This is a genomic window from Duganella sp. P38 (genome assembly GCF_050859475.1).
GTDB lineage: Bacteria > Pseudomonadota > Gammaproteobacteria > Burkholderiales > Burkholderiaceae_D > Rugamonas.
On sequence record NZ_CP193936.1, the window covers coordinates 510,955 to 741,640 of the forward strand.

Consider the following 230,686-nt stretch of genomic DNA (forward strand, 5'->3'; position numbering starts at 1 on the left):
TGTCGGCCTGGCCGACGCCGTCCTCGTCGAAGCGGTTGAGGAAGCCGAAGTTGTTGCGGATGTTGTTCGAGAAGCTGGTCTTCAGCTTGCTGTCGAGGATTTCCCACTGGTGCGGGCTGGTGGCCGTGTCCTTTGCTTCGATGACGATCGCGGTGCAGGCGTCGCCGAAGATGAAGTGGCTGTCGCGGTCGCGCCAGTTCAGGTGGCCCGAGGTGATTTCCGGATTCAGCACCAGCACCGCGCGCGCCTGGCCGCTTTGCACCGCCGCCACCGCCTGCTGGATGCCGAAGGTGGCCGATGAGCAGGCCACGTTCATGTCGAAGCCGTAGCCGTCGATGCCGAGCGCACCCTGCACCTCGACCGCCATGGCCGGGTAGGCGCGCTGCATGTTGGAGCAGGCCACCAGCACCATGTCGATGTCGGCGGCGGTCTTGCGCGCGCGGTCCAGCGCCTGCCGGGCGGCGGCCACGGCGATTTCCGCCTGCAGCGACAGCTCCTCGTCGGCGCGCTCGGCGATGTGCGACACCATGCGGCGCGGGTCGAGGATGCCTTCCTTCTCCATCACATAGCGCGACTTGATGCCGGACGCTTTTTCAATGAACGCCACGCTGGACGGCTCCAGCGCCGTGACGGCGCCGGCCGCAATGGCGGCGGCGTTGTCGGCGTTGAACTGTTCGACGTAGGTGTTGAAACACTCAACCAGCTCTTCATTGGTGATCGACTGCGCAGGCGTGAAGAGGCCGGTACCGCTGATGACTGCTTGTTTCATGGATAAACTTTCAAATTAAGCAATGGCAGATGCCAATAATGGGGCAAATTCTACACAATGCCTACACGTTACTGGAAAATAAAAGCGGCGCCCTTGAGGCGCCGCCAGGTCTGCCGCAGCTGAACCGCTTATTTTTTCGCCAGATCTTTCTTCAGGCCGGTCTCGGTGGTGACTACCGTGGTGCCCGGTTTGGCCAGCTGCACCGGCAGGCCCTTCAGGTGGTTCAGCGCCTGCTGCAGCTGGAAATCCTCGCCGCTGCCGTATTCCAGCGGCTTGCGGTTTTTCTCCAGCGCCAGGATGCGCAGCTGTTCTTCCAGCTCGTCGCGCTTGCTCTTGTCGCCTTCGGCCTCGCGGTCGTTGGACAGGTGCTTGCTGAGGTCGGCTTCGCGGGTGCGCAGCGCGTTCAGGCCGTCGCCGTCGGCGTTTTCGTCCACCGCCAGGTCGGGCGTGATGCCCTTGGCCTGGATCGAGCGGCCGTTGGGCGTGTAGTAGCGCGCCGTGGTCAGCTTGACGGCGGTGTCGGCCGTCAACTGGCGGATGGTCTGCACCGAGCCCTTGCCGAAGGTCTGGGTGCCGATGATGTCGGCGCGCTTGTAATCCTGCAACGCGCCAGCGACGATTTCGGAGGCCGAAGCCGAACCGGTGTTGACCAGCACCGCCATCGGCACCTTCTTGATGGCGGCCGGCAGCTTGGCCAGCGCGTCGTTCTCGCCGCGCAGCTCATAGTATTCCGGACGGCCGTAGAAGATTTGCTTCTGGTCCGACAGCTGGCCGTTGGTCGAGACGATGGGCGCGTCCTTCGGCAGGAAGGCGGCAGCCACGCCGATGGCGCCTTGCAGCACGCCCCCCGGATCGTTGCGCAGGTCCAGCACCAGGCCCTTGATGTTCGGGTCTTGCTGGTACAGTTCGATAATCTTGGCCGCCATGTCATCCACGGTCGGTTCCTGGAATTGCGAGATGCGCAACCAGGCGTAGCCAGGCTCGACAATCTTGCCCTTCACGCTTTTCTGGTGGATTTCCTCGCGCGTGATGTTGAACACCAGCGGCTCCGGTTCGCCCTTGCGCAAAATGGTCAGGCTGACCTTGCTGTTGGGTTCGCCGCGCATTTTCTTGATCGAGTCGTCCAGCGTCATGCCCTTGACCGGCGTGCTGTCGAGACGGCTGATCAGGTCGCCCGGCTTGATGCCGGCGCGCCAGGCCGGCGAGTCCTCGATCGGCGCGACGATCTTGATATAGCCGTCCTCGCTCTGGCCGATCTCGATGCCGAGGCCGACGAACTTGCCCTGCGAGCCCTCGCGCAGTTCGGCATAGGCTTTCTTGTCCAGGTAGGCGGAATGCGGGTCGAGCGAGGCGACCATGCCGGAGATGGCCTCGGTCAGCAGCTTCTTGTCCTCGACCGGCTCGACGTAGTCGGATTTGATCAGGCCGAACACATCGGCCAGCTGGCGCAGCTCTTCCAGCGGCAACGGCGGGTCGGCCGGCTTTTGCGCCATCGCCGAAAATTGCAGGGAGATGGCGACGCCGGCCACCACGCCCAGTCCAACCAGACCGGAATTCTTTAACTTCTTGCCCATGTTTCACCTGTCAAAGCGGGCCGCGGCGGATATGCAGCGGCGTGAATTCAGTATAAACCTGATTTGCGGCAAACGTAGTAGCCCTCACGAAATGATTTATACCTTTACGTCGATTTACAACGCGATCCGTTGACTATTAAAGCGCACCAATGCCCGCTTGGTGAAAGGTTAATTTTGCTGGTTTGTATTGGGTGTATCCCTTACGTTCACGACAGTAAATAATTGTAAGAAGCCCAGCCGTGCGCCGATTCGCGGCCTACACTGGGCTCGTATTTCTCTCTACCCTGAAGTGGTTTTCGCCAGCGCCCCAAGCGCTGGCTTTTTTATCTACGGAGATTTCATGTGCTTCCTGTCCCGCCCCACCTCGTCCGTTCTGCGTCGTTTCGGCGCTGCGCTGGCGCTTTCGGCCCTGCTGTCGCCGGCGTTCGCGCTGCCGTTGATGGAGATGAAGGCCGACGATTATCTGCCGATGGCCGGCGAGCTGAAGAAATCGCTCAACCTCAACGCCAACCAGCAGACGCTGTGGGCGCAGACCGAGAGCAAGACGCGCAATCTGCTGCGCGCGCGCAAGGAGCGCCGCGAGCGCCTGCAGGCCGCCACCGTGGCTGGTGCGCAGGGTGCGAATGTCGAGCTGCGCGACCTGGCCAGGGCGGTTGATGAGGAAGCTGCAACCAGCGGCGCCGAAGAGAAACTGCTGCGCGAATGGTGGTTGACCGTTAATGATGCCTTATCGGAAAGCCAGCGTGCGACGGTGGCGCAGTTGCTGGTGGAGCAGTTGCAGCGCGCGCAGGAAAGCGGCGGCGGCGCCCGGCCGGAGCGGCGTGAGGAGGGCGGTGAGCATCGCGGCGGCAAGGGTGGACGTGGTGGCATGGGGGTGGGCGTTGGCGCGGGTGGTCTTAACGTGAATCTGCCGGGCGGCTAAACCGCCGTCATTCCCACGCAGGTGGGAATCCATGCTGACTGTGCGCAGCGGTGCCATGGGTTCCCGCCTGCGCGGGAACGACGGGGGCTTGTATCGTAAAGTAACAAGCGGCTGGCGGCTGTCCTTGCGGCCGGTGCGGACGTTAGAATTGAGCAACCCAAGTTCTAACCATAAGGACAAGCTGTGAAAAAATCGCTCGTGCTGACCACTCTGACTCTGAGCCTGCTGACGGCCTTCGCCGCGGCGCAAACCACCCCGATCTCCGGCATCGACCTGCCCAATATGGACACCAGCGTGCGTCCGCAAGATGACTTCTTCACCTACCTGAACGGCAGCTGGCTGAAGACCACCGAGATTCCGTCGGATAAATCCAGCTGGGGCACCTTCGCCAAGCTGCGCGACGACACGCTGCCGCAGCTGCGCGGCCTGATCGAAAAAGCCGAAGCCGACAAGACCCGCAAGCAGGGCAGCGAGGCGCAGAAGATCGCCGACCTGTACGCCAGCTACATGGATGAAGCCAGGCTGAACCAGGTTGGCATCCGCCCGCTGACCGGCGAGCTGAACCGCATCCGCGCGATCAAGGACAAAAACGGCCTGCCGATGATGATGGCGCACCTGGCGCAGATCGGCGTCAACGGTCCCTACGGCCTCAGCGTGCGCCAGGACGCGCGCGAGTCGACCAGGTACGCGGTGTACATCGCGCAAAGCGGCCTGGGCTTGCCGGACCGCGACTACTACCTGAAAAAAGACGACGCCAAGATGGCCAACGCGCTGGCCAAATATGAGCTGCTGGTGGCCAGGATCCTCGGCCTGGCCGGCGACCAGCAGGCCAGCGCCAATGCCAGGAAAATCGTCGCGCTGGAAACCGCGCTGGCCGAGGCGCAATGGACCAAGGTGCAGAACCGCGACCCGGTCAAGCGCTACAACAAGATGCCGATCAAGCAGCTGGCCGAACTGGCGCCGGGCTTCGACTGGGGCCACGCGCTGGCGGCGGCCGGCGTTGCCAACAAGGTGGACTATGTGATCGTCAACCAGCCGAGCTACCTGACCGGCTTTGCCGCGGTGCTGGAAAAGACCGACCTGGCCACCTGGAAGTCCTACCTGGAATGGCAGTTGCTGCGTGAAGCGGCGCCGTTCCTGTCGCAGGATTTCGCCGACGCCCACTTCGATTTCTACAGCACCGTGCTGACCGGCGTGGCCGTCAAGCCGCCGCGCTGGAAGACCGGCGTGGCGCTGGTCGAAGCCAGCCTGGGCGAGGCGCTCGGCAAGCTGTACGTGGCGGAATACTTCCCGCCCGAGCGCAAGCAGCGCATGGACCAGCTGGTAAAGAACCTGCTGGCCGCCTACAAGACCAGCATCGACAATCTCGACTGGATGAGCCCGGCCACCAAGGTCGAGGCGCAAGCCAAGCTGGCCAAATTCACGCCCAAGATCGGCTACCCGAACAAATGGCGCGACTACGCGTCGCTGGCCATCGTCAAGGGCGACCTGATCGGCAACGTGCTGCGCGCCGCCAACTACCGCCATGCGCGCATGATCGCCAAGCTCGGCAAGCCGATCGACCGCGAGGAATGGGGCATGACGCCGCAAACCATCAACGCCTACTACAGCTCGACGATGAACGAGATCGTCTTCCCGGCCGCCATCCTGCAACCGCCGTTCTTTGACGCGCGCGCCGACGACGCGGTCAACTATGGCGCCATCGGCGCCGTCATCGGCCACGAGATCAGCCACGGCTTCGACGACGGCGGCAGCCAGTCCGACGGCGACGGCAACCTGCGCGACTGGTGGAGCAAGCAAGACCGCGCCAACTTCAAGGCCAAGGCCGATGCGCTGGTCAAGCAGTACGACGGCTACAGCCCGCTGCCGGGCTACCACGTCAACGGCGCGCTGACGCTGGGCGAGAACATCGCCGACAACAGCGGCGTGGCGATCGCCTACAAGGCCTACCAGCTGTCGCTGGGCGGCAAGCCGGCGCCGGTGATCGACGGCTTTACCGGCGACCAGCGCTTCTTCATGGGCTTCGGCCAGATCTGGCGCGTGAAGATGCGCGAGGACCAGCAGATCCTGCAAATCAAGACCGACCCGCACTCGCCCGGCCAGTACCGCACCAACGGCCCGGTGGTCAACCAGCCGGGCTTCTACGACGCCTTCGGCGTGAAGCCGGGCGACAAGCTGTATGTTGCGCCGGAACAGCGCATCATCATCTGGTAAGCCGCCGTCATTCCCGCGAAGGCGGGAATCCATAGCGCCTTCGCTCTTGCCGTTGGCGGACGACACATGCGGCGCATGGGTTCCCGCCTTCGCGGGAACGACGTTGCTTAACTAATCGTGGTTTTTTTGCTATTGTTCTTGAATCATGGGAGAAACCACACAATGAAAGCACATCTGCTCAGCGCCCTGATGGCAGCGCTGCTGGCGTCAAGCTGCGTACAGGCACAGCAAAAGACCTCGGGCGTGGACCTCGCCAACATCGATCCTGCGGTGCGGCCGCAGGACGATTTCTTCCTCAACCTGAACGGCAAGTGGCTGGCCAGGACCGAGATCCCGGCCGACAAATCCAGCTGGGGATCGTTCGAGAAGCTCGACGACGACACCAAGCCGCAGCTGCGCGCGCTGATCGAAGGCGCGGCCGCCAACCAGGCCGGCGGCGCCGAGGCGCAGCGCATCGGCGACTTCTACGCCAGCTACATGGACGAGGCGCGGCTGGAGGAGCTGCGCCTGCTGCCGCTGAAACCCGACTTCGACCGCGTGGCCGCGCTCAACGACAAAAAGCTGATCCCCGGCCTGATCGCCCACTTCAACCGCTACGGCTACACCGCGCCGTACGGCTTCGCCATCCACCAGGACAACAAGGACTCGACCAGGTACGTAGCCGACATCTACCAGGACGGCCTGAGCCTGCCGGACCGCGACTACTACCTGAACAAGTCCGATAAAAAGCTGGCCGACACGCTGGCCAAATACGAGCAGCACGTGGCGAAGATGCTGACGCTGGCCGGCAACGCCAATGCGGCAGCCGACGCCAGGGCCATCGTCGCGCTGGAAACGCAGATCGCCAGGCTGCATTGGACCAAGGTGCAGTTGCGCGATCCGGTCAAGGCCTACAACAAGGTGCCGCTGAACAAGCTGTCCAAACTGGCGCCCGGCTATGACTGGAAAACCTGGCTCAACGACACCGGCATCGGCGGCAAGACCGACTACGTCATCGTCAGCCAGCCGAGCTACATCACCGGCTTCAACCAGCTGCTGAACAAGACGCCGCTGGCGACGTGGAAGGCGTACTTCCAGTGGCAGGTGCTGCATGCCAACGCGCCTTACCTGTCCAGGGACTTCGTGCAGGAAAACTTTGCCTTCTACGGCAAGGTGCTGAGCGGCGCCGACGAGCAGCAGCCGCGCTGGAAACGCGGCGTCAACGCCACCGACGGCGCGCTGGGCGAGGCGCTCGGCAAGCTGTACGTCGAGCAGCACTTCCCGGCTGAGCGCAAGGCGCGCATGGAAGCGCTGGTGAAGAATCTGCTGGCAGCGTTCAAGGAAAGCATCGATACGCTGGACTGGATGAGTCCGGCGACCAAGCAGCAGGCGCAAGCCAAGCTGGCCAAGTTCACCACCAAGATCGGCTATCCGAACAAATGGCGCGACTATGCGAAGCTGACGGTAAGCAAGGATGACCTGGTCGGCAACGTGCTGCGCTCGCACGCCTTCGAGTACGAGAAGGAAGTCAACAAGCTTGGCAAGCCGATCGACCGCGACGAGTGGGGCATGACGCCGCAAACCGTCAACGCCTACTACAACCCGGAGCTGAACGAGATCGTGTTCCCGGCGGTGATATTGCAGCCGCCGTTCTTCGACGCCGACGCCGACGACGCCGTCAACTACGGCGCCATCGGCGCGGTGATCGGCCACGAGATCAGCCACGGCTTCGACGACCAGGGCGCGCAGTACGACGGCGACGGCAACCTGCGCGACTGGTGGACCAAGGCCGACCACAAGAACTTCGCCGCCAAGACCCGGCAGCTGGTCAAGCAATACAGCGGCTACAGCCCGGTCAAGGGCTACTTCGTCAACGGCGAGCTGACGCTGGGCGAGAACATCGCCGACAACAGCGGCGCGGCGATCGCCTACAAGGCCTACCTGATTTCGCTGAACGGCAAGCCGGCGCCGGTGATCGACGGCCTGACCGGCCAGCAGCGCTTCTACATGGGCTTTGGCCAGGTGTGGCGCAGCAAGATCCGCGACGCCCAGCAAATCGTCTATCTGAAAACCGATCCGCACTCGCCGGATCAGTTCCGCGCCAATGGCACGGTGCGCAACCAGCCGGGCTTCTATGAAGCTTTCGGCGTCAAGCCGGGCGACAAGATGTATCTGGCGCCCAAGGACCGCGTCATCATGTGGTGATGAGGTATGTTATAAAAGCGGTGCGGCCCATGTGAGCAGTGGGCCTTCTCTTAAACCTAGAAGGAAATCCTCGTGAAACGTCATCTCGTAAGTGCATTGATGCTGAGCCTGATCGCAGGCCTGGCCGGCGCAGCGGACAGCGCCAAAAGCGCCGCACCCGCCAGCGCCAAAGTAGCAAGCAAGCCGACCTCCGGCATCGCCGTCGAATACATCGACCCGGCGGTGCGCGTGCAGGACGACCTGTTCACCCACATGAACGGCAAGTGGCTGGCCACGACCGAGATCCCGGCCGACAAATCGAGCTGGGGCTCGTTCGCCAAGCTGCGCGACGACATCCAGCCGCAACTGCGCGCCATCATCGAGGGCGCCGCCGCCAACAAGGCCGGCGGTGCGGAAGCGCAGCGCATCGGCGACTTCTACGCCAGCTTCATGGATGAAGCCAGGCTGGAGCAACTGGGCATCGCGCCGCTCAAGGCCGAGCTGGACAAGGTTGCCGCGCTGAGCGACAAGAAACAGCTGCCGGCGCTGATTTCGCACTTCAACCAGATCGGCGTGACGGCGCCGTACAACTACGGCGTCCACCAGGACAACAAGGATTCGACCAAATACGTGGCCGACATCTACCAGGACGGCCTGGGCCTGCCGGACCGCGACTACTACCTGAAAGCGGACGACAAGAAGCTGGCCGAAACGCTGGCCAAGTACGAGCAGCACGTCGGCAAAATGCTGACCCTGGCCGGCGACAAGCAGGGCGCCGCCACCGCGCAGACCGTGGTCGCGTTCGAAAAAGAACTGGCCAAGCTGCAATGGACGAAGGTCGAGCTGCGCGACCCGATCAAGGCCTACAACAAGGTCGACATCGCCAAGCTGGGCGAAGTGGCGCCAGGCTACGACTGGAACGCCTACCTGAAAGACGCCGGCGTTGCAGGCAAGGTCAGCTACGTCATCGTCAGCCAGCCGAGCTACCTGAAGGGCATGACCGCGCTGCTCGACAGCACGCCGCTGGCGACGCTCAAGGCCTACTTCCAATGGCAGGTGGTGCGCGCGCACGCACCGTACCTGAGCAAAGCCTTCGTCGACGAAAACTTCGCCTTCTACGGCACCGTGCTGAGTGGCGTGACCGAACAGCGTCCACGCTGGAAGCGCGGCGTCTCGGTGACCGAAGGCGCGCTGGGCGAAGCCGTCGGCAAGCTGTACGTGGCGGAGCACTTCCCGGCCGAGCGCAAGGCGCGCATGGAAGAACTGGTGAAGAACCTGCTGGCCGCGTACAAAACCAGCATCGACAAGCTGGACTGGATGACGCCGGTGACCAAGAAGCAGGCGCAGGCCAAGCTGGCCAAGTTCACCTACAAGATCGGCTACCCGAACAAATGGCGCGACTACAGCGCGCTGCAGATCAGCAAGGAAGACCTGGTTGGCAACGTCATCCGTTCGCGCCAGTTCGACTACAACAAGGAGCTGAACAAGCTGGGCAAACCGATCGACCGCGACGAATGGGGCATGACGCCGCAGACCGTCAACGCCTACTACAACCCGGAGATGAACGAAATCGTCTTCCCGGCAGCGATCCTGCAGGCGCCGTTCTTTGACGCCGACGCCGACGACGCGGTCAACTACGGCGCCATCGGCGGCGTGATCGGCCACGAAATCAGCCACGGCTTCGACGACCAGGGCGCGCAGTACGACGGCGACGGCAACCTGCGTGACTGGTGGACGGCGGCCGACCACAAAGCCTTCTCGGCCAAGACCAAGATGCTGGTCGAGCAGTACAACCAGTTCAGCCCGCTGCCAGGCTACCACGTCAACGGCGAACTGACGCTGGGCGAGAACATCGCCGACAACAGTGGCGTAGCGATCGCCTACAAGGCCTACAAGCTATCGCTCAAAGGCAAGAAAGCACCGGTAATCGACGGCCTGACGGGCGACCAGCGCTTCTACATGGGCTTTGCGCAGGTCTGGCGTATGAAGATGCGGGAAGCGGCGCAGATCCAGCAGATCAAAACCGACCCGCACTCGCCGGGCCAATACCGCGCCAACGGCCCGATGCGCAACCAGCCCGGCTTCTACGACGCCTTCGGTGTCAAGCCAGGCGACAAGATGTACCTGCCGCCCAAGGACCGCGTAATCATGTGGTAACGCGGTAACCTGTAGCCAATTCGGGGTCAGGTCTGACATTCGCACACGAGCTCAACTGCTATGCAGTTGAGCTCGTGTGCGAATGTCAGACCTGACCCCGGTTATACTATGGCTTCCGATTTTTGAAGTTTGCCTGCCATGCGTTTGCGTTACACCATTCCTTTCGCGCTGCTGCTGAGTGCTTGCGGCGATTCTTATACGCCTGTCGATGTGTATATGGCGAAGACGCCGGAGTGCAGGGAGTGGCAGGAGGGCTCGCGCTTCGAGCTGCCGCGCGGGATGAGCATTTCAACCACGCCGCCGGTGACGCTGCCCGATGGCGGCGCCGAGTTTACGTTTGTCTACCTGGTGCCGCGCGGCGAACGGGCCATGTTCCTGACCCGCGATTACAACGTGACCGCGCCGAAAGGCCCGGTCATCGCCAAGGCCGAGCTGGTGACGTTCTATCAGCGCACCACCAATTCGCCCGCCGAAATCGTCGAGGCGATTCCGAAAGTGCCCGATATGCTGATCGCCGGCGCCACCGGCGCCGAAACCATCTGGCGCGTGCGCCTGCGCGTAACGCAGAAACTGCCGGACCGCTTCGATGTGGTGCCGCCGGCCTTCGAGATCGCGCTGAACAAATATCCGGTGCGCACTTTCACCTACCGCTATTTCCCGGACCGCAAAGCCTACGGTCTGTGCAGCTAATAAAAAACCGGCCATGACAGGCCGGTTTTTCATTGCGCGCCGCGCGCTTACTTTTGCGGCTCCGAGGCGGCCGCCGCCGCGGCAGCCGGCGCCGGCACTTCCGGCTCCTTGAACTTGCCGCCCGAGGCGTTGGCCATATAGACCACGGCGCGCGCCACTTCGACATCGTCCAGGTCCGGGTTGCCGCCCTTGGCAGGCATCGCGCGCAGGCCTTCGATGGCGTGCTTGAGCACGGTGTCGTAGCCTTGCGCCAGGCGGCCGCTCCACGAGCCGGCGTCGCCGAACTTCGGTGCGCCCGCCGCGCCGGTGCCATGGCAGGCCGCGCAGGTGACGTTGTAGATGGCTTCGCCGGTTTGCAGCACTTTCGGGCCGCTGGCGTCTTTCAGCGTGTAGCCTTCGTCGGCGACCGGCGCGATGCGGGCGGCGATGGCCTCCGGCTCCTGGCTGCCGGAACCGGCGCCGGTGAGCTTGTCGGTGGTGACAAATTTGACTAGCAGGACGATGCCGAAGATAACCACGACGAAGAAGCCGATGACGGCGACGACGAGTTGTTTGGGCGTGCGGATTGCGGATTCGTGTTCGTTGTGTGCGTCGCTCATGATTTCCTTAAGAGACTGATTTCAAGCCGGGTGGCGCGAAGAGTTGATAGCAGCTGCCTTGTAAAAACCTTCACCAAACGGCTGATTATAGACACAATAAATCCGCGAGGGAAACGCAAACTTGTTGAAAACGACACTCCCCATGGACGGCGCGCGATAAAAACGGTATCCTACGGCACGCCTTCGCGTATCCCCCTGTCGCGGCTGTAGCTCAGTGGATAGAGTATTGGCCTCCGAAGCCAAGGGTCACTGGTTCGATCCCAGTCAGCCGCACCAAGTTTCTTCATCAAATCAATCGCTTAGCTGATTTTGCATGCTGCATTGCAGCGCAATGCGGCTTTTGCCGCGCGTTTTGCGTTGTGCCAAAACTGTGCCGAATTTTTCTACAACATTTTTGACTTGCATCAAAAAAGCCGGAGATACTGCTGTCGGCCTTTGATCAGCATGTTGATTGCTAGCCGATTCGTGGCCGTGGTCTACTAATGCGCATGAATATCTCTGCGAAATGCGCCTGGGCGCTGGTGCTGGCATTGGCAGGCGGCGCGCCGCTGGCGGCGCCGATCGACCGGCAGGCGTTGGTGGTGCGCCATAATCCGCAACTGGCAGCGATCGACCCGTGGGCGCCGTTGAGCGTTGGCAATGGCCAGTTCTGCTTTACGGCCGATGTCACCGGCTTGCAGACCTTCCCCGAGCATTACCGCGCCAGGGGCATTGCGCTGGAGACACAGGCGCGCTGGTCGTGGCACGAAGACCCCAATCCGGATAATTACAAGCTGTCCGACGCCAACCGCGACTATACGGCGCATGGCAGGACGGTCGGCTATCCGACGCAGGCGACCAGTCCTGCCGGCCTGTGGCTGCGTGCGAACCCACATGCGTGGCCGCTGGGGCAGTTGGCCTGCGGCGCGGCGATGGTTCGGCGCTGGCGCTGGCCGATATCCGCAATGTCGATCAGAAGCTCGATATGTGGCGGGGTGTGCTGACCAGCCGCTACACGGTGGACGGTGAGCCGGTCAGCGTGGTCACGGCGGTGAGCCCGGCGCGGGATGCGCTGGCGGTGCGCATCCAGTCGCCGTTGCTGGCTAGCGGCAAGCTGGCGGTGCGGCTGGCGCTGCCACGCGGCTACGATTTGAGCGTGAAGCACAATCCGCCGCTGGACTGGTCGCAGCCGGCGTCGCACCGCACCCGCATCGTCGCGCAGGATCAGCGTGCGCTGGTGCTGGAGCATACGCGCGACAAGGCGCGCTATGCGATGGCTGTGCAGGCCGCCACACCGCTGCGCGTGGCGCACACAGCGCCCCACACTTTCCACCTTGCACCGGCCAGCGGCGAGACGCTCGACTTCACCTTGAGCTATGCGCCTGACGCCGGCGCGTTGCAAGCGGCAAGCGCGGCCGCCCGCGCGGCGAGCGCCGGGGTCATCGCGCAGAGCGAGGCGCACTGGCAAGCGTTCTGGCGCAGCGGCGCGGCGCTGGATTTCACTGGCAGCAGCGATCCGCGCGCAGCCGAGCTGGAACGCCGCGTGGTGCTGTCGCAGTACCTGACCGCGATCCAGTTCGGCGGCGACTTCCCGCCGCAGGAAAGCGGATTGACCACCACCACCTGGTTCGGCAAGCACCACACGGAAATGCTGTGGTGGCACACCGCGCACTTCGCGCTGTGGGGCCGTCCGCGCTATCTGGAAAATGCCTTGCGCTGGTATCAGAAGACGCTGCCTGTGGCGCGCGAGATCGCCGCGTCGCGCGGCCTGCAAGGCGCGCGCTGGCCGAAGATGACCGGGCCTTGGGGCCGCGAAAGCCCCGGCGGCAATCCGCTGATCGTCTGGAACCAGCCGCACATGATCCATCTGGCCGAGCTGCTGTACCGTGGCGCGCCGACCCGCGCCACGCTGGACCGCTACAGCGAACTGGTGTTCGCCACCGCCGACGCCATGTCGTCGATGTTGCACCGGGACGGCCAGCGCTACGTGCTGGGGCCGCCGCTGTGGATTGCGCAGGAAATCTACGATCAGTCCACCAGCATGAATCCCAGCTACGAACTGAGTTATTGGGCCACCGGCCTGACGCTGGCGCAGCAATGGCGCAAGCGGCTCGGCCTGGCGCCGAACGCCGCGTGGGACCAGCAACTGGCCAGGCTGTCCGCGCTGCCGCACAAGGACGGCAAGTATGTCGCCCTCGAATCCACGCCGGACACCTGGGACAACGTCGCCAGCCGCCACGATCATCCCTCGTTCCTGATGGCGCTCGGCCAGCTGCCCGGCGCCGGTGTCGACCGCGTCGTCATGCGCCGCACGCTGGACGCCGTGCTGCGCGACTGGGACTTCCACACCAAAATCTGGGGCTGGGATTATCCGATGATCGCCATGACGGCGGCCCGTCTCGATGCCACGCAACAGGCGGTCGATGTATTGTTGAAGACAGACGGCCCCAACAACAGCTACACTGCCGCAGGACACAACCCGAACACCGGGCTGCCGGTCTACCTGCCCGGCAACGGCGCGCTGCTGGCTGCCGTCGCGCTGATGGCGGGCGGCTGGGATGGCGCGCCGGCGCGGCCCGCGCCGGGCTTTCCGCAGCAGGGCTGGACGGTGCGGGCGGAAGGTTTTCAACCATTGCCATGAGGAGCTATTTTGCGTGAACCAGTTTTCAATCCGCGCCGCCGCCGGCTGGTGCGTAGCGGCGCTGGCGTGATGGCCGGCATGGGCCTGCCGCTGGGCGTGGCGCGCGCCGCCGTCGCCGCCGCGCGCGATCCGTGGGCCGAAGCGGAGGCGATCAGCGCCCGCTGCAAACAGCCGATCGCTTTCCGCCAGCAGGATTTCGTCATCACCGCCTACGGCGCCAGGCCATGCGAGGTCGGCCAGGTCGATGGGCTGGTCGAATACCGCAAGGAAGGCAAGGTCAACGCGCCCAAGGCCGGCGCACCCGACAGCTATGGCGCCATCAGGGCCGCCATCGACGCCTGCCATGCGGCCGGCGGCGGCAGGGTGGTGATCCCGGCCGGGAACTGGCTCAGCTGCGGCCCGCTGGTGCTGCGCTCCAACGTCCACGTGCACCTGGCCGCCGGCGCGCACCTGTACTTCAACAACAACCCGCTCGACTACGCGCGCGACGGCGACATCGATTGCGGCCCGAACGGCAAACTGGTCATCTCGCGCTGGCAGAGCAACGATTGCCTGAACTACTCGCCGCTGGTCTACGCCTACGGCCAGGAGAACATCGCGCTGACCGGCGACGAGGGCAGCGTGATCGATGGCATGGGCGGCGTGCCGTTCAAGGACAGCAAGGATTGCTGGTGGGGCTGGGCCGGCCGCAAGCTGCCCGGCGCCCCGGCCGGTGACGTGCAAAGCGCGATCAATCCGCGCAACCCGGAGACGCTGGACGTGCTGGCGCCATCGCTGGACCCGGCGCTGCGCCGGCAGATCGAGGGCGGCCGCGCGACGTGGCGTTCCGACCATTACTTCCTGCCGGCCTTGTCGGAAGCCGGTGTGCCGGTGGCGCGGCGCGTGTTCGGCATCGGCCACTTCCTGCGGCCGTGCATGGTGCAGTTCATCGGCTGCACCAATGTGCTGTTGCAGGGCTACCGCGTCGAAGGCGCGCCGTTCTGGCTGCATCACCCGGTCAATTGCCGCAACGTCTGGTTCCGCAATGTGCAGATGGACAGCATGGGGCCCAACAGCGATGGCTTCGATCCCGACGGCTGCGACCATGTGCTGGTCGAAGGCTGTACCTTCAACACCGGCGACGACTGCATCGCCATCAAGTCCGGCAAGAACCTCGATACCAGGTTCGGCCCGAGCCGCAACATCGTGATCCAGGATTGCGTGATGAACAGCGGCCACGGCGGCGTGACGCTGGGCAGCGAGATGGCGGCCGGCATCGAGAACGTGTATGTGCAGAACATCGAGTTCCGCAATGTGCACTGGGCCAGCAATCCGCTGTGGTCGGCGATCCGGCTGAAGACCAATATGAACCGCGGCGGCTACCTGCGCCACCTGTACGCGCGCAAGCTGACGCTGCCGAACGGCGTGAAGACGCAGCCGATGTTCAGCAAGCGCCTGCCGGATTCCGAGGTCGGGCCGGACACCGCGTCGGCCGGCGGCGGCGCGGTGATCGTGTTCGATTGCGATTACGCGCCGGCCGATGACGTCATGCGCATCCGTCCGCCGCAGGTGTCGGACGTGCACATCAGCGGCATCCGCGCCGGCAATGTGCAATTCGGCGCCGGGCAACACTCGTGCTACCAGGCGTTCGTGCTGCTGGGGCCGCTGGCGACCAGCTACAACGGCGACGGCGGCAAGGCGATCATGCCGATCACCAATGTCAGCATCAGCGACAGCGATTTCGGCGCGCCGTCCAACACGCGGCAGCCGTGGTTCATCCACAATGTCGCGGGGCTGAAGCTGAGCGACGTGCGCATCGCCGGCAAGACGTACAACACGACGCTGTCACGCTAGCGCGGCCGGGATCAGGCGCTGCGCGATAACGGCTTCGATCGCGGCGGCGGCGCGCAGCAGCGCCGCGTCGCTGCCGGGGGCGGCGTACAGCGTCACGCCGAACGGCTGTCCCTCGGCATCGGCGCCGACAGGCAGCGCCACCACCGGCGCGCCGGCCTTGCCGGTACATTTGGCTGCGGCCGCCATGGGCGACAACAAGATGTCGACATCCCCCGCTTGCAGCGCGCCGATGATGCCGGCGTTGAGGCTCAGTACGATATCGCGCCGGCGGTCGGCCGCGTAGCCGTCCGCCGACATGCCGCCGCTGGCATCGGCCGCTTCCAGCAGCGATTGACCGTAGGGGATTGCTTGCGGATGCGCGCGGTTCCATTCGATGAGATCGGCCATCGAGCCGATGCCGCATGGCTGCAGCGCCGACAGCAGCTGGTTGAGGCTGTCCTTGAATTCGCTGCGGAAAACGCTGGAGCGCACTTCATGCAATTGCTCCGCGCCCGGCAGGTCGCAGGGATCGACTATCGTGGCGCCGGCGCTGGCGAGCGCGGCGAGCGCCTGATCGAATGCGCGCTGGCGCGGCACGGTGAGCACATTATCGGCGATCCATTTGCGCGGAATGCCGATCCGCAGGCGCTGCAGCGATTCGGGGAAGGCCGGGCGTTGCGCGAAAACCGTTAAGGTCGCCGCGTCCTGCGGATCGGGCCCGGCAATGGCGGCGTAGACCAGCGCGGCGTCATCGACCGTGAGCGTGATGGGGCCGGGCGTATCCTGGCTGGGCACCAGCGGAATGATGCCGTGGCGGCTGACGCGCCCCACGCTGGGCTTGAAGCCGACCACCGACGTGTGGAGGGCCGGCGCCTGGATGGAGTTCTGCGTTTCGGTGCCAATGGCGAAGGCGCAGAAGCCGGCGGCGACTGCCGCGGCGGCGCCGACGCTGGAGCCAAGTCCGCGGCCATAGGCGAAACCCAGCGGGCTGCGCACCACGCCGCCGACGCCACTGAATTCGGACGGCATGGTGTCGGCGACGAAATCCGCAAATTCGGTCAGGTTGGTTTTGCCGAGCAGTACCGCGCCGGCTTCGCGCAGCCGCCGTACCACGGTGGCCTCGTAGGGCGCGACGAATTGTTCCAGCGCCTTGCAGCCGGCCGAGGTCGGCATGCCGTCGGCGGTGAAGACATTATCCTTGAGCAGGTAGGGCACGCCGTGCAGCGGTCCGCGTCTGTTGCCGGCGGCCATATCCGCGTCCGCGCGGGCCGCTTGTCCGAGCGCCAACGGCGCGATGCTGCGCACGCAATTGAGGCCGCTGTCGCCGCCGTTGAATTGCGCGATACGGTCCAAATACCACTGTGTAGCTTGCAGCGAGGTGATCTCACCGGCGGCGATGGCTGCGCCCAGGGAGCGCGCGGTGCCGGTTAAAAGCATGGTTGGGATGACGGTCATGATGATGGCTGTTGTCGGAGTGCATCGTTGCAAAAAAAGATGCTAACAGTAAGCCGTGCACGCTTATATCGGTATCCGCGCGTCCACGTCTTCTGCAGATGGCGCGGCCACCGTAACGTGGTAGCCAGCCCCGGCTTTCATAAGTACGCTAACGAACATAGGCTGCGCGTTGTGCTGTTGATGCCGGCTGCGGAGTGATAGAATCGTCGCTCCCCCTCTATAAAGTGAAGCCGCACAATGCAGGAGCCCGTCACGCTGGACAATTGTGCGGATGAACCCATCCACATCCCCGGCAGCATACAGCCGCACGGGGCGCTGCTGGCTTTCGATGCCGAAGGCATTTTGTTGGGCTGGAGCGACAATGCGGCGCGGTTGCTCGATCTGAAACTCGTGCTGAACACACCGCTGGCCGCGCTGCCGCTGCCGGCTGAGGTGCACGCCGCCGCCAGCGAGTGCCTGGACAGCGTGGAAGATGGCGAGGCCCCTGCCACCGCGCTGGAGGTGACCATCGGCGCGGTGCAGTTCGACTGCATCGCGCACGTCTATCACACCCGCCTGCTGATCGAGTTCGAGCGCCGCGACACGCCGAGCGACACCGTGGCCGCCTTCGCGCTGAAGGCGCACGCCGCCATCGACCGCCTGAAGCGGCAGAAGTCCATCGACGCGCTGCTGCAACTGGCCACCGAGCAGGTGCGCGCCATCACCGGCTTCGACCGCGTGATGGCCTACCGCTTCCACCAGGACGACAGCGGCGACGTCACCGCCGAGTCGCGCCGCGCCGACCTGGCGCCGTACCTGGGGCGCCGTTACCCGGCCAGCGATATTCCGGCGCAGGCGCGCCGGCTGTACATCATCAACACGCTGCGGCTGATCGCCGACGTCAACTACACGCCGTCGGCGCTGGTCGGGCGCGGGGGCGATGCGCCGCTGGACCTGAGCCACAGCGTGCTGCGCAGCGTGTCGCCGATCCACATCGAGTATTTGCAGAACATGGGCGTGGGCGCGTCGATGAGCGTGTCGATCGTGGTGGCCGGGCGGCTGTGGGGCTTGCTGGCCTGTCACCACATGGCGCCGTTGCAGGTGCCGTATTCGGTGCGCATGGCAGCCGACGTGATGGCGCAGGTGATCGCCTCGCTGGTGCAGTCGATGGAGGCGCGCGCCAACGCCGCGCTGGTCGAGCAGTCGGCCGAGGTGCGCACGCGCGTGATGGAAACGCTGCTGCACCATGACGAGCCGGCCCGCGCGCTGCTCGAACACGCGCCCGCCCTGTGCCAGTCGCTGCAGGCCGAGGCCCTGATCGTGACCCAGTACGGCAAGGTCATGGTGCACGGCGATATCGACGCCGAGCTGGCCGCGCGGATCGTGGCCTCGCTGCCGGCCGATGGCCACGACCTGGTCGAACGCAGCGCCGTCGCCGGCTGGCCGGCGGCGCTGCGGCCGGCGCTGGCGCCGTGGGCCGGCCTGCTGGCGCTGCGCCGCGAACAGATCCACACCATCCGCTGGGCCGGCCGGCCGGACAAGGTGGTGCGCATCGGTCCGACGGGGCCGCGCCTGACGCCGCGCGGCTCGTTCGACGAGTGGCGCGAGATGGTGCGCGAGCGCGCCGTGCCGTGGCAGGCGGCCGAACGGCTGGCGGCCAGCCAGCTGCTGGGCGAGATGCACCGCGCCAGCGTCGCCAAGCACGTGGAAATCGACCGCGCCCGCGCGCAGCTGCTGGCGATGCTGGGGCACGACCTGCGCGGCCCGCTGCATTCGATCAATATGGCGGCCACCGTGCTGCAACACGGCGGCGCCGCCAGCACCATGAGCACGCGCATCCAGGCCTCGAGCGGGCGCATGGAGCGCCTGATCAGCCAGGTGCTGGACATGAGCCGCATCAACGGCGGCCTCGGGCTGGGCCTGACGCGCAGCGAGGTCGACCTGGTGCCGCTGTTGCAGGATTTGCTGGACGAGGTGCGCACCGCCCACGCCGGGCTGCGCATCGACGCCAGCATGCCGGCCTCGCTGCGGACCGATATCGACGGCGACCGCATGATGCAGGTCGTGAGCAACCTGGTCAGCAACGCCCGCCACCACGGCGATCATGGCGAGCCGATCGAGGTATCGCTGGCCGAACACGACGGCGGCGTCCTGCTGGAGGTGCGCAATGTGGCGCCGGCGATCCCGCCCGAGCTGCTGTCCACGCTGTACAGCCCGCTCAAGCATGCGTCGGTCGGCAATGTGCGCAATCGCGGCGGCCTCGGCCTCGGCTTGCATATTGCGCAAGAGATCGTCCAGCAGCACGGCGGCGAGCTCGTCTACCGCTACCAGGCGCCGCAAGTTGTCTTCGCTGTAACGTTGCCGCGCGCGTGAGGCTGTACACTTCCACAACAATGTGGAGTTTCTGTGAAGAATCACCGCAGTTTGCCGCCGCACGCTTGAAGCCCACCCGGCATCGTGGCTAAATGGCCCGATGGTCAAGATCGGTATTACTGCCCGGCTGTTTCTGTCGCTGCTGATCGTCAGTGTGCTGACGGCGGTGGGCGTCGGCGTCGGCACGCGCTGGAGCTTCAAGCGCGGCTTCCAGGGCTATCTGAACGAGGTCGAGGCGCGCCGCATGGAGGCCATGGCCTACGAGTTCGCCCAGGCCTACCAGCAGCACGGCAACTGGGACTTCATCCGCAACAACCGCGCCGCGTGGGAGCGCTATACCGGCGCCATCGGCCGCGAACGGGCCACCTCGCCGCGCCCCGGCGGCGATTCGATCTACTACGCCGTGCCCGACAAGGCGCCGCGCCGCCTCGGCCTGTACGACAGCGCCGGCAATCACCTGGCCGGCAACCTGCAAACCGGCGACGACCTGCGCTACCAGCCGGTGCTGGTCGGCGGCGTCGCGGTCGGCACGCTGGCCGGCGCGCCGCTGCGCGGCCTGCAGGAGGAGGCCGAGCAAACCTTCCAGGTGCAGCAGCAGCGCGATAGCCTGTTCATTGTGTTGTTCACCTTGGTGCTGGCCGCGCTGGCGGCGATCCTGCTGGCGCGCCACTTCGTCGCGCCGACGCGGCGCCTGATCGCGGCCGCGTCCAAGGTGGCCGAGGGCGATTACGGCGTGCGCGTGCCGCACGCGCAGCGCGACGAGCTGGGCACGCTGGCGCGCAACTTCAACCTGATGGTGGCCACGCTGGAGAGCAACGAGGCGCTGCGCCGCCACTTCATGGCCGATATCTCGCACGAGCTGCGCACGCCGCTGTCGGTGCTGCAGGCGCAGCTGGAGGCGATGGAGGACGGCATCGAGCCGATCGACAACGACAGCCTGAAGGCGTTGATGGACGAGGTGGCCACGCTGAGCCGGCTGGTGGAGGACATGCGCCAGATCACGCTGTCCGAAGTCGGCGCCTTCGACTACCGCCGCGAGCCGCTGGACCTGGCCGCGCTGCTGCGCACGGAAATCCAGCGCTGGGGCGAGCCGCTGGCGCAAGCGGGCATGGAGATCATCGTCGACAGCGCGCCGGTGATGATCGTCGACGGCGACACCATCCGCCTGCGCCAGCTGCTGCGCAACCTGTTCAACAACACGCTGCGCCACGCCGACGGCGCCACGCAGCTGGGCGTCAGCCTGCACACCTTGCGCGGCCAGGCGGTGCTGACCCTGTCCGACAATGGCGTCGGCGTCAGCGACGCCGGCCTGCCGATGCTGTTCGAGCGCTTCTGGCGCGGCGACCGCGCGCGCAGCCGCGCCACCGGCGGCAGCGGCCTCGGCCTGTCGATCTGCCGCAGCATCGTCGAGGCGCACGGCGGCAGCATCGCCGCCTCGCACACCCACACCGCCGTGCCGCGCGGCCTGTCGATCCGCATCACCTTGCCGCTGGCCGGAGAGAGCGCATGAACATGCCGCACGTGCTGGTGGTGGAGGATGAACAGCGGCTGGCGCGCCTGCTGGTCAGCTATTTGCAGGCGGCCGGCTACCGCGCCAGCGCCCAGCACGACGGCCTGTCGGTGCAGGCCACGGTGGCGGCCGGCGATGTCGACCTGATCCTGCTGGACTGGATGCTGCCGGGCATGGACGGCCTGAGCCTGTGCCGCGCGCTGCGCGCCAGCAGCGATATTCCGATCATCATGATGACCGCGCGCGCGCAGGAAGAGGACCGCCTCGACGGCCTCGACAGCGGCGCCGACGATTACGTCTGCAAGCCCTTCAGCCCGCGCGAGGTGGTGGCGCGCGTGCGCGCGGTGCTGCGCCGCCGCCCGGCGGGCACGCCGCAGCCGGGCTTGCAGATCGACGAGCAGGGCATGCGCGCCTTCGTGCACGGCAGGGAGCTGGCGCTGACGCCGGTGGAGTTGCGCCTGCTGAAGCGATTGCGCGAAGCGCCCGGCAAGGCCTTGTCACGCGATGACTTGCGCAGCTGGGTGTATGAGGACCGGCGCATCGTGCACGACCGCACGATCGACACGCATGTGAAAAACCTGCGCCGGAAACTGGAAGAAGCCGGCCTGGCCGAAGCCATTTCGGCCGTCTACGGGGTCGGTTATCGATGGGAAGCGCGCAGCGCGCAGCAACCCTGAAGTCTTACACATCGAGGAGAAAGACATGTCTGACGACACACAGTCGCCGTCGCGGCGGAGCTTGATCAAAACCATGATGTTCGTGCCGATTGGCGCGGCTGCGGCCACCGGTGTGGTGCGTGCATTGCAGCCCGCCAACGCCGCCGACGGCAGCGCGCCCGAAGGCAAGCCGAACGCGTACACGCCCACCTTCTTCAATCAGGCCGAGTGGAAATTCCTGAACGCCGCCGTCGACCGCCTGATCCCGCACGACGAGCACGGCCCCGGCGCCATCGAGCTGGGCGTGCTGGAATTCCTGGACCGCCACATGCAGACGCCATACGCGGCCGGCGATATCTGGTACATGCAGGGGCCGTACCTGAAGGCCGCGCCGGAGTTCGGCTACCAGGGCAAGCTGCCGCTGCGCGACATTCTGCGCGTGGGCATCAAGGCGCTGGACGGCTATGTCGGCAGCCAGAATCCGGGCAAGGTGTTCGCCGACCTGGACAAGAAAAAGCAGGAAGACCTGCTGAAGGCCGCCGAGAAGGGCGAGCTGAAGCTGGAAGACATTTCGGCCAAGCTGTTCTTCAGCAACCTGTTGACCGAGGTGCGCAACGGCTACTTCGCCGATCCCAAGCATGGCGGCAACAAGGACATGGGCGCGTGGAAGATGATCGGTTATCCGGGCATGCGCGCCGATTATCTGGACTGGGTGGAAGTCCGTGACAAACCGTATCCGATCGGCCCGGTCGATCTGGCAGGACGTAGGGGTTAAGCAATGGCTATCGTAAAAAACAAAGTAGACGCTGTCATCGTCGGCGCCGGCTGGACCGGCGCCATCATGGCGAAAGAACTGACCGACGCCGGTCTGAACGTGGTGATCCTCGAACGCGGCCCGGACCGCGACACGCAGCCGGACTTCTCGTACCCGCGCGTGGTCGACGAGCTGGAAGGTTCGGTGCACCGCAAGTATTTGCAATCGCTGTCGAAGGAAACCGTGACCGCGCGCCACAGCGTCAATGACGTGGCCGTGCCGTATCGCCAGATGGGTTCGTTCAAGCCGGGCACCGGCGTCGGCGGCGCCGGCTCGCACTGGTCGGGCGCGCACTTCCGCGCGCTGCCGGAAGACTTCAAGGTGCGTAGCAACCTGGAGCAGCGCTACGGCAAGAAATTCATCCCGGCCAATATGACGGTGCAGGATTTCCCAGTCAGCTACGAGGAACTGGAACCGCACTTCGAGCACTTCGAATACGTGTGCGGCACCTCCGGCAAGGCCGGCGTGCTGAACGGCCAACTGTCGGCCGGCGGCAATCCGTTCGAGGGTTCGCGCAAGAAGGAGTACCCGCTGGGACCGAACCCGAACTACCTCGGCGCGGAATGGTTCTACAAGGCCGCCAAGGAAGTCGGCTACCACCCGTTCCCGATTCCGGCGTCGAACGCGTCGGGCGTGTACACCAACCCGTATGGCTGCCAGATGGGTCCGTGCAATGCCTGCGGCTTCTGTTCGGACTACGGCTGCCTGAACTACTCGAAAGCCAGCCCGAACGCCTGCATCTTCCCGGTGCTGCGCGGCCGCAAGAATTTCGAGATGCGCACGCTGGCGCAGGTGCTGAAGGTCAACCTGACCGCCGACAAGAAGAAGGCCACCGGCGTCACCTACCTCGACGCGCAGGGCCGCGAAACCGAACAGCCGGCCGACCTGGTGCTGCTGTGTGCGTTCTCGCTGTTCAATGTGCACATGATGCTGGTGTCTGGCATCGGCAAGCCATACGATCCGGTCAGCAAGACCGGCACCGTCGGCCGCAACTACTCGTACCAGAACCTGAACCGCGTGGTGATGTTCTTCAACAAGGACGTGCATGCCAACGGCTTCATCGGCATCGGCGGCGGCGGCGCCACCTTCGACGACTTGAACGGCACCCGCAACGACAGCGCCAAGACCGGCTACATCGGCGGCGGCATCATCTGGGCGCGCCAGCCGGGCGCCGGTCCGGTGCGCGGCATCCAGACCGAGCCTGGTGTGCCGAACTGGGGCAGCGCGTGGAAGAAGGGCGTCAAGGACTCGTTCCTGCATTCGTTCTATTACGAGGTGCAGGGCTCGTGCATGTCGTATGACGACGCCTATCTCGATCTCGATCCGACCTACAAGGATGCGTTCGGCCGCCCGCTGCTGCGCATGACCTTCGACTGGCACGACAACGAAATCAAGGCTTCGCAGTACCTGGTCGAGAAAGCCACCGACATGTGCAAGGTGCTCGGTCCGAAGGCGATGAAGGGCGACGCCAAGAAGGACGGTTCGCACTACAACATCACCCAGTACCAGTCGACCCATACCTGCGGCGGCGCCATCATGGGCAACGATCCGAAAACCTCGGCGCTGAACCGCTACCTGCAATCGTGGGATGTGTCGAACGTGTTCGCGCCGGGCGCCAACGCCTTCCCGCAGAACAATGGCTACAACCCGACCGGCATGGTCGGCGCGCTGACCTACTGGTGCGCGACGGCGGTGCGCGAGCTGTATCTGAAGAACCCAGGCCCGCTGGTGCAGGCGTAAGGAGACGACGACATGAACAATGTGAAAAAAGGTTTGCTGGTCGTCGCCGGTGTGGTGGCAGTGGCTGTGGCGGGGGCGTTTGTCTATGGTTCGCAGGCGAGCGCGACCAGGGATATCGGTCCCGGCGCGCTCAACCTGGCGGCGCCGGATGCGCAACTGATCGAGAAGGGCCGCTACCTGGCGGTGGCGGCGGACTGCGTGGCATGCCACACGGCGCCGGGCGGCAAGCAGTTTGCCGGCGGCTTGTCGATGGCCACGCCGATCGGCGCCATCTACAGTTCCAACATCACGCCGGACAAGCAGAGCGGCATCGGCAACTACAGCCTGAACGACTTCGACCGCGCCGTTCGCCACGGCATTGCGCCGTCGGGCAACACGCTGTATCCGGCCATGCCGTATCCGTCCTACGCCAAGGTGACGGACGACGACCTGCGCGCGCTGTACGCCTACTTCATGCACGGCGTGCAGCCGGTGGCGGCGCCGAACAAGGGGCACGAGATCAGCTGGCCGCTGTCGATCAACTGGCCGCTGGCGATCTGGCGCAAGACCTACGCGCCGCCGGTCGAGCCACTGGTGCTCAGCAAGTACCAGGGCGAGGCGCTGGCGCGCGGCGCCTACCTGGTGCAGTCGCTGGGCCACTGCGGCGCCTGCCATACGCCGCGCGCGGCCACCATGCAGGAACTGGCGCAGGACGAGTCCGATCCGCTGTACCTGTCCGGCGGTCCGGTGATCGACGGCTGGCTGGCGGTCAACCTGCGCAGCAATCCGGCCGGTGGCCTGGGCCGCTGGACCGAGCAGGACATCGTCGATACGCTGAGCAAGGCGCGTAACGCCCATTCGGCGGTGGTCGGCTCGCCGATGGCCGACGTGGTGTCCCACAGCACGCAGGAGATGACGCCGGAGGATCTGAAGGCGATGGCGGTCTATCTGAAGTCGCTGACGCCGGGACCGGACGAGAAGGCGCGCTATGCGGCCAGCGATGCGACCGCGCAGGCGCTGCGCGCCGGCCGCGAGGAGAACCGCGGCGCGCAGCTGTATCTCGACAACTGCGCGGCCTGCCACCGCACCGATGCGGTGTCCAACGGCAAGGTGTTCCCGGCGCTGGCGGGCAATCCGTCGGTGCTGTCGGACGACCCGACCTCGCTGATCCGCCTGATTCTGGCGGGCAGCAAGCTGCCGTCGACCAAGGGCGCGCCGTCGGACCTGGGCATGCCGGGCTTCGCATGGCGCTTGTCGGATGAGGAAACCGCGCAGCTGGTGACCTTTGTGCGTCAGAGCTGGGGCAACCAGGCGCCGGCGGCCGATGCCGGCCAGGTGGCGAAGATCCGCAAGCAGATCGATGCTGAAGCCAGGCATGTCGTGAAGCAGTAAGCAGTAGCATCGTGCCCAGCCCCGCCAGCAGCAGCAACGCTGGCGGCGGCTCGGGCACGGCGGTCGCGCTGACGGTGAACACTTCCAGCGCGGCCAGTTCCATATTGGCCGCGTTGAGCGTGCCGTCCACGATGGAACGCTGGCGGTTGCCGATGCCGCCGTACGACCATCCCCCCAATGAAAACACCTGCGACAGGTCGGCATTGACGCCGAGGTCCGGACCCAATGGCGGCGCGCCGAAAGTGGGGCCGTCGAAATAGCGGTTGTAGGTTTGCACCGGACCGCTCTGGCGCCACAGCACGGTGTCGCTGAGGTTGAAGATGAAGGCGGTCCAGTCGCCGGGATCGGCGCTGTAGTGGGCGCTGTTGCTGCTGTCCCAGCTTTGCGGGTTGTAGCCGCCGATGGTTTTCCAGCTGCCGTCGCCGGCGCGCGCGCTCATGATGGCGAAGCTTGCGCCCTGGTGGTCGGCCGCCGCGTGGAAGTCGATGCCGGTGTCGCCGGCAGCGCGGGTGCAGATGTTGGTGAGCGTCAGGCCGCCGTGGCCAAGCCAGCTTTCCAGCTTGCCGAGATGGCCGGCGTCCAGCAACTGCGAGCCGCCGACGATGACGCCAGCGTGCGTCCACGCCGACACGAGGAGCAGGGTGATTGCCAGCAGCTTATTCATGATGCCCCCGATCGTCGCGCCGCCGCCCGCCCTGCGGCGGGCGAGACGTCGAGCGGCATTTTAGGACGCGGCGTGCGGCGCGGGGCGGCGGTGTGCGCGGTGCGTGATGCCGCTCAACGGCGCTGCGGATGGGCGGAACTTATTCGAGCGCCGCTGCCAGCATGTCGGTGAACACGCGAATCTTGGAAGCGCCGCGCCGGCTGGCCGGATAGACGGCGTAGATGCCGACATCCATTTCGCCCGGATTGGCCTGGTATTCGCCCAGCACGGGCAGCAAGCGCCCTGCAGCCAGGTCGTCCTGGATCAGCCATTCCGCCAGCAGCGCGAGGCCGACGCCGCCCAGCGCCGCCTGCCGCAGCATTTCCGAATTGTTGACGTGCAGGCTGCCGCCGATGTCGATCTCGGTGGCGAGGTCCGCCCGGCGCAGCCGCCATGTGGGACGGCCGGCGCCATAGGCGAACGCCAGGCAGTTGTGCCGCCGCAGCTCATCCGGCGTTTGCGGCGTGCCGTGCGCTGCCAGGTACGCCGGGCTGGCGACGATGTGCCGCTTGTGTCCGGCTAGCTTGCGGGCGATCAGGTTGGGCTGCCGCTCCGGCGTGCCGATGCGGATGGCGACATCGATCGCCTCGTCGACCATGTGCGTGATCGCGTCGCTGAGCCGCATATCCAGTTCCAGCCGCGGATGACGCCGCGCCAGCTCGGGCAGCAGCGGCGCGATGTAGCGGATGGCCAGCGTGACCGGCGCGGCGATGCGCAGCACGCCGGCCGGTTCGGCGTCGCGTCCGGCGGCCGCATCATCGGCCTGGTCCAGCGCGGCCAGGATTTGCGTGGCGTGCTCGAAATAGGCGCGGCCGCTGTCGGTCAGCGTGGTGCTGCGGGTCGAGCGGTTCAGCAGCGGCGCGCCGAGGCGCTGCTCCAGCGCGTCCACCAGCCGCGTCACCGACGAGGTGGCCACGCCGAGCTGACGCGCGGCGGCGGAAAAGCCGCCATTGCTGGCCACCAGGCAAAAGGCTTTGAGTTCGGCGAAACGGTCCATGAGTTGCGTCCTGCGTTGCGTCCTGCGCAAAGGTGTATGCAAATTTGCCTATATTATCAGCACATGATGCCGGGATTATAGTGAATTCATACTCAAATGCTTAGGAGCTTAGTATGAACATCACCCCACTTTCACTTGGCTTTGGCGCTGAAGTCACCGGCGCCGACTTGCGCCAGGCAGACGACAGCATGGCAGAACAGCTGCGCGCCGCGCTACTGCAATATGGCATGCTGGTGATCCGCGGCCAGTCGTTTTCGCCGCGCGATCAGGTGAGCGCCAGCCAGCTGTTCGGCAGCCTGGAGACTTTTCCGACCATGCGCGGGCAGCTGGAAGCGTGGCCGGAGATTTTCCGGGTTGCCAGCCGGCCGGAGGATGGCCATGTCGAGGTCGGCCGCTACTGGCACTCGGACGGCTCGTTCCGCGCCGACCCGACGCCGATCAGCATCTGGTATTCCGAAGTGCAGTCGGCGGAGGGCGGCGATACGCTGTTCACCGACCTGCAACAGGCGTATGCGCAGTTGCAGCCGGAGATACAGCGGGAATTTGACGGCCTGAACACGGCGCACCGCAACGGCGTGGTACACCCGCTGGTGCTCAGGCATCCACAGACCGGCGTGCCGGCGCTGTACCTGAACATCGGCCTCACCGCCGGCGTGCTGGGCCACAGCCCCGAGCATTCGCGCGCGCTGATGGATGCGGTCGACCGTCATTACTCGCGTGACGGCGCTACTTATCGCCACCACTGGCTGCCCGGTGACGTGGTGGTGGCCGATAACCTGCGCGTGGGCCATAAGGCGACGCCGATCACGCCGCAGACTCGCCGCGTGCTGAACCGCACCACTGTCCGCGCCGATGGCGTCATCTGGCACGACGCCGGGCTGAAAGCAGCATAGCGACCCACCGCCGTCATTCCCGCGCAGGCGGGAATCCATAGAACGCGTCAAGGCCAACTCAGCATGGATTCCCGCCTGCGCGGGAATGACGGGCAGGTTTGCACCCGGGGATATGTTATTTCTCCCACGCACGATTGAAATGAGGTCTTGTAAAGCTTGTGTTTGAGATAAACTTCTCGCTTCTCAAGTTGATCTGGCCCAGACCATGCCAAATTCCACCATGCTGGACGACCGCGGCTTCCGTCGCATCCTGGTTCGTAACGTCACTTTGCCGTTGGCTGCCGGCGTCGTCAGCGCCGGCGTGTTCGTGATTTTGCTTGCTTATTTGATCACGACGATGAACTGGGTCGAACACAGCGAACGGGTGATCGGCAACGCCAACCAGATCGGCAAGGAAATGGTCGACATGGAAACCGGCATGCGCGGCTACCTGCTGGCCGGCGACGAGTCGTTTTTGCAGCCCTACATCGCCGCCAAGCCGCGCGTGGCCGCCAATATCGACGGCCTGATGCTGCTGGTCAAGGATAACCCGACCCAGGTGGACCGGCTGCGCACCATCAAGTACCAGCAGCAGCAGTGGGACCTGTATGCGCAGGAAATGATACGCCTGCGCACCGCCAACGGCGACGTCACCGGCCCGATCAAGACCGCGCGCGGCAAGGCGCAGTTCGACGAGATCCGGCGCCAGCTGGAACTGTTCGTCAACACCGAAATCCGCATGCGCCAGGAGCGCAACGATGAATCGCGCACCGTCACCACCTGGGTGGCGGTGGTGTACCTGATCCTGACGCTGGGCGTCGGCGGCGTGCTGGCCTGGTTCGGCCGCCGCGAGCTGACCGGCCTGTCGCGCGTGTACACCCGCGCGCTGGACGACCACGCCGAGCACGCCAGGCTGCTGCAGCAGCAGGCCTGGCTGCGCACCGGCCAGAGCGAGCTGGCGCAGCAGGGCATCGGCCAGATGGCGCTGCCGCAGCTGTCGCAGGCGCTGCTGCAATTCCTGGCGCGCTACATGGGCGTGGTGGTCGGCGCGCTGTACCTGCGCGCGCCGGATGGCAGCTTCCGCCGCGTCGCCTCCTACGGCTTCAGCGACGAGTGGGAGCAGCGCGACCAGCAGTTCAAGCCGGCCGAGAGCCTGGTGGCGCAGGCGGCGCTGGAGCGCCGCGTGATCCGCCTGGAGCCGCTGCCGGCCGATTACATCCGCGTCGCCTCCGGCCTCGGCGGTGGCGCGCCGGCCAGCGTGCTGCTGGCGCCGGTCGACAGCGACGGCGACGTCAACGGCGTCATCGAGCTGGGCCTGCTGCGCCCGATCGCCGAGCGCGATATCGATCTGCTGACGCTGGTGAAGAGCAATATCGGCAGCGCCATCGAAGCCAGCAACTCGCGCCAGCGCCTGCAGGAAGTGCTGGCCGAGACCCAGCAGCTGAACGAGGAACTGCAGGTGCAGCAGGAGGAACTGCGCACCGCCAACGAGGAACTGGAAGAACAGTCGCGCGTGCTGGAAGAGTCGCAGGCCAGCCTGGAGAACCAGAAGGCCGAGCTGGAGCAGACCAACGAGCAGCTGGCCGAGCAGGGCCTGGCGCTGGACCAGAAAAACGCCGAGCTGACCAAGGCGCAGCTGGACCTGGAAGAGCGCGCGCGCGACCTGGAGCGCGCCAGCCAGTACAAATCGCAGTTCCTGGCGAATATGTCGCACGAGCTGCGCACGCCGCTGAACAGCTCGCTGATCCTGGCCAAGCTGCTGGCCGAGAACGGCAACGGCAACCTCAACGATGAACAGGTGCGCTTCGCCAACACCATCTACTCGGCCGGCAACGACCTGCTTAACCTGATCAACGACATCCTCGACATTTCCAAGGTCGAGGCAGGCAAGCTGGACCTGGTGCCGGAAAACCTGTCGGTGCGCCACGTGGTCGAAGGCATGGCCATGGTGTTCCAGCCGCTGGCGCAGCAGAAGAAGCTGGCGTTCCAGTTGCAGGTGGCCGACGGCCTGGCCGAGCACATGGTCAGCGACCGCCAGCGCCTGGAGCAGATCCTGAAAAACCTGCTGTCGAACGCGCTCAAGTTCACCAGCGCCGGCCAGATCACGCTGACGGCCCAGCCGGGCGGCCCCGGCCAGGTGGCGTTCGCGGTGCAGGACACCGGCATCGGCATCCGCGCCGAGGACCAGCAGGGCATCTTCAACGCCTTCCAGCAAGCCGACGGCACCACCAGCCGCAAGTACGGCGGCACCGGCCTCGGCTTGTCGATCTCGCGCGACCTGGCGCAGCTGCTGGGCGGCACCATCAGCCTGGTCAGCGAGCCGGGCAAGGGCAGCTGCTTCACGCTGACGCTGCCGCTGGCGTGGACCGCGCCGGAGCCGGGGCCGCGCGCCGGCAGCTCGACCAGCGGCGACACTACCGCCGCCGTGGAAATCCTCAAGGCGCCGCTGCCCGAAGTGGCGGCGCCGGCGCCGGCGCCGACCGTGCCGGCGCCGCGCGCCTTCGACGACGACCGCGCGCAGTTGCAGGACGGTGCGACGCCGCGCGGCCGCCTGGTGCTGGTGGTCGAGGACGACGCGCCGTTCGCCCGCATCCTGTACGACCTGGCGCACGAGAAGCAGTACCAGTGCCTGGTGGCGTTCGACGCCGACGAGGGGTTGGCGCTGGCGCGCGAGTTCAAGCCGGACGCGGTGCTGCTCGACATCCGCCTGCCGGACCGCTCCGGCCTGTCGGTGCTGCAATTGCTGAAGGACGACGCGCAAACCCGCCACATCCCGGTGCACGTGGTGTCCGGCTCGGAAAACGGCGAGGCCGCGCTGCACCTGGGCGCCATCGGCTATGCGCTGAAACCGACCACGCGCGAGCAGCTGATGGACGTGTTCCGCCGCATCGAGGCCAAGCTGACGCAGAAGATCAAGCGCGTGCTGCTGGTCGAGGACGACGACCGCCAGCGCGACAGCGTGGTGCAGCTGATCTCGGACGACGACGTCGAAATCGTCGCGGTCGGCAGCGGCGAGGAAGCGCTGGCGCTGCTGCGCACCACCATCTACGACTGCATGATCATCGACCTCAAGCTGCCTGACATGCAGGGCAACGAGCTGCTGCAACGGATGGCTGGCGAGTCGCTGGCGGCGTTCCCGCCGGTGATCGTCTACACCGGCCGCAACCTGTCGCGCGCCGAGGAGGCCGACCTGCACAAGTACTCGCGCTCGATCATCATCAAGGGCGCGCGCTCGCCGGAGCGCCTGCTGGACGAGGTGACGCTGTTCCTGCACAAGGTCGAGGCCGACCTGTCGAGCGAACGCCAGCGCATGCTGAAGACGGTGCGCTCGCGCGACCGCGTGTTCGAAGGCCGCCGCATCCTGCTGGTCGATGACGACGTGCGCAACATCTTCGCGCTGACCAGCGCGCTGGAGCAGAAGGGCGCGCTGGTGGAAGTGGGCCGCAACGGCTACGAGGCGCTGGAAAAACTCGACACCGTGGCCGACATCGACCTGGTGCTGATGGACGTGATGATGCCGGGCATGGACGGGCTGGAAGCCACGCGCCGCCTGCGTGCAGACCCGCGCTTCGCGCGCCTGCCGGTGATCGCCATCACCGCCAAGGCCATGAAGGACGACCAGGAGCAGTGCCTGGCGGCCGGCGCCAGCGATTACCTGGCCAAGCCGATCGACCTGTCGCGCCTGTACTCGCTGCTGCGCGTGTGGATGCCGAACAGCGAACGGAGCTGACCATGCAGCACAGCGACACCGATATCGAGCTGAGGATGCTGATCGAGGCGATCTACATGAAGTACAGCTACGATTTCCGCGACTACACCGGCGCCTCGCAAAAGCGCCGCGTGCTGCACGCGATGCGCGAGATGGAGTGCGACAGCATTTCGGCGCTGCAGGCCCGCATCATCCACGAGCCCGCCGCCTTCAGCCAGCTGCTGCAATACCTGACGATACCGGTGACCTCGATGTTCCGCGACCCGAGCTACTACGCCGCGCTGCGCGAGCACGTGGTGCCGGTGCTGCGCACCTATCCGTCGCTGAAGATCTGGATCGCCGGCTGCAGCACCGGCGAGGAAGTGTATTCGATGGCCATCCTGCTCAAGGAGGAGGGCTTGCTGGAACGCAGCATGATCTACGCCACCGACATCAACCCGCAGTCGCTGGACAAGGCGCGCCAGGGCCTGTTCCCGCTGGAGGCGATGCGCGAGTACACGCAGAACTACCAGCAGGCCGGCGGCCTGCGCAGCTTCTCCGACTACTACACGGCCGCCTACAACGCCGCGCTGTTCGACAAGTCGCTGTGCGAGAACGTCACCTTCGCCGACCACAGCCTGGCGACCGACGCCGTGTTTGCCGAGACGCACCTGATCAGCTGCCGCAACGTGATGATCTACTTCAAGAAGAAGCTGCAGGAGCGCGCCTTCGGCCTGTTCCACGAGTCGCTGTGCCATCGCGGCTTCCTCGGCCTGGGCAGCAAGGAGAGCATCGACTTTTCCGCCTACGGGCCGCGCTTTGAGCCGGTGCTCAAGCGCGAGCGCCTGTTCCGCAAGCGTTGAGCATGGACAGCTCCCACATCCAGGCGGCGCTGGCTGGCCGCGCGATCGAGGCGGTGGTCATCGGCGCCTCGGCCGGCGGCGTCGGCGCGCTGCTGCGCCTGTTGCCGGGGCTGCCGGCCGGCTACCATTGCGCGATGGTGGCGGTGCTGCACATTCCGGACGGGCGCCAGAGCCATCTGGCCGGGGTGTTCCAGCAGCGCATGAAGCTGCCTGTACGCGAGGCGCGCGACAAGGAAGATGTGGCGTCCGGGACGCTGTATTTTGCCGGTTCGGGCTACCATCTCTCGGTAGAGCGCGATCGCAGCTTCTCGTTGAGCTGCGAGGCGCCGCTGCATTTTGCCCGGCCGGCGATCGATTTTTTGATGGAATCGGCGGCCGACGCCTACGGCCCGGCGCTGGCCGGCATCCTGCTGACCGGCGCCAACCACGACGGCGCGGCCGGCCTGGCGGCCATCGGCGCGGCCGGCGGCCTGACCGTGGTGCAAGACCCGCGCGAGGCCGAGGTGCCGACCATGCCGCAGGAGGCGATCCGCCTGCGGGCGCCGGACCTGGTGCTGCCGCTGGATGAGATACACACTCTGTTGATGATGCTGGAGAATAATTAATGCAAGACGCATCCCCCACCAAGCTGCTGATCGTCGACGATCTGCCGGAGAACCTGCAAGCGCTGAACGCGCTGATTCGCGGCGACGGGCGCGAAGTGTTCCAGGCCGGCTCCGGCGACGAGGCGCTGGCGCTGCTGTTGCAGCACGACTTCGCCATGGCCTTCCTCGATGTGCAGATGCCGGGCATGGACGGCTTTGAACTGGCCGAGCTGATGCGCGGCACCGAGAAGACGCGGCAGATCCCGATCGTCTTCGTCACCGCCGCCGGCAAGGAGCTGAACTACTCGTTCAAGGGCTACGAGGCGGGCGCGGTGGACGTGCTGTACAAGCCGCTCGACCCGCGCGCGGTGAAGGGCAAGGTGCAGGTGTTCGTGGCGCTGTACGAGGCGCGCGAGGCGATGCGGCGCCAGGTCGAGGCGCTGGAGGCGGCGCAGCAAAAGCAGGCCGCCATGCAGGCGCAGCTGGAACGGGCGCTGTCGATGCGCGACGAATTCATGTCGATGGTGTCGCACGAGATGCGCACGCCGCTCAATACCTTGTATCTCGAAACCCAGTTGCGCAAGATGCAGCTCGAACGCGGCAACATGGCCGCCTTCGGCGCCGAGCAGCTGCAGCGCATGGTGGCGCGCGACGACCGCCAGATCCAGAGCATCATCCGCCTGATCGACGACATGCTGGACGTGTCGCGCATCCGCAGCGGCAAGCTGTCGCTGCGGCCGGGCTGGGTCGAGCTGTCGGGCCTGCTGCGGCGCGTGGTGCACGACCTGACGCCGCAGGCCAGCACCGCCGGCACCAGCATCACGCTGGACGCCGGCACGCCGGTCAGCGGCTGGTGGGACGAGTTCCGCATCGAGCAGATCGTGGTCAACCTGCTGACCAACGCCATGCGCTACGGCTGCCAGCAGCCGGTCAGCGTGACCCTGACGGTGGAGCAGGACTGGGCGCGCGTCGATGTGCGCGACTGCGGCCCCGGCATCGCGCCGGAAAACCAGGCCAAGATTTTCGAACCGTATGAACGCGGCGTCGGCAGCGATGCGCCGGCCGGCCTGGGGCTGGGCCTATACATCTCGCGCCAGCTGGCCGAGGTGCACGAGGGCAGCCTGACGCTGCGCAGCCAGCCCGGCGAGGGATCGGTGTTCAGCCTGACCTTGCCGCGCCGCGACGCCCCGCCGCAGACGGCCTCGGCTTGACCGCGCTTAGCGCGAGTGCGCCTCCTCGCGGCGCTGCATCAGGTAGGTTTGCAGGTCGTCGAAGCTGACGTTGCCGCGCTGGCTGGTGTCGATGTGGTCGAAGTTCTTGTCGACCACGGTGAGGCCGGCCTTGCGCGCCTCATCGCGGCTCAGCATGCCATTGCCGTCGAAGTCGGCGGCGTCAAAGCGTTTTCTCAGTTTTTGCATCGGCTGGTAGCGCAGCAGCACCGCGCTCGAACCGGCGTCGCGCAGCGGCTTGCGCAGCGCCGGCGGGATATACGGTTCGTAGACGGGCGCGCCGCGCACGGCGGGCGATACGCCCGGGTCCGGCGCCTGCGCGAGCGCCGGGCCGGCGAGGCTGGCGCAGGCAGCGATGGTCGCTAATTGCAAAAGCTTCATTATTATCTCCCCGCATCACGGGATGCATGGCGTGGACAGATACTTTGATCCTAATGCGCGAATTTGGCAAATGGCTTTGGCCCGGCCTGCGTTCGCTGTCGCACAGAAACGTCAGAAGTGGTATTCGGCGCGCAGCATCGGCGTGCGCGCCGTGGCGCCGGGATGGTGTTTGCCCGGATTGCCAAACTTGTTGCGCCAGTACTGGTAGGCGACGCCGACCTTGAAGGTGTTTTTGCCGGCGCCGGCGGCGGCGCCGAGGTCGTACATGAGCTGCGCGTCGATATTGGTTTCCGGCGCCGTGCCGCCGCCGAACTCGTTGCGGCCCTTGGCGCCGATGAGGTTGGCGTAGCCGCTGAACTCCAGCGGCACGCCGGCGTGGAACGGGATATTCCACGCGGCGTTCAGCATCGGGTGCGTGCGGTAGCGGTAGCGCGGCGTCGCCCGGCCGCTGTAGTCGTTGCTGGGCGCGTTCGATTCCCACATCGCCAGCAGGCTGATGTCCAGAAAGCCGGGCACGTCGAGCATCAGCGTCGGGCCGGCCACCAGCATGCGCTTGCGCGAGTTGTAGCCGGCGTCGTTCTTGCGGTTGAGGTCGAGGCCGGCGCTGGCGCCGACGCCGCGCACCTTGCCGAAGGCCAGTTTCTTGCCGCTCAGTTTGCCCAGGTCCAGCGTGTGGCGGTAGACCAGGTAGACCTCGCGCGCGCGGCCGCCGTCGGCCGAGGCCGGGTCGTCGCGCGACGACAGCAAGCAGTCGACGCTGAGGAAATTCTTGCCGTACTGGTGGCCGGCGACATGGCTGAAGTTGAAGATATGCTTGGTGATGTCGCGCGGGTTGAATGGCTCGGCGTAGCGGGTGCCATAACGGTAGCTAAGGGCGGTGTCGCTCCAGTCCGCGGCTTGTGCGGTGCAAGCAAGGGCGGCGGCGAGGATGGCGCTGCGGCGGATCAGGCGTGGCATGGGCTGTCTCCTTTGTGGCATTTTAAACCTGACTAGACAGCTGTTGTATCCATTCACTAAATTTGCGGCATTGCGACAATTGGAGATTTTCTTCCACGGCAAATGCCTCTATTCTGCGTACACAGGCCATTGCGCGCCTGTGGCGCCCCCAAGCCCCGGTTCGCCTCCTACAAACTACAATAAGCTGGTCAAGGAGCCGTCATGCGAGTAAAACAGCCCGGTCACGCAAAACGAGTACATCATGGAAGATGGCAAGACCATCGTTTCCAGCACCGATCTGCAGGGCAATATCAATTACGCCAACCCGTATTTCATCGAGGTCAGCGGCTTCACCGAGGAAGAGCTGATGGGGGCGCCGCAGAACATCGTGCGCCATCCGGACATGCCGGTGGAAGCCTTCGCCGACCTGTGGCGCACCATCAAGGATGGCATGCCGTGGACCGGCCTGGTGAAGAACCGCTGCAAGAACGGCGACTACTACTGGGTGCTGGCCAACGTCACGCCGGTGATCGAGAACGGCAAGCCGGTCGGCTACCTGTCGGTGCGCACCAAGCCGTCGCGCGAGCAGGTGCGCGAAACCGACGCGCTGTACCGCGAAATCAAGAACGGCAATCCGCGCGGCCTGCGCATCGTCAAGGGCCGGGCCGTGTCGACCGGCCCGCTGGCGCGGCTGAAGGCGCTCACCAGCACCTCGCTGCCGACCCAGATCGCGGCAGCCACCACGCTGCTGACCGTGGTGCTGGCGGCGCTGGCGGTCGCCCTGCTGCTGATGGACGACGCCAGCGCCGCCCGCGCGCACGGCTGGCTGGGCGGCGCCGCCATCGTCGCCATGCTGGGCATGCTGGCCTTCGGCCGCAACCTGTACGTGAACGTGGCGCTGCCGCTGCGGCAGGCCACCAGGGCGGCGCGCATGATGGCCGGCGGCGACCTCACCGCCACCATCGAGATCCAGCGCGACGACGAGGTCGGCCAGCTGCTGGCGGCGCTACGCCAGACCAATATCAACCTGCACAGCATCATCGGCGACGTGCGCGCCAACTTCGACCAGATCTCGGTCGCCACCGATGAAATCGCCGACGGCAATATGGATTTGTCGGGCCGCACCGAGTCGCAGGCGTCCAGCCTGCAACAGACGGCGTCCAGCATGGAGCAGCTGACCGCCACCGTGCAGCAGAGCGCCACCAATGTGGCCAGCGCCAACCAGCTGGCCGAACGGGCGCGCGAAGTGGCGGCGCAGGGCGGCACCATCGTCTCGCAGGTGGTGACGACGATGGGCGACATCAGCGCCTCGTCGGCCAAGATTCTCGACATCATCGGCCTGATCGACGGCATCGCCTTCCAGACCAATATCCTGGCCCTGAACGCGGCGGTGGAAGCGGCGCGCGCCGGCGAGCAGGGGCGCGGCTTCGCGGTGGTGGCATCCGAGGTGCGCGGGCTGGCGCAGCGCTCGGCCACGGCCGCCAAGGAAATCAAGGAGCTGATCGACACCTCGATCCAGAAAGTGCAGGCCGGCACCACGCTGACCAACAGCGCCGGCGTCACCATGAACGAGGTGATCGAATCGGTCTCGCGGGTGTCCAGGGTGATGGGCGAGATTTCCGATTCCACCCGCGAGCAGAGCACCGGCATCGGCCAGGTCAACGAGGCGGTGATCAAGATCGACGACATCACGCAGCAGAACGCCGCGCTGGTCGAGGAGGCGGCTGCGGCGGCCGGCAACCTGGCGCAGCAGGCGCGCTGGGTGTGCCAGGCGATTGCCGTGTTCAAGTTGCAGCAGAGCCACAGCGCCCAGCGCGCGCGGCCGGTCGGCGGCCAGCCGTCGCGGCCGCCCGTGAGCAGCAAGCAGCAGTTGCAGCTGCATTGATAGCATATCGCCTTGGACAGGCGATATGGACGGCAGGCATGAAGGTAACGCTGGCAGGGCAGGGATGGAGTTTCGAGGCCGAGGCGCCGGACACGGTGCTGCGCGCGGCCGACAAGGCCGGCATCCGCCTGCCCAGCTCGTGCCGCAACGGCACCTGCCGCAGCTGCCTTTGCCTGGCCGTGAGCGGCATCGTGCGCCACACGATCGAGTGGCCGGGCCTGAGCCCGGACGAAAAGCGCGACGGCTACATCCTGCCGTGCGTGGCCATCGCCGAGAGCGACCTCATCCTGCAGGCGCCCGCCGCCGGTAAGCGCCCGGACCCACGCCGTACTGACGCTTGAAGGCGCGGTTGAACGCGGCTTCCGACTGATAACCGACCGCTTCGCCGACCTGGCCGGCCGCCTGGCCGGCGTCCAGCAGGCGGGCGGCGCGCGCCATGCGCAGCTGCGTCAGCACTTCGGCCGGCGTGGCGTTGGCAGCCTGCTTGAACAGGCGCGCGAAGGTGGCGCGCGACATGTGGCTGGTGTCGGCCAGCTCTTCCAGCGTCCACGGTTTTTCCGGCGCGGCCAGCATGCCGTGGATGGCCGCTTGCAGGCGCCGCTCGGCCAGCACGCCGAACAGGCCGGGCACCACCAGCGCCTGTTCCAGCCAGGTGCGGATCAGCAGCGCGAACAGCGCCGAGGCCAGCTGGCGGATGATGGCTTCCGAGCCGCCGCGCGGCGCTTCCGCCTCTTCCTGCAACATGCGCAGCAGGTAGCGCAGGCTTTGCGCGTCGGGCCGGCCCGAGGTGCGCACCACCAGCATTTCCGGCAAGGCCGCCAGCAGGCCGGCGCTGCCGTCCGCGTCGAAGCGGAATTCGCCGCACAGGATGTCGGTCTGCGGGCCGTCGCCGTCGTTGCTGGCCAGGCGCAGCAGGCCGGGCGCGCTGCGCGGCGCCGCAGCCAGCGACGGATCGCCGATATGCAAGCGGTGCGCGCCGCCATGCGGGAAGACGATGATGTCGCCGGTTTGCAGCATCTGCGCGCCGGCCTGCGCCTCGCCGCGCACGATCAAATGGTAGGGAGCGACGCCGCGCGGCGTGCCTTGGTGGTCGAGTACCCACGGCGCGGCAAAGCGGCAGCGCACGTCCAGCGCGGTTTGCACCGGGTACAGCGAGAGCAGATGACTGAGCGGGTCCATAACTTGCGGATGAGACGATAGAGCAAATTATAGAGCATCTGGGCTATTCATCATCGCAGCCGGCGCGCCTACACTGTTTCCATACCAACGCACTTGAAAGGAAACACATCATGTCCCGCCTGTTCACCCAACCCGCCTCGGCAGCCAGCGGCCACGCCGCCCAACTGTTCAGCGCCATCCAGGGCGCGCTCGGCAAGGTGCCGAACGCCTATCTCGGCATCGGCAGCAACAGCCCGCTGGCGCTGGAAGCCGCGCTGAATCTTGACGGCGCGCTGCGTAAAAGCAGCCTGGGCGCCAAGGAAATCGAGGTGGTCAAGCTGGCCGTCAGCCAGGACGCCGGCTGTGACTACTGCCTGGCCGCGCACACGCTGCTCGGCGGCAAGGCCGGCCTCAGCGGCGAGGCCATGCTCGGCGTGCGCCACGGCCAGCCGTCCGGCGACGCCCGTCTCGATGCGCTGGCGCGCTTCGTGCATGGCGTGGTGACCACCAGCGGCGACGTGCCGGCCGAGGTGGTGGCGGCGGTCAAGGCGGCCGGCTACAGCGACGCGCAGATTGTCGATACGCTGCTGGCGGTCACCGCCATCACCTTTACCAACCTGTTCAACCGGGTCAACGCGACCGAGATCGACTTCCCGCGCGCCGCTTAGTCCTTCCTGCGGAGGCGCTGCAACAGCGCCTCCGTGCTGTCGCTCAGCGGCACGCCGTGGCGGCGCAGCAGCTGGATGTTGAGCACCATGTTTTCCAGCACCAGCTTGGCGGCCACGGCCAGCAGGGTCAGGTGCTTGTCCTCGTCGCTGAAGTTTTCCATCGCATCGGCCATCTCGCACAGATGGTTGGAGATCAGCCCGCGCAGATCGTGTTCGTCAAACGGCAGGTCGGCGAAGTCGATCGGGTCTTCCTTTTCCACCTCCTGCATCAACAGTTCCAGCTCTTGCGGCGTAATCGACATGCGTTGCTCCATTGGTTGCGGCGATTTCATTTTAGCCGCAATCGGCATAGAATCGGGACGCATGGCGCATCTCAACTTTACACAACAACTAGGGCGCTTCATGACCGTGCCGCGCGTGGAGACCGACGCGACCGATCTGCGCGGCGCCCTGGACGCCTGCTTTGCCGACTATCCCCGGCTGCGCGGCTACGTGCTCGACGAGCAGGGGCAGCTGCGCGAGAACGTGGTCATCTTCATCGACGGCCAGCGCAGCCGCGATCGCCGGCTGCTTGACGATGCGCTCGCTCCAGATTCCCAGGTGTACATACTGCAAGCCCTGTCAGGAGGTTGACCATGTCCGACCGCGCCTATCTCGCCACGCGCAAAGGTTTGTTTGAAATCTACCGCACGCACGAGGCGTGGCTGCTGGACCGGCGGCATTTCCTCGGCGATCCGGTGTCGATGATCTTGCCGGACCGGCGCGACGGCACGCTGTACGCGGCGCTCAATCTCGGCCATTTCGGCGCCAAGCTGCACCGCCGCGACCCGGGCAGCGAGACCTGGACCGAAGTGGCGGCGCCGGCGTTTCCGCTGAAGCCGGCCGGCAGCAGCGATCCGCTCGACTGGACGGTGCGGCAGATCTGGTCGCTGGCGGCCGGCGGGCCGGAGCAGCCGGGCGTGCTGTGGGCCGGCACCTTGCCGGGCGGCCTGTTCCGTTCCAACGACCGCGGCGACAGCTGGCAGCTGGTGGACGCGCTGTGGAATGTGCCCGAGCGCGCGCAGTGGATGGGCGGCGGCTACGATGTGCCGGGCATCCACAGCATCTGTGTCGATCCGCGCGACAGCGATTCCGTGCTGGTCGGCATTTCCTGCGGCGGCGCCTGGCTGACCACCGACGGCGGCGCCAGCTGGTCGCTGCGCGCCAGGAGCATGGTGGCAAGCTATATGCCGCCCGAACTGGCCGGCACGGAAACGGTGCAGGACCCGCACCGCATCGTGCGCTGTCCCGGCGAGCCGGACAAGCTGTGGTGCCAGCATCACAACGGCATCTGGCGCAGCGTCGACAACGGCGCGCTGTGGACCGAGGTGCGGCCGCCGGCGCCGCTGTCCGGTTTCGGCTTCGCCACGGCGGTCCACCCGCGCGATGGCGAGACGGCCTGGTTCGTGCCGGCCGAGGCCGACAGCAAGCGGATTCCGCCGCACGCTTCGCTGGCGGTCACGCGCACCACCGACGGCGGCAAGCATTTTGTCGCCTGGCGCGGCGGCCTGCCGCACGAGCATTGTTACGACCTGGTGTACCGGCACGGGCTGGCGGTCAGCGATGACGGCCAGGTGCTGCTGATGGGATCGACCACCGGCGGCGCCTGGCTGTCCGAGGACGGCGGCGGCCAGTGGCAGACCATCTCCACCACCTTGCCGCCGATTTACGCGGTGGCCTTCGCCTAGCCGGCGTAAGCCAGGAACATATCGATCGCCGTGTCCACCACGGCGCGCTGCATCGCCGTGCTGAGCGGCGGCTGGTTCATCGTCACTTGCGGCCAGAACGCAAAGGTCTTCAGCTGGCCTTGCAGCAGCTGCGAGGCGATCTCGGGATCGCCGGCCTTGAGCAGCTTGCCGTCGGCCTGCGCCGCGCGCAGCCAGGCGGTGACAGCTTCTTCCTTGTCGCTGAGGCGGGCCACCATTTCCTGCGCCCGCTCGGGCGAGTGGATGCCCTCGGCGATGGCGACGCGCGCCAGGTCGAGGAAATACCCGTCCTGCAACATTTCCATCTTCTTGTTCAGCAGGTCCAGCAATTGCTGGCGCAGCGGCCGCGCCGCGTCGTAGGGCGGCGGCTGCATGGCGCCGACGCTGCACCACAGCTCATGCAATATTTGCGCGAACAGTTCGTCTTTACTGGGGAAGTGGTTGTAGACGGTGCGCTTGGAAACGCCGGCCGTGGCAGCGATCTTGTCCATGCTGGTGGTGTCGAAACCGCTGGAGCGGAATTCGGCGATGGCGGCGTCGACAATGGCTTGCCGCTTGCGGTCGGTCAGTTTGAGGGGCGCGTTCATCGCTTTATTTTACACCGCCTGGTTTACTTTTTCAAAAATTAGAACTACACTGTGTAGTGTACATTTTAAATCCGGGAGCCCATCATGCATCCATCCGTTATTGCAGAGTCCGCCATCGACCGACTGGACGAGTTGTCGGTCCCCAGCGCGCCGCGCGCGCGCAATGGCCGTTTCCGCAATCCGGTGCGGATGCAGAAGATGGGCTTGTTCAAGTCGCTGGGCATCATGCTGCGCTTCGCTTTCGACAAGCCGAAGGACACGGTGCCGGCGCTTCCGATTCCCGTTCACGCGATCACGCAGCAGCAGTTACTGGATGCTCCGGATCGCAGCCTGTTTCGCTTGGGACACTCGACGGTGCTGCTCAAGCTCAACGGCCATTTCTGGCTGACCGATCCGGTGTTTTCCGAGCGCGCCTCGCCGGTGCAGTGGGCCGGCCCGCAGCGCTTTCACCAGCCGCCGATCAGTATCGAGGAGCTGCCGCCGATCAAGGGTGTGATCCTGTCGCACGACCATTACGACCATCTCGACCATGCGGCCGTGATGCAGCTGGCCGGCAAGACCGAGCATTTCATCACGCCGCTGGGCGTCGGCGACCGCTTGATTGCCTGGGGTATAGCGGCGCAGAAGGTGCAGCAGCTGAGCTGGTGGCAAGCCACCTATGTGGCCGGCGTGAAGCTGGTGGCGACGCCGGCCCAGCACTTTTCCGGCCGTGGCCTGCATGACCGCAACAAGACGCTGTGGGCTTCGTTTGTGATCGAGGACCGCGATGTTCGGGTGTTTTTCAGTGGCGATAGCGGCTATTTCGATGGCTTTAAGGACATCGGCCGGCGTTATGGGCCGTTCGACCTTACCCTGGTCGAGACTGGCGCCTACGATCCGCAGTGGCCGGACGTGCATATGCAGCCGGAGGAATCCTTGCAGGCGCACATCGACCTGCGCGGCAAGGTGCTGCTGCCGATTCATAACGGGACTTTCGACCTGTCGCTGCACGCCTGGCATGATCCGTTTGACCGGATTACGCAGCTGGCGGCCGAGCGCCGCCTGCCGATTGCCACGCCGGCGATCGGCCAGGCGCTGGATATCCGCCAGCCAAAGGCCGAGGTGCATTGGTGGGAGCCGCTGGTCACCCCCGTCGTTCCCGCGTAGGCGGGAACCCATGCTGAGCTGGTGATCACGCGGTCCATGGATTCCCGCCTGCGCGGGAATGACGGGGAGGCGGCGGGAAGGACGGGGAGGCTAGGCGGTTACGTTGATGAACTTGCCGATGGTCTGTCCCAGGCTGTTGACCTGGGGCTTGGGCGCCGCCAGCTCGGCCGGCAGCACTTGCTGCGCGCGCGGCGGGCTTTCGATAGCGCGCGTGAGGTCGACTGTCTGCGGCGGTTTTTCAGCCGCCTGCGTGGCCTGATCGCTCTCGCGCTGGCTGTCCGCCAGCTTCTGCTTGTCCTGGGCCAGCTGATCGCGGCTGGCGTCCAGCCGGCTCGTATCCTGATTGACGCGCACGCGGTCTTGCTGCACCTGCCGTTCAGCTTGTGCAACCGATGCTTGCAGCGCGTTGACAGACAAAGTCACCATGGCATTCCTTCAGGCAGGATGTGCACACTCATTTATTGTAGAGTAGGCCCGAAAAACGAAAAACGCAAGGTCCGCCGCGCCGGACCGGACAAAGTTAGCTGCAATGCAGCAAATTGCCATCCACCGTGCGCTGGCGAACATTGCAACAAGTGCATGCAATGAAACAATAAAGGCTTCGAGGTTACGGAAGCCCGTCATGCTGTCACGCTCATTCAAATTATCGCTCCGCTTCATCCTGCCGCTGGCCATCCTGCTCAGCCTGTTCGCTTACATCGTCGTCCCGCTGATGGACAACCTGACCCTGCGCTGGTCGGTGCGCGACCTCGACAACCGCTCGCAGCTGCTGGCGTCGACGCTGCAACTGCCGCTGCGCGAATACGTGCAGGCCAACGACCGGGTACGCATCAAGCGCCTGTTCGACAGCGCGGTGCAGGACGAGCGCCTGTTTGCGCTGGGCTACTGCGACAGCAACGGCCAGTTGCGTTACCAGACCGCCAGCTACCCGGCCTCGCTGGGCTGCTGGAACGAACCGGCCGACGGCAGCAAGCGCCGCTCGCTGGTGCGCCTGCCGCGCGGCCCGGTGCATGTGGCTGAAACGCTGATCCAGGACGACGCCAACGTGCTTGGCCGCCTGATCCTGGTGCATGACATGAGCTTCATCGAGCGCCGCAGCGCCGAGACCACCAAGTACGTGCTGGGCTTCTTCGCCCTGCTGGCCGTCGCCATCTCGGCGCTGACGCTGGTGGTGTCGCACCTGAGCTGGCGCGGCTGGCTGGCCGGCGTGAAAGATGTGCTGCGCGGCCAACTGGGCCGCAGCGCCCGTGCGCCGAGCGCCGCCGCGTCGCCCGAAATGGACCCGCTGATCGGCGAACTGCGCGGCCTGCTGGAGGAATACCACGAGGAACGCCAGCGCAGCAGCGGCGAGTCCGGCGCGGCCGACTGGGCGCCGGAAAAACTCAAGTCGCTGCTGCAACAGGACCTGGCCGGCGATGAGGTGCTGGTGGTGTCCAACCGCGAACCGTATATTCACGACGCCGCGGCCGACGGCACCGTCCGCGTGCGCCGGCCGGCCAGCGGCCTGGTGACCGCCGTCGAGGCGGTGATGCGGGCCTGCTCCGGCACCTGGATCGCCCACGGCGCCGGCAGCGCCGACAAGGAAACCGTCGACCGCAACGACCACGTGCCGGTACCGCCGGACAATCCGCGCTACACGCTGCGCCGCGTCTGGCTGACCAAGCAGGAAGAGCAGGGCTACTACTACGGCTTCGCCAACGAAGGCCTGTGGCCGCTGTGCCACATCGCCCACGTGCGGCCGGTGTTCCGCAGCTCCGACTGGGCCGAATACGTCAAGGTCAACCGCCGCTTCGCCGACGCCGTGATCGCCGAGGCGCGCAGCGACAACCCGGTGGTGCTGGTGCAGGACTATCACTTCGCGCTGCTGCCGCGCATGGTGCGCGAGGCGCTGCCGAAGGCCACCATCATCACCTTCTGGCACATTCCGTGGCCGAACTCGGAATCGTTCGGCATTTGCCCATGGCGCGAAGAGATTCTCGACGGCATGCTGGGCAGCACCATCCTCGGCTTCCATACGCCGTTCCACCGCAAGAACTTCCTCGACACCGTGGACCGCTACCTGGAGACGCGCATCGAGCAGGAAGCCTCGACCATTTCCTACGGCGGCGAGCTGACGCAGGTGGAGGACTATCCGATTTCGATCGCCTGGCCGGACTACCCGGACATCGCCCCGGTGGAACAGTGCCACCGCGAGATCCGCGACTACCTCGGCGTGCCGCCGGACCACCTGCTGGCCTTTGGCGTCGACCGCCTCGACTACACCAAGGGCATCCTGGAGCGCTTCCAGGCGGTAGAACGGATGCTGCAACTGCACCCAGGCATGGTCGGCCATTTCAGCCTGGTGCAGATCGCCGCGCCTAGCCGCTCCGACCTGGAGGAGTACATGAGCTTTGAACAGCGCGTGCGCCAGCTGGCGGCCGCCATCAACGAGCGCTACGCCGGCGCCGGCGCGCCGCCGATCATCCTCAAGATCGAGCATCACGAACAGGAAGACCTGCAGCGCTATTTCCGCGCCAGCGAAGTGTGCATGGTGACCAGCCTGCACGACGGCATGAACCTGGTGGCCAAGGAATACCTTGCCGCCCGCGACGACGAGGGCGGCGCGCTGGTGCTGAGCCAGTTCACCGGCGCCGCGCGCGAACTGCACGAGGCGCTGATCATCAATCCTTACCACATCGAACAGGGCGCCGAAGCGCTGTACCGCGGCCTCACCATGCCGGTCAGCGAACAGCGCGAACGCATGCGCGCCATGCGCGACCGCGTGCGCCGCTTCAACGTCTACCGCTGGGCGGGCCACATGCTGCTGGACGCGGCGCGGCTGCGCAAGCGGGAAAAAGTCATGCAGAAGATCCGCGCCCATAGCCGCGGCGGCCTGCGGCGGGTGGGCTGACCATGAGCGCTTTCCCGTCCCGCGCCAGCCAGCCCGACGCCAGCCCTTCCAGCGCGTTCACGCTGCCGGACGACTGGCGCGACTGCGCGCTGTTCCTCGACTTCGACGGCACCCTGGTCGATCTGGCGCCGAGCCCGGAAGCGGTGGTGGTCGCCCTCGGCCTGACGCAGCTGCTGGCGGCGGTGGCCGCGCAGCTGGACGGCCGGCTGGCCATCGTCAGCGGCCGCCCGGTGGCGCAGATCGACGCCATGCTGGCGCCGCTGACGCTGGCGGCGGCCGGCGTCCACGGCGCCGAACGGCGCGACGCCAACGGCGTCTGGCACTACGCCAGCGCGCCGTCGCTGGACCCGGCCCTGCTGCATCTGCGGCCGCTGGTGGCGTCCCACGACGGCTTGCTGCTGGAAGAAAAACGCGGCGCGCTGGCGCTGCACTACCGGCTGGCGCCCGCGCTGGAGGCGGCCTGCATGCAGGCGATGCGCGCGGCGCAGGCGGCCTGTCCCGGCACCGTGCTGCTGCACGGGAAAATGGTGCTGGAGCTGAAGCCGGCCGGCATCGACAAGGGGGCGGTGCTGGCCGCGTTCCTGCAAGAGCCGCCATTCAAGGGCCACCGGCCGCTGTTCTTCGGCGACGACACCACCGATGAAGCGGCCATCATCTACGCCCAGCAAGTCGGCGGCATCGGCGTCAAGGTCGGCGCCGGCGCCAGCGCCGCCCATCACCGCGTGGCCGAGCCGCAGGCGCTGCATGCGCTGCTGGCGCAAGCCGCCATTCTGCAAGGAGATCTTTCATGACCGCCAATTCCGCCACCGCCCTGCCGTCCGAAGCCTCGCTCAACTGTGGCGTCATCGGCAACTGCTCGTACAACGCGCTGGTCGACCAGAGCGGCAGCATCGTCTGGTGCTGCCTGCCGCGCTTCGACGGCGACCCGGTGTTCAACGCGCTGCTCGACGATACGGAAAAAGGCGGTGTCTGGAGCATCGAGCTGGAAGACTGCGTCAAGACCGAGCAGTTCTACGATCCCAACACCGCCGTGCTGCGCACCCGCCTGACCGACGCGCGCGGCGCCGGCATCGAGATCAGCGACTTCGCGCCGCGCTTCACCAGCCGCGACCGCATGTTCCGGCCGCTGATGCTGATCCGCCGCATCCGCCTGCTCAACAGCGCGGTGCGCATCCGCGTCAAGCTGCGCCCGCGCTTCAACTGGGGCAGCGAGGCGCCGGTGGTCACGCGCGGCAGCCATCACATCCGCTACGTCGGCCAGGAACAGACGCTGCGCCTGAACACCGACGCCTCGCTCAGCCACCTGCTGTCCGAATCGTGGTTCCTGGTCAACGGCGGCCTGAACTTCACCCTCGGCCCCGATGAAACGCTGAACGACGGCATCGAGGATGTCTGCCGCCGCTTCGAGAAGGAAACCATCAACTACTGGCGCAACTGGAGCCGCCGCCTGGCGCTGCCGTATGAATGGCAGGACGTGGTGATACGCGCCGCCATCACCCTCAAGATGTCGCTGTACGAGGACACCGGCGCCATCATCGCCGCCATGACCACCAGCGTGCCGGAGGCGCCCGGCAGCGCGCGCAACTGGGACTACCGCTACTGCTGGCTGCGCGACGCCTTCTTCGTGGTGCGTGCGCTCAACAGCCTGTCCGAGGTCGGCACCATGGAGGAATACCTGCGCTGGCTGAGCAACATCGTGGCGCGTTCCAAGGGCGGCCATATCCAGCCGCTGTACGGCATCGGCCTGGAGGAACTGCTGCCGGAATCGACGGTCGACAACCTGCCCGGCTATCGCGGCCACCGCCCGGTGCGGGTCGGCAACCAGGCGCAGGAACACTTCCAGCACGATGTGTACGGCAATGTGGTGCTGGGCGCGGCGCAGGCCTTCCTCGACCACCGCCTGCTGAACCGCGCCGGCATCGCCGAATTCCGCCATCTGGAAGCGGTGGGCGAACAGGCGTTCCGCGTGCACGACCAGCCGGACGCCGGCATGTGGGAACTGCGCACGCGCGCGCGCGTCCATACCTCGTCGATGCTGATGAGCTGGGCCGCATGCGACCGCCTCGCCAAGATCGCGCTGACGCTGGGCCTGCCCGACCGCCACGATTACTGGCAGCAGCGCGCGGAACAGATCCGCGAGCCGCTGCTGCGCGACGCGTGGAGCGAGGAACGGCAGGCGTTTGCCGAAAGCTTGGGCGGACGCGACCTCGACGCCAGCGTGTTGCTGATGGCCGAGGTCAACATCATCGACCCGAAAGACCCGCGCTTTATCTCCACCGTCAAGGCGCTGGAGGAAACCCTGTGCGACGGCCCCTATATGCGCCGCTACGAGGCGCCGGACGACTTCGGCAAGCCGGAGACTGCCTTCAATATCTGCACCTTCTGGCGCATCGACGCGCTGGCGCGCATCGGCCGCAAGGATGAGGCGCGCGCCATCTTCGAAACCATGCTGAAAGCCCGCAACCATCTGGGCCTGCTGTCTGAAGACACCCATCCGGTGACCGGGGAAATGTGGGGCAACTTCCCGCAGACCTATTCGATGGTGGGGCTGATTAACTGCGCCATGCGGCTGTCGGTGCCGTGGGACAGCGTGGTATAGTCGGTCGCATGAAACCTTACCTGGCCTGTGGATTGATATTGGTGTTGCTGGGCGGCTGTGCCACGCAGCCGCCGGTGCGCACGGTGCAGGTGCTGGAGAATTCCGGCACCGAGTTCCCGGCCATGTGCATGCTGCTGCAGTCGGATGGCTCGCTGCTGTTCAAGGGCGGCTTTTTGTTCTACAACCCGAGCGCGTGGCGCCGCGACGCCGGCGACGGCGAGCTGCTGACCATCACGGTCGGCGGCAGCAAGCCGTTCCCGGAAGGGCCGGTTGCGGCCGGCCTGGTGCGTTCGGACGCCAGCCGGCGCGAGCTCACCTACCGCTTCGGGCCGTCGGCGCAGGCCATCGATTTCGCCGGCTTCTACTTCTATCGCGTGAACGCCTGCCAGGCTCAATAAATCTCGTCCGCGGCCTGGCGCACGGCCGTGGCTTCGATTTCAAACAGCATGCCGTCCAGCGCCAGTCGCGGCACGGGAATCAGCGTGCAGGCCGGCGCCGGGTGATCTCCCCACATGGCGCGCAGGGCCTTGCTGAACGTGGCCAGACGCTGCTCGCTGTGATCGACGATCAGCGCGGTTATCCTGGCGATGTCGGTATGCCGCACAGCGGCGGCATCGAGCGCGGTTTGCAGATTGCGCAGCGCCTGTGCCACTTGCTCCTCAAAATTGTCGGATAACTCGCCGGCCGCGTTCTCGCCGCCTTGCCCGGCGATGTAGATGATGCGCGCCGGCGTCTGCGCCACCACCACGTGGGTGTAGCCGTTGGGACGCGGGTCGTACAGACCAGTAGGGTTGATGAATTTCATGGTGTCCTTTGTGCAGTAAGTGTGCGGACACTATAAAATTTCAACTTAACTTGAGGTCAAGGATTTATGATTGCCAAAGAACTCGGCGTCGGCGAGCTGGCGGAGCGCTCCGGCGTTGCCGTCTCCGCGCTGCATTTTTACGAGGCCAAGGGCCTGATTCATTCAGTGCGCACTGGAGGCAACCAGCGCCGCTATGCACGCTCGGTGCTGCGGCGCCTGGCCGTGATCAAGGTCGCGCAACGCGTCGGACTGCCGCTGGCGGAAATCGCCAAGGCGCTGGATGCGCTGCCGTCCGGGCGCACGCCCACGGTCGCCGACTGGCGCCGCCTGTCGGCAGCGTGGAAGCGGGAACTGGAAGAACGGATCAAGACGCTGATCCAGTTGCGCGATCAACTCGACGGTTGCATCGGTTGTGGATGCCTGTCTTTGAAAGCCTGCCCGCTGCGTAATTCCGGCGACGAAATGGCGCAGCAAGGCGCAGGGCCGCATTTCAAGTCCTTGGGCCAGGATTCTTGAGCGATCTGATAAAGTCCGTCGTTCCCGCGCAGGCGGGAACCCATGCCGAGCGTGCTGCGTGCCGTCCATGGATTCCCGCCTGCGCGGGAATGACGGTGGCTGGCGGCTGCTACATATTGCGCCGGTACTGTCCGCCGACCTCGAACAGCGCGGTGGTGATCTGGCCGAGGGAGCAGACGCGGACGGCGTCCATCAGCTTTTCAAATACGTTGGCGTTGTCGATGGCGGCCTGCTGCAAGGCCGCCAGCGCCTGCGGCGCCTCGGCGGCGTGGCGCTGGTGGAAGTCCTCCAGCCGCGTGAGCTGCGATTGCTTCTCGTCGTCGGTGGAGCGAGCCAGTTCGATTTGCGCCGGCGCCGCCACGCCCTTCGGATTGCGGAAGGTGTTGACGCCGATGATGGGCAAGGTGCCGTCGTGCTTCTGGTGCTCGTACAGCATCGACTCTTCCTGGATCTTGCCGCGCTGGTAGCCGGTTTCCATCGCGCCCAGCACGCCGCCACGCTCGGCGATGCGCTCGAATTCCTGCAGTACCGCCTCTTCCACCAGGTCCGTCAGCTCGTCCATGATGAACGAGCCCTGGTTCGGATTCTCGTTCTTGGCCAGGCCCCATTCGCGGTTGATGATCAGCTGGATCGCCAGCGCGCGCCGCACCGATTCGTCGGTCGGCGTGGTGATGGCTTCATCGTAGGCGTTGGTGTGCAGCGAGTTGCAGTTGTCGTAGATGGCGATCAAGGCCTGCAAGGTGGTGCGGATGTCGTTGAAGTCGATTTCCTGCGCATGCAGCGAGCGGCCCGATGTCTGCACGTGGTACTTCAACTTTTGCGAACGGTCGTTGGCGCCGTATTTGTCGCGCATCGCCACGGCCCAGATGCGGCGGGCCACGCGGCCCAGCACCGTGTATTCCGGGTCCATGCCGTTGGAGAAGAAGAACGACAGGTTGGGCGCGAAGTCGTCGATGTGCATGCCGCGCGCCAGGTAGGCTTCCACGAACGTGAAGCCGTTCGACAGCGTGAAGGCCAGCTGCGAGATCGGGTTCGCGCCCGCTTCGGCGATGTGGTAGCCGGAGATCGATACCGAGTAGAAGTTGCGCACCTGATGGCGCACGAAGTATTCCTGGATGTCGCCCATCACCTTCAGCGAGAACTCGGTCGAGAAGATGCAGGTGTTCTGGCCCTGGTCTTCCTTCAGAATGTCCGCCTGCACGGTGCCGCGCACGTTTTGCAGCACCCAGGCCTTGATCTGGGCCGCTTCCGCGGCATTGGGCTGGCGCTGGTTCTCTTCGGCGAATTTGTCGACCTGCTGGTCGATGGCGGTGTTCATGAACATTGCCAGAATCGTCGGCGCCGGGCCGTTGATGGTCATCGACACCGAGGTGCTTGGGCTGCACAGGTTGAAACCGTCGTACAGCACCTTCATGTCGTCCAGCGTGGCGATGGAGACGCCCGAGTTGCCAACCTTGCCGTAGATGTCCGGGCGCAGCGCCGGATCGGCGCCGTACAGCGTGACCGAGTCGAACGCGGTGGACAGGCGCTTGGCGTCCATGCCGGTGGAGACGAGCTTGAAGCGGCGGTTGGTGCGGAAGGCGTCGCCTTCGCCGGCGAACATGCGGGTCGGGTCTTCGCCCTCGCGCTTGAACGGGAACACGCCGGCGGTGAAGGGGAAGGCGCCGGGCACGTTTTCCAGCATCAGGAAGCGCAGGATTTCGCCGTGGTCTTCGTAGCGGGGCAGCGCCACATTGCGGATGCGCGTGCCGGACAGCGTGTGCTGCACCAGGCGCGTGCGGATTTCCTTGTCGCGGATTTTAACCACGTAGTCGTCGCCCGAATAGGCGGCTTGCATCTCGGGCCATTGCGCCAGCAGTTTTTTGCGTCCGCGTCCATCCCGGCGTCGCGCTCGGCGATCAGGTCGTCGAAGTCGGCGGCTTTGTTGGCGACGGCCAGCATGCGTTTGGCCTCACTCAATTGCTGGCGTTCGCGCGCCAGCGTGACCTGCTTGCGCGTGTGGCGGTGGTAGCCGCGCACGGTGTCGGCGATCTCCGCGAGATAGCGCGCGCGGGCCGGCGGCACAATGACGTGCTTGCCGCTGGAGTGGCGGATATCGGTCGCCGCCAGCCTGGATGGCTGCGCGCGCAGGCCGAATTCGGCCAGCTTGGGCAGCAGCCCCTGATACAGCGCGGTCACGCCGTCGTCGTTGAAGCGCGAGGCCTGGGTGCCGTAGACCGGCATTTCTTCCGGACGTTTGCTCCACAGTTCGCGGTTGCGCTGGTACTGCTTGGCGACGTCGCGCAGCGCGTCCAGCGCGCCCTTGCGGTCAAACTTGTTGATGGCGATGAAGTCGGCGAAATCGAGCATGTCGATTTTTTCCAGCTGCGAGGCGGCGCCGAATTCCGGCGTCATCACGTACATCGATACGTCGACATGCGGCACGATGGCGGCGTCGCCCTGGCCGATGCCCGAGGTTTCGACAATCACCAGGTCGAAGCCGGCCACCTTGCAGGCGGCGATAACGTCGGGCAGCGCCTGCGAAATCTCTGAGCCGGCTTCGCGGGTGGCCAGTGAGCGCATGAACACGCGCGACTGCCCGGCCCACGGGTTGATGGCATTCATGCGGATACGGTCGCCCAGCAGGGCGCCGCCGGATTTGCGGCGCGATGGGTCGATCGAGATGACCGCGATGTTCAATGCGTCGGCCTGGTCGAGGCGGATGCGGCGTATCAGCTCATCGGTCAGCGAGGATTTGCCTGCGCCGCCGGTGCCGGTGATGCCGAGCGTCGGCGCCGGCAGGTCTGCGGCGGCGGCCAGCAGTTCGGCGCGCAGCGCTGGTGCGGCCTTTTCGTTTTCCAGTGCGGTGATCAGTTGCGCCAGCGGCCGGTGGCGCGCGGCGACGTCCGCGCCTTCGCGCAGCGGCGCCAGCGAAGCAGGCGAGTATTGCGACAGGTCGATGTCGCATTGCTGCACCATCCACTGGATCATGCCGACCAGGCCCATGCGCTGGCCGTCCTCGGGGCTGAAGATTTTGGTGACGCCGTAAGCGTGCAGCTCGTCGATTTCGTGCGGGACGATGACGCCGCCGCCGCCGCCAAACACCTTGATGTGGGCGCCGCCGCGCTGGCGCAGCAGGTCGATCATGTATTTGAAGTATTCAACGTGGCCGCCCTGGTAGCTGGAGATGGCGATGCCTTGCACGTCTTCCGCCAGCGCGGCGGTGACCACTTCGTCCACCGAGCGGTTGTGGCCGAGGTGGATGACTTCCACGCCGTTCGATTGGAGGATGCGGCGCATGATGTTGATCGAGGCGTCGTGGCCGTCGAACAAAGAGGCGGCGGTGACGAAGCGGATTTTGTTCGCCATGCGCGGCGGCTGGTCAGCGATGGCCGCGACTTTCGGCGTCGAGAGATCGTTCATTGGTGTCCCTAATATTTTTTGATTAATTTTAACGCTAATTCATTCGTCGTCCCCGCGCAGGCGGGGACCCATGGAGCACATGCTCAGCATCGGCCCCCGCCTGCGCGACGGGTCAGGCCGCGCGTTTCTGTTCGAATTGCGCCAGAAGTCGCGCTTTATTGGTGCGGAAGGCGGCAACGGCAGCTTCCTTGACGTGGCCGAAGCCACGCACCTGCTCCGGCAACGAAGCCAGTTCCACCGCAACCGCGTGGTTATCCGCGTTCAGCTTGTCGACCAGCGCCGTCACCAGCTCGCGGTATTCGGCAATCAGCGCGCGCTCCATCTTGCGCTCCGCGGTGTGGCCGAAAACGTCGAACATGCCGCCGCGCAGCCCCTTGAATTTCGCCAGCAGCTTGAAAGCGCCCCACATCCACGAACCGAATTCCGCTTTCACCAGGTGGCCGCTGGCGTCCTTCCTGGCAAACAGCGGCGGCGCCAGATTGAACTTCACGCTGAAGTCACCCTCGAACTGCTGCTTGAGCTGTTCGACGAAGCGGCCGTCGGTGTACAGGCGCGCCACTTCGTATTCATCCTTGTAGGCCATTAGCTTGAAGTAGTACCTGGCGACTGCGGTGGAGAGCTTGTTGTTCAGGCCCAGTGCCGTCTCGCGTGCGCGCACCTGGGCCACCAGTTCCGAATAGGTGCTGGCGTAGGCGGCGTTCTGGTAGGCGGTGAGGAACTCCATGCGCCGGGCGACGATGCTGTCCAGGCTTTGCGGCATTTGCAGCACTATCGGCTGCGCCGGCGTGGCGGTGCGCTCCACGCGTTTCAGGTCGACGGCCGCGCGGCGGCCCCACAGGAAGCTCTTCTTGTTGGCGCCCACGGCCACCCCATTCAGTTCGATGGCGCGCAGCAGCGATTCCTCTGCCAGCGGAATGCGGCCGCGCTGCCAGGCGTAGCCCAGCATGAACAGGTTGGCGGCGATCGAGTCGCCCATCAGTGCGGTGGCCAGCCTGGTGGCGTCGATGAAGTCGGCCGCGCCGGCGCCGACCGATTCTTCGATCAGCGCGCGCACGTCGGCGGCCGGGTACTGCCAGTCGGCGTTTTGCGCAAAAGTGCCGGGCGGCTGCTCGTGCAGGTTGACGATGGCCAGCGTGCGGCCGGGACGCATCTTCGACACCGCATCGGCGGCGCCGGCGGTCAGCATGTCGCAGCCGAGGATGACGTCCGCCTCGCCGGTGGCGATGCGCTGCGCGCGCAGGTGCGACGGCGAGCGCGCGATTTTCACGTGCGAAGTGACCGAACCGTTCTTCTGCGACATGCCGGTCATGTCCAGCACCGATGCGCCTTTGCCTTCGATGTGCGCGGCCATGCCCATCAGCGCGCCGACGGTGATGACGCCGGTGCCGCCAATGCCGTTGATCAGGATGTTGTAAGGCTGATCGCACGCCGGCAGCACCGGCGACGGCAGCGCGTCCCATCCGTCATCGCTCTGCGTGGCGCCTGCCTTGGATTTTTTCAGCGCGCCGCCTTCCACCGTGACGAAGCTTGGGCAGAAGCCTTTCACGCACGAGTAGTCCTTGTTGCAGGACGATTGATCGATGGTGCGCTTGCGGCCGAACTCCGTTTCCTTGGGCAGGATCGAGACGCAGTTCGACTGGATGCCGCAGTCGCCGCAGCCTTCGCATACGGCTTCGTTGATGACCATGCGCCTGGCGATGTCCGGATAGGCGCCGGTCTTGCGGCGGCGTCGTTTTTCGGCGGCGCAGGTCTGGTCGTAGATCAGCACCGATACGCCGGCGATGTCGCGCAGCTCGCGCTGCACCGCGTCCATGTCCTTGCGGTCGTGCAGCGTGACGCTGGCGGGCAGCGCGCTGCGGTCGCTGTAGCGCGACAGGTCCTCTGTCACCAGCGCGATGCGCCCGACGCCTTCCGCCGCCATCTGCTGCGCAATCATCGGCACCGAGGTCTGGCCGTCCACCGGCTGGCCGCCGGTCATGGCCACCGCGTCGTTGTAGAGAATCTTGTAGGTGATGTTGACGCGCGCCGCCACCGCCGCGCGTATCGCCAGGTAGCCGGAGTGGAAGTAGGTGCCGTCGCCCAGATTCTGGAACACGTGCGGCACTTTCGAGAATGCGGCCTGGCCGATCCACGGCGCGCCTTCGCCGCCCATGTGCGTAGTCAGCTTGTTGTACTCCGGGTAGATCGAGGTGGCCATGACGTGGCAGCCGATGCCGGCCAGCGCGAACGAGCCGTCCGGCACCTTGGTCGAGGTGTTGTGCGGGCATCCGGAGCAGTAGAAGGCCGGGCGGAAGGGCGTGTTGATGGCCTTCTTCAGCACCGCGTCCTTGGCGTCGAGGAAGGTCAGGCGCGCCTTGATCTCGTCCTGGATACGGGCGTCGCTGATGTAGCGCGCCACGCGGCTGGCGATCACGCGCGCCACTTGCGACACCGAGAAGTCGGCCTTCGGCGGCAGCAGCCATTCGCCGCGCGGGGCCACCCATTCACCCTTGTCGTCGAATTTGCCGATCACGCGCGGGCGCACGTCGTCGCGCCAGTTGTACAGCTGCTCCTTCAACTGATATTCGACGAACTGGCGCTTCTCTTCCACCACCAGGATTTCGTCGAGGCCTTGCGCGAACTCGCGCACGCTGTCCGGTTCCAGCGGCCATGGCATCGCCACCTTGAACAGGCGCAGGCCGACCTTGGCTGCCATCGCCTCATCGATGCCCAGTTCTTCCAGCGCTTCCAGCACGTCCAGGTAGGATTTGCCGGAGGCGATGATGCCCAGCCTGGCGTCGGGCGCATCGATGGTGGTGTGATTGAGCTTGTTTTCGCGCGCGTAGGCCAGCGCCGCGTAGATTTTATAGTCCTGCATCAGCGCTTCCTGATTGCGCGCCTGCTGGCCCAGCGGCACCGACGACAGGCGGGCATTCAGGCCGCCGGGCGGCATGACGAAGTCCTTCGGTATCCTGGTCTCGACGCGGAACGGATCGGCGTCGATGGAGGCCGACGATTCCACCGTGTCGGCCAGCGCCTTGAAGGCCACCGCGCAGCCGGAGAAGCGCGACATGGCCCAGCCATGGATGCCGAGGTCCAGGTATTCCTGCACATTGCATGGGTAGAGCACCGGCACCATGCAGGCCGAGAAGATGTGGTCCGACTGGTGCGGCAGCGTGGAAGAATAGGCGCCGTGGTCGTCGCCGGCCACCAGCAACACGCCGCCGTGCTGCGACGTGCCGGCGTGGTTCATGTGTTTGAAGACGTCGCCGCAGCGGTCGACGCCGGGGCCTTTGCCGTACCACATGGCGAACACGCCGTCGTACTTCGATTCGCCGATCAGGTCTACCTGCTGCGATCCCCACACCGCCGTCGCCGCCAGGTCCTCGTTCACGCCCGGCACGAACTGCACATTGTGCGCTTCCAGGTGCGGCTTGGCCTTCCACAGGTTTTCATCGAGGCCGCCGAGCGGCGAACCGCGATAGCCGGAGATGAAGCCGGCGGTGTTCAGACCGGCGGTCTTGTCGCGCACGTGCTGCATCATCGGCAGGCGCACCAGCGCCTGTATGCCGGACAGGAAAATTTTGCCGTTGGTGCAAGTGTACTTATCGTCAAGGCTCACGGACGTGAGCGCGCTGGTGCCGTCTGGCATGGTGGTGTCTCCGTTTTTGTCATTGGATCGCGCTCGAACTGGAGGATGCCGGGTGGGCGGACCAGGCTCAAGCCGTCATGCCGCGTGGTGCGCGGCTTGCTCTCAGTATGGGCGCGAGTTGACGTAGTACGGAAATACCGATTCCCGATGGGGGTATAAGAGAAACTTATAGCGTGGTGGCGCCCGGCCACGCGCCGTCGGCGCACAGGCGGTGACTTACCTGCCGCACCAGCTTGCTGATGGCGGCGGCGGCATTGGTGGGCGGAATGTTGCGGGACGAGCACAGCACCACCGTGCGCGTGATCGACGGGCTGTGGATGGGCTGGGCGCGCAGGCTACCCCGATGCAATTCGTCCAGGACAGGCGCAGTTGGCAGGATGGTGGCGCCCATGTCCGCCAGCAAGGCGGACTTAAGGATGGCGATGGAGTTGATTTCGATCACATTGCTGACGCCCAGACCGGCCGCGCGCGCCACGCTTTCGATGCGCGGGCGCACGCCGTGTTGCAGCCCTGGCAGAATCAGTGTGGCCCGTAGAGCATCCTGTAGCGTGAGTGAATGCTCACCTTTTGCGTAATCGGCGTCCGCGTGCGAGATGAAATGCAGCTCTTCCTCGGCCAGTGGCACCGTGTCGAACTGGCTCAACTGGCCGTCGTCGAACAGCACGGCAAGGTTGACCCGCCCGGACTTGAGCTGGTCTGCCAGATTGCCGGTGAGTTCCTCGGTCAGCTGCAAAATGATCTCCGGATACTGTGCGCGGCTGGCCTTCAGCAACGGCAGCGCCAGCGCGCCGGAGATGCTGTGAGGCAATCCCAGCGTCACGCTGCCGCTGGGCCGTTCGGCCGATTGCGCCACCGCCGAGCGCGCGTCCGCCACCTGCTTGAGGATGGCTTGCGCGTGCTCGTAGAAGACCTTGCCGGCGTCCGTGCTGAGCACGCCCTGCGCCGTCCGGTGCAATAGCTGGACGCCCAGATCGTCCTCCAGCTGGCGTAATTGCTGGGTTAGCGCCGGTTGGGCGACATGCAGGATCAAGGCTGCGCGCGACAGCGAGCCGTGGTCGACGATAGCAACAAAATAACGTAACTGGCGTAGTTCCATGTAAATTTAAATCCCGGTGGGAAACGTTTTGTTATACTGGATGCACGACGGAATAGCGTCCCGCTTCTATTTTGATGGGTATTCGTATGTTAAAGAAAGTCGATTCTTCCCAGCTTAAAGTAGGCATGTACATCCATGACCTCAGCTGCGACTGGATGACGCACCCGTTTATCCGCAATCGTTTCCTGCTGTCCAGCCAGGACGAGATCCGCAAGATCATCAACGCCGGCATTCACGACGTTGTCATAGACAGCGCGCGCGGACTCGATATCGAGGATGCGCCGACGCTGGCCGAGGCGCAAGAGGCCACCGAGCGCGAAATCGTCGAAATCGCCGCCAAGGCGCCGGTGCAGACCCGTGTTTCGCTGGGCGAGGAAATGCAGCGCGCGGTGCAGATCCGCCACCAGGCGTCGACGCTGGTGCGCAGTGTGATGCAGGACGCGCGCCTCGGCAAGGCGATCGAACTCGATCAGGTGCAGCCGGTGGTGCAGAACATTACCGAGTCGATCCTGCGCAATCCGGGCGCGCTGGTCGGCCTGCTGCGCATCAAGAACAAGGATGATTACACCTTTTTGCACTCGGTGAGCGTCTGCACGCTGCTGGTGGCGTTCTGCCGCTCGCGCGGCATGGCCGCCGACATCACCCATCAAGCCGGCCTGGGCGGTTTGCTGCACGATACCGGCAAGGCGCTGGTGCCCGATCACATCCTCAACAAACCCGGTCCGCTGACCGACGAGGAATTCGCCATTGTGCGCAAGCACCCGGAAGATGGCTACAAGATCCTGAAGCAATCCCCGGAGATCGGCGCTATTCCGCTGGACATCACGCTGCACCACCACGAACGCCGCGACGGTAGCGGTTATCCCGGCAAGCTGGCCAATGAAGATATCAGCGAAATGGCGCAGATGGCGGCCATTGTGGACGTCTACGACGCGATTACGGCCGATCGCTGCTACCACAAGGGGATGTCGGCGGCGGCCGCACTGCGCAAGATCTATGAGTGGAGCAAATTCCACTTCAATCCCCAGTACGCGCAGGAATTCATGCGCTGCGTAGGCATTTATCCGGTAGGCACCATGGTGTTGCTGGAGTCCGGCCGGCTGGGCGTGGTGGTGGAGCCGCACGAAACCAATTTGCTGGCGCCCAAGGTCAACGTGTTCTTCCATACCAAGAACAACGTCTACATCAAGCCGGAAACGGTGGATTTGTCGCGCGGGCTGGGGTTTGGCGGCGGCGACAAGATCGTCGGCCATGAATCGCCGGCCAAGTGGAACGTCGACCCGATGCGCTTCCTCAGCCTAGCCTAGAAGAATTCGGCGGTATCGTTGGATTCGATGGTTTGCAGCAGGCCGCCGCTGACCAGCTCGTCGTAGTGGCAGACCAGGTTGCGGCCATGGCTCTTGGCGTAATACAGCGCCTGGTCGGCGTGGCCGAGGATGATCACCGGCGCTTCGAGCGCGCTGATGCTGACAAAACCCACGCTCACCGTCACCTTGCCCACTTGCGGGAAATCATGCGCGGCCACGTTCATGCGGAAGCGTTCGATGATTTTCTTGGCGTTGTCCAGCGTTGCCGAGCGCAGCAGGACGACGAATTCCTCGCCGCCGAAACGGAACACGCGGTCCTGCGCGCGGAACGACGAGGTGAGCAGGTTGGCGATCAGGATCAGCACCTCATCGCCGTATAAATGGCCGAACCTGTCGTTAACATGCTTGAAATGGTCGACATCTACCACGGCCAGCCATTGCTTTTCCTCGTCGCCGTGGGCCCGGCGCTCAGACTCGCCCGGCAGCGTGATGGCGTCCTGCTCGGTGCTGGCGGCCAGCATCTTGGACAGCTGGTCGTCGAAAGTCTTGCGGTTGAGCAAGCCGGTCAGCGAATCGCGCTCGCTGTAGTCCAGCAGATTCTGGAAATTGCGGTAGACGCTGACGATGCCGCCGATGACGTGGATGGTTTCCTTGGTGTACGGCGTCGGATGGACGATTTCCAGGCAGGTGTCGGCCTTGTCGCCCAGCCAGATGGGCAGCCAGAGCGTGTGCTCGTCGGCTTCGTTGGCGATATCGGCGCTTGACTCGTGGCGGGCGATGCACTGCGCCAGCGCCGGGAAACGCTCGATCGGATCGCCCGGATGCTGCTGGTCGGACGTGTCGACCATTTGCGCGGGCTCGCCGGCGCGGATGATGGCGCGCGGACGCACAAAGACCTTCCCCCTGACGGTGGCCAGCGTCAACACACGGACCTGGCTGGCGCGGGCAAGCTCCTGCACCGCAGAAATCACCGAGATGTCGAGCATCGTGTGATCGCGGTGACCGGTCATGTCCACCATGTGTTTCAGTAGGGAATCCATTTGCCTTTCCAAAAAACAGCTGGTCAGCATAATAGCTTTTTGCAATTGAGGCAATTCATGTGGATTAAAAAAACTTACATTGCCTGAGAATGCGACCTTTTTCCGACATTCGTCTTCATCATAGACTAAAAAAGATTCCGCAAGGAAAACTTGCGTATCGTCAACTCCGGTTTATTTGCAGTCCGTATAGTGGAACGCAATGGCGCGGCGCTGTGCGCCAGAGGCTTTTTATGGACTAACCCAAGGAGTACGACATGAACTCGCTGATTGCACTTGCCAAGGAGTTTGCGCGTGACGAAGACGGTATCACGGCCATCGAGTACGGCCTGATCGCCGCCACCATGGTAACCGCCGTGGTGGCCGCCTTCGGCCTGCTGACGCCGGCGCTGCGTGATGCCTTCCAGGAAATCGTTGCCCGCATGGCCAATCCGTAAGCACCCAGGGCTTTCCGGTCGCAGCCAGGCTGGAAAGCCTTTTCGCGGAGCGTGCTGATGCTGAACGCCATCGAGGTGATCCTGATTTGCCTGGTTGCACAGGCGGCGCTGACCGACCTGGCCATGCGCAAGATTCCCAATGTCCTGATACTGAGCGGCCTGTTGCTGGCGCTGCTGCTGCATCTGCTGGCCGGACCGGCGTGGGCGCCGCTGACGCAGTGGCTGGCCGGCGCCGTGGCCGGTTTTTTGTTGTTCCTGCCGCTGTATCTCGCTGCGCGGCATGGCTGCCGGCGACGTCAAATTGATGGCGATGGTCGGCGGTTTTACCGGCGCCGGCGCGGCGCTGAAGATCGCCGTGCTGTCCTACCTGATCGGCGGCCTCATGGGGCTGGCGATGTTGCTGCTCAGCGGCCGCTGGCGGCAGGGCGCGCGCAACCTGGCGCTGCTGTGCAAGCCTTTGCTGCTGCGCCTGCTTGGCGTGCCGCTGCTGCCGGTGCCGTTGCCGCCCTCGGCCAGTGCCGGCGGCATGCCTTATGGCGTGGCGGTGGCGCTCGGCACCATCGCTTATGTCGCCTGGATGCATCACTGAACGGAGCTTGCTGCACGTCAAGGTCAGCAGCGCGGGGCTGGCTAGACTTGATTCCACGCCGAAATTAATTGCCTAGCGGAGATTACGATGCTTGCCCTGGAACCGCCATCCCCCTACACCCAGCTGCTGGACGCCGAGCCGGAGTCGCTATTGCCGCCGCAGCCGAAATCGGTGCGCGACACCGGCCTGGCGCAGCAGTTGATCGTCGAGCTGATCGCCAAGGCGCTGTACCTGGGCGGCAAGAGCCACCTGCCGGTGCTGACCAGCAAGCTGCATCTGTCGATCAACGTGCTGCGCGAGGTGCTCGACTTCATGGTGGCGGAACAGGTGGCGGAGGTGGCGTGGCGCGGCGATTCCGACATCGACGTCCAGTATCAGCTGACCGGCGCAGGCAAGCAGCGCGCCAGCGCCTGGCTGGAACGCTGCCCTTATGCCGGGCCGGCGCCGGTGACGCTGGAAGCCTGGCGCGCGATGGTCGAGCGCCAGGCCGCGCAGGCGCCGCAGCCGGGCGCCGATGAACTGGCGGCCGAGTTTTGCGACGACTTTCTGGCGCCGCAGGTGCAGCGCCTGCTGGGCGCGGCCATGCACGCGGGCCGCAGCATGCTGCTGTACGGGCCATCCGGCAGCGGCAAGTCGCAGCTGGCGCGGCGCCTGGGCGCGCTGCTGCCAGGGCTGGTGGCGGTGCCGCATGCGCTGGTGGTGGGGCAGGACATTGTGCAGGTATACGACGCGGCGCTGCATCGCGCGCCGTCGCCGCGCCAGGCGCGCCTGGTGCAGCCGTCACCGGAACGGCGCAGCGGCGATCCGCGCTGGGTGCTGTGCCAGCGTCCCGTGGTGGCGCTGGATGGCGCGCTGGATGCGGCAATGCTGGACTTGCAGCACGACGCGGCCAGCGGCTGTTACCGCGCGCCGCCGCAGCTGAAGGCCAACAATGGCCTGCTAATCATCGATGACCTGGGCCGCCAGCGGATGCCGGCCACCGAGCTGCTGAACCGTTTCGCGCAGTCGCAGGAGGCCGGGCGCAGCGTGCTGTCGCTGGGCGGCAGCTATCACTTCCACGTGCCATGCCGTCTGCGGCTGGTGTTCGTTACCAGCCTGGCGCCGGCGGCGCTGCTGGACGAGGCGGCGTTGCGCCGCGTCGGCTACAAGATTCCAGTCGGCGCCTTGAGCGCGGCCAGCTACCGCACGCTGTTCCGCCAGCAGTGCCTGAGCATGGGCGTGGCGTTCGACGACGCGGCGCTGCGCTATTTGCTGGATGAGCTGCACGCCGGCAGCGGATTGCCGCTGCTGGCCTGCTATCCGCGCGAAATTCTTGGCCGGGTGGCCGATTTTGCCGGCTACATGGGCGAGCCGGCGCGCCTGTCGGCGGCGACGCTGGATCAGGCCTGGATCAGCATGTTCGCCGGTGCCGGCGGGGCCACGCCCGGCGATTGCGTGGAGCCGCGGCTAGCATGAAGAACCGGCGCGCACTGCTGATGATGGCGCTGGCCATCGTATTCGGGCTGACGGCGGTGGCGCTGGCCTCGCGCTGGCTGCTGCGGCAGACGCCGGGCGCGTCGAACAAGATCGTGGTGGCGGCGACTGACGTGAGCCTGGGCCAGCGCCTGACGCCGGAGATGCTCAAGCAGCTCGACTGGCCGGCAGACAGCCTGCCGCGCGGGGCGCTGAAAGACAGCGGCAAGCTGGTTGGACGCGTGCTGAAAAACAGCGTGTTGCGCGACGAGCCGCTGAGCGAGGCAAAGCTGGCGCCGGCCGGCACGCTGGGCGGATTGTCGGCGCTGATCGCCGAGGGCAAGCGCGCCATCACCGTGCGCGTCAACGATGTGGTGGGCGTGGCGGGGTTCGCGCTGCCGGGTAATTTCGTCGACATCATCGTCAATACGCAGGCCAATGATCGCGCGATTTCCAAGATTGTGCTGGAACGGATACTGGTGCTGGCGGTGGCGCAGGAAGTCGGGCGCGATGAAACCAAGCCACGCGTGGTCAATGCGGTGACGCTGGAGGTGACGCCGGGGCAGGCCGAGAATCTGGACCTGGCGCGCAGCGTCGGCACGCTGTCGCTGGTGTTGCGCAACCAGGTCGATCCGCGTCCCGGCACCACCGACGGCGCCACCAAGGGAACGCTGCTAGGCGCGCATGAGGCGCCCGTCGCGCCGCCGCCGGCCATGCCGCCCGCGGCCAGTGCCGCGCCGGTCGCCGCGCGCCATCGGGTGCAGGTGGCTACCTCCGCGCCGCGCGCCCGTTCCTGTATCGGCGTTATCGCGGGCGTGCAGCGCTCGCAGGAATGCCTGTGAGCGCGCCATGGCCACCCGCCTCCACGCATGGGCGCTCTGCGCCGCGCTGACGCTGGCCGCACCGCTGCACGCTGGCGCACCGGCCGCAGGGGAAGCGGGCGGCGGCATGTTGCGATGCACCGGCCAGGCGGCGCAGCCGGGCAGCTTGCAGCTGCAACTCGGTAAATCGACGCTGATGCGCATGCCGGAAGCGGTGCAGGCGCGCAGCGTCGGCAATCCCGCCGTGCTGCAAGCCATGCTGGTGGCGCCAGACACGCTGTATCTGGTGGGCGCCGACATCGGCACCAGCAACATGATCGTGCAAGGCCGCAGCGGCTTGTGCAACGTGGTGGAGGTGGTGGTGGGCATCGACCCCGGCGCGCTGCAGCAAGCGCTGGCCAAACTGATGCCGGAGCAGAAAAACATCCACGTCAGCGCCGCCGCCGACACGCTGGTCATCAGCGGAGTCGTTGACGACGTGCCCACCGCCGCGCGCGTGCTGGAACTGGCCACCGCCTTCGTGCGGCGTCCGGCCAAGGCGCTGGCCACGGACGACGACAAGCGCGAAAACACCGCGAGTTCATCGGCGGCGCAAGCCGGTCCCCGCATCGTCAACTTCCTCAATATCGGCGCGCCGCAGCAGGTCATGCTGGAAGTGAAAATCGCCGAGGTGTCGAAGTCGCTGCTGGACAAGCTGGAAGCCAATGTCTCGCTCAACTTCGGCGGCGGCAGCTGGGCCACGGCATTGAACACCAGCTTTGTCAGCGAAACGCTGAAAGGCCTGTTGAAAATCGGCACGCGCGGCGCTATCTCCGCCGACAAGAAGGATGCACTGGTGCGCATGCTGGCCGAACCCACGGTCATGGCGATCAGCGGCCAGGAAGGCAGCTTCCTCGCCGGCGGCCGCATCCTGGTGCCGGTCGCGCAGGACAACAACAAGATCACGCTGGACGAAAAGGAGTTTGGCGTCGGCCTGCGCTTCACGCCGACCGTGCTGGCCGGCGGCCGCATCAACCTGCGCGTGGCGCCGGAAGTCTCGGAGATATCGCGCGAAGGCATCGGCATCTCTGCCGCCGGCGTGTCCGGCGCCTCGGTGCTGCCGCTGTTCACCACGCGCCGCGCCAGCACCACGGTAGAACTATATGACGGCCAAAGCTTCGCCATCGGAGGCCTGATCAAGAACAGCCAGACCACCAACATCCACGGCCTGCCCATTCTCGGCGAGGTGCCGGTGCTGGGTGCACTGTTCCGCAGCACGGACTTCCAGCAGGACCGCACCGAACTGCTGTTTGTCGTCACGCCGCATCTGGTGCAGCCGCTACCGGCCAACTACAAGCTGCCCACCGACAGCGTCACCACGCCAGGCCGCGCCAGGCTATTCCTCGGCGGCCGCATGGAAGGTGCGCCGGAACCGCCTATCAAGGAGTGATGATGCGTTACCTATTGATTCCGCTGGCCGCCATCGTATCCGCCTGCGCCGCCACCACGCCGATGCTCGACAGCCGCTTTGGCCTCGATACGCGCATGGCGCTGGCGCAGCAGATCGCCAATCCCGGCGCGCGCCGCAACCCTGACCCGGTGGCCGGCATGGATGGCCGCAGCGCGCACGCGGCCTACCAACGCTATCAGAAAGCGGCCGGCGAAACGCAGCAAGCGCCGTCCCTGATGAAAGGCGATGCCAAATGAGGTCGCTCATGATCAGCAAGGACAGCCTGCTGCACGCGGAGATCGCCGCGCAGGGATCGGCGCGCATGCCGGCGGTGCAGCTGGTGGCCTCGCGCGACGGCCTGCGCGACGCGGTCGAACGCCCATTGCCGGAAATGCCGGAACTGGTGGTGCTGGACGCCAGCGGCGTCGCCGCTGAAGAGGGCGAGCTGCTTGAGCGCCTGAGCAAGCAATATCCATCCGCGACCTTCATGCTGCTGACGCGTGATCCCCAGCAGGACTTGCTGATCCGCGCCATGCGCGCCGGCATGCGTGAAGTGCTGCCGCTGCCACTGGTGCACCGCGCCTTCCACGAGGCGATGGACCGGATCGAGGTGGCGGCCGGATTGAGTCCGGTCCGCGAAGGCAAGGTGTTGGCCTTCATCTCCTGCAAGGGCGGCAGCGGCGCCACCTTCCTGTCGACCAACTTCGGCTACGCGCTGGCCGCGCTGGCGGACAAGAAGGTGCTGCTGATCGACCTGCATGGCCAGTTCGGCGACGCCACGCTGTACGTGTCCGACCAGAAGCCGGCGATGACGCTGTCCGACATCTGCGCGCAGATCAGCCGCATGGATGGCGCCTTCCTCGCTTCCTGCCTGGTGCACGTGGCCTCCAACTTCGGCGTGCTGGCGGCGGCGGACGATCCCAATCGCACGGTCGACATGAAGCCGGAGCATATGGACGCCATCCTGCGCGTCGCCCGCCAGCACTACGACTTTGTGGTGCTCGACGTCGGCCGCCAGATTGACGCCATTTCGCTGCGCGCGCTGGACCAGGCGGACACCATCTACCCGGTGCTGCAACTGGCGCTGCCCGATATCCGCGACGGCCGCCGCCTGCTGGACATCTTCCGTTCGCTCGGCTATCCGAACGAGCGCACGTGTCTGATCGTCAACCGTTACGAAAAGGGCGGCAAGCTGCGGCTGACGGACCTGGAGCAGGCGCTGGGGGCGGATGTGTTGCACACGGTGCCCAACGATTATCTGTCGGCCACCGATTCGGTCAACCAGGGCATACCGGTGTTGCAGCTGTCGCGCAGCAGTGCGGTCGCGCGCAGCCTGGCGGAGCTGGTGGAACTGGTGGCGGCGCGCCGCGTCGCCGAGAGCAAGGGACTGTTCGACCGTATCTTTGGCCGCAATGAGGGAGGATGATGATGAGCTTACGCGAACGCCTGTCGCATGCCGGGGATGGACGTGGCGCCAGCGGTCCGCCGGGACTGGCGGCGGCGGCCTATCTGGAACTGAAAAAGAGCATGCACCAGACCATCCTCGACCGCATCGACCTTGAGCGCCTCAAGCGCCTGACGCCGGAGCAGTTCAAGCACGAGCTGGCGCTGCTGGTCCAGCGCATCATCGAGGACGAACGCATCGTGCTCAATCAGCATGAGCGGCACAATCTGGTGCTGGACATCCAGCACGAAATGCTGGGCTTCGGTCCGCTGGAGCCGCTGCTGGCCGATCCCGGCGTCTCGGACATACTGGTCAACACCGCCTCCATGGTCTACGTCGAGCGCGCGGGCAGGCTGGAACTGACCGACACCACGTTCAACGACAACGCGCACCTGATGAAGATCATCGAGAAGATCGTGTCGCGCGTTGGCCGGCGCGTGGACGAGTCCAGCCCGATGGTCGATGCGCGCCTGCCGGACGGCTCGCGCGTCAACGCCATCATCCCGCCGCTGGCGATCGATGGGCCGATCCTGTCGATCCGCCGCTTCGCGGTCAACCCGCTCAGTATCGACAACCTGCTGTCCTACCGCAGCCTGACGCCGCCGATGGTGGAGGTGCTGAAGGCGCTGGGCCAGGCCAAGGTCAATATCCTGATCTCCGGCGGCACCGGTTCCGGCAAGACCACCATGCTGAACGTGCTGTCCGGCTTTATCCCTTCGCATGAACGCATCGTCACCATCGAGGATGCGGCCGAGCTGGCGCTGCGCCAGCCGCATGTGGTGCGGCTGGAGACGCGGCCGCCGAATATCGAAGGCAAGGGCGAGGTCAATCAGCGCTCGCTGGTGCGCAATGCGCTGCGCATGCGGCCGGACCGCATTATCCTTGGCGAGGTGCGCGGGCCGGAGGCGCTGGACATGCTGCAAGCGATGAACACCGGCCACGAAGGCTCGCTGGCCACCATCCATTCCAACACGCCGCGCGATGCCTTGTCGCGGCTGGAGAACATGGTCGGCATGGCGGGCGTGAACCTGACGCCGCGCGCCACGCGGCAGCAGATCTGTTCTGCCGTCACGGTGGTGATGCAGGTGTCGCGGCTGACCGATGGCACGCGCAAGCTGGTCAGCCTGCAGGAAGTCACCGGCATGGAAGGCGACGTCATTGCCATGCACGAGATTTTCCGCTTCGAGCAGAAAGGCGTCGATCCGCAGGGCAAGGTGCAGGGACAGTTCTACGCCACCGGCGTGCGCCCGCGCTTTGCCGATCGCTTGCGCATGTTCGGCGTGGCGGTGCCGGACTCAGTGTTCGACCCGGACAAGATCTACGAGTAAGCAGCATGGACGGCATCTTTACCGCCTTTGCCGTGTTTCTGTTCGCGGCCGTGATCCTGATGATAGAAGGCGCCTGGCTGTGGTGGTCCGGCGCGCACGGCGGCGCGGCGCGGCGCATCTCGCGACGCCTGCGCATGATGGCCGCCAGCGGCGCGGATGGCGCGGAACGGGTGGACATTCTGAAGCGCCGCAGCTACAGCAGCCATCCGGCGCTCGACAGGCTCTTGCGCCGCTTCGCCCAGTTGGCGGCGCTGGACGGCCTGTTGCTGCAGGCCGGCGTGCGCTGGTCGGTGGCGCGCTTCCTCGGCGCCTCGCTGGCGGCGCTGGGCGCCGGGCTGGCATTGCCGCAAATGGCGAATATGCCTGCGCTGCCGGCCTTGGGCCTGCTGGCGCTGGCGGCGGCCTCGCCATGGCTGCTGTTGATGCGGATACGCGGCGCACGCCTGCGCAAGCTGGAAGAACAGCTGCCGGAAGCTGCCGATTTTCTCGGCCGCGCGCTGCGTGCCGGCCACTCCTTCGCCAACGTCATGCAGATGGTGGGCGAGGAAATGCCCGAACCCATCGCCGGCGAATTCAAGTTCGCCTACGAAGAGATCAACTACGGCGTGCCGATGAACGAAGCCTTGCACAACCTTGCGCTGCGTGTGCCGTTGACGGACTTGCGCTACCTGGTTATCGCAGTACTGATACAGCGCGAATCCGGCGGAAACCTGGCCGAGGTGTTCGGCAATATCAGCCGCCTGATACGCGCGCGTTTGAAGTTGCTGTCGCAGGTGCGGGTGATGTCGGCCGAAGGGCGCATGTCCGCCTGGGTGCTTTGTCTGCTGCCGCTCGGCGTGCTGGCGCTGATTTCGCTGGCCAATCCGGATTACGTGCGCGTGCTGTGGACGGACCCCATCGGCATCCGGCTGATGTGGTATGCGCTGGCCGTGGCGCTGGGAGGCGTGCTGTGGATGCGCAGGCTGATACGGATTCGCGTCTGAACGGGGGACGATATGGGCACATCGCAGATCATCTTCCTGGCCATCGTGTTTCTGGTGGCGGCGGGCGTCGCCGTGGCGGCATTGCTGGTGTTCTCGCCGGTGGCGCTGCGCGAGCGCCTGAACGAGGTGGTGGAGCCAAGCGAAGCGGAGCCCGATCCCGTCAGCAGCGGATGGGTGGAAAAAGTGGCGCATGCGGCGCAGCCGTTTTCACGCCTTTCGCTGCCGGAAGAGGGCTGGGAAAGGTCGCCGCTGCGCACGCGCTTCATGAACGCCGGCTGGCGCAGCGCTTCGGCGCCGTCGCTGTACTTCGCCGCCAAGACGCTGCTGGCGCTTGGCCTGCCCGCCATCGTCGCGCTATTCGGCGCCTTCGCGCTGAACGCGCCGCAGAAAGGCTTTATGTACCTGTTGCTGATGATGGCCGGCATCGGCTACTACATCCCCAACGCGGTGCTGGCGCGCAGGGCGAACGGCCGTTGCCGCGAGATCTTCGAGAATTTTCCGGACGCGCTGGATTTGCTGACCGTCTGCGTCGAGGCGGGCCTGAGCCTGGAACGCGCGCTGGCCAAGGTGGCTGGCGAAATCCACATCAAGAGCATGGCGCTGGCGCAGGAGCTGCAACTGGCGCTGATGGAAATGCGCGCTGGCTTCAGCAAGGAGCGCGCGCTGCGCAACCTTGCCTTGCGCAGCGGCGTGGAAGACGTGGACACCCTGGTGGCGATGCTGATCCAGTCGGAACGCTTCGGCACCAGCATGGGCGATTCGCTGCGCATCCATTCCGACAACTTGCGCAGCAAGCGCAGCGTACTGGCGGAGGAGGCGGCCGCAAAGATCGCGCTCAAGCTGCTGTTCCCGCTGATTTTCTGTATTTTCCCGACGCTGATGCTGGTGCTGATTGGCCCCGCCGGCATACAGATCTACCGCATGATGCACGCTCACTAGGAGACCATGATGAAGAAATCGCTGATCACAAGCTGCGTGCTGCTGGCGGCATGCAGCGGCGTACAAATGGAAGCGCCGTTGGAGGACAACATCACGCCACTGGAACAGGCCTGCATGCGCGAGCCGCTCGATCCGGAACACTGGGAGCGCCTTGCGGCGGCGCTGGCGATCGCCGGCCAGCGCGAGCGCGCGGCCAGCATGTATATGCAGGCGGCATCGCTGCGCAAGCACGATGTACAGCAGGATTACGCAACGCTGGTACAGGCGCGCGACGAAGCCGTCGCCGATATGCCGCGCACCCAGGTGCGCCGTCTCGGGCCGGCGCTGGTTGAGGTGCTGCGCATCGGCGCCGATCAAGCGTCAGCGCTGCCAGCCACGGTGCGGCTGGAGATCAGCAACGGCAACGGCGTCACCGGCGCCGCCGCGCGGCTGGCGCGTTCGCTGGATGTGGAGGGGCTTCAAACCGTGCGGCTGTCAAATGTGCGGCCCTTCGTGGTGCCGCAAAGCCGGATTGAATATGCGCTCGGGCAGCGGCAGATGGCGCGCGCCTTGGCGCAGCGCCTGCGCATCCCGCTACAGCAGCGCAGCGGCGGCACGGCGTATGCCGACATGCGCATCGTGCTCGGTCACGACACCCGCTCACTCAAATAAAAAAACCGTCCGAAGGAGTTGCCTCCTCGGGACGGTAAAAACACACCCATGTGTTTCCGATAGCCCGGCCACTCAGGCCGGAGCGTTCCTTACTGCCAGCTCACGCTACCCATGCCGCGCGCGCTGGCGTTACGATTGGTCGGGTTGCCATACACCTTGGCCGAACCCAGGCCCGTTAATTTCAGGCTGGCGCTGGTCTTGGCGTACAGCGCCGCGCTACCCAGGCCGCTCATGCGGACGTCGATCGCGTCGGCATGCAGTTGTTCCGCATCCAGGCTGCCGACGCCGCCAAGGCTGGCGTTCAGTTGCCTGGTCTGGCCGATCATCTCGATGCGGCCGGCGCCATTCAGTTGCAGCTCGACGTTGTCGCTCTTGCCGCCGTTGATGGTCATGCCGCCGACGCCGCCGAGGCGCGCATCGATGTTGCGGTATTGCGAATCCACTTTCACCGAGCCGGCACCGTCCAGCGCCAGGCGCAGGTTGTCGCCATTGAAGCCGCTGATTTCTGTCGCGCCCACTCCGCCGGAGGTCAGCGTGCGCAGGTTTGGCAGCGTCAACTCGGCGCGCAGTTCGCGCTTGTTACCGAAGTGGATGTTGTTCATCTTGGCGGTGCCGATGTGCAGCGTGTCGCCGCTCTGCTCGACCACCACTTTTCGGATCGCCTCCGGCTCGCCGTAGATGGTCAGCGAGGCAGTCGCGCCTTGCTTTACCTTGAGGCTGATGACGCCATCGAGTTCGATCTTCACGGCGCGCGCATCGACGCTGCGGCTTTCGCTGATTACCTCGGCGGCCAGTGCGGCATGTGCGCCGCTGCCCAGTGCCGCCGCCAGCATCGCGGCCTTCAGATATTTTTTCATCATGCGCTCCGTCGTCGTCGTGTGAATTACAGGGCAGCTTTTTCAGCGGCGGTCAGGCGCTTGGCGGTCACGGTGACGGTCGGGATGCTGACCGAATCGGCCTTGACCGAGATGACCGGCGGGTTGACGGCGGCGGTAGCGAACGAGGTGGCGCTGACGACAACAACAGCAGCGGCGAAGATGACTTCCATGTTTTTTGCGATGTTCATTTTGAGCTCCTTGTGGGTGGTTAGTTCGTTGCGTTGAGTGAACTATAGACAAGGGCTATCCGTCCATCCACCGGGATGTGACGAACTGCAAAAAACGGGGGGCAGAATGCGTTTTACGGGTGTAAAGCAGCGCCGCACAGCAGGTGTTCGTTGGCGGCGTACACCTGCGACAGCCAGGCGGAGACGGTTTTAAAGCGCGCGATGCCGCCGGCGTCGCGGTGACTGAGCAGCCAGATATCGCGCTGCACCTCGACATTGGCGCCGATGCGATGCAAGCCCTCCTGCTGGCCCATGATGCACGGCAGCAGCGCCATGCCGACGCCGGCGCGGGCCGCGCGCACCATCGTGCTCAGGCTGTTCACCTTGAGTACGCGGCGCGGCGCCGGCTCCATCGCCGCCAGCCATTGCATTTCGCCGGTGCCGGACAGTGCGTCGTCGTAGGCGATCCACGGCTGCGTGCCCCAGCAGGCGCGCGGCGTATCGGCGAACTTCTCGTGGCCGTAGACGGCGAAGCCCATGTCGCCGAGCTTGCGCATGACCAGCGCCGCGTCCTCGCTCGGCTTGCCCAGGCGCAGGGCGAAGTCGGCCTCGCGGCGGGTAAAGGACAGGTTCTGGTTTTCCGCCTGCAAGGTCAGTTGCAGGTGGGGATGCTGGGCGTGCAGCGCCGGCACGTGCTCCAGCAGCCAATAATCGAACAGGAAGTCGATGGAAGTGATGTTGACCGGCCCGGCGGTAGCATCGGCCTCCTGGGACGACGCTTGCAGCATGCTTTGCACATTGCCGAACACCGCCTCGCCATGCTGGACGAACACCTGGCCGGCGTCGGTCAGCTGGTAGCCGGTGTTATCGCGGATAAACAGGCGCAGCTTCAGTGCCTTCTCGGCGGCGGCGATGCGGCGGCTGATGGTCGACGCGTCCACGCCCAACTGGCGGCCAGCGGCGCTCATGCTGCCGCTACGGGCAAGCGCAAGAATCAGCGGGATGTCGTTCCAGTCGAAGTCAGTGCTAGTTGGCATGGGGGTCTGCATTTTTGCAAAGTGGGCTTGCAGCGTTGTCTGTTCCGCAAACGTTGGGCGACGTCTAAGATTCACTCCATCGCAGCTGCAGAACGAAATGACTGTAGCACAACTACTGCATATCCATACATAGACTAAAAGGAAGAAGATCATGAACGCAACCGTCAACCTGTCCCGTCGCAACGCATTCTTCAGCTCTGTGGGCGCTGCAGCCGCCGCTGTGGCCCTGCCGCTGGCCGCGCTGGGCACCGCGTCCGAAGCGCAGGCCGCTACCGCCGCCACCGGCCCGGTCACCAAAACCGCCAGCACCATCACCACCCGCGACGGCGTTGAGATCTACTACAAGGACTGGGGCCCGCGCAACGGCCAACCGGTGATCCTGAGCCACGGCTGGCCGCTGAGCTCGGACAGCTGGGAATCGGCGGCGTTCTTCCTGGCCAATAACGGCTTCCGCGTGATTACCCATGACCGACGCGGCCACGGCCGTTCGAGCCAGCCTTGGGACGGCAACGACATGGACCACTACGCCGACGACCTGGCGCAACTGATCGAAGCACTGGACCTGAAAAACATCATCCTGGCCGGTTTCTCGACCGGCGGCGGCGAAGTGGCGCGCTACGTCGGCCGCTACGGCACCAAGCGCATCGCCAAGCTGGGCCTGATCTCGGCGGTGCCGCCGCTGATGCTGAAAACGGCTGAGAATCCGGACGGCCTGCCGCTGGAAGTGTTCGACGGCATCCGCGCCGCCTCGGTTAAAGACCGTGCGCAGCTCTATCTGGACATCGCCTCGGGTCCGTTTTACAACTACAACCGTCCGGGCGCCAAACCATCGCAAGGCATTATCCAGGCGTGGTACTCGCAAGGCATGCAAGGTGGCTTCAAAAACACCTACGATTCGATCAAGGCCTTCTCGGAAACCGACTTCCGTGAAGACCTGAAAAAGTTCGACAAGCCAACGCTGATCATCCACGGCGATGACGACCAGATCGTGCCGATCAAAGCCGCCGGCATCGCTTCGGCCAAGATCGTCAAAGGTTCGAAACTGATCGTGTATCCAGGCGCGCCGCACGGCCTGACCGATACGCACAAAGACAAGTTCAACAACGACTTCCTGGCCTTCGCCAAATCGTAACTGGATGGGCCGCCTTCGGGTGGCCCAAAAAAATCTTTTAAAAATAGCTTGCTATTGAATTGCGTGCGATATATATTGTGCACATGTCGTTCGCAACTAAATCGTTAACTAACTAATTCGGAGCCCATCATGAGCAAAAATACCCAAGAACAAGTCAGCCTGTCCCGTCGTTCCGCCATGTTTAGTGGCGCTGGCGCCGCAGCGGCGGCCGTCGCCGTGCCTCTGGCCGCGCTGGCAAGCGGCAGCGCTGAAGCAGCACCAGTTGCAGCAGGCAAAGGTCCTGTGAGCAAAACCGCCAGCACCATTACTACCCGCGATGGCGTTGAGATCTACTACAAGGACTGGGGCCCGCGCAACGGCCAACCGGTGATCCTGAGCCACGGCTGGCCGCTGAGCTCGGACAGCTGGGAATCGGCGGCGTTCTTCCTGGCCAATAACGGCTTCCGCGTGATCACCCATGACCGTCGCGGCCACGGCCGTTCGAGCCAGCCTTGGGACGGCAACGACATGGACCACTACGCCGACGACCTGGCGCAACTGATCGAAGCACTGGACCTGAAAAACATCATCCTGGCCGGTTTCTCGACCGGCGGCGGCGAAGTGGCGCGCTACGTCGGCCGCTACGGCACCAAGCGCATCGCCAAGCTGGGCCTGATCTCGGCCGTGCCACCGCTGATGCTGAAAACGGCTGACAATCCGGACGGCCTGCCGCTGGAAGTGTTCGACGGCATCCGCGCCGGCCAGGTCAAGGATCGCGGCCAGCTGTATCTGGACATCGCCTCGGGCCCGTTCTACAACTACAACCGTCCGGGCGCCAAACCATCGCAAGGTATTATCCAGGCGTGGTATTCGCAAGGCATGCAGGGTGGCTTCAAAAACACCTACGACTCGATCAAAGCCTTCTCGGAAACCGACTTCCGCGACGACCTGAAAAAGTTCGACAAGCCAACGCTGATCATCCACGGTGACGACGACCAGATCGTGCCGATCAAGGCCGCCGGCATCGCTTCGGCCAAGATCGTCAAAGGTTCGAAACTGATCGTGTACCCAGGCGCGCCGCACGGCCTGACCGATACGCACAAAGACAAGTTCAACAACGACTTCCTGGCCTTCGCCAAATCGTAAAGAACAAAGCCCCGCTCGCAAGCGGGGCTTTTCTATGCCAGACGGGCGCGGAAGAAGTCGATGGTCCGCTGCCAGGCTAGGTTGGCGGCAGCCTCGTCGTAACGTGGCGTGGTGTCGTTGTTGAAACCGTGCTCGCCCTGGTAGACGTAATGCTCGTACTTCACACCGGCGGCCTTCAACGCCGTCTCATAAGCTGGCCAGCCAGCGAGAATACGCTCATCCTTGCTGGCATCATGAATCAGCAACTGTGCCTTGATGCGTGGCACATCTTCCGCTTTCGGTTGCGAGCCGTAGAACGGTACGGCCGCCAGCAGATCCGGCATCTGCGTCGCAAGATAATTGGCGATCGCGCCGCCATAGCAAAAGCCCACCACGCCCAGCTTGCCGTTGCCCTCCGGCTGCTGCTTCAGCCACTGAGCGGCGGCGACGAAATCGGCGCGCGTCCTGGTCTGGTCCAGTTTGCCGAACAGTGCGCGTGCCTTGTCTTCATCGCCCGGATAGCCGCCCAGCGTATGCAGCGCATCCGGCGCAAAGGCGACAAAGCCATCCAGCGCAACACGACGCGCGATATCCTCGATATGCGGATTCAGGCCGCGGTTTTCGTGCACGACCAGCACCACTGGCAGCTTGCCCTTGGCGCTCGCCGGCGAGACAAGATACCCGCGCACTGTGCCATTGCCTTGCGGCGACGGCAGCTCGACATAGCGGGCGTTGAGCCGTTTATCATCCGGTGTCACCAGCGGCGCGGCAAAGCTCGGGCTCAGCGCAGTCAGCAGACCGGCGGCCGTCACGCCGCCCACCGCGTAACGCGTGGCCGACGCCAGGAAATCGCGCCGGCTGATGCCGCCGTGGACATACTGGTCGAACAGTTTCAGAACTTCCGGATCGAAATCGGCGGCGCTCTTGCGGGTCATCTTGCCTCTCCTTTAAAAGTAAAGATCAGGCAAGTGTAGCCCATCATCCGCGATATTCGCGGGATCATGTGGCGCATATGCGCCGGGAGCAGGTTCTGTCGACGTCCAGGTCAGCGGCAGTTCTCGATGGCGTTGGAGGACGGGTTATCCGTCTTGCGGCGGACGGATGCGGTGGACAATACACGCAGGATCGTGTCGCGCGGCACACCGTAAGCGGCCAGGTAGGCCCAGGCGGTCGCGGCGCCGCTGAGTGCCTCGATAACGATGGCTTGCTCTACCACTTGGGCAAATTGATGGTTAAGTCTTGGTTGCATGATTCTCACCTCGGGATCGAAAAACGCTCACGGGACTGGGTGAGAATCAGAAGTCACAGCAGGGCGCGATGGCTAGGCGCCAGTGACTACGTCAGGAGAAGTGACTATAGCAAGTTTTGGGAGCTGCACAATTTATCATTTCAATCATAAGAATGATCTGGATAGCAAAAGCAGCTGCTATACACCGCACCTTGCTTACTTGCGCCAATGGCGTGGAGCGTTTGAGCATCCGGCATCCAGAGCACCTATCAAGCGCGACTCATCGGTTCAGATAACAAAAAGCCCAGCCGGTGAGGGCTGGGCTAAATGCTGGTATTACTGGTGCCGGCTGCCGGTTTCGAACTGGCCACCTGATGATTACAAATCAACTGCTCTACCAAATGAGCTAAGCCGGCGTGACTTTTACGGGGCGAATTATACGCTATTTGATACGCGTAAGGGTGGGGCGGCCGCCCTTTTTGGGTGGGTCGGTATCGTCGCCCGGCATCTCCGGCGCGGCCGGTTTGGCCTCCGAGGACGATGGCGGCACGGCTGCCAGGACCGGTGCGGCCGGGGCGTCGTCGACGGCAGGGGCCGCCGCCGGGGACTGGCCCAGCTCCGGCTCGAACGCCATGCCCTGGCCGTTTTCGTTGGCGTAGATGGCCATCACGTTGCCGACCGGGATGTAGATTTCGCGCGAGACGCCGCCGAAGCGCGCGTGGAAGCGGATGCTGTCGTTGTCCATCTTCAGGCCCGAGGTGGCGCCGAAGCTGATGTTGAGCACGATTTCGCCGTTCTTGACGTATTCCATCGGCACCGTGGTGCCGGCGTCGACCTTGACGGCCAGGTAAGGCGTGTAGCCGCTGTCGGTGCACCATTCGTAGATGGCGCGCAGCAGGTAGGGCTTGGTTGAGATTTCAGGCATGGGATTCCAGACTGCGGTGAAACACGGCGCGCCGCCGGCCGGGGCCGGCCAACGCGCCGCAGTACTTCGACTAAACAGCCAGCGTCCGATTAACGGCGCATGACCTTTTCCGACGGCGTCAGCGCTTCGATGTAGGCCGGACGCGAGAAGATGCGCTCGGCGTACTTCATCAGCGGCGCGGCGGTCTTCGACAGTTCGATGCCGTAGTGGTCCAGACGCCACAGCAGCGGCGCCACCGCCACGTCCAGCATCGAGAACTCGTCACCGAGCATGTATTTGTTTTTCAGGAACAGCGGCGCCAGCGTGGTCAGGCGGTCGCGGATTTCCGCGCGCGCCTTGTCGTGGCTCTTGTCGTTGCCCTTGGCGCGCTCGCTTTCCAGCGTGTGCACGTGGACGAACAGTTCTTTTTCGAAGTTGAACAGCATCAGGCGGGCCCGCGCGCGCATCAGCGGGTCGGCCGGCATCAGTTGCGGGTGCGGGAAGCGCTCGTCGATGTACTCGTTGATGATGTTCGATTCGTACAGGATCAATTCGCGCTCGACCAGAATCGGCACCTGACCATAGGGATTCATGGTCGAGATATCTTCTGGCTTGTTGAACAGGTCGACATCGCGCACTTCGAAGTCCATGCCTTTTTCAAACAGGACCAGGCGGCAGCGTTGCGAGAATGGGCAGGTCGTGCCCGAGTAGAGAACCATCATGTTTATCGTTCCTTAGAAGAACAAAAGGGGGTGGGCCGCGAACGGATCACCCCATATCGGCCCGTCAATGCGGGCTTCGCAAAACAAGCGCCGTACTAGCCGGCGCTCTCGTCTATTTCACATCTTTCCAGAACGACGCGTTCAAGCGCCATGCCAGGAAGGCGAACACAGCCATGAACAACACGACTATGGCGCCCAGTTTTTTGCGGGTCTGCGCAGCAGGTTCCGCCATCCACTCCATGTAGCCGACCAGGTCGGCCACGGCAGTATCAAACTCCAATTTATCGAGTTTTACCCTTAGTGACCTGTTCAAATCCAGTGAACTGGTGAATCATTTTGCCATGTTCATGCGGATCGGGTACTTCTTTCATGACAGCTTTCTGTACGCCCTGCAACTCCCACAGCACATGCGGCATTGCCACATTGTTAACGACCATATTGTTCCAGCCGGTCGGGCGGGTGTCGTCCTTGTAGAAGGTGCGCAGATAGGTGTACAGGTAGTCGCTGCCGGTGCCGGCGCCAGACGCTTTCGCGCGCTGGATCACCGACAGGTCGGGCGGCACCACGCCAAACCATGCTTTCGCATCGCTCGGCTTCATGGTGGTGGTCATCATTTCGCCGACCTTTTCCCCGGTAAACAACAGATTGGCCTTGATCTGCTCCTCGCTCAAGCCCAGGTCTTTCAGGCGGTTGTAGCGCATGGAAGACGCATTATGACAGTTTAAACAGTAATTTACGAACAGTTTGGCGCCGTGCTGCAGCGCCGCCATGTTGTTGGAGCGGTCCGGCGCCTTGTCGAGGGCGATGCCGCCCTCGCTTGCGAAGGCCAGACCGGGCAAGAGTGCCAAAATGGCAAGCACGTGTTTCGGGAATTTCATGTGTTGTCCTTTATGTACTTTAGCGATCAGTGGCCTTTGTAGACCACGCGGTCCGGAACCTTCTTGAACGTGCCGGCGGCGCTCCACCACGGCATGAACAGGAAGAAACTAAAGTACAGCAGGGTGCACACTTGCGAGACGATGGTGCGGCCGTCGGTCGGCGCCAGCGTGCCGAGGTAGCCCAGCGTCAGGAACGACAGGAAGAACACGGCGTACACGTATTTGTGCCAGGTCGGCCGGTAGCGGATCGACTTGACCGGCGATTTGTCCAGCCACGGCAGGAAGGCCAGGATCACCACCGAGCCGCCGAAGAACACCACGCCCCAGAACTTGGCGTCGAGGATCTGCGGCAGCATGCCGATGATGGCCACCAGCGCGATCGCCGCGATGGCGATCTTGACCGGGCGCGCCAGGCGCGACTTGAGCCAGACGAACACCACGTAGGCGGCAACGAAGAACATCAGCACCCACATGAAGTCGGCGGTGGTGGCGCGCAGCACCGAGTAGAACGCGGTGAAGTACCAGGTGGGCGCGATGTGCAGCGGGGTCTTCAGCGAGTCGCCCGGCAGGAAGTTGTTGTACTCCAGGAAGTAGCCGCCCATTTCCGGCGCGAAGAACACCACCGTGCTGAAGATCAGCAGGAAGATCGAGACGCCGAACAGGTCGTGCACCGTGTAGTACGGGTGCGACGGGATCGAGTCGAGCGGGTGGCCGTCCGGGCCGAGGTTTTCCTTGACCTCGATGCCGTCCGGATTGCTCGAACCGACTTCGTGCAGCGCGATCAGGTGCGCCGCCACCAGACCCAGCAGCACCAGCGGGATGGCGATCACGTGGAACGCGAAGAAGCGGTTCAGCGTGGCGTCCGACACCACGTAGTCGCCGCGTATCCACAACGACAGGTCGGGGCCGATCAGCGGAATCGCGCCAAACAGGTTGACGATGACCTGCGCGCCCCAGTACGACATCTGGCCCCATGGCAGCAGGTAGCCGAAGAAGGCCTCGGCCATCAGGCACAGGAAGATGGCGAAGCCGAACAGCCAGATCAGCTCGCGCGGCTTGCGGTAGGAGCCGTACAGCAGGCCGCGGGTCATGTGCAGGTAGACGATGATGAAGAAGGCCGAGGCGCCGGTCGAGTGCATATAGCGCACCAGCCAGCCCCACGGCACTTCGCGCATGATGTATTCGACCGAGGCGAACGCCAGGTTGGCGTCCGGCTTGTAGTGCATGGTCAGGAAGATGCCGGTGACGATCTGCAGCACCAGCACCAGCATCGCCAGCGAGCCGAAGATGTACCAGAAGTTGAAGTTTTTCGGCGCGTAGTACTTGCCCCACTGGTCGTTCCACAGCTTGCTCAGGGGAAGCGGTCGTCGACCCAGCCCAGGGCTTTTTGTGCGGCCGGCGCGTCGGCCGGGAATTTGGTCTCCTTGAATGCCGCCATGTTATGCCTCGCCTTTCTCGTCTTTACCGATGACCAGCTTGGTGTCGCTCAAAAACATATAGCGCGGCACCTGCAGGTTGTCCGGCGCCGGCTTGTTCTTAAATACACGGCCAGCCATGTCGAAAGTCGAGCCATGGCAAGGGCAGAGGAAGCCGCCTTCCCAGTCGTCCGGCAGCGACGGCTGCGGACCGGGGGCGAACTTCGACGAGGGCGAACAGCCGAGGTGCGTACAGATGCCGACCGCGACCAGGATTTCCGGCTTGCGCGAGCGCCATTCGTTGCGGGCGTATTCGGGGGTGAATTCTTCGGGGTTGCGTTTCGATTCGGCGTCGGCCACCTTGCCGTCGGTCTTTTTCAGCGACGCGATCATTTCCGGCGTGCGCTTGATGATCCAGACCGGCTTGCCGCGCCACTCGACGGTGGTCATTTCGCCGGCGTTGAGCGTGGAGATGTCCACTTCGACCGGTGCGCCGGCCGCCTTGGCGCGCTCCGACGGCTGGAAGGTACTTACCAATGCGCCGGCGGTGGCCAAGCCTACCACGCCGCCTGCCGCGCCGGTCGCGACCAATATGCCGCGACGGCCCGAATCGACCTGCTTTTCGTTACTCATACAAACCCCAATCAGTCAAAGTGCGAACAAAATCTTGCGAACTGTGTACCAACCTGAATGCTGAAAACTTGATAAAGCACGAAATCGAGCAACCTTACCTTAGAAGGTATGCGCGATGCAACTCTTTACACCAACGTTGCCCGATTCCCAAGTTTGTCCAGGTTCTACACCGTTCCCGCTGCGATGATAGGGGCTAGGGTAGTGAGCCGAAATTGATGTAGGTCAATTTATAGCGTAATTCGGCTTGTAAATGCGTAAAACAGCAAGGGTGTTTGGATTCCAATTGAAAAAATAGTATGATCCAAGCGCAGTTTTGTTCACAATTGACCACACCGGCGAGGATAAGAATATGGCAATGATGAAGGAATTTAAAGAATTCGCGATGAAGGGCAATGTGGTCGACCTGGCGGTCGGCGTGATCATCGGCGGCGCCTTCGGCAAGATCGTCGACTCGCTGGTGGCCGACATCATCATGCCGCCGATCGGCAAGCTGTTCGGCGGGCTGGACTTCGCCAACTACTACCTGCCGCTCAACGGCCAGGCGGCCAACCTGAGCCTGGCGGAGGCGAAAAAGCTCGGCGCCGTGTTCGCCTACGGGAATTTTGCTACTATCCTGCTGAACTTTATCATCCTGGCGTTTGTGATCTTCCAGATGGTGCGGCTGATGAACAAGGCGCGCACCTTGGGCCACAAGCAGGACGAGGCGGCCGCCGCGGCCGCGCCGCCGCCGCCGCCGCCGGAAGATATCGTGCTGCTGCGGGAAATCCGCGATTCCCTGAAAAAATAACTGATAGAGCCGCCCTCCGAGGCGGCAGGCTGGACTGCGATGCGACGACTCTGGTTATTGTTTGCGCAAACGGTGACTGTCGTATTGGCACTGTATTTCGTCTACAAGGCAACGGGCATGGAGCGCCCGGCGCCGGTGCGCGTGCAGCAAATGGGCAGTACCGACCATCCGGCGGCGATGCTGGAGGCCGGGCCGTCCAAGCCACCGCTGACGGCCGGCGGCTCCTACCGCGCGGCGGCCGCGCGCGCCATGCCGGCGGTGGTCAACATCATCACCAGCAAAAAGCCCAAGCGCGGCAAGCATCCGCTGCTGCGCGATCCCTTCTTTAAAAAATTCTTCGGCGAGCGCGAGGACAGCGACGACGAGGATTCCAGCCTCGGCTCGGGTGTCATCGTGTCCGGCCAGGGCTATATCCTGACCAATAACCACGTGGTCGAGGCGGCCGACGAAATCGAGGTGGTGCTGGCCGACGGCCGCAAGGCCGCCGCCAGGCTGGTCGGCACCGATCCGGAAACCGACCTGGCGGTGATCAAGATCACGCTCGACAAGCTGCCGGTGATCGTGCTCGGCCAGGCCGAGCAAGCCCAGGTCGGCGACGTGGTGCTGGCCATCGGCAACCCGTTCGGCGTCGGCCAGACGGTCACCATGGGCATCATCTCTGCGCTGGGGCGCAACAACCTGCACATCAACCATTTCGAGAACTTCATCCAGACCGACGCCGCCATCAACTTCGGCAACTCGGGCGGGGCGCTGGTCGACACCAGCGGCAACCTGCTGGGCATCAACTCGGCGATTTACTCGCAGAGCGGCGGTTCGGTCGGCATCGGCTTCGCGATTCCGGTGTCGACCGCCAAGAACGTGATGGAAGCCATCATCAAGACCGGCCACGTGGTGCGCGGCTGGATCGGCGTGGAAAGCCAGGAGATCACGCCCGAGCTGGCGGACAGCTTCGGCCTGCAGCGCCAGAGTGGCGCCATCATCGCCGGCGTGGTGCGCCATGGCCCGGCCGACAAGGGCGGCATCAAGCCCGGCGACATCCTGCTGACGGTGGACGGCAAGCCGGTGACCGACACCAACAATATGCTGAACCTGATCGCCCAGCTGACGCCGGGTGAAAAAGCTAAAATGACGGTCCTGCGTAAAAACAAGGAAACCACGCTGGACGTCACGGTCGGCAAGCGGCCGGCCAACCCGAAATAAGGAACACAATGCATCTGCGCGACCTGACCCAATACCTGCGTGAGCTGGAAGACAACAACAACCGTCCGTGGTTCATCATGAACAAGCCGCGCTACGATATCTTGCGCGAGGAATTCCTGCAGGTGGTGACGCAGATGATTGCCGAACTCGGCAAGTTCGACGCGCAGGTCAAGTTCAGCAATCCGAAGAAGGCGATGTTCCGCATCAACCGCGACGTCCGCTTCGCGCACGACAAGCGGCCGTACAAGACGCGCTTCTCGGCCGCCGTGGCGCCGAACGATATGCGGCGCCCGAGCAAGGCCGGCGGCCCGACCTATTACATGCAGATCGACGGCAGCGGCCGCATGCTGTTCGGCGCCGGCGAGTACATGCCGCCGCCGCACCGGCTGAAGGCGCTGCGCCAGCACATGGTCGACGACGCGGCCGGCTTCCGCAAGGTGCTCAAGAACAAGAAGCTGGTGGCCACGTATGGCGACATCCAGAACGAGGGCAAGCTGATGCGTCCGCCGAAGGGATTCGACCCGGAGCATGAGCACATCGAGTACATCAAGCTCAAAAGTTTCTTCATCTGGACCGAGATCGCGCTGCCGCTGAACCAGCCGGACAAGCTGGTGCCGATGCTGGCCGCCGGCCTCAAGGACGCCTATCCGCTGGTGCAGTGGATGCGCGAGGCCAAGTCGGAAGAGCCGGCCGAGGCGTAGCCGCGCCGCCGCCGTCATTCCCGCCTGCGCGGGAATGACGGGGTTATTCGCCGCGCGGGTCGCGCGACAGCAGGCGCGCGACCATCGCTTGCGGCTGGTCGCCGTCGAACAGCACGCCGGCCACGGCGTTGGTGATCGGCATCTCGACGCCCAGCCTGGCCGCCAGCTCGCGCACGGCCTTGGCGCACGGCACGCCTTCCGCCACATGGCCCAGCTCCTGCACGATGACGTCCAGCGGCTTGCCTTGCGCCAGCCCGAGGCCGACGCGGCGGTTGCGCGACAGGTCGCCGGTGCAGGTCAGGATCAGGTCGCCCATGCCGGTCAGGCCCATGAAGGTGTCGTTCTTGCCGCCCAGCGCCACGCCGAGGCGGGTGATTTCCGCCAGTCCGCGCGTGATCAGCGCGGCGCGCGCGTTGAGGCCGAGGCCGAGGCCGTCGGCGGCGCCGGTGGCGATGGCCAGCACGTTTTTCACCGCGCCGCCGACTTCGACGCCAACCAGGTCTTCGCTCGAATAGACGCGCATATTGCCGCCGTGCGCGGTTTCCACCACGCAGGCGCGCAGCGCGGCCGAGTCGGAGGCGATGGTCAGCGCGCACGGCAGGCCCTTGGCCACCTCCTGCGCGAACGACGGCCCGGACAGCGCGCCGCCGGCCACCGCCTCGCCCAGCACTGCGCGCACGATCTGGTGCGGCAGCAGGCCGGTGTCGTATTCAAAGCCCTTGCACAGCCAGACCACGTTCGGGATCGGCCGTCCTTTGAGCTGGCCCAGCAGCGGGCGCAGGCCGGCCACCGGGCAGGCGGCGATCAGCAGGCTGCCGGGCGCGGCCACGTGGGCCAGGGCGGCGTCGAAGTCGGTCGCCACCTGCAGCCGTTCCGGGAAGGCATAGCCGGGCAGGTAGCCGGCGTTGACGCGGGCGCGGCCCATTTCGCGCAGCGCGGCGGCGTCGCGGCCCCACAGCAGCACGTCGTGGCGCTGGGCCAGCGCCATGGCCACGGCCGTGCCCCAGGCGCCTGCGCCGAGCACGCTCACCTGGCGGACCGCGCCCGCCTGTTTGCTAGTGTTTTCTTGCATGGGATCTCATCCGGCGCGCGGGAGTGCGCCGCTACGGCAATTATATGCCCCAGACCTCGGTTTGTTTGACGAAACCGACCAGGCCGTCGCGGTGACGGACCTTGACCCAGCCGCCGGCCACCGATTCGCTCAGTTCCAGCAGCACGCCCTTGTCGGCGGTAAACACCGCTGCGGCGGCGTCGTCCGGCGTGGCGCGGATTTTCAGATTGGCGGTCTTGACGATGACGGTGCGCTTGGCGCTCAGGCCCTTGGCCTCGGTCCACGCCAGCTCGCCGTTGACGTCGCGTACTTTCAGCCATTCGCCATAGGCCAGCACCACTTCCAGCGGGGCGCCGCGCGGCACAACGAACAGCTTGCCCCCTTGGTCGATGGCGCGTCGTACAGGATGACCGGTGCGGCGCCGACCGATTTGAAATCGTATGCCTGGCTGCCGGCAGCGGCCAGCGTCATGGTCAGAGCAGCGATCAAACGGGGAAATGTCATGGCTTACCTTGAAAATGAAACTGCCGCCGGACTGCTTGCCCGGCGGCACGATATTGCTTTACAGCTTAGTGGGTCGCGTCAGCGGCTGGCGCCTGGGCGGCAGCTTCGGCGATCGCCTGTTGACGCTGCTGGTAGAACACTTCGAAGTTGATTTCCGCCAGGTGCACCGGCGGGAAGCCGGCGCGGGTGATGACGTCGGCGATGTTCGAGCGCAGGTACGGGTAGACGATGTTCGGGCAGCCGATGCCCAGCAGCGGGTCCAGCTGGTCGGCTGGAATGTTGCGGGCTTCGAAGATGCCGGCTTGCTTGCCTTCTACCAGGAAAGCCACCTTGTCTTTGACTTTGGCGGTCACGGTGATGGTGACGGTCGATTCGAAGATACCGTCAGCCAGTGGCTCGGCGCCAACGTCCAGCGCGACTTCGATGGTCGGGGCTTCCTGTTCCAGGAAGATCGCCGGCGAGTTTGGTTGCTCCAGCGACAGATCTTTCAGGTAGACGCGTTGGATTTGGAATACTGGTTGCAGATTTTCTTCAGACATGGAACGCTTTCGTTGTAGTTTCGATGATGTTTGCTTGGTATGGCTAGAAGACAGCGCAAATCAAACGCGAAGGCAATTGTATCAAAACCATTATGGATTTAAAGGTTTTACCGCCCCGCGTTGTATTATGAGGTGCGTTAGCCATTTAACAAGGGGCCAGCCCCCGGCTTGATCCAGCGCATACAAGTCGTCGAAACCGCCGACATGGGTGTCGCCGATGTAGATTTGCGGCACGGTGCGGCGGCCGGTCTTCTGCATCATGGTCACGCGTTGCTCCGGGTCGAGGTCGACGCGGATCTTCTTCAGGCCGGTCACACCCTTGGACTCCAGCAGGCGCTCGGCGCGGATGCAGTACGGGCAGACGGCGGTGGTGTACATAATTACTTCGGCAGTCATGGCGACCTCCTGTGTTATTTGGCCAGCGGCAGGCCGGCTTTTGCCACGCGGCAACGCCACCTTCCAGGTTGACCACATCGGCGAAGCCCGCCTTGCCCAGTTTGGCGGCGGCGGACGAGGCGCGCGCGTCGGTCTTGCCGACCACGATCAGGCTGCGGCTTTTGAACTTGGCCAGTTCGCCGATGCGCGTGTCGAGTTCGGCCAGCGGGATGTTCTTGGCGTCAGGCAAGTGGCCCTCGGCATAGTCCTTGGCGTCGCGTACATCCACTATGGTGGCTTTGCCGCGATTTATCAACATGGTGATGTCTTGCGGGCTGCCGCGCTTGCCGCGCACCGTCAGCGAGGGCCACAGCAGGGCGCCAGCCGAAACCAGCACGATGGCGATCAGAAAAATGTTATCAATGAAGAATTTCACAGGAATCCAATGGTTGAACTGAATGCGCGCATTATAAAATAGAAGCTGTAAGTATTCTCAATGCACCGGTTTTCCAACTTTTCTGAAAAGATAGATATGTACAAAATCGTTTTCATGCGCCACGGCGAATCCACCTGGAACCTGTCGAACCGCTTCACCGGCTGGACCGATGTCGACCTGACCGAGAAAGGCATCAACGAGGCCAGGCAGGCCGGCAAGCTGCTCAAGGACGGCGGCTACACCTTCGACCTGGCCTACACCTCGGTGCTGAAGCGCGCGGTGCGCACGCTGTGGCTGGCGCTGGACGAGATGGACATGATGTATCTGCCGATCAAGAACGACTGGCGCCTGAACGAACGCCACTACGGCGCGCTGCAGGGCCTGGACAAGGGCGAGACCGCCGCCAAGTACGGCGACGAGCAGGTGCTGGTCTGGCGCCGCAGCTACGACACGCCGCCGCCGGCGCTGGAAGCCAGCGACGAGCGCGCCTCGTTCAACGACCCGCGCTACGCCGGCCTGAGCAAAGAGCAGATCCCGCTGACCGAATGCCTGAAGGACACCGTGGCGCGCGTGGTGCCGGTGTGGGACGAGGAAATCGCCCCGGCCATCAAGGCTGGCAAGAAGATCATCATCTCGGCCCACGGCAACAGCCTGCGCGCGCTGATCAAGATGCTGGACGGCATCAGCGACAGCGATATCGTCGGCCTGAACATTCCTAACGGCACGCCGCTGGTCTACGAGCTCGACGAGAACCTGAAGCCGATCCGTCACTACTACCTCGGTGACGCCGACGCCATCGCCGCCGCCCAGGCGGCTGTCGCCAACCAGGGCAAGGCCAAGTAATTTGTCATCCAAGTTCCGCCACGTAGCAGCGTTGCTGCTGATGCTGTCGCTCGGCGCCGCGGGGCTCGCCTCCGCCGCGCCGTTCGGCAAGACCACCAACCGCAGCAAGCAGAAAGCGGCGGCCGAGGCCGAGCGCGCCGGCTTGCAGCAGAAGTTGTCCGCGCTGAAGAAGGACATCAGCAAGACCGAGAGCGCCAAGGACGACGCCGCCGACACGCTGGCCGAGTCGGAACAGGCGATCTCGGACGCCAACCGCGCGCTGCGCGACCTGCAGCAGGAGCAGGGCGAGACCAACGTCAGGCTGAAGGAGCTGTCGGCCGAGCACGACCGGCTGGCGGCCACGGTCGACCAGCAGAAGCATCAGCTGTCCACGCTGCTGCGCGAGCAATACGTGGCCGGCAACGAGGACCGCATCAAGCTGCTGCTGTCCGGCGACAATCCCAACCGCATCAACCGCGAGCTGCAAATGCTGGCCTACGTCTCGCAGGCACAGGCGCGGCTGCTGGAGTCGCTGCGCAGCAACCTCAAGGCCGTCGAGGTCAACCAGGAGGAGGCGCAGAACGCCAAGGATGAACTGGAAGAAATTGCCCAGGAGCAGTTGCAACAAAAAGCCCGGCTGGAACAGGAAAAAGGCCGGCGCGCCGCCTTGCTGGCCACCTTGTCGAAAAAGCTGGTGTCGCAGCGCAAGGAAGCCGGCAGCCTGGAGAAGGACGAGCAGCGCATGGCCGGCCTGGTCGACAAGCTCAACAAGCTGATCGCCGAGCAGGCCGCCGCCGCGGCGGCCGAGAAGAAGCGCCAAGAACAGATCGCCGCCGCCAAGGCCGCCAAGGCCAAGGCCGACGCCGAAGCGCGCGCGCTGGCCAGGGCCAGGGCCGAGGCCGAGCGCAGGCGCCTGGCGGCAAACCAGAACAAGTCGGGTGCCATCAAGCCGGCCCAGCCGCCGGCGCCGAACCCGGCCGACGCCATCGACAACGACGAGCCGCCTGCCAAGGTCGCGGCCGTCAAGCCGGCGCCGGTGGAGGACACGCCGCCGCCGGCCAGGGCGGCCGACATCGCGCTGGCCCCGGCCGCGCCGGCCGGCGCCTTCGCCGCGCTCAAGGGCCAGCTGCGCGCGCCGGTCAGCGGCAAGATCGCCGCCCGCTTCGGCGCCAAGCGCGGCGACGGCCCCAGCTGGAAGGGCGTGTTCATCCGCACCAGCGAGGGCGCCGACGTGCACGCCGTGGCCGGCGGCCGGGTGGTGTTTGCCGACCGGCTGCGCGGCTTCGGCAACCTGATCATTGTGGACCACGGCGGCCAATACATGAGTATCTACGGCAATAACCAGTCGCTGCTGAAACGCGCCGGCGACATCGTCAAGGCCGGCGACGCCATCGCCAGCGCAGGTAACAGCGGCGGCAACGAGGAATCGGGGCTATACTTTGAACTTCGCCATCAGGGCGCAGCATTCGATCCGGCTGGCTGGGTCAAGTTTTAAGGTTCGCGGAAAAACATGGGCAACAAAGTCAAGAGCATCGGCCTGATCGGCCTCGGTATGGTGGCTGGTGTTGCCGCCTCGTTCCAGTTTTCCGCCATCGCGCAAAAGATCACGGCCGCGCCGCTGCCGCTGGAGGAATTGCGCCAGCTGTCCGACGTGTTCGGCCTGATCAAGACCGACTACGTTGAAACCGTCGACGACAAGAAGCTGCTGACGGAAGCCATTTCCGGCATGGTGTCCTCGCTCGACCCGCACTCGGTCTACCTCGACAAGAAAGCCTTCCGCGAAATGCGCGAGACGGTGGCCGGCAAATTCGTCGGCATCGGCGTCGAGGTCGGGCTGGAGGACGGCTATATCAAGGTGGTGTCGCCGATCGAGGACACGCCGGCGTTCAAGGCCGGCATCAAGGCCGGCGACCTGATTACCCGCATCGACGGCACGCTGATCAAAGGCTCGTCGCTGGACGAATCGGTGAAGAAGATGCGCGGCGAGCCGCACTCGAAGGTCAGCGTCACCATCAGCCGCAAGGACGAGGACAAGCCGCTGGTGTTCAACATCACGCGCGAGGAAATCCGCGTGCAGAGCGTCAAGGCCAAGATCGTCGAGCCGGGCTATGCGTGGGTGCGCATCTCGCAGTTCCAGGAACCGACCCTCGACGACATGGCCAGGAAGGTCGCCGCGCTGTACCAGCAGAACCCGCACATCAAGGGCCTGGTGCTGGACCTGCGCAACGATCCGGGCGGCGTGGTGCCGGGCGCGATCGGCGTCTCGGCCGCCTTCCTGCCGAAGGACTCGGTGATCGTCTCCACCAACGGCCAGCTGCCGACGTCCAAGGAAACCTTCTACGGCCGCCAGGAATTCTACGCGCCGCGCGCCAAGAGCGATCCATTGGCCAGGCTGCCGGCCGCGTTGAAGGACGTGCCGATGGTGGTGCTGGTCAACGCCGGTTCCGCCTCGGCCTCGGAAATCGTCGCCGGCGCGCTGCAGGACTACAAGCGCGCCACCATCATGGGCCAGCAGACCTTCGGCAAGGGCTCGGTGCAGACGCTGCGCCAGCTCACCGCCGATACCGCCGTCAAGCTGACCACCGCCCGCTACTACACGCCGAAGAACCGCGCCATCCAGGCGCGCGGCATCACGCCCGACCTGCTGGTCGACGAAACCGCCGAAGGCGATGGCCTGAACCGCCTGCGCGTGCGCGAGGCGGACCTGCAAAAACACCTTGGCAACGACAAGGAGCCGGAAGGCGAGGCCAAACGCGATGTGCTGGAAGATGAGCAGCGCATCGCCGCGCTGGCGAAGAAGTACAAGCCGGTGGAATTCGGCTCCAAGGATGACTTCCAGCTGAAACAGGCGCTGAACCACTTCAAGGGCTTGCCGGTCCAACTGTCGAAAGCCGAGGCCAGGCCGGCCAGCGACGTCGGCGAAACCAAGCCCGATACCACGCCGAAGCCCGATACCAAAGCCAAATAACCCGGTGCGCGACGCCGCGTAGAGAAGATGGACGACTCACAACTGCTGCGCTATTCGCGCCACATCCTGCTGGACCAAATCGGCATCGAGGGCCAGCAAAAGCTGCTCGACGCGCACGCGCTGGTGATCGGCGCCGGCGGCCTCGGTTCGCCGGCCGCCATGTACCTGGCCTCGGCCGGCGTCGGCCACATCACGCTGGTCGACGACGACACGGTCGACCTGACCAACCTGCAACGCCAGATCGCCCACACCACGCAGCGGGTCGGCCAGCCCAAGGCGGCGTCGGCGCGCGTCACGCTGGCGCAGATCAATCCCGACATCACCGTCACCGCCTTGCAGGAGCGCGTCGACGACGCCCGCCTGGCCGAACTGGTGGCGCGGGCCGACGTGGTGCTCGACTGCACCGACAACTTCGCCACGCGCCACGCCGTCAACCGCGCCTGCGTGGCGGCCGGCAAGCCGCTGGTGTCCGGCGCGGTGATCCGCTTCGACGGCCAGGTCAGCGTGTTCGATCCGCGCGGCGGCGGGCAGCCCTGCTATTCCTGCCTGTTCCCGCAGGATCAGAAGTTTGAAGATGTGGCCTGTTCCACCATGGGCGTGTTCGCGCCGCTGGTGGGCGTGGTCGGCGCCATGCAGGCGGCCGAAGCGCTCAAGCTGTTGATGGGCATCGGCCAGTCGCTGGCCGGGCGCCTGCTGATGTTGGACGGTTTATACATGGAATGGACCAGCATAGGCGTCGGCCGCAATGGCGCCTGCCCGGTCTGCGCGGATAAAAAATAAAGGGGAACGATCTTGCTGATGAAACGACTCGCCGTAATTCCACTGGCGCTGGCCGCCGCCTTTGGCGCCCAGGCCGCCACCACCACCAGGTACCTGATCATTTCGGAAAACCAGAAGCAGATCGGCGAGCAGGTCGTCGAACACCAGGACGATGGCCTGACCAAGGTGCGCTTCATTTACAAGGACAATGGCCGCGGCCCGGAACTGAGCGAGCAATTCCGCCTCGGCGCGGACGGCACCATGACCGAATACGCGGTCCAGGGCAACTCCACCTTCGGCGCCGTGGTCGATGAGCGGTTCAGCCGCAAGGGCGACCGCGCCGAGTGGAAGTCCACCAGCGAACAAGGGCAGAAGACCGTCAGCGGCGCCGCCGCCTACCTGCCGCTGAACAGTTCTTTCGAAGTGGCCTCGGTGGCGATCGCCGCGCTGGCCAAGGCGCCGGATGGCAAGCTGCCGCTGCTGCCATCGGGCACGCTGTCGCAGCGCGAGCTGGAACAGGTGGAAGTGAGCAGCGCCACCGGCCAGAAACAGACGGTGCGCCTGCTGGCGCAAACCGGCGTCGGCCTGTCGCCGTCGTTCTACTGGGCCACCAGCGGCGCGCAACCGCGCCTGTTCGGCGTCATCATCCCCGGCTTCGCCAGCATGCTGGAAGAGGGTTGGCAGGGCGCCGCGCCGGCGCTGGCCGCGCGCCAGAAGGCCGCCGAGCAGCAGATGCTGACCGACGCCGCCGCCAAATTGCAGCATCCGCTCACCGGCCTGACCGTGGTGCGCAACGCCCGCATCTTCGACAGCGACAAGGCCAGCGTCGGCCAGCCGTCCGATATCTATGTGCTGCGCGGCCGCATCACCGCCGTGCAGCCGGCCGGCTCGCCGGTGCGCGAGGCCGATAACGTGATCGACGCCGCCGGCCGTATCGTGCTGCCAGGCCTGTTCGACCTGCACGGCCACGTCGACCGCTGGTCCGGCGCGCTGAATATGTCGACCGGCGTCACCAGCGTGCGCGACATGGGCAACGACAACAAGCAGCTGCAGGCGATGCTGGACGAAACCGCCGCCGGCAAGCTGCTGGCGCCGCAGGTGGTCCCGGCCGGCTTCCTCGAAGGTGAAAGCCCGTTCAGCGCCAATAACGGTTTCGTCATCAAGGATTTGAAGGAAGCCCGGGACGCCATCGACTGGTACGCGGAACGCGGCTACCCGCAGCTGAAGATTTATAACTCCTTCCCGAAAGCCATCCTGAAGGACACGGTGGCGTATGCGCACAGCTGCGGCATGCGCGTGTCCGGCCACATTCCGGCCGGGCTGCGCGCACAGGAGGCGCTGGACGCCGGCTACGACGAGATCCAGCACATCAACCAGGTGCTGCTGAATTTCCTGGTCAAACCGGACACCGAAACCCGCAACCTGAACCGCTTCGTGCTGCCGGCCGAGAAGGTGGCGGATCTCGACTTCAACGCCAAGCCGGTGAAGGACTTCGTCGCCTACCTGGCGAAGAAGCAGATTTCGATCGACCCGACGCTGGCCACCTTCGCCTTCCTCAAGCAGCGCGACGGCGACATGAACGAGCCGTATGCGGCGGTGGCGGCGCACATGCCGCCCGACGTGGCGCGCGGCTTCAAGGTCGGCACCATGAAGATCGACGGCGACGCGCAGCTGAAGCGCTACGAGAAGTCCTACGCCAAGATGGTGCAGTTCGTCGGCATCATGTACAAGGCCGGCGTGCCGATCGTGGCCGGCACCGACGATATTCCCGGTTTTACGCTGCATTCGGAGCTGGCGCTGCTGGTCAAGGCCGGCCTGACGCCGGCGCAGGCCTTGCAGGTGGCCACGCGCAACGGCGCGCGCTACACCCGCACCAGCAATGACCGCGGCAGCATTACGCCCGGCAAGCTGGCGGACATCGTGCTGGTGGACGGCGATCCGACCAAAAACATCGAGGACGTGCGCAAGGTGTCGGCGGTGATCACGCGCGGTTTCGTCATCTACCCGAGCGAGATCGACGCGGCACTGGGCATCGCGCCGTTTGTCGCCGAGGCGCCGAAAGTGATCAAGGCCGCAATGCCGGTCGCCGCTTACGGCGGCAGCAACGATGGCGCGCGCGCCCGCATCGAGGCGAGCGCTCGTAAACTACGACTGAAGCGTAAGGTCTTGTAAAGAAACTGTCATATTAAGCGCTCATTAAGCGCCAAAGAGGATAAATCACGGCGAAATGTCGCCATCGCCGTGATTCCGCCTTATACTCTGCACTCTTTAAATTTGTTATCAGATTATGAAAAAGCTTTCCCTTCGCAGCCGCGCCGCGCAACGTGTTCAACGCGGCTTTACGCTGATTGAAATCATGGTGGTCGTGGTCATCATGGGCGTGCTGGCCGCGCTGGTGGTGCCCAAGCTGCTGAACCGCGCCGGCGAATCGAAGATCGCCGCCGCCAAGGTCGATATCGCCACCATCATGCAGGCGCTGAAGCTGTACAAGCTGGATAACCAGCGCTACCCGACCACCGAGCAGGGCTTGCAGGCGCTGATCGAGAAGCCGACCGGTGGCCCGGCCGCCAACGGCTGGAAGGCCGGCGGCTATGTCGAGAAAATGCCGAAAGACCCGTGGGGCAATCCGTACCAGTACCTGTCGCCAGGCGTAAAGGGCGAGGTCGACGTGTTCTCCTACGGCGCCGACGGCCAGCCGGGCGGCAGCGGCGACGACGCCGACATCGGTTCCTGGGACAACTGATCACTGACGGGACGAGGCATCATGGGCGCGGGCCAGCGTGGCTTCACGCTGATTGAACTGCTGGTGGTGATGGTCATCCTGGGCGTCACGCTGGGGGTGGTCACGCTCAGCGCCTCGCCCAGCCAGAAGCAGTCCTTGCAGCAGGACGCCAAGCGCATCGCCCTGCTGCTGCAACTGGCGCGCGACGAGGCGATCGTGCGCAACCGCCAGATCGCCTTTGAGGCCAGCAGCGACAATTACCGCTTCATGATCCGCAACGATAACAAGCAGTGGGAACAGGTGACGCAGGACGACCTGCTGCGCGAGCGCGAATTCAAGCGCGCGCCGGTGACGCTGCTGCTCGATCCGGCGCCGGCGCTGCCGGAGCCCACGCTGCGCATCATCTTCGGCCGCGAACCGGTCGACAAACCCTTTGTGCTGACCATGGCCGCCGACGACGGCAACAGCGTCGCCATCCGCGCCGACGGCATCGGCCATTTCACGGTGGACTGATATGCGGCGCCGCTCCTCCCGAGGATTCACCATGCTGGAAGTGCTGGTCGCGCTGATGATCGTGGCCACCGCGCTGATCGCGTCGCTGCGTGCGGTCGGCAGCCTGACCGCCAACAGCGACGGCCTGCGCGCCAATATGATGGCCACCTGGTCGGCCGAGAACCGGCTGGTGCAAATGCGCCTGTCGCGCGTGTTCCCGCCGATCGGCAAGACCACCTCCGAATGCCCGCAGGGCGATCTGCAACTGATGTGCGAGGAAGAAGTCATCGCCAGCCCGAATCCGCGCTTCCGCCGCGTCGAGGTCAGCGTGTATGAGGCCAGCAATCCGGAGCGCCGCATCATCAAGCTGGTCCAACTGGTATTGAATTCGCCATGACCTCACGCGCGCGCGGCTTTACGCTGATCGAACTGCTGCTGGCCATCTTCATCCTGGCGATGATGGCGGTGCTGGGCTGGCGCGGACTGGATAGCATCGTCCGTTCGCGCAGCACGCTGACCTCGGACATGGACCAGACGCGCGGCCTGCAACTGGCTTTCGCGCAGATGCAGAGCGACTGCGCCAACCTGGCCGGCAGCGACCTGCTGCACGGCCGCGCCTTCGTGCAGGCGGAAGACAATCGCATCACGCTGGTGCGCATGGTACTGGCCGAGAACCAGCCGACGCGCTTGCAGGTGGTGTCCTACCGCGTCAACGCCGATGGCGTGCTGACGCGGCGCGAATCGAACGCCACGCGCGAGCTGGCGCAGCTGGACAACCTGTGGCAGGCGGCGCTCAGCGACGCCGATACCGCCGGCTCGGTGGCCTTGCAGCACAATGTGCACGGCATGGCGATGCGGCTGTGGGTGCCGGACGCCAGCGCCGGCCAGATTCAGAGCGCCGCCAATGCCGGCAACTGGCGCCAGGCGGCTGGCGTCAGCACCGCCCGCAGCACGGCGACGGTCGCCGCGGGGGCCGCCGCCGTGCCGACCGGCCTGGAAGTGTCGCTGTCGCTGCAAGCGCCAGGCGGTGCCGATGGTGAAGGCTTTCCTGCTGGGGGCACTGTGAAGCTGAAACGGCAAAAAGGCGTTGCCATCATCACGGCGCTGCTACTCAGCACGCTGGCCGTCACCATCGTCACCAGCCTGTTCTGGCTACAGCAGGTGCAGGTGCGCTCGATGGAGAACCAGCGCCTGCAATTGCAGACGCGCTGGATACTGCGCGGGGCGCTGGACCTGAGCCGCCTGATCCTCAACCAGGACTTCATCGATTCGCAAACCATCACCCGGCTCGATGGCGTGTGGGCCACGCCGCTGGAAGAAACCCGGCTGGACGATTACGTCGAGCGCGAGCGCCTGCAGGGCGAGAATTTCAACGCCACGCTGTCCGGCCGCATGACGGATGCGCAGGCGCGCTACAATCTAGGCAATCTGGCGCAGGGCAAGCAAATCCAGACGGCCGAGGTGGAAGTGTTTGCGCGGCTGCTGAGCAACCTGCGGCTCGACAGCGGCCTGGCGCAGAATGTGGCCAGCATGGTGGCGCAATCGAATACCGTGGCGGTGCCGCAGCAAGAGCAGGCCGGCAGCAATGAGCCGATGGGCATGGTGCGGGTGGAAGACCTGCTGGCGGTCAGCGGCTTCACGCCGCAGGCCATCGAGCAGCTGCGCGATTATGTGATCGTGCTGCCGGCCAGCCCGGTGTCGGTGAATGTGAACACGGCGCCGGCCGAGGTGTTGTCGGCGCTGGTGCCGGGACTGTCGCTGTCGGATGCGGCAGCGATGGTCAGCGCGCGCAAGACGGTGTACTACCGCAGCAAGGCCGAGTTCCAGGCGCTGTACCAGGTGGCCGGCAAGACGATTACGGCGGCGTGGGATGTGCGCAGCGACTACTTCCTGGCCTACAGCCGGGTAAAGCTGGACCGCGCCTCGCTGGAGACGCAGTCCTTGCTGGCGCGCCGCGCCAGGCAACCCATCACGTCGGTGGCATGGATACGGGAATACTAGAACAGCGATGAACGAAAGCGAGATCCTTTGACTACACTATTTATCCGCTATCCGGCCAGGGCCAGCGTCGACAGCGGCGCGGCGCAGAGCTGTCCGTTCGCGCTGGTGGGTGACGGGGGCAACCTGCTGCAGCAGGGCGTTGCACCGCTGGGCAACCTGACCGACATGGTGGCCTCGGCGCGCCGCGTCACGCTGCTGCTGGCGGCGTCGGACGTCACGCTGCTGCGGGTGAAAACGCCGCCGCTGTCGTCCGCCAAGCTGAAGGCCGCGCTGCCGGCGCTGGTGGAGGAGCATGTGCTGGGCGATCCGGCCGATTGCGTGCTGGCCGCCGGCGCCGCCGACGCGCAAGGCATGCGCACCGTCGCCGTGGTGCAGCGCGCGTGGCTGGAAGTGCTGGTCAAGGCGCTGGTGGCGCAGGGCGCGCAGTCGGTAGCGGCGGTGCCGTCGCAACTGAGCCTGCCGTTCCAGCCGGGCGCCGTGTCGGCCGCACTGGTGCCGGGCGACGCCGGCTACGACCTGGTGATGCGCCAGTCGCAGTTCGAAGGCCTGGGCATGACGCTGCCGGCGCAGCCGCAGGCCGCGTTGCAGACGCTGCGCGTGCTGGCCGGCGAACAGCCGGTCACCTTGTATGTATCGGCCGCGCAGAAGGCGCAGCTGGCGCCGGCGGCGGCCGGCATCGCCCACCTGACGCTGGAAGACGACCACTGGGCGCACTGGATCGCCGCCGCGCGCGGCGCCGGCGTCGACCTGGCGCCGGGGCTGGGCGCCAGCGGCGCCTCGGCGCAGCTGTGGCAGCGCTGGCGCTGGCCGCTGCGCATCGGCGCGCTGGCGCTGCTGGTCAACGTGGTCGGCATGAATGTCGAATGGTTCCGCCTCAAGGGCGAGGCCAGGGCGGTCAGCCAGTCGATGGTGCAGACGTTCAAGTCGGTTTATCCGAACGAGCCGCTGGTGGCGTCGCCGCAGGACCAGATGCGGCGCAATATCCGCCTGGCGAAGTCGAATAGCGGCGAGGCGGGCGGCGACGAATTCGTCACGCTGAGCGCCGCCTTCGGCGAAGCGCTGAATGCGCTGCCGCGCCGCGACGTCATCGCCGCGCTGGAATACAAGGACCACGCGCTGCTGGTCAAGGTCAAGCCGAACACGGTGGACGCGGCGGCGATGCAGCAGCTGCGCGGCGCGCTGGCCGGCCGCAAGCTGGAAATGCAGGAACCGACGGCGGGCACGTGGAAAATCCAGCCTGCCGCGCCGGGAGGAAAATCATGAGCAAGCCGAATCCGATTCAAACGCTGCGCGCGCGCGCCGACGCCTTCTGGCAGGTGCGCACCGCGCAGGAACGCAAGCTGCTGGGCATCGGCGGCATGGTCGTCGGCGCGGCGCTGTTTTACAGCCTGCTGGTCGATCCGGCGCTGAGCGGCCGCGAACAGCTGCACCAGCAACTGCCGCAGCTGCACCAGCAGGCGGCCGAGATGCAGCTGATGGCGCGCGAGGCGCAGGCGCTGAAGGGCCAGAACAACATCGCGCCGACGCCGATGACGCGCGAGAACCTGAACGCCGGCCTGGCCGCGCGCGGCCTCGCGCCGCAGTCGGTCAATGTCACCGGCGAATACGCCAAGCTGGCCTTCAGCGGCGCGCAATACGCCGGCGTGGTGGCGTGGTTGGACGCGATCCGCACCGAAAGCCGCATCAACGTGGTGGACGCCAGCTTTACCGCGCAGAGTGAGGCGGGCGTGGTCAATGGCACGCTGACGCTGCGCCAGGGCGCGCGATGAAACGCGCCTTGCTATGGCTGCTGACGATCGCGCTGACGGTGCTCGTCACGCTGCTGGTATGCTTTCCGGCGGCGTGGCTCGGTTCCATCGTCGAGCAGCGCAGCGGCGGCCGTTTGACGCTGGGAGACGCGCAAGGTACGCTGTGGCGGGGCTCCGCGTTCATTGGCGGCGCGGCCGGCAACAACAGCCCGGTCACGCCGCTGCTGCCGGGCCGCTTCAGCTGGAAGATCTCGCCGCTGGCGCTGGTCGGCATGGTCGAACTGCAGCTGGAGAACCCGGAGGCGCTGGCGCAGCCGGTGACTTTCCGCGGCGGCTGGTCGCAGTGGCAGCTCAGCCCATCGGCGCTGCTGCTGCCGGCCGAAGGCCTGTCCGGCCTGGGCGCGCCGCTCAACACGCTGGCGCCAAGCGGCAGCATGCGCCTGGCGTGGACCAACCTGGAGCTGGCGCTGGCGAACCGCCAGGTCAGCGTCAACGGCCGCACCACGCTGGAGATGAGCGACATGGCCTCGCGCCTGTCGTCGATCCGGCCGCTGGGCAGTTATGCGCTGGCGCTGGACTGGCATGGACAGCAGGCGCAGTTGACGCTCAGCTCCGTCAAGGGGCCGCTGCTGCTGAGCGGGAAGGGCGGCTTGCATAACGGCCGCCTGCAGTTCTCCGGCCAGGCCGAGGCAGCAAAAGGATACGAAGAGACGCTGGCCAATCTGTTGAATTTGCTGGGCCAGCGCAAACCGGGTAGTGACCGCAACGTCATCGCACTAGAGTTCCATTAAGATAAAGTTCAGACTATGAAAAACCAGTCCGTAAGCAAATCCACTCTTCCCGCGCTGCGCCGCCTGAGCGCGGGTGCGATGCTGTGCTGCGCGATCAGCGCCGCGCCCACCGCCGCGCTGCTGCTGCCAGCGCTGGCGCATGCCGCCGCCGACGACGCTGCGCTGAACTTTGTCGGCGCCGATATCGAATCGGTCATCAAGGCCGTCGGCCACTACACCAACATCACCTTCGTCATCGATCCGCGCGTCAAGGGCACGCTGACCGTGGTGTCGGAAAAACCGGTCACCAAGTCGCAGGCTTTCAGCCTGTTGACTTCCGCGCTGCGCCTGCAAGGCTACGCGGTGGTCAGCGGCGACGGCTTCGCCAAGGTGGTGCCGGAAGCGGACGCCAAGCTGCAGGCCAGCCCGACGCAGGTGGGCGCGTCGCAGGCGGCGGCCAAGGGCGACCAGATCGTCAGCCAGATCTTCCACCTCAACTACGAGTCGGCCAACAACGTGGTGACGGTGCTGCGCCCGCTGATCTCGCCGAACAACACCATCAACGCCAACCCCGGCAACAACAGCGTGGTGGTGACCGACTACGCCGACAACGTCAAGCGCCTGGCCAAGATCGTCGCCGCGCTGGACGCGCCGGCCGTCACCGACCTGGATGTGATCCCGGTGCGCTACGCCATCGCCAGCGACCTGGCGACCATGATCAATAAGCTGATGGACTCCGGCGGCGGCGCCGCCGCCGGCGGCGATGCGGGCAAGGTCAATGTGCTGGCCGATCCGCGCACCAATTCGCTGGTGCTGCGCGCGCCATCGGCGGCGCGCGCCAACCTGGCCAAGTCGCTGATCGCCAAGCTCGATCAGCCGACCCAGGAACTGGGCAATGTGCACGTGGTCTACCTGAAGAACGCCGAGGCGACCAAGCTGGCGCAAACGCTGCGCTCCGTGGTCTCGGGCGAAACGTCGCAGCAGAACACCGGCAACAGCACCGGCACCAACACGCAGAACAGCAGCGGCTCGAACAGCTTCAATAACAGCAGCAGCTCCAGCTCCGGCAGCAGCGGCACCGGCAGCAGCACGGGACCGAGCAATCCGCTGCTGAGTGGTTCCAGCAATTCGCAGCAGCAGGGCGGCAACAGCAGCCAGGCCGGCTTTATCCAGGCCGACGCCACCACCAACACGCTGATCATCACCGCGCCGGAATCGGTATACCGCAACCTGCGCGCCGTGATCGACCAGCTGGACGTGCGCCGCGCGCAGGTCTACATCGAATCGCTGATCGTCGAAGTCACCTCCGACAAGGCGTCCGAATTCGGCGTGCAATGGGTTGGCGCGACCGGCAGCGACAGCAGCAAGTACCGCCTGGGCGGCCTGCAATCGTTCACCACCAGCGGCACCGATGGCGCGCTGACCTCGATCTACGCCAACAAGACCCTGCCGAGCAACGGCCTGACGGTCGGCCTGTTCAAGCAGGTCGGCGGCGCGCTGGGCCTGGGCGCGGTGGCGCACGCGCTGGAATCGGACGGCAACGCCAACATCCTGTCGACGCCGAACATGGTCACGCTGGACAACGAGCTGGCCACCATCCGCGTCGGCCAGAACGTGCCGATCCTGACCGGCCAGTTCACCACCACCTCGGGCACCAACAGCAACCCGTTCCAGACCATCGACCGCAAGGACGTCGGCCTGACGCTGAAAGTGCGTCCGCAGATTTCCGAGGGCGGCACCATCAAGCTGGCGATCTATCACGAGACTTCCAGCGTGGACAAGTCGACGCTGACCGCCGCTTCGGGCATCACGCTGAACAACCGGGTGATCGAGAATAACGTGATCGCCGACGACGGCCAGATCGTCGTGCTGGGCGGCCTGATCGAAGACACCGAGGGCGATGGTGTCGACCGCGTGCCGGGCCTGGGCAGCATTCCGGTGCTGGGCAATCTGTTCAAGTCGCAGTCGCGCACCCGCAAGAAGACCAACCTGATGGTGTTCCTGCGCCCGGTCGTCATCCGCAACAAGGAGCAGAGCACCAGCCTGGCAACCGACCGTTACGATTACATGCGCAGCCAGCAGCAGGCGATCCTGCCGCCGGACAGCGCGCTGGTGAAGGACCTGGGGCAGCCGGTTCTGCCGCAGCTGCAGAACGGCGCGCCGATCAGCGGCGGCCCTGTGGCCGCGCCGGTGCCGCCGGCGCCGCTGCCGGCACGCCTGCCGGGCGGCGCCTCGAACATCCAGCCGGCCGCGCCTCAGCCAGTGCAGCAGTGATATGAGTAACCTGCTCCCCTACGCCTTCGCCCGCGATTTCGTGGTGCTGGCCCAGTACAGCGACGATGCGGAAAACACCGTCGATGTGCTGGTGTGCGGCGCCACCGCGCCGGCCGCCATCGCCGAGGTGTCGCGCCGCTTCGGCCGCATCCAGCTGAAGAACATGACGCGCGCCGACCTTGAAACCGCGATCGCCTCGGCCTACGCCAGCTCCGGCGGCAACGCCTCGATGGTGGCGGAGGAATTCGACGCCGACCTCGATCTGACCAAGCTGCTGCAGGACGTGCCGGCCATCGAGGACCTGCTGGAATCGTCCGACGACGCGCCGGTGATCCGCATGATCAATGCGCTGCTGACGCAGGCGCTGCGCGACGGCGCCTCCGATATCCACATCGAGCCGTTCGAGCAAACCTCGGTGGTGCGCTTCCGTGTCGACGGCACGCTGCGCGACATCGTCCGTCCGCGCAAGGCGATCCACGGTTCGCTGATTTCGCGTATCAAGATCATGGCGCAGCTGGACATCGCCGAGAAGCGTTTGCCGCAGGACGGTCGCATCACGCTGCGCATCGGCGGCAAGCCGGTGGATGTGCGGGTATCGACGCTGCCGACCGGCCACGGCGAGCGCGCGGTGCTGCGCCTGCTGGATAAGGAAGCCAACCGCCTCGACCTGAACCACCTCGGCATGAGCGAAAGCATGATGCCGAAGTTCGACGCCATGATCAACCAGCCGCACGGCATCGTGCTGGTGACCGGACCTACCGGCTCCGGTAAAACCACCACGCTATATGCCGCGCTGTCGCTGCTGAACGCCTCCACCACCAACATCATGACGGTGGAAGACCCGATCGAGTACGATCTGGCCGGCGTCGGCCAGACGCAGGTCAATCCGCGCATCGACATGACCTTCGCCAAGGCCTTGCGCGCCATCCTGCGGCAGGACCCGGACGTCATCATGATCGGCGAGATCCGCGACCTGGAAACCGCGCAGATCGCGGTGCAGGCATCGCTGACCGGCCACCTGGTGCTGGCCACGCTGCACACCAACGACGCCGCCGCCGCCGTCACCCGCCTGCTGGACATGGGCATCGAGCCGTTCCTGCTGTCGTCCACGCTGCTAGGCGTGCTGGCGCAGCGCCTGGTGCGCAAGCTGTGCCCGAGCTGCAAGACCTTCGATGGCACCTTGTGGCACGCGGTCGGCTGCGAGCATTGCGGCCATACCGGCTACCAGGGCCGCGTCGGCGTCTACGAATTTTTGGAGACCACGGAACAGATCCGCGCGCAGATCCACAACCGCGCGTCCGAAGCCGAGATCAAGGCCGCCGCCATCAAGGACGGCATGCAGACCATGCGCGACGACGGCGAGCGTTGGCTGGCGCAAGGCATCACCACGCAGGCCGAGTTGATGCGCGTGACCAAGGACTAGGCGAACAACCATGCCCGCATTTCGTTATGAAGCCGTCGATGCCGGCGGCGCCACCAAAAAGGCGTGCTCAATTCGGACAGCGCGCGTTCGGCGCGCGCCGAGCTGCGCGCGCAAGGACTGGTGCCGCTCAAGGTCGACACCATCGCCGCGCAGGTCGATGCCGCCGGCGTCGCCAGGAGCCGCGGCTTCGGCGAGCGCCTGACCTCGACCGAGCTGGCGCTGTTCACGCGCCAGCTGGCCAGCCTGCTGGAAGCGGGGCTGCCGCTGGAGCAGGCCTTCACCGCCTTGCTGGAACAGGCCGAGCGCCCGTATCTGCGCGACCTGATCGCGTCGGTGCGCTCGGAGGTGATCGGCGGCGATTCGCTGTCCGCCGTGCTGGGGCGCCATCCGCGCGACTTCGCTGAAATCTATCGCGCGCTGGTGGCCTCCGGTGAGCAGATCGGCCAGTTGTCGCGCGTGCTGTCGCGCCTTGCCGACTACATCGAGCGCCGCAATGCGCTGATGCAGAAGGTGAAGCTGGCGTTCACCTACCCGGCGATCGTCACGGTGGTGGCGTTCGCGATCGTGATTTTCCTGCTCACGTATGTGGTGCCGCAGATCGTCTCGGTGTTCGCCAACACCAAGCAGAAGCTGCCGTTCCTCACCATCGTCATGCTGGCGGTGTCGGACTTCGTGCGGCACTATGGCATCGTGGTGGCGATCGCGCTGGCCGGCGCCTGGGTCGCCTGGCGGCGCGCCCTACAGAATCCGGCGCTGAAGCGGCGCTGGCACACGTGGCTGCTGACCGCTCCGCTGTACGGCAAATTCGAGCGCAGCCTGAATACCGCGCGTTTCGCCAGCACGCTGGCGATTACCACCGGCTCCGGCGTGCCGATACTGCGCGCGCTGGAAACCAGCCGCGATACGCTCAACAACGTCGCCATGCAGGAACTGGTGGAAGAGGCCAGCGACGGCGTGCGCGAAGGCGTCAGCCTGGCGCGCGCCTTGTCGGCGCAGAAGCACTTCCCGCCGATGCTGATCCACATGATCCGCGCCGGCGAAATCACCGGCGAGCTGCCGGCCATGCTGGACCGCGCCGCCGCCGCGCAGGAGGCCGACCTGGAACGCCGCACGCTGACCATCGCCGGCCTGCTGGAGCCGGCGCTGATCCTGGCCATGGGCGTGGTGGTGCTGCTGATCGTGCTGGCGGTGCTGATGCCTATTATCGAAATCAATCAGCTGGTACGCTGACCGTCAGGAATACAACAAGGACACCATGAAGCGCTTGCCCTTAATCGTTACCGTTCTCGCCGTGGTGCTGCTGTCGGCATCGCTGGCCTACTGGGGACTACAGCTGTTCAAGCCGCAGCAGCGCGCGATCGCCGCGCCGCCGCCACCGCCGCCGATGGGCGTCAACCTCGACGCGGCCAAGGGCCTGTTCGGCGGCCAGGTGGCGGTGGCGACGGTCAGCAACTACCAGCTGAAAGGCGTGGTGGCCGCGCGCGGCAACGACAGCGCCGCCATCATCTCGGTCGACGGCAAGCCGGCCGACGCCTACGCCGTCGGCAAGGAAGTGGCGCCCGGCGTGACGGTGAAGGAAGTGCACGCGCGCCACGTGCTGCTGTCCGAGGGCGGCGTGATCAAGCGCCTCGACCTGCCGAGCGACGCCGGCGTGTCCAGCAGCCTGCCTGCCGTCTCGCCGGCGGCGCCGGCAACGCAGCCGCAGCCGCCGGCCGTGATGCCGGCGCCGGTGGCGCCGCAGCCGGTGCCAGCGCAGCCCGCGCAGCAGCAGCCGGGCCAGCAGCCGATCGCGCCCATGGGCGTCGCGCCGATTCCCGCCAACACCCAGCAAAACAAACAGTAGGCTACTCCATGGCTTCTCTCCGTGCCCTGGCCGCAGCTTTATGCTGCGGCTTTTTCTTATCCATCGCGCAGGCTGCGCCGGCCCGGCCGGACGCCACCCCGGTGGCGCCGGATACGACGCTCAAGCCGCGCCCCAAGGTGGCGCTGGTGCTGTCCGGCGGTGGCGCGCGCGGCTTCGCCCACATCGGCGTGCTGCGCGCCTTGCAGGAACTGCGCATTCCGGTCGATTTCGTGGTCGGCACCAGCATGGGCAGCGTGGTGGGCGGCGCCTATGCCGCCGGCAGCTCGGTCGACCAGCTGGAGCAGCTGGTGCGCCGCACCGACTGGAACGCGGTGGTGGCCGACCGGCCGCCGCGCGATGAACTGTTCTACCGCCGCCGCGAGGAAGACCTGCTGCTGCCGTCGCGGATCGAGTTTGGCGCGCACACCGACGGCGTCTCGCTGCCGCCGGCCGCCGCCGGCAACGAGGCGCTGGAGCTGGCGCTGACGCGCGTGCTGCCGCCCGGCGCGCGCGACAAGCCGGCCAATCTGCTGCAACTGCCGTTCCGCTCGATCGCCTCCGACCTGGTGACGGGCGAGCTGGTGGAACTGAACGACACGCCGCTGTTCCTCGCCATGCGCGCGTCGCTGGCGGTGCCGGGGGTGTTCGCGCCGGTGCGCGTCAATCAGCGGCTGCTGGTGGACGGTGGCCTGGTGCGCAACCTGCCGGTGGATGTGGCGCGCGAGATGGGCGCCGACATCATCATCGCCGTCAACGTCGGCACGCCGCTGGCGCAGGAGAAGGAACTGGTCAGCGCGGTCAGCGTGGCGCAGCAGATGCTGCAAATCCTCACCGAGCAGAATGTGCAGCGCTCATTGAAGGAGCTGCGCGCGGACGACGTGTTGTTGCAGCCGAACCTGGGCGGCATCGGCTTCCTCGATTTCGCGCGGCACGACCGCGCCATGAAGGAAGGCGAGGCGGCGGTGCGGGCGATGAGCGAGAAGCTGGTCAAGCTGGCGCTGCCGGAAGCGCAGTACGCGGCGTATGAAGTCAAGCGGCTGGCGGCGCCGGTGGCGATCGACCAGCCGGTGCGGCTGGCCAAGCTGGAGGTGGCGCCGAGCGGTCGCATCAACCCGAAGGAACTCGAAGTGCAAACCGGCCTGCAGGTCGGCCAGGCGGTCACCAGCGAGCAGGCGGCCAGCGCCGGCAACCGGCTGTTCGGCCGCGGCGACCTGGCGCGCGTGGAAACCGAGGTGCGCGACGACGAGAACGGCCGCAGCGTGCTGATCAAGCCGACCGAGGCCGACTGGGCGCACAGCCGGCTGCGCGTCGGCATCGAGCTCAATAGCGACTTCAGCGACAACAGCGCCTTCCAGCTGAAGGCGATGCACGTGCTGTCGTCGCTCAACGACTGGGGCGCGGAGTTGCGCACCATCGCCAGCATCGGCACCGACCGCGTGGTCGGCACGCAGTTCTGGCAACCGCTGGGCGTCGGCTCGCCGTGGTACGTGGCGCCGGCGCTGGAATACGGCGCCGGCGCCAGCGACATCTTCAACGCCACCGGCTTCCGCCAGGCGCGCTACGCCTACGACTACAGCGCTGCCACGATGTCGCTCGGGCGCCAGCTCGGGCGCTGGGGCGACCTGCGCTACATGGTCGGGCGGCAGATCAGCAACCGCCACCAGTCGATCCCCGAGGACCCGGCCAACTACCGCACTTACCAGACGGTGCAGCAGCTCAGCTTCAATGTCGACACGCTGGACAGCATCGCCTTCCCGACGCGCGGCACGCTGTTCAGCCTGAACTGGCAGCGCGCGCTCAAGCGCAGCCGCACCGACAACAGCGAGCCGGTGCCGGCGCGGCAGGAAGTCAAGGGCATGGAAGCGTTCCGCGTCGGCCGCTGGGCCGGCCACGTGTATGGCGAATGGGCGCGCAGCCTGGGCGGCGCCAACGACAACAACCTGGGCGGCTTCCTGCGGCTGTCGGGCACCGAGCCGAACTCGGTGGTGGGCAGCCGCACGGTGCTGGGGCGGGTGGTGGTGGCGCGCAGCATCGGCGCCATGCCGGCCGCGCTGGGCGGCGACGTGCGGCTCGGCTTCTCGCTGGAGGCGGGCGGCGCCTACAGCCCGAGCGACCCGCTGCGCTGGGGCAAGCTCAAGCAAGCCGGCAGCGCCTTCATCGCGGTCGACACGCGTTTCGGCCCGTTGTACTTCGGCGCCGGCGCCACCAAGGAAGGCAAGGGCAGCGGCTACCTATTCCTCGGCCCGATCTGGTAAATCCGGGGTCAGGTCTGACATTCGCACACGGGCTCAACTGCGCAGCAGTTGAGCCCGTGTGCGAATGTCAGACCTGACCCCGATTATTTGCGGCGCAGGGCGGTGAAGGCGGCGAATTCCCACGAGCGGAAGCCGACCAGCAGCGTGAAGCCGTCGCGCTCGTGCGGCGCCAGCCGGCGGTCGCTTTGGTGCAGCCGCGCCAGCTCGCCGGCCAGCTGCTGGATGCGGCCGGCCAGTTCCTGCGCGCTCGGCTGCGATAGCCGCGCCGGCAGACAGAGCAGCGTTTCGCCGGCGCCGTTGAAACTGCCGCTGAAGTAGTCGTCCACCGCGTGCTCGCGGAAAAATTGCTGCACTGGGCCGTCCGGCAGCCAGCGGAAGGCGTTCGAGACGCGCAGCCGGTAGCGGTTCAGCGGCTTGAGCTCGATCAGCCCCAGCCGGTCCAGCTCGGCCAGCAGGACGATGCATTCCGGCTCGGTGAGGTCGTAGGTTTCCAGCACCTGTTCCAGCGTCCAGTGGCCCAGGCAGCAGATCGCCATCAGCAGCAGGTGCGGGTTGGCCAGCAGCGATTTTTCCTGGGTTAGCGTGAGACAGTCGGCCTGCGGCGTGGCGTCGGCGGCGCCGCGCAACACGTCTTCCATCGGCACGCCGGCCGCCTTGCAGATCTGCGCCAGCCGCGTCAGCGACATGTCTTGCTGCCCGAACATGCGCTTGACGCTCGATTCGCTCATCGCGATGCGCTCGGCCAGCATTTTGTAGGTGACGCCGGCGGCCCGCATCTGGGTCCGCAGCACTTGCAGCAGCAATTCCGGTGAGCTCATTTTTTCGCCTTGCTTAAAGAACAAGGTATCGTATCACGATACCCGGCGGCGTGAAAAGCTGGTCCTGGAATATTCAGTTAGTACATCGGGGCTGAAGTGACGCACACTTGAGATGGATCACTTGCGTGGAGCGAAATATGACAGCAGTACGTGCAGCCCTGTTCAGCCTGATCGCCGTTGCCGGCGCCGCCAGTGCCGCCGGCCAGTCGCCCTGGTACGTCGGGGCCGACGTCGGCGCCCAGACCGGCAGGAGCGACGGCGTCAGCGGCCGCGCCTACGCCGGCTATGAGCTGGGCAGCGGCCTGGCGCTGCGCCCGGCACAGACCCACGCGGTGGAACTGGCGGTGTTTTCGCTCGGGCTGGACAACCACGGCACCGAGGCGCGCGCCGAGGGCGTGGCCATCAACTGGGCCACGCTGCTGAAGGTGAGCGACAAGGTGTCGCTCAGCGGCCGCCTCGGCGCCCACTATGCGTGGACCACCAGCCGCGATGGCGACGGCTGGCGCCAGACCGTCGACCGGCCGGGCGTGCTGGCCGGCGTCGGCCTGGCGTACACGCTGACCCCGAAGCTCGTGCTGCGCACCGACCTGACTTATATGCCGCTGCAGCTCAATCCGAACGAACGCGCCAAGGCGCCGACCCTGACGATCGGCCTGCGCTACGGTTTCTGAGAATAACCCGAGAGCGGGCGCCATGACCGGCGCCCGCTGACGGTTACCGCCTTACTTTACAGCACGTAGCGCGACAGGTCTTCGTTGACCGCCAGCGCATCGAGCCGTTGGTTCACATACGCCGCATCGACCACGATGGTCTTGCCGCTATCCTCGCTGGCCGTGAACGACAGCTCTTCCAGAAGCTTTTCCATGACCGTGTACAGCCGGCGCGCGCCGATGTTTTCGGTGCGCTCGTTCACCGAGTAGGCGATTTCCGCCAGGCGGTTGATGCCGTCCGGCGCGAAGGCCAGCTTGACGTCCTCGGTGGCCAGCAGCGCTTCGTACTGCTTGGTCAGGCAGGCGTCGGTGCTGGTCAGGATGCGCTCGAAGTCGGCGATCGACAGCGATTCCAGCTCGACCCGGATCGGGAAGCGCCCCTGCAGCTCGGGTATCAGGTCCGACGGCTTGGCCAGGTGGAAGGCGCCCGAGGCGATGAACAGGATGTGGTCGGTCTTGATCATGCCGTACTTGGTGTTGACGGTCGTGCCCTCCACCAGCGGCAGCAGGTCGCGCTGCACGCCGGCGCGCGAGACGTCGGCGCCGCCCACTTCCGAACGCGAGGCGATCTTGTCGATCTCGTCCAGGAACACGATGCCGTTCTGCTCGACGTTCTGGATGGCCTTCTGCTTCATCTCGTCTTCGTTGACCAGCTTGGCGGCTTCCTCGTCGATCAGGAACTTCATCGCTTCCTTGATCTTGACCTTGCGCGCCTTCTTGCGCTGCGCGCCGATGCCGGAGAACATCGACTTGATCTGCTCGGTCATCTCTTCCATGCCGGGCGGCGCCATGATTTCCATCTGCGGCCCGGCCTCGGCCAGCTCGATCTCGATTTCCTTATCGTCCAGCTCGCCCTGGCGCAGGCGCTTGCGGAAGGTCTGGCGGGTGGCGTCGTCCTTGGCCGGCTCGGCCGAGCCGGACGGCGTGAAGCCGAAGTCGCGCGCCGGCGGCAGCAGGATGTCGAGCACGCGGTCCTCGGCGGCGTCCTCGGCGCGGGTGCGCACCTTGGCCATTTCGGCCAGGCGGGTCTGTTTGACGCCGATGTCGACCAGATCGCGGATGATGGTGTCGACGTCGCGGCCGACATAGCCGACCTCGGTGAACTTGGTGGCTTCGATCTTGATGAACGGCGCGTCGGCCAGCTTGGCCAGGCGGCGCGCGATCTCGGTCTTGCCGACGCCGGTCGGACCGATCATCAGGATGTTTTTCGGCGTGATTTCATGGCGCAGCGGCTCTTCCACCTGCTGCCGGCGCCAGCGGTTGCGCAGCGCGATCGCCACCGCTTTCTTGGCCTTGGCCTGGCCCACCACGTGTTTGTCGAGTTCGCCGACGATTTCCTGCGGAGTCATGTTCATGCTGGGTCCAGTGTTTCAATGATGTGGTTCAGATTGGTGTAGATGCACAGCTCACCGGCGATCGTCAGCGACTTTTTGACCACGTCCGCCGGCGACAGTTCCGTGTTCTCGACCAGCGCCTTGGCGGCCGACTGCGCATAAGTGCCGCCCGAGCCGATGGCGCCGACGCCGTCCTCGGGTTCCAGCACGTCGCCATTGCCGGTGATCACCAGCGTCGATTCGCTGTCGGCCACCAGCAACATCGCCTCCAGCCGGCGCAGCACGCGGTCGGTGCGCCAGTCCTTGGCCAGCTCGACCGAGGCGCGCAGCAGGTTGCCCTGGTGTTTTTCCAGCTTGCCTTCGAAGCGGTCGAGCAGCGTGAAGGCGTCGGCGGTGCCGCCGGCGAAACCGACCAGCACCTTGCCCTGGTAGACCTTGCGCACCTTGCGGGCCGTGCCCTTCATGACGATATTGCCCAGCGTAACCTGGCCGTCGCCGCCCAGCGCGACCTGCTTGCCGCGGCGCACGCACAGGATGGTGGTGCCGTGAAATTGTTCCATAGTGACCTCAAAGTAATGATGCGAACTGCCTCAAGACCGAAAAGTGGGGCTGGAAACGGGAATTGCAAGTTAATACTTGAGCGTATGGAGGCGCGCCACGCTGGCGTAGCCGAGCAATTGCAACAAGCCGGCCACCAGGTGGTTGACGTCGCGCAAGGCGATTTTCCGCGCCGGCCCGAACCCCGCCAGCGCGCCGCGCAGCGCCATGGCGCTGGCGTAATCGATGCGCGCCAGGCGCGAACAGTCGAACACCAGCGCCGGATACTGTTCAGCATACTGCTGTATCGCCGGCAGTAAAGGACCAAGTTGCCGTTCTATGATGGACGGCAACATAAAACGGTCGGGCGAGGCCGTCAGCTGTTGCGCCGGCGCCAACGCCACCCGGTGCGGCGGCGTGAACGGCGGCGGCGACACCTCGAATGTCACGCAATAGTCCATGGCGGTCTGGTCGAAGTCCTTGTCGAGGTTTTGCAGCCGCAGCAGTTCGAGCAACAGCAGCCACGGCGCCTCGCCGCCGGCGCGGCGGCCGACCGCCAGCCCGGCGCGCAGCCGCGCCGCCAGCGCCGGCGCGCCCACCACGATCAGCTCGCAATGGCGCGCTTGCAGCTGGCGCAGGGCGTCGAGCAGCAGCGCGCAGCCGTCGGCAGCCACCGCCGCGACGCGGCTGAATTCCAGCCGCAGCACCGGATGGTCGCCGGCCTGGCGCAGCCGCTCCAGCTGCGGCGCGCTCTGCCGGTCCAGCACGCCGGACAGGGCGACGGTCGGCGCTAGGCCGGCCCAGTCCGGGGCGGCGGCGGCCACCGCCCGCCACTGCGGCGGCGAGGTCTCGAAGGTGCTGGCGTAGTCGATCGACAGGCTGTCGAAGGCGTCCTGCTGGCCGCTGGCCTGGTACAGGTCGAACAACATCCACCAGGCGCCGCGCTCGCTGCCGAGCGTGTTGGCCTCGGCCACGGCCGCCTCCAGCAATTGCTGCGCGGCGGCGATGTCGCCGTTGGCGTACAAGATGACGATTTCCTCGGTGAGCGCCGGGCCGGCGCCGGCGGCGGGCAGCGGCGCCGGCGCGCCGGACGGAAGCGCCCCGAGCTGGCTGTCGAACGGGGCGCTGTCCGCAGCCGGCGCGGACGGGCCCGGCGGCCGCTGGCTGCCCCAGGCCGGCTCCGTGTCGCCGAACATGTCGGCCGTCATGGCCGATTCGATGGCGTCGATCTTCAGCGCCGTGGCGCGGGCGAGTTCGCGCAGGCGCGCGGCCTGCTGCTGGCGCACCAGTTCGCTGTCGGCGGCCAGCCGCGCCTGCCCGTCGTCGGTCGGCGGCGGCAGCGCTCCGGCCTTGCTGAAAAGTGAGAACCATCCCATCCGCATAGTGTAGCGCCAAGCGCCGGGCTTGCCGCGCGGCCTGTCGGACGGGAAACGCAAATTTACGTAAAAAAGCACGCGGTGTCAGGCGTGCTTTTTCAGTGGGGTGCCGGCGGCTTAGTCGCCGTACAGTTTTTGCTTCAGCTCGCGGCGTTGCTGGGCTTCCAGCGACAGCGTGGCGGTCGGGCGGGCGATCAGGCGCGGAATGCCGATCGGCTCGCCGGTTTCCTCGCACCAGCCATAGTCGTTGTTGTCGATCGCAACGATCGATTGCTGCACTTTTTTCAGCAGCTTGCGCTCGCGGTCGCGGGTACGCAGCTCCAGCGCGTGCTCTTCTTCGATGGTGGCGCGGTCGGCCGGGTCCGGTACCAGCACGGTTTCGCGCAGGTGTTCGGTGGTTTCGCCGGCGTTTTTCAGCAGCTCTTTTTCCAGGGCTTGCAGCTTGGCCTTGAAGAAAGCCATTTGCGCTGGATTCATGTAGTCCTTGTCATCCATCTTCAGAATTTCTTCTTCGGTCAGGATGCGCTCGGCGGCTGCGGGGGTCGATTTATTAGTTTTGGTCATAACTTCGCTTACCTTCGATACGACAGAGTTTTCAAATTAATCAGCCCGGATTTTGTGGCTTTTAAGCCATCCCCACAAAACCGGGATAGTTTATACCAGACATTGTTCCAAACCGCTAATAAAGATGTCTTTGGGCAGATTTTTACCAATAAACACCATTTTGCTGCCACGAACGTCGTTTTCTCCCCATTTCGCGCCCAGATCGCTGCCCATGATCTGGTGCACGCCCTGGAACACCACCTTGCGGTCGGCGTCCTGCATGAACAATACGCCTTTGTAGCGCAGCATGCGAGGGCCGTACACATTGATCAGGCCGCCGAGGAACTCGTCCAGCTTCGCGGTATCGAATGGACGGTTGCTCTTGAACACGAAGGCGGCGATATCGTCCGTGTGGTGGCTGTGGTGGTGGTCGTGGTCACAGTGTTCGCCATGCGCGTGGTCATGGCCGTGATGGTGATGGTGGCCGCAGTGCTCGTCGTGCACATGGCCTTCTTCGTGGGTCTGTTCGGTCAGCAGGAAGTCGGGGTCGAGTTCCAGCTTGTCGTTCAGGTTGAAGCCTTTCAGGTCCAGCACCTCGGCGATCGGCGCGCGGCCGAAGTCGGACTTGCTGACCGCCGCGCGCGGGTTGATGCGGTGCAGCCGCGCGGTCAGCGCCGCCACCTGTTCCTCGCTGACCAGGTCGGTCTTGGACAGCAGGATCTTGTCGGCGAAACCGACCTGGCGCTGCGCTTCCTCGTGCTGGTCGAGCTGGTCCATGGCGTGGCGGGCGTCCACCACGGTGACCACCGCGTCGAGCATGTAGTTGGCGCCCACTTCGTCGTCGACGAAGAAGGTCTGCGCCACCGGGCCGGGATTGGCCAGGCCGGTGGTTTCGATGACCACGCGGTCGAACTGGATTTCGCCGGCCTCGCGCTTCTGCGCCAGATTGCCGAGCGCGATGATCAGGTCGCCGCGCACGGTGCAGCAGATACAGCCGTTATTCATTTCCACAATCTGTTCGCCGCTGTCCTGCACCAGGATTTCATTGTCGATGTTTTCCTGGCCGAACTCGTTTTCGATGACGGCGATCTTCATCCCATGCTGTTCCTGCAGGATCCGGTTGAGCAGGGTGGTCTTGCCGGCGCCAAGAAAGCCGGTGAGGATGGTGGTGGGAATCATAGCCATGTTGCGTCTGCCGTTCAGTTGTGGGGGATCACCATATGGGGATCAAATGCGTGAATGCAATCGGCTGATTATGCCGGAATTTTTGAAACGCTAGCAATTCGTCCAATTGAGCAATATCAGCACGCGTGCGTTACTTCACTTTAGCCCGTGGGTGGGCCTTGTCATAGACTTCGGCCAGGTGCTGGAAATCGAGCGCGGTGTACACCTGGGTCGAGCTGATGCTGGCGTGGCCCAGCATTTCCTGCACCGCCCGCAAATCGCCCGACGATTGCAGTACATGCGAGGCGAACGAATGGCGCAGCATGTGCGGGTGCACGTGCACCGGCGCGCCGTGGGCGAGGCCATGCTGCTGCAGCCGCTGCTGGATCACGCGCGGCGAGACGCGGCTGCCGCGCGTGCTGACGAACAGCGCGTCGCTGCCGTCGCTGGGCGCCGGGCGCACCGTCAGCCAGGCCTGCAGCGCGTCCATCGCGGCCGTGCCGACCGGCACCACGCGCCGCTTGTTGCCCTTGCCGGTGACGATGACTTCGCGGTTGCCGAGCTCGATCCAGCCCAGGCTGCTCTTGCCGGGTGTCAGGTCCAGCCCGGCCAGCTCGGAGACGCGCAGGCCGCTCGAATACAGCAGCTCGAACATGGCGCGGTTGCACAAGTCGGCCGGCTCGCCGCCGTTGCCGGCGGCCGGCCGCGTCGGCGCGACCAGTTGCACGGCGTCATCAACCGACAGCGCCTTCGGCAGCGTCCTGGCCTGCTTGGGCGCACGCACGCCCTGCACCGGATTGGCGGCCAGCGGGATCTGGTCGCCCAGCCAGTTGAAAAAGCCGCGCCAGCTCGACAGCTTGCGGGCGATGGAACGGGGATCGAGTTGCTGCGCGTGCAGCCTGGCGGTCAGGCGGCGCACGGCGTGGTGGTCGAGCGCGGTCCATGGCTGGCCGGCCGACAGCGCCGCCAGCTCGTGCAGATCGCGCGCGTAGGCGGCCGTGGTGTGCGGCGACAGCTGGCGCACGCCCGCCACGTGGGCGAGGTAGGCGTCGATCCAGGCCAGCTTGCTGTCTGGAGCGTCGCTCATGTCACACGCTCAGGCCAGCAGCCAGGACAGCGCGGTGCTGGCGGTTTCGCCGATGTGGACCAGGAAGTCGGTGGCCATCAGCGACGTGAAGCGGTTGGCGTCCTGCGAGCCCATGATCAGCAGGCCGAAGGCTTGCTTGTCGCCCGGATTGCGCAGCGGAATGATGACGGTCGATACCACCTGCGACGGATCGTCCAGCCAGCGCACCGCCTCGAAGTCCTTGTTGGCGCCGCAGTACGGGGCCAGCAGGCTGTTGGCGAAGATGCGCGCGTCTTCCGACACGCCCTTGACGAACCATTCGTCGGCGTAGTCCGGCGCGGCGCCCCAGATGCGCACCGTCACCTGCGGTACCGCGAAGGCGGTTTTCAGGCCGCTGGTGACGGCGTGCGGCATCGAGCCGACGTCTTCCGATTGCAGCAGGATCTGGGTCCAGCGGTGGAACTTGTTGGCGATGGCTTCGTTTTCCGACGCCAGGCGCATCAAGTTGCTCATGCGCAGTTCCAGCGCCTTGTATTTGTCGCGCAACACTTCCATCTGGCGTTCCTGCAGCGAGACAGCGCGGCCTGTCAGCGGGCTGGCCAGTTTGATTTCACCCAGCAAGTCGGCATGTTCTTCGAAGAACTGCGGGTGCTCGGTCAGGTATTGGGCGACGAGTGTGGAATCCAGAGGGGCGGTCATGAGGTACTTTGTTGGCAAGGTTGGTGTGCAATTTTAAACGAAAAAAAACGGACATGGGGGTTGCCCATGTCCGTGATTCCCCAACTCACGCGGCAGTTCTGTCGACTGCTCGCTTAAAAGTTGTGATGCACGCCGATGCTGTAGAAATTGAAGGTGGTGGCGGCGGTCGCCTTGCGCCGCGTGCCGTCCACGTACAGGTAGGTGCGCGGCGACAGGTTGTAGTCGTAGCCGAGCGAGAATTGCTTGGTGGTAGCGATGGTCGGCACGTTGAACGCGTTGTCCGGCGTTTTGCGGCCGATGCCGGCGCGCACCAGGCCGGGGCCGATGGTGTAGTTGGCGCCGACCATCCAGGCCTTGGTGATCGGGTTGACCGGCACGCTGAAGTCCTGGTCCTGGCGCTGGTAGGTGGCCATCAGCTTCAGGTCGTTGACCGGCTTGAACGAGGCGCCGACCGACCACAGCTTGGTGTCGACCGCGTTGCGCTCGACCGCCGCGTAGGCCGAGAACGGCCCCTTGGTGGCGGTGGCGCTGACCGAGTACGGGTACACCGCCGCCCGCGTATTGGCCGGGAACTGCGGCGCGGCCGCCGTGCCGCGGCCGATGATGACCGGGTTGTTGTTGGCCTCGCGCGTGGCCACCGTGACGTTGAGCTGGAAGATGCCGCCGATCACCGGCGTGTTGTAGAACACCGCGTTGGAGAAGCGGTTCAGCGAGTTGCCTGCCACGCTCATCGGGTCGCTGGTGTAGCCGGCCACTTGCAAATCGGTCTGGTAGCCGGCCACGGCCGGCATGCCGGACCATGGCTCGTAGGCGGTGCTGGTTTCCTGGAAGGCGGTCAGGCCGCGGCCGATGCGCAGCGTGCCGAAGTCGCCCTGCAGGCCGACCCGGCTCTGGCCCTGGAATAGCGGACGCACGGTGCTTTCGATGACGCCGGTGTCCGGCTCGTAGCGGATCTCCAGCTGGAACAGCGCTTTCAGGCCGCTGCCCAGGTCCTCGACGCCGCGAAAGCCCAGCTTGTTGTTATCGCGCTTGCCGACGGCGGTGAGGTCGGTGTCGGTGCGCCGCGACATGCCGGCGTCCAGCGTGCCGTAGATGGTGACGGACGATTGCGCATACGCGCCGGAAAAAACACCCGTGAGGGCCAGAGCCACCAAAGTTTTTTTCATTTGTTTTTCCTTTATCAGTGTAATTCGCATCCCCGCCGCCATTACCTTACTGGGTGCTTGCGGCCATGGCGCTGGAATGGTCGTGTATGACGGCTTGTTTTGGTCGAAAGCCGCAGAACCCCGGCATCTTGTTGTATTTTTGAAACGCTTGTCAGCCGCGCTATTGAGGCCTTTTTGCTTTCATTCGGGCATCAAAACAGCTCTAGCGTACAAGCAGGGCAGGGGGCGCCGCTTGTGACAGATCAAGCCCGCGCGCATATATGGTTGGTGTGTGGTGCCGATCGCACGTTACACTAGGATACAAATGGCGCCGCAGACCGCACAGTGGCCCACCCCGCTTCGATGACATGCACACAGAGACAATGGCCAATCGAGAAGAGTTAGGGATCATCAGGGGCGCCCGCGCCGGAGACGCGGACTGCCAACTGGCGCTGGGCAAGTTGTATTTGTTCGGCGGCGCCAGCCTGCCGCTGAACGTGCCGACCGCGCTGCACTGGCTGGACCGCGCCGCGCGCCAGCAGTGCGCCGAGGCGTGGCAACTGATCGGCAGCCATATTCCGTTTGACGTCGCGCGCCATGCCATGCCCGATGCGCTGTGCTGGTATCAGCTTGCCAGCGCCGCCGGCATCGCCGCCGCCGCGCAGGTGCTGGCGCAGCTCACGCAACAGCAAGCCGCATCACCGCCGCCGGCCAGCCAGCACGCCACCCGCGCCGCGCCCGGCACGATCACCGCACCCGGCAAGATCACCGCGCCTGGCACGGCCACCACGCCCGGTCCGGGCGGCGCTGCCGCCGCTGTCGCGGCCCGCGCTGGCCGGACCGCAGCGGCGCCGCGTGCGCCATCGTCCGCCGCCGTGCGGGCGCCCTGCGATCCCGGCCTGATCGCTGGCCGCTATGCGGAATTGGCTCAACTCTGGCAGCACGACCACGCGGCCTTCGCGCGGCAAGCGCGCGCGCTGCTGCGCCTGGCGCCGGATGCGCCCGATCCCGATCTTGCACAATGCCGCGAGCTGGCCGCGCAAGGCGGCGACCGCCAGGCGCAGCTGGCGCTAGGCCTGTGGTTCGCGCGCATGGACGGCGCCGGCAAGCGTCAGCGGCATGGCATCGCCGCCGTCAATTTCAAGAAAGCGATCCGCTGGCTGACGCAGGCCGGCGAGCAGGGCCTGGCCGAAGCCTGGTATGCGCTGTCGCGCATCTATCTGAAACCGGAATTTTCGCAACGCTGCGTGGCCGAAGCGCAAAGCTATCTGGAACGCGCGGCAGAGATGGGCCACGTCGCCGCGCAGCTGGAGTGCGGCATGTACGCGTGGCGCAACCGCCGCACCGACGAGGACAGCGATGTGCGCGCCGCCTACTGGCTGCAAAAGCCGCCGCGCAAGGCTGCGCCGAGGCCGAGGCGGCGTTGGCGCGGGTGGCGGCGGAACCCGCCGAGGCGGGCTGGCTGAGCGACCTGGTCACCTGTCTGACGCGGGAATTGTTGGAAAGCCAGCCGCTGCTGGCGGCACGGCTGGAACTGGCCGCGCTGTTCGGCCTGAGCCGGGCGGAAGCGTTGCTGCTGGACGTCAAGCGGGCCGATCACGGGCACTGCCTGGTGATCGACATCCGCGCCAGCTACGGCCGCAGCAAGCGCCGCCTGGTGCTGCTGCGCACCGGTCGCGAACGGCAGGCGCTGGACCGCATCGTGCGGCTGTTCGAGGCGATCGACAGCGGGCCGGACGGGTGGGAGGGGAACTATCGCCAGCGCTTGTACCGGCTGAAGACCTGGTTGCCGTCGGATTTGTTGGTTGCCTAGCCTCCGTCATTCCGGCGCAGGCCGGAATCCATGGGCCGCTGGCTGGGACGTGCCGCATGGGTTCCCGCCTGCGCGGGAACGACGTTCAGATGTCGATTTCGCCTTCAAACACGGTCACGGCCGGACCGGTCAGGAATACCGGCTGGCCTTCGCCAGCCCAGGCGATCGACAGCTGGCCGCCGCGCGCGTCCACCCGCACCGGGCTGTCCAGCAGGCCGCGACGAATGCCGGCCACGGCCGCAGCGCAGGCGCCAGTGCCGCACGCCAGCGTCTCGCCGACGCCGCGCTCGAACACGCGCAGCTTGACGTGCTGGCGATCAATCACTTGCATGAAGCCGGCGTTGACGCGGTTCGGGAAGCGCACATGGTGCTCGATCAGCGGCCCGGTCAGCTCCACCGGCGCCGTCTCCACGTCCTCGACCACCTGCACCGCGTGCGGGTTGCCCATCGATACCGCCGAAATCAGCACGCTCTCGCGCGCGCCGCCCAGTTCCAGCAGCAGCGGCCACAGCGTATCGCGGCCCTGCGGTTCGCCGTCCAGGCCTTCCGCATCGAACGGCACGCGGCCCGGTTCCAGGATCGGCGCGCCCATGTCGACCGTGATGCTGCCGTTGGCTTCCAGCCGCGGCACGATGACGCCGGCCTTGGTCTGCACGGTGATCGATTGCTTGTCGGTCAGGCCTTTTTCCGAAACGAATTTAACGAAGGCGCGCGAGCCGTTGCCGCACTGTTCTACCTCGCCACCGTCGGCGTTGAAGATGCGATAGCGGAAATCGCAGCCGGCCGCGGTCGGCTTTTCCACCAGCAGGATCTGGTCGGCGCCGACGCCGAAGCGGCGGTCGCCCAGCCGCTGCCATTGCGCGGGCGTGAAATCGATGTGCTGGTTGACGCCATCGATGACGACGAAGTCGTTGCCAGCGCCGTGCATTTTGGTGAATTTCAGTTTCATGGGCAGTTTAGTGTTTGCTGTACAGCGAAGGCTCGCCATCCGGGCGCGTCTTGAAGCGTTTATGGGTCCAGAAATATTCGGCCGGCGCCTCGCGCACGCGTTCCTCGATGAACTCGTTCATGCGGCGGGTGGCGGCCACCATATCGTCGCCCGGATAATTGTCCCACACCGGATAGAATTTCACACGGTATCCCTGGTAATTCGGCAGGAAGGTGGCGATCACCGGCATCACCTGCGCGCCGGTGGTGGCGGCGATGCGCGCGGTGGCGGTCAGCGTGGCGGCCTGTATGCCGAAGAAGGGCACGAACTCGGCGTCCTTCTCGCCGAAATCCATGTCCGGCAGCATGAAATACGGCAACTTGTCGCGCAGCGCGCGCAGGATGGGCTTGATGCCGTCCTGGCGCGTGAACAGCTTGACCGGGCGGAAGCGGGCGCGGCCGGCGCGCAGCACCTTGTCGAAGGCGGCGTTCTTTTGCGTCACATACATCGACGAGGCGGACGCCTCCATGGCGATGGCGGCGCCGGCCACGTCGAGGCAGACGAAGTGCGGGCACAGCAGGATGGTCGGCCTGGCGGTCATCTCGGCCACCGGGATTTCGCCGCCCGGCTCGATCTGGATCAGGCGTTTCAAGCGCGCCTCCGGCGCCCACCACAGGATGGAGCGTTCCCACACGCTGCGCGAGTAGGCCTGGAAGTGGCGGCGCGCGATGGCCACGCGCTCGGCTTCGGTCAGTTCCGGCATGGTCAGGCGCAGGTTGGTCAGCGCGATATGGCGGCGCGAGCGCAGCGTGGCGAACAGCAGGCTGCCGACGGCGTCGCCAAAGCGGCCCAGCAGCGGCAAGGGCAGCCAGTGCAGCAGCCACATCAGTCCTAATAACAATTTCATGCGTTTTCTCCCGCCTTGGCAGCTGGCGCCTCGATACCGTTCGGCACCTTGTAGCGGTTGTAGCTCCAGTAATATTGCGACGGGTTGCGGGCGATCAGGCGCTCCATGGCGTCGTTGATGGCCTGCGCCTGGGCGGCGCTGTCGCCGTCCAGCGACCCGTCAAAGGGCACGAAGCGTACCACATAGCCCTTGCCGCCGGGCAGGCGCTCGGCGTAGGTGATGATGACGGTGGCGTCGCCCAGCAGGGCCAGCTTGGCTGGCAGCGTCATGGTGTAGGCGTCGCGGCCGAAGAACCTGGCCCACACGCCTTCGCCCTCCTGTGGCACCTGGTCGGGCAGCACGCCGACCGGCTGGCCCTTCTTGAGGAACTTGGCCAGCATGCGCACGCCCGACATATTGGCCGGGGCCAGCAGCAGGTTGTGGCGCGCGCGGGCGCCCTCGATCAGCGGCTTGAGCGCCTCTTTTAGGCGGCCGGTACATCACCATCAGCTCGTTGCGCAGCGCGATTTCCTGGGCGACGATCTCGAAACAGCCCAGGTGTGGCGTCATGAACACAATGCCGCGACCGGCGTCGAGTTCGGTCTGCACCAGTTCCCAGTTCTCCAGCGTGGCGTGGCGCGACACGCGGGCCGGGTCGGCGCACCAGATGAAGGGCAGCTCGAACATGCTCTTGCCGGCCTCGCCGATGGCGGCGTTCAGGTACTGGCTATAGCCGGCCTGGCGCATATTGTCGCGCATGCGGCGGCGGTAGGAGGGCGAGGCGGCATACACCAGCCAGCCCAGCGCGGCGCCGGCCGCGTGCAGCACGGACAAGGGAAGAATCGATAAAAAACGAAAAAGTGGAACCAGCATGAAAGATTTTGGCCTGTGTTGAGAGCAAGCTTTTTTAAAAAAGCGTAAAATACCACGTTAAGTAGTAACCGCTGAGTTAATGACAACTTGCGATGCGGTATATAAATCTCGCTAAAGCGTCGCAAGCCGGGTTGGTATGCGACAGTATTATATTCACACCATCTCAGGAGCTTGCGATGTCTAATGATTATCTTTTCACCTCGGAATCCGTTTCGGAAGGTCACCCAGACAAGGTTGCTGACCAGATTTCCGACGCCATCCTCGACGCGATTCTGACCCAGGACCCGAAAGCCCGTGTTGCCGCCGAAACGCTGTGCAATACCGGCCTGGTGGTGCTGGCAGGTGAAATCACCACCCACGCCAACGTTGATTATATTCAAGTGGCGCGGGAAACCATCAAGCGCATCGGCTACGACAACACCGACTACGGCATCGACTACAAGGGTTGCGCCGTGCTGGTGGCTTACGACAAGCAATCGCCGGACATCGCCCAGGGCGTGGACGAGGGCGCCGGCCTGGACCTGGACCAGGGCGCCGGCGACCAGGGCCTGATGTTCGGCTACGCCTGTGACGAGACCGCCGAGCTGATGCCGGCCGCGATTCACTACGCGCACCGCCTGGTCGAGCGCCAGTCGCAGCTGCGCAAGGATGGCCGCCTGCCGTGGCTGCGTCCGGACGCCAAATCGCAAGTCACGCTGCGTTATGTGAACGGCCGCCCGGTTGCGGTGGACACCGTGGTGCTGTCGACCCAGCACGCGCCGGAAATGCTGCACAAGCAGATCGAAGAGGCGGTTATCGAGGAGATCATCAAGCCGGTGCTGCCGAAGGAATGGCTGCAGGACACCAAATACCTGGTCAACCCGACCGGCCGTTTCGTCATCGGCGGCCCGCAGGGCGACTGCGGCCTGACCGGCCGCAAGATCATCGTCGACACCTACGGCGGCGCTTCGCCGCACGGCGGCGGCGCGTTCTCCGGCAAGGACCCGTCCAAGGTCGACCGTTCGGCCGCTTACGCCGCCCGTTACGTGGCCAAGAACGTGGTGGCCGCCGGCCTGGCGCGCCAGTGCCAGGTACAGGTGTCGTACGCGATCGGCGTGGCGCGTCCGATCAATATCACCGTCTACACCGAAGGCACCGGCGTCATTCCTGACGAGAAAATCGCCCAGCTGGTGCAGGAGCACTTCGACCTGCGTCCGAAAGGCATCGTGCAGATGCTGGACCTGCTGCGCCCGATCTACACCAAGTCGGCGGCGTATGGCCACTTCGGCCGCGAAGAGCCGGAATTCTCGTGGGAGCGCACCGACAAGGCCGCCATCCTGCGCGAAGCCGCCGGCCTGAAATAATCAGCGTCTGTCGTACCTAAAAACACCAACGCCCCGTTTCCGGGGCGTTGTCATTTGGGGCGCTTGGGTAGCGGCGGTATGGGATTGGGTGGAAGATACTTACGGAGGGTCCTCTGTCGGGATCATGATATATCCAGAGTCTGGTTGGTAATTACTTGCGCATCGTTACGCAAACGTCGGGTTAATAGCAGGTCGTGCGAAAATTTGCTGGTTCCCACGGCGTATTTTCTTCGCAGTTCCAGTAAGCTATCCTCAACACTGTTCACTGGAAAATTGTCGTTGATCTTCATGCGAACGATCAAAGAACCTAGTGTCAAGCCAAACCCAGCGTGCCAATAACGCGGTTACCAGCACTTCAGCGTAGCTAACGTGGTACTGCAGTTCCTGAGATTCATCCCAGATGACGTCGCGCGGGCCGATAGCCATGGTCAGCTCCGCATAAAGGAGCTACACGTACATCGTGTTTGCACGGAGGATGTTGAGCCAGCGCAAACGGGCGGATTGTTGTCGCCATCGCCGGTTAACGATGCTAGAATGCACGTTCCGAGGAGCGCTGCGACGGACTTGATTCGCCAGGCTCGGAGATCCCCAACCGCGCTCACGTTACTTTTTTCAACACATGAAAGGAGGGCGTGATGAACGCCGTACTCAAATCCGCTCAAGACTACCTGGTTGCCGATATCTCGCTGGCGCCATGGGGCAACAAAGAAATCAAGATCGCTGAAACCGAAATGCCTGGCCTGATGGCGATCCGCGAAGAATTCGCCGCCGCCCAGCCGCTGAAGGGCGCCCGCATCACCGGTTCGCTGCACATGACCATCCAGACCGCCGTGCTGATCCAGACGCTGGAAGCGCTGGGCGCGCAAGTACGCTGGGCCTCGTGCAATATCTACTCGACCCAGGACCACGCCGCCGCCGCCATCGCCGCCAACGGCACGCCGGTGTTCGCCATCAAGGGCGAAACCCTGGACGAATACTGGGACTACACCCACCGCATCTTCGAGTGGCCAGCCGACGCCTCGGGCGCGCCGGTCTACTCCAACATGATCCTGGACGACGGCGGCGACGCCACGCTGCTGCTGCACCTGGGCGCGCGCGCTGAAAAAGATATCTCGGTACTGGCCGCGCCTGGCTCGGAAGAGGAAATCTGCCTGTTCAACGCCATCAAGAACCACCTGGCCAAGGACCCGGCCTGGTATTCGAAGCGCCTGCCGCACATCCTGGGCGTGACCGAAGAGACCACCACCGGCGTGCACCGCCTGTACCAGATGCACAAGGAGGGCAAGCTGGCCTTCCCGGCCATCAACGTCAACGACTCGGTCACCAAGTCCAAGTTCGACAACCTGTACGGCTGCCGCGAATCGCTGGTGGACGGCATCAAGCGCGCCACCGACGTGATGGTCGCCGGCAAGATCGCCGTCATCGCCGGTTATGGTGACGTCGGCAAGGGCTCGGCCCAGGCGATGCGCGCGCTGTCGGCGCAAGTGTGGGTCACCGAGATCGATCCGATCTGCGCGCTGCAGGCGGCGATGGAAGGCTACCGCGTGGTGACCATGGACTACGCCGCCGAACACGGCGACATCTTCGTCACCTGCACCGGCAACTACCACATCCTGACCGAAGAGCACATGCTCAAGATGAAGGACCAGGCCATCGTCTGCAACATCGGCCACTTCGACAACGAGATCGACGTCGCGTCGCTGAAGAAGTACACCTGGGAAAACATCAAGCCGCAGGTCGATCACGTGATCTTCCCGTCGGGCAAGCGCATCATCCTGCTGGCCGAAGGCCGCCTGGTCAACCTCGGTTGCGGCACCGGCCACCCGTCGTACGTGATGTCGTCGTCGTTCGCCAACCAGACCATCGCCCAGATCGAGCTGTTCGCCAACACCGACAAGTACCCGGTCGGCGTGTACGTGCTGCCGAAGCACCTGGACGAGAAGGTCGCGCGCCTGCAACTGAAGAAGCTGAACGCGCAACTGACCGTGCTGACTCCTGAGCAAGCCGCTTACATCGGCGTGACGCAGGAAGGTCCGTACAAGCCGGATCACTACCGTTACTAATCCCCCGCACGTCATTCCCGCGCAGGCGGGAATCCATGCTGGGCGCCCATACCCGGCGCTCGATGGGCTCCCGCCTGCGCGGGAGCGACGTCTCTTGCAGCGAGAACTTTCACTATGCGTTTGGTCCTTACCTGGTTAATCAATGCAGTTGCCCTGCTGGCAGTGCCTTACCTCATGCATTCCGTCGATGTCACAAGCATAGGCGCAGCCCTCGTCGCCGCTCTTGTACTGGGCCTGGTAAATACGCTGATACGCCCCGTGCTGTTGTTGCTGACCCTGCCCGTGACCCTGCTGTCGCTGGGCCTGTTCATCTTCCTGGTCAACGGCTTCATGTTCTGGCTGGTGGCGCAATGGGTCGATGGTTTCCGTGTCGACAGTTATCTTGCGGCGGTCGGTGGCGCTGTGTTGTACAGCATTATTTCCTGGGCTCTGTCTACCTTACTTTTGAAGAACTCAGATGGCTAACCCAAACTTCAGTATCGAATTCTTTCCGCCGAAAACGGCGGAAGGCGCGGACAAGCTGCGCGCCACGCGCGCCAAGCTGTCCGAGCTGAAACCCAAATATTTCTCGGTGACCTTCGGCGCCGGCGGCACCACGCAGCAGGGCACGCTGGACACGGTGGTCGAGATCATGGCGGCCGGCGAAGACGCCGCGCCGCACCTGTCCTGCGTCGGCGGCACGCGCGAGTCGATCCGCGCCATCCTGGCCGAATACAAGTCGCACAATATCCAGCGCGTGGTCGCACTGCGCGGCGACCTGCCGAGCGGCTACGGCGCCGGCGGCGAATTCCGTTACGCCAATGAGCTGGTGGAGTTCATCCGCCAGGAGACGGGCGACCACTTCCACATCGAAGTGGCGGCCTACCCGGAAGTGCACCCGCAGGCCCGTTCGCCGCAGGACGACCTGCTGGCCTTCGAGCGCAAGATCAAGGCCGGCGCCAATTCGGCCATCACCCAGTATTTCTACAATGCCGACGCTTACTTCCAGTTCGTCGAGCAGGCGCAGAAGCTGGGCATCGACGCGCCCATTGTGCCGGGCATCATGCCGATCCTGAACTACACGCAGCTGATGCGCTTCTCGGACATGTGCGGCGCCGAGATTCCGCGCTGGGTGCGACTGAAGCTGGCCAGCTTCGGCGACGATACCGCGTCGATCAAGGCCTTCGGCCTGGATGTGGTGTCGGCGCTGGGCGAGCGCCTGCTCAAGGGCGGCGCGCCCGGCCTGCACTTCTACAGCATGAACCAGGCCGCGGCGACTACTGCGCTGTGGCAGCGCCTGGCCCCCGCCGCCGCCGTCATTCCCGCGTAGGCGGGAATCCATAGGCGGCATGGGACGCGGCGGCGTACCGTCCCGCCTACGCGGGAGCGACGGGGAGGGCTTCGGTGATGATGCGGTCCAGCGCCACATCATGGGCATCGCCGGCAAACTGCACTTGCAGGCACTGGTAGGCAATGCCCAATGCCTGCGGGCGCGGCGCGTGGCGCGCCAGCGTGCGGTCGTAAAAACCGCCGCCGTAGCCCAATCGATAACCTTGCGGATTGAATCCCAGACAGGGCACCAGCAACGCCGGCGGATAGCCGGCCTGCAAGCGCAGGTCGGCCGGCACCGCCACTCCCATCTTGTCCTTCACCATCTCCTCGCCGATGCGCCATTCGGCAAACTCCAGCGCCGCATCCTTTTGCACCACCACCGGCAGCAGCAGCCGCGCGCCCAGGCGCGCCAGCTCGACGTAGGCGGGATGCAGATCCGGCTCGTCGCGCAGCGGCCAATACACGCCCAACGCCGCCGGCCGCGCCGCCTTCCACCATGCGATAACGTGGTCGCCGATGGCGCAGTCCCAGGTCGCGCGCGTGGCCGGATCGAGCGCGCGCCGCGCGGTGAGCAGCTGCTTGCGCAATTCGGTCTTCGCTACTGGTGATACGGACGCGCTGCGTGGTATTCTAGGGTCGCTGGTCATATTTGGTTCAAGACTTTAGAGAGTTGCACAGTGATTTCTGCTTCGAAATGGATTGCCGGCGCCTTCGTCGTTGCCTTTGCCTCGCTTGCCCACGCCGACGACATCAGCGCGGATAGCCGCAGGGACGACGATGCCTTCCTGCTGTTGCGCGACGCCGTGCGCCAGGACGACGCCACCAAGGTGGATTTCTACGCGGCGCGCCTGAGCAGCTACTCCATTCCGTCCTACGTCGATTATTATCGGCTGAAATCGCGCCTGAAGGACGCCACGCAGGCCGACATTCGCGATTTCTTCAAGCGCTATCAGGGCCAGGCCATCGTCGACCGGCTGCGCAACGACTGGCTGCTGGAACTGGGCCGCAAGCGCGACTGGGCCACCTTCGACGAACAGTATCCGCTGTTTGTGCTCAACGACGACACCCAGGTCAAATGCTACGCGCTGATTTCGCGCGCGCTCAAAGGCCAGAAAGTGGCCGACGAGGCGCGCGCTCTGTTGACCTCACCGTCGGTCTACGGCCAGCCGTGCGCGGACCTGATCGCCACGCTGTACCAGGCCGGCCAGTTCAGCACCGAAGACCTGTACGCGCAATTGCGCTTGGCCGGTGAGTTCAACGCCACCGGCCAGGCGCGCCGCATCGTCGCGCTGCTCGACGGCCCGGAAAGAAAGCCGTGCAGGCGGTCGACCTGCCGACGGTGGCGGTGGCCAAGGGCATGGGGCCAAGCAAGGTGGAGCACCAGATCTTCATCGTCGCCCTCGGCCGCCTGGCCAAGACCAGCAGCAAGCTGGCGGTGCTGGGACTGAACAAGGCGATGCCGAAGATGTCGGCGCAGGAGCAGCAGCAGGCGTGGGCGGCGATCGCGCTGCAAACCTCGTACTCGCTGTCGCCGGAAACTACCGACTACTGGCGCCGCGCCAACGGCGCGCAGCTGTCGAACGACCAGCTCCAGTGGAAGACCCGCATCGCGCTGCGCAATGGCGACTGGCGCCAGATCGAGAACAATATCCGCGCCATGCCGCCGGCGCTGCGCAGCGATCCGGCCTGGGTGTACTGGCTGGGCCGCGCGCTGATGGCGCGCGACGGCGTCACCAGCCAGCCGACCGGCGAGGCCTTGCAGCTGTTCCGCAGCATCTCCGACCAGTCCAACTACTACGGCCAGCTGGCGCTGGAGGAAACCGGCAAGCTGATTACCATTCCCACGCCGGGCGCGCCGATCTCGCAGGCCGAGATCGCGCCGATCGCCGCCAACCCGAACATCCAGCGCGCGCTGAAGTTCTTCGGCATGCGTCTGCGCTTCGAGGGCACACGCGAATGGAACTGGGCGCTGCGCAGCATGAACGAGCGCGAACACCTGGCCGCCGCTGAATACGCGCGCCAGAACAATATCCTTGACCGCATGGTCAATACCTCGGAGCGCACCCGCATCCAGGTCGACTATTCGCAGCGCTTCCCGTCGCCGCACAACGATGTGATGCATCCGGCCACGCAGACGCTGGGCCTGGACAAGGCCTGGGTGTATGGCCTGATCCGGCAAGAGTCGCGCTTCATCATGGACGCGCAATCGCACGTCGGCGCCTCGGGCCTGATGCAGGTGATGCCGTCCACCGGCCGCTGGGTCGCCAAGAAGCTGGGCCTGACCGACTTCGCGCAGGAGATGCTGAGCGATGTGCGCTACAACATCATGCTGGGCACGAACTACCTGAACATGGTGCTGGGGAATATGGATGGCAACGAGGTGCTGGCCACCGCCGCCTACAACGCCGGGCCGGGGCGCCTGCGCTCGTGGCGCGCCACGCTGACCAAGCCGATGGACGCCACGGTGTTCATCGAATCGATTCCGTTTTACGAGACGCGCACCTACGTCAAGAACGTGATGTCGAACGCCACCTACTACGCGGCGCTGTTTGAAGGACGGCCGCAATCGCTGAAGGCGCGCCTGGTCACGGTCGGCCCGAAAGGCTATACCCAGGCCGAGGAACAGGAAACCAGTTTCGGGCCGCGCTGATTTACTTCATACAGGAACACCATGCAGACTACCCAACTCGACCCAGGCCTGTCGCAAACCCTGGCCGCCGCGCGCGAGCCTGGCCTCACGCTGGTCATCGGCAATAAGAATTACTCGTCCTGGTCCATGCGGCCATGGGTGGTGATGACCGCCTTCGGCATTCCGTTCCAGGAAGTGCGCGTGCTGCTGGACCAGGAGGATACCGCCACGCGCCTGTGCAGCTATTCGGCCTCCGGCCGGGTGCCGGTGCTGCTGGCCGGCGAAGAGATGACCATCTGGGACAGCATGGCCATCTGCGAATATCTGGCCGAGCAGTTCCCCGAACTGCATTTGTGGCCGCGGGACGTGGCGGCGCGCGCCATGGCGCGCTCGGTCTGCGCCGAAATGCACGCCGGCTTCAGCGACCTGCGCAACGCGATGTCGATGAACATCCGCGCCAGCTATCCGGGCAAGGGCCGCACGCCGGGCACGCAGGCCGACATCGGCCGCATCGGCGAAATCTGGGAAGAGTGCCTGGCGCGCTTCGGCCATCACCAGTTCCTGTTCGGCGACTTCTCGATTGCCGACGCCTACTACGCGCCGGTGGTGCTGCGCTTCCGCACCTATGGCGTGTCGCTGGCGCCGGCGCTGGACGCCTACTGCCAGCGCGTGCTGGCCCATCCGGCCGTGGCGCGCTGGGTCAGCGAAGCGCTGGCCGAAACCGAAACGGCGCCCAGGCACGACGCCGAGATGCCGGACTAAGAATATGCAAACCTATGTAGTAGGCGGCGCGGTACGGGATGCGCTGCTAGGCCTGCCGGTCAAGGACCATGACCATGTGGTGGTGGGCGCCACGCCGGACCAGATGATCGCCTTGGGCTACCGCCCGGTCGGCAAGGACTTCCCGGTGTTCCTGCATCCGCAAACGCAGGAGGAATACGCGCTGGCGCGCACCGAGCGCAAGACCGCCCCCGGTTACAAGGGCTTCGTGTTCCACACCTCGGCCGATGTCACGCTGGAAGAGGACCTGGTGCGGCGCGACCTGACCATCAACGCCATGGCGCGCGCCGACGACGGCAGCATCACCGATCCATACGGCGGCCAGCGCGATATCGAACAGCGCATCTTCCGCCACGTGTCCGGCGCGTTTGCCGAAGACCCGGTGCGCATCCTGCGGCTGGCGCGCTTCGCCGCGCGCTTCAGCGAATTCACCGTGGCGCCGGAAACCAACGCGCTGATGAAGCAGATGGTGGCCGACGGCGAAGTCGATGCGCTGGTGGCCGAACGCGTGTGGCAGGAACTGGCGCGCGGCGTGATGGAAGAGAAACCCTCGCGCATGTTCGAGGTGCTGCGCGACTGCGGCGCGCTGGCGCGCATCCTGCCTGAACTCGACGCGCTGTGGGGCGTGCCGCAACCGGAGAAGTGGCATCCGGAGATCGACACCGGCGTCCACGTGATGCAGGTGATCGACTGCGCCGCCAGGCTGGGACGCGAACTGCCGGTGCGCTTCGCCTGCCTGATGCACGATCTGGGCAAGGGCGTGACGCCAGCCGACAACTGGCCGGCGCACCACGGCCACGAAGGCCTGGGCGTGAAACTGGTGGAGCAGGTGTGCAAGCGCCTGCGCGTGCCTAGCGAAAGCCGCGACCTGGCGGTGATGACCGCGCGCGAGCATGGCAACGTCGGCCGCGCGCTGCAACTGCGCGCCAACACCATCGTCACGCTGTTCGAGCGCTGCGACGCCTTCCGCAAGCCGGCGCGCTTCTCGCAGATGCTGCTGGCGACCGAATGCGATGCGCGCGGCCGCATCGGGCCGGACGCCAGCTATGCCGAGGCGCCGTTCCCGCAACTGGCGCATCTGGAAACCGCGCTGGCGGCCGCGCGCGCCGTCAATGCCGGCGAAATCGCGCAAGGCAGCGCCGACAATCCGCAACGCATCCCTGAGCGGGTGCACGCGGCGCGGGTGCGCGCCGTCAAGGACGCGCTGAAGGAAGAAGACGCGGAATGAGCGCGGACCTGTTCCAGAATCCGCTGCGCCGCTTGCGGAACCGGGACGGCAAGCGTCCCACGGTGCTGGTGAAGGAACTGCGCGAGCGCGACCGCCGCCGCATGCTGCGGCATTTTCTGGAACTGGAGGACAGCGACCGCCTGCTGCGCTTCGGCTCCGTGCTGCCGGACGAGCAGGTAAGCAGCTACGTCAACGGCATCGACTTCGCGCGCGACATGGTCTTTGGCGTCTACAACCGCGTGTTCCGGCTGGTGGCCGTGGGCCACCTGGCGTTCGCGCCGCGCGAGCTGTCGAGCACGGTCACGGACAAGGAACGGGTGGCGGAATTCGGCCTCTCGGTCAGCCGCACGGCGCGCGGCATGGGCGTCGGCGCAAGGCTGTTCGAGCGCGCCGCCATCCATTGCCGCAACAACGACGTCGACACGCTCTACATGCACTGCCTGTCGTCCAACAAGACGATGATGCACATCGCCAAAAAGGCCGGCATGGAAATCCACCGCGACTACGGCGAGGCCGACGCCTACCTCAAGCTGCTGCCGGCCGATCCGTCGAGCGTGCTGCAGGAAGCGCTGCATGAACAGTTCGCGGTGCTCGACTACACCTACAAGGCCAACAAGCGCATCGCCGCCAAGTGGCTGGGGCGCCTGATCGGCCGCAAATAACTCAATCCGCCAGCGGCAGGGCGGTGGTGTCCTTGATGCGTTGCAGGGCGAACGAGGACTTCACGTCCAGCACCGCCGGGTGGCGCAGCAGCGTCGCCATCATGAAGCGCGAGAAGTGGTCCATGTCTTCCACGTGCACGCGCAGCAGGTAGTCCATTTCACCGGTCATGGCGTAGCAGGCCACCACTTCCGGCCATTGCGCCACCGATTCGGCGAAGTCGGCGCGCGGCGACGGCGGCGCGTTGGCCGCGCCCAGCGCGCGCGCGTTGCTGTGCGCGGCCGCGTCGCTGTGCTTCTCCAGCCGCACGTTGACATAGGCCAGCAGACCGAGGCCGATCTTGTCCGGGTCCAGCAGCGCCACGTATTGACGGATCACGCCCGCTTCTTCCAGGCGCTTGATGCGGCGCAGGCACGGCGACGGCGACAAGGCCACCAGCTCCGCCACATCCTGGTTCGACAGCCGGCCATCGGATTGCAATATGGAAAGAATCTTACGGTCGGTTTTGTCCAGCGCGATCTTAGTCATAAATACCTCGGAAATTCGGAATTGAGGCAATATTATTGCTCAAAATCGGCAGTCGTGGGAATTGTTTGCAATTTACTGCCGCTAAACCGGATCTATACTGTGCGCTAATATAACCAGGAGACACGCATGCAATTCCAGCCATGGGACAACCCGATGGGCACCGACGGGTTCGAATTTGTCGAGTACGCGGCGCCCGATCCCAAAGCCCTCGGCGCGCTGTTCGAGAGCATGGGCTTTACCGCCATCGCCCGCCACCGCCACAAGGATGTGACCCTGTACCGACAGGGCGACATCAACTTCATCATCAACGCCGAGCAGGACTCCTTCGCGCAGCGCTTCGCGCGCCAGCACGGCCCGTCCGTGTGCGCGATCGGCATCCGCGTGCAGGACGCGGCGTTGGCCTACCGCTCAATGCTGGAAAAGGGCGCCTGGGGCTTTGACAACAAGACCGGCCCGATGGAGCTGAACATCCCTGCCATCAAGGGCGTCGGCGATTCGTTGATCTATCTGGTGGACCGCTGGCGCGGCAAGAACGGCAACCAGCCGGGCGGCATCGGCGACATCAGCATCTATGACGTCGACTTCGTGGCGATTCCGGGCGCGGACCCGCACCCGGTCGGCCATGGCCTGACTTATATCGACCACCTGACCAACAACGTCCATCGCGGCCGCATGAAGGAGTGGGCGGACTTCTACGAGAAGATGTTCAACTTCCGCGAGGTGCGCTACTTCGACATCGAGGGCAAGCTGACCGGCCTGAAGTCGAAGGCCATGACTTCGCCGTGCGGCAAGGTGCGCATTCCGATCAACGAATCGTCCGACGACAAGTCGCAGATCGCCGAGTACCTGGACGAGTACCACGGCGAAGGCATCCAGCACATCGCGCTCGGCACCGACGATATCTACTCGTCGATCGAGGGCATGAAGCAAGAGGGCATCGCCTTCCAGGACACCATCGAAACCTACTACGAACTGGTGAACCGCCGCCTGCCGAACCACGGCGAGCGCCTGGACGACCTGCGCCGCCTGCGCATCCTGATCGATGGCCAGAGCAACGAGCACGAACGCGAGCTGCTGCTGCAAATCTTCACGCAGAACGTGATCGGCCCGATTTTCTTCGAGATCATCCAGCGCAAGGGCGACCAGGGCTTCGGCGAAGGCAACTTCCGTGCGCTGTTCGAGTCGATCGAGCTGGATCAGATCAAGCGCGGCGTGTTGCAGGACACCTGCAAGGCTCCCGCATAAGGAGTAGAGTAGTGCCAGGCCGGTAGCGAAGCACATAGACGGAGCACCGGCGCCACGCGGCAGAGCCTACCCGGCACTCGCCGCGCTGCGTATCTGAAAATTTGGAGACAAAACAATGAATGCACCTCAAAAGGGTTTGCTGTTGAATCCGTCCGTCGATACGTCCGACATCACGCTGGACGATAAATGGACGCTGGAGCGCGGCCGCGCTTTCATGACCGGCACGCAAGCGCTGATCCGCCTGCCGATGATGCAGCGCGAGCGCGATCTCAAGGCGGGCCTGAACACCGCAGGCTATATCACCGGCTACCGCGGCTCCCCGGTCACCAGCGTCGACATGACGGCGATGAAGGCCAGGAAGTACCTCGACGAGCACCACGTCAAATTCCATCCCGGTATGAACGAAGACCTCGCGGCCACCGCCGTCTGGGGCACCCAGCAAACCAATTTGTTTAAAGACGCCAAGTACGACGGCGTGTTCGCCATGTGGTACGGCAAAGGCCCCGGCGTGGACCGCTGCGGCGACGTCTTCAAGCACGCCAACAATGCCGGCTCGGCGCGGCATGGCGGCGTGCTGGTGCTGGCCGGCGACGACCACGCGGCCAAGTCGTCCTCCACCGCGCACCAGTCGGACCATATTCTGAACGCCTGCGGCATTCCGGTGCTGTATCCGTCGTCGGTGCAGGAGTACATCGACTACGGCCTGCACGCATGGGCGATGAGCCGCTACACCGGCCTGTGGGTGTCGATGAAGTGCGTCACCGACATCATCGAATCCGGCGCCGTGGTGGACTTCGACCCGGACCGCGTGCAGATCGCGCTGCCGACCGACTTCGACCTGCCGGAAGGCGGCCTGAATATCCGCTGGCCCGACACCGTGCTGGACATGGAAGTGCGCATGAACAGCTACAAGTGGTACGCCGCGCTGGCCTACTGCCGCGCGAACAAACTGAATAAAATCATCTGGGATTCGCCGACGCCGAAGATCGGCATCATTACCGCCGGCAAATCGTATCTCGACACGCGCCAGGCGCTGGCCGACCTGGGCATCGACGAGCAGGCCGCCGCCGATATCGGCATCCGCCTGTACAAGATCGGCATGACCTGGCCGCTGGAAGCGGAAGGCGTGCAGGAATTTGCCAAGGGCCTCGATGAAATCCTGGTGGTGGAAGAGAAGCGCCAGATCCTCGAATACGCGCTGAAGGAGGAGCTGTACAACCTGCCGGACGGCCAGCGCCCGCGCGTGGTCGGCAAGTTCGACGACACCGGCGAGTGGAGCAACCACGGCAAGACCGGCCACGGCGACTGGCTGCTGCCGGCGACCTATGAACTGAACCCGGCGCAGATCGCGCGCGCCATCGCCTCGCGCATCGCCCACTATTGCAAGGACCATCCGGTGGCCAGGCGCGTGCAGGAACGCGTGGCCTACCTGGAGGCGAAAGAGCTGGCGCTGAAATCGCTGCCGACCAAGGCCAATCCGCAAACCGACCGCACGCCGTTCTTCTGCTCCGGCTGCCCGCACAATTCGTCGACCAAGGTGCCGGAGGGCTCGCGCGCGCTGGCCGGCATCGGCTGCCATTACATGGTGCTGTGGATGGACCGCGAAACCTCGACCTTCACCCACATGGGCGCGGAGGGCGTAACGTGGGTCGGGCAGGCGCCGTTCACCAACGAAAAGCACGTGTTCACCAATCTCGGTGACGGCACCTACTTCCACTCCGGCATATTGGCGATCCGCGCGGCCGTCGCGGCCAAGGTGAATATCACCTACAAGATCCTGTTCAACGACGCGGTGGCGATGACCGGCGGCCAGCAGTTCGACGGCCCGCTCGATCCCGGCATGATCTCGCGCCAGATTGCGGCGGAAGGCGTGACGCCGATTATCGTCGTCACCGACGAGCCGGAAAAATACCCGTCCGATTACAACTGGGCGCCCGGCGTCACCGTGCGCCACCGCAGCGAATTGATGGACGTGCAGCGCGAACTGCGCGACAAGCCCGGCGTGTCGGCCATGATCTACGACCAGACCTGCGCGTCCGAAAAACGCCGCCGCCGCAAACGCAATGAATATCCCGATCCGGCCAAGCGCGCGGTGATCAACGAAGCGGTGTGCGAAGGCTGCGGCGACTGTTCGGTGCAGTCCAACTGCCTGTCGGTGGAGCCGCTGGAGACGGAGTTGGGCCGCAAGCGCCAGATCAACCAGTCTTCATGCAACAAGGACTTCTCCTGCACCACCGGCTTCTGCCCGAGCTTTGTCACGGTGGAAGGCGGCGCGCTGAAGAAACCGAAGAAGGCCGCCACCGGCGAAGCGCCGCAAGCCGTGCTGCCGACGCCTGTGCTGCCGTCGACCGCGACGCCGTTCGGCATCCTGATCACCGGCATCGGCGGCACCGGCGTGGTAACGGTCGGGCAGATCCTCGCCATGGCGGCCCACGTGGAGAACAAGGGCGCGATCGTGCTGGACATGAGCGGCCTGGCGCAGAAGGGCGGCCCGGTGATGTCGCACGTGCGGCTGGCGGATCACCAGAGCGATCTGCACTCGACGCGCGTCGGCACCGGCAGCGCCGATCTGGTGATCGGCTGCGACCTGATCGTCACCGCTTCGCGCGACGCCTTGTCGCGCATGGGCGAAGGGCGCACGCATGCGATGATCAACTCCACCGGCTCCTCGACCGCCGCGTTTGTGAAGAACCCGGACTGGCAATTCCCGGACGCCGGCTCGCGCGGCGAGATCATTCGCGCCTGCGGCAACGACAACGTCGATTTCGTCGACGCCGGCCAGATCGCCACCGCGCTGATGGGCGACTCCATCGCCACCAATATGTTCATGCTGGGCTACGCCTTCCAGAAGGGCCATGTGCCGCTGAGCGAGGCGGCGCTGATCAAGGCGATTGAGCTGAACGGCGTGTCGGTGGCCTTCAACAAGGCCGCCTTCCACTGGGGCCGCACCGCCGCCCACGATCTGGCGTCGGTGACCCGACTGACCACGCCGGCCAAGGTGATCGAGTTCAAACGCATCCAGACGCTCGACGACATCATCGCCCGGCGCGTCGAGCTGCTGACGGCCTACCAGGACGCCAGCTACGCCCGCCGCTACCAGGCCTTCGTCGAGCAGGTGCGCGCCGAGGAAGCGAAGCTGGGCAAGTCCACGCGCCTGACCGAGGCGGTGGCGCGCTACTACTACAAGTTGATGGCCTACAAGGACGAATACGAAGTCGCCCGCCTGTACACCGACGGCGCCTTCCAGCAGAAAGTGGCCGGCATGTTCGACGGCGACATCAAGCTGAAATTCCACCTGGCGCCGCCGATTTTCGCCAGGACCGACGCCAATGGCCATCTGGTCAAGAAGGAATTTGGTCCTTGGATGATGAAGGCTTTCGGCGTGCTGGCCCGGTTCAAGGGCTTGCGCGGCACCGCGCTGGACCCGTTCGGCCGCACGGCGGAACGCAAGATGGAACGCGCGCTGATCGCCGAGTACCGCGATACCGTCGCTGCCCTGCTGCCGAAGCTGACGGCTGAGAACCTGGCGCAGGCGGTGGCCATCGCCAGCATTCCGGAGGATATCCGCGGCTATGGCCACGTCAAGGAGCGGCATCTGCTGGCGGCCAAGCAGAAAGAGGCCAAGCTACTGGCCGACTTTGGCAAACCCGCATCTGGTGTGGAGGTCAGCGCAGCCTCGCACGCAGCCTGATTCATTTCCATGGTAGTACCTTGGCGGCCCTTCGGGGCCGTTTTTTTGTTCAGAGGGTATCGGGTCGTGGACGACGGCTGGTCACCAAAGCTGTAAAACACCCCCCATTTGTGGCTAGGCAGATGGCGTAGCTTTTGCTGAAATATTGAATCCGGATTGTCCCGCAATCTTCGGCGTCGGCACGCTGCGGGAGATTTGCAAGCGGCCTTGACCCCGCCGGACGGCCCGGTATTGACTATGACGGCGGCGCGCATGCTGCGCGATTCGTTTGTTTTACTGGAGAAGAAGGCATGAACGTGTATCAGAAAATCGCCGCGCTGGCGCTGCTGTTGCTTGCGCTGACAGGCCTCGCGCGAGGGCAGGACAGCGACCCGTATCAATGGCTGGAGGATGTGCGCGGCGAGCAGCCGATGCGGTGGGTGGCGCAACAGAACGATGCGACCTTGCGCGCATTGCAGTCAGCCCCGGAATACCGGCAGATTCAGGACAGCGTGCGCGCCACGTTAAACACCGGCGCGCGGCTGCCCGAAGTGACGCTGCACGGCGGTTACCTGTATAACTTCTGGGTCGATGCCGGTCATCAGCGCGGTGTGTGGCGGCGTACCACGATGGCGCAATATCGGCTGCCGGAGCCGGCATGGGAAACCGTGCTCGATGTCGATCAACTGGCGGCGCAGGAAAACGAAAAATGGGTGTGGCACGACGCCCAGTGCTGGTATCCGGCAGCGGATCGCTGTCTGATCCTGCTGTCGCGCGGCGGCGGCGACGCGCACGTGGTGCGTGAATTCGATACGGTCACGCGCAGCTTCGTGCAGGATGGCTTTACGCTGGCCGAAGCGAAGAGCGAGGTGGCCTGGATAGACCGCGACACGCTGTTGGTCGCCAGCGATTTTGGCGAGGACACGCTGACGGCATCGGGTTATGCGCGCATTGTCAAGGAGTGGCGGCGCGGCACGCCGCTATCCGCCGCGCGTACGCTGTACGAGGGACAGGCCACCGATATGCGCGTCACACCGCAACAGCACCTCTCCGCGCAAGGCGCTTACCACTTCATTACGCGCACCATCGATTTTTACCGCAGCGAGTTGTTCTGGCGCGATCAGGACCGGCTGCGCAAGGTGCCGGTGCCGGACGATGCGCAAACCTTCATCCTCGGCGGCCAGCTCGCCATTCAGCTCAACTCGGACTGGCGCGTCAACGGCAAGCGCTATCCGCAGGGAGCGCTGCTGGCGACCAATCTGCGCCGCTTCGTGCGCGGCGAGCGCCAACTGGCGGTGCTGTTCTCGCCGACGCCGACCAGTTCGCTCGACGGCATCACCGTCACGCGCAATGCGCTGCTGCTGAACATACTCGATAACGTGCGCAACCGGCTGGTCGAGGTCAGACGCGTGCGGCAGCAATGGCGGCAGCGCCGCGTCGACGCGCCGGCGTTCGGCCAGTTGGCCGTGACCGCGCTCGACCCGGTGGCGTCGGACGATTACATGCTGAAGGCGACTGATTTTATCCACCCGTCCACCATCTATCTTGCGCGCGTCGGCAGCGACACGCGCACGCCGCTGAAGGCCATGCCGGCTTATTTCGACGCGGCAGCCTACGAAGTGCGGCAGCATCACGCAGTGTCGAAGGATGGCACGCGCGTGCCGTATTTCGTCGTCATGAGCAAGCAGGCGCGGCTGGACGGCAGCAATCCGACCGTGCTGAACGCCTACGGCGGTTTCCAGTTTCCGATGAAGCCGTATTACCTCGGCCCGATGGGCGATGCCTGGCTCAAGCATGGCGGCGTCTACGTGCTGGCGAATATCCGCGGCGGCGGCGAGTTCGGCCCGGCGTGGCATCAGGCGGCCGTCAAGCAGAACCGCCAGCGCGCCTTCGACGACTTCCTCGCGGTGGCCGAAGATCTGGTCCGGCGTAAGATCACCAGTCCGCGCCACCTCGGGATTTCCGGCCGCAGCAATGGCGGCTTGCTGGTCGGCGTCGCCTTCACCCAGCGTCCGGAGCTGTTCAACGCGGTGGTGTGCGGCGCGCCGCTGCTGGATATGCGGCGCTACAACAAGCTGCTGGCCGGCGCCTCGTGGGTGGCGGAATACGGCGACCCGGACGATCCGGCGCAATGGGCTTACATTGGTAAGTATTCTCCCTACCACCATGTGTTAAAAGAAAAACATTATCCGCGCGTGCTGTTCACTACGTCCACCAGCGACGACAGGGTACACCCCGGCCATGCGCGCAAAATGGCCGCACAGATGCAGCAGCAAGGCCATGACGCGCTCTACTGGGAAAACACCGAGGGTGGCCACTCGGCCGCAGCGTCCATCGAGCAGGAAGTGCAGTGGTGGGCCGCCACCCACAGCTTCCTGCTGCACCAGTTGAAATAACTTTATTCATATTTCGCATAAGCATGTGACGAAACAGTCGTTCAGTAATTGCCTGACAATTGATAAGGTGTCGCCTTTTCATTTGTGAAGTATTTACAATGCAAACAAAGTGTAACTTGACCCCGCTGGCGGCTGGCGTTATCGCGCTGCTGGCTGGCGTTGCCGCCCCTACCGTGGCGCTGGCGCAGGACAGCGCAGCGGCGAGCGCGCCGCAAGCCGTTGTCATCACCGGTTCGCGCATCGCCCGCGCCGGCACCGAAGGCCCGTCGGCCGTGACGGTGCTGACCGCCGCCGATATCGAAAAGCAGGGCTACCGCAACGTCTTCGACGCGCTGAGCAACCAGACGCAGAACAGCGGCTTCACGCAGGGCGCCGACTACGGCAACACCTTCACGCCGTCGGCCAACGCCATCAGCCTGCGCGGCCTCGGCCCGAACCACACGCTGGTGCTGCTGAACGGCCGCCGCATGGCCGACTTCCCGACCGCCTATGACGGCACGGTCAACTTCACCAACCTGGCGAATATCCCGTCGAGCGTGGTGGAGCGCATCGAGATCCTGAGCGGCGGCGCGTCGGCCATTTACGGCTCGGACGCGGTGGCCGGCGTGGTCAACATCATCCTGAAAAAACAGTACGAAGGCTTCGACCTCAACGTCAAGGCCGGCGGCACCTCGCGCGGCGGCGCCGCCGACAAGCGCCTGCAACTGACCGGCGGCAAGAGCTGGGACAAGCTGAACGCGCTGTTCAGCCTGGAACTGTCCGAGCGCAATCCGCTGTGGAGCGCGGACCGCGACTTCATGGCGTCGAAAACCGACGTCGCGCCGACCTCGATCATGGGCCGCAAGAATGTCACCGCCGGCAAGTATGTCGACCTGGGTTCGGCCTGCGCCAGCAACAGCGATCTGTTCGGCGGCAGCACGGTCAATTACACGTCGAAAACCGGCCCTTACTGCGCCAGCCCGAAAGTCGGTCCGACCTATTGGACCACGATGACCAAGAACAGCAGCCAGAACGCCTTCGGCAGCCTGAACTACGAGCTGTCGCCGAGCACCACGCTGTACGCGGAAGCGCTGTTCGGCCAGAACCGCAGCACCAACAATACGCGCGGCCCGTCGTGGACGTCGCGCCAGTTGAGCGACAGCTATTTCCTGAACCAGAACACCGGCGCCTACGAAACCTGGAACCGCTACATCTCGCCGGAAGAGATGGGCGGCGTCGGCCAGTACAACCGCTACTGGGATGACCAGGCCAGCTCGCTGTCGTTCGGCGCCAGGGGCCTGATTCCGGGCACCACCTGGAGCTATGAAGCCGGCTACACCGCCTCGCTGTACAAGAGCCAGGACCACCGCCCGCGCATTCTGGCCAACGCCGACAGCTTCTTCCTCGGCCAGCAACTGGGCGTGGACGCGAAAGGCGTGGCGATCTACGCGCCCGATCCGGCGCGCCTGAGCACCCGGTTGACGCCGGACGAGTTCGCCAGCATCAGCGGCGCCTCGGTCAGCGACGACAAGTCGTGGACCAACACCGTCAGCCTGAGCGCCAGCGGCGAAGCCTTCGATCTGCCGGCCGGCCCGGTCAAGATGGCGACCGTGGTCGAATACGGCAAGCAGGGCTTCTCCAACCGTCCGGACAGCCGCATCAACGAGGGCTACTTCAACATCGCCACCGGCGCCGATGTGACCGCCGGCACCCGCAAGCGCTACGCGGTGGGCGCCGAGTTCAACATCCCGGTGGTCAAGACCGTGGATGCGACGCTGGCCGGCCGTTATGACCGCTACAGCTTTGCCGGCCGCGAGGACGGCAAGTTCACCTACAACGGCGGCATCGAGTGGCGTCCGGCCAAGCAACTGCTGGTGCGCGGCACCTACGGCACCAGCTTCCGCGCGCCGGACATGAACTACATCTACAAGGCGCGCGGCACCGGTTACTATGCCTCGACCACCGACTACTACCGCTGCGCCAAGTCCGGCCAGCCGATCGCCGGCTGCGAGTTCGCCAACTACTCGCCGGGCGCCGACTACGTGCAGACCGGCAGCAAGGATCTGCGGTCGGAGCAGGGCCGCTCGACCGGCCTGGGCATCGTCTGGTCGCCGAGCGCGGACTTCGATGTGTCGCTCGACTACTGGAACATCAAGATCAGCGACCTGGTCACCAACCTGAACGAGAACAAGCTGCTGCGCGACGAAGCCACCTGCCGCATGGCCGGCGACCTGACCTCGCCGACCTGCGCCGACGCCATCTCGCGCATCGTGCGCTATGCCGACGATGCGCTGTTCCGTCCGGGCGAGATCAAGCAGATCCTGGTCAACCCGATCAACGCCGCCTCGACCAGCGTGGACGGCATCGACCTCGCCACCAAGTACGTGTTCCGTACCAGGGACTTCGGCAGCTTCATCGCCAAGGGCAACTATTCCAAGACCTTGAACAAGCATTCGCGCCAGTTCGACGGCGACGAGCTGATCGACGAACTGAAAGACCTGAACGTCTACGACTGGCGCGACAAGCTCAACGCCAGCCTGACGTGGAACTACGGCAAATGGTCGAACACGCTGTTCCTGCAGCGCTACGGCAAAGCGCCTAACGCGGCCGGCACCGCCTTCCTGACGCCGACCACGCTGGTCAACGGCAGCGTGGTGTACCGCCTGAACGAACGCGCCACCTTGTCGGTGGCGGTGAACAACCTGTTCAACAAGGTCAAGGTCGATACCAGCGGCGGCTGGCCTTACTACCCGGTCGGTAATTACAGCCCGGTAGGCCGCCAGGCCTGGGTCGAGCTGAATTACCACTTCGGCGGTTAAGCGGCCTTGCGCTGGCTGGCGTGGCCGAGATATTCGGTCACCCAGTACAGCAGCGCGGCGGCGTTGAAGGCCATGCCGGCCAGCAGCGCGCCGCGCCAGCCGTGGGTGGCGAACACCCAGCCACCCAGGGCTGAACCGGCGGCGCCGCCGGCGAAGAACAGCGCGAAGTAGACGCCGTTCAGGCGGCTGCGCACTTCCGCGCCAAGCGAGAAGATGGCGCGCTGGCCCAGCACCAGATTGGCCGCCACGCCCATGTCCAGCACGATCGACGCGATCACCAGCACCGCCAGCGCGATGTCACGCGAACCCGGCGCCACCAGCGGCAACGCAAATCCCAACACACCCAGCACCAGCGCGGCGGCCGTAGCCATCAGCGTGTGGCCCTTGTCGGCCAGCTTGCCGGCGATCGGCGAGGCGATGGCGCCGGCCATGCCGACCAGCGCGAAGATGGCGATGCCGGTCTGCGACAGGTGGAACTGCGGACCGGCCAGCATCAGCGGCGTGACGGTCCAGAACAGGCTGAACGAACCGAACAGGCCGGCATGGTAGGCGGCGCGGCGGCGCAGCACCGGCGTTTGCAGGAACAGATGCCACAGCGAAGCCATCAGTTTTGGATAGCCGATGTGATGGTTGGGCACGCGCTGCGGCAGCCCGGCGCGCAGCACGAAGGCGACGATCAGCACCAGCACGGCGGCGCCGGCGAATACCACGTGCCAGCTGGTGGCGTCGGCCACCAGGCTGGCGGCCGGGCGCGACAGCATGATGCCCAGCAGCAGGCCGCTGACCACCTTGCCGACGGTGGCGCCGCGCGTGGCTTCCTGCGACAGGTGGGCGGCGAACGGCACGATGATCTGCGCGGCCACCGAGCCGAGGCCAATGCCGAGCGCAGCGGTCAGGAACATCCAGGCGCTGCTGCTGATGGCGGCCAGCACCAGCATGGCCGAGGTGAACAGCAGGCCGGTGAAGATCAGGCGGCGGTTTTCCAGCAGGTCGCCCAGCGGCACGATGAACAGCAGGCCGAGGGTGTAGCCGATCTGCGTCAGCGTGACGATGAGGCCGGCCGCTTCGGGCGAGAGGCCGGTGGCGGCGCTGATCGGGCCGACCAGGGTTTGCGCGTAATACAGGCTGGCGACGATGAGGCCGCTGGCGGTGGCCAACAGCGTGACCATGCCGGGGCTGATGTCTTTGTTGCTCATGATAGTGCTCCAGTGAGAGGGTGATGAGCAGATTCTAGGCAAAAGCCGGCCAAAGATAATTAGGGCATAATGCGGCTATACTTTTCACATAATGTGAACAATGGACAGACTGAAAGCCATGCAGGCCTTCGTCCGCATCGTCGAGGCCAATAGCTTCACCAAGGCCGCCGAGACGCTGGACCTGCCGCGCGCCGCGCTGACGGCCACCATCAAGAAACTGGAAGCCTTCCTCGGCACGCAGCTGCTGCAACGGACCACGCGCCGGCTGTCGCTGACGCCGGACGGCGCCGACTACTACCGCAAGTGCCAGCAGATCCTGCAGGCGGTCGAGGATGCGGAAAGCACCTATCGCGATCAGGGCGGCGGCCAGGGCGCGGTCCAGCCGCGCGGCAAGCTGCGGGTGGAGCTGCCCGGCACCTTCGGCCGCAATGTGGTGATGCCGCACATCGGCGCCTTTTGCGCGCGCTATCCGGAGCTGGACCTGGTGATCAGCCTGAGCGACCGGGTGCGCGACCTGATCGAGGAGGGCGCCGATTGCGCGCTGCGCGTCGGCGCCCTGCAGGATTCGGCGATGATCGGCCGGCCGCTGGGCAGCATGCGCTTCGTCACCTGCGCCGCGCCGGCGTATTTGCAGCGGCATGGCGTGCCGCAGGCGTGGACCGAGCTGGCCGCGCACCGCTGCGTGTCGCACTTTTCCGGCCGCACCGGCCGCCCGTTCGACTGGGACTTCATGGTCGACGGCAGCGTGGTGTCCACCGAGGTGCGCAGCGCCATCACCGTCAACGACGCCGAGGCCAGCGTCAGCTGTGCCTTGCAGGGCTTGGGACTGGCGCAGCTGGCGCGCTACCGGTGCGGCCGCACCGGCCAGCGGCGCCCTGATCGAGGTGCTGGCGGCCACGCCGCCGACACCGATGCCGGTATCGCTGCTGTACCCGCAGGGCCGGATGTCGTCGCCACGGCTGCGCGTGTTCGCCGAGTGGGTGGGCGGGTTGCTGCGGCACGATCCGGACCTGCAAGCCTGAGTTGCAAAAATAATAGCCAGCCTGGCATCTTGCAGGCCCGCGCGGCGCTATAATTCTTGAATGAAACATATCTCCTCGACCATCACGACCGCCGTGCTGGCGCTGCTGGCCGCCTGCGGCGGCGGCGGTGGCGGCGCCCCGGCCACACCCACGCCCACCACCTCCACGCCGCCGGCCACGTCCACGGCGGCGCCGGAATACCTGGCGCTGGCCAACCGCTGTGTCGCACCGCGCCGCGGCGCCGACTGGAACGGCAAGGCCTACACCGACAAGCAGGGCAGCCTCAACGAAGAATTGCGCTGGGTGCGCTCGTTCATCGACGAAACCTACCTGTGGTACAAGGAGGTGCCGGCAGGGATCGCCATGACCGGCTACAGCAATCCGCTGGATTACTTCGCCGCGCTGAAAACGCCGGCCGTCACCGCGTCCGGCCGCCCGAAGGACGCTTACCACTTCACGTATCCGACCACGGAATGGCAGATGAACCAGGCCGGCGTGCGGCTGGGCTATGGCATCAGCTGGTATAACCGCGACACCGCCAATTCGCGCCTGTGGGGCGTGGCGCTGGTGGAGCCGGGTTCGCCGGCGGAGGCGGCCGGCGTGCGGCGCGGCGACCTGCTCGACAGCGTGGACGGCGTCAGCATCAACGACATGAGCGCCGCCGGCACCGACCGGCTGAACGCCGGGCTGTTCCCGGACACCGCCGGCGAGCGCCACCAGTTTGTCCTGCGGCGCGCCGGTGCGCTGCAGACGGTCCTGCTCGGCGCCGGCAACGTCGTCGAGGCGCCGGTGCGCAACACCAAGGTATTCGAGACGCCGACCGGCGCCGTCGGCTACCTGCAGTTCAATGACCATAACGACGTCGCCGAAAGCGCGCTGCTGCGGTCGTTCACGGCGCTGAAGGAAGCCAATGTCGGCGACCTGGTGCTGGACATGCGCTACAACGGCGGCGGCTATCTGGCCGTCGCCAGCCAGCTGGCCTACATGATCGCCGGTCCCGCCGCCACCAGCGGCAAGGCGTTCGACCGCGTGATGGTCAACGACAAGCGGCCGGCGCAGGCGCCGGACCTGTTCCAGTCCAGCTCGATCGGCCTGTCGCCGTCGCTGCTGGGCGCGGGCTGGCGCTGCCGGCCCTGAACCTGAAACGGGTGACGATACTGACCAGCGCCGCCACCTGCTCCGCCAGCGAGGCGCTGATCAACGGCTTGCTCGGCATCGACGTCGAGGTCAACCTGATCGGCGGCGCCACCTGCGGCAAGCCCTATGGTTTCTACCCGGAGGATAACTGCGGCAACACGTATTTTGCGATCCAGCTGCAACTGGTCAATCACAAGGGCCAGGGCGACTACGCCGACGGTTTCGGCGCCACCTGCGCGCTCGAGGATGACTTCGAGCACGCGCTTGGCGACGCCGATGAGCGGCTGCTGTCGGCTGCGCTCAACTACCGCGCCAACGGCACGTGCCCGGCGCCGCGCAGCGCGCGCAGCATGGCGGCCCGCACTGCGGACAGCGCGGCGCCGGTCCGGCTGGTGCGGCCGGCCGCGAGGGAGGTCGGCATTCTCCACCGTTGAGCGGCAAACGCGTCTATACTGGTTTTCCTCTTTTTGCTGGAAGCCCGCTACATGATCCGTTCCGCCATCCTGCTTGCCCTTGCCGCCGCCGCGCCGCTGGCTGCCGCCGCCCCGGCCGCCGCGCCGCTGACCACCATTTCCGAGCGTTCCGGTTTTCAGTCCACCGGCCGCTATGACGAAGTGGTGGCGCTGTGCGCCCAGTTCCAGAAAGCCTATCCGAAGCAGGTGCGCTGCTTTGAATTCGGCCGCACGCCCGAGGGCCGGCCGATGCTGGCGCTGGCCGTCTCGCGCACTGGCGCGCTGAGCGCCGAGCAGGCGAAAAAGAAGGGCGTGCCGGTGCTGCTGATCCAGGGCGGCATCCACGCCGGCGAGATCGACGGCAAGGACGCCGGCTTCCTGGCGCTGCGCGACGCGCTCGAAGGCAAGGCGGCGCAAGGCGCGTTGGACAAGCAGGTGCTGCTGTTCGTGCCGGTGTTTAACGTTGACGGCCACGAGCGCTTCGGCAAGAACAACCGCCCGAACCAGCGCGGCCCGGTGGAGATGGGCTGGCGCACCACGGCGCAGAACTACAACCTGAACCGCGATTACGTCAAGGCCGACGCGCCGGAGATGCAGGCCATGCTGGCGCTGGTCAACGCCTGGGACCCGCTGGCCTATGTCGACCTGCACGTGACCGACGGCGCCAAATTCCAGCCCGATATCTCGATCCAGGTCGAGCCGGTGCACGCCGGCGACGAGGCGCTGAAGGTGGCCGGCGCCGCGCTGCAAACCAATGTGATGGCCGACCTCAAGGCCAAGGGTTCGGACCCGAAGCCGTTCTACATCTCGTTCGCCAAGGAGGACGATCCGATGTCCGGCTTTGTCGACAGCCTGTCGACGCCGCGCTTCTCGACCGGCTACTTCCTGCTGCGTAACCGCTTCGCCATGCTGGTGGAAACCCACTCGTGGAAGGATTATCCGACCCGCGTGCGCATTACCTACAACACCATCGTGTCGCTGCTGTCGCAGGTGGCGCGGCACGGCAAGGACTGGCAGAAGCTGGCGAAGGAGGCCGATGCGCGCGCGCTGGCGCTGGCCGGCAGCGAGGTGCCGCTCAGCTATCGCACCACGTTCAACAGCAAGACCATCGAGTTCCCCGGCTACGCCTACACGCGCGAGCATTCGGAAATTTCCGGCGCGCTGTGGACGCGCTATGACGAGAGCAAGCCGCAGATCTGGAGCGTGCCGCTGCGCGACGAGATCGTGCCGGACCTGAAGGTGGCGGCGCCGCTGGGCGGTTACATCGTGCCGGCGGCGCAGGCGGCGTGGGTGGGCGCCAAGCTGAAACAGCATGGCGTGGAATTCAAGGTGATCGGCGCCGACCAGATGTCGGCCGAGGTGGAGACCTTCCGCGCCACCCGCACCAGGTTCGGCGCGCAGTCGGTCGAGAGCCATCAGATGCTGTCGGTGGACGGCGACTGGGGCCGCGAGCGTCGCGCCGTCGGCAAGGGCGCGCTGTTCGTGCCGATCGCGCAGCCGAAGGCGCGGCTGGTGATGACGATGCTGGAGCCGCGCGGCGCCGACAGCCTGCTGGCCTGGGGCGAATTCAACGCCGCCTTCGAGCGCAAGGAGTATATGGAGGATTATGTGGCGGAGGAGGTGGCGCGCGAACAGCTGGAGGCCGATCCGGCGCTGCGCGCCGAGTTCCAGAAAAACTCGATAGCGACGCGGAGTTCAACAAGAGCCCGGCCAAGCGGCTGGAGTTCTTCGCCAGGCGGCACGCTTCGTGGGATGAGCGCTTTAACCTGTATCCGGTGATGCGCACCGCGCAGAGGTACTAAACCAGCCGTCATTCCCGCGCAGGCGGGAATCCATAGGGCGCTTGCGCGATGCTCAGCATGGGTTCCCGCCTGCGCGGGAACGACGGGGGCAACTATATGGCGGAACTGGCGTGGTTCTTCTGCGCCATTTGCTGATCCATCTCCTGCCGGATCATCTCGGTGATCCTGGCGGTGACGGCGGCCTGCTCGGTGGGCGACATGGCGTTGAACTCGTCCTGGGTAATGCCCAGCTTCTTCATCATCGCCGCCGTCATGCGTTCGGCGGGCGTCATCTTCAGGTATTTTTCCAGTTCCGCCGCGGCGTCGGACTGCCTGGTTTCAGCATGCTTGAGCAGCGCGCCGAAATCGGCGCCGCCGTCGCCGTTCTTGTTCGGCGAAAAATTCGCCAGCGTGGCATCGCCCAGCGCCTTCGTTTCGATCTTCAGGCTCATGGTAGTCTCCTTATCGAGAGTTGATCATATCTCAACCTAGCGGAGGGCAGGGCGAAGCGCGCTCAGTCCTGGCGCTGGAGCGAGATGATGCCCGGCGCCGGCGCCGGCGTCGCGCACGGTTCCTCGTCGAACGCGATGTCGCCGAGCGGGTTGGCCACGCCGTCGGCCTTGATGTCCTTGAAGCCGAACAGGTCGCGGTCCATCAGGTGCGACGGCACCACCGTCGACAGCGACGAGAAAATGTTCTCGACCCGGCCCGGATGCTTTTTCTCCCATTCGCGCAGCATGTTCTTGATCTGCTTGCGCTGCAGGTTTTCCTGCGAGCCGCACAGGTCGCACGGGATGATCGGGAAGTGCTTCACTTCGGCGTAGCGCTCGGTGTCCTCTTCCTTCACATAGGCCAGCGGGCGTATCACCATGTGCTTGCCGTCGTCCGACACCAGCTTGGCCGGCATGCCCTTGATTTTGCCGCCGAAGAACATATTCAGGAAGAAGGTTTCCAGGATGTCGTCGCGGTGGTGGCCCAGCGCGATCTTGTTGCAGCCCAGCTCGTCGGCGACGCGGTACAGGATGCCGCGGCGCAGGCGCGAGCACAGCGAGCAGGTGGTCTTGCCTTCCGGGATCAGGCGCTTGACGATGCTGTAGGTGTCCTGGTTTTCAATGTGGTAGGGGATGGCCAGCTTGTCCAGGTAGGCCGGCAGGATGTCGGCCGGGAAGTTCGGCTGCTTCTGGTCGAGGTTGACGGCGACCAGCTCGAAGTTGATCGGCGCGCGCTCGCGCAGCGTCATCAGGATGTCGAGCAGCGCGTACGAGTCCTTGCCGCCGGACAGGCAGACCATGACCTTGTCGCCGTCCTCGATCATGTTGAAGTCGCCGATGGCCTGGCCGACCAGGCGGCACAGGCGCTTGTGCAGCTTGTTGTTCTCGTGGGCGGTTTTTTCAGCGGCCTTGGCGCTGATGCTGGCGTCGATGACGGCGTTCATGCTTGTTCCTTGATTTTGAATACTTCAACGCCGACGCCCTCGCAATCGGGATACACGTCAGGCTTCATGGTGGAGACGCGCGCCGCGCGCACGCTCGGGTGGGCCAGCATTTCGCGCACGATGTCGTCGCACAGGGTTTCCTGCAACTGCACGTGGCCGCGCGCCATGCGCTGGGCGATGGTGTTGCGCATGAAGTCGTAGTCGACCACTTCTTCCAGCTGGTCGTGCTGCGGCGACGAGGCCGACAGCGGAATGTACAGGTCCACGTTGATCAGCAAACGCTGCTCGCCCTTTTCTCGAACTCATAGACGCCGATGTTGATCATGACTTCATAGTTGCGCAGGAACAGGCGGCGGCAGTCGTTCAGTTGCGGGTGTATCAGGGCGGACAGCATGGAATACCTTCTAGTGAATAAATTATTTGGCCAAAAACATCACGTCGCGCGGCAGCGGCAGCAGGTGCTGGCCGCCATCGACCAGCAGCGTGGCGCCGGTCAGCGCGCGCGCCGTGGCGGCGTACACCACGGCGTCGGCGATATCGTCGGGGGTGCTGGAACGGCCCAGCGGCGTTTGCTGGTGCGCGTTGGCGAAACCGGCCTCGGTCTGGTCGCCCGACACCATGGTGATGCCCGGCGCCACGCCGACCACGCGCAGCTTCGGCGCCAGCTGCTGCGCCAGCATGGTGGTGGCGGTGTGCAGCGCGGCCTTGGACAGGGTGTACGACAAAAAATCCGGATTCAGATTGTACAGCTTCTGGTCCAGCAGATTGATGACGGCGGCCTGGGCGCCGTCCGGCGTGGCCGCGTGCAGCGCCTGCGCCAGCAGCAGCGGGGCGGCGACGTTGGCGCGCATGTGGGCGTCCAGCAGCGCCGGGCTGAATTCGCTGGCGCTGTCGTAGTCGAACAGCGAGGCGTTGTTGACCACGCAATGGACGGCGCCCAGCGCCGCCGCCGCGCGCGGCAGCAGCGCGCGCACCGCCGCCTCGTCGGCCAGGTCGCATTGCAGCGCGACGGCGCGCCGGCCCAGCGCGATGATGGCGCTGGCCACTTCGCCCGCTTCGGTGGCCGAGTTGCGGTAGTGCACCGCCACGTCCCAGCCGGCGCGCGCCAGGCCGAGCGCGATGGCGCGGCCGATGCGGCGCCCGGCGCCGGTGACCAGCGCGACCTGCGATGTGTTGTGAGATGCTGTCATACTTGGTTTAAAGTCAACCGTCGTTGCCGCGCAGGCGGGAACCCATACTCAGCATGGATTCCCGCCTGCGCGGCAACGACGCGGGTTATTTGTCGGCGCCGGCGCGGATTCGCTACAATGCCGGGATGTCCCTACCCGCACCTTCTAGCGACGCGCTGGCCGCGTCCCACGCCCTGCAGCATCTGATTGCCGCCGAGATCGAACGCAACGCAGGCGCCATTCCCTTCGCCCGCTACATGGAGCTGGCGCTGTACGCGCCCGGACTGGGCTACTACAGCGGCGGCTCCGCCAAGCTGGGCAAAGATGGCGATTTTACAACCGCGCCCGAGCTGTCGCCCTTGTTCGGCGCGGCGCTGGCCCGGGTTGCAGCCGCTATTATCGCCCAAAGCGCGCCGAACATCCTCGAATTCGGCGCCGGCACCGGCAAGCTGGCGTTCGACATCCTGAGCGAACTGCGCGCCGCCGGCGTTGCAGTGGACAAGTATTACATCGTCGAGCTGTCCGGCGAACTGCGCGGCCGCCAGCAGGAAAAGCTGCGCGCGTTCCCGCAGGTCGAGTGGCTGGACACGCTGCCGGCGTCGTTTGACGGCGTGGTGTTCGGCAACGAGGTGCTCGATGCGATGCCGGTGCAGCTGGTCATCAAGCATCCCGACGGCTGGCAGGAATTGCAGGTGACGGTCCGTGACGGCGGCTTCCAGTATCTGGAAACGCCGGCCAGCGCCGGGTTGCAGGCGCAGATCGCCCGCCAGATTCCCGCGCACGAACTGCTGCCGGACGGCTATGTGACCGAGCTGCACGGCGTCGCCTGCGGCTTCATGGCGACGCTGGCGCGCATGCTGGGCCAGGGGCGGGCCAACGCCGCCTTCCTGTTCGACTACGGCTTCCCGGCGCACGAGTTTTATTTCGACCAGCGCGTCACCGGCACGCTGATGTGCCACTACCGCCACCATGCGCACCCGGACCCGTTCTATTACCCGGGCTTGCAGGACATCACCGCCCACGTCGATTTCACGGCGATGGCGCTGGCGGCGCAGGACGCCGGCATCGAGGTGCTGGGTTATCTGAACCAGTCCGGCTTCCTGCTCGGCGCCGGCATTGGCGAGCTGCTGCTGCGCACCGATCCCGCGGACGCGGCGGCCTATCTGCCGCAGGCGCGCGCGCTGCAAAAGCTGGTGTCGCCGGCCGAAATGGGCGAGTTGTTCAAGGTGCTGGCGGTGGGCAAGGGCGTCGAGCTGCCGCCGGCCATCGTCCTGCAGGACCGCACGCACAGATTGTAGACAGAAAAGCACGTTGGGCCGAAAAGCGGCCGAAATCGTTGTCTGATCTCTGAGTTGCATGCGTTAAGATGGGCTATGATGACTGATTCTGCGTCGATTTCCGTTTATGGCCAAGATCCACACCCACTATGACAACCTGAAGGTGTCGCGTATGGCGCCACAGGAGGTCATACGTGCCGCCTACAAGGCGCTCAGCCAAAAATATCACCCGGACAAGAATCCGGGCGACGAGAAAGCTGCGCGCATCATGGCCATCCTCAACGGCGCCTACGAGACGCTGTCCGACCCGCAGCGCCGCAAGGAGCATGACGAGTGGATCGCCTCCGAGGAGTGGGAAATCGAGTGGCTGGAAAGCACCCGCCACGAGGAAGCGCATCGCGGCGAACGGGCGCGCGGCGACAGCGCCCGGCAGGCCGAGCACGGCGCGCAGGACGCCGCGCGGCGCCGCCGCCGCGGCCGCCGCGACTGGCGCCTGTGGGCCGGCCTGGCCGCGTGCCTGACGCTGGGCTGGGTGGGCGGCGCCACCATGGTGGCCGAGCCGCAGGCGGTCAGCAATATGCTGAGCGGCGCCTGGAACGGCAAGAGTGGCATCAACGCCAACGCCGCCACCACCGACAGCGTGGGCGCCGCGCCGCATGCCTTGTCCGACGCCGCCGGCAGCCACGCCGAAGCGCGCGACAGCTGGGCCACGGTGCGGCTGTCCGAATCGCACCAGGCGCGGCCGGCGCCGATCAAGGTGGCGGCGATGGCGCAGGTGGTGCTGCCCGGCGCCGGCGCCGAGTGCGACAGCGAAACCCAGACGCAGACGCTGGTGGCGCCCAACGGCGAGCCGTGGCCGAGCCGGTCCGGCTATATGGAAGGTTTCCCGATCGGCAACCGCGGCGACGAGATGCAGCTGACGCTCGACAACAGCGGCAACGATTCGGCCGTGTTCATCAAGGTCTATGACATGGACCGCCGCTCGAATGTGCGCTATGCCTACGTGCTGCCGCACGACAAGCTGCTGGTGGATAAGCTGACCAACGGCAAGTACGAAATCCGCTACCAGAATCTCGACGTTGCCGCCAATCCGGGCGCCTGCGCCGGGGCCAACCGCACCACCACCGCCAGCATGCAAAGCGGGCCGTCACCCATCAACAACTAGTGCCTGCGGGCATCGCTGATAAGAGTTGTCACAGGGGGAATCTGATTATCCTGAAGGTCATGACAGGAGATGTGTATGACCGATTCCACCGCCGGTGACGACGACTGGCTGCTTGACGAAGACGAAGAGGAAGTCCCCGCCGGCGGTCAGGGCGCACCGGACCAGCGTTTGTGGCGGGTGCTGATCGTCGACGACGATGTCGATGTGCATGCGGTAACCCGGCTGGCGCTGCGCAATGTCAGCTTCAAGGGCCGCGAGCTGGAACTGTTTTCCGCCTACAGCGGCCGCGAGGCGTTCGAGATCCTGCGCGACACGCCCGACATCGCGCTGGTGCTGCTGGACGTGGTGATGGAAACCGACGACGCCGGCCTGATCCTGGCGCGCCGCATCCGCGAAGAACTCCACAATGCGATCGTGCGGGTGGTGCTGCGCACCGGCCAGCCCGGCCAGGCGCCCGAGCAGCGCGTCATCATCGAATACGATATCAACGACTACAAGGCCAAGACCGAGCTGACCACGCAGAAGCTGTTCACCACGGTGATCTCGGCGCTGCGCGCGTACGAGAGCCTGAACATGCTTGAGCGCAGCCGCGTCGGCCTCGGCAAGATCCTGGCCGGCGCCACCAATCTGTACCAGATCCATTCGCTGCGCGAGTTCGCCTCGGGCGTGCTGAACCAGGTAAGCGCGATCCTCGACGTCGGCTCCGACGGCGTGCTGTGCCTGATGCAGGGCGACACCGGCGTCACCACCGTGGTGGCGGCGACGGGCGGCTACGCGACGCTCAACGACGCCGAGCTGATGCCGGCCACGCACCCGCTGTGGCCGACCATCGCCAAGGCCTTTGCCGAGAAAAAATCGCAGTTCGAGCATCCGGCCAATGTGCTGTTCATCCACACGCAGGAAAACCGCGAGGTGGCGATTTCGGTCACGCCGCCGTGGCCGCTGGCGCAGATCCAGCGCGACCTGCTGGAGGTGTTCTGCCAGCGCATCGCGGCGGCGTTCGACAATCTGTATATGTTCGGCCAGCTGCGCAAGGCGCAGGAGGCCACCGTGGTGGCGCTGGCCGACCTGGCCGAGTTCCGCGACAGCGGCACCGGCGGCCATGTGCGGCGGGTGCAGCAGCTGTCGTCGACGCTGGCGCAGCGGCTGCACGCGCGCGGCGCCTATCCGGACGAGGTGACGCCGCAGTTGCTGGAGATGATCGGCCTGGCGTCGATTCTGCATGATGTCGGCAAGGTGGCGACGCCCGACCATATCCTGCTCAAGCCGGGCCTGCACACGCCCGAGGAGCGCGGCGAGATGCAGCGGCACGCGGCGGTCGGCAAGACCATACTGGAGCGGGCCGCGAATATGGTCGACGGCGTCAGCTATCTGACCTATGGCGCGCAGATCGCCGGCGGCCATCACGAGCACTGGGATGGCAACGGCTATCCGAACCAGCTGGCGGGGAAGGCGATTCCGCTGGCGGCGCGCATCGTGGCGGTGGTCGATGTGTTCGACTCGCTGCTGCACGAACGGCCGTACAAGGAGCCGTGGCCGCATGCGCAGGCGGTGGCGTATATCAAGGACCGCGCCGGCAAGCAGTTCGATCCGGAGGTGGTGGCGGCCCTGCTGGAGATGATCGAGCGCGATCCGGCCATCGGCCACACCCCGGCCTGACGTCATTCCCGCGCAGGCGGGAATCCATGGAGCGCTGGCGTAGTATGGATTCCCGCCTGCGCGGGAATGACGGACCGGGCGGCGTGACGGATCAGGCGGCGGCCGGCGTGGCGCTGGCCCGCACCATCGCCTCGAACTGCGCCACCGGCAGCGGCCGCGCGAACAGATAGCCTTGCGCCTCGTCGCAGTGCTTGGCGCGCAGGAAGTCGCGCTGCGCCTGCGTCTCCACGCCCTCGGCGATCACCTCCAGCCCCAGCGAATGCGCCAGCGCGATGGTGGCGGCAACGATTACCGCATCGTTCGGATCGCTCTCGATATCCTTGACGAAGCCGCGGTCGATCTTGATCCGGTCCAGCTCGAACAGCTTGAGATAGCTGAGCGACGAGTAGCCGGTGCCGAAGTCGTCGATCGCCACCTTGATGCCGCGCGAGCGCAGCTCCACCATCAGCGCGCGGCTGCGTTCCGGGTCCTGCATCGCGGCCGACTCGGTGATTTCCAGTTCCAGCAGCGCCGGGTCGATGCCATGGCTGTGCAGCATGCGGTCCAGGTGCGGCAGCAGGCCGGCGCCGTGGCACTGGCGCGCCGACAGGTTGACCGCCAGCCGCAGGTGCGCCAGTCCCGGCGCGCGCCACGCGTGCAGCAGCGCGCAGGCGCGTTGCAGCACCCAGTCGCCGAGCGGCAGGATCAGGCCCGATTCCTCGGCGATCGGGATGAAGCGGTCCGGCCCCACCATGCCCAGTTCCGGATGGTGCCAGCGCAGCAGCGCCTCGGCGCCGATGATGCGCTGCGTCGCCAGCTCCACCTGCGGTTGCAGGTACAGCTCGAATTCGTTCTGCTCCAGCGCCTGCCACAGGCGGCTCTCCAGCAGCAGCCGTTCGTGGGTGGCGCTGTTCATTTCCTCCGAGAAGAACTGGAAGTTGCCGCGGCCCTGGCTCTTGGCCGCATACATGGCGGTGTCGGCGTGGCGCATCAGCGTGCCGGCGTCCTCGCCGTCGCCGGGGAACATGGCGACGCCGACGCTGGCGCCGCTGTGCACGGTCTTGCCGTTCAGGTGGTACGGCGCGCTCAGTGCATCGACGATGCGCACGGCGATGTTGGAGGCGTCGTCCGGCGTGATGGCGCCGTCGGTGACGACGATGAACTCGTCGCCGCCGAGGCGGGCGATGGTGTCGACCTCGCGCAGCAGTTCCTGCAGGCGCTGCGACACCGCCACCAGCAGCTGGTCGCCGGTTTCGTGGCCGTGGGTGTCGTTGATTTTCTTGAAGTGGTCGAGGTCGATGAACAGCACCGCCGCCATGCCGCCGTTGCGGCGCGTCTGCGCCAGCAGCTGCTCCAGCCGCAGGTTCAGCGACAGGCGGTTGGCCAGCCCGGTCAGCGTGTCGTGGTGGGCCAGGCGGTGGATGCGCTGCTGCGCCACGTGCTGCTCGGTCAGGTCGTGCAGGATGGCGACGAACAGGTGCTCGTCGGGCAGCTCCACTTCCGACACCGACATCGCCAGCGGGAATTCGCTGCCGTCGCTGCGCCAGCCGGGCAGCTCGTACTCGTGGGTGACGCCGCAGGCGATCATGCGCAGCAGGCCGGCCGCGTCCAGCCCGGCCGCTTCGCCGACGCCGACCGGAATCAGGCGCTCCAGCGGCAGCGTCACCATCTTTTCCGGCGCGTAGCCGAACAGGCGGCCGGCGGCGGCGTTGGCCGACATCAGCACGCCGTTGCTATCGATGGTGAGGATGGCGTCGGCCGCCTTGTTGAGGATGGCTTGCAGGCGCGCCTCGCGCTGGCGCAGGCGCGAGGTGGAATCCTTGACCTCGGCCTGGATGCGGGCGCGCTCGCCGCTGATCAGCATCATCAGCGTGCCCAGCAGGCCGGTCAGCAGCAGGCCGCAGGTCAGCACGGTCCAGCTCTGCCAGCCGCGCTGCTGTTGCAGGTAGGCCGGCGTCGGCGCCAGCGTCAGCTCGTAGATGCGGCCGCCGAAGTGCAGCTGGCGCTGGAAGTCGCCGTCGGCCGGCGCCCGCCCCAGCGTGTCCTGCACCACGCGGCGCGGGCCGTCGGCGTCGGTGTCCTCGAAGCGCAGCAGGAAGTGCGGGAACTCGGAGCGCTTCAGCGCCTGGCTGAGGTAGGCGTCGAACTGCATCGAGATCATCAGCGAGCCGACCGCCTGGCGGTGGCTGCTCTGCGGGTAGACCGTTTGCAGCAGCACCAGGCCGGGGCTGGCCGCGCCCGGCAGCAGTTGCAGCGGCGGCGTGGCGGTCGGCTGGCCGGACTGGATGGCGCGCTCCAGCGCGGCGCGGCGTTGCGGGTCGTGCAGGTAGTCGAGGCCGAGATAGTCGCGGTTGCGCGCCGGTTCGGCGAAGGTGACGGCGAAGTAGCGCTCGCGCGCGGCGCTGACGACGAAGCGGCCGTCGGCGGTGCGCTCGCGGATGGCGAAACCGGGCGCGCTGTGCTGGCCGGCCCAGGCCTCGAAGCCGGCGCGCTGGCCGTGGGCCACGGGCGTCAGCCAGGCCATCGACATCAGTTCCGGGCGCTGGTCGAGGTAGCCGTGCGCCAGCGTGCCGAAGTCGTCGGCGGTGATCGCGCGGCGCGGCGCGTTGAGCGCCTTGGCCATGGCGTAGATGAAGCGCTCGTGCTCGCTGAACTGCGCCTGCAGCAGGTCGCCGGTCTGCTGCGCCTTGAGGCGGAAGGTTTGCAGCTGCTGGCTGCTCTCCCAGCGGTCGGCCTGCAGGTAGATGGCGATGAAGGCGCCGGCCGACAGCAGCAGCGGCAGGCCGACCAGCGTGCGGCGGCGCGCCCACAGCGCGCGCGGGCGGCCGATGACGATCCAGGTCAGCGGCGCCGCCAGCAGGATGCCGATGGTGTCGCCCATCCACCAGGTCAGCCAGTCGCTGGCCACGCTGGCTTGCTGCAGCACGCCCAGCGCCATCATGCCCGACAGCGAGACGGTGCTCGACACCACGGTCACGCACACGGCCAGCAGCACGAAGCGCACCACGTCGCGGCCCGAGCCGATGGCCTGGTCGACATAGCGGCGGAACAGCGTGGCGCCGACCCAGGCCTGCAGCGCGGCGCCGACGGCCGGCGCGCTGGCGCCCAGCAGCGCGTGCGTGGTGATGCCTGCCGGGCTGTGCCATGGGTAGACGAGGTTGACCGCCAGCGAACCGAGCGCCACGGCCGGCAGCAGGCGCGCGCCGCCGACCACGCAGGCGGCCAGCGCCAGGCCGGCGGGCAGGAAGATGGGGGCGGCATAGCTTGGTGGCAGGGCCAGCAGCAGACCGAGGCGGCCGATGGCGAAATACACAGCCCACAGGGCCAGATTGGCGAGCAGCAGGGTGTGCCAGCGACCGCTTCGATTCTTCAAACGCAGGGCTCCAGGATTCTCGTTGAGTGCGGCCGATTGTATAGGAAAACATGCAACGTAAAAACAACACTTGCACTTTCGCAGTTGGTGCGTATAAAATCTCGCCCCGAAGCAGACGAACTGTCAACGCGACATCGACAAGATGGAATAAAGAGTTGACGGGTCAGAAAAATTGCTTCATACTCTGCGGTTCCTCGCGGAGGGGTGGCCGAGTGGTTAAAGGCGACGGACTGTAAATCCGTTCTCTCAGAGTACACTGGTTCGAATCCAGTCCCCTCCACCAAGTTTTTGCAAGAAGACTGAGTGGCGCAGTAAATGAATTGAATTGAACCAATACCTCGCGGGTGTAGCTCAATGGTAGAGCTGAAGCCTTCCAAGCTTATGACGAGGGTTCGATTCCCTTCACCCGCTCCAGTGTTGTTGCAATGCAGATGTGCAAGCATCGACCGGTTGTAAAGCGCAGTACCCAAAAGCCCTTGTAGCTCAGTGGTAGAGCACTCCCTTGGTAAGGGAGAGGCCACGTGTTCAATCCACGTCAAGGGCACCAGAATACGCAATACGGCAGTACGGTAGCACTATCAAGACAGTTGGGCAGGGTTCCCTGCCAATCACACCAAATCGTTAGGAGTCTAAAATGGCAAAAGAGAAATTCGAGCGGACCAAGCCGCACGTTAACGTCGGCACCATCGGCCACGTCGACCACGGCAAGACCACCCTGACCGCTGCGATCGCAACCGTTCTGTCGAAAAAATTCGGCGGCGAAGCTAAAGCTTACGACCAGATCGACGCTGCTCCAGAAGAAAAAGCACGCGGCATCACCATCAACACCGCCCACGTCGAGTACGAAACCGCCGGCCGTCACTACGCTCACGTTGACTGCCCAGGCCACGCCGACTACATCAAAAACATGATCACCGGCGCAGCGCAGATGGACGGCGCGATCCTGGTGTGCTCCGCAGCTGACGGCCCAATGCCACAGACCCGCGAACACATCCTGCTGGCCCGCCAGGTTGGCGTTCCATACATCATCGTGTTCCTGAACAAGTGCGACCTGGTCGACGACGCAGAACTGCTGGAACTGGTCGAAATGGAAGTGCGCGAGCTGCTGTCGAAATACGAATTCCCAGGCGACGACTTGCCTATCGTAAAAGGTTCGGCACGTCTGGCACTGGACGGCGACACCGGCCCACTGGGCGAACAGGCGATCATGCAACTGGCCGAAGCGCTGGATAGCTACATCCCAACCCCAGAGCGCGCGGTTGACGGCGCCTTCCTGATGCCAGTGGAAGACGTGTTCTCGATCTCGGGCCGCGGCACCGTGGTGACCGGTCGTGTTGAGCGCGGCATCATCAAAGTCGGCGAAGAGATCGAAATCGTTGGTATCACCGACACCGTGAAAACCACCTGCACCGGCGTGGAAATGTTCCGCAAGCTGCTGGACCAAGGTCAGGCGGGCGACAACGTTGGTCTGCTGCTGCGCGGCACCAAGCGTGAAGACGTGCAACGTGGTCAAGTTCTGGCAAAACCAGGCTCGATCAAGCCGCACAACCACTTCACCGGCGAGATCTATGTTCTGTCGAAAGACGAAGGCGGCCGTCACACCCCGTTCTTCAACAACTATCGTCCACAGTTCTACTTCCGTACGACTGACGTGACCGGTTCGATCGAACTGCCAGCGGACAAAGAAATGGTTATGCCAGGCGACAACGTGTCGATCACCGTCAAGCTGATCAACCCGATCGCGATGGAAGAAGGTCTGCGTTTCGCTATCCGTGAAGGTGGCCGTACCGTGGGCGCCGGCGTGGTCGCTAAGATCATCGCCTAATAGGAAGTAAGATTGCCACCCGGGTGTCCGGGTGGTATAATCCGACTCCTTTGTAGTTTTGTGGTTTATGTAGGGGCGTAGCTCAATTGGCAGAGCGTCGGTCTCCAAAACCGAAGGTTGGGGGTTCGAGGCCCTCCGCCCCTGCCACCGAATCTGGTGCAGGGCACCGAAAGTAAATATAAATGTCTAATCAATCCGTGCAGACCGTCAGCACGTCGAATGACAAGATTAAGGTTGTGGTGGCGATCGCCATCGCGATCGCAGGCGTGATAGGGTTTTACTACCTGTCGGACAAACCAGCTCTGGTACGCGCAGGCGCACTTGTGGCTGGTTTGGCTTTTGCCGTTTTGATCTTGTGGACTTCGTCGACTGGCCGTGATTTCCTGAATTTCGCCAAAGAATCCGTTCGCGAGACGAAAAAGGTCGTGTGGCCGACCCGCCGCGAGGCAACCCAGATCACCGGCATCGTGTTTGCCTTCGTGCTGGTGATGGCGATCTTCCTGTGGGGCACGGATAAGACCTTGGAATTCCTGTTGTACGACATCATTCTGGGCATACGAAAATAATGAGCGAAAATGTGCAAGACGACGCCCAGGACCAGGCTCCTGAGCAAGATGCTGGCGCAGCGCCAATCAGCGTACCGGTGAGCAACAAGCGCTGGTACGTTGTACATGCGTATTCCGGCATGGAAAAAGCGTGCAGCGCGCGCTGACCGAGCGTGTCGAGCGCGCCGGCATGCAAGAGCAGTTTGGCCAGATCCTGGTGCCGACCGAAGAAGTAGTGGAAGTGCGCAACGGCCAGAAATCGGTCACCGAGCGCCGTTTCTTCCCCGGCTACGTGCTGGTCGAGATGGAAATGACCGACGAAACCTGGCACCTGGTGAAGAACACCGCCAAGGTCACCGGCTTCATCGGCGGCAAATCGAACAAGCCGACGCCGATCCCGGCGCGCGAGATCGACAAGATCATGCAGCAGATGCAGGAAGGCGTCGAGAAGCCACGGCCGAAAGTGCTGTACGAGGTGGGCGAGCAAGTGCGCATCAAGGACGGCCCGTTCACCGACTTCAACGGCAATGTCGAGGAAGTCAACTACGAGAAATCGAAGGTGCGCGTCTCGGTCACGATCTTCGGCCGCGCCACGCCGGTCGAACTCGAATTCGGCCAGGTCGAAAAAGTTTAACGCCTGTCGTTCCCGCCGGCGCGGGAATGATGGCAAAGGCCTGCCGGCGCCTGCAGTTCTGCAAATCCGGCAAAAGAGGAGCCCCGTCGTGCAACTGATCGCATCACGGGGCGCTACTACTCATATCCAAGATAGGAGCCATCATGGCAAAGAAAATCATTGGTTTTATCAAGCTGCAAGTGCCAGCTGGTAAGGCAAACCCATCCCCACCGATCGGCCCGGCGCTGGGTCAGCGCGGTCTGAACATCATGGAATTCTGCAAAGCGTTCAACGCGCAGACCCAAGGTATGGAACCAGGCATGCCGATCCCGGTCGTGATCACCGCGTTCGCCGACAAGTCGTTCACCTTCGTGATGAAGACCCCGCCAGCGACCTTCCTGATCAAGAAGCACTCGGGCGTGCAAAAAGGTTCGGCCAAGCCGCATACCGACAAGGTTGGCAAGCTGACCCGCGCGCAAGCTGAAGAAATCGCTAAACTGAAGACCCCTGACCTGACCGCCGCCGATCTGGAAGCCGCTGTGCGCACCATCGCTGGTTCGGCTCGTTCGATGGGCATCACCGTGGAAGGTCTGTAATCATGGCAAAACTGTCCAAACGCGCACAAGCGATCAAAGCTAAAGTAGATCGCACCAAAGCTTACCCGTTCGACAACGCTGTTGCTCTGATCAAAGAACTGGCCACCGCCAAGTTCAATGAATCGATCGACGTGTCGGTACAACTGGGCGTGGACCCGAAGAAGTCGGACCAGGTTGTTCGTGGTTCGGTGGTTCTGCCAGCCGGCACCGGCAAGACCGTTCGCGTCGCCGTGTTCGCCTCGGGCGACAAGGCTGAAGCCGCTAAAGCAGCTGGCGCCGACGTGGTTGGTATGGAAGACCTGGCCGAGCGCGTCAAAGCCGGCGACATGCCTTTCGATATCGTCATCGCTTCGCCAGACACCATGCGTATCGTTGGTACCCTGGGTCAGATCCTGGGCCCACGCGGCCTGATGCCTAACCCGAAAGTCGGCACCGTTACCCCTGACGTCGCTACCGCCGTGAAAAACGCGAAAGCCGGCCAGGTGCAGTACCGTACCGACAAGGCAGGTATCATCCACGCCACCATCGGCCGCAAGTCGTTCGCCGACGCCGACCTGAAGTCGAACCTGAACGCGCTGATCGACGCCCTGAACAAAGCTAAACCAGCTTCGTCGAAAGGTGTTCTACCTGCGCAAAGTGTCGATCTCGTCGACCATGGGCGCTGGCGTCCGTGTTGACCAGGCTTCGCTGGTTGCCTAATACCGGTGTTCCAGGCGCCGCTGCGCATAGCGTGCCGGCCCCTGGCATCGTTGATTAAAGTATTAAGTCCCGGTGTGCAAACGCCGGGCAGTTCTTTGGGATGGTTGCCGCGCAAGCGGCAGCCGCAATCAAAGACCGTTGGGCTGGATGCATCAGGCAGGCATCCGGTTAATTGAATGTCTCACCCAACGCAGATGGTGTTCCCGATCAAGTTTTGCAGTCCATTGGACTCCTAACCTCGGACGCCGTGGTTCGAACCGATTGCCGGCAATTCAGCTGGCGATCATTTAAGGAGATTGACCGTGGGTCTCAATCTGAATGACAAAAAGGCCGTTGTCGCCGAAGTTTCCGCAAAAGTAGCAACTGCGCAAACTATCGTCGTGGCCGAGTATCGTGGCATCCAGGTTGCTCACTTGACGCAACTCCGTGCCAAAGCGCGCGCTCAAGGCGTGTACCTGCGTGTGTTGAAAAACACCCTCGCTCGTCGCTCCGTTGAAGGCACGCAATTTGCCGCCCTGGCAGACAGCATGACCGGTCCGCTGATCTACTCGATCTCGGACGATGCCGTTGCAGCAGCTAAAGTCATCGCTGACTTCGCTAAAACCAACGACAAACTGGTTATCACTGCCGGTAACTACGCAGGCAAGCAGCTGGATAAAGCAGCTGTTGCAGCGTTGGCGAGCATTCCTAGCCGTGAAGTCCTCATCTCGCAGCTGTTGGGCGTTATGCTGGCTCCGGTATCGGGCTTTGCACGTGGTCTGGCTGCTCTGGCAGCGAAAAAATCCGAAGGCGCGCCTGCTGCTGAAGTTGCAGCAGAAGAAGCTCCAGCCGCTTAACTGGCGCGGGTTTTTCCCTCAAGTAGCATTCTGAATTAACGAATCAAAAAATTATTGGAGTTTCAAATGGCAATTAGCAAAGACGACATCCTGAACGCAGTTAGCGAAATGTCCGTAATGGACCTGAACGAACTGGTCAAAGCCTTCGAAGAAAAATTCGGCGTATCGGCTGCAGCAATGGCTGCTCCTGCTGCTGCTGGTGGCGGCGCCGCTGCTGCTGCTGAAGAGCAAACCGAGTTCAACCTGGTTCTGTCGGAAGTTGGCGCGAACAAAGTTGGCGTGATTAAAGCAGTTCGCGAAATCACCGGTCTGGGCCTGAAAGAAGCCAAAGATCTGGTTGACGGCGCACCGAAGACTGTAAAAGAAGCCCTGTCGAAAGCTGACGCTGAAGCCGCTAAGAAAAAGCTGGAAGAAGCTGGCGCCAAGGCCGACCTGAAGTAATCAGTTGTACCGGCAGCTAACAGCTTACAGTTAGCGCCATGAGCCAAAGCAGCGGATGGTTCCCCTTGAAAAAGGGGAAATATCCGGCTTTGGCTCCTTTGTCGTCTGTGTCGTATTTGTAGCGTTTTCCCCGCTACAGTTCCAATTGAATCAGCTGGAAATGGTAGAAGTTTCAGGTTTCGTCTGTGTGACAGACTGCCCGTAGCCATACAGGCTAAACCTGAAATTTTTCCCTTTCTGTCACTCACGGAGTGTCCATGCACTACTCATTTACTGAGAAGAAACGCATTCGCAAATCATTCGCGAAGCGCGCCAACGTTCACAACGTTCCGTTCCTGCTGGCTACCCAGCTCGAGTCCTATCATAGCTTCCTGCAAGAAGACATCGCACCGTCGACGCGCAAGAACGATGGCCTGCAGTCGGCCTTTACCTCGATTTTCCCTATCGTTTCGCACAATGGCTTTGCGCGTCTCGAATTCCTGTCGTACGTGCTGGGCGATCCTGCCTTTGACGTCAAGGAATGCCAACTGCGTGGCCTGACGTTCGCGTCGCCGCTGCGCGCCAAGGTGCGTCTGGTGATCCTGGACAAGGAATCGCCGACCAAGCCGGTCGTCAAAGAGATGAAGGAACAGGAAGTCTACATGGGCGAACTGCCCCTGATGACCTCGACCGGTTCGTTCGTGATCAATGGTACTGAGCGCGTTATCGTTTCGCAGCTGCACCGCTCCCCGGGCGTGTTCTTCGAGCACGACCGTGGCAAGACCCACTCGTCCGGCAAACTGCTGTTCTCGGCCCGCATCATTCCTTACCGCGGCTCGTGGCTGGACTTCGAGTTCGACCCGAAAGACATCCTGTACTTCCGCGTCGACCGCCGCCGCAAGATGCCGGTATCGATCCTGCTGAAGGCGATCGGCATGACGCCGGAGCAGATCCTGGCCAACTTCTTCGTATTCGACAACTTCCACCTGCGCTCGGAAGGCGCGGAGATGGAATTCGTCGCCGAACGCCTGCGCGGCGAAGTCGCGCGCTTCGACATCGTCGATCCGAAGAGCGGCAAGACCATCGTCATGAAAGACAAGCGTATCAATGCCAAGCATGTACGCGACATCGACGCCGCCGGCCTGAAGCATATCTCGGTACCGGAAGACTACCTGGTCGGCCGCGTGCTGGCCAAGAACATCGTGGACGCCGACACCGGCGAAGTGATCGCCAACGCCAACGACGAGCTGACCGAAGAAGTGCTGGCCCGCCTGCGCGACGCCAGCGTGACCGACATCCAGACCCTGTACACCAACGACCTGGACCAGGGTGGCTACATCTCGCAGACGCTGCGCATCGACGACACCGCCGACCAGACCGCTGCCCGTATCGCCATCTACCGCATGATGCGTCCTGGCGAACCGCCAACCGAAGATTCGGTCGAAGCGCTGTTCAACGGCCTGTTCTACAGCGCCGACCGTTACGACCTGTCCGCCGTGGGCCGCATGAAGTTCAACCGCCGCATCGGCCGCGATGAACTGACCGGCGCCATGACGCTGTCGAACGAAGACGTGCTGGCCGTGATCAAGATCCTGGTCGAGCTGCGCAATGGCCGCGGCGAAGTCGACGATATCGATCACCTGGGCAACCGCCGCGTGCGTTGCGTCGGCGAACTGGCCGAGAACCAGTTCCGCGCCGGCCTGGTGCGCGTTGAGCGCGCCGTCAAGGAACGCCTGGGCCAGGCCGAAGCCGACAACCTGATGCCGCACGACCTGATCAACAGCAAGCCGATCTCGGCCGCGATCCGCGAATTCTTCGGTTCGTCGCAGCTGTCGCAGTTCATGGACCAGACCAACCCGCTGTCGGAAATCACGCACAAACGCCGCGTTTCCGCCCTGGGCCCTGGCGGTCTGACCCGCGAGCGCGCCGGCTTCGAGGTGCGCGACGTGCACCCGACCCACTACGGCCGCGTGTGCCCGATCGAAACGCCTGAAGGCCCGAACATCGGTCTGATCAACTCGCTGGCACTGTATGCCCGCCTGAACGAATACGGCTTCCTGGAAACCCCGTACCGCAAGGTGGTGGACTCCAAGATCACCGACCAGATCGACTACCTGTCGGCGATCGAAGAAGGCCGCTACATCATCGCCCAGGCGAATGCCAAGGTGAATGAAGAAGGCAAGCTGGTCGACGAGCTGGTGTCGTCGCGCGAAGCCGGTGAAACCATCCTGGTGTCGCCAGAGCGCGTGCAGTACATGGACGTGGCCCCAGGCCAGATCGTTTCGGTCGCCGCCTCGCTGATTCCATTCCTGGAACACGATGACGCGAACCGTGCACTGATGGGCGCCAACATGCAGCGTCAGGCTGTGCCTTGCCTGCGTCCTGAAAAGGCGCTGGTCGGCACCGGCATCGAACGTACCGTGGCAGTCGACTCCGGCACCACCGTGCAGGCGGTGCGCGGCGGTATCGTCGATTACATCGATGCAGGCCGCGTGGTGATCCGGGTTAACGACGACGAAGCGCAAGCTGGCGAAGTCGGCGTGGACATCTACAACCTGATCAAGTACACCCGTTCCAACCAGAACACCAACATCAACCAGCGTCCGATCGTGCAGCGCGGCGACCGCGTGGCCAAGGGCGACGTCATCGCCGACGGCGCCTCGACCGACCTGGGCGAGCTGGCGCTGGGCCAGAACATGACCGTGGCCTTCATGCCATGGAATGGTCTGAACTTCGAAGACTCGATCCTGATCTCGGAAAACGTGGTCAAGGACGACCGCTACACTTCGATCCACATCGAAGAACTGTCGGTGGTTGCCCGTGACACCAAGCTGGGCGCGGAAGAAATCACCCGCGACATCTCGAACCTGGCTGAGAACCAGCTGGCGCGTCTGGATGAATCGGGCATCGTCTACATCGGCGCCGAAGTGCAAGCCGGCGACACGCTGGTCGGTAAGGTAACGCCGAAGGGCGAAACCCAGCTGACCCCGGAAGAGAAGCTGCTGCGCGCGATCTTCGGCGAAAAAGCGTCCGACGTCAAAGACACCTCGCTGCGCGTGCCGTCGGGCATGGTCGGCACCGTCATCGACGTGCAGGTGTTCACCCGCGAAGGCATCGTCCGCGACAAGCGCGCGCAACAGATCATCGACGATGAACTGAAGCGTTTCCGCCTGGACCTGAACGACCAGATGCGTATCGTCGAGGGCGACGCCTTCCAGCGTCTGGAAAAAATGCTGATCGGCCAAGTGGTCAACGGCGGTCCGAAGAAGCTGGCCAAGGGCGCCAAGATCACCAAGGAATACCTGGACGATCTGGACAAGTACCACTGGTTCGACATCCGCCCGGCGGAAGACGCCTCGGCCACCGCGCTGGAAGCGATCAAGGAATCGATCAACGAGAAGCGCCACCAGTTCGACCTGGCCTTCGAAGAGAAGCGCAAGAAGCTGACCCAGGGCGACGAGCTGCAACCTGGCGTGCAGAAGATGGTCAAGGTCTACCTGGCCGTCAAGCGCCGCCTGCAGTCGGGCGACAAGATGGCGGGCCGCCACGGTAACAAGGGTGTGGTCTCGCGTATCGTGCCGGTGGAAGACATGCCATACATGGCCGACGGTACGCCGGCCGACGTGGTGCTGAACCCGCTGGGCGTGCCATCGCGTATGAACGTCGGTCAGATCCTCGAAACCCACCTGGGCTGGGCAGCAAAAGGCCTGGGCATCCGTATCGGCGAAATGCTGGCGCAGCAGATCAAAGTGGAAGAGATGCGCAAGTATCTGACCACGGTCTACAACGAAACCGGCCGTCCGGAAGATCTGGACAACTTCGACGACGAAGAGATCATGAAGCTGGCGCACAACCTGAAACGCGGTGTGCCGTTCGCAACGCCGGTGTTTGACGGCGCGCACGAGTCGGAAATCCGCCGCATGCTGGACCTGGCCTACCCTGACGACATCGCCACCCACCTGGGCATGACGCCGTCGAAGAATCAGGTCACGATGTACGACGGCCGCACCGGCGAAGCGTTCGAGCGCAAGGTCACCGTCGGCGTGATGCACATGCTGAAGCTGCACCACTTGGTCGACGACAAGATGCACGCGCGTTCGACCGGTCCGTACTCGCTGGTGACGCAGCAGCCGCTGGGCGGTAAAGCCCAGTTCGGTGGCCAGCGCTTCGGTGAGATGGAGGTGTGGGCACTGGAAGCATACGGCGCATCGTATGTGCTGCAAGAAATGCTGACCGTGAAGTCCGACGACGTGAACGGCCGTACCAAAGTGTACGAAAACCTCGTCAAGGGCGATCACGTGATCGACGCCGGCATGCCGGAATCGTTCAACGTGCTGGTGAAAGAGATCCGTTCCCTGGGTATCGATATCGACCTGGAACGCAACTAAGACATCGGCAGCCGTCATTCCCGCGTAGGCGGGAATCCATGCTGAGTATGGGTTCCCGCCTGCGCGGGAACGACATAGAAAAGAATTTAATCACTACCTGGAGTGATACATGAAAGCACTGCTCGATCTATTCAAGCAAGTACAGACGAACGAGACCTTTGACGCGATCAAGATCGGTCTCGCCTCGCCTGAAAAAATCCGTTCGTGGTCCTACGGCGAAGTCAAAAAGCCGGAAACCATCAACTACCGTACCTTCAAGCCAGAGCGCGACGGCCTGTTCTGCGCCAAGATCTTTGGCCCGATCAAGGACTACGAGTGCCTGTGCGGCAAGTACAAGCGCCTGAAACACCGCGGCGTGATCTGCGAGAAATGCGGCGTCGAAGTCACGCTGGCCAAGGTGCGCCGCGAGCGCATGGGCCACATCGAACTGGCTTCGCCGACCGCCCACATCTGGTTCCTGAAATCGCTGCCGTCGCGTCTGGGCATGGTGCTCGACATGACGCTGCGCGATATCGAACGCGTGCTGTACTTCGAAGCATACGTCGTGACCGACCCTGGCATGACCCCGCTGAAGAAGTGCCAGATCATGTCGGAAGACGATTACGCCGCCAAGTACGAAGAGTACGGCGACGACTTCACCGCCTTCATGGGCGCCGAAGGTATCCGCGAACTGCTGCGCTCGATCGACATCCACCGCGATGCCGAAACGCTGCGCGTGGAACTGAAGGAATCGAAGTCCGAAGCCAAGATCAAGAAATACGCCAAGCGTCTGAAAGTGCTGGAAGCGTTCCAGCGTTCGGGCATCAAGCCTGAGTGGATGATCATGGAAGTGCTGCCGGTGCTGCCGCCGGAACTGCGCCCACTGGTGCCACTGGATGGCGGCCGTTTCGCGACCTCGGACCTGAATGACCTGTATCGCCGCGTCATCAACCGTAACAACCGTCTGAAACGCCTGATGGAGCTGCGCGCTCCAGAGATCATCACGCGCAACGAAAAGCGCATGCTGCAAGAAGCGGTCGACTCGCTGCTGGACAACGGCCGTCGCGGCAAAGCGATGACCGGCGCCAACAAGCGTCCGCTGAAATCGCTGGCTGAGATGATCAAGGGTAAGGGCGGCCGCTTCCGTCAGAACTTGCTGGGTAAGCGCGTCGACTACTCGGGCCGTTCGGTCATCGTGGTGGGTCCACAGCTGAAACTGCACCAGTGCGGTCTGCCGAAGCTGATGGCGCTGGAACTGTTCAAGCCATTCATCTTCAACAAGCTGGAACTGATGGGTCTGGCTACGACCATCAAGGCAGCGAAGAAACTGGTCGAAATCCAAGAGCCTGTGGTCTGGGACATCCTGGAAGACGTGATCCGCGAACACCCGATCATGCTGAACCGTGCGCCTACGCTGCACCGTCTGGGCATCCAGGCTTTCGAGCCGGTGCTGATCGAAGGCAAGGCGATCCAGCTGCACCCGCTGGTTTGCGCGGCATTCAATGCTGACTTCGACGGTGACCAGATGGCAGTCCACGTGCCGCTGTCGATCGAAGCACAGATGGAAGCGCGCACGCTGATGCTGGCGTCGAACAACATCCTGTTCCCGTCGAACGGCGAACCATCGATCGTTCCTTCGCAGGATATCGTGCTGGGTCTGTACTACGCGACCCGCGAGGCGATCAACGCGAAAAACGAGGGCATGCTGTTCCCTGACGTGTCGGAAGTCATCCGTGCCTACGACAACAAGCAGGTTGAGCTGACCACCCGTATCACCGTGCGTATCGTTGAGCATCCAAAAGATCCAGCGACGGGCGAATTCGTGCGCACCGTGACCCGTTACGAAACCACGGTTGGCCGCGCCATCCTGTCGGAAATCCTGCCGAAAGGCCTGCCTTTCTCGGTGCTGAACCGCGCGCTGAAGAAGAAAGAGATTTCCAAGCTGATCAACACCTCGTTCCGTAAGTGCGGCCTGCGCGCTACCGTGGTGTTTGCCGACCAGCTGATGCAGTCGGGCTTCCGCCTGGCGACCCGCGCCGGTATTTCGATCTGCGTGGACGACATGCTGGTACCGCCACAAAAAGTCACGCTGATTTCGACCGCCGAGTCGGAAGTCAAACAGATCGAGCAGCAGTACGCTTCGGGTCTGGTGACCGCTGGCGAGCGCTACAACAAAGTGGTCGACATCTGGGGCAAGACTTCCGACGAAGTCGGCAAGGCCATGATGGACCAGCTGAAAGTGGAAGACGTCATCAAGCGTGACGGCACCAAGTCGACCCAGGAATCGTTCAACGCGATTTACATGATGGCCGACTCGGGCGCACGTGGTTCGGCCGCACAGATCCGCCAGCTGGCCGGTATGCGTGGTCTGATGGCGAAACCGGACGGTTCGATTATCGAAACGCCGATTACCGCGAACTTCCGCGAAGGCCTGAACGTTCTGCAGTACTTCATCTCGACCCACGGCGCTCGTAAAGGTCTGGCGGATACGGCACTGAAGACCGCGAACTCGGGTTACCTGACCCGTCGTCTGGTCGACGTGACCCAGGATCTGGTTGTGATCGAAGACGATTGCGGCACCTCGAACGGCACCGTCATGAAGGCGATGGTCGAAGGCGGTGAAGTGATCGAAGCGCTGCGCGACCGTATTCTGGGCCGCGTGGCGGGCACCGACGTGGTCAATCCTGAAACCCAGGAAACCCTGTACGAAGCCGGCACGCTGCTGGACGAAGACATGGTCGAAGAGATCGAACGCGTGGGCATCGACGAAGTCAAAGTCCGCACCCCGCTGACCTGCGACACCCGCTACGGCCTGTGCGCCAAGTGCTACGGCCGCGACCTGGGCCGCGGCCTGCTGGTCAACGCCGGCGAAGCGGTGGGTGTGGTGGCGGCGCAGTCGATCGGTGAGCCGGGTACCCAGCTGACCATGCGTACCTTCCACATCGGTGGTGCGGCATCGCGTGCGGCAGTGGCGTCGTCGGTGGAAGCCAAGTCGAACGGCACCATCCGCTTCACCTCGACCATGCGTTATGTGACCAACGGCAAGGGCGCGCAAATCGTCATTTCCCGTTCGGGCGAAGTGCTGATCACCGACGACCACGGCCGTGAGCGCGAGCGCCACAAAGTGCCGTACGGCGCGACCCTGATCGTCAAGGATGGCCTGGCTGTCAAAGCCGGCACCGCGCTGGCGACCTGGGACCCGCTGACCCGTCCGATCATCACCGAGTACGCCGGTACGGTGCGTTTCGAGAACGTCGAAGAAGGCGTGACCGTGGCCCGTCAGGTGGACGAAGTGACCGGCCTAGCCACACTGGTGGTGATCGATGCGAAGCGTCGTGGTTCGCTGACCAAGACCATGCGTCCGCAGGTCAAGCTGCTGAACGAAGACGGCAACGAAGTGAAGATCGCCGGCACCGAACACGCAGTGGCGATCGGCTTCCAGGTTGGCGCGCTGATCATGGTGAAAGACGGCCAGCAAGTGTCCGTGGGTGAGGTTCTGGCGCGTATCCCGACCGAATCGCAGAAAACCCGTGACATTACCGGTGGTCTGCCACGCGTTGCCGAGCTGTTCGAAGCACGTTCGCCGAAAGACGCGGGCATGCTGGCGGAAGTCACCGGTACCGTGGCCTTCGGTAAAGAAACCAAGGGCAAGCAGCGTCTGGAAATCACCGACATGGACGGCAACAAGCACGAGTTCCTGATTACCAAGGACAAGCAAGTGCTGGTGCACGACGGCCAAGTGGTGAACAAGGGCGAGATGATCGTGGACGGCCCGGCCGATCCGCAAGACATCCTGCGCCTGCTGGGTATCGAAGCGCTGGCGCGTTACATCGTTGACGAAGTGCAGGACGTGTACCGTCTGCAGGGCGTGAAGATTAACGACAAGCACATCGAAGTGATCGTGCGTCAGATGCTGCGTCGTGTTCAGATCGTCAATGCCGGCGACACCAACTACATCGTTGGCGAGCAGGTTGAGCGTTCGGAACTGCTGGAAGAGAACGATCGCGTCACCGCAGAGAACAAGATTCCTGCGACGTACGAGAACGTGCTGCTGGGTATTACCAAAGCGTCGCTGTCGACTGACTCGTTCATCTCGGCCGCATCGTTCCAGGAAACCACCCGCGTGCTGACCGAAGCGGCGATCATGGGCAAACGCGATGGTCTGCGTGGCCTGAAAGAAAACGTCATCGTTGGCCGCCTGATCCCAGGCGGTACCGGTCTGGCCTTCCACCGCGCTCGCAAAGAGAAAGAGCAGTGGGAAGTCGAAGAGCGTCAAGCGCTGCTGGCAGCTGAAAAAGCCGCCATGTCCGGCGCCGATGTGGAAGTGACCGAAACGGTTGCCCCGCACGACGGCGAAGCGTAATCTGCTGAGCACCACCAAAACGGCACCTTCGGGTGCCGTTTTTTTCGTGGACAGATCGCTGAACTGCAGGCCAGCAAATAGTTCGTTCATGCTAAGATTTAGCTATGATCGCTCAAGCCCTCTTCACTCCCGCCCAGCAGAAGTTGCTGGGCTTGCTGTTTGTACGTGTCAACCAAGGATTTCACCTGAATGAGATCATGCGGCTGACCGGGTTGGGCAGCGCCTCGGCGCAGCGCGAGCTGAAGCGCCTGCACGAGTCCGGGGTGATCGTCTCCGAGCGGATCGGCAATGTGCGCCGGTTCAAGCCGAACAAGGATTGCATCGTCTTCGGCGAACTCAGCGGCCTGGTGAAGAAAACCTTCGGCCTGGTCAGCGTGCTGAACTCGGCGCTGGCGCCGCTGCAACACGTGCTGAACGTGGCGTTTGTGTACGGCGCCACCGCCAAGGAACAGGAGAATATGGACACGCCGGTGGAGCTGCTGCTGATCGGCGACAACACCAGCTACGGCGAATTATTATCGCGCCTGCCTGTGGCCGAGCGCTTGCTGCGCCGTAAGATCAACCCCAACCTGTATTCCATCCCCGACTTTAAACGCCGCCTGCGGGAACAGCAGCCGTTTATCCTCGATGTGTTACGCGGCCAAAAGATTTATGTACTGGGTGATGAAAGCGATCTGGAAAAGGTCAGCAGCGACGAGTTCAATCAGATGGCAAGCTGATTAAAAAACAGGTGTATCTTCCCGCCTGCGATTCGCAGCGGATATTGCCGCCGAAGGCCGTAATCACCTTGTGGCAAAACGCCAGTCCCATGCCGGTGCCGCCGGTGCTGTAGAACGGTTCGAACACGTGCGGCAGGACGTCGTCCGGAATGCCCGCGCCGGTGTCGGTCACCATCAACTTCCGGTCCGCCAGCAGAATCTCCACCTCGCCACGCCCGGCCGCCTTGATCGCGTGCAGCGCGTTCTTGAACAGGTTGTATAGCACATAGACCAGCAGCACGTCGGAGCCGAAAAAGGTGAAGTCGTTATCGCCGCGCACCCGCACCTTGTCGCGCATCGCGCGCTCGAACGGATAGCTGGCCAGCGCCTCGTCGACGCACTTCTTCGCCGAATGATTCGCAAAATCGCCGCGGTTGAGCGAGCCGGCGCGCGCCGAGGCCAGCATCATGTCGACGATGAAATTCGACCGGCTGATCTCCTTTTCGATGTGCTGGCCCAGCCCCGCGAGATATTCAAGCTGCGGCGCCGACAGGCGGGCCGGTATCAAACCATGGGCCAGCGCGCGCTGATAGCCGGCCAGCAGCTCGGGAAGCGAACGCGACAGCATGCGCGACTGGTTGCGGATCGTCGCCAGCGGCGTGCGCATCTCGTGGGCGATGGTGGCGGCCACCTCCAGTGGATCAGCAAGCAGGTTGTGCCGCACCATCGCCTGCGCGATCAGTCCCAGGCTGGCGGCGACGAACAGCACGCCCGGCGGGTAAAACTGCACGCCGTAATTGCACAGATAATCGACCGAGGCAAAGAAGTAGATCAGCAAGCTGACCAGGCAATAACGCAGCCGGGTCTTTTCGGTCGACATGGCCTGCCGCTGGCGCCGGTACAGCAGCCAAAGCCCGCGCCCGACCACCAGCGCGGTTTGCAGCAGGTGCAACGGATGCAGCGGCCCGGCCTTGGGATAGAAGCCGAAAAAATAGGGATGGAGGCCGTCAACCAGCCAGTTGGTGGTCAGCAGCAGCACGCCCAGCAGGCCGGCGGCGGTATACGACAGCGCCACCCAGCGCCGCTCGCCATGCTGTGCAGTCAGCTCGGCGATGAAGTGGTAGAGCGTGGTCGGCAGGAACAGGATCAGCAGATAGCCGAGCTTGGCCAGCGAATGGGCCGCGCGCGCGTCGTCCATCTGAAACAGGATGGCCCAGGTGAATTGCCAGCAAAACGTGGTCACGCACAGCAGGAAGAAGGTCAGGCTAATGCGGCTCACGCCGCGCGAGTGCAGCACATAGCCGCCATAGCAGAGGAAGAGCATGGAAACCACGGCGGGCAGAAGAGAATGCATGGCGCTGATCCGAAAGAATGAACGGAGCGCCAAGTATTGCGCGGGACGTAGCGGCCCGCTTGATTATCGCAACAGCGTTTGCGACAGATCAAACTTCCTCCATGCCAACTCCTTCCTAGTGATGTTGCCCGGCTGCCGGGTAACCATACCTAAGGAGTTTTATCATGTTGATGCACGTTACCGCCCCAACTTTCACCCATTCGCTGACGGTGTACCTGAAGGACTCTAACGCCTACGGCAACACCTATTTCGCGCGCTACTTCGAATGGCAGGGTATCTGCCGTGAAAAGTGGTTCTTTGAGTGCATATCGCGCGATATGCTGCAGAAGGAGGGCGTGTTTATCACCAAGCACGCGGAGCAGGATTATTTGCAGGAGACTTTCCCGTTTCAAGACATTTTTTGCGAATTGAATGCTTATGACGTGAAGAAGTGTTCGTTTTGGCTGGAGTTCCGGTTTTATGCCGATGGCAGGCCGGTTTCGGTGGGACGGCAGCAGATCGTGTTTGCCGGCCATGACCGCAAGATCAAGGCGCTGCCTGCGGCCGTGATCGAACTGGTCCGGCGCTATGTGAAGTAAAGCGCCGTCGTTCCCGCGCAGGCGGGAACCCATGCTGCGCCTGTTTCTGACGCGTCCCATGGACCGCAGCGGCGGACCGTCCCCCTACGCGGGAATGACGGGTCACTGCTGCGAGGCGATCCAGTGATCGACCTTCTCCTCCAGCAGCGCCAACGGCACCGTACCGTCGCCCAGCACCACCGCATGGAACGCCGGCAAGCTGAACTTGTCGCCCAGCGCCTTCTCGGCACGGGCACGCAGCTCTTGAATCTTCAGCGAACCCACCTTGTAGCCCAGCGCCTGGCCCGGCCAGGCCATGTAGCGCTCGGTTTCGCTCTTGGCATAGTCGGTATAGCCCAGCGTGTCCTGCATATACTTGATGCTCTGCTCGCGGGTCCAGCCCTTGGCATGCATGCCCGTATCGACCACCAGGCGCGTGGCGCGCAGCAGCTCGTCGTTCAGGTGGCCGAAGTATTGCGCCGGATCTTCAAACAGCCCCATTTCCTTGCCTAGCGTTTCCGAATACAGCGCCCAGCCCTCGGTGAACGCATTGTTGCCGCCGAATTTGCGGAAGTTCGGCAGGTTCAGTTCCTGCATCAGCGCGATGTGGAAGTGATGGCCCGGCTTGCCTTCATGCAGGAACAGCGTGGTCATGCCGGTGCTGCCGTACTTGGCCGGATCGTTGACCACAGACCAGAATACGCCTGGACGCGAACCGTCGGCGGCCGGCGCGGTGTAATGGTCGGAGGCGGTGGCGCGGCTCAGTTCTGGTTCCAGGCGCAGATCCAACTTGGCTTTCGGCAGCAGCGTGAACATGGCCGGCAGCTTGGTGTCGAGCACGTCGTTCAGCTTGTGGAACACGGCTTGCACCTCGTCTTCGGTCTTGAACGGGAAGAACTTCGGCTGCGCCGCCACCCACACCGGCAGGCCGGCGGCCGGGCCGGTGTAGCCCAGCTTCGGCCCCAGGACTGCAAACTGCGACTGGATGCGCGCGACTTCCTTGAGGCCGATGGCATGAATTTCGTCCGGTTTAAGCGTAGTAGTGGTGGCGTTGGCGACACGCGCCTGATACCAGGCAGCGCCGTCCGGCACCGCGCTGAGGCCGGTGGTGGTACGGCAGGCCGGCACGTATTCCTTTTCCAGGAAGGTGGCCAGGCGGGCGATGGCCGGCATCACCTTGTCGTTGATGGTGCTGCGGTAGGCGGCTGTCAGGCGCTGCTTGTCGGCGTCGGGGAACGTCGCCGGCAGCCTGGTGATCGGCGTGTAGTAGATGCTGGCTTCCGGCGTCGCGCTCACCAGCTTCTGGAACTGCGGCAGGGCGGAAATCATGATGGCCTTCGGCTGCGTCACGCCTTTCTTGATACCGAGACGCATATTGGCGATGGCCTGGTCGATCCACGCCGGCATTTGCGACAGGCGGCTCAGGTAGGCATCGTATTCCTTGACCGTGCCGATCGGCTGCGACGCCTCGCCGCCGGCATAATTGGCCAGCGTGACCGGCACGCTATCCATCTGGCTGAGTGGCAACAGGTGCTCGGGGAAGCGCTCCATCACAATCAGGCCCTTCAGCTCGTATTGCAGGATGTCGTAGTTGATGCGGCCTTTCTGGTCCAGCTGATGCGGGCTGATCGCTTGCAGGCGCTTGGCAAACTGGCGGTAGAGCTTGAACTGCGCGGCGCGTTTGGCCGGCGAAATGCTCAGGCCCAGTTGATCGTCGAAGCGGTTGTCGCCGTTTTCGGTCGCGCCGATCGGCTCGAAGCGGGCCACGGCGTCGTAGTAGTCATCGGCGATGGCCAGCAAGGCCTGGTTAGCCGAGGCGGCCACCTCGGCGCTGACCTTGCCGGCCGGTGCTGCGGCGTGGCTGATGGGAGAGAAAGCCAGCGCGATGGCGGCGGCGAGCGGAGCGATGAGATTGCGGCGTGCGGTCATGTTTGTCCCTGACGTAACTAAGTTGGCCGCTAGCATAAGCCATCGCGCAGCCGGCGCGGGACAAATTTTGTATCAGGCCGCCGCTTCCGCGAAACGGCTTTCATACAGTGCCGCCACCAGGTCCGATTGCGTGACTAAGCCGACGAAGCGCTCTTCTTCGTCGACGATAGGGATGTGATGGAAGCCCGAGTCCGCCATCAACGGCACCAGGTCGACGATCGGCGTGTCGACCCGCGCGGTGGTGGGATGGTGGGTCATGATCTGGCCGACTACTTCGGCCTTTTCCGTGTGGGTTACGCCGGTTTTGCGCAGGAATCGTTGCAGTTGCTGGCGAATGCTGCCATAGCTGTCGAGTCCGCCGTGATTCAGGAAGTCGGTTTGCGTCACGATGCCGATGATGCGCCGCGCACGGTTCAGCACCGGCAGGCATACCACACGATGCTTGCGCATCTCCTGCCAAGCTTCTTCCAGGCCAGTGCCGAACTCGGCGCTGACGATGTCGCGCGACATGATGTCGGCGCAATTGATGATGCCGAAGCGGCGCTGGTAGGCGCGCTGCTCGGTTTGCATGAACAGCGACTCCAGATCGTCGCGGCTGATGTCCAGCACCTGGTTATGCTGTTGCAGCACAGCGTCCAAATCTTCCGGCTTGAAGCCGAGGCGCACGGTCGGCACCGCGTCCTTGGTGGCGTGCGGATTGAGGTGCGCGTTCTGCTGCACGTGCGGATAGCTGCGGCCGGTCAGATTGTTATACGTGATGGCCATTAACACCAGCAGGATGGAATCGGCCATGACAGTCATCAGCACGAACTCGAAACCGGCCGCGTGCACGGCCGGGCCGCCGATCACCGTGGTCAGCGCCACCGCGCCGCCGGGCGGGTGCAGGCAGCGCATGACAAACATGGCGGCGATGGCGCCGCCGCACGCCATGCCGGCCAACACCGGCAGCGGCAGGCTGTCGCCGAACCAGCGGACACAGGCCGCGCCCACCAGAGCCGCTGATGACGTTACCACCGATCACCGACCACGGCTGCGCCAGCGGACTGGCCGGCAGCGCGAACAGCAGCACCGACGACGCGCCGATTGGCGCTACCAGGAAAATTGACGCATGGGTGTTTTGCAGCAGAACGTGGCTGAGCAGGGCGGTCAGCAGAATGCCAAGCAGGGCGCCGGCGGAGGCGCGCAATTGTTCGCGGGAATTGGCGGTGGGGGCGCTGGGCAGCCAGCTTTCAAGGAAGGCGCGCATTGATCCAAATCAAGTATTTGAAATGGAGCATTATCTCACGATTGCACTCTATTGGTGCGAGACCAACCCCAGCGGCAAGGACGTTGTAATTTTGATCTGTTCCATCGAAAAGGCGGACGACACCCCGGTGAGCTGGACGGACTTGGTCAGCTTCTTGTAAAAGCGGTCATATCCTTCGATATCGCTCGTAACCACCTTCAACAGGTAGTCGACGTCGCCACTCATGCGGTGAAATTCCTGCACTTCCGGCAATGCCGCCACGGCTGCTGCAAAGCGGGAGTACCACTTCTCGTCATGCTGGGTAGTGCGGATGCTGACGAACACTGTGACCGGCAAGCCGACCTTGCGACGGTTGACGATGGCTACGCGGTTCTCGATAAAGCCATCCTCTTCCAGCCGGCGCAGGCGTTTCCAGCACGGCGTCGAGGACAGTCCAACCTGCTCGCTCAACTGGGCGACAGACAGCGTGCCGTCGCGTTGCAGGGCGTCGAGGATGGCATAGTCGTAGCGGTCAAGTGAGTTCATTCCAATATTCTTCCAAAGATAGGATAAATTCTCTACATCTTACCGAGAGAGGCAGGATTTTGGTACGACTATTTCCGCATAACTCAGTAAGCTATATGCATGACTACAGAAATTTATCTCGACAGCAACGCCACCAGCGTTGTCCTGCCAGCCGCCATCGCCGCCGCCACCGACGCCATGGGCCAGCGCTATGGCAATCCCAGCAGCACCCACGGCACCGGCCTGAAGGCCAAAGCGATACTCGACCAGGCGCGCGCCTCTGCCGCACGTCTGCTCGGCGTCGGACCAGGCCGCCTGATCTTCAACAGCGGCGCCACCGAAGGCATCCAGACCGCCGTGCTGTCGGCGCTGGTCGCGCTGCGCGAGCGCCGCGACGCCGGCCGGGCCATCGGCGCGCTGCTGGTCTACGGCGCCACCGAACACAAGGCGGTGCCGGAAAGCCTGGCGCACTGGAACCGCCTGCTGGGCCTGAATCTGACGCTGCACAAGTTGCCGGTCGACGGCAACGGCGCCCACGACCTGGCCGCGCTGCGCGCCGTCGCCGATCAAGCCGCCATGATCTGCACCATGGCCGCCAACAACGAAACCGGCGTCATCAGCGACCTGACCGCCATCGAAGCCGTGCTGAACGAGACAAACTGCAACGCCTGCTGGATGGTCGACTGCGTCCAGGCACTGGGCAAGCTCAAGCTCGATCTGTCGTCAACCCGCATCGATTACGCCCCGTTCTCCGGGCATAAACTCCATGCGCCAAAAGGCATCGGCATGCTGTACGTGCGCGCCGGTACGCCCTTCACGCCGCTGATCATGGGCGGCGGCCAGGAAAGCGGCCAACGTTCCGGCACCGAAAACATGGCTGGCATCGCCGCGCTGGGCGCGGTGCTGGCGGCGCTGGAGCGTGGCGACACCTTCCGCACCCATGCCGAGCTGTGCAGCTTCCGCGCGCGCATCGCCGACAGCCTGCGCGCCGCGCTGCCGGGCGTGGTATTCAACAATCCGTTCGACAAGGCATTGCCAACCACCATCAACTTCGCCGTGCCGGGCCTGTCGAGCCGCGAACTGATGGACGTCTTTGACGCGGCCGAAGTGCGCGTCAGCGCCGGCAGCGCCTGTTCCTCATCCAAGGCCGCGCCGAGCTACGTGCTGGACGCGATGGGCCTGCCGCTATGGCGCAGCGCCGGCGCCATCCGGCTAACGTTCGGCCCGCTGGCCGATGAGGCCACCATCGCCGCCGCCTGTGCCCGTATCGAGCGCTGCGGCGCCGCGCTGCGCGCCAGCTGCCTGATCCCGTCGGAGCGCACGGCGGTGCCGCACGACGGACTGCTGCAACTGGGCGTGGAGGGCGCGTGCAGCTGGATGGTGCTGGACGCCGCCAGCCGCAGCTGCATCGTCATCGACCCGTTGCCGGAACACACGACGCGCATCGAAGCCTACGTGCGCTGCCAAAACTATCAAGTGCAGGCGGTGGTCTGCACGCAGCCGAACGCCGGCCGCGCGCAACTGATCGCAGCGCTGGGCCGCCACTACAACCGCGCCGCGGATGCCGACGAGTACGGCTGGCCGGCGAATGCCGCCGTCATCGCAGTGGCCAGCGGCGCGGCCGCCAGCGCCATCACAGTGGGCACGCAAGTGCTGGCCTGCGTGCCGGGCCAGGCGCAGCGCGCCTATCTGCTGGGTGTGGCGGACGGTGCGCGCTTGCCGGCCGCCGCGGTACGCTTCGCCTTCAGCGCGCAGATCACGCAAGCGCTGCGCGACGTCAGCACCGAGCGCACCGTGTTATGCCCGACGCGCGATGACGGCAACCAGCTGTGTAGCGGCACAACTTCTGCCACCCAGGCAATCACTACTGCCGACGCGCAACTCGACAGCGCCGCGCTGGCCAGCTTCCTGCAAGCCCATCCGGACGCGCGCCTGATCGACGTGCGCGAGCCATATGAATTTGCCGCCGCCGTGGCGCCGGCTCCTGCCGGCCGTCCAGCGCTAAGCGTGCCGTTGAGCCGGTTGGCCGAATACGCCAGCACCTGGCTGCACGAGGAACCTGCGCCGCTGGTGTTCTACTGCCGCAGCGGCAACCGCAGCATGAAGGCCGCGCAATGCCTGCGCCGCCTCGGCCACCCGCAAGCCTACAGCCTCCACGGCGGCCTCGCCCTCGCCTAAATCCAGGGTCAGGTCTGACATTAGCACACGAGCTCAGCTGCGCAGCAGCTGAGCTCGTGTGCTAATGTCAGACCTCGTATATTGAGCATACCGCCCCATCATCGGATAAAGTGACGGAGGTGGTCAGGCAGGGTGATGCCGATCAGAATTTGGGCCATTGAGCCCGTGGGTCAGATTGGTGCCCCTGCCTGTTTCATTTTAAAAGTCCGAACGGTATCTTGGGTCATCGCCTCGCGCGTAAGCCCGCATACGAGAGAGGTCAAAAATGGATAGCTCAACAGCAATCGTGGGGATTGATGTCGGCAAGAAAAAGCTCGACGTGGCCCTGCTAGTGAACGGCAAGATCAAGAGCAAGGTCATAGATAACTCTGCCGCAGGCCATCAGGTGCTCTTGGAATGGCTGGACAAGACCAAGTTACCCAAGGCGGCATTACGGGTCTGCATGGAAGCGACCGGCGTGTATTTCGAGGAGGTGGCGACCACACTTTATGATGCCGGGCTCGCCGTGAGCGTAGTCAATCCGGGCTGCATCAAGGGCTTTGGCCAGAGCGAGAACCTGCGCAATAAAACCGACAAGGCGGACGCAGCATTGATCGCACGTTACTGCGCGGCGATGGCGCCGGCAACGTGGGCGCCCGCTCCGCTGGAGCAACGTCAGTTGCGTGCGTGGTCGCAGCGGATACTGGCTCTGAAGGATATGCGCCAGCAGGAACGCAACCGGCTGGAAAGCTATGAGGCCAGCGGCATGGGCGAGGTGGCTGAGCACGCGCGCTTGCTCATTGCCTGGTTTGACACCGAGATCAAGCAACTGGAAGACGACGTGGATGACCACATCGACCGCCATCCCGGCCTCAAGCACGACGCGCAGCTCATCACCAGTATTCCAGGCATTGGTAACACCACCGCAGCTCGCATCTTGGGCCAGTTGGGCGACATTCGGCGCTTCGGCAACGCGAAGGCCTTGGCGGCATTTCTCGGCGTGACGCCACGCCAGCGCAGCTCAGGAACCTCGCTTCGGGGGCGCACCACCATCAGCCGCAAGGGCAACACCTCAATGCGCGCCGCGCTTTATATGCCCGGCATGGTGGCAAGCCGCCACAACCCGCTACTACACCAGTTTGCCCAGCGCCTGGCGAATAATGGCATGGCGAAAAAAGCCGTGATCGGCGCCGTGATGCATAAGCTCGTGCATCTCATCTACGGTGTCATTCGTACCGGCAAGCCCTTTGACGCCAATTACCTTTCAAAAGGGCTTGCCATTCAAGACGGTATCTGACCCCGAATGCTGACCTCGTTATGTTCGTGACCGTACAGTCGCCTTCCGTGCGCTCTCGTACGATGCTCTGGCACATAATTTCTCATTCGCAGAATTCCAAGCGAGGTCCAAGTTGAATAAGTCCAATCCCCTGCTGCCCGAGATGACCATGGGCTTCCGCGAATCCCAAACCGGCGCTCTGGTATCCGATGAGGACGACGAAGATTTACCGCTACGCGCGGAACTGTTTAGCGCCGCGCAAATGGCCGCACATGGCAAGACCCTGGCGCAACATCATGAACTGAGCAAACGAGGCGGCCGCGACCGCCTCTTGTCACGTCTGGCCGAGAACGCCGCCGTCATCGATTCCACCTGCGACGAGCTGACCGCCGCCGTCAAGGCCGGGCGCCAGATCACGCCGGCCTCGGAGTGGCTGCTGGACAATTTCTATTTAATCGAAGAACAGATTCGCATTGCCCGGCGTCACCTGCCGAAGGACTACAGCAAGGAATTGCCGCGCCTGGGCAAGGGCGCGCCCGATGGCTGCCCGCGCGTCTACAAGATCGCGCTGGAAATTATTTCGCACGGCGACGGCCGCGTCGATCCGGAATCGCTGTGCCGCTTCGTCGACGCCTATCAGGAAGTCGCCACCCTCAAGCTCGGCGAGCTGTGGGCGATTCCGATCATGCTGCGCCTGGCGCTGATCGAGAACCTGCGCCGCGTCGCCGCCCGCGTGGCCGAGAACCGCATCCAGCGCGACCTGGCCAATGCCTGGGCCGACCAGATGACCGAGATCGCCGAGAGGAATCCGAGCGGCCTGATTCTGATGGTGGCCGACATGGCCCGCTCCAATCCGCCGATCACCAGCGCCTTTGTGGCCGAACTGGCGCGCCGCCTGCAAGGCCAAAGCCCGGCCCTGACGCTGGCGCTGACGTGGATCACGCACCGCCTGGCCGAATCCGGCCAGACCATCGAGCAGCAGATCCAGGCCGAGATCCAGCAGCAGGCGGCGGAGCAGGTGTCCATCGCCAACAGCATCGGCAGCCTGCGCTTCCTCGGCACGATGGACTGGCAGGAGTTCGTCGAGACCATGAGCGTGGTTGAACAAACGCTGCGCCAGGACCCGGCCGATATCTACGGCAAAATGGAGTTCGCCACGCGCGACCAGTATCGCCACATCATCGAGAAAATCGCCAAGCGCTCGCGCTTCTCCGAAGCGGAGGTGGCGCAGCAGGCGCTGGCGCTGGCGCAGGCGCACCACGGCAGCGGCGATCCGCGCCATGGCCACGTGGGCTTTTACCTGATCGGCGGCGGCCTGGCCGCGCTGGAAAAGCAGGCCCGGATGCGCCGCCCGTGGATCGAGGCGTTCCAGCAAACCTCGCGCGCTTCGCCGCTGACGTCCTACCTTGGCGCCATCGCCGCCATCGCCTTTGTCGCCACCGCGCTGCTGATGGAGCGCGCCGCCTTCCACGGCGTGCGTGGCGGCGTGCTGCTGGCGCTGGGCGTGCTGGCGCTGCTGGGCAGCAGCCAGCTGGCGCTGAGCCTTGTCAATTGGGTCGCGACCCTGGTCACCCGGCCGAATCCGCTGCCGCGCATGGATTTCAAGGAGGGCATACCGGCCGACGCGCGCGCCATCGTGGTGGTGCCGACGCTGGTCTACAGCAAGGAGAATATCGACGATTTGTTCGAGCAGATGGAAGTGCGCTTTCTGGCCAACCGCGATCCGAACCTGAAATTCTGCCTGCTGACCGATTTCGCCGACGCGCGCGCGGAACACCTGCCCAACGACGACGCGCTGGTCGAGCATATGAAGCACAACATCGCGCACCTGAATCACAAGTACGATGACGGCACGCCGCACACGCCGTTCCTGCTGCTGCACCGCCCGCGCCTGTGGAATCCGCGCGAAGGCGTGTGGATGGGCTATGAACGCAAGCGCGGCAAGCTGGAAGACCTGAACCGCTTCCTGCGCGGCGGCGCGCGCGACAAGTTCTCGGTGGTGGTGGGCGACACCTCGGAGCTGGAAAGCATCCGCTACGTCATCACGCTCGATACCGATACCCAGCTGCCGCGCGAGCGCCGCCAGGCAGTTCATCGCCACCATGCAGCACCCGCTGAACCGGCCGGTGGTCGATAGCCAGCGCCGCCTGGTGGTGGAGGGCTACGGCATTCTGCAACCGCGCGTGGCGGTGGCGCTGCCGAGCGAGAACGCCTCGCGCTACGAGAAGCTGTGCGGCGGCGAGCCGGGCATCGATCCCTACACCCGCACCGTCTCCGACGTCTATCAGGACGTGTTCTTCGAAGGCTCCTTTATCGGCAAGGGCATCTACGATGTCGACGTCTTCGAGCAAGTGCTGGGCGGCCGCCTGCCGGAAAACAAAATCCTCAGCCACGACCTGCTGGAGGGCTGCTACCTGCGCGCCGGCCTGCTGAGCGACGCGCAACTCTACGAAGCCTATCCAACCCGCTACAGCGACGACGTGACGCGCCGCCAGCGCTGGATACGCGGCGACTGGCAGCTGATTTCCTGGCTGGCCGGCCGCGTGCCGGGGCGCGGCCGGCGCGAACGCAATCCGCTGTCGCTGCTGTCGCGCTGGAAGCTGTTCGACAACCTGCGCCGCAGCCTGACCGCGCCGGCGCTGGTGCTGTCGCTGATTACCGCGTGGCGCTGGCTGCCCGACCCATGGCTGTGGACCGGCGCCGTGCTGACGGTGATCTTCCTGCCGCCGCTGGTCAGCATGCTGTACGACTTGTGCCGCCGCCCGCAGGACACCTTGTGGAGCCAGCATATCCGCGCCTCGCTGCGGCGCGCCGGCATGCAGTTCTCGCACGCGGTCCTGATGCTGGCCTTCCTGCCGTATGAGGCTTACTTCAGCATGGACGCCATCCTGCGCAGCCTGTGGCGCTCCTTCGTGTCGCACCGCCGCCAGCTCGAGTGGCGCGCGTCGGCATTGGCGCGCCAGGCCGACGGCACCTTCAGCACCTGGCGCACGATGTGGATCGCGCCGGTGCTGGCGCTGTTCATCGGCGGCTGGCTGCTCGGCTGGAAGCCGGCCAGCTTGCCGGCCGCCGCGCTGTTCCTGCTGGCGTGGCTGGTGGCGCCGGCCATCGCCGACTGGATCAGCCGCCCGATCGAACGCAAGAGCGCGCAGCTGTCGCCCGAGCAGCACCAGTTCCTCAACAGGCTGGCGCGCCGCACCTGGGCCTATTTCGACCGCTTCGTCGGCCCCGAGGACAACTGGCTTCCGCCCGATAACATGCAGGAGCATCCGGTGCAGGTGGTGGCCCATCGCACGTCGCCGACCAATATCGGCATGGCCTTGCTGGCCAACCTGAGCGCCGTCGATTTCGGCTACGTCACCGTCGGCCAGATGATGGCGCGCACCAATCACACGCTCGACAGCATGGACCAGCTGGAGCGCTACCACGGCCACTTCTACAACTGGTACGACACCCAGACCCTCAAGCCGCTGCACCCGGTTTATATCTCGTCGGTGGATAGCGGCAATCTCGGTGGCCACCTGCTGACATTGCAGTCCGGCCTCACCGGCCTGTTCGACGAGCCGGTACTCGGTCCGCAGATCATCGAGGGCATCGTCACCACCGCCGGCGTGCTGCAGGAGACGCTGGCCGCGGCCGCGCAGGCGGGCGATCCGGCCACGCCGCTGATCGATGGCGCCGCCGTGCTGGCGGCGCTGTCGCCGGCGCCGGATGCGTCCGACCTGCAGCAGCTGCACGCCTGGCTGACGCGCGTGACGGCGGCGGTGGACGAGTTCCAGCCGCACGCCGCCGCCCACAGCGAGGACGCCGCCATGTGGGCAGCCTCGCTGGCGCAGCAATGCCACGCGGCGCTGGACGAGCTGGCGGCGCTGACGCCATGGTCGGCGCTGCCGGCCGACGCCATCTTCGACACCAGCATCACGCGCATGCCGACGCTGCGCGAACTGGCGGCGCTGGCGCGCGCTTCCTCGTCCATCGCCATCAACGACCTGGCGCCGGACGAACGCGATCGCCAGCAGCGCCTGGCCGCGCTGTTCGAGCAGGGCAGCGGCAACGCGCATGAGCGCATGCGCGCGCTGGCCGAGATGGCGCAGCGCTGCGGCGCCTTCGCGCAGATGGAGTATGGCTTCCTGTTCAATCCGACCACCAATCTGCTGGCCATCGGCTACAACGTCACCGACCGCCGCCTGGACGCCAGCTATTATGACCTGCTGGCGTCGGAATCGCGCCTGGCCAGCTTTGTCGCCATCGCCCAGGGCCAGCTGCCGCAGGACCACTGGTTCGCGCTGGGGCGCCAGCTGTGCATCGTTTCGGGCAAGCCGGTGCTGCTGTCCTGGAGCGGCTCGATGTTCGAGTACCTGATGCCGCTGCTGGTGATGCCGAACTATCCGAGCACGCTGCTGGATCAGACCTACAACTCGGTGATCGACGCGCAGATCGATTACGGCAAGCGCCGCAACGTGCCGTGGGGGATTTCCGAATCCGGCTACAACACGGTCGACGCCAGCCTGAATTACCAGTACCGCGCCTTCGGCGTGCCAGGCCTGGGCCTGAAGCGCGGCCTGGCCGACGATCTGGTGATCGCCCCTTACGCCACCATGATGAGCCTCATGGTGCAGCCGGAAGCCTCGTGCGCCAATCTGCAGAAGATGGCGGACCTGGGCTTCATGGGCCGCTACGGTTTCTTCGAGGCGGTCGACTACACCCCTTCGCGCCTGCCGCGCGGCCAGAGCTTCGCGGTGATCCGCTCCTTCATGGTCCACCACCAGGGCATGGGATTGCTGGCGCTGAGCTATCTGCTGCATGACCGGCCGATGCAGCGCCGCTTCGAGGCCGATCCGCTGCTGCAATCGACGTTGCTGGTGCTGCAGGAGCGCAGCCCGCAGGCCGGCGCCTTCTATTCCAACACCACCGAGATGGCGGCCATCCGCGCCGCCGCGCCGGAGCAGGCCAACCCGCTGCGCGTGCTGACGCAGCATTCGACGCCGGTGCCGGAAACGCAGCTGCTGTCGAACGGCCGCTATCACGTCATGGTCACCAACTCCGGCGGCAGCTACAGCCGCTGGAAGGACCTGGCGGTGACGCGCTGGCGCGAGGACAGCACGCGCGACAACTGGGGCAACTTCTGCTACGTGCGCGATGTGGAGGACGGCGAGTTCTGGTCCACCACCTACCAGCCGTCGCTGGTCGAGCCGAAAAAATATGAGGTGATCTTCTCCGAGGGCCGCGCCGAGTTCCGCCGCTCCGACCACAATATCGACCTGTACACCGAAATCGTGGTGTCGCCGGAGGACGATATCGAACTGCGCCGCACGCGCATCACCAACAAGTCCGACCGCGTGCGCACCATCGAGGTGACCAGCTACGCCGAGGTGGTGATGGCGCCGGCCGCCGCCGACAACGCCCATCCGGCCTTCAGCAAGCTGTTTGTGCAGACCGAAATCCTCAAGTCCGAGAACGCCATCCTGTGCACGCGCCGCCCGCGCGGCGCGCACGAGTCGCCGCCGTGGATGATGCATTCGATGATGGTGCACGACGTGCCGGTCGGCGGCGTGTCGTTCGAAACCGACCGTTCGCGCTTCATCGGCCGCGGCAACACGGCCGCCGCGCCAAGCGCGATGCTGGACCAGGGCGCCCTGAGCGGCGCCGAAGGCTCGGTGCTCGATCCGGTGGTGGCGATCCGCTATACCATCACGCTCAAGCCCGACCAGTATGCGACGGTCGATATCGTCACCGGCATGGCCGAGCAGCGCGACACCGCGCTGCACCTGATCGACAAGTACCACGACCGCCACCTGGCCGACCGCGTGTTCGAGCTGGCGTGGACCCACAGCCAGGTGGTGCTGCGCCAGCTGAACGCCAGCGAGGCGGACGGCCAGTTGTACGGCCGCCTGGCCAACTCGGTGATTTACCCGAACGCCGGCCTGCGCGCCGAGGCGGCAACGCTGATCAAGAACCAGCGCGGCCAGTCCGGCCTGTGGGCATACGCGATTTCCGGCGACCTGCCGATCGTGCTGCTGCAAATCAAAGACCCGGCCAACATCGAGCTGGCGCGCCAGATGGTGCAGGCGCACGCCTACTGGCGCCTGAAAGGGCTGGTGGTGGACCTGGTGATCTGGTACGAGGACAATTCCGGCTACCGCCAGGCGCTGCACGACCAGATCATCGGCCTGATCGCCTCCGGCATCGATGCCCAGGCGATCGACCGCCCGGGCGGCATCTTCGTGCGCCTGATGGACCAGATCCCGAACGAGGACCGGGTGCTGATGCAGTCGGTGGCGCGCGTCATCATCAGCGATGCGCGCGGCACGCTGGCCGAGCAGATCAAGCGCCCGGCGCCGCCGACGCTGCGCATGCCGCCGTTGCTGGCGGACGGCCGCGGCGAGTATGCGGACGCCGGCCCGGTCACGCATCCGGCGCGCGGCCTGGTGCTGGAAAACGGCATCGGCGGCTTTAGCGCGGATGGCCGCGAATACGTGATCACCACCAGCGACAAGCAACGCACGCCGGCGCCGTGGTCCAACGTGCTGGCCAATCCGCAGTTCGGCACCGTGATCTCGGAAAGCGGCCAGGCCTACACCTGGCACGAGAACGCGCACGAATACCGCATCACGCCATGGCACAACGATCCGGTCAGCGACGCCAGCGGCGAAGCCTTCTATCTGCGCGATGAGCAGAGCGGCCAGTTCTGGTCGCCGACGGCCCTGCCGGCGCGCGGCAACGGCAACTACATCACGCGCCACGGCTTCGGCTACAGTGTGTTCGAGCATATCGAGGCCGGCATCCACAGCGAGATGACCACCTTCGTCGCGGTCGACGCGCCGATCAAGTACACGGTGCTGAAAGTGCGCAACGATTCGCTGGTGCAGCGCCGCCTGTCGGCCTTCGGCTATGTCGAGTGGGTGCTGGGCGACATGCGCTCCAAGTCCGGCATGCACATCGTCACCGAGGCCGACCCGGTCAGCGGCGCGCTGTTCGCCAGGAACCCGTACAACACGGAGTTCAGCGGCCGCGTGGCCTTCTTCAACTGCGACGCCACGCTGCGCACCATCAGCGCCGACCGCACCGAGTTCATGGGCCGCAACGGCACGCTGGCGGCGCCGGCGGCGCTGCGCCGTTCGCGCCTGTCCGGCAAGATCGGCGCCGGCCTGGATGCCTGCGCGGCGATCCAGGCGCCGTTCGAACTGCTGCCGGGCCAGGAGCGCGAGATCGTCTTCGTGCTGGGCGTGGCCGGCCGCCGCAACGCCGACGCCAGCAGCCTGGTACAGAAGCACCGCAGCGCCGACGCCGCGCGCGAGGCGCTGGCCGCCGTGCACGCGCACTGGGAGAAAACCCTGGGCGCGGTGCGCATCGAAACGCCGGAGCCGGAGCTGGACGTCATCGCCAACGGCTGGCTGATGTACCAGACCATCGCCTGCCGCATCTGGGCGCGCAGCGGCTATTACCAGTCCGGCGGCGCCTTCGGCTTCCGCGACCAGTTGCAGGACGCGATGGCCACCATCCACGCGCAACCGCAGCTGCTGCGCGACCAGCTGCTGCTGTGCGCCGCCCACCAGTTCCTGGAGGGCGATGTGCAGCACTGGTGGCATCCGCCGTCGGACCGCGGCGTGCGCACCCACTGCTCGGACGATTATCTGTGGCTGCCGCTGGGCGCCTGGCGCTACGTTTCGGCCACCGGCGACCTGGCCATCCTCGACGAAACCGCGCCATATCTGGAGGGCCGCCCGGTCAAGCCGGAGGAGGATTCGTATTACGACATGCCGGCCCGCTCCGTCGAGCGCGGCACCCTGTACGACCACTGCCAGCGCGCCATCCGCAACGGCCTGCGCTTCGGCGCGCACGGCCTGCCGCTGATCGGCTCCTGCGACTGGAACGACGGCATGGACAAGGTGGGCGAGCATGGCAAGGGCGAGAGCGTGTGGCTGGCCTTCTTCCTGTGCGAGGTGCTGAAGCGCTTCGCCGAAGTGGCCGACATGCGCAGCGACGCCGAATTCGCCGCCGAGTGCCGCGAGCAGGCGCGCCGCATCGCCGCCAACGTCGAGCAGAACGCGTGGGACGGCGAGTGGTATCGCCGCGCCTATTTCGACGACGGCACGCCGCTCGGCTCCCACACCAACGAGGAATGCCAGATCGATTCGATCTCGCAAAGCTGGGGCGTGCTGTCCGGCGCCGCCGATCCGGTGCGCGTGCGCGGCGCGATGGAGCAGGTCAACCAGCGCCTGGTGCGGCGCGACTCGGGCATCATCCAGCTGCTCGATCCGCCGTTCGACAAGGCCGGGCCGAATCCGGGCTACATCCGCGGCTATGTGCCGGGCGTGCGCGAGAACGGCGGCCAGTACACCCATGCCGCCATCTGGACCGCGATGGCCTTCGCCCGCCTGGGCGAGAACCAGCGCGCCTGGGAGCTGACGCGCATGATCAATCCGGTCATGCACGGGCGCAGCGCCGAGGGCGCGGCGGTGTACAAGGTGGAGCCATATGTGGTGACGGCAGACGTCTACGCGGTGGCGCCGCACGTGGGGCGCGGCGGCTGGAGCTGGTACACCGGCTCGTCGGGCTGGATGTACCGGCTGATTCTGGAGTCGCTGCTGGGCCTGACGCGCGCGGCCGATCACCTCAGGATCGAGCCGCGCATGCCGCCCGAGTGGAACACCTTCGCGCTGAGCTACCGCCACGGCGGCGCCACCTACGAGATCCGCGTCAGCAAGGGCGATACGCCGGCGCCGGTGATGACGGTGGACGGCGTGCCGCAGGCCGACGGCAAGATCGCGCTGCGCGACAGCGGCCGCACGCACCGCGTGGAGCTGCTGCTGCCTGCGGCGCCGGCGGCGCTACACCCCCAGGCTGGCGCCGGCGCCTAGCAGCGTGGCCGCACCCAGCGCCGCGAAGATCAGCGCGGCGACGCCGTGCACCAGCTTGAGCGAGATGCGGTTGGCGATCTTGTCGCCGAAGTACACGGCCGGCACGTTCGCCAGCATCATGCCCAGCGTGGTGCCGCACACCACGGCCAGCATGCTGTGGTAGCGCGCCGCCAGCGCGACGGTGACCACCTGCGTCTTGTCGCCCATCTCGGCCAGGAAGAAGGCGATCAGCGTGGTGAGGAACACGCCGTAGCCGGCCACCGGCGTGTCTTCGTCATCGAGCTTGTCCGGCACCAGCGTCCACGCGGCCATCGCCAGGAACGACGCCCCCAGCACCCAGCGCAGCAGCTCCGGTCCCATCAGGCTGGTGATCCAGGTGCCGATGGCGGCGGCGAATGCGTGGTTGGCGACGGTGGCGACGAGAATGGCGGCGACGATCGGTAATGGACGGCGGAACCTGGCAGCGAGGACGAACGCGAGGAGCTGGGTTTTGTCGCCGATTTCCGCGAGGGCGACAATGCCGGTAGAGACGAAGAATGCTTCCATGATCAGAGAGTACGCGGGCCGGAACGATTAACCAATGACGCAGGCGCGACTCCGGCCCATCATGGCCGCACCCCCGTCATGGTCTCGTCAAGCCTGTGCTGCCTGGCCACCTGCGCCACGGTCTGCGGACCGATTATGTTGACACAGGTTCTTGCGCCGGGGCGGCGCAAGCCGACTACTCCCCACTAAAGACCGCTAGTTTAACACATGCCAGAAACATCCCTATGGTATTCTGCTTCGCGCTGAAGCCAACATTGAAAGTATCACCATATGATCAAGAAGACCATCTCCGCACTCGTGCTATCCGCATGCATGTCGCTGGCCGCCCACGCCGATCCGCTGAGCTACGCCCGCTACGACCAGGTGCGCACGACCGATTTGTATCTCGACCTGAAGGCTGACTTCAGCCACAAGATCCTGGCCGGCTACGCCGAGCTGACGCTGAACTGGATCGACAAGAACGCCCGCACGCTGGTGCTCGACACCAGTGAGCTGAACATCGCCAAGGTGCAGGTGCAAAACGCCGCCGGCCGCTGGAGCGCCGTCTCCTTCATGCTCGACAAGCTGGACGCGGACAAGGGCCGCGCGCTGCGCATCGCCCTGCCGTTCCAGCCGCAGAAAGTGCGTGTCTACTACCGCACCGCGCCGTCGGCCAGCGCGCTGCAATGGATGAATCCCGAGCAGACCCTGTCCGGCAAGCGGCCGTTCATGTTCAGCCAGTCGCAGGAAATCAACGCCCGCTCGTGGGCGCCAGTGCAGGACACGCCGGCGGTGCGCTTCACCTACAGCGCCCGCATCGAGGCGCCGGCCGGCATGCGCGTGGTGATGAGCGCCGAGAACGACCAGAAGGCCACCGGCCAGGGCGGCTGGAAGTTCAGGATGACGCAGCCGATTCCGTCCTACCTGCTGGCCATCGCCATCGGCGAGATCGACGTGCGCAACGTCGGCCCGCGCTCGGCGGTGTACGCCGAGCCGCAGCGCATCGAGGCCGCCGCCAACGAGCTGGTGGACACCGAGAAAATGATCGCCGCCGCCGAAGGCCTGTACGGCCCGTATCGCTGGGAGCGTTACGACATGATCGTGCTGCCGCCATCGTTCCCGATCGGCGGCATGGAAAACCCGCGCATGACCTTCCTGACGCCGACCATGATCGCCGGCGACAAGAGCCTGGTCGACCTGATCGCGCACGAACTGGCGCACTCGTGGTCCGGCAACCTGGTGACCAACGCCTCGTGGAAGCACTTCTGGCTCAACGAGGGCTTCACCACCTACGTCACCACCCGCATCGTCGAAAAGCTTTACGGCGACGAAGTGGCGGAGATGAACCTGCAGGTGGAACAGGAAGAAGCCATGGCCTCGCTGGCGAAAATCCCGGCCGCCAAACAGGCGTTGCTCACGCGCGACCCGGACACCAGCGCCGCCAGCTACACCGACAGCAATCTGGTGTACCCGAAAGGGGCGTGGCTGCTGCGCACGCTGGAGCAGCGCGCCGGCCGCGACGTGTTCGACCTGTTCCTGCGCGGCTGGTTCGACCAGCACGCGTTCAAGTCGGCCACCACCGACGAATTTGTCGACTACCTGAAAAAGAACCTGCTGGACGCGCACCCGGAAATCATGTCGCAGTCCGAGCTCGATGAGTGGCTGTACGGCCCTGGCATTCCGGCCACCGCCAAGCACGCGGGCTCGCCGCGCCTGGCCGCGCTGGACGCGCAGCGCGACGCCTGGCTGAAGGGCGAGCTGCCGACCGCCGAGCTGCCGGCCAAGAACTGGATCGCGCTGGAGTGGATGCACTTCCTGAACGACATCGACGGCAAGGCCAGTGCGCTGCAGATGCAGCAGCTGGACCAGGCCTTCGGCCTCGGTAAGACCGGCAACAACGAAATCGCCTACCGCTTCCTGCTGTCGTCGGTGAAGGCCGGCTACAACGTGCGCGAGCCGCTCAACAAATTCCTGATGAGCGTGGGCCGCCAGAAGTTCGTGGTGCCGCTGTACGCCGCGCTGCTGAAGAACCCGAACGAGAAGGAGTGGGCGCGCACGGTGTACGCCAGGGCGCGCACGCATTACCACCCAATGACCCAGGCTTCGGTCGATAAGGCATTCAAACAAAAATGATGATGCAACGTACCTTCGCAGCAGCCGCCCTGACGCTGGCGGTCTGGGGCGCGGCCGGCGGCGCGCCAGCGGTGGCGGCGCCGGCGGCGGCGTCCGTCCCCGCCTTCAATCTCGACGCGGACGTCAACCGCGCGCTGACAACCTTCGACGTGCCGGGCATGGCGATCGCCATCGTCAAGGACGGCAAGGTGGTCGCGGCCAAGGGCTACGGCGTGCGCAAGCTCGGCGAGCCGGCGCCGGTGGACGGCAAGACGCTGTTCGAAATCGCCTCCAACTCCAAGGCATTCACCGCCGCCGGGCTGGCGATGCTGGTCGACGAGGGCAAGATCGCCTGGGACGATCCCGTCACCAAGCACCTGCCGGGCTTCCAGATGTACGACTCGTATGTCACCGGCGAGATGACCATCCGCGACCTGCTGGTGCACCGCAGTGGCCTGGGCCTGGGCGCCGGCGATTTGCTGTGGTGGCCGAGCACCGGGTTCAGCACCGACGAAATCATCGCCAGGCTGCGCTACATCAAGCCGGCCACCAGCTTCCGCTCCAGCTACGCCTACGACAACCTGCTGTACATCGTGGCCGGCAAGATCATCGCCGACAAAGCCGGCAAGCCGTGGGGCGAGGCGATCCGGGAGCGCATCCTGGCGCCGCTGGGCATGAGCGGCACCAAGACCAGCGTGGCCGAGATGCTGGCCACCAGTAACCACTCGGCGCCGCACAGCAGGATCAATGACAGGATCGCCGTGGTCAAGCCGATGCCGGTGCCCAACGCGGTGGGCGCGGTCGGCATCAACACCAACGCCGAGGACATCGCGCGCTGGATGACGGTGCTGCTTAACAGCGGCAAGATGGAGAACGGCCAGCAGCTGTTCAGCGCCCGGCAGGCCGCCGAGATGTGGAGCGAGCAGACGCCGATGCGCATCCGCGAGCCCAAGCCGGCGCTGGCTGCCACCAAGCCCAACTTCTACGCCTACGGCCTCGGTTTCCAGCTGCGCGACTACAAGGGCCGCAAGATCGCCATGCACGGCGGCGCGTTGCAGGGCTTTTATTCGACGGTGCTGATGGTGCCGGAAGAGAAGCTGGGCATCGCCATCCTGACCAATGCCGAGAACAGCCCGGCCATGGCCTCGCTGTACTACCGCATCCTGGACCGGTACCTGAAGGTGCCGCCGAGCGACTGGATCAAGCTGTATGCCGACCAGCAGGCGGCGTCGCAGCGGGAGGAGCAGGAACGCCTGGGCAAGGAGCACACGGCGCGCGCGGCGGAGTCGAAACCGTCGCTGCCGCTGGCGTCCTATGATGGCGAATATGAGGATGCGTGGTACGGCAAGGCCAGCATCCGCGAGGAGGGCGGCAAGCGCATCATGCGCTTCGAGCGCACGCCGGATCTGACCGGGGAGCTGGAGCACTTTCAGCACGATACTTTTATCGTGCGCTGGAAGGAGCGCAACTTCAACGCCGACGCCTATGTGACGTTTGCGCTGAATCCGGACGGCAGCATCGAGCGCATGAAGATGGCGCCGATTTCCACCGAGACGGACTTCAGCTATGACTTCCGCGACCTGCTGTTTACGCCACTACGTCCGGCCGGCGCAGGCGCTAATCGTTAGACCGCTGGCCCGCAGGCGCGGCCGTCGGCCGGCGTCGGCGGCCGGTCGGGGGATGCGGCGTTGCAGCGCAGCAGATGGTACAATGCCGCCCTCGCGTCGCTGCCGCTGCCTGGACAGGATGCCAAGTTTGAACGATTACTATCGAAGGAAAGATTCTATGCAACGTATTATGCTGCGCTCCAAGCTGCACCGCGTAACGGTGACCCAGGCCGACCTGAACTACGAAGGTTCCTGCGGTATCGACGTCGACCTGCTGGAAGCCGCCGATATCAAAGTCAACGAGCAGATCGAACTGTATAACGTCAACAACGGCGAGCGTTTCGCCACCTACGCCATCCCAGGCAAGCGCGGCAGCGGCGAGATTTCGCTGAACGGCGCCGCCGCCCGCAAGGCGCAGCTGGGCGACCTGCTGATCATCTGCACCTACGGCCCGATGACCGACGCGGAAATCGAGACCCACGTGCCGAAGCTGGTCTTCGTCGACGAAAACAACAAAATCAAAAGCATCAAGAAATAACCAAACCCCGTCGTTCCCGCGCAGGCGGGAACCCATGCGCTGCATGCCCCCCGGGCGATCCATGGATTCCCCCTGCGCGGGCATGACGGGCTGAATAAAAAAGGCACTCCGCGGAGTGCCTTTTTTCATGCCTTGCTGCCATCCTGCCGCAGCAGCTGCGACATATACTGCGGCGTAATGCCGAGGAAGGACGCCACCACCTTCTGCGAGATGCGCTGCTCCAGGCCAGGATATTCGCGTCGGAAGGCGTTCAGCCGGCCCTGCGCCGGCGAGGCGTTCAGGTACAGCCGGCGGCTCTGCTCGATAATGCTGCGCTGCGCCGCGCCCAGATAGTAGTCGCGCAGCCGACTGTTGCTTTCATACAGCGCACTGACTTCCTGCCAGTCCAGGCGATAGCCCTGGACCGCCGTTTCCGCCACCACGAAATTCAACGCCGGCTCGCCGTCGCGCAGGCGCAGCAGGTCGTCGTGCGCGCCGACCGCCTCGCCGTCGCTCTGGAAGTGCAGCGTGACCTCGTTGCCGGCCTCGGTGATGAAGCCGGTGCGCGCCACGCCGGCGTGCAGCCAGTGGATGTACTGCGCCGGCGTGCCGATGCGCTGCAGATACTCTCCCTTGCGCATGGCGAAAGGCACGGCCAGCGGCGCCAGCAGGCGCGAGGCCTCGTCGTAGAGTTCGGGGGTGACGCCGTAACGGCGTGAAACGACTTCGCGGTATTTCGCGCGGTGTTCTAGGAATGCGTTGCTCATCTCAGTTTTTTAGGAGTGGCGTGGGGGAGGAACAGCCGTGCTGAAGGGACGGCGGTTCAAGACTAACTGCAAAGTGTAAACGCTTTCCAAGTCTCTGACACAATATTTGTTGCAAAAAAGAACGAAATTTCTAAAAATATTTCAAACTTCAATAAGTTGAAGAAGTTGCCGTCAGGACTTTATTATGAGTTACTATTATGCAACTACTCGTAATCACAGGAGACAGCATGAAAATTACCGATCTCAGCATCGGCCGCCGCATGGCGTTGGGCTTCACCATCATCCTTGCCATCCTGGTGCTGAACACGGCGCTCGGCATCCACCGCCTGCACGGCGTGGCCGAGGCGACGCGTGAAATGATGGCGCAGCCGCTGGCCAAGGAGCGCATGGCCTCCGACTGGGCGCGCAATGTGTCCACCGGCATCCGCCGCGCCACCGCCATCGCCAAGAGTTCGGACCCGTCGCTGGCCGCCTTCTTTGCCGCCGAGACCAAGAGCGCCACCGACCATTCGCAGAAGCTGATCAAGCAGATCGAGGCATTGGTCAACGACGACGACAAGCCGTTGATGGTGGAGCTGAACGCCGCCCGGCAGGCCTACCTGTCGTCGCGCGACGCGCTGACCAAGGCCAAGACGGCCGGCGACGCGGACGAGGCGGCGCGCCTGCTGGAGCAGGTGTTCATTCCCGCCACCAAGGTGTATGAAGCCAATCTGCAACGCATTCTCGACCACCAGCGCAAGCAGATCGACCTGGCCGCCGAGCGCATCGACCAGGTGGCCGAGCAGAGCCGCAACCAGCTGATCCTGCTGGCGGTGCTGGTGGTGGGCTTCAGCGTGGCGTTCGCCTGGTGGCTGACCAAGGGCATTACCGGCCCGATCAATGAAGCGGTGGTGCTGGCCGAGCGCGTGGCCGAGGGCGACCTGGCCGGCAACGGCAGCCGCGGCGCGGGCGACTTCAGCAAGGACGAGCCGGGCCAGTTGCTGTTCGCGCTGAACCGCATGTCGGGCAACCTGGTGCGTATCGTCGGCGAGGTGCGCAACGGTACGGACACGATCTCCACCGCTTCGACCGAAATCGCCGCCGGCAACCTGGACCTGTCGTCGCGCACCGAGGAGCAGGCCAGCTCGCTGGAGGAAACCGCTTCGTCGATGGAGGAGCTGACCAGCACCGTCAAGCAGAACGCCGACAACGCGCGCCAGGCCAACCAGCTGGCCGCCAGCGCCGCCGAGGTCGCGCAGCGCGGCGGCGCGGTGGTGTCGGACGTGGTGCAGACCATGGCCTCGATCGATGCTTCGTCGAAGAAGATCGTCGACATCATCGGCGTGATCGATGGCATCGCCTTTCAGACCAATATCCTGGCGCTGAACGCGGCGGTGGAGGCGGCCCGCGCCGGCGAGCAGGGCGCGGCTTCGCCGTCGTGGCGTCCGAGGTGCGCAACCTGGCGCAGCGCTCGGCCGGCGCGGCCAAGGAGATCAAGTCGCTGATCGACGATTCGGTCGACAAGGTGGAGGCCGGCACGCGGCTGGTGGGCGAGGCCGGCAGCACCATGAACGAAGTGGTCACTAGCATCCAGCGCGTGACCGATATCGTCGGCGAGATCAGCAACGCCAGCGTCGAGCAGACGGTTGGCATCGAGCAGATCAATGAAGCGATTGCGCAGATGGACCACGTGACGCAGCAGAACGCGGCGCTGGTGGAGCAGGCCGCCGCTGCGGCCGGCGCCATGCAGGAACAGGCGGCGCAGCTGGCCGAGGCGGTCAGCATCTTCAAGCTGGAACACGGCGCCGGCGCGCGGACGGTGTTGCGCGGCGCGGCACGGCAGCTGCTGGTCTGACGGCGCGCACGGCCGCGCGCGCACCCTGGCGCCGCGCGGCCGGCGCTACGGTTGTATCGCTGCAACAGCGCCGGCATTCACGCGTGCGTGGTGGCGCGCGTGTGTATTTCTGCGCTACAGTGGACCTCCCGACGGCGCCGGCTTTCGCGGCGCCCGGCTACGATAGTGAGGTGGCGTCCAGTGATCCATCAAAGCGGCTTGAGTAGCAAAGCACTAGTCCCGTTCGGCCTGGCCGCGGCGGGCGCAGTTGGCACCATCGTTGCGGGCTGGAGCGCCTGGGGATGGTATACGCTGATCTGGGCGGCGCTGTTGCTGGCCGCCGCCGCGTGGCTGACGCGCGATGCCAGCTTCAGCCCGGCCTCCGCCGGCGGCGACAATGCCATGATCGACCACTACCTCGCGGGCCGCGAACGTTTCGCCGACGCCGTGCTGCCGGTGTGGTGCCGCCATATCGAAAACTCGCGCGCGCAGATGGAGGAGGCCGTTTCCGACCTGGCCGCGCGCTTCTCCAACATCGTCGACAAGCTCGATAGCGCCTTGCATGTCTCCAGCGGCAGCGAGCAGGGCGACCACGCCATGACCGAGGTGTTCGCGCACAGCGAGCAGCGGCTTGGCTCGGTGGTGGCGTCGATGAAATCGGCGATGGCCTCGAAGCACGCCATGCTGACGCAGATCAGGGACCTGGAGCGCTTCACGCGCGAACTGCGCGGCATGGCCGAAGGCGTGGCCAGCATCGCCGCGCAAACCAATCTGCTGGCGCTGAACGCCGCCATCGAGGCCGCGCGCGCCGGCCCCGCGGGCGCCGGCTTCGCGGTGGTGGCGACCGAAGTGCGCATGCTGTCGATGCGCTCCGCCGAAACCGGCAAGGAAATCACCAACCGCGTGGGCCTGATCAGCAGCGCCATTCTCGCCGCCAGCCAGGCCGCCGAGCAGTCCAGCGAGGCGGAAGATAAATCGATGCAGTCGGCCCAGGGCCTGATCGAAGCGGTGCTGAGCGAGTTCCGCCAGATGATGGATGAACTGGTGCAGTCGTCGGCGCTGCTCAAGCAGCAGAGCATAGGCATTCAGGGCGAGGTGGGCGAGGCGCTGGTGCAGCTGCAGTTCCAGGATCGCGTCAGCCAGGTGATGTCGCACGTGCGCGCCAACATGGAGCAGCTGCTGCCGCTGCTGCGCGAGAACCGCCAGCGCTACATCGATACCGGCGTGCTGGAACCGCTGGAAGCGGAGCGGCTGATGAACGATCTGCAAAAGACCTATGCGATGGCGGAAGAGCACGCGGTCCATAGCGGCGCCAGGATCGCGGCGCCGGCGGCCTCCGAGGCCGACGAAATCACTTTTTCTGAAGGTGGATGAGACATGGGAAAAACCATCATGGTGGTCGACGATTCGGCCTCGCTGCGCCAGGTTGTCGGCATTGCGCTCAAGGGCGCCGGTTACGATGTGATCGAAGGCCGCGACGGCGCCGATGCGCTGTCCAAGTGCACCGGCCAGAAAATCCATCTGGTGGTGTGCGACGTGAACATGCCGAACATGGACGGCATCACTTTCGTCAAGCAGTTCAAGCAGCTGCCCAGCTATAAATTCACGCCGGTGATCATGCTCACCACCGAATCGCAGGAGAGCAAGAAGGAGGAGGGCAAGGCAGCCGGCGCCAAGGCGTGGGTGGTCAAGCCCTTCAAGCCGGAGGTGCTGCTGGGCGCCGTGGCCAAGCTGGTGCTGCCATAATCCGGGGACGCTGCCATGGCCGACGATGTCACGCGGATTGCCCTCGACGGTGAACTGACGATTTACCGCGCCGCCGAATTGAAAGTCACCGTGCTGGAAGCGCTGCGCGCTGCGCGCGCGCTGGAAATCGATTTGTCCGGCGTGACCGAACTGGATACGGCCGGCCTGCAGGTGCTGATACTGGCCCGGCAGAGCGCCGCCGCCGACCAGCGCGCGCTGCGCCTGGTGCGGCATAGCCCGGCCGTGGCGGAGATCTTCGAGATGCTGGACCTCGCCGCCTTCTTCGGTGACGCCGTGCCGATACACGCCTGGGGGAAGAGCCATGAATCTGGATGACGCGCTGCAGACCTTTATCGCCGAAAGCCGCGAGCTGCTGGAGGACATGGAGAGCGCGCTGCTCAACATCGATCTGGCGGGCGACCAGGGCGAGGCGATCAACGCCATCTTCCGCGCGGCGCACACCATCAAGGGCTCGGCAGGGCTGTTCGGCCTTGACCACATCGTCGCTTTCACCCATGTGGTGGAAAGCCTGCTGGACAAGGTGCGCGACGGCAGCGTGACGCTGAATGATGAAATGGTGGTGCTGCTGCTGTCGTGCTGCGATTACCTCGGCGGCATGATGGACGCGCTGGCCGCCGGCCGCCACGAGCAGGATGCCGATACCGCGCCGGAAGGCGTGATGCTGCAGGAGCAGCTGCGCCGCCACATGGGCGGCGGGGCGCCGCCGGCGGTGGCGCCCTCGGCGCCCGCCGGAGCGGCCGGCCAGCCGCGCGGCGACAGCGACTACTGGCACATCTCGCTGCGCTTCGGCCGCGAGGTGCTGCAGAACGGCATGGACCCTATCGCCTTTCTGCGCTACCTCGGCAAGCTGGGACGCATCGCCGCCATCGTCACGCTGCCGGACGCGCTGCCGCCAGCCGACGAGATGGACGCGGAGCTGTGCTACCTCGGCTTCGAAATCTCCTTCGACAGCACGGCCGACCGCGAGGCCATCGCCGGCGTGTTCGAGTTTGTGCAGGACGACTGCGACATCCGCATCATTCCGCCGGCCGGCAAGGTGTCGGAATACGTCGACCTGATACGCGCCTTGCCGGAGCGCGCGGCGCGGCTGGGCGAGATCCTGGTCCACTGCGGCAGCGTCACCGCGTATGAGCTGGAGCAGGCGCTGCGCCAGCAGGCCGGCAAGCAGGAAGACGCGCCGCAGCAGCCGCTGGGCAGCATCCTGGTCGGCGCCGGCAATGTGCCGCCGGTGGTGGTGGAGGCGGCGCTGGCCAAGCAGAAACAGGTGAGCGAACAAAAGGCGCAGGAAGGACGTTCGATCCGCGTCGACTCCGACAAGCTGGATCGGCTGATCGATCTGGTGGGCGAGCTGATTATCGCCGGCGCGCGCGCCAATATGATCGGCCAGCGCACGCAGAACGCCGAGCTGCTGGAATGCACCTCGACGCTGACCGGGCTGGTGGAGGGCGTGCGCGATGCAGCGCTAGATCTGCGCATGGTGAAGATCGGCGCCACCTTCAGCCGCTTCCAGCGCGTGGTGCACGATGTGGCGCGCGAGCTGGGCAAGGACATCGGCCTGGCCGTCGATGGCGAGGACGCCGAGCTGGATAAAACCGTGGTGGAGAAGATCGGCGACCCGCTGATGCACCTGGTGCGCAACGCCATGGACCACGGCATCGAGCCGGCCGAGGTGCGCGTGGCCGCCGGCAAGCCGGCCAGGGGCATGATCAGGCTGAACGCCTTCCATGAATCGGGCAGCATCGTCATCGAGGTAAGCGACGATGGCGGCGGCCTGCGCAAGGAGAAAATCTTGGCCAAGGCCATCGAGCGCGGGCTGGTGGACCCGGAGCGCAAGCTGGCCGACAGCGAAATCTACCAGCTGATTTTCGAGGCCGGCTTTTCGACGGCGGAGAAGATCACCAACCTGTCGGGGCGCGGTGTCGGCATGGACGTGGTGAAGCGCAATATCCAGGCGCTGCGCGGCAGCGTGGATATCGGCAGCCGGGAGGGGCAGGGCACCACCGTCACCGTGCGCCTGCCGCTGACGCTGGCCATCATCGACGGCTTCCTGGTGCAGGTGGCGGCGTCGATGTTCGTCATCCCGCTGGACATGATCGAGGAATGCATCGAGTACGCCACCGAACCGGGACAGGACTACACCAACCTGCGCGGCCAGGTGCTGCCGCTGGTGCGGCTGCGGGCGCAGTTCCGCATCGGCGGCGCGGCCGCGCGGCGCGAGAGCATCGTGGTGATCCGCTTCGGCAACCAGCGCGCCGGCCTGGTGGTCGATACGCTGCTGGGCGAGTTCCAGACCGTGATCAAGCCTTTGAGCCCGATGTTCAGCGAAGTCAAATGCATCAGCGGCTCGACCATCCTGGGCAGCGGCGAGGTGGCGCTGATACTGGACGTGGCGGCGCTGATGCAGGGCGTGGGCGGCACGCGCGCCGCGCCGGTGCTGGCGGCATAGGAGTGCAGCGTATGAACGTGATCGAATCTTCCAGCGCGCTCACCGATGGCGTCGCGCTGCCCAGCCAGTACCTGACCTTCATGCTGGGCGGCGAGCAGTACGCGGTGGGCATTCTGCACATCAAGGAAATCATCGAATACGGCGCCATCGCCACCGTGCCCATGATGCCGGACTGCGTACGCGGCGTGATCAACCTGCGCGGCGCGGTGGTGCCGGTGATGGACCTGTCGGCGCGCTTCGGGCATGGACCGGGCGCCGTCGGCCGGCGCAGCTGTATCGTCATCGTCGAAGCGGGCGACGCCGGCGGCGAGGGCAAGCAGGTGCTGGGCATGCTGGTGGACGCGGTCAACGCGGCGGTGGAAATCGATGCCGGTGAAATCGAGCCGGCGCCGTCGTTTGGCACCCGCATCCGCCCCGACTTCATCGCCGGCATGGGCAAGCACAACGGCCGCTTTGTCACGCTGCTGGACATCGAGCGCGTGCTGTCGAGCGAGGAGATCGTCGAGATGGCGCGTGCATCATGAGCGCCGCCACCATCACCGACCGTGAATTCATGCAGTTCCAGCGTCTCATCTACGATGCGGCCGGCATCACCATGGCGGACGGCAAGCAGGCGCTGGTCAGCGGACGGCTGGCGCGGCGGCTGGACCACTACCAGCTGGATAGCTATGGCGCTTATCTGCGGCTGCTGGAAAGCCGCGCGCAGCCGGCCGAGCTGCAGGTGGCGGTGGACCTGCTGACCACCAACGAGACCTACTTCTTCCGCGAGCCGAAGCACTTTGCGCTGCTGCGCGAGCTGGCGCTGGAGGCGGCCCGCAGGCACCGCGCCTTGCGCGCCTGGAGCGCCGCCAGCTCCAGCGGCGAGGAGGCGTACAGCATCGCCATGGTGCTGGCCGACGTGCTGGGCGACGCGCCGTGGGACGTGCTGGGCACCGACATCAGCACCCGCGTGCTGCAACGCGCGCGCAGCGGCCATTACCCGCTGGAGCGCGCCACGCGGATGCCGCCGCACTACCTGAAGCGCTTTTGCCTCAAGGGCCAGGGGTCCGAGGAAGGCACGATGCTGATCGATCGCGCGCTGCGCCAGCGGGTGCAGTTCCAGCATCTGAACCTGAACGCGCCGCTGCCTGGCCTGGGCAGCTTCGACGTGATCTTCCTGCGCAATGTGATGATTTATTTCAGCCTGGAGACGCGGCGCCAGGTGGTGGCGCGGCTGCTGGCGCAATTGCGGCCGGGCGGGCATTTCCTGGTCGGCCATTCGGAAACCCTGAACGACATTAACGACACGCTGGCGCTGGTGGCGCCATCGATCTACCGCAAGCCATAACGGCGGAACAGGAGCAGGACTGGGAATGAGCGATATCAAGGTCATGATCGTGGACGATTCCGCCGTGGTACGGCAGGTGATCAGCGGGCTGCTGAACGCGGCGCCGGGCATCACCGTTACCCACGCGGTGGCCAATCCGCTGCTGGCGATGGAACGCATGAAGGTGCAGTGGCCCGACGTGATCGTGCTTGACGTGGAAATGCCGAAAATGGATGGCATCACCTTCCTGCGCAAGCTGATGGTCGAGCATCCGACGCCGGTGGTGATTTGTTCCTCGCTGACCGACAGGGGCGCGCAAACCTCGGTCGAGGCGCTGACCGCCGGCGCCGTCGCCATCATCACCAAGCCGCGCCTGGACCTCAAGCAGTTCCTGCATGACAGCGCCGATGAGCTGGTGGGCGCGGTGCGCGCGGCGGCCGGCGCGCGCGTGGGGCGCCTGGCCGGCCGTCCATCGCCGTCACCGTCACCGCCCCCGTCACCGGCGCCGTTGCCGCCGGTGACGGTGAAGCTGAACGCCGACGCCATCCTGCCGCCGATGGATGCGCGGCCGATGACCGCCGCCACCGAGCGCGTGGTGGCCATCGGCACCTCGACCGGCGGCACCCAGGCGCTGGAAGAGGTATTGACGTCGCTGCCGCGCGGCGCGCCGGGCATCGTTGTGGTGCAGCATATGCCGGAGAAGTTCACCGCCGCCTTCGCGGCGCGGCTCGACAGCGTGTGCGCGGTGCGCGTCAAGGAGGCCGAAAACAACGACCGGGTGCAGCAGGGCCAGGTGCTGATCGCGCCCGGCGGGAAACACATGCTGTTACGGCGCAGCGGCACGCAGTATTTTGTCGAGGTGGTCGATGGGCCGCTGGTCAACCGCCACCGGCCGTCGGTGGATGTGCTGTTTCGCTCGGCCGCGCGGGCGGCCGGCGTCAACGCGCTGGGCGTCATCATGACCGGCATGGGCGACGACGGCGCCGCCGGCATGCTGGAGATGCACAAGGCCGGGGCGCGCACCGTGGCGCAGGACGAAGCCAGCTGCGTGGTGTACGGCATGCCGAAGGAGGCGGTGAAACGCGGCGGCGTCGAGAAGTCGGTGCCGCTGAACGCGATCTACCGGGAGATCCTGCAACAGCTTTAGCGCACAGTTATTTTTGGAGAGATTTTCGCTGGAATATTGGTTCACAATGCATCGACATTCCGCGTCACGAGGAGTAATCGCCCATGTTCAAGCAAATGAAAATGGAGACCCGGCTGCATGCCGGTTTTGGCCTGATTGTGCTGCTGGTGATCATCATGGGGCTGGTCGCCTTCACCAAGCTGAGCGCCCTGCACGATCAGTGGACCGACTTCGAGAACATCACGCTGGCGCGCAAGAACGCCGTGCTGGAAGGCGTGACGGCGCATGGCCGCGCGGTGCGCCACTTCAAGAATTATATTCTCCGTGGACCGGACAGCAATGCGCAGTTCCGCTCCGAGCTGGCCAACGTGGAAAAACAGATCGACGTGTACCGCACGCTCGGCCCCCTGACGGCGGAGGAACAGGCGCTGCTGGCCGAGGTGCTGTCCAGCGTCAAAGCTTATGACCACAGCATGGCGCAGCTGGAGGCGATGCGCGAGAAGGGCATGACGGCGCTGGAGATGGACAAGAACATCAAGGGCGCGGACGAGGCGATCGCCAACGCCTTCCGCAAGCTGCTGAAGGTGAACGATGTCGAGACGCGCAAGGAGTCGGAGTCGATGACGCGGGTGGCCGATTCGGCCAAGCAGATCATCCTGGCGGTGGACGTGGTGATCGCGGTGCTGGGATGCGTGCTGGCGGTGTGGCTGGGACGTAGCCTGTCGTCGATTGTGCGCGAAGTGCAGACGGTGGTGGGCAGCCTGTCCGGCGCCGCGCAGGAGGTCAGCGCCACGGCGCAGTCTCTGTCGCAGGCGTCGAGCGAACAGGCGGCCGGCGTGGAGCAGACCAGCGCCTCGATCGAGCAGATGACGGCGTCCATCGCGCAGAATACCGAGAACGCCAAGATCACCGACGGCATCGCCACGCAGGCGGCGGTGGAAGCGGCGCGCGGCGGCGAGGTGGTGAAGGCCACGGCGTCGGCAATGAAGCAGATCGCCGGCAAGATCGGCATCATCGACGATATCGCCTACCAGACCAATCTGCTGGCGCTGAACGCGGCCATCGAGGCGGCGCGCGCCGGCGAGCATGGCAAGGGCTTCGCCGTGGTGGCGGCCGAGGTGCGCAAGCTGGCCGAACGCAGCCAGGTGGCGGCGCAGGAAATCGGCGAGGTGGCGGCGGACAGCGTGAAGCTGGCGGAGCAGGCCGGCGCCATGTTCGACGAGCTGGCGCCGAATATCCGCAAGACCTCGGAACTGGTGCAGGAGATTTCCGCCGCCTCCGAGGAGCAGAGCTCCGGCGTGAGGCAGATTAACAGCGCGGTGATCCAGCTGAGCGAGACCACGCAGCTGAACGCGGCCAGCTCGGAAGAACTGGCGGCGACCTCGGAGGAGATGAGCGCGCAGGCCGATCAGCTGCGGCGCCTGATGGCGGTGTTCAAGCAGTACGCCGTGGATGACGCGCCGTATGTGCCGGCGCGCGCCGGGCGCGCGGCGCCGTTGAAGCCCGCCGGCGCCCGCCCGGTGCGCGCGGTCAGCCTGACGTCCGACGTTGCGCCGGACGAAACCAAGTTCACGCGCTTCTGATTACTTGGCCGGCTTCACGAACTTGAGCGTCATGCGGTCGCTCTCGCCGATGGCCTGATACCGGGCGCGGTCCTCGTCCTTGTTGGTGAGGGTCGGCGGCAGCGCCCACACGCCGTTCTTGTGGTCGGCCGTGTCCTTCGGATTGGCGTTCACCTCCGATTTGCCGGCCAGCTTGAAGCCCGCATCCTCCGCCAGCTTGATCACATAGGCCTCGTGCATATAGCCGCTGCTGGCCTTCTCGTCCTGCGTCTTCGACGCCGGCAGGCGGTGTTCCTCGATACCCAGCACGCCGCCCGGTTTCAGCACGGTGTACAGGTTGCCGAACAAGTCCTTCATCTTCTCCGGGCCCAGTGGAATCCAGTTGTGGATGTTGCGGAAGGTGAGCACCATGTCGACGCTGTTCGGCGGCGCCAGTTCGTACTTGCGGCCCGGCGAGAACACGCCCACTGCCACCTTGTTGTAGACATCCGGCTTGGCGTTCAGGCGCGCCATGAAGCGCTCCGCGCCCTTGCGCTCATTCTCGTTGGGCGAGGCCAGGTCGTTACCGCCGGTGATCAGCTTGCCCTTGTCGCGCAGGTAGGGCGCCAGGATCTCGGTGTACCAGCCGGCGCCTGGCGCCAGCTCCACCACCGTCATGTTCGGCTTGATGCCGAAGAAGGTCAGCGTCTCGTATGGATGGCGATAGACGTCGCGCTTAACGTTGTCCGGCGTGCGGCTTGGGGCGGCGATGGCCGCTTTCAGCGCATCGTCCGCCAATGCGGCATGGTTCGCGCCCATCAGCATGGTGGTGGCCATGGCCGCCAATACAAATCGTTTCATGCACAATCTCCTGAAGTGTGGTGGTGTGCGCGATGATCGGCCAAGGGCGCGCGCAGGTCAAGCGAAACCACGGCGGCACACTATGCGCACCGCCGCGGTGCGCGGACACCCGGCGGACACTCCGCGGACACCCGCCCGGACACTTCGGACACCGCAAATTGCCGCTTGCAGAACCTTAGCTGATGGCATACATTTTGCAATTGCTGTTCTTAACCCGGCGCTAATATTGTAAAAACCTTAGAACAGGCGACGGATGTTCTGCCATATGGGCGGCTGGCCCACAACAATGTTGGAGATAATATGGAACGACGTGCATTCCTCAATATCAGTAGTCTGGCTTTGGGCACCATGTTGCTGCCCGCCTTTGGCCGCGCCATCGCCGCCGAAGAGTTACTCAAGCCGGTGGATGTGAAGGTAAAAAAGCCCTCGCCGACACTGCGATGACGGCCGCCACCCAGGCCGGCGCCTCGTATTGCGACGTGCGCGTGGGCCGCTACCTGAATCAGTTCATCACCACCCGTGACCTGAACGTGGAAAACGTCACCAACACCGAATCTGCCGGCGTCGGCGTGCGCGTGATCGCCGGCGGCGCTTACGGCTTCGCCGCCACCAACGACATGACGCCCGATGGCGTGGCTGCCGCCGCGCGCCAGGCGGTGGCCATCGCCAAGGCCAACGCCAGGCTGCAAACCGAGCCGCTGATCCTGGCGCCGGTAAAAGGCGTGGGCGAAGTGGCGTGGGCCACGCCCATCGTCAAGGACTGGCGCACCGTCGCCATCAAGGACAAGGCCGACCTGCTGATCGCCGCCAACAAGGCCGGCATGGACAGCGGCGCAAGCTTCATGCAGTCCTTGCTGTTCCAGGTGAACCAGCAGAAGTACTTTGCCTCCACCGATGGTTCCTACATCGACCAGGACGTGCATCGCCTTTGGATGCCGTTCTTCGCCACCGCAGTGGACCAGAAAGAGAACAAGTTCCGCACCCGCCAGGGCCTGTCGGCTCCAGTGGGCATGGGCTACGAGTACCTGGACGCGCGCCCTGAGCACAAGCTGCAGGCGGCCGGCGGCGTGACCACGCTGTACACCAAATCGTATGACCTGATCGAGGACGCGCGCCTGGCCGGCAAGCAGGCCAAGGCCAAGCTGAAAGCCAAGTCGGTGGAGCCGGGTAAGTACGACCTGGTGCTGACGCCGGAGCACCTGTGGCTGACCATCCACGAATCCGTCGGCCACCCGACCGAGCTCGATCGCGTACTGGGCTACGAGGCCAATTACGCCGGCACCAGTTTCGCTACGCTGGATAAATGGCAGACCAGGAAGTTCAAGTACGGTTCGGACATCGTCAACATCGAAGCCGACAAGACCACTCCCGGCTCGCTGGGCGCGGTGGCCTACGACGACGAGGGCGTCAAGTGCAAGAACTGGGACATCATCAAGGACGGCATCCTGGTCAACTACCAGGCCACGCGCGACCAGGCGCACATCATCGGCGAGAAGGAATCGCACGGCTGCTCTTACGCGGACAACTGGGCCAATGTGCAGTTCCAGCGCATGCCCAACGTCTCGCTCAAGGCCGGCAAGAAGCGCCTGACGCCGGACGAGATGATCAAGGATGTCAAGAAGGGCATCTACATCGTCGGCGACGGTTCGTTCTCGATCGACCAGCAGCGCTACAACTTCCAGTTCGGCGGCCAGCTGTTCTACGAAATCAAGAACGGCAAGATCGGCCAGCAGCTGGAGGACGTGGCCTACCAGTCCAATACCCAGGAATTCTGGAACGCCTGCGTGGCCATCTGCGATGAGCGCGACTGGCGCATGGGCGGCTCCTTCTTCGACGGCAAGGGCCAGCCATCGCAAGTGTCGATCGTGTCGCATGGCGCGTCGACCACGCGCTTCAACGGCATCAACGTTATCAATACCGCCCGCAAAATCGGCTAAGTCCTGGAGAGAGACAGATGAAATTTTTGAACCAAGAAGAGACCAAGCGTATCAGCGATAAACTGCTGTCGTTGACCAAGGCCGATCAGTGCGAGGTGACCATCACCGGCAGCCGCCGGGGCAATATCCGCTACGCGCGCAACGCCGTTTCCACGGCTGGCCTGATCGAGGACACGCAGCTGGTGGTGTCGGTCGCCTTTGGCAAGAAGCAGGGCACGGCAACCATCAATGAATTCGATGACAAATCGCTGGAGAAAGCCGTGCGCCGCGCGGAAGACCTGGCGCGGCTGGCGCCGGAAAATCCGGAATTCATGCCGGCGCCGGGCAAGCAGGAATACAAGCCGACTGAGACCTTCTTCAAGAAGACCGCCGACATCGACCCCGAGTTCCGCGCGCAGGTTGCCGCTTACAGCATCGAGAATTCGCGCAAGAACAAGCTGGTGGCGGCGGGATTTTTCAGCGACAGCACGCGTTTTGTATCGATTGCCAATTCCAACGGCGTGTCCGGCTACCAGCAGGATACGGGCCTCGACTTCACGCTGACCGTGCGTACCGAGGATGGCCGCGGCTCCGGCTGGGTCAAGCGCAGCGTCGGCGATGTGAACAAATTCGATGCGCGTGCCGCGTCCGACATCGCTATCGAGAAGGCCTTGCGCTCGGTCGATGCCAAGGCGCTGGAGCCGGGCCGCTATACGGTGATTCTGGAGCCTGCTGCAACCTCTGACGTGCTGGCGTATATGTTCAATGCCTTCGACGCGCGTTCGGCCGACGAGGGGCGCAGCTTCCTGTCGAAGAAGGGTGGCGGCAACCGTCTGGGTGAGAAGCTGTTCGATGAGCAGGTCAATGTGTGGGCTGACCCGTGGGACAAGGATGTCGCCGTGCTGCCGTGGGACAGCGACAGCATGCTGGCGCGTGAGCGCCAGGACATCATCAAGAACGGCCGCATCGCCAACCTGGATTACTCGCAGTATTGGGCCAAGAAGCAGGGCAAGCGCGCTATTGGCACACCGGGCAATATCATCATGGCCGGCACCAACAAGTCGACCGAGGAGCTGATTGCCAATACCAAGAAGGGCATTCTGGTCACGCGCACCTGGTATATCCGCATGGTGGACCCGCAGTCAGTGCTGTTGACCGGCCTGACGCGCGACGGTACGTTCTACGTCGAGAACGGCAAGATCAAGCATCCGATCAAGAACTTCCGCTTTAACGAAAGCCCGGTGGCGATGTTGAACAATATCGACGAAATCGGCAAGCCGGAAATCCTGTCGGGCGACGAGTCGCAATTCCAGCTGCTGATCCCGGCCATGAAGGTACGTGATTTCAACTTCACGTCGCTGTCGGACGCGGTTTAAGCACTCACCCCTCGTCATTCCCGCGCAGGCGGGAATCCATGCCGCGCTTCCTGGCCGGCGGCGCATGGGTCCCCGCCTTCGCGGGGACGACGTAGCAGGTCGTTGGAGAATTTTGTGGAACGTCGTACATTCTTAAAAGTGGGCGCCGCCGCTGGCGGCAGCCTGCTGGTGCCGGTTTTCGGCAACGCCATCGCCGCCGAAGAGCTGCTCAACCCGATGGCGGTGCAGTTCAAAAAGTCGCTGGCCGACGCCGCAATGAACGCGGCCACCAAGGCTGGCGCCTCGTACTGCGACGTGCGCATCGGCCGCTACCTCAACCAGTTCATCACCACGCGTGACCTGAACGTGGAAAACATCGTCAACACCGAATCTTCCGGCGTCGGCGTGCGTGTGATCGCCAACGGCGCATACGGCTTCTGCTCCACCAATGTCATGACGCTGGACTCGGTGGCGGAGGCGGCGCGGCAGGCGGTGGCCATCGCACGGGCCAACGCCAGGCTGCAAACCGAGCCGGTAGTGCTGGCGCCGGTGAAGGGCGTAGGCGAAGTGTCCTGGGCCACGCCGTTCAAGAAGGACTGGCGTGCGGTGCCGATCAAGGAGAAAGCGGAGCTGCTACTGGCGGCCAACAAGGCTGGCCTGGATGCGGGCGCCAACTTCATGGCGGCCAACCTGTTCCAGGTGAACCAGCAGAAGTATTTCGCCTCGACCGACGGCTCGTATATCGACCAGGACGTGCACCGTCTCTGGTCGCCGTTCACCGCTACCGCCGTCGATAAGGCCAGCGGCAAGTTCCGCACCCGCGACGGCCTGTCGTCGCCGGCCAGCATGGGCTACGAATTCTTCGACTGCCAGCCGGAGAACCGCATCAAGGCAGCAGGCAATGTGACCACGCTGTACAAGGGCGCGTATGACCTGATCGAGGACGCGCGCGCGGCAGGCCGCCAGGCACGCGAGAAGCTGACCGCGAAAACGGTCGAACCGGGCAAGTACGATCTGGTGCTGTCGCCGGAACACCTGTTCCTGACCATCCACGAATCGGTGGGTCACGCCACCGAGCTGGATCGCGTGCTGGGCTACGAGGCCAATTACGCCGGCACCAGTTTCGCCACGCTGGACAAGTGGAAGTCGAAGAACTTCAAGTACGGTTCGGACATGGTCAACTTCGTAGCCGACAAGACCACGCCGGGATCGCTGGGCCTCGTCGGCTACGACGACGAGGGCGTGCCGTCCAAGCGCTGGGACCTGATCCGCAACGGCATCCTGGTGAATTACCAGGCCACGCGCGACCAGGCGGCCGTGATCGGCGAAAAGGAATCTCACGGCTGCTCGTATGCGGACAGCTGGAGCAGCGTGCAGTTCCAGCGCATGCCTAACGTGTCGCTGGAGGCGGGCAAGAAAAAGCTGACGCCGGACGAGATGATCAAGGACGTCAAGAAGGGCATCTACATCCTTGGTCGTGGTTCGTTCTCGATCGACCAGCAGCGCTACAACTTCCAGTTTGGCGGCCAGCTGTATTTCGAAATCAGGAACGGCAAGATCGTCAACCAGCTCGAAGATGTGGCCTACCAGTCGAACACGCAGGAGTTCTGGAACGCCTGTTCGGCGCTGTGCGACGACCGCGACTGGCGCATGGGCGGCTCCTTCTTCGACGGCAAGGGCCAGCCTAGCCAGGTGAGCGCCGTGTCGCATGGTTCGCCGACCACGCGCTTCAATGGCGTCAACGTGATCAACACCGCACGCAAGATAGGATAAGCAAACGATGAAGATGCTGAACCAGGAAGAAGCGAAGCGTATCTGCGACAAGGTGATGTCGCTGTCCAAAGCCGACGAGTGCCGCGTGCAGATCAATGGCACCCGCAACGGCAATATCCGCTATGCGCGCAATGCAGTATCGACGGCGGGCCTGAATTCGAACACGCAGATGACCGTGAGTGTCGCCTTCGGCAAGAAGCAGGGCACGGCGTCGATCAATGAGTTCGACGATAAGTCGCTGGAAAAAGTGGTGCGCCGCGCGGAAGACGTGGCGCGCCTGGCGCCGGAGAATCCGGAGTTCCTGCCAGCGATTGAAAAGCAGGAGTACAAGCCATCGGTCACCTTCAACGAGGCGACGGCCGCCATCGATCCGGAGTATCGCGCGGAAGTGGCTGCGGCCAGCATCAACGCGGCGCGCAAGCAGGGCTTGATCGCGGCGGGATTTTTCAGCGACACCACCGGCTTTGAAACGGTGGCCAACTCGAACGGTGTGTTCGGTTACCAGACCTTGAGCAATCTCGGTTTTACCGTAACCGCGCGCACCGAGGATGGCCGTGGCTCCGGCTGGGTGACGCGGTCCGCCACTGATGCGCGCAACTTTGACGCGCGCGAGGCCTCCGCCATCGCCATCGAGAAGGCGCTGAAATCGGTGGAGGCCAAGGCATTGGAGCCTGGCCGCTATACGGTGATCCTGGAGCCGGCGGCGACGTCGGAAATCATCGGCCGCATGTTCGGCGCTTTCGATGCGCGCCAGGCCGATGAGGGCCGCAGCTTCCTGTCGAAGAAGGGCGGCGGCAATCGGCTCGGCGAGAAGCTGTTCGATGAGCAGGTCAACATTTATGCCGACCCGTGGAATCCAGAGGTGCCGGTGCTGCCTTGGGACAGCCAGGCGATGCTGGCGCGCGAGCGGGCGGATGTCATCAAGAACGGCAAGGTGGCTTCGCTGGACTATACGCGTTTCTGGGCCGGAAAGCAGGGGCAGCGCGCGGTTGGCCGTCACGGCAACATGATCATGGCCGGCGGCGGCAAGTCGACCGAGGAGCTGATCGCCAATACGAAGAAGGGCATACTGGTCACGCGTACCTGGTATATCCGCATGGTCGATCCGCAGTCGCTGCTGCTCACCGGCTTGACGCGCGATGGTACGTTCTACATCGAGAATGGCAAGATCAAGCATCCGGTCAAGAACTTCCGCTTCAATGAGAGCCCGGTGACGATGTTGAACAATATCGATGAGTTGGGCAAGCCGGTGGTGATCGGCGGCGACGAGGTGCGTTACCAGATGCTGATTCCGGCGATGAAGGTGCGCGACTTTAATTTCACGTCCCTGTCGGACGCTGTATAAACATACGTCATTCCCGCGTAGGCGGGAATCCATGGAATGTGTGCCGCCAAGCACCGCATGGATTCCCGCCTGCGCGGGAATGACGGAAAGAAGGAACAACGGGTGGCAGCCTACGATTTCTATTTCACGCGCCTGACTTACGAATCGGGCGACTGGGACGTGGATGTCCGCATGCCCAGCAACGTGCTCAATTCGCTGGTGGAATACACCACCTTGCGCGTCGATCCCGTTGAACGCATCGTCGCGCTCTCAGATCCGAAGATGCTGGAGGCGCCATTCTGCTATTTCGCTGGCCATAAGCTGGTGCAGTTCACGGCCGCCGAACGCAAGAACCTGGAGCGCTACATCAAGGGCGGCGGTTTCTTGTTCGTGGATGACTGCAACCACGATATCGACGGATTGTTCGCGAAATCGTTCGAGGCCGAAATCGCCCGTATCTTCGGACCGAAGGCGCTGCACAAAATCCCCAATCAGCATCCGATCTACTCGTGCTTCTTCGAGTTCGAGGACGGTCCGCCGAATACCGGCGTGGAGCTGAACGGCTGGGGGGACGACTTGGTGCACGACTACCTGAAGGCGATCGAGGTGGGCGGGCGCGTGCGGCTTTTGTACAGCAACAAGGACTATGGCTGCGAGTGGGATTACGACTTCCGCAACAAGCGTTTCCTCGCGGTCGACAATACCCGCTTTGCGGTCAATATCATTCAATATGCGTTGGGAGCTTAGTAATGGCTGATGGTGCTATCGCCTGGAGCGAAAATGAAATCGGCGAACTGACCGCCAAGGTGAAGGCGCTGAAAGCGAGCATGTCGCGCGTGATCATCGGCCAGGAGAATGTGATCGATTCGCTGATCATCTGCCTGCTGGCGGGCGGCCATGCATTGGTGGAAGGCGTGCCGGGACTGGGCAAGACGCTGCTGGTGAAATCGCTGTCGCAGGCGACGGAGCTGGACTTCCACCGCGTGCAGTTCACGCCGGACCTGATGCCGTCGGATATCGTCGGCACCGAGATTCTGGAAGAGGACCATGCGACCCGCAAGCGCGAGTTCCGCTTCCAGCAAGGGCCGGTATTCACGCAGGTGCTGCTGGCGGACGAAATCAACCGCGCACCGCCGAAGACGCAATCGGCGCTGCTGGAAGCGATGCAGGAACGCTCGGTGACTTTCGCCGGCCAGACGCACAAGCTGCCCAGGCCTTTCTTCGTGCTGGCGACGCAGAACCCGATCGAGCAGGCGGGCACCTATCCGCTGCCGGAGGCGCAACTGGACCGCTTCCTGTTGCGCATTGATGTGGTGTACCCGACCGAGGCCGAGGAAATCGCCATGGTGGCAGCCACTACGCACGCCGGCCTGAAAGACGCCGAGCCGGTGATGGATGTCGCCACGCTGCTGCGCCTTCAGCAACTGGTGCGCGATATCGAGATTGGCGATCATCTGGTGGCCTACGCTACGCGGCTGGTGCGGGCAACGCGTCCTTCCTTGACGACCGTGCCGGCGGTGCAGAAGCATATCGGGTGGGGGCAGGGCCGCGCGCCGGCCAGGCGCTGGTGCTGGCGTCCAAGGCGCGCGCCCTGATGCAGGGCCGCCTGGCGGTCACGCGCGACGATATCGCCGCGATGCTGCTGCCGGTTCTGGCGCACCGTGTGCTGCGCAACTTCGAGGCGGAAGCGGATGGCGTGGCCATCGCCGACATCCTGCATGCGCTGCGCGAACATATCCGTCCGGACTAGATTGCCGATGTTCCCGTTTTCCAAACCCGCCACCGATGCTATCTCGCCGCCCGATGCGGGACGCGCGCCGTCGAGGCGGCGCTGCCGCCGGGACGATGACTGCCGTGATGGCCCGGACCAGGGATCTGGACCTTGTGATCCGCCACGTGCTGGCTGGCCTGGGTCACGGCATCCACGCGGGCCGCGAGCGTGGCGCGGGTGTCGAGTTTTCCGAGTACCGCGCCTATGCGCCGGGTGACGAGTGGCGCCGCGTGGACTGGAAGCTGCTGGCGCGCGCCGATCGCTACTTCGTGCGCGAGGCGGAGCGCGACAGCCATGTCGCCGTCTGGCTCTGGCTGGACGCCACCGCGTCCATGGCGGAGCCTAGCCGCGAAATCAATGGCGTCGACAAACTGTGGTTCGCACGTACCGTGCTGGCCTGCGTTGCCGCTATCGCGCAGCGGCAGGGCGACGCCTTTGGCCTGATCGTCTGCACCGGCGGCAAAGTCGCATTTACTCCCGCCGCGCGCGGGCCCCGGCAGCTCCAGCGCGTGCTGGCTGTTCTGGACAAGGCGACAGCGCAAGGTGAGCTGCCCTCCGCAGAAACGCTGCGCGCCAGCCTGCACTTTGCCCGCGCTCCAAGTGCGATCTTTGCCGCCAGCGATTTTCTCGATTGGCCATCACCGTTGAGCGAGGCTTTACTCCGCCTGCGCAACATGCGTCACGATGTGCGGCTGCTAACCTTGCGCACGCAAGCGGAGGTGGACGCCAGCTTCCGTGCTGGCGCCAGCTACCGCGACCCGGAGCGCGACGATGGCTTGCATCGCATGAGCAAGGCCGACCGCGATCGCTACAGGCTGCAAAGCCGCGCGCACTTCGACAGCGTGGCGGCCAGCTGCCGGCAGCGTAACATCGTCCATTACGAAGCGTGCATCGAGCAGCCGCTGAACAGCGTGTTGCGCGGCTGGCTCCAGTTGGCGGGGGCGCGGGCGAAATGATGGTGAGCTCTTATCCTTGGTGGTGGCTGGCGTTGCCGGTGCTGTTGCTGCCCGTCTGGTGGCACCGCCAGAAGCGTCAGCGCCTGAAGGCCGAGCCGCTGGCTACGGCGCGTTTCCTGCCATCGGCGCCGCCGGAGCAGCTGCGCGTCTGGCAGTGGCGCGACAAGATCCTGCTGCTGTTGCGCTGCCTGATGCTGATCGCCTTGATGGCCTGGCTGGCCGCCGCTATTTTCCCATGGCGCGGCGACACCGTTCTGGTCGACGCCGGCGCGGAGCGCGCCTGGACCGAACAGCAGATTGCCGCCGCCGGCTTCAGCACCGCCACGCGCATGCCGCTGCCGCCAGACGTGCTGACATGGCTGCGCCAGCATGAACGAGACTGGCGTGCCGACGCCAGGCTACTGGTCGTCTCCCGCGCCAGCCAGATCGCCATGCCCGCGCGTCCGCCGCAATTCAGCCACCAAGTAGAACTGCGCACCAACGCATCGCCTTCCGCTGCGCCTGAACCGCCGCATGCCGCCGTGTCGACTGAGCCGGCGACCCGCGGCATTGCGTTGGCTGCGCAGGCGGCACGCGAACCCGCATGGCGCTCGCTCTTCGCCGCATTCGACAGCGTCGGCAGCCATGCCAATCGCTACGTGCTCGCTGCCGAGCCAAGCGCCGGCACAACGCTGATCGTATGGGACATGCCGGATGCCGCACCACCCGAAGGCTGGCGCGCACCGCACTGGTGGATCGCCACGCCAGATGCCTCAAAGCACACCACGGGCAGCGGCCGCGCACCGTCCAGGCACGAAGCCGCATCGCCGTCCGCCGCGTTCCCCGAACTGGCCAGCGCTTCCACCCTAACGATCAACGGCATCACGCTCAGATACGCCGACTCGCCGCGCGGTCGCCTGTGGACCTCTGAAGTCTTCCCGCCGCGCGACGCGGACACTGCTCACGCGCTATACGAAGCCTGGCAAATGCTGGCAGCCGCGCCGGCGCCAGCCTACGCCACGCCATCACACACCTTCGCTGCGGCCCGCAGTCCACTTCCCGCCATCGCCAACGCACGCGCGGAAACCTGGCTGGGCATCGCCCTGCTGGCCCTCTTCACGCTAGAACGGATACTGACCCATGCCCGGCGCAACTGACCAACTGCGCAAGCGCCTTTGGACTGCCATCCTGCTCCGTCGAGGACCGCAATGGCTGCTGACGCTCACGCCATTGCTACTTGCAGCTATTGCCCTGCCGGCGATCCGCCTGTACGTATTGGCCGTTGTCGCCATCTGGGCCATCTGGCTAGCCGCAGACATCATGCTCTGGCGCCGGCGGGTCGCCCTCCAATGGACCTCCTGGCTAAACGCCGCAATCCCGCAATTGGAAGACAGCAGCGCCTTGCTGACCGCGGAGGCGCAGACACCCATTGCCAGACTCCAGCAACAGCGCCTGCAAGCCCGCCTGGACGACGTGCTCACAGCGGAAGAATGCAAAGCTATCGCCCGCATGCGCGCAAAATTCTCCATCCTGCCGCTGATCCTTAGCCTGTTGGCTGCCGGCGCCGCATGGACGTATCACGGCCATGCGCCGGAAGCGGATACGTCTCCGGCGGCCGCTCAAACCAACAAGCCTATCGTCGATGGCGAAATCTATCTGAACGTCACTCCGCCCAAATATACCGGCGTGGCGGCGTTCGAGACAGCCGCGCGCGATATTCAGATACCCCAATATTCGGAAGTACGCTGGTGCGTACGCAACGCCACCGGCGCCGCGCCGGTGGTAGAGCTGGCGGACGGCCAGACGCTGCCAGTCACCAAAGACTGCGCAAAGCTCCGCGTTGAAGACTCGCTGTTCTGGCGCGCGCGCGGCAAAAGCACCACCCGCTACAACATCCGCGTAACACTGGACCAGGCGCCGCAGGTGGTTGTCGCCGAGCCGACAGAGCTGATCCACCTGCTGGCGAAAGATGCAAAGGCAGTCACTATCGCCATCAGCGCCAAGGATGATTACGCCATCGTCCGCGCCAGCCTGCACATGACGCTCGCGCGCGGCAGCGGCGAAAACATCCGTTTCAGCGACAGGGAAGTGCCGCTGCCACAATCAAGCGATCCGAAATCGCGCCTATGGAAAAAGCAATGGACGCTGGCGGAGCTGGGCATGGAGCCGGGCGATGAACTCTACTTCTTCGTGCGGGCCACCGACAATGCGCCAGACAATCCACACACCGCACAATCCGCGACTTACACGCTGCGCCTGCCGGGGCCCGACGCGGAAAGCATCGATGCCACCGCATTGCCATCGATGACCAAACCGGAGAACCTGCGCAGTCAGCGCCAGATCATCATCGACACCGAACAGCTGGTGGCCGACCTGAAGGCCAATCCTGGCATGCCCGCCGCAACGCTGCGCAGCCGCAGCGAAGGCATCGCTGCGGACCAGGCCACGCTACGCCTGCGTTACGGCCAGTTCCTTGGCGAGGAGTCCACACTGTTCGGCAACGAAGAGCATGATCACCACGAACACCACGATCACGGCGGCGAGCAAGAGAAGGCCGGCGGCGAGATCGGCGTGATGAAGGAATTCGGCCACGCCCACGACCAGGAAGACAACGCCACTATCTTCGATCCGCAAACCAAGGCCGTCCTCAAACGCGCCCTGGCTGCCATGTGGGATGCGGAAAAATCGCTGCGCGCCATCGCGCCCCCGAACGCGCTGCCGCCCGAATACAAGGCCTTGGCAGCGATCAAGGAACTGCAAGCCGCGGAACGCGTTTATCTGCACCGTACGGCTTTTGTTCCGCCTGCGCTGAAAGAGGAAAAACGCATGACCGGTGACATGGTCGGCGCCATGAGCTACAAGCGCGCGCAAGGCGCACCGAACGACACGGTGCCAGCGGAGGTGCGCGAACTGGTACAGGCTTTCTCGCAGGATGGCGCGCTGCCCGCGCTGTGGAGCAAGGCGGCGCTCGACACCATCGCCGCACGCATCACCGATCAGGAACAGAAACTCAACGCGCAGCGCGCGGTGCAGGACGTGCAGGACGGCTGCGTGCCATGCCGCGCGGAGCTGCGCGCCTGGCTGCGCGGCACGCTGACGGAGGCGCCGGTGCTGTTGCAGGCGCGGCCCGTGGCGCAAACGCCGTTCCGCCAGACATGGCAGGGCAAGGAGCAGGCGAAATGATGATAAATGCCGATCTGGCCTCTTTGGCGCCGCCTCTGGCCGCCGTTGCCGCTGGCGCGGTGAGCGCCGCATTCTACGCACGCAAGCGCCGCTGGGCGGATGCACTGCTGGCCGGCTTCGCCGGCGCCGCACTGGCGGTCACGCTGATGGACGTGCGTGCGCCCGCAGCCACCGCACAGCCGTTGCAGGTTGCCACCGCGAGTGGCCGCATCAGTGATGCGGACCGCATGGTGATGCCCGCCGCCTCAAGCATCATGCTAAGTGGCGACGGTGTCCGCGAAGCGGAATGGCGCGATCTGCCCGCCCGCCCGCTGGAATGGAAGCCAGCGGCGGCGGATCTGTTGTGGCTTGATTTCCCGCGCTCGATGTCGCTGGGGCGTATCTTTACACTATCCGTCCGGCGGCCGGACGCGGATACTGTCTGGCGCTTGCAACTGCTGGCCGAGAACAAGCAGGTGCTGGCGGATTCGGGACCATCATCGTCGGCGCAGTTATCGGTACAGTGGCTGCCGCCAGTGGCGGAAACGATGGTGCTGCAAGCGCGCCTGCTGGATGCGAATGGCCGGACGATCTCCCAAGGCCCGATACCTTTACGGGTAAACGACCCGGTTCCCCTGCAGGTTCAAGGGCGGTTTGACGCGCCGTCGTTTGACGCGCGGGTACTGAATCAACTGCTGTCCGACGGCGGCGCGATCCTGGACTGGAATGTCACACTGGGCAAGGCGATGACGCGGACGGAGACGCCGCGCGCCGAGCTGGCCGCACCGAACGCGCTGTTCGTGGATGCGGCGTATGTTGAACATCTGAGCCCTGCCGCACGTGCGGCCTTGCTGGCGCAGACGGCGAAGGGCGTTCCGCTGGTGGTGTTGGGCGGGAGTGCTTCGGATGCCGGCGTATGGCAGCGCGACTTTGGCCTGCGGTTGCAGCGGCAGTCGCCGGCGACCGAGAAGGAGGACATGCGCCAGTTCAGTCCATCGCTGTCCATGCCGCCCGCCACGCTGAATCCTGCGGATAGCGATGCGGCGCCGTGGTCTGTGCTTGCGCGCGATAGCAGGCAGCTGCCGTGGCTCTGGCAGCGCGCGGTGGGGCAGGGGCGCGTGGTGTGGCTTGGTGTGGCGGACTGGCATAAGTATGCGATCAGCGCGCCGCAGGCGCTGGCTTTGTGGTGGCAGTCGGCCATGGACCGGATTGCTCTGCCCAGTGTGCAAAAGACAGGCTGGCGGTTGACTGATCCCATGCCTTTGGCGGGATTGCGCAGCGAAGTGTGCGCGCAAGGGATCAAGCCAGGGACGTCACTGATGGCGGAGGGTTACGCCGCGATGACGTTGCAGCAGCGCGCGGACAAGGCGGACGGCGCTTGCGCGGCGTTCTGGCCGCAGAAGGCGGGCTGGGTGAAATTTGATGCAGGAGGCATGGCGGAACCCGTATCGACGTATGTGTACGCGCAAGGCGACTGGCCCCAGTGGCAGCGCGCGCTACGACGGGAAGCCACCGCGCAATATGCGGCGCGTGCTGCCGCCGATGCCGCTCAGGACTCAGCCGCCGGCAATGGCATGCGCGACGCCAGCCACTGGCGCGGCGCCCGCATCACCGCGGTGCTGTTCGCGCTGGCCATGCTGCTGTTGTGGTGGCGCGAGCAGAGATTTGAGCGCGCCACGCCGGATTGACTAGCGCGGCGATAATGTCTGGTTGATATCAGCCTTGTGGCCAGCGCAGCACGTAGCCCGGCGCCGCGAGTCCGCATGCGGGATCGACGACCGGCGCGGCTCTTGCGCGCTCGAACGGCAGCACGCCAGCCCAGGCAGGCCAGTCCCGGTCTTCCTCGTCGTCGTTTGGGCCGCCGCTGCGTACCTTGCAGGCCGCTTCCTCCAATGTGATGCGAAGCACGGTGGTGGCCGCGTATTCCTTGTCCGAGCCGGGACGTACATCGGCCTGGCGGCCGGGCACGATTTTTTCCATGAATGCTTCCATCGCATGCCGCGCGTCGGCGCCTGCCACCTTTTCGAATCGGCCATAGATCATGGCGGAGCGATAGTTCATCGAGTGGCTGAATGCCGACCGCGCCAGTACCAGGCCATCCAGATGCGTGATGGTCACGCAGCACGCGCTTTCCAACAGGCGCTTCACCATGCGGCTGCCATTCGAGCCGTGGATGTACAGATGGGCTTTCTCACGCCAGCAGGCCGTCGGGATGCAATGCGTACCCTTGTCGTCGCTGAAGGCGACGTGGCAAAGATAGGCGTCATCGATGATGGCGTGCAGCGTGGCACTGTCGTAATGCGCGTTGGTGGCGACGCGGCGAATGCGCGTGCGGTCGGTTGGTGCCTGGTTCATGGCTCTCCTCGTAAAAATCCCAATATAATGAAATGCTGGCTCTAAAAGTAGAGCCATGGTCGATGATTTTTATGGAGCCACGAATGGACCTGTCACTCCTGATCAATGCTTATGCGGAGCGGCATCGCCACCATGGCTGGCCGCGCCAGCGGCTGCTGCACGAGTGCCTGCGCGCGGCCATCCGCGACGGCACGCTGGCCGCCGGCAGCAGGCTCTCCGCCTCGCGCGCATTGGCGGAGGAACTGGGCGTGGCGCGGAATACGGTGCTGTATGCGTATGAACAACTGGCCAGCGAGGGATTCGTCACCACCGATCGGCGCGGCACGGTGGTCGCGGCGGTGACGGCAGATGCGAAAGCTGCGCCGAAGCCCGGCAGGCACGGACATGAGGACGCGGCGCCGCAGGCCGGCTTGTCGCAGCGCGCGCGCAATTTGCGCTCGGTGCCGGGCGATGCATCGCGCATGGGCGCCTTTGTGCCGGGCGTGCCTGCGCTGGACCAGTTTCCGCTGGCACTGTGGCGGCGCTTGCTGGAGCGCGCGTTGCGTGGCTTGACACCGGCGCAGCTGAATTACGGCGACCCGGCTGGCGAGCCGCTGCTGCGCGAGGCGATTGCCGACCATATGCGCGCCGCGCGCGGCGTGGTGTGCGGTGCGCACCAGGTATTCATCACGGACGGCACGCAGAGTGGCCTTGACCTGTGCATGCGCGCGCTGGCGGACCAGGGCGACATGGTATGGATCGAGAATCCCGGTTACGGCGGGGCACTGGCGGCGGCCCGTGGCGCCGGGCTGTCGGTGGCCGGGATTGATGTCGACGACGAGGGCATCGCGCCAGCGGCGGACGACTGGCTGCTGCGGCCTCCGCGGCTGATCTACACCACGCCGTCGCACCAGTATCCCGTTGGCAGTGTCCTCAGCCTGCGCCGTCGTCACGCGCTGATTGATGCGGCGCGCTGCGCCGGTGCGCTCATCATCGAAGACGATTACGACAGCGAGTTCCGGCACGACGGCGCGCCGCTGCACGCCATGCAGGGCCTGGCGCCGGACGCGCCGGTGGTCTATCTGGGCACCTTCAGCAAGACCATGTTCCCGGCGCTGCGCATCGGCTTCATCGTGGTGCCGGCGGCGCTGGCCGAAGACTTTGCGCAGATGCGCGCACAGTCGTCGGCGCGCGGCCGGCCGGCAGAGCAGCTGGCGTTGGCCGAGTTCCTGCGCAGCGGCCAGTTCGCGCTGCATCTGCGCCGCATGCGGCGCCTGTATCGTCAGCGCCGCGACGCGCTGGTGGCGGCGTTGGCGCGGCATCTTGGCTCGGTGGCGACGGTGCACGGAGGTTCGGCCGGCATGCACCTGTCGCTGCGCTTCAACGATGAGCGCATCGACGATGTGAAGGTGGCGGCGCAGGCGGCGCGGCAGGGCATCGCCGTCAATGCCCTAAGCGCGCATGACACGCAGGCCAGCTCGGATTGGAAGGGACTGATGCTCGGCTACGCGCAAGTGCCGTCCGAGCAGATGGACGATCTGGTGAAGCGATTGGCGGCAGTGGTGCACCTTGCGGCATATGCCGCCAATCGCGCGGCTGCGCTGGCGGTGGCGACGCAGCTTAGAACGCCGTGTCAGCCCGCACGTAGAACGAACGGCCGTTCACGCCGATAGGACAGGTTTCCCAGCAGCGGGTGAAGCCAAGTTTCGGGAAGTCGCCGCCGTTGGTCCACTCGTTCGGTAGCTGGTTGAACGCGTTGTTCACGCCCAGGCTGAGGAAGGTGCGCTTGCTGAAGGCGTAACGCACCGTTGCATCGACCAGCCAGCGAGCGTCCCACTTTTGCAGGGGGCTGAAGTTTTCCGCATACACCTCGCCGTAGTAGTTGGCGCGCGTGGTCACGTTCCATGCGCCGGCAGTATAGTCGGCCGCCACCACATGGTGCTTGCGCGGCTGGCCGTGTTCGATCAGCGTCACCTGCGATTTGTCGAACAGCTTTTCGCCGCTCAGCACACTGGAGGTCGAGTGGCGCTTGGTGACTTCCGTTTTGTTGAACCCAAGTTGGCCCGACAGCACCAGCGTCGAGGCGTCGAACTTCGTCGTGTGCACGCCGACGATGTCCAGGCCGCGCGTGCGGGTGTCCACCGCATTGGTGAAGAACTGCGCCTGGCCCACGCCCAGCGGACGCAGGATGTTGGCGATCGGCCCGCCGCCGGCTTCCGGTGCGATCTCGCTGGAGAACACGATGCGGTCCTTGATCTTGATCTGGTAGGCGTCCGCCGTCAGCGAGAAGTTCTGCGATGGACGGAACACCACGCCGACGCTGCCGCTGGTCGAGGTTTCCTCCTTCAGCGGCTTGATGCCGAAGGCCTGGGTTACGGCGCTGCCCTGGCGCGCGGTCAGCGTCTCGGTCAGCACGCCGTTATTCAGGTTGGTGGACACGGAGCTGTAGAACTCCTGCTGCACGCTCGGCGCGCGGAAGCCGGTGGAGGCGCTGGCGCGGAAGCCCAGCTCCCTGGTCGGGTCGAAGCGTGCGCTCAATTTGCCGGTGACGGTGTTGCCGAAGTCCGAGTAGTCCTCGTAACGCACGGCGCCGCCCAGCGTCAGCGTGTCGACCGGCTTGGTCTCGGCGTCGAGGAACAGGGCGATGTTGTGGCGTCCCGAATCGACCGCCGTGCCGGGCGTGTAGCCGGGGAAGCCCTGGATGCCGGCGGCCGCCGTGGCGCCGCTTGGCGTGACGATGTTGATGGCCGGGTTGTTGCTGCGGCCATACTGGTAGGACACCGGATCGCCGGCGACGATTTCGTAGTTGTCCTTGCGGTACTCGAAGCCGGTGGCCAGCGACACGGTGGTGTCGCCGAACTTGACCGGGCCCTTGACGTCCGCATTGAAGGTCAGCTGCGAGAAGCGCAGCGTGCCGGTATCGGCCTCGCGCGGCGATTCGGCGTAGATGCCGCCGCCCGGTTTCGGTTCGTACCAGTAGCTGACGTTCAAGCTGTTCGACTCGTGGAACGCCAGTTCGCTCTGGCCGTAGTTGATGCTGACATCGGCCTTCCAGTCGTTCGGCAGGTCGCGGCGGTAGCCGAAGGCCCACGAGGCATCCTTGATGTCGGTGCTGATCGCCGGCAGGAAGCCGTTCGGGTATACCGACGCCACGGTGCGGTCGTCGCCGGCGGAGCGGAAGAAGCCATACGAGTCGCTCTTGCGCTTGGAGACGCCGCCGAAGGCGTAGAACTCGCTGTGCTTGTCGATCGGCAGCGCGCCGTTCCACCACAGGTAATAGTCCTTGGTGTTGCTGTCGCCGATGTGCTGCGTCACGCGCGGCGGGTTGACGCGCAGCGAGTCGGGGCCGGCGCGGTTGGTTTCGCCGCGCTTGCGCGCTTCCAGCGTCAGGTTGAGGAAGCCGCCGTTCTCGCCCAGCGCGAAGCCGCGATTGGCGCTGGCGGAGTACAGGTCGCCGTCGCCTTCGGAGGTGGTGCCCAGCTGGCCGCTGACGGCGGTTTCGCCGACGTTCGACTTCAGCACGATGTTGATCACGCCGGCAATCGCGTCCGAGCCGTATTGGGCGGCGGCGCCGTCGCGCAGCACTTCGATGTGGTGGATAGCCGCCAGCGGAATGGCGTTGATGTCGGTGCCGGCCGAGCCGCGGCCGATGGTCTGCTGCACGTTGACCAGCGCCTGCTGGTGGCGGCGCTTACCGTTGATCAGCACCAGCACCTGGTCCGGACCCAGCGAGCGCAGCGTGGCCGGGCGGATCGAGTCGGTGCCGTCGCTGATGAAGGTGGTGGAGAAGTTGAACGACGGGTCCAGCGTTTGCAGCAGCTTGCCCAGTTCCAGCGGGCCGGCCGTTTGCAGGTCTTTCTGGCTGATGAGGCCTACCGGCGAGGATGTGTCCAGCGCGGTCTTGGCGACTGAGCGCGAGCCCAGCACCACCACGGTTTGCTCATCTGCTCTGGCGCTGCTGTCGGTAGACGTTTGCGCGGCGGCGGCTTGCGCGGCAAGCAGCAGGATAGCGCTGGCCAGCATGGTGCGTTTGAATTGCGGTGCTCTGGTCATTGTTCTCTCTCTTGTATTTGGAAGCCGGCCAGGCGGGGTAGGGCCGGTGGAAAAATACTAAGGGAGCGATTCCAGTCGATACAACGCGACTTGCATGGCAACGTTGTGAATTATGCACATCTGCCGATAGTACGTGCTTTGTAACGCAATGTATCGTAAGCTGGCCGGCGACCCCGGCACGCGCTATTCAACCGTCGGCGCAAAAGTGTGGCGCGCGCGCATCGGTATGCGGCGCTAGCATATCGATAGACGGTTTATTGCTGGTCCAGCATCCAGCCTTTCAAGCCGTTGACCCAGGTTTTCGCCGGCAGGTTAAGGGTCTTCCTGATTTCGGCCGCGCGCTCATACAGCACGCTGAAGTCCAGCGACGGCGACTGCTTGAAGGCGATGACGACGATGTTCGCGTCGTGCACTTCCGGCAGCCACACCACGGCGTCGAACACCAGTTCCATGGTCTGCAAATTCTTGTCGTAGTTGGTGAAGTCGTCGCCGAAGACGTTGGTGGTCATGACGCCGCCGTCGCGCAGCACGTCGGCGCAGCCCTGGTAGAACTCCTGCGAGTCCAGCACCGGGCCGCGCGCCTCCTCGTCGTACAGGTCCACCTGCAGCACGTCGACCGTGTTGCGGTTGGCCGGGTCAAGCACGAAATCCATGGCGTTCATTTCGCGCACGTCGAGGCGCTCGTCGTTGGACGGCAGGCCAAACTGCGCCTGGCACATGGCGATGACGTTGGGATTGAGCTCGATGGCGGTAACGCGCGCCTGCGGCAGGCGGCGGTAGCAGAACTTGGTCAGCGCGGCGCTGCCCAGCCCCAGTTGCACGATGTGGCGCGGCTGCTCGATGAACAGGAGCCACATCATCATCATCTGCACGTATTCAAGCTCGATGTTGTCCGGCTTGGCGATGCGCATCGCGCCCTGCACCCATGAGGTGCCGAGATGCAGGCTGCGCACGCCCTGGAATTCGGTGATGGTGGCCGGCGGATGGCCGGGCTGGTCGAAACGGACGGCGGGGGATGAAGACTTGGACATCCCGCTAGTTTATCAGGCCAGCGGCAAAATGATGGTGACGGCCAGGCCGCCGCCTTCGCGGTTGCTCAGGGTGATGCGGCCACCGTGGGCTTCGGCGATTTCCCGCGCCAGCGCCAGTCCGAGGCCGGTGCCGCTGCGTTTGGTGGAGTAGAACGGCACCAGCGCGTTGGTCAGCACGGCGTCGCTCATGCCGGGGCCGCGGTCCTGGACGTCGATGCGCACGCCGTCGTGCAGGCGGCGCACTTCGAGCGTCACTTCGCTGGCGGGGAGCCCGATTCGTGGGCGTTCTTCAGCAGGTTGATGAGGGCCTGTTCCAGCTGGGCGGGATCGAAGGCGCTCGGTTCGGCCGGCGCCGTGCCGGCCAGCGTGAACACCACCTGCTCGCCCAGCTGGTTGAGGAACGGCTGCCAGTGCTGCGCCTCCATGCGCGGCGCCGGCAGTTTGGCGAAGCGCGCGTAGCCGAGGATGAAGCTTTCCAGGTGGCGCGTGCGTTCTTCGATGGTGGCGAGGATTTGCGGCAGTTTTTCGGTCTGCCCGCGCCGCACCAGCTCCGCGCCGGAGTGGGCCAGCGAGGTCAGTGGCGCCAGCGAGTTATTCAGTTCGTGGCTGATGACGCGGATGACTTTCTTCCACGTTTGCACTTCCTGCCGGCGCAGCTCCATCGTCAGCTGGCGCAGCAGCAGCAGCTCGTGCTTGCGGCCATTCAGGTTGAAACTGCGGCGGGCCAGGTGGTAGACCTCTTCCTGTTCGCCGCCCTTGACGGTGAACAGGCCGTCGCCGCCGCGCGCCAGCGCGTCCAGCAGCTCCGGCGCGACGTGGGTGAGGATGTCGCCCAGCTTGTGGCCTTCGAGCTTGCGGCCTTGGTTCAGCAGCTGGCGCGCGGCGATGTTGGCGTAGACGATGGGGCCGGACTCGCTGATCAGCAGCATCGCCACCGGCGTGTTTTGCACCATGGTGTCGAGCAGCAGCTCGCGCTGCACCAGGTCGAGCCGCTGCTGGCGCAGCACGTCGCCCAGCGCGTTGTGGGCGCCTACCAGGTCGCTCAGTTCATCGTTTTGCGGCCAGTGCAGGCTGAAAGAGAAGTCGCCGTCCTGGTAGCTGGTGACGGTGCCGGTCAGGGCGCGGAACAGCGACAGCATGCGCTCCAGCTCCGCGCGGATGGTGATGATGGAGATCGGCAGCACGCACAGCAAACAGATGCCGATGACCAGGCCGGGATTGGCGGGGAAGAAGTGCTCCAGCGCGAGCGCGATCAGGATGCCGACCGTGAGCAGGGTGCCGATCAGCGCCGTCCAGCGGGTCAGCAGCGAGAGGCGCAGGCCGCGCGGGCGGCGCGATCCGGCGCCTGGCGGCGGAACGGCCGGCGGTGCGTCGTCGTGGCCCATTATGGCCGGACGATGCCGAGCCGCTCCATGCGGCGGTACAGCGCCTGGCGCGACAGGCCGAGTTCCGCCGCCGCCTGCGCCACCACACCGCCGGCGCGGCTCAGCGCCAGGCTGATGGCGTCGCGGTCCGGTTCGCGCGCGGCGAAGTCGTCGCCGCCGCCGTTCGCGTCGCTGGCCGCCGGCGCCGGCAGGCCGAGGTCGGCCACCTGGATCACATCGCCGCTGGCCAGCAGGCCGGCGCGCAGCATGACGTTTTTCAGTTCGCGCACATTGCCCGGCCACTGGTGCGCCAGCAGCGCCGCCTGCGCGTCCGCGTGCAATTGCTTGTCGGGGCCGAGGAAGTGCATGGCCAGCGGCAGGATGTCGAGCGGCCGCGCCGCCAGTGGCGGCAGCCGCAGCTCGATCACGTTCAGGCGATAGAACAGGTCTTCGCGGAAGGTGCCGGCCTTGATCATGGCCGGCAGGTCGGCATTGGTGGCGCTGACCACGCGCACCTTGACCTGGCGCTCGCGGTTGGAGCCGAGCCGCTCGAAGCGCCCGGTTTCCAGCACCCGCAGCAGCTTCATTTGCCCGGCCAGCGGCAGGTTGCCGATTTCGTCGAGGAACAGCGTGCCGCCGTCGGCCGCCTCGAACTTGCCCTCGCGCGCCCTGGCGGCGCCGGTGTAGGCGCCGGCTTCGGCGCCGAACAGTTCCGCCTCGATCAGCTCCGACGGAATGGCGCCGCAGTTGAGCACCACGAACGGGCCGCTGCGCACCGAGGAATTGGCCTGGATGATTTCCGCGATGCCTTCCTTGCCGGTGCCATTGGGACCGGAGATCAGCACCGGCACGTCGGCGCGCGCCACCTGGCAGGCCAGATGGACCACGCGCTCGGTGGCCGGGTCGCGGAACACCATGCCGCGCAAATCGTGGCCGCGTTCCAGCTCGCGGCGCTGGCGCAGTTCGACCTGCACGCGCTGCTGCAAGGCGCGCCTGGCCTGTCCCAGTTCGATCAGGTTGTTGACGGTGGCGATCAGCTTGTGGTCGTCCCACGGCTTGGCCAGATAGTCGGCGGCGCCGGCCTTGATCAGGTCCACCGCCGCGTTCAGGTGGGTCCACGCCGTTAGCAGTATCACCGGCAGGTCGGGGTGGCGCGCGCGGATGGCGCCGAACAGGGCCTTGCCCTCCGCGCCGGAGGTGGTGTCGGCGCTGAAGTTCATGTCCTGGATCACCAGGTCCACGCTGTGCCGCTCCAGCAGCGCCAGGCCTTCTTCGGGCGAGGCTGCGCGCAGCGCCGCGATGTCGTGCAGCGAGAACAGCACTTCGAGGGCCACGGCGATGGCGGCGTTATCGTCGATTATCAGTACGGTAGGCATGCTGCAAGCATAACATTCCTGATCCTCAAGCGGTACGCGTGGCGGTGGCCGGCGAGATGCTGGCGGCGCGCCACGCCGGCCCGTACACCGCGACCGCCCCCAGCGCCCAGAAGATGACGGCGCCGCCAACCAGGTAGGCGGGCGGCAGCCGCGCCAGTTCCAGCTGGCTCACCAGCAGCTGGTTCAGGCCGAGCGCCAGCAGCACCCCGGCGCCGATGCCGGCGCTGGTGATCATGAAGTTCTCGGTCAGGAAGTAGCGCAGGATGTCGGCCCGGCGCGCCCCCAGCGCGCGGCGCACGCCGATCTGCTTGCGCCGCTGCGTCACCCACAGGCTGGCCATGCCGACGATGCCGCTGGCAGTGATCAGCAACAGCAGCACGCTGACGGTGAGCAGCATCCACGCCAGCGCCTTGTCGGCGCGGTAGCGGGTGGCGCGCAGCTCGTCCATGGTGCGCAGGCGCACGATGATCGGCTGCGCCGAACTGGCGCGGGCGGCCGCTTCCGCTTCCTTCATCACGCGGTCCAGTTGCCCCGGCTCGGCGCGCAGCGTGAAGTTGAAGGTTCTGCCGCCGGTGGCGCGCAGCGGGATCAGCGCCGAAAACTCGCCCTGCTCGGAAATCTGTGCGCCCGGCGTCTGCAGTTTCTCGATGACGCCGACGATCCGCACCTCGCGCGCGCCGTCGCCCATGCCGAAGTACATGGTCTTGCCGACGTAGCTGCTACTGCCGGGCCACATCTTCTCGGCCAGCTTGCGGGTGACGATGGCCACCTTGCCGTTGTCGTCGGTGACGTTCTGGTCGATCACCGGCGCCTCGCCCGGCAGGAAGTCGCGCCCCTCGACCAGTTGCAGGCCCCAGGTCTTGATCAGCGAATCGGCGCTGCGGTAGATGCTGGCGTTGGCGGTCGGCGTGGTCTGCTTGCGGTCCACCGCCAGGCTGGTGTAGTTGCCCGAGCGTGACAGCGGCATCTGCCACGAGGTGGCCACCGACGTCACGCCGGGCACCGCGCGCAGCACCTCGGCGGCGCGCAGCTGCTTGGCCAGTTGCTCCTCGTGCGGGCCGGCCTGCAACTGGCGGATTTGCAGCGCGAAGACATCGCGCTCGTTTTGCAGGCCGCTCTCGCGCGCCGATACCGCCTGCCGCACCTGCACGATGTGCAGCGCGTTGGCGAGGATGGCCAGGCTCAGTGCGACCTGCACCGCCACCAGCACCGGGCCGGTCTTGTTGCGCAGCAGGGCGGAAAGGATGGGACGAATTTCCATGATGTGGCTCGCTTATTGGGATTTGAGTTGCAGCGCCGGCGTCACCTGGCAGGCGCGCCAGGTCGGTAGCAGGCCGGCCAGCACCGCCGAGGCGACCGCCATCGCAAAGGTGGTCAGCATCATGATCCAGTCCATGTGCGCCACCAGGGTCAGCGCCTTCGACTGCATGGCGATCAGCGCCAGCGCGCCGAAGGCCAGCAGCAGCCCAAGCGCGCCGCCGACCAGGCCGACCACCGTGGTCTCGATCAGGAACTGGGTGAAGATTTCGCGGCGCGAGGCGCCCAGCGCGCGGCGCACGCCCACTTCCGGCGCCCGCACCGAGAACTTGGCCAGCAGCAGGCCGATGGTGTTGACCAGGCACAGGACCAGGAAGCCGAACGCCAGCCAGGCCGACAGCTTGCTGTCGTTGCCGACCACCTTCAGGTGGTCCAGCCATTCGCGCACGTCGTACAGCGCGTTCGGCGCGGCGCGCTTCAGGCGTCCCAGCTTGCGCTGCTCGGTGGCGTAGCTGTCGAGGAAGCTTTGCAGCTCGGCGCGGTCGCCGGCGCTGCGCGTCTCGAACCAGAACTGGATCCACGTGCATTCGGACTTGAGGAAGCCCTGGAAGCCCGGCGCGGTGTCGCCGGTGCAGCTGGTGCTGCCGTTGCGCTGGAACTCGTGGCGGATGGCGGTGGCGAAGGGAATGTACATTTCATCCTCGTCGTCGAACGCGCCTTCGTCGTTGCCGATGATGCGGTGGAAGCGCGGCACCACGTTCCACGTGTCGAGCACACCGACGATCTGGAACTGGAAGCCGCCGGCCGTCACGCGCTTGCCGACCGGGTCGGCGTCGCCATACAGCTTGGCCGCCAGCTTGCGGCTCAGGACAATGACGTCGGCGGCGTTCCTGTCGTCGGCCGGACTCCAGCCCTGGCCGTGCAGGAACGGCACGTCGAACATATTGAAGAAATCACTGGTCGGCGCCAGGCCCTGCGCGGTGAAGGCGCCGATGTCCTTGCGTTCCGGTTCGATCGCCAGCGCGATGCCGTAGATGGCGGTGCGGCGCTCGCCGGCCTGGCTGTTCAACAGGTTGACGGCGTCCGGATAGCTCATCTGGTTATCGTTGGGCTTATCGCCCGGCGCGTAGCCCTCGGTGGGGCCGTTGTCGATCAGCGGCACGAACAGCCGGTTGCTCTTTTGCGGAATCGGGTCGCCCGACATCACGTGCAGGATGGTCAGCGTGGCGATGCTGGCGGCCACGCCGACGGCCAGCGTCAGCACCATCAGTGCGGTCAGCGCCGGGTTGCGGCGCAGGCTGCGCACGCCCAGCAGGAAGTAGTATTGGAACATGGTTATCCTCAGGCTTGGGCGGCGTGGGCGTGGCCGACGGTGCTCAGCGACGGCGTTTTGTGCACCAGGTCCGACACCTGACCGTCGATGATGTGGACATTGCGCTGGGTGCGCACGGCCAGCTCCGGATCGTGGGTCACCATCAGGATGGTGGTGCCGGCGGCGTTGATTTCCTCCAGCAGCTCCATCACGCCGCGCGCCATCTGCGTGTCGAGGTTGCCGGTCGGTTCGTCGGCCAGCAGCAGCTTGGGCGAACCGGCCAGCGCGCGGGCGATGGCCACGCGCTGCTGCTGGCC

At 64.9% G+C, this 230,686-nt stretch carries 171 protein-coding genes, 6 tRNA genes, 21 pseudogenes and 2 riboswitches (2 of these 200 running past the window's edge); of the genes and pseudogenes, 129 read left to right on the plus strand and 69 right to left on the minus strand.

The window, feature by feature from the left end:
• On the minus strand, nt 1-769 hold the 5' portion of the coding sequence (locus ACRQ5J_RS02350) for a beta-ketoacyl-ACP synthase III (protein ID WP_432380977.1). The gene continues 353 nt to the left of window position 1, outside the view; only the first 769 of its 1,122 coding nucleotides appear in the window; its start codon is at nt 767-769; its stop codon lies beyond the left edge, outside the window.
• Nucleotides 770-897: 128 nt separating this feature from the next.
• Entirely contained in the window at nt 898-2,343 is a 1,446-nt protein-coding gene (locus ACRQ5J_RS02355; protein ID WP_432380978.1) for a S41 family peptidase, read from the minus strand.
• Between the two features lie 340 nt (nt 2,344-2,683).
• On the opposite strand from ACRQ5J_RS02355, the gene ACRQ5J_RS02360 reads away from it, so the two are divergent.
• The 5 genes from ACRQ5J_RS02360 to ACRQ5J_RS02380 all read left to right on the plus strand — a co-directional run bounded on the left by ACRQ5J_RS02360 (nt 2,684) and on the right by ACRQ5J_RS02380 (nt 10,489).
• Nucleotides 2,684-3,265: a hypothetical protein gene (locus ACRQ5J_RS02360; protein ID WP_432380979.1), complete on the plus strand. Its 582-nt coding sequence runs from the start codon at nt 2,684-2,686 to the stop codon at nt 3,263-3,265.
• Between the two features lie 198 nt (nt 3,266-3,463).
• A complete protein-coding gene (locus ACRQ5J_RS02365; RefSeq protein ID WP_432383570.1) occupies nt 3,464-5,479 on the plus strand; it encodes a M13 family metallopeptidase in 2,016 nt (671 codons plus the stop codon).
• A gap of 162 nt (nt 5,480-5,641) precedes the next feature.
• Nucleotides 5,642-7,663, plus strand: a complete 2,022-nt coding sequence (locus tag ACRQ5J_RS02370; protein WP_432380980.1) for a M13 family metallopeptidase — start codon at nt 5,642-5,644, stop codon at nt 7,661-7,663.
• Between the two features lie 99 nt (nt 7,664-7,762).
• Entirely contained in the window at nt 7,763-9,799 is a 2,037-nt protein-coding gene (locus ACRQ5J_RS02375) for a M13 family metallopeptidase (RefSeq protein WP_432383571.1), read from the plus strand.
• 138 nt (nt 9,800-9,937) lie between these two features.
• Nucleotides 9,938-10,489 (plus strand): hypothetical protein, encoded by a 552-nt coding sequence (locus ACRQ5J_RS02380; RefSeq protein WP_432380981.1) that lies wholly within the window; start codon nt 9,938-9,940, stop codon nt 10,487-10,489.
• A gap of 47 nt (nt 10,490-10,536) precedes the next feature.
• Here ACRQ5J_RS02380 and ACRQ5J_RS02385 read toward each other — a convergent pair whose 3' ends face one another.
• Nucleotides 10,537-11,088, minus strand: coding sequence for a c-type cytochrome (locus tag ACRQ5J_RS02385; RefSeq protein WP_432380982.1), 552 nt, complete (start codon nt 11,086-11,088; stop codon nt 10,537-10,539).
• 200 nt (nt 11,089-11,288) lie between these two features.
• Here ACRQ5J_RS02385 and ACRQ5J_RS02390 point away from each other — a divergent pair.
• From ACRQ5J_RS02390 to ACRQ5J_RS02405, 4 genes are all read left to right on the plus strand, one after another.
• Nucleotides 11,289-11,364: transfer RNA gene (locus tag ACRQ5J_RS02390), tRNA-Arg, on the plus strand.
• 212 nt (nt 11,365-11,576) lie between these two features.
• Complete coding sequence (locus ACRQ5J_RS02395; protein ID WP_432380983.1) at nt 11,577-12,071, plus strand: hypothetical protein; 495 nt, start codon at nt 11,577-11,579, stop codon at nt 12,069-12,071.
• Nucleotides 11,966-13,708 carry a hypothetical protein gene (locus ACRQ5J_RS02400; RefSeq protein WP_432380984.1) on the plus strand — a complete coding sequence of 581 codons (1,743 nt, stop codon included), beginning with the start codon at nt 11,966-11,968 and terminating at the stop codon, nt 13,706-13,708. Before ACRQ5J_RS02395 ends, ACRQ5J_RS02400 begins: the two co-directional genes overlap by 106 nt.
• A gap of 9 nt (nt 13,709-13,717) precedes the next feature.
• Nucleotides 13,718-15,541: a glycoside hydrolase family 28 protein gene (locus ACRQ5J_RS02405; RefSeq protein ID WP_432380985.1), complete on the plus strand. Its 1,824-nt coding sequence runs from the start codon at nt 13,718-13,720 to the stop codon at nt 15,539-15,541.
• On the opposite strand, the gene ACRQ5J_RS02410 is transcribed toward ACRQ5J_RS02405, so the two are convergent.
• Complete coding sequence (locus ACRQ5J_RS02410) at nt 15,533-16,975, minus strand: amidase family protein (protein ID WP_432380986.1); 1,443 nt, start codon at nt 16,973-16,975, stop codon at nt 15,533-15,535. The genes ACRQ5J_RS02405 and ACRQ5J_RS02410 overlap by 9 nt on opposite strands.
• A 237-nt stretch (nt 16,976-17,212) precedes the next feature.
• Here ACRQ5J_RS02410 and ACRQ5J_RS02415 point away from each other — a divergent pair, with 237 nt between their 5' ends.
• From ACRQ5J_RS02415 to ACRQ5J_RS02440, 6 genes are all read left to right on the plus strand, one after another.
• Nucleotides 17,213-19,327 (plus strand): ATP-binding protein, encoded by a 2,115-nt coding sequence (locus tag ACRQ5J_RS02415; protein ID WP_432380987.1) that lies wholly within the window; start codon nt 17,213-17,215, stop codon nt 19,325-19,327.
• Between the two features lie 100 nt (nt 19,328-19,427).
• Nucleotides 19,428-20,837: an ATP-binding protein gene (locus ACRQ5J_RS02420; protein ID WP_432380988.1), complete on the plus strand. Its 1,410-nt coding sequence runs from the start codon at nt 19,428-19,430 to the stop codon at nt 20,835-20,837.
• Nucleotides 20,834-21,514: a response regulator gene (locus ACRQ5J_RS02425; RefSeq protein WP_432380989.1), complete on the plus strand. Its 681-nt coding sequence runs from the start codon at nt 20,834-20,836 to the stop codon at nt 21,512-21,514. Before ACRQ5J_RS02420 ends, ACRQ5J_RS02425 begins: the two co-directional genes overlap by 4 nt.
• Before the next feature lie 25 nt (nt 21,515-21,539).
• Entirely contained in the window at nt 21,540-22,268 is a 729-nt protein-coding gene (locus ACRQ5J_RS02430) for a gluconate 2-dehydrogenase subunit 3 family protein (RefSeq protein WP_432380990.1), read from the plus strand.
• A 3-nt stretch (nt 22,269-22,271) separates the two neighbouring features.
• Nucleotides 22,272-24,047, plus strand: coding sequence for a GMC family oxidoreductase (locus ACRQ5J_RS02435; RefSeq protein ID WP_432380991.1), 1,776 nt, complete (start codon nt 22,272-22,274; stop codon nt 24,045-24,047).
• A 12-nt stretch (nt 24,048-24,059) separates the two neighbouring features.
• The gene (locus tag ACRQ5J_RS02440; RefSeq protein ID WP_432380992.1) at nt 24,060-25,418 is read left to right on the plus strand and encodes a c-type cytochrome; all 1,359 of its coding nucleotides are present in this window, start codon (nt 24,060-24,062) and stop codon (nt 25,416-25,418) included.
• Nucleotides 25,419-25,473: 55 nt separating this feature from the next.
• On the opposite strand, the pseudogene ACRQ5J_RS02445 reads toward ACRQ5J_RS02440, so the two are convergent.
• A pseudogene (locus tag ACRQ5J_RS02445) lies at nt 25,474-26,082 on the minus strand (PEP_CTERM-anchored TLD domain-containing protein); the annotation flags it as partial.
• A 139-nt stretch (nt 26,083-26,221) separates the two neighbouring features.
• Complete coding sequence (locus tag ACRQ5J_RS02450) at nt 26,222-27,118, minus strand: LysR family transcriptional regulator (protein ID WP_432380993.1); 897 nt, start codon at nt 27,116-27,118, stop codon at nt 26,222-26,224.
• A gap of 113 nt (nt 27,119-27,231) precedes the next feature.
• Here ACRQ5J_RS02450 and ACRQ5J_RS02455 point away from each other — a divergent pair, with 113 nt between their 5' ends.
• The 5 genes from ACRQ5J_RS02455 (at nt 27,232) to ACRQ5J_RS02475 (ending at nt 34,336) form a co-directional block, all read left to right on the plus strand.
• Nucleotides 27,232-28,011, plus strand: coding sequence for a TauD/TfdA dioxygenase family protein (locus ACRQ5J_RS02455; RefSeq protein ID WP_432380994.1), 780 nt, complete (start codon nt 27,232-27,234; stop codon nt 28,009-28,011).
• A 205-nt stretch (nt 28,012-28,216) separates the two neighbouring features.
• Nucleotides 28,217-31,720, plus strand: coding sequence for a response regulator (locus tag ACRQ5J_RS02460; RefSeq protein WP_432380995.1), 3,504 nt, complete (start codon nt 28,217-28,219; stop codon nt 31,718-31,720).
• Nucleotides 31,721-31,722: 2 nt separating this feature from the next.
• Complete coding sequence (locus ACRQ5J_RS02465) at nt 31,723-32,541, plus strand: CheR family methyltransferase (protein ID WP_432380996.1); 819 nt, start codon at nt 31,723-31,725, stop codon at nt 32,539-32,541.
• A 2-nt stretch (nt 32,542-32,543) separates the two neighbouring features.
• Entirely contained in the window at nt 32,544-33,146 is a 603-nt protein-coding gene (locus ACRQ5J_RS02470) for a chemotaxis protein CheB (RefSeq protein WP_432380997.1), read from the plus strand.
• On the plus strand, nt 33,146-34,336 hold the full coding sequence (locus ACRQ5J_RS02475; RefSeq protein WP_432380998.1) for a hybrid sensor histidine kinase/response regulator: 1,191 nt from the start codon (nt 33,146-33,148) through the stop codon (nt 34,334-34,336). The genes ACRQ5J_RS02470 and ACRQ5J_RS02475 overlap by 1 nt, the downstream gene beginning before the upstream one ends.
• A gap of 6 nt (nt 34,337-34,342) precedes the next feature.
• On the opposite strand, the gene ACRQ5J_RS02480 is transcribed toward ACRQ5J_RS02475, so the two are convergent.
• Together ACRQ5J_RS02480 and ACRQ5J_RS02485 are read right to left on the minus strand one after the other, a co-directional pair.
• Nucleotides 34,343-34,735, minus strand: coding sequence for an EF-hand domain-containing protein (locus tag ACRQ5J_RS02480; RefSeq protein WP_432380999.1), 393 nt, complete (start codon nt 34,733-34,735; stop codon nt 34,343-34,345).
• 111 nt (nt 34,736-34,846) lie between these two features.
• Nucleotides 34,847-35,692, minus strand: coding sequence for an outer envelope protein (locus ACRQ5J_RS02485; RefSeq protein ID WP_432381000.1), 846 nt, complete (start codon nt 35,690-35,692; stop codon nt 34,847-34,849).
• A 241-nt stretch (nt 35,693-35,933) separates the two neighbouring features.
• On the opposite strand from ACRQ5J_RS02485, the gene ACRQ5J_RS02490 reads away from it, so the two are divergent.
• A complete protein-coding gene (locus tag ACRQ5J_RS02490) occupies nt 35,934-37,556 on the plus strand; it encodes a methyl-accepting chemotaxis protein (protein ID WP_432381001.1) in 1,623 nt (540 codons plus the stop codon).
• 38 nt (nt 37,557-37,594) lie between these two features.
• The gene (locus ACRQ5J_RS02495) at nt 37,595-37,897 is read left to right on the plus strand and encodes a 2Fe-2S iron-sulfur cluster-binding protein (protein WP_432381002.1); all 303 of its coding nucleotides are present in this window, start codon (nt 37,595-37,597) and stop codon (nt 37,895-37,897) included.
• On the opposite strand, the gene ACRQ5J_RS02500 is transcribed toward ACRQ5J_RS02495, so the two are convergent.
• A complete protein-coding gene (locus tag ACRQ5J_RS02500; protein WP_432381003.1) occupies nt 37,839-38,735 on the minus strand; it encodes an AraC family transcriptional regulator in 897 nt (298 codons plus the stop codon). The genes ACRQ5J_RS02495 and ACRQ5J_RS02500 overlap by 59 nt on opposite strands.
• 110 nt (nt 38,736-38,845) lie before the next feature.
• On the opposite strand from ACRQ5J_RS02500, the gene ACRQ5J_RS02505 reads away from it, so the two are divergent.
• Nucleotides 38,846-39,382: a carboxymuconolactone decarboxylase family protein gene (locus ACRQ5J_RS02505; protein ID WP_432381004.1), complete on the plus strand. Its 537-nt coding sequence runs from the start codon at nt 38,846-38,848 to the stop codon at nt 39,380-39,382.
• On the opposite strand, the gene ACRQ5J_RS02510 is transcribed toward ACRQ5J_RS02505, so the two are convergent.
• A complete protein-coding gene (locus ACRQ5J_RS02510; protein ID WP_432381005.1) occupies nt 39,379-39,684 on the minus strand; it encodes a hypothetical protein in 306 nt (101 codons plus the stop codon). The genes ACRQ5J_RS02505 and ACRQ5J_RS02510 overlap by 4 nt on opposite strands.
• A gap of 61 nt (nt 39,685-39,745) precedes the next feature.
• Between ACRQ5J_RS02510 and ACRQ5J_RS02515 the strand changes: the two genes are divergently transcribed.
• Both ACRQ5J_RS02515 and ACRQ5J_RS02520 read left to right on the plus strand, forming a co-directional pair.
• Nucleotides 39,746-40,015 carry a MoaD/ThiS family protein gene (locus tag ACRQ5J_RS02515; RefSeq protein WP_432383572.1) on the plus strand — a complete coding sequence of 90 codons (270 nt, stop codon included), beginning with the start codon at nt 39,746-39,748 and terminating at the stop codon, nt 40,013-40,015.
• A 2-nt stretch (nt 40,016-40,017) separates the two neighbouring features.
• A complete protein-coding gene (locus ACRQ5J_RS02520; protein WP_432381006.1) occupies nt 40,018-41,109 on the plus strand; it encodes a WD40/YVTN/BNR-like repeat-containing protein in 1,092 nt (363 codons plus the stop codon).
• Here ACRQ5J_RS02520 and ACRQ5J_RS02525 read toward each other — a convergent pair.
• Nucleotides 41,106-41,714: a TetR/AcrR family transcriptional regulator gene (locus ACRQ5J_RS02525; protein ID WP_432381007.1), complete on the minus strand. Its 609-nt coding sequence runs from the start codon at nt 41,712-41,714 to the stop codon at nt 41,106-41,108. The genes ACRQ5J_RS02520 and ACRQ5J_RS02525 overlap by 4 nt on opposite strands.
• 84 nt (nt 41,715-41,798) lie before the next feature.
• Here ACRQ5J_RS02525 and ACRQ5J_RS02530 point away from each other — a divergent pair, with 84 nt between their 5' ends.
• Entirely contained in the window at nt 41,799-42,860 is a 1,062-nt protein-coding gene (locus ACRQ5J_RS02530) for an MBL fold metallo-hydrolase (protein ID WP_432381008.1), read from the plus strand.
• A 90-nt stretch (nt 42,861-42,950) separates the two neighbouring features.
• On the opposite strand, the gene ACRQ5J_RS02535 is transcribed toward ACRQ5J_RS02530, so the two are convergent.
• Nucleotides 42,951-43,286 (minus strand): hypothetical protein, encoded by a 336-nt coding sequence (locus ACRQ5J_RS02535; protein WP_432381009.1) that lies wholly within the window; start codon nt 43,284-43,286, stop codon nt 42,951-42,953.
• 196 nt (nt 43,287-43,482) lie between these two features.
• Here ACRQ5J_RS02535 and ACRQ5J_RS02540 point away from each other — a divergent pair, with 196 nt between their 5' ends.
• From ACRQ5J_RS02540 to ACRQ5J_RS02555, 4 genes are read left to right on the plus strand one after another with little or no spacing between them, the layout of a single operon-like run.
• The gene (locus tag ACRQ5J_RS02540; protein WP_432381010.1) at nt 43,483-45,750 is read left to right on the plus strand and encodes an alpha,alpha-trehalose-phosphate synthase (UDP-forming); all 2,268 of its coding nucleotides are present in this window, start codon (nt 43,483-43,485) and stop codon (nt 45,748-45,750) included.
• Nucleotides 45,751-45,752: 2 nt separating this feature from the next.
• Nucleotides 45,753-46,541, plus strand: a complete 789-nt coding sequence (otsB, locus tag ACRQ5J_RS02545; RefSeq protein ID WP_432381011.1) for a trehalose-phosphatase — start codon at nt 45,753-45,755, stop codon at nt 46,539-46,541.
• The gene (locus ACRQ5J_RS02550) at nt 46,538-48,349 is read left to right on the plus strand and encodes a glycoside hydrolase family 15 protein (protein WP_432381012.1); all 1,812 of its coding nucleotides are present in this window, start codon (nt 46,538-46,540) and stop codon (nt 48,347-48,349) included. The genes otsB and ACRQ5J_RS02550 overlap by 4 nt, the downstream gene beginning before the upstream one ends.
• A gap of 8 nt (nt 48,350-48,357) precedes the next feature.
• A complete protein-coding gene (locus ACRQ5J_RS02555) occupies nt 48,358-48,747 on the plus strand; it encodes a hypothetical protein (protein ID WP_432381013.1) in 390 nt (129 codons plus the stop codon).
• Here ACRQ5J_RS02555 and ACRQ5J_RS02560 read toward each other — a convergent pair.
• Nucleotides 48,741-49,154 (minus strand): RidA family protein, encoded by a 414-nt coding sequence (locus ACRQ5J_RS02560; protein WP_432381014.1) that lies wholly within the window; start codon nt 49,152-49,154, stop codon nt 48,741-48,743. The genes ACRQ5J_RS02555 and ACRQ5J_RS02560 overlap by 7 nt on opposite strands.
• A gap of 66 nt (nt 49,155-49,220) precedes the next feature.
• Here ACRQ5J_RS02560 and soxR point away from each other — a divergent pair, with 66 nt between their 5' ends.
• A complete protein-coding gene (gene soxR / locus ACRQ5J_RS02565; RefSeq protein WP_432381015.1) occupies nt 49,221-49,670 on the plus strand; it encodes a redox-sensitive transcriptional activator SoxR in 450 nt (149 codons plus the stop codon).
• A 109-nt stretch (nt 49,671-49,779) separates the two neighbouring features.
• Here soxR and icmF read toward each other — a convergent pair.
• From icmF to ACRQ5J_RS02580, 3 genes and pseudogenes are all read right to left on the minus strand, one after another.
• Nucleotides 49,780-53,072, minus strand: a pseudogene (gene icmF / locus ACRQ5J_RS02570) (fused isobutyryl-CoA mutase/GTPase IcmF).
• 112 nt (nt 53,073-53,184) lie between these two features.
• Nucleotides 53,185-56,703: an indolepyruvate ferredoxin oxidoreductase family protein gene (locus ACRQ5J_RS02575; protein WP_432381016.1), complete on the minus strand. Its 3,519-nt coding sequence runs from the start codon at nt 56,701-56,703 to the stop codon at nt 53,185-53,187.
• 166 nt (nt 56,704-56,869) lie between these two features.
• On the minus strand, nt 56,870-57,799 hold the full coding sequence (locus ACRQ5J_RS02580) for a LysR substrate-binding domain-containing protein (RefSeq protein ID WP_432381017.1): 930 nt from the start codon (nt 57,797-57,799) through the stop codon (nt 56,870-56,872).
• 86 nt (nt 57,800-57,885) lie between these two features.
• Between ACRQ5J_RS02580 and ACRQ5J_RS02585 the strand changes: the two genes are divergently transcribed.
• Nucleotides 57,886-59,106, plus strand: coding sequence for an HD-GYP domain-containing protein (locus ACRQ5J_RS02585; RefSeq protein ID WP_432381018.1), 1,221 nt, complete (start codon nt 57,886-57,888; stop codon nt 59,104-59,106).
• Here the strand turns inward: ACRQ5J_RS02585 and ACRQ5J_RS02590 are convergent.
• Nucleotides 59,103-60,146, minus strand: a complete 1,044-nt coding sequence (locus ACRQ5J_RS02590; RefSeq protein WP_432381019.1) for a GGDEF domain-containing protein — start codon at nt 60,144-60,146, stop codon at nt 59,103-59,105. The two genes, ACRQ5J_RS02585 and ACRQ5J_RS02590, sit on opposite strands and share 4 nt — an antisense overlap.
• A gap of 254 nt (nt 60,147-60,400) precedes the next feature.
• Between ACRQ5J_RS02590 and ACRQ5J_RS02595 the strand changes: the two genes are divergently transcribed.
• The 12 genes and pseudogenes from ACRQ5J_RS02595 (at nt 60,401) to ACRQ5J_RS02650 (ending at nt 70,216) form a co-directional block, all read left to right on the plus strand.
• On the plus strand, nt 60,401-60,580 hold the full coding sequence (locus tag ACRQ5J_RS02595; protein WP_432381020.1) for a Flp family type IVb pilin: 180 nt from the start codon (nt 60,401-60,403) through the stop codon (nt 60,578-60,580).
• Nucleotides 60,581-60,703: 123 nt separating this feature from the next.
• Nucleotides 60,704-60,796: pseudogene (locus tag ACRQ5J_RS02600) on the plus strand (A24 family peptidase); the annotation flags it as partial.
• Nucleotides 60,797-60,860: 64 nt separating this feature from the next.
• Entirely contained in the window at nt 60,861-61,169 is a 309-nt protein-coding gene (locus tag ACRQ5J_RS02605; protein ID WP_432383729.1) for a hypothetical protein, read from the plus strand.
• 87 nt (nt 61,170-61,256) lie between these two features.
• Entirely contained in the window at nt 61,257-62,624 is a 1,368-nt protein-coding gene (locus tag ACRQ5J_RS02610; RefSeq protein WP_432381021.1) for an ATP-binding protein, read from the plus strand.
• Nucleotides 62,621-63,463 carry a Flp pilus assembly protein CpaB gene (cpaB, locus tag ACRQ5J_RS02615; RefSeq protein ID WP_432381022.1) on the plus strand — a complete coding sequence of 281 codons (843 nt, stop codon included), beginning with the start codon at nt 62,621-62,623 and terminating at the stop codon, nt 63,461-63,463. The genes ACRQ5J_RS02610 and cpaB overlap by 4 nt, the downstream gene beginning before the upstream one ends.
• A gap of 7 nt (nt 63,464-63,470) precedes the next feature.
• The gene (locus ACRQ5J_RS02620; RefSeq protein WP_432381023.1) at nt 63,471-64,871 is read left to right on the plus strand and encodes a type II and III secretion system protein family protein; all 1,401 of its coding nucleotides are present in this window, start codon (nt 63,471-63,473) and stop codon (nt 64,869-64,871) included.
• 2 nt (nt 64,872-64,873) lie between these two features.
• The gene (locus ACRQ5J_RS02625) at nt 64,874-65,128 is read left to right on the plus strand and encodes a hypothetical protein (protein ID WP_432381024.1); all 255 of its coding nucleotides are present in this window, start codon (nt 64,874-64,876) and stop codon (nt 65,126-65,128) included.
• Nucleotides 65,125-66,297 (plus strand): AAA family ATPase, encoded by a 1,173-nt coding sequence (locus ACRQ5J_RS02630; RefSeq protein ID WP_432381025.1) that lies wholly within the window; start codon nt 65,125-65,127, stop codon nt 66,295-66,297. The genes ACRQ5J_RS02625 and ACRQ5J_RS02630 overlap by 4 nt, the downstream gene beginning before the upstream one ends.
• Before the next feature lie 2 nt (nt 66,298-66,299).
• Nucleotides 66,300-67,643: a CpaF family protein gene (locus ACRQ5J_RS02635; protein ID WP_432381026.1), complete on the plus strand. Its 1,344-nt coding sequence runs from the start codon at nt 66,300-66,302 to the stop codon at nt 67,641-67,643.
• Between the two features lie 5 nt (nt 67,644-67,648).
• On the plus strand, nt 67,649-68,626 hold the full coding sequence (locus ACRQ5J_RS02640; protein WP_432381027.1) for a type II secretion system F family protein: 978 nt from the start codon (nt 67,649-67,651) through the stop codon (nt 68,624-68,626).
• A gap of 12 nt (nt 68,627-68,638) precedes the next feature.
• Nucleotides 68,639-69,565, plus strand: coding sequence for a type II secretion system F family protein (locus ACRQ5J_RS02645; RefSeq protein ID WP_432381028.1), 927 nt, complete (start codon nt 68,639-68,641; stop codon nt 69,563-69,565).
• Between the two features lie 9 nt (nt 69,566-69,574).
• On the plus strand, nt 69,575-70,216 hold the full coding sequence (locus ACRQ5J_RS02650) for a LytR C-terminal domain-containing protein (protein ID WP_432381029.1): 642 nt from the start codon (nt 69,575-69,577) through the stop codon (nt 70,214-70,216).
• An 89-nt stretch (nt 70,217-70,305) separates the two neighbouring features.
• Here the strand turns inward: ACRQ5J_RS02650 and ACRQ5J_RS02655 are convergent, their stop codons facing one another.
• From ACRQ5J_RS02655 to ACRQ5J_RS02665, 3 genes are all read right to left on the minus strand, one after another.
• A complete protein-coding gene (locus ACRQ5J_RS02655; RefSeq protein WP_432381030.1) occupies nt 70,306-71,073 on the minus strand; it encodes a GIN domain-containing protein in 768 nt (255 codons plus the stop codon).
• Nucleotides 71,074-71,099: 26 nt separating this feature from the next.
• Nucleotides 71,100-71,282, minus strand: a complete 183-nt coding sequence (locus tag ACRQ5J_RS02660; protein ID WP_432381031.1) for a hypothetical protein — start codon at nt 71,280-71,282, stop codon at nt 71,100-71,102.
• A 113-nt stretch (nt 71,283-71,395) separates the two neighbouring features.
• Nucleotides 71,396-72,298, minus strand: a complete 903-nt coding sequence (locus ACRQ5J_RS02665; protein ID WP_432381032.1) for a LysR family transcriptional regulator — start codon at nt 72,296-72,298, stop codon at nt 71,396-71,398.
• 151 nt (nt 72,299-72,449) lie between these two features.
• On the opposite strand from ACRQ5J_RS02665, the gene ACRQ5J_RS02670 reads away from it, so the two are divergent.
• A complete protein-coding gene (locus ACRQ5J_RS02670; RefSeq protein ID WP_432381033.1) occupies nt 72,450-73,430 on the plus strand; it encodes an alpha/beta fold hydrolase in 981 nt (326 codons plus the stop codon).
• Nucleotides 73,431-73,559: 129 nt separating this feature from the next.
• Nucleotides 73,560-74,555, plus strand: a complete 996-nt coding sequence (locus tag ACRQ5J_RS02675) for an alpha/beta fold hydrolase (RefSeq protein WP_432381034.1) — start codon at nt 73,560-73,562, stop codon at nt 74,553-74,555.
• Nucleotides 74,556-74,587: 32 nt separating this feature from the next.
• Here the strand turns inward: ACRQ5J_RS02675 and ACRQ5J_RS02680 are convergent, their stop codons facing one another.
• The 8 genes and pseudogenes from ACRQ5J_RS02680 to petA form a co-directional block, all read right to left on the minus strand.
• Nucleotides 74,588-75,469 (minus strand): dienelactone hydrolase family protein, encoded by an 882-nt coding sequence (locus ACRQ5J_RS02680; protein WP_432381035.1) that lies wholly within the window; start codon nt 75,467-75,469, stop codon nt 74,588-74,590.
• 110 nt (nt 75,470-75,579) lie between these two features.
• Nucleotides 75,580-75,783, minus strand: a complete 204-nt coding sequence (locus ACRQ5J_RS02685) for a hypothetical protein (RefSeq protein ID WP_432381036.1) — start codon at nt 75,781-75,783, stop codon at nt 75,580-75,582.
• 319 nt (nt 75,784-76,102) lie between these two features.
• A tRNA-Thr gene (locus tag ACRQ5J_RS02690) sits at nt 76,103-76,178 on the minus strand.
• 26 nt (nt 76,179-76,204) lie between these two features.
• Entirely contained in the window at nt 76,205-76,687 is a 483-nt protein-coding gene (locus ACRQ5J_RS02695; protein ID WP_432381037.1) for a ClpXP protease specificity-enhancing factor, read from the minus strand.
• 89 nt (nt 76,688-76,776) lie between these two features.
• Nucleotides 76,777-77,388, minus strand: coding sequence for a glutathione S-transferase N-terminal domain-containing protein (locus ACRQ5J_RS02700; RefSeq protein ID WP_072788101.1), 612 nt, complete (start codon nt 77,386-77,388; stop codon nt 76,777-76,779).
• A gap of 112 nt (nt 77,389-77,500) precedes the next feature.
• Nucleotides 77,501-78,266: pseudogene (locus tag ACRQ5J_RS02705) on the minus strand (cytochrome c1).
• 26 nt (nt 78,267-78,292) lie between these two features.
• A pseudogene (locus tag ACRQ5J_RS02710) lies at nt 78,293-79,704 on the minus strand (cytochrome b).
• A 1-nt stretch (nt 79,705) separates the two neighbouring features.
• Complete coding sequence (gene petA / locus ACRQ5J_RS02715; RefSeq protein ID WP_432381038.1) at nt 79,706-80,314, minus strand: ubiquinol-cytochrome c reductase iron-sulfur subunit; 609 nt, start codon at nt 80,312-80,314, stop codon at nt 79,706-79,708.
• Nucleotides 80,315-80,663: 349 nt separating this feature from the next.
• Between petA and mscL the strand changes: the two genes are divergently transcribed.
• From mscL to ACRQ5J_RS02730, 3 genes are read left to right on the plus strand one after another with little or no spacing between them, the layout of a single operon-like run.
• A complete protein-coding gene (gene mscL, locus ACRQ5J_RS02720; RefSeq protein ID WP_432381039.1) occupies nt 80,664-81,101 on the plus strand; it encodes a large conductance mechanosensitive channel protein MscL in 438 nt (145 codons plus the stop codon).
• A gap of 39 nt (nt 81,102-81,140) precedes the next feature.
• Nucleotides 81,141-82,301 carry a Do family serine endopeptidase gene (locus ACRQ5J_RS02725; RefSeq protein ID WP_432381040.1) on the plus strand — a complete coding sequence of 387 codons (1,161 nt, stop codon included), beginning with the start codon at nt 81,141-81,143 and terminating at the stop codon, nt 82,299-82,301.
• An 8-nt stretch (nt 82,302-82,309) separates the two neighbouring features.
• A complete protein-coding gene (locus ACRQ5J_RS02730) occupies nt 82,310-83,002 on the plus strand; it encodes a DUF2461 domain-containing protein (RefSeq protein ID WP_432381041.1) in 693 nt (230 codons plus the stop codon).
• 43 nt (nt 83,003-83,045) lie between these two features.
• On the opposite strand, the gene ACRQ5J_RS02735 is transcribed toward ACRQ5J_RS02730, so the two are convergent.
• From ACRQ5J_RS02735 to ACRQ5J_RS02755, 5 genes and pseudogenes are all read right to left on the minus strand, one after another.
• Nucleotides 83,046-84,074, minus strand: coding sequence for an NAD(P)H-dependent glycerol-3-phosphate dehydrogenase (locus ACRQ5J_RS02735; protein ID WP_432381042.1), 1,029 nt, complete (start codon nt 84,072-84,074; stop codon nt 83,046-83,048).
• Between the two features lie 40 nt (nt 84,075-84,114).
• Nucleotides 84,115-84,557, minus strand: a pseudogene (locus ACRQ5J_RS02740) (SH3 domain-containing protein).
• A gap of 65 nt (nt 84,558-84,622) precedes the next feature.
• A complete protein-coding gene (gene secB / locus ACRQ5J_RS02745) occupies nt 84,623-85,096 on the minus strand; it encodes a protein-export chaperone SecB (RefSeq protein ID WP_179675137.1) in 474 nt (157 codons plus the stop codon).
• 137 nt (nt 85,097-85,233) lie between these two features.
• Nucleotides 85,234-85,492 (minus strand): annotated as a pseudogene (grxC, locus tag ACRQ5J_RS02750) (glutaredoxin 3).
• Nucleotides 85,493-85,589: 97 nt separating this feature from the next.
• A pseudogene (locus ACRQ5J_RS02755) lies at nt 85,590-85,790 on the minus strand (rhodanese-like domain-containing protein); the annotation flags it as partial.
• Nucleotides 85,791-86,003: 213 nt separating this feature from the next.
• Here ACRQ5J_RS02755 and gpmA point away from each other — a divergent pair.
• The 17 genes and pseudogenes from gpmA to ACRQ5J_RS02840 all read left to right on the plus strand — a co-directional run bounded on the left by gpmA (nt 86,004) and on the right by ACRQ5J_RS02840 (nt 105,984).
• Nucleotides 86,004-86,750: a 2,3-diphosphoglycerate-dependent phosphoglycerate mutase gene (gene gpmA / locus ACRQ5J_RS02760; RefSeq protein WP_432381043.1), complete on the plus strand. Its 747-nt coding sequence runs from the start codon at nt 86,004-86,006 to the stop codon at nt 86,748-86,750.
• Between the two features lie 40 nt (nt 86,751-86,790).
• Nucleotides 86,791-88,224 carry a murein hydrolase activator EnvC family protein gene (locus tag ACRQ5J_RS02765; RefSeq protein ID WP_432383573.1) on the plus strand — a complete coding sequence of 478 codons (1,434 nt, stop codon included), beginning with the start codon at nt 86,791-86,793 and terminating at the stop codon, nt 88,222-88,224.
• Between the two features lie 15 nt (nt 88,225-88,239).
• A complete protein-coding gene (locus ACRQ5J_RS02770; protein WP_432381044.1) occupies nt 88,240-89,697 on the plus strand; it encodes a S41 family peptidase in 1,458 nt (485 codons plus the stop codon).
• A 27-nt stretch (nt 89,698-89,724) separates the two neighbouring features.
• Nucleotides 89,725-90,477: a HesA/MoeB/ThiF family protein gene (locus tag ACRQ5J_RS02775; protein ID WP_432381045.1), complete on the plus strand. Its 753-nt coding sequence runs from the start codon at nt 89,725-89,727 to the stop codon at nt 90,475-90,477.
• Between the two features lie 18 nt (nt 90,478-90,495).
• Nucleotides 90,496-92,628 (plus strand): amidohydrolase family protein, encoded by a 2,133-nt coding sequence (locus ACRQ5J_RS02780; protein WP_432381046.1) that lies wholly within the window; start codon nt 90,496-90,498, stop codon nt 92,626-92,628.
• Nucleotides 92,629-92,743: 115 nt separating this feature from the next.
• Entirely contained in the window at nt 92,744-93,199 is a 456-nt protein-coding gene (gene gspG / locus ACRQ5J_RS02785) for a type II secretion system major pseudopilin GspG (RefSeq protein WP_432381047.1), read from the plus strand.
• A 21-nt stretch (nt 93,200-93,220) separates the two neighbouring features.
• Complete coding sequence (gene gspH, locus ACRQ5J_RS02790) at nt 93,221-93,691, plus strand: type II secretion system minor pseudopilin GspH (protein ID WP_432381048.1); 471 nt, start codon at nt 93,221-93,223, stop codon at nt 93,689-93,691.
• A gap of 1 nt (nt 93,692) precedes the next feature.
• Nucleotides 93,693-94,067, plus strand: coding sequence for a type II secretion system minor pseudopilin GspI (gene gspI, locus ACRQ5J_RS02795; RefSeq protein ID WP_432381049.1), 375 nt, complete (start codon nt 93,693-93,695; stop codon nt 94,065-94,067).
• Complete coding sequence (gene gspK / locus ACRQ5J_RS02800; RefSeq protein WP_432381050.1) at nt 94,064-95,671, plus strand: type II secretion system minor pseudopilin GspK; 1,608 nt, start codon at nt 94,064-94,066, stop codon at nt 95,669-95,671. Before gspI ends, gspK begins: the two co-directional genes overlap by 4 nt.
• Nucleotides 95,672-95,698: 27 nt before the next feature.
• Nucleotides 95,699-96,934, plus strand: coding sequence for a type II secretion system protein GspL (gene gspL, locus ACRQ5J_RS02805; RefSeq protein WP_432381051.1), 1,236 nt, complete (start codon nt 95,699-95,701; stop codon nt 96,932-96,934).
• Nucleotides 96,931-97,440: a type II secretion system protein GspM gene (gene gspM / locus ACRQ5J_RS02810; protein ID WP_432381052.1), complete on the plus strand. Its 510-nt coding sequence runs from the start codon at nt 96,931-96,933 to the stop codon at nt 97,438-97,440. Before gspL ends, gspM begins: the two co-directional genes overlap by 4 nt.
• The gene (gspN, locus tag ACRQ5J_RS02815) at nt 97,437-98,210 is read left to right on the plus strand and encodes a type II secretion system protein N (protein WP_432381053.1); all 774 of its coding nucleotides are present in this window, start codon (nt 97,437-97,439) and stop codon (nt 98,208-98,210) included. Before gspM ends, gspN begins: the two co-directional genes overlap by 4 nt.
• A gap of 15 nt (nt 98,211-98,225) precedes the next feature.
• Entirely contained in the window at nt 98,226-100,463 is a 2,238-nt protein-coding gene (gene gspD, locus ACRQ5J_RS02820) for a type II secretion system secretin GspD (RefSeq protein ID WP_432381054.1), read from the plus strand.
• A 1-nt stretch (nt 100,464) separates the two neighbouring features.
• Nucleotides 100,465-101,886, plus strand: a complete 1,422-nt coding sequence (gene gspE, locus ACRQ5J_RS02825) for a type II secretion system ATPase GspE (RefSeq protein WP_432381055.1) — start codon at nt 100,465-100,467, stop codon at nt 101,884-101,886.
• 10 nt (nt 101,887-101,896) lie between these two features.
• Nucleotides 101,897-103,116: pseudogene (gene gspF / locus ACRQ5J_RS02830) on the plus strand (type II secretion system inner membrane protein GspF).
• A 25-nt stretch (nt 103,117-103,141) separates the two neighbouring features.
• Nucleotides 103,142-103,729 (plus strand): type II secretion system protein N, encoded by a 588-nt coding sequence (locus ACRQ5J_RS02835; RefSeq protein WP_432381056.1) that lies wholly within the window; start codon nt 103,142-103,144, stop codon nt 103,727-103,729.
• Nucleotides 103,730-103,737: 8 nt separating this feature from the next.
• Nucleotides 103,738-105,984, plus strand: a complete 2,247-nt coding sequence (locus ACRQ5J_RS02840; protein WP_432381057.1) for a patatin-like phospholipase family protein — start codon at nt 103,738-103,740, stop codon at nt 105,982-105,984.
• Between the two features lie 83 nt (nt 105,985-106,067).
• On the opposite strand, the gene ACRQ5J_RS02845 is transcribed toward ACRQ5J_RS02840, so the two are convergent.
• Nucleotides 106,068-106,802: a helix-turn-helix domain-containing protein gene (locus tag ACRQ5J_RS02845; RefSeq protein ID WP_432381058.1), complete on the minus strand. Its 735-nt coding sequence runs from the start codon at nt 106,800-106,802 to the stop codon at nt 106,068-106,070.
• A gap of 137 nt (nt 106,803-106,939) precedes the next feature.
• Between ACRQ5J_RS02845 and ACRQ5J_RS02850 the strand changes: the two genes are divergently transcribed.
• Complete coding sequence (locus tag ACRQ5J_RS02850) at nt 106,940-107,473, plus strand: outer membrane beta-barrel protein (protein ID WP_432381059.1); 534 nt, start codon at nt 106,940-106,942, stop codon at nt 107,471-107,473.
• A gap of 56 nt (nt 107,474-107,529) precedes the next feature.
• Here ACRQ5J_RS02850 and hslU read toward each other — a convergent pair whose 3' ends face one another.
• From hslU to ACRQ5J_RS02890, 8 genes are all read right to left on the minus strand, one after another.
• On the minus strand, nt 107,530-108,867 hold the full coding sequence (gene hslU / locus ACRQ5J_RS02855; protein ID WP_432381060.1) for an ATP-dependent protease ATPase subunit HslU: 1,338 nt from the start codon (nt 108,865-108,867) through the stop codon (nt 107,530-107,532).
• Entirely contained in the window at nt 108,864-109,406 is a 543-nt protein-coding gene (gene hslV / locus ACRQ5J_RS02860) for an ATP-dependent protease subunit HslV (protein WP_315255339.1), read from the minus strand. Before hslV ends, hslU begins: the two co-directional genes overlap by 4 nt.
• A gap of 69 nt (nt 109,407-109,475) precedes the next feature.
• Nucleotides 109,476-110,765, minus strand: a complete 1,290-nt coding sequence (locus tag ACRQ5J_RS02865) for an STAS domain-containing protein (protein WP_432381061.1) — start codon at nt 110,763-110,765, stop codon at nt 109,476-109,478.
• A gap of 111 nt (nt 110,766-110,876) precedes the next feature.
• On the minus strand, nt 110,877-111,323 hold the full coding sequence (dksA, locus tag ACRQ5J_RS02870; RefSeq protein WP_072788156.1) for an RNA polymerase-binding protein DksA: 447 nt from the start codon (nt 111,321-111,323) through the stop codon (nt 110,877-110,879).
• Between the two features lie 90 nt (nt 111,324-111,413).
• The gene (locus ACRQ5J_RS02875) at nt 111,414-112,487 is read right to left on the minus strand and encodes a CobW family GTP-binding protein (protein WP_432381062.1); all 1,074 of its coding nucleotides are present in this window, start codon (nt 112,485-112,487) and stop codon (nt 111,414-111,416) included.
• Nucleotides 112,488-112,617: 130 nt separating this feature from the next.
• Nucleotides 112,618-113,553, minus strand: a complete 936-nt coding sequence (locus ACRQ5J_RS02880; protein ID WP_432381063.1) for a tyrosine recombinase XerC — start codon at nt 113,551-113,553, stop codon at nt 112,618-112,620.
• 9 nt (nt 113,554-113,562) lie between these two features.
• Entirely contained in the window at nt 113,563-114,231 is a 669-nt protein-coding gene (locus ACRQ5J_RS02885) for a DUF484 family protein (RefSeq protein WP_432381064.1), read from the minus strand.
• Nucleotides 114,232-114,344: 113 nt separating this feature from the next.
• A complete protein-coding gene (locus ACRQ5J_RS02890) occupies nt 114,345-115,397 on the minus strand; it encodes a porin (RefSeq protein WP_432381065.1) in 1,053 nt (350 codons plus the stop codon).
• Between the two features lie 362 nt (nt 115,398-115,759).
• Here ACRQ5J_RS02890 and ACRQ5J_RS02895 point away from each other — a divergent pair.
• Nucleotides 115,760-117,189, plus strand: a pseudogene (locus ACRQ5J_RS02895) (tetratricopeptide repeat protein).
• 85 nt (nt 117,190-117,274) lie between these two features.
• On the opposite strand, the gene dapF reads toward ACRQ5J_RS02895, so the two are convergent.
• The 3 genes and pseudogenes from dapF to ACRQ5J_RS02910 all read right to left on the minus strand — a co-directional run bounded on the left by dapF (nt 117,275) and on the right by ACRQ5J_RS02910 (nt 119,876).
• Entirely contained in the window at nt 117,275-118,138 is an 864-nt protein-coding gene (gene dapF, locus ACRQ5J_RS02900) for a diaminopimelate epimerase (protein WP_432381066.1), read from the minus strand.
• 7 nt (nt 118,139-118,145) lie between these two features.
• On the minus strand, nt 118,146-119,024 hold the full coding sequence (locus ACRQ5J_RS02905) for a lipid A biosynthesis acyltransferase (protein ID WP_432381067.1): 879 nt from the start codon (nt 119,022-119,024) through the stop codon (nt 118,146-118,148).
• Nucleotides 119,021-119,876, minus strand: a pseudogene (locus ACRQ5J_RS02910) (lysophospholipid acyltransferase family protein). Before ACRQ5J_RS02910 ends, ACRQ5J_RS02905 begins: the two are co-directional and overlap by 4 nt.
• Before the next feature lie 176 nt (nt 119,877-120,052).
• Here ACRQ5J_RS02910 and metK point away from each other — a divergent pair.
• The 4 genes from metK to metF all read left to right on the plus strand — a co-directional run bounded on the left by metK (nt 120,053) and on the right by metF (nt 124,591).
• Entirely contained in the window at nt 120,053-121,219 is a 1,167-nt protein-coding gene (metK, locus tag ACRQ5J_RS02915; RefSeq protein ID WP_432381068.1) for a methionine adenosyltransferase, read from the plus strand.
• A gap of 539 nt (nt 121,220-121,758) precedes the next feature.
• A riboswitch (S-adenosyl-L-homocysteine riboswitch) is annotated at nt 121,759-121,826 on the plus strand.
• A 28-nt stretch (nt 121,827-121,854) separates the two neighbouring features.
• On the plus strand, nt 121,855-123,282 hold the full coding sequence (ahcY, locus tag ACRQ5J_RS02920) for an adenosylhomocysteinase (protein WP_432381069.1): 1,428 nt from the start codon (nt 121,855-121,857) through the stop codon (nt 123,280-123,282).
• 114 nt (nt 123,283-123,396) lie between these two features.
• Nucleotides 123,397-123,747, plus strand: coding sequence for a phage holin family protein (locus ACRQ5J_RS02925; RefSeq protein ID WP_432381070.1), 351 nt, complete (start codon nt 123,397-123,399; stop codon nt 123,745-123,747).
• On the plus strand, nt 123,740-124,591 hold the full coding sequence (gene metF, locus ACRQ5J_RS02930) for a methylenetetrahydrofolate reductase [NAD(P)H] (RefSeq protein WP_432381071.1): 852 nt from the start codon (nt 123,740-123,742) through the stop codon (nt 124,589-124,591). Before ACRQ5J_RS02925 ends, metF begins: the two co-directional genes overlap by 8 nt.
• Before the next feature lie 46 nt (nt 124,592-124,637).
• Here metF and ACRQ5J_RS02935 read toward each other — a convergent pair whose 3' ends face one another.
• Complete coding sequence (locus ACRQ5J_RS02935; RefSeq protein ID WP_432381072.1) at nt 124,638-125,180, minus strand: 5-formyltetrahydrofolate cyclo-ligase; 543 nt, start codon at nt 125,178-125,180, stop codon at nt 124,638-124,640.
• 90 nt (nt 125,181-125,270) lie between these two features.
• On the opposite strand from ACRQ5J_RS02935, the pseudogene ACRQ5J_RS02940 reads away from it, so the two are divergent.
• From ACRQ5J_RS02940 to ACRQ5J_RS02955, 4 genes and pseudogenes are all read left to right on the plus strand, one after another.
• A pseudogene (locus ACRQ5J_RS02940) lies at nt 125,271-127,243 on the plus strand (transglycosylase SLT domain-containing protein).
• 21 nt (nt 127,244-127,264) lie between these two features.
• The gene (locus ACRQ5J_RS02945; protein ID WP_432381073.1) at nt 127,265-127,984 is read left to right on the plus strand and encodes a glutathione S-transferase family protein; all 720 of its coding nucleotides are present in this window, start codon (nt 127,265-127,267) and stop codon (nt 127,982-127,984) included.
• A 4-nt stretch (nt 127,985-127,988) separates the two neighbouring features.
• Nucleotides 127,989-129,230 carry a multifunctional CCA addition/repair protein gene (locus ACRQ5J_RS02950; protein WP_432381074.1) on the plus strand — a complete coding sequence of 414 codons (1,242 nt, stop codon included), beginning with the start codon at nt 127,989-127,991 and terminating at the stop codon, nt 129,228-129,230.
• Complete coding sequence (locus ACRQ5J_RS02955) at nt 129,227-129,892, plus strand: GNAT family N-acetyltransferase (protein ID WP_432381075.1); 666 nt, start codon at nt 129,227-129,229, stop codon at nt 129,890-129,892. The genes ACRQ5J_RS02950 and ACRQ5J_RS02955 overlap by 4 nt, the downstream gene beginning before the upstream one ends.
• 1 nt (nt 129,893) lies before the next feature.
• Here ACRQ5J_RS02955 and ACRQ5J_RS02960 read toward each other — a convergent pair whose 3' ends face one another.
• On the minus strand, nt 129,894-130,418 hold the full coding sequence (locus ACRQ5J_RS02960) for an Lrp/AsnC family transcriptional regulator (RefSeq protein ID WP_432381076.1): 525 nt from the start codon (nt 130,416-130,418) through the stop codon (nt 129,894-129,896).
• A 126-nt stretch (nt 130,419-130,544) separates the two neighbouring features.
• Here ACRQ5J_RS02960 and hppD point away from each other — a divergent pair, with 126 nt between their 5' ends.
• The 4 genes from hppD to ACRQ5J_RS02980 all read left to right on the plus strand — a co-directional run bounded on the left by hppD (nt 130,545) and on the right by ACRQ5J_RS02980 (nt 140,527).
• The gene (gene hppD, locus ACRQ5J_RS02965; RefSeq protein WP_432381077.1) at nt 130,545-131,663 is read left to right on the plus strand and encodes a 4-hydroxyphenylpyruvate dioxygenase; all 1,119 of its coding nucleotides are present in this window, start codon (nt 130,545-130,547) and stop codon (nt 131,661-131,663) included.
• A 115-nt stretch (nt 131,664-131,778) separates the two neighbouring features.
• Nucleotides 131,779-135,354, plus strand: a complete 3,576-nt coding sequence (locus tag ACRQ5J_RS02970) for an indolepyruvate ferredoxin oxidoreductase family protein (RefSeq protein ID WP_432381078.1) — start codon at nt 131,779-131,781, stop codon at nt 135,352-135,354.
• A 290-nt stretch (nt 135,355-135,644) separates the two neighbouring features.
• Nucleotides 135,645-137,729, plus strand: a complete 2,085-nt coding sequence (locus tag ACRQ5J_RS02975) for a prolyl oligopeptidase family serine peptidase (protein WP_432381079.1) — start codon at nt 135,645-135,647, stop codon at nt 137,727-137,729.
• Nucleotides 137,730-137,845: 116 nt separating this feature from the next.
• Entirely contained in the window at nt 137,846-140,527 is a 2,682-nt protein-coding gene (locus tag ACRQ5J_RS02980; RefSeq protein WP_432381080.1) for a TonB-dependent receptor plug domain-containing protein, read from the plus strand.
• Here ACRQ5J_RS02980 and ACRQ5J_RS02985 read toward each other — a convergent pair.
• Nucleotides 140,524-141,723 (minus strand): MFS transporter, encoded by a 1,200-nt coding sequence (locus ACRQ5J_RS02985; protein ID WP_432381081.1) that lies wholly within the window; start codon nt 141,721-141,723, stop codon nt 140,524-140,526. The two genes, ACRQ5J_RS02980 and ACRQ5J_RS02985, sit on opposite strands and share 4 nt — an antisense overlap.
• A 100-nt stretch (nt 141,724-141,823) precedes the next feature.
• Here ACRQ5J_RS02985 and ACRQ5J_RS02990 point away from each other — a divergent pair, with 100 nt between their 5' ends.
• The 4 genes and pseudogenes from ACRQ5J_RS02990 to ACRQ5J_RS03005 all read left to right on the plus strand — a co-directional run bounded on the left by ACRQ5J_RS02990 (nt 141,824) and on the right by ACRQ5J_RS03005 (nt 146,136).
• Nucleotides 141,824-142,798 (plus strand): LysR substrate-binding domain-containing protein, encoded by a 975-nt coding sequence (locus tag ACRQ5J_RS02990; protein ID WP_432381082.1) that lies wholly within the window; start codon nt 141,824-141,826, stop codon nt 142,796-142,798.
• Between the two features lie 7 nt (nt 142,799-142,805).
• Nucleotides 142,806-143,882 (plus strand): PDZ domain-containing protein, encoded by a 1,077-nt coding sequence (locus ACRQ5J_RS02995; protein WP_432381083.1) that lies wholly within the window; start codon nt 142,806-142,808, stop codon nt 143,880-143,882.
• 11 nt (nt 143,883-143,893) lie between these two features.
• Nucleotides 143,894-144,316, plus strand: a complete 423-nt coding sequence (locus ACRQ5J_RS03000; protein WP_432381084.1) for a hypothetical protein — start codon at nt 143,894-143,896, stop codon at nt 144,314-144,316.
• 51 nt (nt 144,317-144,367) lie between these two features.
• Nucleotides 144,368-146,136: pseudogene (locus ACRQ5J_RS03005) on the plus strand (M14 family metallopeptidase).
• A 92-nt stretch (nt 146,137-146,228) separates the two neighbouring features.
• On the opposite strand, the gene ACRQ5J_RS03010 reads toward ACRQ5J_RS03005, so the two are convergent.
• The 4 genes and pseudogenes from ACRQ5J_RS03010 to ACRQ5J_RS03025 form a co-directional block, all read right to left on the minus strand.
• On the minus strand, nt 146,229-146,567 hold the full coding sequence (locus ACRQ5J_RS03010; RefSeq protein ID WP_432381085.1) for a hypothetical protein: 339 nt from the start codon (nt 146,565-146,567) through the stop codon (nt 146,229-146,231).
• Between the two features lie 62 nt (nt 146,568-146,629).
• A complete protein-coding gene (ttcA, locus tag ACRQ5J_RS03015) occupies nt 146,630-147,550 on the minus strand; it encodes a tRNA 2-thiocytidine(32) synthetase TtcA (RefSeq protein ID WP_432381086.1) in 921 nt (306 codons plus the stop codon).
• Nucleotides 147,547-147,944: pseudogene (locus ACRQ5J_RS03020) on the minus strand (dihydroneopterin aldolase). Before ACRQ5J_RS03020 ends, ttcA begins: the two are co-directional and overlap by 4 nt.
• Before the next feature lie 22 nt (nt 147,945-147,966).
• On the minus strand, nt 147,967-148,740 hold the full coding sequence (locus tag ACRQ5J_RS03025) for an SDR family oxidoreductase (protein WP_432381087.1): 774 nt from the start codon (nt 148,738-148,740) through the stop codon (nt 147,967-147,969).
• 125 nt (nt 148,741-148,865) lie between these two features.
• Here ACRQ5J_RS03025 and ACRQ5J_RS03030 point away from each other — a divergent pair, with 125 nt between their 5' ends.
• The 3 genes from ACRQ5J_RS03030 (at nt 148,866) to ACRQ5J_RS03040 (ending at nt 152,820) form a co-directional block, all read left to right on the plus strand.
• On the plus strand, nt 148,866-150,017 hold the full coding sequence (locus ACRQ5J_RS03030; protein ID WP_432383574.1) for a class I SAM-dependent methyltransferase: 1,152 nt from the start codon (nt 148,866-148,868) through the stop codon (nt 150,015-150,017).
• 106 nt (nt 150,018-150,123) lie between these two features.
• A complete protein-coding gene (locus ACRQ5J_RS03035) occupies nt 150,124-151,161 on the plus strand; it encodes a J domain-containing protein (protein WP_432381088.1) in 1,038 nt (345 codons plus the stop codon).
• 75 nt (nt 151,162-151,236) lie between these two features.
• Complete coding sequence (locus ACRQ5J_RS03040; RefSeq protein WP_432381089.1) at nt 151,237-152,820, plus strand: DUF3369 domain-containing protein; 1,584 nt, start codon at nt 151,237-151,239, stop codon at nt 152,818-152,820.
• Between the two features lie 91 nt (nt 152,821-152,911).
• Here ACRQ5J_RS03040 and ACRQ5J_RS03045 read toward each other — a convergent pair whose 3' ends face one another.
• On the minus strand, nt 152,912-156,172 hold the full coding sequence (locus ACRQ5J_RS03045; protein WP_432381090.1) for an EAL domain-containing protein: 3,261 nt from the start codon (nt 156,170-156,172) through the stop codon (nt 152,912-152,914).
• A gap of 198 nt (nt 156,173-156,370) precedes the next feature.
• Between ACRQ5J_RS03045 and ACRQ5J_RS03050 the strand changes: the two genes are divergently transcribed.
• From ACRQ5J_RS03050 to ACRQ5J_RS03115, 14 genes and pseudogenes are all read left to right on the plus strand, one after another.
• A tRNA-Tyr gene (locus tag ACRQ5J_RS03050) sits at nt 156,371-156,455 on the plus strand.
• 57 nt (nt 156,456-156,512) lie between these two features.
• Nucleotides 156,513-156,586 (plus strand) — tRNA-Gly (locus ACRQ5J_RS03055).
• 58 nt (nt 156,587-156,644) lie between these two features.
• A tRNA-Thr gene (locus ACRQ5J_RS03060) sits at nt 156,645-156,719 on the plus strand.
• Nucleotides 156,720-156,806: 87 nt separating this feature from the next.
• The gene (gene tuf, locus ACRQ5J_RS03065; protein ID WP_432381091.1) at nt 156,807-157,997 is read left to right on the plus strand and encodes an elongation factor Tu; all 1,191 of its coding nucleotides are present in this window, start codon (nt 156,807-156,809) and stop codon (nt 157,995-157,997) included.
• Nucleotides 157,998-158,068: 71 nt separating this feature from the next.
• Nucleotides 158,069-158,144: transfer RNA gene (locus ACRQ5J_RS03070), tRNA-Trp, on the plus strand.
• Between the two features lie 35 nt (nt 158,145-158,179).
• Nucleotides 158,180-158,563 carry a preprotein translocase subunit SecE gene (gene secE, locus ACRQ5J_RS03075; RefSeq protein ID WP_432381092.1) on the plus strand — a complete coding sequence of 128 codons (384 nt, stop codon included), beginning with the start codon at nt 158,180-158,182 and terminating at the stop codon, nt 158,561-158,563.
• Nucleotides 158,563-159,176 (plus strand): annotated as a pseudogene (gene nusG / locus ACRQ5J_RS03080) (transcription termination/antitermination protein NusG). The gene secE and the pseudogene nusG overlap by 1 nt, the downstream one beginning before the upstream one ends.
• 143 nt (nt 159,177-159,319) lie before the next feature.
• On the plus strand, nt 159,320-159,751 hold the full coding sequence (rplK, locus tag ACRQ5J_RS03085) for a 50S ribosomal protein L11 (protein WP_179676076.1): 432 nt from the start codon (nt 159,320-159,322) through the stop codon (nt 159,749-159,751).
• Nucleotides 159,752-159,753: 2 nt separating this feature from the next.
• Nucleotides 159,754-160,450: pseudogene (gene rplA, locus ACRQ5J_RS03090) on the plus strand (50S ribosomal protein L1).
• Between the two features lie 302 nt (nt 160,451-160,752).
• The gene (gene rplJ / locus ACRQ5J_RS03095) at nt 160,753-161,286 is read left to right on the plus strand and encodes a 50S ribosomal protein L10 (protein ID WP_218306923.1); all 534 of its coding nucleotides are present in this window, start codon (nt 160,753-160,755) and stop codon (nt 161,284-161,286) included.
• A 66-nt stretch (nt 161,287-161,352) separates the two neighbouring features.
• Entirely contained in the window at nt 161,353-161,727 is a 375-nt protein-coding gene (gene rplL / locus ACRQ5J_RS03100) for a 50S ribosomal protein L7/L12 (protein ID WP_092281518.1), read from the plus strand.
• 257 nt (nt 161,728-161,984) lie between these two features.
• Nucleotides 161,985-166,094, plus strand: coding sequence for a DNA-directed RNA polymerase subunit beta (gene rpoB / locus ACRQ5J_RS03105; protein WP_432381093.1), 4,110 nt, complete (start codon nt 161,985-161,987; stop codon nt 166,092-166,094).
• 109 nt (nt 166,095-166,203) lie between these two features.
• Entirely contained in the window at nt 166,204-170,436 is a 4,233-nt protein-coding gene (gene rpoC, locus ACRQ5J_RS03110) for a DNA-directed RNA polymerase subunit beta' (protein WP_432381094.1), read from the plus strand.
• A gap of 104 nt (nt 170,437-170,540) precedes the next feature.
• A complete protein-coding gene (locus ACRQ5J_RS03115) occupies nt 170,541-171,155 on the plus strand; it encodes an ArsR family transcriptional regulator (RefSeq protein ID WP_432381095.1) in 615 nt (204 codons plus the stop codon).
• On the opposite strand, the gene ACRQ5J_RS03120 is transcribed toward ACRQ5J_RS03115, so the two are convergent.
• Nucleotides 171,136-172,488, minus strand: a complete 1,353-nt coding sequence (locus tag ACRQ5J_RS03120; protein ID WP_432381096.1) for an ATP-binding protein — start codon at nt 172,486-172,488, stop codon at nt 171,136-171,138. The two genes, ACRQ5J_RS03115 and ACRQ5J_RS03120, sit on opposite strands and share 20 nt — an antisense overlap.
• Before the next feature lie 164 nt (nt 172,489-172,652).
• Here ACRQ5J_RS03120 and ACRQ5J_RS03125 point away from each other — a divergent pair, with 164 nt between their 5' ends.
• The gene (locus ACRQ5J_RS03125; RefSeq protein WP_432381097.1) at nt 172,653-173,066 is read left to right on the plus strand and encodes an acyl-CoA thioesterase; all 414 of its coding nucleotides are present in this window, start codon (nt 172,653-172,655) and stop codon (nt 173,064-173,066) included.
• Nucleotides 173,067-173,168: 102 nt separating this feature from the next.
• Here ACRQ5J_RS03125 and ACRQ5J_RS03130 read toward each other — a convergent pair whose 3' ends face one another.
• From ACRQ5J_RS03130 to ACRQ5J_RS03140, 3 genes and pseudogenes are all read right to left on the minus strand, one after another.
• Entirely contained in the window at nt 173,169-174,974 is a 1,806-nt protein-coding gene (locus tag ACRQ5J_RS03130) for a DUF885 domain-containing protein (protein ID WP_432381098.1), read from the minus strand.
• Between the two features lie 72 nt (nt 174,975-175,046).
• Nucleotides 175,047-176,220: pseudogene (locus tag ACRQ5J_RS03135) on the minus strand (HPP family protein).
• A gap of 48 nt (nt 176,221-176,268) precedes the next feature.
• Nucleotides 176,269-176,745, minus strand: a complete 477-nt coding sequence (locus ACRQ5J_RS03140; protein ID WP_432381099.1) for an Lrp/AsnC family transcriptional regulator — start codon at nt 176,743-176,745, stop codon at nt 176,269-176,271.
• Nucleotides 176,746-176,844: 99 nt separating this feature from the next.
• On the opposite strand from ACRQ5J_RS03140, the gene ACRQ5J_RS03145 reads away from it, so the two are divergent.
• The 3 genes and pseudogenes from ACRQ5J_RS03145 to ACRQ5J_RS03155 all read left to right on the plus strand — a co-directional run bounded on the left by ACRQ5J_RS03145 (nt 176,845) and on the right by ACRQ5J_RS03155 (nt 189,018).
• Nucleotides 176,845-178,902: an aminotransferase class V-fold PLP-dependent enzyme gene (locus ACRQ5J_RS03145; protein WP_432381100.1), complete on the plus strand. Its 2,058-nt coding sequence runs from the start codon at nt 176,845-176,847 to the stop codon at nt 178,900-178,902.
• A gap of 265 nt (nt 178,903-179,167) precedes the next feature.
• The gene (locus ACRQ5J_RS03150) at nt 179,168-180,178 is read left to right on the plus strand and encodes an IS110 family transposase (RefSeq protein WP_432380310.1); all 1,011 of its coding nucleotides are present in this window, start codon (nt 179,168-179,170) and stop codon (nt 180,176-180,178) included.
• Nucleotides 180,179-180,320: 142 nt separating this feature from the next.
• Nucleotides 180,321-189,018 (plus strand): annotated as a pseudogene (locus ACRQ5J_RS03155) (GH36-type glycosyl hydrolase domain-containing protein).
• Here the strand turns inward: ACRQ5J_RS03155 and ACRQ5J_RS03160 are convergent.
• Nucleotides 188,989-189,564 (minus strand): TMEM165/GDT1 family protein, encoded by a 576-nt coding sequence (locus ACRQ5J_RS03160; RefSeq protein WP_432381101.1) that lies wholly within the window; start codon nt 189,562-189,564, stop codon nt 188,989-188,991. The pseudogene ACRQ5J_RS03155 and the gene ACRQ5J_RS03160 overlap by 30 nt on opposite strands.
• Before the next feature lie 16 nt (nt 189,565-189,580).
• A riboswitch (yybP-ykoY riboswitch) is annotated at nt 189,581-189,763 on the minus strand.
• A 71-nt stretch (nt 189,764-189,834) separates the two neighbouring features.
• Here ACRQ5J_RS03160 and ACRQ5J_RS03165 point away from each other — a divergent pair.
• The 3 genes from ACRQ5J_RS03165 (at nt 189,835) to panD (ending at nt 193,800) form a co-directional block, all read left to right on the plus strand.
• Nucleotides 189,835-191,676, plus strand: a complete 1,842-nt coding sequence (locus ACRQ5J_RS03165) for a M1 family metallopeptidase (RefSeq protein WP_432381102.1) — start codon at nt 189,835-189,837, stop codon at nt 191,674-191,676.
• 2 nt (nt 191,677-191,678) lie between these two features.
• The gene (locus ACRQ5J_RS03170; protein ID WP_432381103.1) at nt 191,679-193,283 is read left to right on the plus strand and encodes a serine hydrolase; all 1,605 of its coding nucleotides are present in this window, start codon (nt 191,679-191,681) and stop codon (nt 193,281-193,283) included.
• A gap of 157 nt (nt 193,284-193,440) precedes the next feature.
• Entirely contained in the window at nt 193,441-193,800 is a 360-nt protein-coding gene (panD, locus tag ACRQ5J_RS03175; protein WP_315254157.1) for an aspartate 1-decarboxylase, read from the plus strand.
• 125 nt (nt 193,801-193,925) lie between these two features.
• Here the strand turns inward: panD and ACRQ5J_RS03180 are convergent, their stop codons facing one another.
• Complete coding sequence (locus ACRQ5J_RS03180) at nt 193,926-194,546, minus strand: Crp/Fnr family transcriptional regulator (protein ID WP_432381104.1); 621 nt, start codon at nt 194,544-194,546, stop codon at nt 193,926-193,928.
• A gap of 227 nt (nt 194,547-194,773) precedes the next feature.
• Between ACRQ5J_RS03180 and ACRQ5J_RS03185 the strand changes: the two are divergent.
• From ACRQ5J_RS03185 to ACRQ5J_RS03225, 9 genes and pseudogenes are all read left to right on the plus strand, one after another.
• Nucleotides 194,774-196,380, plus strand: a pseudogene (locus ACRQ5J_RS03185) (methyl-accepting chemotaxis protein).
• 198 nt (nt 196,381-196,578) lie between these two features.
• On the plus strand, nt 196,579-197,733 hold the full coding sequence (locus ACRQ5J_RS03190; RefSeq protein WP_432381105.1) for a methyl-accepting chemotaxis protein: 1,155 nt from the start codon (nt 196,579-196,581) through the stop codon (nt 197,731-197,733).
• 3 nt (nt 197,734-197,736) lie between these two features.
• A complete protein-coding gene (locus tag ACRQ5J_RS03195; RefSeq protein WP_432381106.1) occupies nt 197,737-198,105 on the plus strand; it encodes a response regulator in 369 nt (122 codons plus the stop codon).
• A gap of 15 nt (nt 198,106-198,120) precedes the next feature.
• Complete coding sequence (locus ACRQ5J_RS03200; protein WP_432381107.1) at nt 198,121-198,441, plus strand: STAS domain-containing protein; 321 nt, start codon at nt 198,121-198,123, stop codon at nt 198,439-198,441.
• Nucleotides 198,428-200,572 carry a chemotaxis protein CheA gene (locus ACRQ5J_RS03205; protein ID WP_432381108.1) on the plus strand — a complete coding sequence of 715 codons (2,145 nt, stop codon included), beginning with the start codon at nt 198,428-198,430 and terminating at the stop codon, nt 200,570-200,572. The genes ACRQ5J_RS03200 and ACRQ5J_RS03205 overlap by 14 nt, the downstream gene beginning before the upstream one ends.
• 11 nt (nt 200,573-200,583) lie before the next feature.
• On the plus strand, nt 200,584-201,096 hold the full coding sequence (locus ACRQ5J_RS03210) for a chemotaxis protein CheW (protein ID WP_432381109.1): 513 nt from the start codon (nt 200,584-200,586) through the stop codon (nt 201,094-201,096).
• Nucleotides 201,093-201,899, plus strand: a complete 807-nt coding sequence (locus ACRQ5J_RS03215) for a CheR family methyltransferase (protein ID WP_432381110.1) — start codon at nt 201,093-201,095, stop codon at nt 201,897-201,899. Before ACRQ5J_RS03210 ends, ACRQ5J_RS03215 begins: the two co-directional genes overlap by 4 nt.
• Nucleotides 201,900-201,924: 25 nt before the next feature.
• Complete coding sequence (locus ACRQ5J_RS03220) at nt 201,925-203,025, plus strand: protein-glutamate methylesterase/protein-glutamine glutaminase (protein WP_432381111.1); 1,101 nt, start codon at nt 201,925-201,927, stop codon at nt 203,023-203,025.
• 83 nt (nt 203,026-203,108) lie between these two features.
• Nucleotides 203,109-204,587, plus strand: a complete 1,479-nt coding sequence (locus ACRQ5J_RS03225; RefSeq protein ID WP_432381112.1) for a HAMP domain-containing methyl-accepting chemotaxis protein — start codon at nt 203,109-203,111, stop codon at nt 204,585-204,587.
• Here the strand turns inward: ACRQ5J_RS03225 and ACRQ5J_RS03230 are convergent, their stop codons facing one another.
• Nucleotides 204,588-205,406 carry a class I SAM-dependent methyltransferase gene (locus tag ACRQ5J_RS03230; RefSeq protein WP_432381113.1) on the minus strand — a complete coding sequence of 273 codons (819 nt, stop codon included), beginning with the start codon at nt 205,404-205,406 and terminating at the stop codon, nt 204,588-204,590.
• Nucleotides 205,407-205,706: 300 nt separating this feature from the next.
• Between ACRQ5J_RS03230 and ACRQ5J_RS03235 the strand changes: the two are divergent.
• The 11 genes and pseudogenes from ACRQ5J_RS03235 to ACRQ5J_RS03285 all read left to right on the plus strand — a co-directional run bounded on the left by ACRQ5J_RS03235 (nt 205,707) and on the right by ACRQ5J_RS03285 (nt 219,330).
• A pseudogene (locus tag ACRQ5J_RS03235) lies at nt 205,707-207,343 on the plus strand (TldD/PmbA family protein).
• A 17-nt stretch (nt 207,344-207,360) separates the two neighbouring features.
• A complete protein-coding gene (locus ACRQ5J_RS03240; RefSeq protein ID WP_432381114.1) occupies nt 207,361-208,698 on the plus strand; it encodes a TldD/PmbA family protein in 1,338 nt (445 codons plus the stop codon).
• Between the two features lie 114 nt (nt 208,699-208,812).
• On the plus strand, nt 208,813-210,450 hold the full coding sequence (locus ACRQ5J_RS03245; protein ID WP_432381115.1) for a TldD/PmbA family protein: 1,638 nt from the start codon (nt 208,813-208,815) through the stop codon (nt 210,448-210,450).
• A gap of 7 nt (nt 210,451-210,457) precedes the next feature.
• On the plus strand, nt 210,458-211,795 hold the full coding sequence (locus ACRQ5J_RS03250; protein ID WP_432381116.1) for a TldD/PmbA family protein: 1,338 nt from the start codon (nt 210,458-210,460) through the stop codon (nt 211,793-211,795).
• Nucleotides 211,796-211,852: 57 nt separating this feature from the next.
• On the plus strand, nt 211,853-212,521 hold the full coding sequence (locus ACRQ5J_RS03255; RefSeq protein ID WP_432381117.1) for a DUF4159 domain-containing protein: 669 nt from the start codon (nt 211,853-211,855) through the stop codon (nt 212,519-212,521).
• A gap of 2 nt (nt 212,522-212,523) precedes the next feature.
• Nucleotides 212,524-213,369 (plus strand): AAA family ATPase, encoded by an 846-nt coding sequence (locus tag ACRQ5J_RS03260; RefSeq protein WP_432381118.1) that lies wholly within the window; start codon nt 212,524-212,526, stop codon nt 213,367-213,369.
• Nucleotides 213,342-213,524, plus strand: coding sequence for a hypothetical protein (locus tag ACRQ5J_RS03265; protein ID WP_432381119.1), 183 nt, complete (start codon nt 213,342-213,344; stop codon nt 213,522-213,524). The genes ACRQ5J_RS03260 and ACRQ5J_RS03265 overlap by 28 nt, the downstream gene beginning before the upstream one ends.
• 95 nt (nt 213,525-213,619) lie before the next feature.
• Nucleotides 213,620-214,501 carry a DUF58 domain-containing protein gene (locus tag ACRQ5J_RS03270; protein WP_432381120.1) on the plus strand — a complete coding sequence of 294 codons (882 nt, stop codon included), beginning with the start codon at nt 213,620-213,622 and terminating at the stop codon, nt 214,499-214,501.
• Nucleotides 214,501-215,637 (plus strand): BatA domain-containing protein, encoded by a 1,137-nt coding sequence (locus ACRQ5J_RS03275; RefSeq protein ID WP_432381121.1) that lies wholly within the window; start codon nt 214,501-214,503, stop codon nt 215,635-215,637. Before ACRQ5J_RS03270 ends, ACRQ5J_RS03275 begins: the two co-directional genes overlap by 1 nt.
• Nucleotides 215,621-217,663: a hypothetical protein gene (locus tag ACRQ5J_RS03280; RefSeq protein ID WP_432381122.1), complete on the plus strand. Its 2,043-nt coding sequence runs from the start codon at nt 215,621-215,623 to the stop codon at nt 217,661-217,663. The genes ACRQ5J_RS03275 and ACRQ5J_RS03280 overlap by 17 nt, the downstream gene beginning before the upstream one ends.
• Nucleotides 217,660-219,330 carry a hypothetical protein gene (locus tag ACRQ5J_RS03285; RefSeq protein WP_432381123.1) on the plus strand — a complete coding sequence of 557 codons (1,671 nt, stop codon included), beginning with the start codon at nt 217,660-217,662 and terminating at the stop codon, nt 219,328-219,330. Before ACRQ5J_RS03280 ends, ACRQ5J_RS03285 begins: the two co-directional genes overlap by 4 nt.
• A gap of 28 nt (nt 219,331-219,358) precedes the next feature.
• On the opposite strand, the gene ACRQ5J_RS03290 is transcribed toward ACRQ5J_RS03285, so the two are convergent.
• Entirely contained in the window at nt 219,359-219,997 is a 639-nt protein-coding gene (locus ACRQ5J_RS03290; protein WP_432381124.1) for a pyridoxamine 5'-phosphate oxidase family protein, read from the minus strand.
• A gap of 83 nt (nt 219,998-220,080) precedes the next feature.
• On the opposite strand from ACRQ5J_RS03290, the pseudogene ACRQ5J_RS03295 reads away from it, so the two are divergent.
• Nucleotides 220,081-221,574, plus strand: a pseudogene (locus ACRQ5J_RS03295) (PLP-dependent aminotransferase family protein); the annotation flags it as partial.
• 22 nt (nt 221,575-221,596) lie between these two features.
• Here the strand turns inward: ACRQ5J_RS03295 and ACRQ5J_RS03300 are convergent.
• From ACRQ5J_RS03300 to ACRQ5J_RS03335, 8 genes are all read right to left on the minus strand, one after another.
• Nucleotides 221,597-224,029, minus strand: coding sequence for a TonB-dependent receptor plug domain-containing protein (locus tag ACRQ5J_RS03300; protein WP_432381125.1), 2,433 nt, complete (start codon nt 224,027-224,029; stop codon nt 221,597-221,599).
• Between the two features lie 254 nt (nt 224,030-224,283).
• Nucleotides 224,284-225,060, minus strand: a complete 777-nt coding sequence (locus ACRQ5J_RS03305) for a methyltransferase domain-containing protein (RefSeq protein ID WP_432381126.1) — start codon at nt 225,058-225,060, stop codon at nt 224,284-224,286.
• 12 nt (nt 225,061-225,072) lie between these two features.
• Nucleotides 225,073-225,315, minus strand: a complete 243-nt coding sequence (locus ACRQ5J_RS03310; RefSeq protein WP_432381127.1) for an ATP-binding protein — start codon at nt 225,313-225,315, stop codon at nt 225,073-225,075.
• Nucleotides 225,312-226,445 (minus strand): sensor histidine kinase, encoded by a 1,134-nt coding sequence (locus tag ACRQ5J_RS03315; RefSeq protein ID WP_432381128.1) that lies wholly within the window; start codon nt 226,443-226,445, stop codon nt 225,312-225,314. Before ACRQ5J_RS03315 ends, ACRQ5J_RS03310 begins: the two co-directional genes overlap by 4 nt.
• Nucleotides 226,445-227,800 carry a sigma-54-dependent transcriptional regulator gene (locus tag ACRQ5J_RS03320; RefSeq protein WP_432381129.1) on the minus strand — a complete coding sequence of 452 codons (1,356 nt, stop codon included), beginning with the start codon at nt 227,798-227,800 and terminating at the stop codon, nt 226,445-226,447. The genes ACRQ5J_RS03315 and ACRQ5J_RS03320 overlap by 1 nt, the downstream gene beginning before the upstream one ends.
• Nucleotides 227,801-227,825: 25 nt before the next feature.
• Nucleotides 227,826-229,061 (minus strand): ABC transporter permease, encoded by a 1,236-nt coding sequence (locus ACRQ5J_RS03325; protein ID WP_432381130.1) that lies wholly within the window; start codon nt 229,059-229,061, stop codon nt 227,826-227,828.
• A 12-nt stretch (nt 229,062-229,073) separates the two neighbouring features.
• The gene (locus ACRQ5J_RS03330) at nt 229,074-230,390 is read right to left on the minus strand and encodes an ABC transporter permease (protein WP_432381131.1); all 1,317 of its coding nucleotides are present in this window, start codon (nt 230,388-230,390) and stop codon (nt 229,074-229,076) included.
• An 8-nt stretch (nt 230,391-230,398) separates the two neighbouring features.
• A protein-coding gene (locus tag ACRQ5J_RS03335) for an ABC transporter ATP-binding protein (RefSeq protein WP_432381132.1) crosses the window boundary here: on the minus strand, nt 230,399-230,686 show its end. The gene runs 432 nt beyond the window's last position; 288 of the gene's 720 nt are visible here — the last part of the coding sequence; the start codon falls outside the window, past its right edge; it ends in the stop codon at nt 230,399-230,401.

Excerpts from the sequence above, each read along its gene's own strand:
- rpoC (WP_432381094.1), top strand. The coding sequence starts at position 166,204 with ATGAAAGCACTGCTCGATCTATTCAAGCAAGTACAGACGAACGAGACC.
- ACRQ5J_RS02385 (WP_432380982.1), bottom strand. The coding sequence starts at position 11,088 with ATGAGCGACGCACACAACGAACACGAATCCGCAATCCGCACGCCCAAA.
- ACRQ5J_RS02525 (WP_432381007.1), bottom strand. The coding sequence starts at position 41,714 with ATGAACGCGCCCCTCAAACTGACCGACCGCAAGCGGCAAGCCATTGTC.
- panD (WP_315254157.1), top strand. The coding sequence starts at position 193,441 with ATGCAACGTATTATGCTGCGCTCCAAGCTGCACCGCGTAACGGTGACC.
- ACRQ5J_RS02680 (WP_432381035.1), bottom strand. The coding sequence starts at position 75,469 with ATGACCCGCAAGAGCGCCGCCGATTTCGATCCGGAAGTTCTGAAACTG.
- ACRQ5J_RS03145 (WP_432381100.1), top strand. The coding sequence starts at position 176,845 with ATGACTACAGAAATTTATCTCGACAGCAACGCCACCAGCGTTGTCCTG.
- ACRQ5J_RS02430 (WP_432380990.1), top strand. The coding sequence starts at position 21,540 with ATGTCTGACGACACACAGTCGCCGTCGCGGCGGAGCTTGATCAAAACC.
- ACRQ5J_RS03150 (WP_432380310.1), top strand. The coding sequence starts at position 179,168 with ATGGATAGCTCAACAGCAATCGTGGGGATTGATGTCGGCAAGAAAAAG.
- ACRQ5J_RS02450 (WP_432380993.1), bottom strand. The coding sequence starts at position 27,118 with ATGGACCGTTTCGCCGAACTCAAAGCCTTTTGCCTGGTGGCCAGCAAT.
- ACRQ5J_RS02355 (WP_432380978.1), bottom strand. The coding sequence starts at position 2,343 with ATGGGCAAGAAGTTAAAGAATTCCGGTCTGGTTGGACTGGGCGTGGTG.
- gspD (WP_432381054.1), top strand. The coding sequence starts at position 98,226 with ATGAAAAACCAGTCCGTAAGCAAATCCACTCTTCCCGCGCTGCGCCGC.
- ACRQ5J_RS02370 (WP_432380980.1), top strand. The coding sequence starts at position 5,642 with ATGAAAGCACATCTGCTCAGCGCCCTGATGGCAGCGCTGCTGGCGTCA.
- ACRQ5J_RS02425 (WP_432380989.1), top strand. The coding sequence starts at position 20,834 with ATGAACATGCCGCACGTGCTGGTGGTGGAGGATGAACAGCGGCTGGCG.
- soxR (WP_432381015.1), top strand. The coding sequence starts at position 49,221 with ATGATTGCCAAAGAACTCGGCGTCGGCGAGCTGGCGGAGCGCTCCGGC.
- ACRQ5J_RS02995 (WP_432381083.1), top strand. The coding sequence starts at position 142,806 with ATGAAACATATCTCCTCGACCATCACGACCGCCGTGCTGGCGCTGCTG.
- ACRQ5J_RS02955 (WP_432381075.1), top strand. The coding sequence starts at position 129,227 with ATGAGCGCGGACCTGTTCCAGAATCCGCTGCGCCGCTTGCGGAACCGG.
- gspK (WP_432381050.1), top strand. The coding sequence starts at position 94,064 with ATGACCTCACGCGCGCGCGGCTTTACGCTGATCGAACTGCTGCTGGCC.
- ACRQ5J_RS03025 (WP_432381087.1), bottom strand. The coding sequence starts at position 148,740 with ATGACAGCATCTCACAACACATCGCAGGTCGCGCTGGTCACCGGCGCC.
- ACRQ5J_RS02960 (WP_432381076.1), bottom strand. The coding sequence starts at position 130,418 with ATGACTAAGATCGCGCTGGACAAAACCGACCGTAAGATTCTTTCCATA.
- ACRQ5J_RS03165 (WP_432381102.1), top strand. The coding sequence starts at position 189,835 with ATGATCAAGAAGACCATCTCCGCACTCGTGCTATCCGCATGCATGTCG.
- ACRQ5J_RS02460 (WP_432380995.1), top strand. The coding sequence starts at position 28,217 with ATGCCAAATTCCACCATGCTGGACGACCGCGGCTTCCGTCGCATCCTG.
- ACRQ5J_RS02475 (WP_432380998.1), top strand. The coding sequence starts at position 33,146 with ATGCAAGACGCATCCCCCACCAAGCTGCTGATCGTCGACGATCTGCCG.
- secB (WP_179675137.1), bottom strand. The coding sequence starts at position 85,096 with ATGTCTGAAGAAAATCTGCAACCAGTATTCCAAATCCAACGCGTCTAC.
- gspM (WP_432381052.1), top strand. The coding sequence starts at position 96,931 with ATGAGCAAGCCGAATCCGATTCAAACGCTGCGCGCGCGCGCCGACGCC.
- ACRQ5J_RS02645 (WP_432381028.1), top strand. The coding sequence starts at position 68,639 with ATGGGCACATCGCAGATCATCTTCCTGGCCATCGTGTTTCTGGTGGCG.
- ACRQ5J_RS02380 (WP_432380981.1), top strand. The coding sequence starts at position 9,938 with ATGCGTTTGCGTTACACCATTCCTTTCGCGCTGCTGCTGAGTGCTTGC.
- ACRQ5J_RS02775 (WP_432381045.1), top strand. The coding sequence starts at position 89,725 with ATGGACGACTCACAACTGCTGCGCTATTCGCGCCACATCCTGCTGGAC.
- secE (WP_432381092.1), top strand. The coding sequence starts at position 158,180 with ATGTCTAATCAATCCGTGCAGACCGTCAGCACGTCGAATGACAAGATT.
- ACRQ5J_RS02605 (WP_432383729.1), top strand. The coding sequence starts at position 60,861 with ATGGCTGCCGGCGACGTCAAATTGATGGCGATGGTCGGCGGTTTTACC.
- otsB (WP_432381011.1), top strand. The coding sequence starts at position 45,753 with ATGAGCGCTTTCCCGTCCCGCGCCAGCCAGCCCGACGCCAGCCCTTCC.
- ACRQ5J_RS02890 (WP_432381065.1), bottom strand. The coding sequence starts at position 115,397 with ATGAAAAAAACTTTGGTGGCTCTGGCCCTCACGGGTGTTTTTTCCGGC.
- ACRQ5J_RS02970 (WP_432381078.1), top strand. The coding sequence starts at position 131,779 with ATGAATGCACCTCAAAAGGGTTTGCTGTTGAATCCGTCCGTCGATACG.
- gspE (WP_432381055.1), top strand. The coding sequence starts at position 100,465 with ATGAGTAACCTGCTCCCCTACGCCTTCGCCCGCGATTTCGTGGTGCTG.
- gspI (WP_432381049.1), top strand. The coding sequence starts at position 93,693 with ATGCGGCGCCGCTCCTCCCGAGGATTCACCATGCTGGAAGTGCTGGTC.
- dapF (WP_432381066.1), bottom strand. The coding sequence starts at position 118,138 with ATGAAACTGAAATTCACCAAAATGCACGGCGCTGGCAACGACTTCGTC.
- cpaB (WP_432381022.1), top strand. The coding sequence starts at position 62,621 with ATGAAGAACCGGCGCGCACTGCTGATGATGGCGCTGGCCATCGTATTC.
- ACRQ5J_RS03300 (WP_432381125.1), bottom strand. The coding sequence starts at position 224,029 with ATGACCAGAGCACCGCAATTCAAACGCACCATGCTGGCCAGCGCTATC.
- ACRQ5J_RS02555 (WP_432381013.1), top strand. The coding sequence starts at position 48,358 with ATGAAACCTTACCTGGCCTGTGGATTGATATTGGTGTTGCTGGGCGGC.
- ACRQ5J_RS03305 (WP_432381126.1), bottom strand. The coding sequence starts at position 225,060 with ATGTCCAAGTCTTCATCCCCCGCCGTCCGTTTCGACCAGCCCGGCCAT.
- ACRQ5J_RS02765 (WP_432383573.1), top strand. The coding sequence starts at position 86,791 with ATGCTGTCGCTCGGCGCCGCGGGGCTCGCCTCCGCCGCGCCGTTCGGC.
- ACRQ5J_RS02885 (WP_432381064.1), bottom strand. The coding sequence starts at position 114,231 with ATGACCGCCCCTCTGGATTCCACACTCGTCGCCCAATACCTGACCGAG.
- ACRQ5J_RS02510 (WP_432381005.1), bottom strand. The coding sequence starts at position 39,684 with ATGTCGATTACGCCGCAAGAGCTGGAACTGTTGATGCAGGAGGTGGAA.
- hslU (WP_432381060.1), bottom strand. The coding sequence starts at position 108,867 with ATGAACATGACTCCGCAGGAAATCGTCGGCGAACTCGACAAACACGTG.
- ACRQ5J_RS02735 (WP_432381042.1), bottom strand. The coding sequence starts at position 84,074 with ATGCAAGAAAACACTAGCAAACAGGCGGGCGCGGTCCGCCAGGTGAGC.
- ACRQ5J_RS03115 (WP_432381095.1), top strand. The coding sequence starts at position 170,541 with ATGATCGCTCAAGCCCTCTTCACTCCCGCCCAGCAGAAGTTGCTGGGC.
- ACRQ5J_RS02470 (WP_432380997.1), top strand. The coding sequence starts at position 32,544 with ATGGACAGCTCCCACATCCAGGCGGCGCTGGCTGGCCGCGCGATCGAG.
- ACRQ5J_RS02485 (WP_432381000.1), bottom strand. The coding sequence starts at position 35,692 with ATGCCACGCCTGATCCGCCGCAGCGCCATCCTCGCCGCCGCCCTTGCT.
- metF (WP_432381071.1), top strand. The coding sequence starts at position 123,740 with ATGGCTAACCCAAACTTCAGTATCGAATTCTTTCCGCCGAAAACGGCG.
- ACRQ5J_RS02410 (WP_432380986.1), bottom strand. The coding sequence starts at position 16,975 with ATGACCGTCATCCCAACCATGCTTTTAACCGGCACCGCGCGCTCCCTG.
- ACRQ5J_RS02700 (WP_072788101.1), bottom strand. The coding sequence starts at position 77,388 with ATGATGGTTCTCTACTCGGGCACGACCTGCCCATTCTCGCAACGCTGC.
- mscL (WP_432381039.1), top strand. The coding sequence starts at position 80,664 with ATGGCAATGATGAAGGAATTTAAAGAATTCGCGATGAAGGGCAATGTG.
- ACRQ5J_RS02660 (WP_432381031.1), bottom strand. The coding sequence starts at position 71,282 with ATGAACATCGCAAAAAACATGGAAGTCATCTTCGCCGCTGCTGTTGTT.
- ACRQ5J_RS03125 (WP_432381097.1), top strand. The coding sequence starts at position 172,653 with ATGTTGATGCACGTTACCGCCCCAACTTTCACCCATTCGCTGACGGTG.
- ACRQ5J_RS02435 (WP_432380991.1), top strand. The coding sequence starts at position 22,272 with ATGGCTATCGTAAAAAACAAAGTAGACGCTGTCATCGTCGGCGCCGGC.
- ACRQ5J_RS02465 (WP_432380996.1), top strand. The coding sequence starts at position 31,723 with ATGCAGCACAGCGACACCGATATCGAGCTGAGGATGCTGATCGAGGCG.
- ACRQ5J_RS02620 (WP_432381023.1), top strand. The coding sequence starts at position 63,471 with ATGGCCACCCGCCTCCACGCATGGGCGCTCTGCGCCGCGCTGACGCTG.
- ACRQ5J_RS02730 (WP_432381041.1), top strand. The coding sequence starts at position 82,310 with ATGCATCTGCGCGACCTGACCCAATACCTGCGTGAGCTGGAAGACAAC.
- ACRQ5J_RS02540 (WP_432381010.1), top strand. The coding sequence starts at position 43,483 with ATGCTGTCACGCTCATTCAAATTATCGCTCCGCTTCATCCTGCCGCTG.
- gspH (WP_432381048.1), top strand. The coding sequence starts at position 93,221 with ATGGGCGCGGGCCAGCGTGGCTTCACGCTGATTGAACTGCTGGTGGTG.
- ACRQ5J_RS02505 (WP_432381004.1), top strand. The coding sequence starts at position 38,846 with ATGTCCCGCCTGTTCACCCAACCCGCCTCGGCAGCCAGCGGCCACGCC.
- ACRQ5J_RS02850 (WP_432381059.1), top strand. The coding sequence starts at position 106,940 with ATGACAGCAGTACGTGCAGCCCTGTTCAGCCTGATCGCCGTTGCCGGC.
- ACRQ5J_RS02950 (WP_432381074.1), top strand. The coding sequence starts at position 127,989 with ATGCAAACCTATGTAGTAGGCGGCGCGGTACGGGATGCGCTGCTAGGC.
- ACRQ5J_RS03160 (WP_432381101.1), bottom strand. The coding sequence starts at position 189,564 with ATGGAAGCATTCTTCGTCTCTACCGGCATTGTCGCCCTCGCGGAAATC.
- ACRQ5J_RS02490 (WP_432381001.1), top strand. The coding sequence starts at position 35,934 with ATGGAAGATGGCAAGACCATCGTTTCCAGCACCGATCTGCAGGGCAAT.
- rpoB (WP_432381093.1), top strand. The coding sequence starts at position 161,985 with ATGCACTACTCATTTACTGAGAAGAAACGCATTCGCAAATCATTCGCG.
- rplL (WP_092281518.1), top strand. The coding sequence starts at position 161,353 with ATGGCAATTAGCAAAGACGACATCCTGAACGCAGTTAGCGAAATGTCC.
- ACRQ5J_RS02440 (WP_432380992.1), top strand. The coding sequence starts at position 24,060 with ATGAACAATGTGAAAAAAGGTTTGCTGGTCGTCGCCGGTGTGGTGGCA.
- ACRQ5J_RS02585 (WP_432381018.1), top strand. The coding sequence starts at position 57,886 with ATGTTAAAGAAAGTCGATTCTTCCCAGCTTAAAGTAGGCATGTACATC.
- dksA (WP_072788156.1), bottom strand. The coding sequence starts at position 111,323 with ATGACCAAAACTAATAAATCGACCCCCGCAGCCGCCGAGCGCATCCTG.
- gspN (WP_432381053.1), top strand. The coding sequence starts at position 97,437 with ATGAAACGCGCCTTGCTATGGCTGCTGACGATCGCGCTGACGGTGCTC.
- metK (WP_432381068.1), top strand. The coding sequence starts at position 120,053 with ATGTCTAATGATTATCTTTTCACCTCGGAATCCGTTTCGGAAGGTCAC.
- ACRQ5J_RS02455 (WP_432380994.1), top strand. The coding sequence starts at position 27,232 with ATGAACATCACCCCACTTTCACTTGGCTTTGGCGCTGAAGTCACCGGC.
- ACRQ5J_RS03325 (WP_432381130.1), bottom strand. The coding sequence starts at position 229,061 with ATGGAAATTCGTCCCATCCTTTCCGCCCTGCTGCGCAACAAGACCGGC.
- hppD (WP_432381077.1), top strand. The coding sequence starts at position 130,545 with ATGCAATTCCAGCCATGGGACAACCCGATGGGCACCGACGGGTTCGAA.
- ACRQ5J_RS03260 (WP_432381118.1), top strand. The coding sequence starts at position 212,524 with ATGGCTGATGGTGCTATCGCCTGGAGCGAAAATGAAATCGGCGAACTG.
- ACRQ5J_RS03220 (WP_432381111.1), top strand. The coding sequence starts at position 201,925 with ATGAGCGATATCAAGGTCATGATCGTGGACGATTCCGCCGTGGTACGG.
- ACRQ5J_RS03040 (WP_432381089.1), top strand. The coding sequence starts at position 151,237 with ATGACCGATTCCACCGCCGGTGACGACGACTGGCTGCTTGACGAAGAC.
- ACRQ5J_RS02985 (WP_432381081.1), bottom strand. The coding sequence starts at position 141,723 with ATGAGCAACAAAGACATCAGCCCCGGCATGGTCACGCTGTTGGCCACC.
- ACRQ5J_RS02495 (WP_432381002.1), top strand. The coding sequence starts at position 37,595 with ATGAAGGTAACGCTGGCAGGGCAGGGATGGAGTTTCGAGGCCGAGGCG.
- ACRQ5J_RS02415 (WP_432380987.1), top strand. The coding sequence starts at position 17,213 with ATGCAGGAGCCCGTCACGCTGGACAATTGTGCGGATGAACCCATCCAC.
- ACRQ5J_RS02575 (WP_432381016.1), bottom strand. The coding sequence starts at position 56,703 with ATGCCAGACGGCACCAGCGCGCTCACGTCCGTGAGCCTTGACGATAAG.
- tuf (WP_432381091.1), top strand. The coding sequence starts at position 156,807 with ATGGCAAAAGAGAAATTCGAGCGGACCAAGCCGCACGTTAACGTCGGC.
- gspG (WP_432381047.1), top strand. The coding sequence starts at position 92,744 with ATGAAAAAGCTTTCCCTTCGCAGCCGCGCCGCGCAACGTGTTCAACGC.
- ACRQ5J_RS02395 (WP_432380983.1), top strand. The coding sequence starts at position 11,577 with ATGAATATCTCTGCGAAATGCGCCTGGGCGCTGGTGCTGGCATTGGCA.
- ACRQ5J_RS02625 (WP_432381024.1), top strand. The coding sequence starts at position 64,874 with ATGCGTTACCTATTGATTCCGCTGGCCGCCATCGTATCCGCCTGCGCC.
- ACRQ5J_RS02770 (WP_432381044.1), top strand. The coding sequence starts at position 88,240 with ATGGGCAACAAAGTCAAGAGCATCGGCCTGATCGGCCTCGGTATGGTG.
- ACRQ5J_RS02590 (WP_432381019.1), bottom strand. The coding sequence starts at position 60,146 with ATGGATTCCCTACTGAAACACATGGTGGACATGACCGGTCACCGCGAT.
- ACRQ5J_RS02480 (WP_432380999.1), bottom strand. The coding sequence starts at position 34,735 with ATGAAGCTTTTGCAATTAGCGACCATCGCTGCCTGCGCCAGCCTCGCC.
- ACRQ5J_RS03180 (WP_432381104.1), bottom strand. The coding sequence starts at position 194,546 with ATGAGCAACGCATTCCTAGAACACCGCGCGAAATACCGCGAAGTCGTT.
- ACRQ5J_RS02865 (WP_432381061.1), bottom strand. The coding sequence starts at position 110,765 with ATGCGGATGGGATGGTTCTCACTTTTCAGCAAGGCCGGAGCGCTGCCG.
- ACRQ5J_RS02635 (WP_432381026.1), top strand. The coding sequence starts at position 66,300 with ATGAGCTTACGCGAACGCCTGTCGCATGCCGGGGATGGACGTGGCGCC.
- ACRQ5J_RS02630 (WP_432381025.1), top strand. The coding sequence starts at position 65,125 with ATGAGGTCGCTCATGATCAGCAAGGACAGCCTGCTGCACGCGGAGATC.
- ACRQ5J_RS02780 (WP_432381046.1), top strand. The coding sequence starts at position 90,496 with ATGAAACGACTCGCCGTAATTCCACTGGCGCTGGCCGCCGCCTTTGGC.
- ttcA (WP_432381086.1), bottom strand. The coding sequence starts at position 147,550 with ATGAACGCCGTCATCGACGCCAGCATCAGCGCCAAGGCCGCTGAAAAA.
- ACRQ5J_RS02560 (WP_432381014.1), bottom strand. The coding sequence starts at position 49,154 with ATGAAATTCATCAACCCTACTGGTCTGTACGACCCGCGTCCCAACGGC.
- ACRQ5J_RS02905 (WP_432381067.1), bottom strand. The coding sequence starts at position 119,024 with ATGAAATTGTTATTAGGACTGATGTGGCTGCTGCACTGGCTGCCCTTG.
- ACRQ5J_RS03120 (WP_432381096.1), bottom strand. The coding sequence starts at position 172,488 with ATGCATTCTCTTCTGCCCGCCGTGGTTTCCATGCTCTTCCTCTGCTAT.
- ACRQ5J_RS03320 (WP_432381129.1), bottom strand. The coding sequence starts at position 227,800 with ATGCCTACCGTACTGATAATCGACGATAACGCCGCCATCGCCGTGGCC.
- ACRQ5J_RS02975 (WP_432381079.1), top strand. The coding sequence starts at position 135,645 with ATGAACGTGTATCAGAAAATCGCCGCGCTGGCGCTGCTGTTGCTTGCG.
- ACRQ5J_RS02650 (WP_432381029.1), top strand. The coding sequence starts at position 69,575 with ATGAAGAAATCGCTGATCACAAGCTGCGTGCTGCTGGCGGCATGCAGC.
- ACRQ5J_RS02640 (WP_432381027.1), top strand. The coding sequence starts at position 67,649 with ATGGACGGCATCTTTACCGCCTTTGCCGTGTTTCTGTTCGCGGCCGTG.
- ACRQ5J_RS02695 (WP_432381037.1), bottom strand. The coding sequence starts at position 76,687 with ATGCCTGAAATCTCAACCAAGCCCTACCTGCTGCGCGCCATCTACGAA.
- ACRQ5J_RS03250 (WP_432381116.1), top strand. The coding sequence starts at position 210,458 with ATGAAGATGCTGAACCAGGAAGAAGCGAAGCGTATCTGCGACAAGGTG.
- ACRQ5J_RS03195 (WP_432381106.1), top strand. The coding sequence starts at position 197,737 with ATGGGAAAAACCATCATGGTGGTCGACGATTCGGCCTCGCTGCGCCAG.
- ACRQ5J_RS03035 (WP_432381088.1), top strand. The coding sequence starts at position 150,124 with ATGGCCAAGATCCACACCCACTATGACAACCTGAAGGTGTCGCGTATG.
- ACRQ5J_RS02725 (WP_432381040.1), top strand. The coding sequence starts at position 81,141 with ATGCGACGACTCTGGTTATTGTTTGCGCAAACGGTGACTGTCGTATTG.
- ACRQ5J_RS03010 (WP_432381085.1), bottom strand. The coding sequence starts at position 146,567 with ATGAGCCTGAAGATCGAAACGAAGGCGCTGGGCGATGCCACGCTGGCG.
- ACRQ5J_RS03205 (WP_432381108.1), top strand. The coding sequence starts at position 198,428 with ATGAATCTGGATGACGCGCTGCAGACCTTTATCGCCGAAAGCCGCGAG.
- ACRQ5J_RS03225 (WP_432381112.1), top strand. The coding sequence starts at position 203,109 with ATGTTCAAGCAAATGAAAATGGAGACCCGGCTGCATGCCGGTTTTGGC.
- ACRQ5J_RS02945 (WP_432381073.1), top strand. The coding sequence starts at position 127,265 with ATGCAGACTACCCAACTCGACCCAGGCCTGTCGCAAACCCTGGCCGCC.
- ACRQ5J_RS03330 (WP_432381131.1), bottom strand. The coding sequence starts at position 230,390 with ATGTTCCAATACTACTTCCTGCTGGGCGTGCGCAGCCTGCGCCGCAAC.
- gpmA (WP_432381043.1), top strand. The coding sequence starts at position 86,004 with ATGTACAAAATCGTTTTCATGCGCCACGGCGAATCCACCTGGAACCTG.
- petA (WP_432381038.1), bottom strand. The coding sequence starts at position 80,314 with ATGAGTAACGAAAAGCAGGTCGATTCGGGCCGTCGCGGCATATTGGTC.
- ACRQ5J_RS02670 (WP_432381033.1), top strand. The coding sequence starts at position 72,450 with ATGAACGCAACCGTCAACCTGTCCCGTCGCAACGCATTCTTCAGCTCT.
- ACRQ5J_RS03215 (WP_432381110.1), top strand. The coding sequence starts at position 201,093 with ATGAGCGCCGCCACCATCACCGACCGTGAATTCATGCAGTTCCAGCGT.
- ACRQ5J_RS02665 (WP_432381032.1), bottom strand. The coding sequence starts at position 72,298 with ATGCCAACTAGCACTGACTTCGACTGGAACGACATCCCGCTGATTCTT.
- ACRQ5J_RS02835 (WP_432381056.1), top strand. The coding sequence starts at position 103,142 with ATGAAGCGCTTGCCCTTAATCGTTACCGTTCTCGCCGTGGTGCTGCTG.
- ACRQ5J_RS02500 (WP_432381003.1), bottom strand. The coding sequence starts at position 38,735 with ATGGACCCGCTCAGTCATCTGCTCTCGCTGTACCCGGTGCAAACCGCG.
- ahcY (WP_432381069.1), top strand. The coding sequence starts at position 121,855 with ATGAACGCCGTACTCAAATCCGCTCAAGACTACCTGGTTGCCGATATC.
- ACRQ5J_RS02375 (WP_432383571.1), top strand. The coding sequence starts at position 7,763 with ATGCTGAGCCTGATCGCAGGCCTGGCCGGCGCAGCGGACAGCGCCAAA.
- ACRQ5J_RS02990 (WP_432381082.1), top strand. The coding sequence starts at position 141,824 with ATGGACAGACTGAAAGCCATGCAGGCCTTCGTCCGCATCGTCGAGGCC.
- ACRQ5J_RS03170 (WP_432381103.1), top strand. The coding sequence starts at position 191,679 with ATGCAACGTACCTTCGCAGCAGCCGCCCTGACGCTGGCGGTCTGGGGC.
- ACRQ5J_RS02360 (WP_432380979.1), top strand. The coding sequence starts at position 2,684 with ATGTGCTTCCTGTCCCGCCCCACCTCGTCCGTTCTGCGTCGTTTCGGC.
- ACRQ5J_RS03285 (WP_432381123.1), top strand. The coding sequence starts at position 217,660 with ATGATGATAAATGCCGATCTGGCCTCTTTGGCGCCGCCTCTGGCCGCC.
- hslV (WP_315255339.1), bottom strand. The coding sequence starts at position 109,406 with ATGGAACAATTTCACGGCACCACCATCCTGTGCGTGCGCCGCGGCAAG.
- ACRQ5J_RS02420 (WP_432380988.1), top strand. The coding sequence starts at position 19,428 with ATGGTCAAGATCGGTATTACTGCCCGGCTGTTTCTGTCGCTGCTGATC.
- ACRQ5J_RS03275 (WP_432381121.1), top strand. The coding sequence starts at position 214,501 with ATGGTGAGCTCTTATCCTTGGTGGTGGCTGGCGTTGCCGGTGCTGTTG.
- ACRQ5J_RS02925 (WP_432381070.1), top strand. The coding sequence starts at position 123,397 with ATGCGTTTGGTCCTTACCTGGTTAATCAATGCAGTTGCCCTGCTGGCA.
- ACRQ5J_RS03210 (WP_432381109.1), top strand. The coding sequence starts at position 200,584 with ATGAACGTGATCGAATCTTCCAGCGCGCTCACCGATGGCGTCGCGCTG.
- ACRQ5J_RS02655 (WP_432381030.1), bottom strand. The coding sequence starts at position 71,073 with ATGAAAAAATATCTGAAGGCCGCGATGCTGGCGGCGGCACTGGGCAGC.
- ACRQ5J_RS03130 (WP_432381098.1), bottom strand. The coding sequence starts at position 174,974 with ATGACCGCACGCCGCAATCTCATCGCTCCGCTCGCCGCCGCCATCGCG.
- ACRQ5J_RS02685 (WP_432381036.1), bottom strand. The coding sequence starts at position 75,783 with ATGCAACCAAGACTTAACCATCAATTTGCCCAAGTGGTAGAGCAAGCC.
- ACRQ5J_RS03030 (WP_432383574.1), top strand. The coding sequence starts at position 148,866 with ATGTCCCTACCCGCACCTTCTAGCGACGCGCTGGCCGCGTCCCACGCC.
- ACRQ5J_RS02880 (WP_432381063.1), bottom strand. The coding sequence starts at position 113,553 with ATGAGCGACGCTCCAGACAGCAAGCTGGCCTGGATCGACGCCTACCTC.
- ACRQ5J_RS02845 (WP_432381058.1), bottom strand. The coding sequence starts at position 106,802 with ATGAGCTCACCGGAATTGCTGCTGCAAGTGCTGCGGACCCAGATGCGG.
- ACRQ5J_RS03270 (WP_432381120.1), top strand. The coding sequence starts at position 213,620 with ATGACTGCCGTGATGGCCCGGACCAGGGATCTGGACCTTGTGATCCGC.
- ACRQ5J_RS02840 (WP_432381057.1), top strand. The coding sequence starts at position 103,738 with ATGGCTTCTCTCCGTGCCCTGGCCGCAGCTTTATGCTGCGGCTTTTTC.
- ACRQ5J_RS03280 (WP_432381122.1), top strand. The coding sequence starts at position 215,621 with ATGCCCGGCGCAACTGACCAACTGCGCAAGCGCCTTTGGACTGCCATC.
- ACRQ5J_RS03315 (WP_432381128.1), bottom strand. The coding sequence starts at position 226,445 with ATGGGCCACGACGACGCACCGCCGGCCGTTCCGCCGCCAGGCGCCGGA.
- ACRQ5J_RS02515 (WP_432383572.1), top strand. The coding sequence starts at position 39,746 with ATGGCGCATCTCAACTTTACACAACAACTAGGGCGCTTCATGACCGTG.
- ACRQ5J_RS03230 (WP_432381113.1), bottom strand. The coding sequence starts at position 205,406 with ATGAAACGATTTGTATTGGCGGCCATGGCCACCACCATGCTGATGGGC.
- ACRQ5J_RS02580 (WP_432381017.1), bottom strand. The coding sequence starts at position 57,799 with ATGGAACTACGCCAGTTACGTTATTTTGTTGCTATCGTCGACCACGGC.
- ACRQ5J_RS03240 (WP_432381114.1), top strand. The coding sequence starts at position 207,361 with ATGAAATTTTTGAACCAAGAAGAGACCAAGCGTATCAGCGATAAACTG.
- ACRQ5J_RS02520 (WP_432381006.1), top strand. The coding sequence starts at position 40,018 with ATGTCCGACCGCGCCTATCTCGCCACGCGCAAAGGTTTGTTTGAAATC.
- ACRQ5J_RS03200 (WP_432381107.1), top strand. The coding sequence starts at position 198,121 with ATGGCCGACGATGTCACGCGGATTGCCCTCGACGGTGAACTGACGATT.
- ACRQ5J_RS02535 (WP_432381009.1), bottom strand. The coding sequence starts at position 43,286 with ATGGTGACTTTGTCTGTCAACGCGCTGCAAGCATCGGTTGCACAAGCT.
- ACRQ5J_RS02675 (WP_432381034.1), top strand. The coding sequence starts at position 73,560 with ATGAGCAAAAATACCCAAGAACAAGTCAGCCTGTCCCGTCGTTCCGCC.
- ACRQ5J_RS03255 (WP_432381117.1), top strand. The coding sequence starts at position 211,853 with ATGGATTCCCGCCTGCGCGGGAATGACGGAAAGAAGGAACAACGGGTG.
- ACRQ5J_RS03290 (WP_432381124.1), bottom strand. The coding sequence starts at position 219,997 with ATGAACCAGGCACCAACCGACCGCACGCGCATTCGCCGCGTCGCCACC.
- ACRQ5J_RS02595 (WP_432381020.1), top strand. The coding sequence starts at position 60,401 with ATGAACTCGCTGATTGCACTTGCCAAGGAGTTTGCGCGTGACGAAGAC.
- ACRQ5J_RS02875 (WP_432381062.1), bottom strand. The coding sequence starts at position 112,487 with ATGGCTATGATTCCCACCACCATCCTCACCGGCTTTCTTGGCGCCGGC.
- ACRQ5J_RS03140 (WP_432381099.1), bottom strand. The coding sequence starts at position 176,745 with ATGAACTCACTTGACCGCTACGACTATGCCATCCTCGACGCCCTGCAA.
- ACRQ5J_RS02610 (WP_432381021.1), top strand. The coding sequence starts at position 61,257 with ATGCTTGCCCTGGAACCGCCATCCCCCTACACCCAGCTGCTGGACGCC.
- rplK (WP_179676076.1), top strand. The coding sequence starts at position 159,320 with ATGGCAAAGAAAATCATTGGTTTTATCAAGCTGCAAGTGCCAGCTGGT.
- ACRQ5J_RS02530 (WP_432381008.1), top strand. The coding sequence starts at position 41,799 with ATGCATCCATCCGTTATTGCAGAGTCCGCCATCGACCGACTGGACGAG.
- ACRQ5J_RS02550 (WP_432381012.1), top strand. The coding sequence starts at position 46,538 with ATGACCGCCAATTCCGCCACCGCCCTGCCGTCCGAAGCCTCGCTCAAC.